General features: G+C 67.6%; 207 protein-coding genes, 3 pseudogenes and 1 riboswitch (2 of these 211 running past the window's edge). Of the genes and pseudogenes, 129 read left to right on the forward strand and 81 right to left on the reverse strand.

Going from position 1 to position 230,686, the window contains the following annotated elements; genetic code table 11:
• The 16 genes from eccA to ACIA75_RS08665 form a co-directional block, all read left to right on the forward strand.
• A protein-coding gene (gene eccA, locus ACIA75_RS08590; protein WP_397101523.1) for a type VII secretion AAA-ATPase EccA crosses the window boundary here: on the forward strand, nucleotides 1-988 show its 3' portion. Its footprint begins 722 nt before the window's first position; 988 of the gene's 1,710 nt are visible here — the last part of the coding sequence; the start codon falls outside the window, past its left edge; its stop codon occupies nucleotides 986-988.
• Between the two features lie 112 nt (nucleotides 989-1,100).
• Entirely contained in the window at nucleotides 1,101-2,660 is a 1,560-nt protein-coding gene (gene eccB, locus ACIA75_RS08595; RefSeq protein WP_397101525.1) for a type VII secretion protein EccB, read from the forward strand.
• Nucleotides 2,657-6,673 (forward strand): type VII secretion protein EccCa, encoded by a 4,017-nt coding sequence (gene eccCa, locus ACIA75_RS08600; RefSeq protein WP_397101527.1) that lies wholly within the window; start codon nucleotides 2,657-2,659, stop codon nucleotides 6,671-6,673. The genes eccB and eccCa overlap by 4 nt, the downstream gene beginning before the upstream one ends.
• Before the next feature lie 100 nt (nucleotides 6,674-6,773).
• Nucleotides 6,774-7,097, forward strand: coding sequence for a hypothetical protein (locus ACIA75_RS08605; RefSeq protein ID WP_397101529.1), 324 nt, complete (start codon nucleotides 6,774-6,776; stop codon nucleotides 7,095-7,097).
• A 27-nt stretch (nucleotides 7,098-7,124) separates the two neighbouring features.
• The gene (locus ACIA75_RS08610) at nucleotides 7,125-8,450 is read left to right on the forward strand and encodes a PPE domain-containing protein (RefSeq protein WP_397101531.1); all 1,326 of its coding nucleotides are present in this window, start codon (nucleotides 7,125-7,127) and stop codon (nucleotides 8,448-8,450) included.
• Nucleotides 8,451-8,508: 58 nt separating this feature from the next.
• Nucleotides 8,509-8,892 carry a WXG100 family type VII secretion target gene (locus ACIA75_RS08615; protein ID WP_397101532.1) on the forward strand — a complete coding sequence of 128 codons (384 nt, stop codon included), beginning with the start codon at nucleotides 8,509-8,511 and terminating at the stop codon, nucleotides 8,890-8,892.
• Between the two features lie 39 nt (nucleotides 8,893-8,931).
• Nucleotides 8,932-9,228, forward strand: coding sequence for a hypothetical protein (locus tag ACIA75_RS08620; RefSeq protein ID WP_397101534.1), 297 nt, complete (start codon nucleotides 8,932-8,934; stop codon nucleotides 9,226-9,228).
• Nucleotides 9,225-10,142, forward strand: a complete 918-nt coding sequence (locus ACIA75_RS08625) for an ESX secretion-associated protein EspG (RefSeq protein ID WP_397101536.1) — start codon at nucleotides 9,225-9,227, stop codon at nucleotides 10,140-10,142. Before ACIA75_RS08620 ends, ACIA75_RS08625 begins: the two co-directional genes overlap by 4 nt.
• A gap of 31 nt (nucleotides 10,143-10,173) precedes the next feature.
• Nucleotides 10,174-11,832, forward strand: a complete 1,659-nt coding sequence (locus ACIA75_RS08630) for an AAA family ATPase (protein ID WP_397101538.1) — start codon at nucleotides 10,174-10,176, stop codon at nucleotides 11,830-11,832.
• A complete protein-coding gene (gene eccD / locus ACIA75_RS08635) occupies nucleotides 11,829-13,376 on the forward strand; it encodes a type VII secretion integral membrane protein EccD (protein ID WP_397101540.1) in 1,548 nt (515 codons plus the stop codon). Before ACIA75_RS08630 ends, eccD begins: the two co-directional genes overlap by 4 nt.
• Nucleotides 13,376-14,731, forward strand: a complete 1,356-nt coding sequence (gene mycP / locus ACIA75_RS08640; RefSeq protein ID WP_397101542.1) for a type VII secretion-associated serine protease mycosin — start codon at nucleotides 13,376-13,378, stop codon at nucleotides 14,729-14,731. The genes eccD and mycP overlap by 1 nt, the downstream gene beginning before the upstream one ends.
• The gene (eccE, locus tag ACIA75_RS08645; RefSeq protein ID WP_397101544.1) at nucleotides 14,728-16,443 is read left to right on the forward strand and encodes a type VII secretion protein EccE; all 1,716 of its coding nucleotides are present in this window, start codon (nucleotides 14,728-14,730) and stop codon (nucleotides 16,441-16,443) included. Before mycP ends, eccE begins: the two co-directional genes overlap by 4 nt.
• Before the next feature lie 16 nt (nucleotides 16,444-16,459).
• Nucleotides 16,460-16,801, forward strand: a complete 342-nt coding sequence (locus ACIA75_RS08650; protein WP_397101546.1) for a helix-turn-helix domain-containing protein — start codon at nucleotides 16,460-16,462, stop codon at nucleotides 16,799-16,801.
• Nucleotides 16,802-16,890: 89 nt separating this feature from the next.
• Nucleotides 16,891-18,015 carry a discoidin domain-containing protein gene (locus ACIA75_RS08655; protein WP_397101548.1) on the forward strand — a complete coding sequence of 375 codons (1,125 nt, stop codon included), beginning with the start codon at nucleotides 16,891-16,893 and terminating at the stop codon, nucleotides 18,013-18,015.
• 12 nt (nucleotides 18,016-18,027) lie between these two features.
• Nucleotides 18,028-18,786, forward strand: a complete 759-nt coding sequence (locus ACIA75_RS08660; protein WP_397101550.1) for a hypothetical protein — start codon at nucleotides 18,028-18,030, stop codon at nucleotides 18,784-18,786.
• 135 nt (nucleotides 18,787-18,921) lie between these two features.
• A complete protein-coding gene (locus ACIA75_RS08665) occupies nucleotides 18,922-23,844 on the forward strand; it encodes an NAD-glutamate dehydrogenase (RefSeq protein WP_397101552.1) in 4,923 nt (1,640 codons plus the stop codon).
• 60 nt (nucleotides 23,845-23,904) lie between these two features.
• On the opposite strand, the gene ACIA75_RS08670 is transcribed toward ACIA75_RS08665, so the two are convergent.
• Nucleotides 23,905-24,996 carry an SPFH domain-containing protein gene (locus ACIA75_RS08670; protein WP_397101554.1) on the reverse strand — a complete coding sequence of 364 codons (1,092 nt, stop codon included), beginning with the start codon at nucleotides 24,994-24,996 and terminating at the stop codon, nucleotides 23,905-23,907.
• A 207-nt stretch (nucleotides 24,997-25,203) separates the two neighbouring features.
• Here ACIA75_RS08670 and ACIA75_RS08675 point away from each other — a divergent pair, with 207 nt between their 5' ends.
• A complete protein-coding gene (locus ACIA75_RS08675) occupies nucleotides 25,204-26,715 on the forward strand; it encodes an amino acid permease (protein WP_397101556.1) in 1,512 nt (503 codons plus the stop codon).
• Nucleotides 26,716-26,862: 147 nt separating this feature from the next.
• A complete protein-coding gene (locus ACIA75_RS08680; protein ID WP_397101558.1) occupies nucleotides 26,863-29,526 on the forward strand; it encodes a tetratricopeptide repeat protein in 2,664 nt (887 codons plus the stop codon).
• Here ACIA75_RS08680 and ACIA75_RS08685 read toward each other — a convergent pair whose 3' ends face one another.
• The gene (locus tag ACIA75_RS08685) at nucleotides 29,527-29,907 is read right to left on the reverse strand and encodes a DUF1707 domain-containing protein (RefSeq protein WP_397101560.1); all 381 of its coding nucleotides are present in this window, start codon (nucleotides 29,905-29,907) and stop codon (nucleotides 29,527-29,529) included.
• 134 nt (nucleotides 29,908-30,041) lie between these two features.
• On the opposite strand from ACIA75_RS08685, the gene ACIA75_RS08690 reads away from it, so the two are divergent.
• The 4 genes from ACIA75_RS08690 to ACIA75_RS08705 all read left to right on the forward strand — a co-directional run bounded on the left by ACIA75_RS08690 (nucleotide 30,042) and on the right by ACIA75_RS08705 (nucleotide 34,576).
• A complete protein-coding gene (locus ACIA75_RS08690) occupies nucleotides 30,042-30,338 on the forward strand; it encodes a WhiB family transcriptional regulator (protein WP_397101562.1) in 297 nt (98 codons plus the stop codon).
• A gap of 87 nt (nucleotides 30,339-30,425) precedes the next feature.
• Nucleotides 30,426-31,181 (forward strand): MerR family transcriptional regulator, encoded by a 756-nt coding sequence (locus tag ACIA75_RS08695; protein WP_397101564.1) that lies wholly within the window; start codon nucleotides 30,426-30,428, stop codon nucleotides 31,179-31,181.
• A 207-nt stretch (nucleotides 31,182-31,388) separates the two neighbouring features.
• On the forward strand, nucleotides 31,389-31,961 hold the full coding sequence (locus tag ACIA75_RS08700) for a dihydrofolate reductase family protein (protein ID WP_397101566.1): 573 nt from the start codon (nucleotides 31,389-31,391) through the stop codon (nucleotides 31,959-31,961).
• 86 nt (nucleotides 31,962-32,047) lie between these two features.
• On the forward strand, nucleotides 32,048-34,576 hold the full coding sequence (locus tag ACIA75_RS08705; protein ID WP_397101568.1) for an AAA family ATPase: 2,529 nt from the start codon (nucleotides 32,048-32,050) through the stop codon (nucleotides 34,574-34,576).
• A gap of 16 nt (nucleotides 34,577-34,592) precedes the next feature.
• Here ACIA75_RS08705 and ACIA75_RS08710 read toward each other — a convergent pair whose 3' ends face one another.
• The 4 genes from ACIA75_RS08710 to ACIA75_RS08725 form a co-directional block, all read right to left on the reverse strand.
• Nucleotides 34,593-34,904: a hypothetical protein gene (locus tag ACIA75_RS08710; RefSeq protein ID WP_397101570.1), complete on the reverse strand. Its 312-nt coding sequence runs from the start codon at nucleotides 34,902-34,904 to the stop codon at nucleotides 34,593-34,595.
• Between the two features lie 260 nt (nucleotides 34,905-35,164).
• Entirely contained in the window at nucleotides 35,165-37,882 is a 2,718-nt protein-coding gene (locus ACIA75_RS08715; protein ID WP_397101572.1) for a polynucleotide kinase-phosphatase, read from the reverse strand.
• Nucleotides 37,879-39,570 (reverse strand): 3' terminal RNA ribose 2'-O-methyltransferase Hen1, encoded by a 1,692-nt coding sequence (locus ACIA75_RS08720; RefSeq protein WP_397101574.1) that lies wholly within the window; start codon nucleotides 39,568-39,570, stop codon nucleotides 37,879-37,881. Before ACIA75_RS08720 ends, ACIA75_RS08715 begins: the two co-directional genes overlap by 4 nt.
• Nucleotides 39,571-39,634: 64 nt before the next feature.
• Nucleotides 39,635-42,097 carry a phosphoketolase gene (locus tag ACIA75_RS08725; protein ID WP_397101576.1) on the reverse strand — a complete coding sequence of 821 codons (2,463 nt, stop codon included), beginning with the start codon at nucleotides 42,095-42,097 and terminating at the stop codon, nucleotides 39,635-39,637.
• Between the two features lie 309 nt (nucleotides 42,098-42,406).
• Here ACIA75_RS08725 and ACIA75_RS08730 point away from each other — a divergent pair, with 309 nt between their 5' ends.
• The 6 genes from ACIA75_RS08730 to ACIA75_RS08755 all read left to right on the forward strand — a co-directional run bounded on the left by ACIA75_RS08730 (nucleotide 42,407) and on the right by ACIA75_RS08755 (nucleotide 48,376).
• Nucleotides 42,407-42,985, forward strand: coding sequence for an FKBP-type peptidyl-prolyl cis-trans isomerase (locus tag ACIA75_RS08730; protein ID WP_397101578.1), 579 nt, complete (start codon nucleotides 42,407-42,409; stop codon nucleotides 42,983-42,985).
• A 204-nt stretch (nucleotides 42,986-43,189) separates the two neighbouring features.
• Complete coding sequence (tig, locus tag ACIA75_RS08735; protein ID WP_397101579.1) at nucleotides 43,190-44,566, forward strand: trigger factor; 1,377 nt, start codon at nucleotides 43,190-43,192, stop codon at nucleotides 44,564-44,566.
• A gap of 266 nt (nucleotides 44,567-44,832) precedes the next feature.
• A complete protein-coding gene (locus ACIA75_RS08740; RefSeq protein ID WP_030523257.1) occupies nucleotides 44,833-45,423 on the forward strand; it encodes an ATP-dependent Clp protease proteolytic subunit in 591 nt (196 codons plus the stop codon).
• A gap of 88 nt (nucleotides 45,424-45,511) precedes the next feature.
• Nucleotides 45,512-46,177, forward strand: coding sequence for an ATP-dependent Clp protease proteolytic subunit (locus ACIA75_RS08745; RefSeq protein WP_397101581.1), 666 nt, complete (start codon nucleotides 45,512-45,514; stop codon nucleotides 46,175-46,177).
• Nucleotides 46,178-46,537: 360 nt separating this feature from the next.
• Nucleotides 46,538-47,818 (forward strand): ATP-dependent Clp protease ATP-binding subunit ClpX, encoded by a 1,281-nt coding sequence (gene clpX / locus ACIA75_RS08750; protein WP_397101583.1) that lies wholly within the window; start codon nucleotides 46,538-46,540, stop codon nucleotides 47,816-47,818.
• A gap of 102 nt (nucleotides 47,819-47,920) precedes the next feature.
• Nucleotides 47,921-48,376 carry a hypothetical protein gene (locus ACIA75_RS08755; RefSeq protein WP_397101585.1) on the forward strand — a complete coding sequence of 152 codons (456 nt, stop codon included), beginning with the start codon at nucleotides 47,921-47,923 and terminating at the stop codon, nucleotides 48,374-48,376.
• A gap of 60 nt (nucleotides 48,377-48,436) precedes the next feature.
• On the opposite strand, the gene ACIA75_RS08760 is transcribed toward ACIA75_RS08755, so the two are convergent.
• Together ACIA75_RS08760 and ACIA75_RS08765 are read right to left on the reverse strand one after the other, a co-directional pair.
• Nucleotides 48,437-49,006, reverse strand: coding sequence for a carboxymuconolactone decarboxylase family protein (locus ACIA75_RS08760; RefSeq protein WP_397101587.1), 570 nt, complete (start codon nucleotides 49,004-49,006; stop codon nucleotides 48,437-48,439).
• A 210-nt stretch (nucleotides 49,007-49,216) separates the two neighbouring features.
• On the reverse strand, nucleotides 49,217-49,594 hold the full coding sequence (locus ACIA75_RS08765; protein WP_397101589.1) for a nuclear transport factor 2 family protein: 378 nt from the start codon (nucleotides 49,592-49,594) through the stop codon (nucleotides 49,217-49,219).
• 455 nt (nucleotides 49,595-50,049) lie between these two features.
• Between ACIA75_RS08765 and mihF the strand changes: the two genes are divergently transcribed.
• Nucleotides 50,050-50,364 (forward strand): integration host factor, actinobacterial type, encoded by a 315-nt coding sequence (gene mihF, locus ACIA75_RS08770; protein WP_033244686.1) that lies wholly within the window; start codon nucleotides 50,050-50,052, stop codon nucleotides 50,362-50,364.
• Between the two features lie 99 nt (nucleotides 50,365-50,463).
• The gene (locus ACIA75_RS08775; protein WP_397101591.1) at nucleotides 50,464-50,901 is read left to right on the forward strand and encodes a hypothetical protein; all 438 of its coding nucleotides are present in this window, start codon (nucleotides 50,464-50,466) and stop codon (nucleotides 50,899-50,901) included.
• A 46-nt stretch (nucleotides 50,902-50,947) separates the two neighbouring features.
• Here ACIA75_RS08775 and ACIA75_RS08780 read toward each other — a convergent pair whose 3' ends face one another.
• Complete coding sequence (locus tag ACIA75_RS08780; RefSeq protein WP_397101593.1) at nucleotides 50,948-51,676, reverse strand: TetR/AcrR family transcriptional regulator; 729 nt, start codon at nucleotides 51,674-51,676, stop codon at nucleotides 50,948-50,950.
• 107 nt (nucleotides 51,677-51,783) lie between these two features.
• Between ACIA75_RS08780 and ACIA75_RS08785 the strand changes: the two genes are divergently transcribed.
• Nucleotides 51,784-52,962: an FAD-dependent monooxygenase gene (locus ACIA75_RS08785; protein ID WP_397101594.1), complete on the forward strand. Its 1,179-nt coding sequence runs from the start codon at nucleotides 51,784-51,786 to the stop codon at nucleotides 52,960-52,962.
• Here ACIA75_RS08785 and fdhD read toward each other — a convergent pair.
• The 3 genes from fdhD to ACIA75_RS08800 are packed head-to-tail and all read right to left on the reverse strand — an operon-like array spanning nucleotide 52,932 to nucleotide 57,192.
• Nucleotides 52,932-53,744, reverse strand: coding sequence for a formate dehydrogenase accessory sulfurtransferase FdhD (gene fdhD / locus ACIA75_RS08790; protein WP_397101596.1), 813 nt, complete (start codon nucleotides 53,742-53,744; stop codon nucleotides 52,932-52,934). The genes ACIA75_RS08785 and fdhD overlap by 31 nt on opposite strands.
• Nucleotides 53,744-56,044 (reverse strand): FdhF/YdeP family oxidoreductase, encoded by a 2,301-nt coding sequence (locus ACIA75_RS08795; protein WP_397101598.1) that lies wholly within the window; start codon nucleotides 56,042-56,044, stop codon nucleotides 53,744-53,746. Before ACIA75_RS08795 ends, fdhD begins: the two co-directional genes overlap by 1 nt.
• 50 nt (nucleotides 56,045-56,094) lie before the next feature.
• Entirely contained in the window at nucleotides 56,095-57,192 is a 1,098-nt protein-coding gene (locus ACIA75_RS08800; RefSeq protein WP_397101600.1) for an FHA domain-containing protein, read from the reverse strand.
• A gap of 158 nt (nucleotides 57,193-57,350) precedes the next feature.
• Here ACIA75_RS08800 and ACIA75_RS08805 point away from each other — a divergent pair, with 158 nt between their 5' ends.
• Nucleotides 57,351-57,923, forward strand: coding sequence for a GNAT family N-acetyltransferase (locus tag ACIA75_RS08805; protein ID WP_397101602.1), 573 nt, complete (start codon nucleotides 57,351-57,353; stop codon nucleotides 57,921-57,923).
• A gap of 126 nt (nucleotides 57,924-58,049) precedes the next feature.
• Here ACIA75_RS08805 and ACIA75_RS08810 read toward each other — a convergent pair whose 3' ends face one another.
• Entirely contained in the window at nucleotides 58,050-59,600 is a 1,551-nt protein-coding gene (locus ACIA75_RS08810; RefSeq protein WP_397101604.1) for a glycerol-3-phosphate dehydrogenase/oxidase, read from the reverse strand.
• Between the two features lie 53 nt (nucleotides 59,601-59,653).
• Nucleotides 59,654-60,271: a TetR/AcrR family transcriptional regulator gene (locus ACIA75_RS08815; protein ID WP_397101606.1), complete on the reverse strand. Its 618-nt coding sequence runs from the start codon at nucleotides 60,269-60,271 to the stop codon at nucleotides 59,654-59,656.
• A 114-nt stretch (nucleotides 60,272-60,385) separates the two neighbouring features.
• Between ACIA75_RS08815 and ACIA75_RS08820 the strand changes: the two genes are divergently transcribed.
• Both ACIA75_RS08820 and ACIA75_RS08825 read left to right on the forward strand, forming a co-directional pair.
• A complete protein-coding gene (locus ACIA75_RS08820) occupies nucleotides 60,386-61,963 on the forward strand; it encodes an FAD-binding oxidoreductase (protein ID WP_397103415.1) in 1,578 nt (525 codons plus the stop codon).
• Nucleotides 61,964-62,006: 43 nt separating this feature from the next.
• A complete protein-coding gene (locus tag ACIA75_RS08825) occupies nucleotides 62,007-62,936 on the forward strand; it encodes a diacylglycerol/lipid kinase family protein (RefSeq protein ID WP_397101608.1) in 930 nt (309 codons plus the stop codon).
• A 220-nt stretch (nucleotides 62,937-63,156) separates the two neighbouring features.
• Here ACIA75_RS08825 and ACIA75_RS08830 read toward each other — a convergent pair whose 3' ends face one another.
• Nucleotides 63,157-63,846 carry a hypothetical protein gene (locus tag ACIA75_RS08830; RefSeq protein ID WP_397101610.1) on the reverse strand — a complete coding sequence of 230 codons (690 nt, stop codon included), beginning with the start codon at nucleotides 63,844-63,846 and terminating at the stop codon, nucleotides 63,157-63,159.
• Between the two features lie 549 nt (nucleotides 63,847-64,395).
• On the opposite strand from ACIA75_RS08830, the gene ACIA75_RS08835 reads away from it, so the two are divergent.
• The 9 genes from ACIA75_RS08835 to proB all read left to right on the forward strand — a co-directional run bounded on the left by ACIA75_RS08835 (nucleotide 64,396) and on the right by proB (nucleotide 77,921).
• The gene (locus tag ACIA75_RS08835; RefSeq protein ID WP_397101612.1) at nucleotides 64,396-67,074 is read left to right on the forward strand and encodes a valine--tRNA ligase; all 2,679 of its coding nucleotides are present in this window, start codon (nucleotides 64,396-64,398) and stop codon (nucleotides 67,072-67,074) included.
• Nucleotides 67,075-67,160: 86 nt separating this feature from the next.
• Nucleotides 67,161-68,531 carry a bifunctional folylpolyglutamate synthase/dihydrofolate synthase gene (locus tag ACIA75_RS08840; RefSeq protein ID WP_397103417.1) on the forward strand — a complete coding sequence of 457 codons (1,371 nt, stop codon included), beginning with the start codon at nucleotides 67,161-67,163 and terminating at the stop codon, nucleotides 68,529-68,531.
• 70 nt (nucleotides 68,532-68,601) lie between these two features.
• Nucleotides 68,602-69,018 (forward strand): DUF4233 domain-containing protein, encoded by a 417-nt coding sequence (locus ACIA75_RS08845; RefSeq protein ID WP_397101614.1) that lies wholly within the window; start codon nucleotides 68,602-68,604, stop codon nucleotides 69,016-69,018.
• A gap of 47 nt (nucleotides 69,019-69,065) precedes the next feature.
• The gene (gene ndk, locus ACIA75_RS08850) at nucleotides 69,066-69,482 is read left to right on the forward strand and encodes a nucleoside-diphosphate kinase (protein WP_397101616.1); all 417 of its coding nucleotides are present in this window, start codon (nucleotides 69,066-69,068) and stop codon (nucleotides 69,480-69,482) included.
• A 403-nt stretch (nucleotides 69,483-69,885) separates the two neighbouring features.
• Nucleotides 69,886-73,710, forward strand: coding sequence for a translation initiation factor IF-2 N-terminal domain-containing protein (locus tag ACIA75_RS08855; protein ID WP_397101618.1), 3,825 nt, complete (start codon nucleotides 69,886-69,888; stop codon nucleotides 73,708-73,710).
• 811 nt (nucleotides 73,711-74,521) lie between these two features.
• A complete protein-coding gene (rplU, locus tag ACIA75_RS08860) occupies nucleotides 74,522-74,833 on the forward strand; it encodes a 50S ribosomal protein L21 (RefSeq protein WP_068046299.1) in 312 nt (103 codons plus the stop codon).
• 43 nt (nucleotides 74,834-74,876) lie between these two features.
• A complete protein-coding gene (gene rpmA, locus ACIA75_RS08865; RefSeq protein WP_397101620.1) occupies nucleotides 74,877-75,143 on the forward strand; it encodes a 50S ribosomal protein L27 in 267 nt (88 codons plus the stop codon).
• Between the two features lie 159 nt (nucleotides 75,144-75,302).
• A complete protein-coding gene (gene obgE, locus ACIA75_RS08870) occupies nucleotides 75,303-76,760 on the forward strand; it encodes a GTPase ObgE (protein ID WP_397101622.1) in 1,458 nt (485 codons plus the stop codon).
• Nucleotides 76,761-76,799: 39 nt separating this feature from the next.
• On the forward strand, nucleotides 76,800-77,921 hold the full coding sequence (gene proB / locus ACIA75_RS08875) for a glutamate 5-kinase (RefSeq protein ID WP_397101624.1): 1,122 nt from the start codon (nucleotides 76,800-76,802) through the stop codon (nucleotides 77,919-77,921).
• 206 nt (nucleotides 77,922-78,127) lie between these two features.
• Here proB and ACIA75_RS08880 read toward each other — a convergent pair whose 3' ends face one another.
• The 4 genes from ACIA75_RS08880 to ACIA75_RS08895 are packed head-to-tail and all read right to left on the reverse strand — an operon-like array spanning nucleotide 78,128 to nucleotide 80,247.
• A complete protein-coding gene (locus ACIA75_RS08880; protein ID WP_397101626.1) occupies nucleotides 78,128-78,787 on the reverse strand; it encodes an endonuclease V in 660 nt (219 codons plus the stop codon).
• A gap of 55 nt (nucleotides 78,788-78,842) precedes the next feature.
• The gene (locus ACIA75_RS08885; RefSeq protein ID WP_397101628.1) at nucleotides 78,843-79,172 is read right to left on the reverse strand and encodes a DUF202 domain-containing protein; all 330 of its coding nucleotides are present in this window, start codon (nucleotides 79,170-79,172) and stop codon (nucleotides 78,843-78,845) included.
• Nucleotides 79,169-79,558, reverse strand: a complete 390-nt coding sequence (locus tag ACIA75_RS08890; RefSeq protein WP_397101630.1) for a YidH family protein — start codon at nucleotides 79,556-79,558, stop codon at nucleotides 79,169-79,171. The genes ACIA75_RS08885 and ACIA75_RS08890 overlap by 4 nt, the downstream gene beginning before the upstream one ends.
• The gene (locus tag ACIA75_RS08895) at nucleotides 79,555-80,247 is read right to left on the reverse strand and encodes a GntR family transcriptional regulator (RefSeq protein WP_397101632.1); all 693 of its coding nucleotides are present in this window, start codon (nucleotides 80,245-80,247) and stop codon (nucleotides 79,555-79,557) included. The genes ACIA75_RS08890 and ACIA75_RS08895 overlap by 4 nt, the downstream gene beginning before the upstream one ends.
• A 296-nt stretch (nucleotides 80,248-80,543) precedes the next feature.
• Here ACIA75_RS08895 and ACIA75_RS08900 point away from each other — a divergent pair, with 296 nt between their 5' ends.
• The 6 genes from ACIA75_RS08900 to ACIA75_RS08925 are packed head-to-tail and all read left to right on the forward strand — an operon-like array spanning nucleotide 80,544 to nucleotide 86,693.
• Nucleotides 80,544-81,374: an ABC transporter permease gene (locus ACIA75_RS08900; protein WP_397101634.1), complete on the forward strand. Its 831-nt coding sequence runs from the start codon at nucleotides 80,544-80,546 to the stop codon at nucleotides 81,372-81,374.
• Complete coding sequence (locus ACIA75_RS08905; RefSeq protein WP_397101636.1) at nucleotides 81,371-82,192, forward strand: ABC transporter ATP-binding protein; 822 nt, start codon at nucleotides 81,371-81,373, stop codon at nucleotides 82,190-82,192. Before ACIA75_RS08900 ends, ACIA75_RS08905 begins: the two co-directional genes overlap by 4 nt.
• Nucleotides 82,189-83,238, forward strand: a complete 1,050-nt coding sequence (locus tag ACIA75_RS08910; protein WP_397101638.1) for an ABC transporter substrate-binding protein — start codon at nucleotides 82,189-82,191, stop codon at nucleotides 83,236-83,238. Before ACIA75_RS08905 ends, ACIA75_RS08910 begins: the two co-directional genes overlap by 4 nt.
• Nucleotides 83,220-84,113 carry an NAD(P)-dependent oxidoreductase gene (locus ACIA75_RS08915; protein ID WP_397103419.1) on the forward strand — a complete coding sequence of 298 codons (894 nt, stop codon included), beginning with the start codon at nucleotides 83,220-83,222 and terminating at the stop codon, nucleotides 84,111-84,113. Before ACIA75_RS08910 ends, ACIA75_RS08915 begins: the two co-directional genes overlap by 19 nt.
• Nucleotides 84,110-85,264: a mandelate racemase/muconate lactonizing enzyme family protein gene (locus ACIA75_RS08920; RefSeq protein ID WP_397101640.1), complete on the forward strand. Its 1,155-nt coding sequence runs from the start codon at nucleotides 84,110-84,112 to the stop codon at nucleotides 85,262-85,264. The genes ACIA75_RS08915 and ACIA75_RS08920 overlap by 4 nt, the downstream gene beginning before the upstream one ends.
• The gene (locus ACIA75_RS08925; protein ID WP_397101641.1) at nucleotides 85,254-86,693 is read left to right on the forward strand and encodes an aldehyde dehydrogenase family protein; all 1,440 of its coding nucleotides are present in this window, start codon (nucleotides 85,254-85,256) and stop codon (nucleotides 86,691-86,693) included. The genes ACIA75_RS08920 and ACIA75_RS08925 overlap by 11 nt, the downstream gene beginning before the upstream one ends.
• 72 nt (nucleotides 86,694-86,765) lie before the next feature.
• On the opposite strand, the gene ACIA75_RS08930 is transcribed toward ACIA75_RS08925, so the two are convergent.
• The 3 genes from ACIA75_RS08930 to ACIA75_RS08940 form a co-directional block, all read right to left on the reverse strand.
• On the reverse strand, nucleotides 86,766-87,680 hold the full coding sequence (locus ACIA75_RS08930) for an alpha/beta fold hydrolase (protein WP_397101642.1): 915 nt from the start codon (nucleotides 87,678-87,680) through the stop codon (nucleotides 86,766-86,768).
• 49 nt (nucleotides 87,681-87,729) lie between these two features.
• A complete protein-coding gene (locus tag ACIA75_RS08935) occupies nucleotides 87,730-88,614 on the reverse strand; it encodes a hypothetical protein (protein WP_397101644.1) in 885 nt (294 codons plus the stop codon).
• Nucleotides 88,615-88,799: 185 nt separating this feature from the next.
• Nucleotides 88,800-90,896, reverse strand: coding sequence for an ABC transporter permease (locus tag ACIA75_RS08940; RefSeq protein ID WP_397101646.1), 2,097 nt, complete (start codon nucleotides 90,894-90,896; stop codon nucleotides 88,800-88,802).
• A gap of 252 nt (nucleotides 90,897-91,148) precedes the next feature.
• On the opposite strand from ACIA75_RS08940, the gene ACIA75_RS08945 reads away from it, so the two are divergent.
• Nucleotides 91,149-91,787 (forward strand): TetR/AcrR family transcriptional regulator, encoded by a 639-nt coding sequence (locus ACIA75_RS08945; RefSeq protein ID WP_397101648.1) that lies wholly within the window; start codon nucleotides 91,149-91,151, stop codon nucleotides 91,785-91,787.
• 191 nt (nucleotides 91,788-91,978) lie between these two features.
• Here ACIA75_RS08945 and ACIA75_RS08950 read toward each other — a convergent pair whose 3' ends face one another.
• The 4 genes from ACIA75_RS08950 to ACIA75_RS08965 form a co-directional block, all read right to left on the reverse strand.
• Complete coding sequence (locus tag ACIA75_RS08950) at nucleotides 91,979-93,580, reverse strand: TROVE domain-containing protein (RefSeq protein WP_397101650.1); 1,602 nt, start codon at nucleotides 93,578-93,580, stop codon at nucleotides 91,979-91,981.
• A gap of 530 nt (nucleotides 93,581-94,110) precedes the next feature.
• Nucleotides 94,111-94,893, reverse strand: coding sequence for an ABC transporter ATP-binding protein (locus tag ACIA75_RS08955; protein ID WP_397101652.1), 783 nt, complete (start codon nucleotides 94,891-94,893; stop codon nucleotides 94,111-94,113).
• A gap of 88 nt (nucleotides 94,894-94,981) precedes the next feature.
• Nucleotides 94,982-95,938, reverse strand: coding sequence for a FecCD family ABC transporter permease (locus ACIA75_RS08960; RefSeq protein ID WP_397103421.1), 957 nt, complete (start codon nucleotides 95,936-95,938; stop codon nucleotides 94,982-94,984).
• 98 nt (nucleotides 95,939-96,036) lie between these two features.
• A complete protein-coding gene (locus ACIA75_RS08965; RefSeq protein WP_397101654.1) occupies nucleotides 96,037-97,071 on the reverse strand; it encodes an ABC transporter substrate-binding protein in 1,035 nt (344 codons plus the stop codon).
• Between the two features lie 35 nt (nucleotides 97,072-97,106).
• Nucleotides 97,107-97,242: riboswitch (cobalamin riboswitch) on the reverse strand.
• A gap of 176 nt (nucleotides 97,243-97,418) precedes the next feature.
• Between ACIA75_RS08965 and ACIA75_RS08970 the strand changes: the two genes are divergently transcribed.
• Nucleotides 97,419-98,156: an SDR family NAD(P)-dependent oxidoreductase gene (locus ACIA75_RS08970; RefSeq protein ID WP_397101656.1), complete on the forward strand. Its 738-nt coding sequence runs from the start codon at nucleotides 97,419-97,421 to the stop codon at nucleotides 98,154-98,156.
• A 45-nt stretch (nucleotides 98,157-98,201) separates the two neighbouring features.
• Here ACIA75_RS08970 and ACIA75_RS08975 read toward each other — a convergent pair whose 3' ends face one another.
• A complete protein-coding gene (locus ACIA75_RS08975; RefSeq protein ID WP_397101658.1) occupies nucleotides 98,202-99,038 on the reverse strand; it encodes an aminoglycoside adenylyltransferase family protein in 837 nt (278 codons plus the stop codon).
• 51 nt (nucleotides 99,039-99,089) lie between these two features.
• Between ACIA75_RS08975 and ACIA75_RS08980 the strand changes: the two genes are divergently transcribed.
• Both ACIA75_RS08980 and ACIA75_RS08985 read left to right on the forward strand, forming a co-directional pair.
• Entirely contained in the window at nucleotides 99,090-99,890 is an 801-nt protein-coding gene (locus tag ACIA75_RS08980) for a class I SAM-dependent methyltransferase (protein ID WP_397101660.1), read from the forward strand.
• Between the two features lie 153 nt (nucleotides 99,891-100,043).
• Nucleotides 100,044-101,408 carry a DoxX family protein gene (locus ACIA75_RS08985; protein ID WP_397101662.1) on the forward strand — a complete coding sequence of 455 codons (1,365 nt, stop codon included), beginning with the start codon at nucleotides 100,044-100,046 and terminating at the stop codon, nucleotides 101,406-101,408.
• A gap of 71 nt (nucleotides 101,409-101,479) precedes the next feature.
• On the opposite strand, the gene ACIA75_RS08990 is transcribed toward ACIA75_RS08985, so the two are convergent.
• The 3 genes from ACIA75_RS08990 to ACIA75_RS09000 form a co-directional block, all read right to left on the reverse strand.
• Nucleotides 101,480-102,055, reverse strand: a complete 576-nt coding sequence (locus ACIA75_RS08990) for a hypothetical protein (protein ID WP_397101664.1) — start codon at nucleotides 102,053-102,055, stop codon at nucleotides 101,480-101,482.
• A gap of 75 nt (nucleotides 102,056-102,130) precedes the next feature.
• On the reverse strand, nucleotides 102,131-105,052 hold the full coding sequence (locus ACIA75_RS08995; protein WP_397101666.1) for an AAA domain-containing protein: 2,922 nt from the start codon (nucleotides 105,050-105,052) through the stop codon (nucleotides 102,131-102,133).
• 98 nt (nucleotides 105,053-105,150) lie between these two features.
• A complete protein-coding gene (locus tag ACIA75_RS09000; RefSeq protein WP_397101668.1) occupies nucleotides 105,151-106,728 on the reverse strand; it encodes an ATP-binding protein in 1,578 nt (525 codons plus the stop codon).
• Nucleotides 106,729-107,043: 315 nt separating this feature from the next.
• On the opposite strand from ACIA75_RS09000, the gene ACIA75_RS09005 reads away from it, so the two are divergent.
• On the forward strand, nucleotides 107,044-107,964 hold the full coding sequence (locus tag ACIA75_RS09005; RefSeq protein ID WP_397101670.1) for an NADP-dependent oxidoreductase: 921 nt from the start codon (nucleotides 107,044-107,046) through the stop codon (nucleotides 107,962-107,964).
• 34 nt (nucleotides 107,965-107,998) lie between these two features.
• Here ACIA75_RS09005 and ACIA75_RS09010 read toward each other — a convergent pair whose 3' ends face one another.
• From ACIA75_RS09010 to ACIA75_RS09055, 10 genes are all read right to left on the reverse strand, one after another.
• Complete coding sequence (locus ACIA75_RS09010) at nucleotides 107,999-108,250, reverse strand: type II toxin-antitoxin system Phd/YefM family antitoxin (protein WP_397101672.1); 252 nt, start codon at nucleotides 108,248-108,250, stop codon at nucleotides 107,999-108,001.
• Nucleotides 108,251-108,359: 109 nt separating this feature from the next.
• Nucleotides 108,360-108,575 carry a DUF397 domain-containing protein gene (locus ACIA75_RS09015; protein ID WP_397101674.1) on the reverse strand — a complete coding sequence of 72 codons (216 nt, stop codon included), beginning with the start codon at nucleotides 108,573-108,575 and terminating at the stop codon, nucleotides 108,360-108,362.
• On the reverse strand, nucleotides 108,572-109,453 hold the full coding sequence (locus ACIA75_RS09020; RefSeq protein WP_397101676.1) for a helix-turn-helix domain-containing protein: 882 nt from the start codon (nucleotides 109,451-109,453) through the stop codon (nucleotides 108,572-108,574). Before ACIA75_RS09020 ends, ACIA75_RS09015 begins: the two co-directional genes overlap by 4 nt.
• A 329-nt stretch (nucleotides 109,454-109,782) precedes the next feature.
• Nucleotides 109,783-110,550 carry an ESX secretion-associated protein EspG gene (locus tag ACIA75_RS09025; protein WP_397101678.1) on the reverse strand — a complete coding sequence of 256 codons (768 nt, stop codon included), beginning with the start codon at nucleotides 110,548-110,550 and terminating at the stop codon, nucleotides 109,783-109,785.
• Between the two features lie 38 nt (nucleotides 110,551-110,588).
• A complete protein-coding gene (locus ACIA75_RS09030; RefSeq protein ID WP_397101680.1) occupies nucleotides 110,589-110,744 on the reverse strand; it encodes a hypothetical protein in 156 nt (51 codons plus the stop codon).
• Between the two features lie 263 nt (nucleotides 110,745-111,007).
• Nucleotides 111,008-111,448, reverse strand: a complete 441-nt coding sequence (locus ACIA75_RS09035) for a hypothetical protein (protein ID WP_397101682.1) — start codon at nucleotides 111,446-111,448, stop codon at nucleotides 111,008-111,010.
• 146 nt (nucleotides 111,449-111,594) lie between these two features.
• Nucleotides 111,595-112,386, reverse strand: coding sequence for a hypothetical protein (locus ACIA75_RS09040; RefSeq protein WP_397101684.1), 792 nt, complete (start codon nucleotides 112,384-112,386; stop codon nucleotides 111,595-111,597).
• A 5-nt stretch (nucleotides 112,387-112,391) separates the two neighbouring features.
• Nucleotides 112,392-112,712, reverse strand: a complete 321-nt coding sequence (locus ACIA75_RS09045; RefSeq protein ID WP_397101686.1) for a hypothetical protein — start codon at nucleotides 112,710-112,712, stop codon at nucleotides 112,392-112,394.
• Between the two features lie 2 nt (nucleotides 112,713-112,714).
• Complete coding sequence (locus tag ACIA75_RS09050; RefSeq protein ID WP_397101687.1) at nucleotides 112,715-113,521, reverse strand: hypothetical protein; 807 nt, start codon at nucleotides 113,519-113,521, stop codon at nucleotides 112,715-112,717.
• A 549-nt stretch (nucleotides 113,522-114,070) separates the two neighbouring features.
• On the reverse strand, nucleotides 114,071-114,619 hold the full coding sequence (locus ACIA75_RS09055; RefSeq protein ID WP_397101689.1) for a hypothetical protein: 549 nt from the start codon (nucleotides 114,617-114,619) through the stop codon (nucleotides 114,071-114,073).
• Between the two features lie 348 nt (nucleotides 114,620-114,967).
• Between ACIA75_RS09055 and ACIA75_RS09060 the strand changes: the two genes are divergently transcribed.
• Both ACIA75_RS09060 and ACIA75_RS09065 read left to right on the forward strand, forming a co-directional pair.
• On the forward strand, nucleotides 114,968-115,930 hold the full coding sequence (locus tag ACIA75_RS09060; protein ID WP_397101691.1) for a hypothetical protein: 963 nt from the start codon (nucleotides 114,968-114,970) through the stop codon (nucleotides 115,928-115,930).
• 768 nt (nucleotides 115,931-116,698) lie between these two features.
• Nucleotides 116,699-117,517 (forward strand): SAM-dependent methyltransferase, encoded by an 819-nt coding sequence (locus ACIA75_RS09065; protein WP_397101693.1) that lies wholly within the window; start codon nucleotides 116,699-116,701, stop codon nucleotides 117,515-117,517.
• 129 nt (nucleotides 117,518-117,646) lie between these two features.
• Here ACIA75_RS09065 and ACIA75_RS09070 read toward each other — a convergent pair whose 3' ends face one another.
• From ACIA75_RS09070 to ACIA75_RS09080, 3 genes are all read right to left on the reverse strand, one after another.
• Nucleotides 117,647-118,675, reverse strand: a complete 1,029-nt coding sequence (locus ACIA75_RS09070; RefSeq protein ID WP_397101695.1) for a hypothetical protein — start codon at nucleotides 118,673-118,675, stop codon at nucleotides 117,647-117,649.
• A gap of 156 nt (nucleotides 118,676-118,831) precedes the next feature.
• Complete coding sequence (locus tag ACIA75_RS09075; RefSeq protein WP_397101697.1) at nucleotides 118,832-119,203, reverse strand: hypothetical protein; 372 nt, start codon at nucleotides 119,201-119,203, stop codon at nucleotides 118,832-118,834.
• 82 nt (nucleotides 119,204-119,285) lie between these two features.
• Entirely contained in the window at nucleotides 119,286-119,984 is a 699-nt protein-coding gene (locus tag ACIA75_RS09080) for an ESX secretion-associated protein EspG (protein WP_397101699.1), read from the reverse strand.
• 234 nt (nucleotides 119,985-120,218) lie between these two features.
• Here ACIA75_RS09080 and ACIA75_RS09085 point away from each other — a divergent pair, with 234 nt between their 5' ends.
• A complete protein-coding gene (locus ACIA75_RS09085) occupies nucleotides 120,219-122,990 on the forward strand; it encodes a PEP/pyruvate-binding domain-containing protein (protein WP_397103423.1) in 2,772 nt (923 codons plus the stop codon).
• Nucleotides 122,983-124,203: pseudogene (locus ACIA75_RS09090) on the forward strand (AMP-binding protein); the annotation flags it as partial. The gene ACIA75_RS09085 and the pseudogene ACIA75_RS09090, both read left to right, overlap by 8 nt.
• A gap of 242 nt (nucleotides 124,204-124,445) precedes the next feature.
• Here the strand turns inward: ACIA75_RS09090 and ACIA75_RS09095 are convergent.
• The gene (locus tag ACIA75_RS09095; protein WP_397103425.1) at nucleotides 124,446-125,066 is read right to left on the reverse strand and encodes a Vmc-like lipoprotein signal peptide domain-containing protein; all 621 of its coding nucleotides are present in this window, start codon (nucleotides 125,064-125,066) and stop codon (nucleotides 124,446-124,448) included.
• Between the two features lie 1,334 nt (nucleotides 125,067-126,400).
• Between ACIA75_RS09095 and ACIA75_RS09100 the strand changes: the two genes are divergently transcribed.
• From ACIA75_RS09100 to ACIA75_RS09125, 6 genes are read left to right on the forward strand one after another with little or no spacing between them, the layout of a single operon-like run.
• Nucleotides 126,401-126,688 carry an acyl carrier protein gene (locus ACIA75_RS09100; RefSeq protein ID WP_397101701.1) on the forward strand — a complete coding sequence of 96 codons (288 nt, stop codon included), beginning with the start codon at nucleotides 126,401-126,403 and terminating at the stop codon, nucleotides 126,686-126,688.
• Nucleotides 126,685-127,761, forward strand: a complete 1,077-nt coding sequence (locus ACIA75_RS09105) for an SDR family oxidoreductase (protein WP_397101703.1) — start codon at nucleotides 126,685-126,687, stop codon at nucleotides 127,759-127,761. The genes ACIA75_RS09100 and ACIA75_RS09105 overlap by 4 nt, the downstream gene beginning before the upstream one ends.
• Nucleotides 127,758-128,696: a nucleoside-diphosphate kinase gene (locus ACIA75_RS09110; RefSeq protein ID WP_397101705.1), complete on the forward strand. Its 939-nt coding sequence runs from the start codon at nucleotides 127,758-127,760 to the stop codon at nucleotides 128,694-128,696. Before ACIA75_RS09105 ends, ACIA75_RS09110 begins: the two co-directional genes overlap by 4 nt.
• Entirely contained in the window at nucleotides 128,693-129,661 is a 969-nt protein-coding gene (locus ACIA75_RS09115) for a ScbA/BarX family gamma-butyrolactone biosynthesis protein (RefSeq protein ID WP_397101707.1), read from the forward strand. Before ACIA75_RS09110 ends, ACIA75_RS09115 begins: the two co-directional genes overlap by 4 nt.
• 43 nt (nucleotides 129,662-129,704) lie before the next feature.
• Nucleotides 129,705-130,676: a hypothetical protein gene (locus ACIA75_RS09120; RefSeq protein WP_397101709.1), complete on the forward strand. Its 972-nt coding sequence runs from the start codon at nucleotides 129,705-129,707 to the stop codon at nucleotides 130,674-130,676.
• Nucleotides 130,677-130,734: 58 nt separating this feature from the next.
• Nucleotides 130,735-132,594 (forward strand): Na+/H+ antiporter, encoded by a 1,860-nt coding sequence (locus tag ACIA75_RS09125; protein ID WP_397101711.1) that lies wholly within the window; start codon nucleotides 130,735-130,737, stop codon nucleotides 132,592-132,594.
• 12 nt (nucleotides 132,595-132,606) lie between these two features.
• Here the strand turns inward: ACIA75_RS09125 and ACIA75_RS09130 are convergent, their stop codons facing one another.
• Nucleotides 132,607-135,399: a cytochrome P450 gene (locus ACIA75_RS09130; protein ID WP_397101713.1), complete on the reverse strand. Its 2,793-nt coding sequence runs from the start codon at nucleotides 135,397-135,399 to the stop codon at nucleotides 132,607-132,609.
• 26 nt (nucleotides 135,400-135,425) lie between these two features.
• Between ACIA75_RS09130 and ACIA75_RS09135 the strand changes: the two genes are divergently transcribed.
• From ACIA75_RS09135 to ACIA75_RS09150, 4 genes are all read left to right on the forward strand, one after another.
• Nucleotides 135,426-136,706: a glycosyltransferase gene (locus tag ACIA75_RS09135; protein ID WP_397101715.1), complete on the forward strand. Its 1,281-nt coding sequence runs from the start codon at nucleotides 135,426-135,428 to the stop codon at nucleotides 136,704-136,706.
• Nucleotides 136,707-136,803: 97 nt separating this feature from the next.
• On the forward strand, nucleotides 136,804-137,583 hold the full coding sequence (locus ACIA75_RS09140) for an ABC transporter permease (RefSeq protein ID WP_397101717.1): 780 nt from the start codon (nucleotides 136,804-136,806) through the stop codon (nucleotides 137,581-137,583).
• Between the two features lie 19 nt (nucleotides 137,584-137,602).
• On the forward strand, nucleotides 137,603-138,073 hold the full coding sequence (locus tag ACIA75_RS09145) for an NUDIX domain-containing protein (RefSeq protein ID WP_397101719.1): 471 nt from the start codon (nucleotides 137,603-137,605) through the stop codon (nucleotides 138,071-138,073).
• A 19-nt stretch (nucleotides 138,074-138,092) separates the two neighbouring features.
• Nucleotides 138,093-140,222: a RecQ family ATP-dependent DNA helicase gene (locus ACIA75_RS09150; RefSeq protein WP_397101721.1), complete on the forward strand. Its 2,130-nt coding sequence runs from the start codon at nucleotides 138,093-138,095 to the stop codon at nucleotides 140,220-140,222.
• Nucleotides 140,223-140,237: 15 nt separating this feature from the next.
• Here the strand turns inward: ACIA75_RS09150 and ligD are convergent, their stop codons facing one another.
• On the reverse strand, nucleotides 140,238-141,191 hold the full coding sequence (gene ligD / locus ACIA75_RS09155) for a non-homologous end-joining DNA ligase (protein WP_397101723.1): 954 nt from the start codon (nucleotides 141,189-141,191) through the stop codon (nucleotides 140,238-140,240).
• A gap of 43 nt (nucleotides 141,192-141,234) precedes the next feature.
• Between ligD and ACIA75_RS09160 the strand changes: the two genes are divergently transcribed.
• Nucleotides 141,235-141,705: a YdeI/OmpD-associated family protein gene (locus tag ACIA75_RS09160; RefSeq protein WP_397101725.1), complete on the forward strand. Its 471-nt coding sequence runs from the start codon at nucleotides 141,235-141,237 to the stop codon at nucleotides 141,703-141,705.
• A gap of 26 nt (nucleotides 141,706-141,731) precedes the next feature.
• Here the strand turns inward: ACIA75_RS09160 and ACIA75_RS09165 are convergent, their stop codons facing one another.
• A complete protein-coding gene (locus tag ACIA75_RS09165) occupies nucleotides 141,732-142,424 on the reverse strand; it encodes an O-methyltransferase (RefSeq protein ID WP_397101727.1) in 693 nt (230 codons plus the stop codon).
• 123 nt (nucleotides 142,425-142,547) lie between these two features.
• Between ACIA75_RS09165 and ACIA75_RS09170 the strand changes: the two genes are divergently transcribed.
• The gene (locus ACIA75_RS09170; RefSeq protein WP_397101729.1) at nucleotides 142,548-143,246 is read left to right on the forward strand and encodes a TetR/AcrR family transcriptional regulator; all 699 of its coding nucleotides are present in this window, start codon (nucleotides 142,548-142,550) and stop codon (nucleotides 143,244-143,246) included.
• Between the two features lie 16 nt (nucleotides 143,247-143,262).
• Here ACIA75_RS09170 and ACIA75_RS09175 read toward each other — a convergent pair whose 3' ends face one another.
• Complete coding sequence (locus ACIA75_RS09175) at nucleotides 143,263-144,141, reverse strand: helix-turn-helix transcriptional regulator (RefSeq protein WP_397101732.1); 879 nt, start codon at nucleotides 144,139-144,141, stop codon at nucleotides 143,263-143,265.
• A 102-nt stretch (nucleotides 144,142-144,243) separates the two neighbouring features.
• On the opposite strand from ACIA75_RS09175, the gene ACIA75_RS09180 reads away from it, so the two are divergent.
• On the forward strand, nucleotides 144,244-144,999 hold the full coding sequence (locus tag ACIA75_RS09180; protein WP_397101734.1) for an SDR family oxidoreductase: 756 nt from the start codon (nucleotides 144,244-144,246) through the stop codon (nucleotides 144,997-144,999).
• Between the two features lie 72 nt (nucleotides 145,000-145,071).
• On the opposite strand, the gene ACIA75_RS09185 is transcribed toward ACIA75_RS09180, so the two are convergent.
• On the reverse strand, nucleotides 145,072-145,596 hold the full coding sequence (locus tag ACIA75_RS09185; protein ID WP_397101736.1) for a hypothetical protein: 525 nt from the start codon (nucleotides 145,594-145,596) through the stop codon (nucleotides 145,072-145,074).
• A 535-nt stretch (nucleotides 145,597-146,131) separates the two neighbouring features.
• Between ACIA75_RS09185 and ACIA75_RS09190 the strand changes: the two genes are divergently transcribed.
• Complete coding sequence (locus ACIA75_RS09190; RefSeq protein WP_397101737.1) at nucleotides 146,132-146,665, forward strand: hypothetical protein; 534 nt, start codon at nucleotides 146,132-146,134, stop codon at nucleotides 146,663-146,665.
• 79 nt (nucleotides 146,666-146,744) lie between these two features.
• On the opposite strand, the gene ACIA75_RS09195 is transcribed toward ACIA75_RS09190, so the two are convergent.
• The 6 genes and pseudogenes from ACIA75_RS09195 to ACIA75_RS09220 form a co-directional block, all read right to left on the reverse strand.
• Nucleotides 146,745-147,260 carry a DUF4189 domain-containing protein gene (locus tag ACIA75_RS09195; RefSeq protein WP_397101739.1) on the reverse strand — a complete coding sequence of 172 codons (516 nt, stop codon included), beginning with the start codon at nucleotides 147,258-147,260 and terminating at the stop codon, nucleotides 146,745-146,747.
• A 167-nt stretch (nucleotides 147,261-147,427) separates the two neighbouring features.
• Complete coding sequence (locus tag ACIA75_RS09200) at nucleotides 147,428-148,027, reverse strand: RtcB family protein (protein WP_397103427.1); 600 nt, start codon at nucleotides 148,025-148,027, stop codon at nucleotides 147,428-147,430.
• Nucleotides 148,028-148,099: 72 nt separating this feature from the next.
• Nucleotides 148,100-148,822: pseudogene (locus ACIA75_RS09205) on the reverse strand (hypothetical protein); the annotation flags it as partial.
• Between the two features lie 21 nt (nucleotides 148,823-148,843).
• A pseudogene (locus tag ACIA75_RS09210) lies at nucleotides 148,844-149,671 on the reverse strand (RtcB family protein); the annotation flags it as partial.
• A 186-nt stretch (nucleotides 149,672-149,857) separates the two neighbouring features.
• On the reverse strand, nucleotides 149,858-150,271 hold the full coding sequence (locus tag ACIA75_RS09215) for a hypothetical protein (protein WP_397101741.1): 414 nt from the start codon (nucleotides 150,269-150,271) through the stop codon (nucleotides 149,858-149,860).
• A 60-nt stretch (nucleotides 150,272-150,331) separates the two neighbouring features.
• Nucleotides 150,332-151,195, reverse strand: coding sequence for a ribokinase (locus ACIA75_RS09220; protein WP_397101743.1), 864 nt, complete (start codon nucleotides 151,193-151,195; stop codon nucleotides 150,332-150,334).
• 65 nt (nucleotides 151,196-151,260) lie between these two features.
• Here ACIA75_RS09220 and ACIA75_RS09225 point away from each other — a divergent pair, with 65 nt between their 5' ends.
• The 11 genes from ACIA75_RS09225 (at nucleotide 151,261) to ACIA75_RS09275 (ending at nucleotide 161,807) form a co-directional block, all read left to right on the forward strand.
• On the forward strand, nucleotides 151,261-152,523 hold the full coding sequence (locus ACIA75_RS09225) for a glutamate-5-semialdehyde dehydrogenase (RefSeq protein ID WP_397101745.1): 1,263 nt from the start codon (nucleotides 151,261-151,263) through the stop codon (nucleotides 152,521-152,523).
• Nucleotides 152,524-152,671: 148 nt separating this feature from the next.
• Complete coding sequence (locus tag ACIA75_RS09230; RefSeq protein ID WP_397101747.1) at nucleotides 152,672-153,565, forward strand: AAA family ATPase; 894 nt, start codon at nucleotides 152,672-152,674, stop codon at nucleotides 153,563-153,565.
• Between the two features lie 2 nt (nucleotides 153,566-153,567).
• Nucleotides 153,568-154,974, forward strand: a complete 1,407-nt coding sequence (locus ACIA75_RS09235; RefSeq protein WP_397101749.1) for a VWA domain-containing protein — start codon at nucleotides 153,568-153,570, stop codon at nucleotides 154,972-154,974.
• Between the two features lie 96 nt (nucleotides 154,975-155,070).
• Nucleotides 155,071-155,745 (forward strand): nicotinate-nucleotide adenylyltransferase, encoded by a 675-nt coding sequence (nadD, locus tag ACIA75_RS09240; protein ID WP_397101751.1) that lies wholly within the window; start codon nucleotides 155,071-155,073, stop codon nucleotides 155,743-155,745.
• The gene (gene rsfS, locus ACIA75_RS09245) at nucleotides 155,742-156,146 is read left to right on the forward strand and encodes a ribosome silencing factor (RefSeq protein WP_397101753.1); all 405 of its coding nucleotides are present in this window, start codon (nucleotides 155,742-155,744) and stop codon (nucleotides 156,144-156,146) included. Before nadD ends, rsfS begins: the two co-directional genes overlap by 4 nt.
• On the forward strand, nucleotides 156,143-156,802 hold the full coding sequence (locus ACIA75_RS09250; protein WP_397101755.1) for a histidine phosphatase family protein: 660 nt from the start codon (nucleotides 156,143-156,145) through the stop codon (nucleotides 156,800-156,802). The genes rsfS and ACIA75_RS09250 overlap by 4 nt, the downstream gene beginning before the upstream one ends.
• On the forward strand, nucleotides 156,792-156,959 hold the full coding sequence (locus ACIA75_RS09255; protein WP_397101757.1) for a hypothetical protein: 168 nt from the start codon (nucleotides 156,792-156,794) through the stop codon (nucleotides 156,957-156,959). The genes ACIA75_RS09250 and ACIA75_RS09255 overlap by 11 nt, the downstream gene beginning before the upstream one ends.
• A gap of 154 nt (nucleotides 156,960-157,113) precedes the next feature.
• Complete coding sequence (octT, locus tag ACIA75_RS09260; RefSeq protein WP_397103429.1) at nucleotides 157,114-157,863, forward strand: diglucosylglycerate octanoyltransferase; 750 nt, start codon at nucleotides 157,114-157,116, stop codon at nucleotides 157,861-157,863.
• Between the two features lie 3 nt (nucleotides 157,864-157,866).
• A complete protein-coding gene (locus tag ACIA75_RS09265) occupies nucleotides 157,867-158,709 on the forward strand; it encodes a DegV family protein (protein WP_397101759.1) in 843 nt (280 codons plus the stop codon).
• 262 nt (nucleotides 158,710-158,971) lie between these two features.
• Nucleotides 158,972-159,883 carry a ComEA family DNA-binding protein gene (locus ACIA75_RS09270; protein ID WP_397101762.1) on the forward strand — a complete coding sequence of 304 codons (912 nt, stop codon included), beginning with the start codon at nucleotides 158,972-158,974 and terminating at the stop codon, nucleotides 159,881-159,883.
• Nucleotides 159,884-160,166: 283 nt separating this feature from the next.
• Nucleotides 160,167-161,807, forward strand: a complete 1,641-nt coding sequence (locus tag ACIA75_RS09275; RefSeq protein ID WP_397101764.1) for a ComEC/Rec2 family competence protein — start codon at nucleotides 160,167-160,169, stop codon at nucleotides 161,805-161,807.
• Nucleotides 161,808-162,138: 331 nt separating this feature from the next.
• Here the strand turns inward: ACIA75_RS09275 and ACIA75_RS09280 are convergent, their stop codons facing one another.
• From ACIA75_RS09280 to ACIA75_RS09290, 3 genes are all read right to left on the reverse strand, one after another.
• On the reverse strand, nucleotides 162,139-162,354 hold the full coding sequence (locus tag ACIA75_RS09280; protein ID WP_397101766.1) for a hypothetical protein: 216 nt from the start codon (nucleotides 162,352-162,354) through the stop codon (nucleotides 162,139-162,141).
• A 243-nt stretch (nucleotides 162,355-162,597) separates the two neighbouring features.
• Nucleotides 162,598-163,062: a GntR family transcriptional regulator gene (locus ACIA75_RS09285; RefSeq protein ID WP_397101768.1), complete on the reverse strand. Its 465-nt coding sequence runs from the start codon at nucleotides 163,060-163,062 to the stop codon at nucleotides 162,598-162,600.
• On the reverse strand, nucleotides 163,017-163,505 hold the full coding sequence (locus tag ACIA75_RS09290; protein WP_397101771.1) for a GntR family transcriptional regulator: 489 nt from the start codon (nucleotides 163,503-163,505) through the stop codon (nucleotides 163,017-163,019). Before ACIA75_RS09290 ends, ACIA75_RS09285 begins: the two co-directional genes overlap by 46 nt.
• Between ACIA75_RS09290 and ACIA75_RS09295 the strand changes: the two genes are divergently transcribed.
• Together ACIA75_RS09295 and ACIA75_RS09300 are read left to right on the forward strand one after the other, a co-directional pair.
• Entirely contained in the window at nucleotides 163,408-164,517 is a 1,110-nt protein-coding gene (locus ACIA75_RS09295; RefSeq protein WP_397101773.1) for a DUF1152 domain-containing protein, read from the forward strand. The genes ACIA75_RS09290 and ACIA75_RS09295 overlap by 98 nt on opposite strands.
• A 171-nt stretch (nucleotides 164,518-164,688) precedes the next feature.
• Complete coding sequence (locus tag ACIA75_RS09300; protein WP_397101776.1) at nucleotides 164,689-165,408, forward strand: GNAT family N-acetyltransferase; 720 nt, start codon at nucleotides 164,689-164,691, stop codon at nucleotides 165,406-165,408.
• A gap of 49 nt (nucleotides 165,409-165,457) precedes the next feature.
• Here ACIA75_RS09300 and ACIA75_RS09305 read toward each other — a convergent pair whose 3' ends face one another.
• The gene (locus ACIA75_RS09305; RefSeq protein WP_397101779.1) at nucleotides 165,458-165,892 is read right to left on the reverse strand and encodes a transposase; all 435 of its coding nucleotides are present in this window, start codon (nucleotides 165,890-165,892) and stop codon (nucleotides 165,458-165,460) included.
• Nucleotides 165,893-165,928: 36 nt separating this feature from the next.
• Here ACIA75_RS09305 and ACIA75_RS09310 point away from each other — a divergent pair, with 36 nt between their 5' ends.
• Nucleotides 165,929-166,477: a DUF1062 domain-containing protein gene (locus tag ACIA75_RS09310; RefSeq protein ID WP_397101780.1), complete on the forward strand. Its 549-nt coding sequence runs from the start codon at nucleotides 165,929-165,931 to the stop codon at nucleotides 166,475-166,477.
• Between the two features lie 244 nt (nucleotides 166,478-166,721).
• Here ACIA75_RS09310 and ACIA75_RS09315 read toward each other — a convergent pair whose 3' ends face one another.
• A complete protein-coding gene (locus ACIA75_RS09315; RefSeq protein ID WP_397103431.1) occupies nucleotides 166,722-167,381 on the reverse strand; it encodes a GAP family protein in 660 nt (219 codons plus the stop codon).
• 247 nt (nucleotides 167,382-167,628) lie between these two features.
• Here ACIA75_RS09315 and ACIA75_RS09320 point away from each other — a divergent pair, with 247 nt between their 5' ends.
• The 3 genes from ACIA75_RS09320 (at nucleotide 167,629) to holA (ending at nucleotide 170,855) form a co-directional block, all read left to right on the forward strand.
• Entirely contained in the window at nucleotides 167,629-168,888 is a 1,260-nt protein-coding gene (locus tag ACIA75_RS09320; RefSeq protein WP_397101783.1) for a carotenoid oxygenase family protein, read from the forward strand.
• 19 nt (nucleotides 168,889-168,907) lie between these two features.
• Nucleotides 168,908-169,786, forward strand: coding sequence for a GntR family transcriptional regulator (locus tag ACIA75_RS09325; RefSeq protein WP_397101785.1), 879 nt, complete (start codon nucleotides 168,908-168,910; stop codon nucleotides 169,784-169,786).
• Nucleotides 169,787-169,859: 73 nt separating this feature from the next.
• Nucleotides 169,860-170,855, forward strand: coding sequence for a DNA polymerase III subunit delta (gene holA, locus ACIA75_RS09330; protein ID WP_397101787.1), 996 nt, complete (start codon nucleotides 169,860-169,862; stop codon nucleotides 170,853-170,855).
• 117 nt (nucleotides 170,856-170,972) lie between these two features.
• On the opposite strand, the gene ACIA75_RS09335 is transcribed toward holA, so the two are convergent.
• Entirely contained in the window at nucleotides 170,973-171,218 is a 246-nt protein-coding gene (locus ACIA75_RS09335; RefSeq protein ID WP_397101789.1) for a hypothetical protein, read from the reverse strand.
• Nucleotides 171,219-171,365: 147 nt separating this feature from the next.
• Nucleotides 171,366-171,626: a 30S ribosomal protein S20 gene (gene rpsT / locus ACIA75_RS09340; protein WP_397101791.1), complete on the reverse strand. Its 261-nt coding sequence runs from the start codon at nucleotides 171,624-171,626 to the stop codon at nucleotides 171,366-171,368.
• Nucleotides 171,627-172,054: 428 nt separating this feature from the next.
• Between rpsT and ACIA75_RS09345 the strand changes: the two genes are divergently transcribed.
• Nucleotides 172,055-172,852, forward strand: a complete 798-nt coding sequence (locus ACIA75_RS09345; protein WP_397101793.1) for an aquaporin — start codon at nucleotides 172,055-172,057, stop codon at nucleotides 172,850-172,852.
• A gap of 24 nt (nucleotides 172,853-172,876) precedes the next feature.
• On the opposite strand, the gene ACIA75_RS09350 is transcribed toward ACIA75_RS09345, so the two are convergent.
• Entirely contained in the window at nucleotides 172,877-173,455 is a 579-nt protein-coding gene (locus tag ACIA75_RS09350; protein WP_397101795.1) for a type II toxin-antitoxin system PemK/MazF family toxin, read from the reverse strand.
• Between the two features lie 416 nt (nucleotides 173,456-173,871).
• Between ACIA75_RS09350 and lepA the strand changes: the two genes are divergently transcribed.
• From lepA to ACIA75_RS09365, 3 genes are all read left to right on the forward strand, one after another.
• Nucleotides 173,872-175,749, forward strand: coding sequence for a translation elongation factor 4 (gene lepA / locus ACIA75_RS09355; protein ID WP_397101797.1), 1,878 nt, complete (start codon nucleotides 173,872-173,874; stop codon nucleotides 175,747-175,749).
• A 209-nt stretch (nucleotides 175,750-175,958) separates the two neighbouring features.
• Nucleotides 175,959-178,508 carry a hypothetical protein gene (locus ACIA75_RS09360; protein WP_397101799.1) on the forward strand — a complete coding sequence of 850 codons (2,550 nt, stop codon included), beginning with the start codon at nucleotides 175,959-175,961 and terminating at the stop codon, nucleotides 178,506-178,508.
• 105 nt (nucleotides 178,509-178,613) lie between these two features.
• Nucleotides 178,614-180,419, forward strand: coding sequence for a dynamin family protein (locus tag ACIA75_RS09365; RefSeq protein WP_397101801.1), 1,806 nt, complete (start codon nucleotides 178,614-178,616; stop codon nucleotides 180,417-180,419).
• Between the two features lie 181 nt (nucleotides 180,420-180,600).
• On the opposite strand, the gene ACIA75_RS09370 is transcribed toward ACIA75_RS09365, so the two are convergent.
• Nucleotides 180,601-182,619, reverse strand: a complete 2,019-nt coding sequence (locus ACIA75_RS09370) for a glycoside hydrolase family 15 protein (RefSeq protein ID WP_397101803.1) — start codon at nucleotides 182,617-182,619, stop codon at nucleotides 180,601-180,603.
• A gap of 43 nt (nucleotides 182,620-182,662) precedes the next feature.
• Nucleotides 182,663-183,325 carry a class I SAM-dependent methyltransferase gene (locus ACIA75_RS09375; protein WP_397101805.1) on the reverse strand — a complete coding sequence of 221 codons (663 nt, stop codon included), beginning with the start codon at nucleotides 183,323-183,325 and terminating at the stop codon, nucleotides 182,663-182,665.
• Nucleotides 183,326-183,407: 82 nt separating this feature from the next.
• Here ACIA75_RS09375 and ACIA75_RS09380 point away from each other — a divergent pair, with 82 nt between their 5' ends.
• From ACIA75_RS09380 to ACIA75_RS09420, 9 genes are all read left to right on the forward strand, one after another.
• On the forward strand, nucleotides 183,408-183,617 hold the full coding sequence (locus ACIA75_RS09380; RefSeq protein ID WP_397101807.1) for a hypothetical protein: 210 nt from the start codon (nucleotides 183,408-183,410) through the stop codon (nucleotides 183,615-183,617).
• Between the two features lie 133 nt (nucleotides 183,618-183,750).
• The gene (locus tag ACIA75_RS09385) at nucleotides 183,751-184,773 is read left to right on the forward strand and encodes a sulfate ABC transporter substrate-binding protein (protein ID WP_397101809.1); all 1,023 of its coding nucleotides are present in this window, start codon (nucleotides 183,751-183,753) and stop codon (nucleotides 184,771-184,773) included.
• 84 nt (nucleotides 184,774-184,857) lie between these two features.
• Nucleotides 184,858-185,697 (forward strand): sulfate ABC transporter permease subunit CysT, encoded by an 840-nt coding sequence (gene cysT, locus ACIA75_RS09390; protein WP_397103433.1) that lies wholly within the window; start codon nucleotides 184,858-184,860, stop codon nucleotides 185,695-185,697.
• On the forward strand, nucleotides 185,694-186,500 hold the full coding sequence (gene cysW, locus ACIA75_RS09395) for a sulfate ABC transporter permease subunit CysW (RefSeq protein ID WP_397101811.1): 807 nt from the start codon (nucleotides 185,694-185,696) through the stop codon (nucleotides 186,498-186,500). The genes cysT and cysW overlap by 4 nt, the downstream gene beginning before the upstream one ends.
• A gap of 94 nt (nucleotides 186,501-186,594) precedes the next feature.
• Nucleotides 186,595-187,590 carry a sulfate/molybdate ABC transporter ATP-binding protein gene (locus ACIA75_RS09400; protein ID WP_397101813.1) on the forward strand — a complete coding sequence of 332 codons (996 nt, stop codon included), beginning with the start codon at nucleotides 186,595-186,597 and terminating at the stop codon, nucleotides 187,588-187,590.
• Between the two features lie 230 nt (nucleotides 187,591-187,820).
• Entirely contained in the window at nucleotides 187,821-188,840 is a 1,020-nt protein-coding gene (locus ACIA75_RS09405; RefSeq protein WP_397101815.1) for a diiron oxygenase, read from the forward strand.
• 16 nt (nucleotides 188,841-188,856) lie between these two features.
• Nucleotides 188,857-190,446: an FAD-dependent oxidoreductase gene (locus ACIA75_RS09410; protein WP_397101817.1), complete on the forward strand. Its 1,590-nt coding sequence runs from the start codon at nucleotides 188,857-188,859 to the stop codon at nucleotides 190,444-190,446.
• A 414-nt stretch (nucleotides 190,447-190,860) separates the two neighbouring features.
• Nucleotides 190,861-192,834, forward strand: coding sequence for an Hsp70 family protein (locus tag ACIA75_RS09415; RefSeq protein ID WP_397101820.1), 1,974 nt, complete (start codon nucleotides 190,861-190,863; stop codon nucleotides 192,832-192,834).
• A 221-nt stretch (nucleotides 192,835-193,055) separates the two neighbouring features.
• Complete coding sequence (locus ACIA75_RS09420; protein ID WP_397101822.1) at nucleotides 193,056-193,853, forward strand: HAD family hydrolase; 798 nt, start codon at nucleotides 193,056-193,058, stop codon at nucleotides 193,851-193,853.
• Nucleotides 193,854-194,019: 166 nt separating this feature from the next.
• Here ACIA75_RS09420 and ACIA75_RS09425 read toward each other — a convergent pair whose 3' ends face one another.
• The 4 genes from ACIA75_RS09425 to ACIA75_RS09440 all read right to left on the reverse strand — a co-directional run bounded on the left by ACIA75_RS09425 (nucleotide 194,020) and on the right by ACIA75_RS09440 (nucleotide 197,862).
• A complete protein-coding gene (locus tag ACIA75_RS09425; protein ID WP_397101825.1) occupies nucleotides 194,020-195,573 on the reverse strand; it encodes an AMP-binding protein in 1,554 nt (517 codons plus the stop codon).
• Between the two features lie 150 nt (nucleotides 195,574-195,723).
• The gene (locus ACIA75_RS09430; protein WP_397101827.1) at nucleotides 195,724-196,224 is read right to left on the reverse strand and encodes a hypothetical protein; all 501 of its coding nucleotides are present in this window, start codon (nucleotides 196,222-196,224) and stop codon (nucleotides 195,724-195,726) included.
• Nucleotides 196,225-196,370: 146 nt separating this feature from the next.
• Nucleotides 196,371-196,970, reverse strand: coding sequence for a TetR/AcrR family transcriptional regulator (locus ACIA75_RS09435; RefSeq protein WP_397101829.1), 600 nt, complete (start codon nucleotides 196,968-196,970; stop codon nucleotides 196,371-196,373).
• Nucleotides 196,971-197,154: 184 nt separating this feature from the next.
• Nucleotides 197,155-197,862, reverse strand: a complete 708-nt coding sequence (locus ACIA75_RS09440) for a helix-turn-helix domain-containing protein (RefSeq protein ID WP_397101832.1) — start codon at nucleotides 197,860-197,862, stop codon at nucleotides 197,155-197,157.
• A 224-nt stretch (nucleotides 197,863-198,086) separates the two neighbouring features.
• Between ACIA75_RS09440 and ACIA75_RS09445 the strand changes: the two genes are divergently transcribed.
• The 3 genes from ACIA75_RS09445 (at nucleotide 198,087) to ACIA75_RS09455 (ending at nucleotide 199,830) form a co-directional block, all read left to right on the forward strand.
• On the forward strand, nucleotides 198,087-199,277 hold the full coding sequence (locus ACIA75_RS09445) for a cytochrome P450 (protein ID WP_397101834.1): 1,191 nt from the start codon (nucleotides 198,087-198,089) through the stop codon (nucleotides 199,275-199,277).
• A gap of 12 nt (nucleotides 199,278-199,289) precedes the next feature.
• A complete protein-coding gene (locus tag ACIA75_RS09450) occupies nucleotides 199,290-199,493 on the forward strand; it encodes a ferredoxin (RefSeq protein ID WP_397101837.1) in 204 nt (67 codons plus the stop codon).
• Between the two features lie 139 nt (nucleotides 199,494-199,632).
• Nucleotides 199,633-199,830 carry a hypothetical protein gene (locus ACIA75_RS09455; RefSeq protein WP_397101840.1) on the forward strand — a complete coding sequence of 66 codons (198 nt, stop codon included), beginning with the start codon at nucleotides 199,633-199,635 and terminating at the stop codon, nucleotides 199,828-199,830.
• A gap of 86 nt (nucleotides 199,831-199,916) precedes the next feature.
• Here ACIA75_RS09455 and ACIA75_RS09460 read toward each other — a convergent pair whose 3' ends face one another.
• From ACIA75_RS09460 to ACIA75_RS09480, 5 genes are all read right to left on the reverse strand, one after another.
• Complete coding sequence (locus ACIA75_RS09460) at nucleotides 199,917-200,396, reverse strand: hypothetical protein (protein WP_397101842.1); 480 nt, start codon at nucleotides 200,394-200,396, stop codon at nucleotides 199,917-199,919.
• Nucleotides 200,393-200,587 carry a hypothetical protein gene (locus ACIA75_RS09465; protein WP_397101844.1) on the reverse strand — a complete coding sequence of 65 codons (195 nt, stop codon included), beginning with the start codon at nucleotides 200,585-200,587 and terminating at the stop codon, nucleotides 200,393-200,395. Before ACIA75_RS09465 ends, ACIA75_RS09460 begins: the two co-directional genes overlap by 4 nt.
• Before the next feature lie 77 nt (nucleotides 200,588-200,664).
• The gene (locus tag ACIA75_RS09470; RefSeq protein WP_397101846.1) at nucleotides 200,665-201,213 is read right to left on the reverse strand and encodes an SMI1/KNR4 family protein; all 549 of its coding nucleotides are present in this window, start codon (nucleotides 201,211-201,213) and stop codon (nucleotides 200,665-200,667) included.
• A gap of 327 nt (nucleotides 201,214-201,540) precedes the next feature.
• A complete protein-coding gene (locus tag ACIA75_RS09475; RefSeq protein WP_397101848.1) occupies nucleotides 201,541-202,110 on the reverse strand; it encodes a GNAT family N-acetyltransferase in 570 nt (189 codons plus the stop codon).
• Nucleotides 202,107-203,423, reverse strand: coding sequence for a hypothetical protein (locus ACIA75_RS09480; RefSeq protein WP_397101850.1), 1,317 nt, complete (start codon nucleotides 203,421-203,423; stop codon nucleotides 202,107-202,109). Before ACIA75_RS09480 ends, ACIA75_RS09475 begins: the two co-directional genes overlap by 4 nt.
• Nucleotides 203,424-204,040: 617 nt before the next feature.
• Between ACIA75_RS09480 and ACIA75_RS09485 the strand changes: the two genes are divergently transcribed.
• The 5 genes from ACIA75_RS09485 (at nucleotide 204,041) to ACIA75_RS09505 (ending at nucleotide 206,668) form a co-directional block, all read left to right on the forward strand.
• On the forward strand, nucleotides 204,041-204,214 hold the full coding sequence (locus tag ACIA75_RS09485; RefSeq protein ID WP_397101852.1) for a hypothetical protein: 174 nt from the start codon (nucleotides 204,041-204,043) through the stop codon (nucleotides 204,212-204,214).
• 3 nt (nucleotides 204,215-204,217) lie between these two features.
• Nucleotides 204,218-204,841 carry an SAM-dependent methyltransferase gene (locus ACIA75_RS09490; protein ID WP_397101854.1) on the forward strand — a complete coding sequence of 208 codons (624 nt, stop codon included), beginning with the start codon at nucleotides 204,218-204,220 and terminating at the stop codon, nucleotides 204,839-204,841.
• The gene (locus ACIA75_RS09495; protein WP_397101856.1) at nucleotides 204,798-205,079 is read left to right on the forward strand and encodes an SAM-dependent methyltransferase; all 282 of its coding nucleotides are present in this window, start codon (nucleotides 204,798-204,800) and stop codon (nucleotides 205,077-205,079) included. Before ACIA75_RS09490 ends, ACIA75_RS09495 begins: the two co-directional genes overlap by 44 nt.
• Before the next feature lie 92 nt (nucleotides 205,080-205,171).
• Nucleotides 205,172-205,729, forward strand: coding sequence for a hypothetical protein (locus ACIA75_RS09500; protein ID WP_397101858.1), 558 nt, complete (start codon nucleotides 205,172-205,174; stop codon nucleotides 205,727-205,729).
• Between the two features lie 15 nt (nucleotides 205,730-205,744).
• Nucleotides 205,745-206,668 (forward strand): hypothetical protein, encoded by a 924-nt coding sequence (locus ACIA75_RS09505; protein WP_397101860.1) that lies wholly within the window; start codon nucleotides 205,745-205,747, stop codon nucleotides 206,666-206,668.
• Between the two features lie 65 nt (nucleotides 206,669-206,733).
• Here ACIA75_RS09505 and ACIA75_RS09510 read toward each other — a convergent pair whose 3' ends face one another.
• From ACIA75_RS09510 to ACIA75_RS09535, 6 genes are all read right to left on the reverse strand, one after another.
• The gene (locus ACIA75_RS09510; protein ID WP_397101862.1) at nucleotides 206,734-207,471 is read right to left on the reverse strand and encodes a sirohydrochlorin chelatase; all 738 of its coding nucleotides are present in this window, start codon (nucleotides 207,469-207,471) and stop codon (nucleotides 206,734-206,736) included.
• Entirely contained in the window at nucleotides 207,471-208,799 is a 1,329-nt protein-coding gene (locus ACIA75_RS09515; protein ID WP_397101864.1) for a sulfate adenylyltransferase subunit 1, read from the reverse strand. The genes ACIA75_RS09510 and ACIA75_RS09515 overlap by 1 nt, the downstream gene beginning before the upstream one ends.
• 102 nt (nucleotides 208,800-208,901) lie before the next feature.
• Complete coding sequence (cysD, locus tag ACIA75_RS09520) at nucleotides 208,902-209,852, reverse strand: sulfate adenylyltransferase subunit CysD (RefSeq protein ID WP_397101866.1); 951 nt, start codon at nucleotides 209,850-209,852, stop codon at nucleotides 208,902-208,904.
• The gene (locus ACIA75_RS09525) at nucleotides 209,831-210,559 is read right to left on the reverse strand and encodes a phosphoadenylyl-sulfate reductase (protein WP_397101868.1); all 729 of its coding nucleotides are present in this window, start codon (nucleotides 210,557-210,559) and stop codon (nucleotides 209,831-209,833) included. The genes cysD and ACIA75_RS09525 overlap by 22 nt, the downstream gene beginning before the upstream one ends.
• A 31-nt stretch (nucleotides 210,560-210,590) precedes the next feature.
• Nucleotides 210,591-212,339, reverse strand: coding sequence for a nitrite/sulfite reductase (locus ACIA75_RS09530; protein ID WP_397101870.1), 1,749 nt, complete (start codon nucleotides 212,337-212,339; stop codon nucleotides 210,591-210,593).
• A 132-nt stretch (nucleotides 212,340-212,471) separates the two neighbouring features.
• Nucleotides 212,472-212,573: an Ms4527A family Cys-rich leader peptide gene (locus ACIA75_RS09535; protein ID WP_357238227.1), complete on the reverse strand. Its 102-nt coding sequence runs from the start codon at nucleotides 212,571-212,573 to the stop codon at nucleotides 212,472-212,474.
• A 180-nt stretch (nucleotides 212,574-212,753) separates the two neighbouring features.
• Between ACIA75_RS09535 and ACIA75_RS09540 the strand changes: the two genes are divergently transcribed.
• From ACIA75_RS09540 to ACIA75_RS09630, 19 genes are all read left to right on the forward strand, one after another.
• On the forward strand, nucleotides 212,754-213,182 hold the full coding sequence (locus ACIA75_RS09540) for an SgcJ/EcaC family oxidoreductase (protein ID WP_397101873.1): 429 nt from the start codon (nucleotides 212,754-212,756) through the stop codon (nucleotides 213,180-213,182).
• Nucleotides 213,183-213,227: 45 nt separating this feature from the next.
• Nucleotides 213,228-214,415 (forward strand): radical SAM family heme chaperone HemW, encoded by a 1,188-nt coding sequence (hemW, locus tag ACIA75_RS09545; RefSeq protein WP_397103435.1) that lies wholly within the window; start codon nucleotides 213,228-213,230, stop codon nucleotides 214,413-214,415.
• A 354-nt stretch (nucleotides 214,416-214,769) separates the two neighbouring features.
• Nucleotides 214,770-215,801: a heat-inducible transcriptional repressor HrcA gene (hrcA, locus tag ACIA75_RS09550; protein WP_397101875.1), complete on the forward strand. Its 1,032-nt coding sequence runs from the start codon at nucleotides 214,770-214,772 to the stop codon at nucleotides 215,799-215,801.
• 206 nt (nucleotides 215,802-216,007) lie between these two features.
• Nucleotides 216,008-217,165 carry a molecular chaperone DnaJ gene (gene dnaJ, locus ACIA75_RS09555; RefSeq protein WP_397101877.1) on the forward strand — a complete coding sequence of 386 codons (1,158 nt, stop codon included), beginning with the start codon at nucleotides 216,008-216,010 and terminating at the stop codon, nucleotides 217,163-217,165.
• Nucleotides 217,165-217,905, forward strand: coding sequence for a 16S rRNA (uracil(1498)-N(3))-methyltransferase (locus ACIA75_RS09560; protein ID WP_397101879.1), 741 nt, complete (start codon nucleotides 217,165-217,167; stop codon nucleotides 217,903-217,905). The genes dnaJ and ACIA75_RS09560 overlap by 1 nt, the downstream gene beginning before the upstream one ends.
• A 173-nt stretch (nucleotides 217,906-218,078) precedes the next feature.
• Nucleotides 218,079-219,179, forward strand: coding sequence for a PhoH family protein (locus ACIA75_RS09565; RefSeq protein ID WP_397101881.1), 1,101 nt, complete (start codon nucleotides 218,079-218,081; stop codon nucleotides 219,177-219,179).
• A gap of 112 nt (nucleotides 219,180-219,291) precedes the next feature.
• Nucleotides 219,292-219,861 (forward strand): rRNA maturation RNase YbeY, encoded by a 570-nt coding sequence (gene ybeY / locus ACIA75_RS09570; RefSeq protein WP_397101883.1) that lies wholly within the window; start codon nucleotides 219,292-219,294, stop codon nucleotides 219,859-219,861.
• Nucleotides 219,858-221,189, forward strand: coding sequence for a hemolysin family protein (locus tag ACIA75_RS09575; protein WP_397101886.1), 1,332 nt, complete (start codon nucleotides 219,858-219,860; stop codon nucleotides 221,187-221,189). The genes ybeY and ACIA75_RS09575 overlap by 4 nt, the downstream gene beginning before the upstream one ends.
• A complete protein-coding gene (locus ACIA75_RS09580) occupies nucleotides 221,182-221,532 on the forward strand; it encodes a cytidine deaminase (protein WP_397101888.1) in 351 nt (116 codons plus the stop codon). Before ACIA75_RS09575 ends, ACIA75_RS09580 begins: the two co-directional genes overlap by 8 nt.
• A complete protein-coding gene (era, locus tag ACIA75_RS09585; protein ID WP_397101890.1) occupies nucleotides 221,525-222,439 on the forward strand; it encodes a GTPase Era in 915 nt (304 codons plus the stop codon). Before ACIA75_RS09580 ends, era begins: the two co-directional genes overlap by 8 nt.
• 227 nt (nucleotides 222,440-222,666) lie before the next feature.
• Nucleotides 222,667-224,277: a sensor histidine kinase gene (locus ACIA75_RS09590; protein ID WP_397101892.1), complete on the forward strand. Its 1,611-nt coding sequence runs from the start codon at nucleotides 222,667-222,669 to the stop codon at nucleotides 224,275-224,277.
• A gap of 2 nt (nucleotides 224,278-224,279) precedes the next feature.
• Nucleotides 224,280-224,693, forward strand: coding sequence for a roadblock/LC7 domain-containing protein (locus tag ACIA75_RS09595; RefSeq protein WP_397101894.1), 414 nt, complete (start codon nucleotides 224,280-224,282; stop codon nucleotides 224,691-224,693).
• Nucleotides 224,690-225,049 (forward strand): DUF742 domain-containing protein, encoded by a 360-nt coding sequence (locus ACIA75_RS09600; RefSeq protein WP_397101896.1) that lies wholly within the window; start codon nucleotides 224,690-224,692, stop codon nucleotides 225,047-225,049. The genes ACIA75_RS09595 and ACIA75_RS09600 overlap by 4 nt, the downstream gene beginning before the upstream one ends.
• Complete coding sequence (locus ACIA75_RS09605) at nucleotides 225,030-225,653, forward strand: GTP-binding protein (protein ID WP_397101898.1); 624 nt, start codon at nucleotides 225,030-225,032, stop codon at nucleotides 225,651-225,653. The genes ACIA75_RS09600 and ACIA75_RS09605 overlap by 20 nt, the downstream gene beginning before the upstream one ends.
• Nucleotides 225,650-226,936: a cytochrome P450 gene (locus tag ACIA75_RS09610; protein WP_397101900.1), complete on the forward strand. Its 1,287-nt coding sequence runs from the start codon at nucleotides 225,650-225,652 to the stop codon at nucleotides 226,934-226,936. Before ACIA75_RS09605 ends, ACIA75_RS09610 begins: the two co-directional genes overlap by 4 nt.
• Nucleotides 226,933-228,171: a cytochrome P450 gene (locus ACIA75_RS09615; protein WP_397101902.1), complete on the forward strand. Its 1,239-nt coding sequence runs from the start codon at nucleotides 226,933-226,935 to the stop codon at nucleotides 228,169-228,171. Before ACIA75_RS09610 ends, ACIA75_RS09615 begins: the two co-directional genes overlap by 4 nt.
• A 9-nt stretch (nucleotides 228,172-228,180) precedes the next feature.
• Nucleotides 228,181-228,954, forward strand: coding sequence for a DNA repair protein RecO (gene recO / locus ACIA75_RS09620; RefSeq protein WP_397101904.1), 774 nt, complete (start codon nucleotides 228,181-228,183; stop codon nucleotides 228,952-228,954).
• A gap of 59 nt (nucleotides 228,955-229,013) precedes the next feature.
• Nucleotides 229,014-229,823 (forward strand): isoprenyl transferase, encoded by an 810-nt coding sequence (locus ACIA75_RS09625; protein ID WP_397101906.1) that lies wholly within the window; start codon nucleotides 229,014-229,016, stop codon nucleotides 229,821-229,823.
• On the forward strand, nucleotides 229,820-230,239 hold the full coding sequence (locus ACIA75_RS09630) for a hypothetical protein (protein ID WP_397101908.1): 420 nt from the start codon (nucleotides 229,820-229,822) through the stop codon (nucleotides 230,237-230,239). Before ACIA75_RS09625 ends, ACIA75_RS09630 begins: the two co-directional genes overlap by 4 nt.
• Here the strand turns inward: ACIA75_RS09630 and ACIA75_RS09635 are convergent.
• Nucleotides 230,221-230,686, reverse strand: partial view of a TetR/AcrR family transcriptional regulator gene (locus tag ACIA75_RS09635; RefSeq protein WP_397101910.1) — the 3' portion only. 197 nt of this gene lie beyond the right edge of the window; the window shows 466 of its 663 coding nt (coding positions 198-663); its start codon lies beyond the right edge, outside the window — the gene reads right to left on this strand; the stop codon is at nucleotides 230,221-230,223. The genes ACIA75_RS09630 and ACIA75_RS09635 overlap by 19 nt on opposite strands.

Genomic DNA, 230,686 nt, shown 5'->3' on the forward strand with positions numbered 1-230,686 from the left:
GCTCGAGGTCACCACACCGGCGGTGATCGCCTCTCGTATCGATCCCTGGGACCCCAAATCCGGCGACGATCCTGCCGAGGTGGCCGCGCATGCCGCCAAGGAGGAGCGGGACGCGCTGCTGGCCGAGGCCTCCGACCTGCTGCAGGCGCAAATCGGTATGGACTCGGTGAAGGAGCAGGTGGACCGGCTCAAATCCGGTGTGCTGATGGACCAGGTCCGGGCCAAACGTGGCCTGGCGGTGGACTCGCGGTCGAACCACCTGATCTTCTCGGGCCCGCCCGGTACCGGCAAGACCACCATCGCCCGCGTGATCGCCAAGATCTTCGCGGGCCTGGGAGTAGTCGAGAACGCCGATGTCATCGAGGCCTCCCGCAACGATCTGGTCGGCACCCACCTCGGACACACCGCGCCGAAAACCAATGCGCTGATCGATTCCGCGCTCGGCGGAGTGCTGTTCATCGACGAGGCCTACACCCTGATCCAGGAGGGCCTGTCCGGCGGTGACGCGTTCGGCAAGGAAGCGGTGGACACCCTGCTGGCCCGGATGGAGAACGATCGCGACAAGCTGGTCGTCATCATCGCCGGTTACGAGGAAGAGATCGACCGGTTCCTCGCCTCCAACGACGGTCTGTCCTCTCGCTTCACCAAACGGATCCGGTTCCCCAGTTACGATCCGGACGAGCTGGTCCAGATCGCCGACCATATCGCGGGGAAAAAGGATTCCATTCTCTCCGACCAGGCGCGGGAGGTGCTGCGCGATCGTTGCCTCGAGATGTCGCAGCAGAACCGGAACGGCCGCCGGCTGATCGATCTGGCCGGCAACGGGCGGTTCGTCCGCAATGTCGTGGAGGCGGCGGAAGCCGAACGGGACTTCCGGTTCACGCGCGGTCAGGTCGACATTGCGGCGCTGACCGATGAGGAGTTGATGACGGTGGATGCCTTCGATATCACCACGGCGCTCGCGGGGCTGGCCCCGGCCGCGAAATAGATCCGCATTCCCACCGGGTCCGGCGTTGCGTATTCGGTGGGAATGACTCTGTCCAGGGGACAGGCGTTTCCCGCTGGTTTGTGGCCGATATCGGCGGAAGGGACTGCTACCGGTGGCACGTTTCCGGGTGGTGACCAAGCACCAGGTGTCGGGGTGGCGCTTTCTGCTGCATCGGATCGAGCACGCCCTGGTGCGCCGGGACGCGTCCATGATCGACGATCCGCAGCGCGGCCGTTCGACGGCATTGCTGGTGGGCGTGGTGCTGGCCTGTATCTGTGTGGCCGGTGCGGCGGTGCTGTCGTTCTTCAAACCGGCCAAGCCGGTGGGGGATGCGAGGATTGTCGCGGACAAGGACACCGGCGCCCTGTATGTGCGGATCGGCGAGCGGCTGCATCCGGCGCTGAACCTCACCTCGGCCCGGCTCATCGTGGGATCCCCGGAGAACCCGCAGGAGGCGCCCGCGGCGGAGATCGGCAAATACCCGCGCGGACCATGGGTCGGTATTCCGGGCGCGCCCGGCCAGATCGTGGATTCCGGTGAGCGTGATTCCGAGTGGACGGTATGCGATACCGCCCGCACCGGTGCCTCCGCACCGGTGAACCCGAATACCGGGTTGCCGACGCTGGCGCGGTCGGCGGTGCACACCACCGCGATCGGCGGGCCGCTCACGGTGGACGGCGACGCGGTACGGGAGTTGACCGGGCGCGAGGCCCGGCTGATGCGCAGTGACGAGACGACCTGGCTCGTCTACAACGAGCCCACGCAGGGCGTGGTCAAGGCCGCGGTCAACCTGGCCGATTCGCCGGTGATGCTGGCGCTCGGGATCGATGCGTCCAATCAGGTGGTCGCCGCGTCGAAGGGGCTGATCGGCGCGATTCCCGAAGTCGCACCGATCCGGGTGCCGGAAGTCCCCGGTGCGGGGCAGACGATTTCGTTGAGTTCGGCCATCGATGTGGTGGTGGGCTCGGTGGTCACGGTCGCCATTCCGGACCGGCCGGCCACCTACTATCTGGTCTCCAGTTCCGGGCTGATTCGCATCTCGCCGGTGCTGGCCTCGATCGTGCGCAACGCCGATTCGCACGGCGCTGTCGCGACGACGACCATCGGCCCGGATATCGCGGCGGCGAATCTGCGGCCCGGCGACTGGCCGGGGACCGGGACGTATCCGGCCGAGCCCGTGGACGTCATGGATCCGGTGCGGATGGGGATCACGTGCTATCACTGGTCGCGCACCGGTAGCGATCCAGACGCCCATACTCAGGTGCTTATCGGCAGGCAGCTGCCCCTGGAGAAGGGGGAACAGCCGCGCACCGTCGACCTTGTGACAGCGCCGGCGTCGCGGGGCAATACCGCCGACTCGGCCTATCTGCCGCGTGACACGGGCAAGTTCGTGCAGGTGACCGGGGCGGAACCCGGGTCGCCGCTGCGGGAATCGTTGTTCTGGATATCGGACAGCGGAGTCCGGTACGGGGTCGCGATCAAGAACGGTCAATCGGCGACATCCGACCAGACCCTGCGCGCCCTGGGATTCAGCCAGCCGGTGCCGGCACCGTGGACCGTGGTCTCGTTGTTCGCCGTGGGCCCGGCCCTGTCGGTGCAGGACGCGCTCATCCAGCACGACGGGATTCCGCCGAACCTGCAGGGCGCCCGGATAAGCGGAGGACCGTCGTGAGTGCTACCCGCCGATACGTTCGTCCCGCCCGCGCGGTCCGCGGTCCCGCCGCGCCTGCGGTGACCGAACTCCGGTTGCAGCCGCCCACCGAGCTGCCGCGGCCGGTGCCGATGTCGAAATTCAAGATCATCCTGCCGATCATCATGGTGACCGCCATGATCGGCATGGTCGCGATGATGTTCAGCAGCGGGCGCACGATGTCGCCGATGATGCTGTTCTTCCCGCTGATGATGATGGTCTCCATGTTCGGCATGATCGGCGGCGGGCTCGGGGGTGGCGGTGGTGGTAACGCGTCCGGCACTTCGGCGGGCCTCAACGAAGAGCGCAAGGACTATCTGCGCAGTATCACCAACAATCGGAAGACCGTGCACGAGGCCGAGGCCGAATTGCACGAGTACCTGAAGTACACGCATCCGGGGCCGGTCGGCATCGGGCGGCTGGTCGGCGGCAAACGGATGTGGGAGGTGCAGGTCGCCAGCCCGCAGTACCTGCGGGTGCGCATCGGCCGGGGTCGTATCGCGAACCAGGTCCGGGTGATCGTGCCCGAGGCGGCCCCGACCTCCGACCTCGACCCCGTGGGTGTCGTCGAGCTGACACGATTCGCCAAGGCGTACTCCACCGTGGGCGGAATGCCGGTCGCGATCAATCTGCTCTCCACACCGCTGGTGGGCATCGACGGCGACCCCGACACCGTGGCCGGGCTGGTACGCGCGATGATTGCCGAGATCGCGGTGTTGCACGGGCCCGATCAGGTCGGGATCGCGGCCGTGCTGATGGAACCGGACGATCCCCGCTGGTCCTGGCTGAAGTGGTTGCCGCATACCCAGCATCCCGAGGACACCGATGCCATCGGGACGGTGCGGATGGTGTACCGCAGCGTCGCGGAATTGCGCACCAAGGCCCTGGCGCGGCTCAACCGCGGGCCGTTCTCCGCCAATGCGGAGCCTTCGCTGGACAAGAAGCACTACATCCTCATCGTCGATGTGGGCGGTTCGGCCACCGAACGCGATATCTCCGGTATCGACGGCTGCACCTGGCTCCGGATCGGCCCGATGGAGCAGGCGTTGCCGCGGTCACTGCGGTTCACCGTCGACGCCGACCGGACGTTGAACGAGACGACCACGCGCGGCAACCGGCTGGTGGGCAAGGCCGACAACCAGTCGCTGCCGGAGACCGCGGCGCTCGCGCGCCGGGTGTCGCCGTACCGGCTGTCCACCGTGGTCGAGGCGGTGGCCGCCGAACAGGCCAGCGCCGGAACCTCCTGGGAAGAGATGGTCGGCATCACCGACCCCGGTGCTGTCCGGGTCGATCTGCAGTGGCCGCGGCGGCGCGATATCGACCGGAGCCGGCTCAGCATCCCGTTCGGCCACGATCCGAGCGGTCAGGTCGTTCACCTCGACATCAAGGAATCCGCCGAAGAAGGTATGGGCCCGCACGGGATGTGTATCGGCGCCACCGGCTCCGGCAAATCGGAGTTCCTGCGCACCCTGGTGCTGTCCGCGATCGCCCATCACTCACCGGACCAGCTCAATCTGCTGCTGGTCGACTTCAAGGGTGGCGCGACCTTCCTCGGGTTCGACCGGCTGTCCCATGTGACAGCGGTGGTGACGAATATGGAGGAGGAAGCCGATCTCGTCACCCGTATGGAAGACGTCATCAACGGCGAGATGGCCCGTCGCCAGCGGATTCTGCGCGACGCCGGAAACCTCGCCAGTGTCGCCGACTACGAACGCGCGCGCGAGCAGGGCGCACAGCTCGAACCGCTGCCGACCCTGCTGATCATCCTGGACGAGTTCGCCGAACTGCTGGAGCAGCATCCGAGCTTCGCGAAGCTCTTCGTGGCGATCGGCCGGCTGGGCCGGTCACTGCGCATCCACTTGCTGCTCTCCTCGCAGAAGGTTCCGGCGAACCGGATGGGCGAGCTCGAAGCGCACCTGTCCTACCGAATCGCCCTGCGCACGAACCAGACCAGCGACTCCCGGGACGCGATCGGCACCGCCGATGCGTACCACCTGCCCAAGAAGCCCGGCTCCGGCTATCTGCGCGTGGGCGCGGGCGACCTGCAGCGGTTCCAGGCCGCGTATGTCGGTGGTTCGTACACCCCGCCGGCGCAGACATCGGCAGTGAGCGCGCAGCGGGCCCGGCGCCCCGGCGGTGGCTATCGGCCGCCGCAGCGGTTCACCTCGGAGTTCATCGCGGATATCCGCCCTGCCCAGCCGGTGATCGAGGTCGCGCCGGCTCGGGAACCGGAGCCGGAGAACGACGCGGTGACGGTGATGGAAACGGTGCTGGCGCAATTCGCCAGGCACGGCCGTCCGGCGCACAAGATGTGGCTGCCGCCGCTCGGGGTTCCGGCGACCCTGGATCGGCTCGTTTCCGCGGTGGAACACGGCACGCTGCACCTGCCGTGGGCCATTGTCGACAAGCCGCGTCAGCAGCGGCAGGACGTCTGGGCGGTCGATCTGTCGGCCGCGGGCGGGCATGTCGCGGTGGTGGGTGGCCCGCAGTCCGGAAAGTCGACGGCGTTGCAAACCCTGGTCACGGCAGCGGCATTGACCCATACTCCGGAGCAGGTCCAGTTCTACTGCATCGACTTCACCGGTGGCCTGTCCGGCCTGCGGAACATGCCCCATGTGGGAGCCGTGGCCGCCGCGCGTGACGTCGACCGGATCCGCCGGACGTTCGCGCTGGTGAAGAATCTGATCGCGGCCCGGCAGGCGCTGTTCGACAACCTCGGCATCGACACGATGCGCGAGTTCCGGCGCCGGCGGCTCACTCCGGAGGGCACGGCCGAGCTGGCGGCGCGCGGCGATGTGCACGGCGATGTCTTCCTCGTGGTGGACGGCTGGGATATCGGGTTCGCGGTCAACGGCCCGTTCTACGACGAGTACATGCCCACGCTGGAAGCCATCGCGGTCCAGGGGCTCAACTACGGCGTCCACCTGGTGGCGGCGAGCTCCCGGTGGGCGGCGATCCGCCCCGCCGTGAAGGACCTGCTCCAGACGCGCCTGGAGATGCGGCTGGGTGACCTGTCCGATACCGCCTTCAGCGGACATCGCAATGTGGTGGCCTCGATTCCGCCCAACCGGCCGGGGCGGTGCGTATCCAGTGAAGCGCTGCATATGCTGACCGCGCTGCCGCGCGCCGACGCCGACCCCGACCCCGAGACGGCCGGTGCGGGGCTGGCCGCGGTGATCGAGCAGTTGCGCCGGACCTACGGCGATCGCCGCGCACCGGAAGTGCGCCTGCTGCCGAGCCAGGTTCCGCTCGCCCGGATCCTGGAGCATGTTCCGCCGCCGACCGGTCTGGCCGAGAAACTGCGGGTGCCGTTCGGTGTGCGGGAAAGCGACCTCGCGCCCGCGGTGATGGACTTCGGGCTGTCACCCCATCTGGTCGTGCTCGGCTCCAGCGGCTGTGGGAAATCGACCCTGGTTTCCGCTCTGCTGGAATCGATCACGCTGCGCTTCACCCCGGACGAGGCGCGCGTCCTGCTGGTCGACTACCGGCGCCGGCATATGGATGTGGTCCCCCAGGAGCAGCTCATCGGCTATCTCACCAGCGCCCGCGACCTCGCCGAGGGATTGCCCTCGTTCGCCGCCAAGATGCGCGGCCGCCGACCGCCGGACGGCGTGACGGCGCAGCAGCTCCGGGAGCGTTCCTGGTGGAGCGGCCCGGAGATCTTCGTGGTGATCGACGACTACCACATGGTGGCTCCCCGCGGGCAGCTCAATCCGCTCGATCCGATCAAAGACCTCATCGTGGACGGCCGGGATACCGGCCTGCACGTCATCGCGGCCCGTAATATCGCACAGGCGGATTCGGCGATGTACGACAGCGTGCTCGGTCAGGTCAAGAACCTCAACAGTTCCGGTGTGATCATGGACGGCTCGCGGCTGGACGGCATGCTCATCGGTGATGTGAAGGCCACCAAACAGCCTGTCGGGCGGGGTATTTTCGTCGAGCCGCTGAGCTCGTCGAAGGACCTGGTCCAGGCGGCGTGGACACCGGAGTGAGCCGGAGATATCGGCGGCATACCCAAAGCTGGGAATAGCCTAGCTTTGGGTATGTAACTGCTCGAACTGATGACTGGGCAGCGATCCTCAGGAGGCATCCATGGTTGCATTGTCAGTTCTCGAAGGACAACTCTCCAAGATCAGCGCCGACCTCGGAATCGATCAGTCGACGCTGGCCGGGTACCTGACCGGCCAGGCGTCGGCCGCGGCGGCCCTGCCTCCCGGACCGCATGTCCCGGGTGTTCTGCAGTCCACGGCCTTCCAGGCCATCACGCTGGCATTCCTGCCGAATCTCGGCGTCGGGGGAGTGGAGCACGAGATCGGCAGTCAGACACTGGTTCCCGCGGAAATCACCTACGAGGTGAGCGATGAGGTCTGTGGAAGTGCCGTGAACGACGCCGGTTCGAATTTCGGTTGTTCCTAGTTTCGCCGTAGCGAGTACGAGGTCGTCATGCCGTTCGTCGACTATTTTACCTATTCTCCGCTGGTCAACTGGCTCATGTTGCACAGCGGGCCGGGTGCCGCACCGTTGAAGGGGGCGGCGACCGCGTATTCGCAGATCGGTGACGCGTTGAACAACGCGGCGAACGGCACGGACAGCTCGACCGTGGATATGGACAATTCCTGGGAAGGGCTGGCCTCCAAGCGTGCCCAGGCGGCATTTCGCAACCATTCTTCCTGGGTACGCGACCAGGCCGCGCTGGCTGCCGATATCGCCCGAATCGCCGAGGACTCGGCACGGGATCACGGACAGGCCATCGCGAGTATGCCGACCTTTCCCGAGATCTTGGCGAACATCAAGAAACGCGCCGCGGCTCGTGCGGCTCTCACCACGGCCAGTGCGAGCAGCATGGGTTTGGGCCTGGGCGTAGCGACGCTGATGGTGGCGGCCGCCGAACTGGAGTACCTGGACCTGAAGCGACGTGCAGGCAAGTCGATGGCACGGTACGAGATCCAGGCGACGCAGACGGTCAAGGATCTGCTCGCGATTCCGATCGAGCCGCCGCCGCCGATCGTCAACGGTCCGAACCTGGGGTCGCAGCCGCTGTCCGGCTCGGCACCGGTGGACCACACCGGAGTGCTGAACGAGCTGCTGCAGAACGGGCCGGGCCCCGGGTCCGGCCCGTCCGGTCCGGACGCCACCGGACCGGGGGGTGACAGCGTGACCGATCCGGTGGGGTCGTCCGATCCGGTACCGGACCAGATCGCGGATCCCACCCAGAACCTGCCACCCGAGCTGACCGATCCGATGGTGCAGGACCTGATCAACCCCACGGATCCGGGTCAGTTCGGCCCGGAGTCCTTCGGGCAGGACGTGCTGGACGGGACGTCGTACTCGTCGCCGACGCTCGCCGCGATGAGTGGCGGAGTGGGCAGCCTGGTGGGTCTCGGGATGGTCGGTGGCGGTCTCGGGTCGATGTCGGGTGCGTCCACCGGCTTCCGGATGCCGGCCAACTGGAAACCGGGCACCGGGACGGCATTCGGCGCCAGTACGGGCACAGCGCCGCTGGGGCGGCCGGCCGCCCCGACCCGTGTCAGTGCGCCGACAGCGCGGATGCGACGACGCAGAAAGGAGGATGAGGACAAGCCGGGGAAGGTCTTTGCACCCGGCGAACAAGTCGACGTGCCGGTGCTGGAACGGCCACCGGCCATCGGAGTCATCGAGTACGAATCCGACGACGAACTCATCGTGGACGACACGGAGGCGTTGCTGGTGGGCGTGCTCGAGCGACTGGACAGTGACAGTGACGACGAGCGTCGGCACGAGCCGCACTGATCACGCGCTTCGCTGAGAGCAGCGAAGCGGTTCTTCATCCTCCCTGAAAGGAAAGAATATGAACTGGACCACTATCGATCCGGAACAGATGTACTCCTCGGCGAACCACACCGCGGCATGTCTGGGCGAGCTCGAGAGTCATCTCAAGGCTCTGGTCGGCACCCAGGACGAGCTGCAGGCCGCGGTGACGGGATCGACTGGCACGGCGATCTACACCGCGCTCGGCAATTCGCACGAGAAGGGTCGCGAGCTGGCCACATTCCTGCAGGACATCGTGAACAACATGCAGCAGGCCGGGGTGAAACTCGACGGCGCCGACCTCGATGGGGCCGGGATGGTCAACTTCGAGATGGGCAACGACGGCGTTGTGGACACCGGCGCAGGGACCGGAACCTGGAACAACGGAGTGCAGGAAAAGGTCGATACGAGTTCCTGGGCCTGAGCTCACCCGATTCGCCGAACAAAAGAAGGATGGATTCCCATGGCCATTAAATTCAACTACGGAGAAGTCGAAGCATCGACCGGTCGGGTCTCGGCGGTCGTCGAAGGTATGATCCAGAACATCGCGAACATGCGTCAGCTGAAAGCTGCTCTGCTCGAGGGCTTCCAGGGTTCGGGTGCCGAGGGCTACACCGAAGTGACCGATATGCTGGAACGAAAACTGGATGCGTACGAGGCTGCGTTGGCCGGCCTCAACGGCAAGATCATCAGGACATCGACCAAGGGCGGCGACATGGACGTCGTGGACATGTCCGTAGGGTCCATGTTCCGGGCATGACCTCGGCCGATTCCATTCGGGATTCGCCGAGGTTCGGGCGGGAGCCCGTGGTCACCGGAGACCGATACGGATCGGAATCGGAGACAGGTCCGACCGCGGTCGACCTGAACGTCGATGCCGCCCTCGTTCTGCAGAACATGGCCGGCATCGACTCCTATCCGGATGTTCTCGCCCTCTTCCCGAATATCCCCGATATCGCGGAGCGGGACAGGGTGCATGCGGTCGTTACCGACCAGCTCACGGAAGCGGGCGTGGTCGAGGACGGCCGGGTGCATCCTGCGGTCGAGGCATGGCTGCAGATCCTGCACCGCCCGGATATGGAACTCGCGGTGCGGGTAATGGACAACGGTCTCGGTGGTCACGAGCCGACGATGCTGCGTCTGTCCTTGGTACGGCACGGCGAACACCATGTTCTGGCGGTCCGTTGCGACGACCACGTGGTGATCCAGCCGGTGTTCCATCACGGACGACAACTGAATACTCATGCTGCCGTGGTGAAATCGGCGCTGGGTGACTACCCTCTGCTTCAGTTCGAGCCGATATCGGCGCCGGTGGAGGAACTCGCCGCGGCACCGGACGATCCGGTGGAGAGGCGGCGGGTGCTGTGCGAGCTCGGCGCCACCCCGCATGCCGCCGGCGTGCTCACCCGGGCGATGACCGAGGTGGTCCGCCGTGCCGAGGTCGTCATGGTGGAACATCGTGACGGCGGTTCGGGATCGATCCACACCCGGGCGGGTGTGAATATCCTGGACACCATGACCGGTCGGCTGATAGTGAACCCCCGCGCTGCTATGGACGGGCAGCTATGGTCGACCTTCCAGCCGGGCGACGATGCCGCGATCAAGGCGGGTATCGACGCCCTGGTCGAACTGCTGCCCGGTCGGAGCTGGTTCGATACGTCCCGTACCCCGTGACGTCCCTGTGCTCGACGAGAGGACGACGATTATGAACCGAGCATCGACAACGAACGGCCACCCGGCCGCATCGGCGTTGGCGCAGGGGGGATACGACGCCTACTTCGCGCAGGTCGAGCAGACCACCGACGAAACCGCCGACGCCACAGTCGCCGGTGCGGATGCCGCGGGCCGGGCCCGGCCGGGCCCGGACGGGGCCGGACCAGCGGCCGCGGTCGCACCGCCGGAGCCGACCGGCGTGTCCGTACCGCCGGAGACCGGCGGGGTTTCGCCCGGCCCGGCACAGCCGGTCCCTCCGGTGCCGCCCGCCGCGCCGGTGCCGCCCGCCGCGCCGGTGCCGCCCGCCGCGTCGGGGCAGGTTCCGCCGCAATCTGTCGCGGCGCCGGCCCCGGAACACGGCCGATCGCGGGGTGACGGCGGACCTCCGGTGGCGCCGGCCGGTCCGACCACATCCAGCCCGCCGCCGGCCGCTCCCCAGCCGGGACCCGCCGCGCCGCCGCCCGTCGATTCGGCCGGACAGTGGCAGGGTGGCGCCCAGACGGCAGGCACCGCCGGGTACTCCTATTCGAGTGACCGGGCGCAGTCGGCAGCGCAGGGTAATCCGGCCCAGGCGACGCCGCCGGGATATTCGCCCCAGGGGTATTCGCCCCAGGGCGCGCCGGCCGGCGATCCCGCTCGGGTGCTGGATCGGATCGCGCGGCCCGCCTACGACAATCGGTCGGCGGTCCTTCCGCCCGCACTCGCCTCGCCCGAACTGCTGGCCGATATCGCCGCCGTTCGCCAGGTGCATCTGCGCTCCAACGCCGGGGTACGGGGTGCACTGAACAAGGTCGGATTCAGTTTCGGACTGTCGCCCGCCGAACAGCGGGCCGAGGAGCGGCGCAACCGGGTCCGCCGTGCGCTGACCACGCCCTACCAGATCGCGGTGGTGAGCGTGAAGGGCGGCGTCGGCCGGACGACCACGACGGCCGCCCTCGGTTCCACCTTCGCGCGGATGCGCCCGGATCGGGTGGCCGCCGTGGACGCCAACCCCGATTTCGGCGACCTCTCCACGCGCACCGTGCGTCATCCCTACGGGTTGACCCTGCGCGACCTGGCCGCGGCCGCACCGTCTCTGGATTCGTTCTCGTCCGTACACGCCTATACCGCGGTCAATGCGGCAGATCTGGCCGTCGTCGCCTCGCCGTGGAACAGCGACGCCTCCGCCGCGCTGGCCGGTACCGAATACGCGACCGGCGTGGAGATTCTGCGCAAGCACTACAACCTGCTGATCGTCGATTGCGGAACGGGAGTGCTCGATTCGGCGACCGATATGGTGCTGCGCTCCAGTGACGCGGTACTCGTGGTCACCCCCGCGACCGTCGGCGGGGTGACGGGTGCCGTCGCGACATTGAATTGGCTGAGCTCGCACGGTTTCGATCACCTCATCGCCGCCTCGGTGGTGGCGATCGTCCATCATCAGCCGGTGAAACCCACCGTGGACGTGGAGGCGATCGAGAAATTGTTCGCCAGTGCGCACCGGCCCACCTGCCGGATACCATTCGATTCGCATTTGGCAGAGGGCGGTGAGGTCGACCTGAGGTTGCTGGAGAAAGAAACTGTTTTGGCGTTCGAGGAATTGGCTGCCGGTCTCGCCGATGATTTCCCCGGCTACGAGGTAGGACCGGCGGTTGCTGGAGGACGACTGTGACAACAGTCCAGACCGCCGCCCCACCGGCCGCCGCCGGGGGCGGCGGTCCCGCGTCGGCGGAGGTGGCGCGCGCCCGGATCGCCGTGATGGTGGCGAGCTACCAGGTCGACGTCGTGGTACCGACCAAGTTCACCATCGAAACGTTCATCGATGACCTGATCGGTGTGCTGTCCGCGGCCATCGACGACGACGAGGTCGATTTCACGCCGCCGAGCGGTCAGTGGAGCCTGGCCCGCCCCGGCGAGCAGCCGATGCCGCGCTGGCGCAGCCTGGCCGATCACGAGATCGCCGACGGTACGGCGCTCATGCTCGCCACGGTCGAATCCGCCGAAGTGTTCACGCCGGTCGTGGAGGACATCACCGATGCGCTGGCGTTGATCAACGAGCAGGAATTCGCCGAATTCGACGGTGACACCGCCGCCGTGGTGGGCCTGAGTGTGCTGGGTATCGGTGCGGTGGCGCTGGCCACCTTGCTGTCGTGGATGTGGACGGAGACCGGATCGCTGCTGTGGTGCGGTCTGCCGGCGCTGCTCTTCGGCATGCTGTGCTGGGCCGGTGCTTTCGTCGCCCGCAACCGCGGTGCGGCCGAGCGGATCTCCCTGGGCCTGGCCCTGACCTCGGTGCCGCTGCTGTTCGCCGGCAGCGCGATGCTCGTACCACCGGCCTACGGTGACCCCGGTCCGTTCGCGCCCGCGAATATCGCCGCGGGCGCCGTGGTGGTGGCCGTGGCGATGGTCGGGCTGATGCGGGCGACCGGTTCGGGTATCGCCACGTTGATGGCCGTGACCGGACTCGGTGTAGTGGTGGCCGCGGCGGTACTCCCGATGACGTACGCGGATCTGCTGCCCCGGCAGGTTGCCGGTGGTGCGGTGTTCGTGGGGCTGATCCTGCTGAGCATCGCGCCGCGTATCGCGGTGGCGATCGCGCGTATCCGGCCACCCGATCTTCCGGATCCGGGCAGCGAGGTTTCCCCGTCGACCCTCACCGATATCTTCGACGCCGCCGCCACACCGGACGGCGATCTGGACGCCGAAGCATCCGCGGAGGCAGAACAGCGGCGCAAGAGTCACGAGGACGGTATCGAGAGCCGGGCGCGTCTTGCGGTGACCAGTCTGCGCGGGCTGATGACAGCTATCGCGGCATTGCTGTCCATCTCGACCGTGATCTGTGCCGTGGTCAGCCCCGGCGGGATCCGGGAGATCATCATGGGTGCGGCCGTGGCCGGGCTCCTCGCCATGCGTTCGCGCTGGTATCCCGACCGGGTGCAGGCGATCGCGTTGGTCAGCGGTGCGACCGTGGTCGTCCTGGGCATTGCCGCGGTGCTGGTCGGGCACTACGAGACGTCGTTCGCCCGGCTGACAGTCGTGGTGATCGTGGGGATCATCGCCTGCGGTGCCTGCGTCGCCGCCCTCCGGCTTCCGGGGGTGCGCCTGAACCCGGTGACCAGGCGCATTATCGACATCATCGAATACCTGCTCATTGTCATCGTGCCGGTCATCGCTTTCTGGATCATGGGCGTGTACACCGCCATGCGGGGGCTCTGATGAAATTCGGCAGGGCCGTGATCACGGCTTTGGCGGGCCTGGTGGTGCTCACCAGCGCGGCCCCGGCGTTGGCCGTCCAACCGCCGGAAGTGGTGGTCGGCCCCCCTCCGGAGGACGGCCCGCCCGGCCCGGAGCGCCCGACCGAACAGGACAAGGGGTGTCTCGCGGCAGGCGTACTGCCGGAGACCGACCTCTCTCGGGTACCACCCCCGGAGCTGGCGCTGGACCTCGCCCGGGCCCGCTCGCTCAGCCGCGGGGCGGGCGTCACCGTGGCGGTACTCGACACCGGGGCCTCACCGAATCCGCGGCTGCCCAATCTGGTCGGCGGCGGTGACTACGTGGCGGCCGGTGGGGACGGGCTCACGGATTGCGATGCCCATGGCACCCTGGTCGCCGGGATCATCGGCGCCGCGGCCGATCCGGCCGACGGATTCAGCGGGGTAGCCCCGGACGCCCGGATCATCTCCATCAGGTACCGATCCGGTGCCTTCCGCTTACAGCAGGCCTCGGCCGATCAGCGGGAACAGGCCGTGCTGGAGATCCGGGCCCTGGCCCGGGCCATCACCCACGCCGCCAACCAAGGCGCCAATATCATCGCGGTCCCGGTACCCACCTGCGTAGCCGCAGACGCGGGTATCGACCAGGGAATGCTGTCCGCGGCCGTGGGTTACGCGGTCCATGTACGGGGTGCGCTGATCGTCGCCGGGGCGGGCAATACCGGCGGCGGGCAGTGCCAGCAGAATCCGGAGATCGATCCGGGCCGGCCCGGTGATCCGCGGAACTGGACCGGCGTGAAGACGATTTCGACCCCCGGATGGTTCAGTCCCGCGGTACTCACTGTCGGGTTCACCACGGCCAACGGCGCGGTTCCGGACGAAACACTCACGGGCCCATGGATTTCGGTGGCCGCGCCCGGCACCGGGATCGAATCGCTGGGGCCCGGCGGCGGTGGACTCATCAACGGGGTCGGAACGCCCGACAAGCTGGTTCCGGTGGGCGGCTCCTCCTTCGCGGCGGCCTACGTCGCCGGGGTGGCGGCCCTGCTGCGCTCCCGCTTTCCCAACGAGACGCCCGCCGAAATCGCCTCCCGGCTGCAGGCCAGTGCACATGCGCCGGCCCGGGGGATCGATAACGCCGTGGGCGCCGGGGTGATCGATCCGCTGCGCGCACTGAGCTACCGGACGCCACCGGAACCGCCTGCAGGACTTTTCCAGGCCCAGGTGCTCGAGTTGCCGCCGCCCGAGCGGGCGGAGGACCGGAAGCCGGGATTGGCGGCGGCGATCGTGATCGTGGTGGCCGTTCTGTTCGGTGCGGGAGCCGCTTACTGGGGCGGCACACAGCGGAGGGCGCGGTGAATGTGCCCGATCAGCGGGTCGCCGGTGTGGAACGCGGCCCCTTCGCCTGTGCTGTGGTCGGAGGCAGTGTCGTGGCCGTCGGATTGACCCCCCAGACGCCGTTGTGGGTGGGCGCGGTCGTTTTCGGATTCGTCATTCTGTCCGTGACGGTGCGGGTCCGCGGCCGGACCCCGGTGCGCTGGGTGCTGGACTGGGCCGGCTTCCGGCGCGGACGGGCCGGCCGCGCCGCGGCGCTGGCGGGGCTGCCGCCCATCCGGGAGATCCGGGTGCCCGCCGGAGTCTGCGGTATCCAGGTGGACGGCGACATCATGGTCGCGATGATCCAGCTGGCGCCGAACCTGGACCTTCCGACGGTGATCGCCGAGCAGACCGTGTACACCGAAGACACAGTGGGTGTGGGGGCGCTGCTCCCGATGCTCGACCAGTACGGCATCGCGGTCGATATCGATATCGTCACCACCGGCCAGCGGGTGCGTTCCGCCGGTAGCTACAGCATGCTCTACGACCAGCTGATCGGGCCGAATCCGGTGGTGGGGAACCGGTTGACCTGGCTGGTGGTGCGCCTGGACCAGCAGCGGAATCTGGCCGCGCTGACCAAACGCGGTCCCTGTTCGGTGGTGGCGCCCAAGGCGCTCGCCACCGCCGCCCACCGTATCGCCGGCCGGTTGCGGGAACGTGGTGTCGCCGCCCATGCCTTGCCCGCCGACGCCTTGGCCGATGCGTTCCGGACACTGCATTCCGGCACCGAGCTCGACGAGATCCGGGAGGCGTGGCACTGTTTGCCGACCTCGGTGCCCGGCCGCTTCGTCACCAGCTTCGGTATCGATTGGCACCGGCTCGACGACGTCACCCTGGACGACTGCTGGACCTGGAGCAACGGCCGCACCACTCTGGTGGTGAGTCTCTCCGGGGTGTACGACGGGCCGCGCGCCGTGGTGCGGTACGTCGGGCCGGCCATGGAGGATGTGCTGCCCGATTATCTGCGCCGGCTACCGGGGCAGCAGCTGGCCGCTTTCCGGGCGACGCTACCGACCGGAACCTGCGTCCGGGATCTCACCCGGGACGAACGCGCCGTGGCCCCCGCACCCGAGGAGATCGCCGCGGCCCTGGCCGTCCCGATCGGGCCGAACGGCCAGATCCTGGGTGCCATCAGTGGTCAGCCGCGACACCGGCTGGCGATGCCGCTGTTCGATCCCGCTCGCTACAACCCGCGCCGTCGCTCCGTGGACGTCCACGCGGAGTTGCCGGTGGCCCAGCAGATCATTCTGCGTGCGACCGTGACCGGTGCCGATATCGAGATCCACACCAGCCGGCCGCAACGCTGGCAGCATCTGGTCACCGCGGTCGGTGATCCGCGGTCGCTGTGGCTCGCGGGCGAATCCGGTGGCGAGGAGCAGATCCCGGGCGCCGAGGCAACGATCGCGGTGTTCGACCAGGTTCCGGTACAGGGCACCGCGGCGCCGACCGCGGTGTCGATCAGCGATCCCGGTGGGCGGCGGAGCCGCTCGGCCGATCTGGCCATCGAGCAGGTCGGTGAGAGCGCGCTGGATGTGAGCATCCCGATGCGGACGGTCCGGGTGAACCTCATCGAACCGCGTGGGGAGACCCGCTACCTCGACATCGTCCAGCCGGGGCCACCGATATCGCCGCCACCGGCTCCGGCCGGTGCGACCACACCGCTTTCGCGACCTATCGGGCGACCCGCCCGCTGATTCGGACGGACAGGTAATGTCGTTCATTGTGACGCCGGAGGATTCTCAGTCGGGGGTCGACGCTGTCGAGCACCTGGGTAATGGAGACGAATTGACTCCCCGCCGGGCGGCGGCGGCGATCTTTTCCAGTCGATTGTCGGAGTTGATCGCCGAATCGGTGGTTTCCACCGACGACGGGTCGACCCGTTCGCTGACCCTGTACTCCCTGGCCCAGCACCTGGAGCTGGCGTACCCGGATGTTCCGGTATCCCAGTCGGGCCTGTATCGGCTGATCCACGGTGACGCGATTCCGCGACTGGATCTGATCATCGCGCTGGCGCGGGTATTCGATGTGCCACCGGAGTATTTCGTTCGATAGCCGGTTGTGACCGCGGCGTCCAGCCGGGTGTTCTCCGACGCGGGAATAGCGAACCGAAGGGGCGGGGGGAAAGCCGCTAATATCCGGCTATGCCCGACGCGGATCCGGGAGATGTATTTCTCCGCCATCGCGGTGCGATTCTCGACGCGCTGCTCTCCGATCCGTATTTCGGCTATCTGGATATCGATCCGGCCGACGAGATCGACGCGGATCCGGCCGACGGTATTTCCGCGGTCTCCGCGCCCGCCGGTGTATCGACGCCCCCGCTCGACGGTTCTCTGTTCGCCGGACCGGAATCGGGCCCGCAGGACAGGCTCGGCCGGGACGACGATCTGTCCGCCGCCCTGGGGGCCGAGCCGGTGGAAGTTTCGATGCCGCGCCGATCGTCGGCCGGCCCGTCGGCCAGCGAGCGGATCAATGCGCTGCTGAGCGGACAGACTGCCACAGCCGGAAATGATTTCGGACCCGATTACGCGCAGGCCGCCGCGGACCGGATCAACCGCGAGGCCCAGGACCGGCAGGAGACCACGGAGCAGTCCGCAGCGGAGGCCGGCCCGGCGGAGAACGAGAAGTCATCGCCGCAACAGATGGTGCAAGAGGTCACCACCCAGCTCCGGAAACCCCGGGTGGCGCTGGCGGTGGCCGCGGTGGTGGCCCTGCTGATCGTGGTACTGCTCGTGTTCACCGGTGGGGAGAACGACGAGCAGACGCGGCCGCTCGCCGTCACCCCGGCACCCACCGCCGCGGCGCCGCCACCCACCGATGTGGCCGAGACCGGCGGGACCCTCCAGGTGGAGGACGCCCAAGCGCAGTGTCCGCCGGGTAGTACCGAAGGGATGGATGCCTTTTCGGGCGAGCCGGACAAGGCGTGGTCGTGTGTCCGCGCATACAAGGTGGACGGCCAGATCCTGCGTATCGATCTCGGCAAGGAATTCAAGGTGGATTCGATCGGGATCGTGCCGGGCTGGGACCACGTCGGCAGTGACGGTACCGATCAGTGGTCGAAGTTCCGGACCGTGAGCCGGGTGTCCTACGAATTCGACGACGACAAGACGACCTACACCCAGGAGACGCTGGATCAGCGTTCGCTGGTGGTGACCAAGATCGAGCCACCGGTGACCGCGAGCGAGATCGTTCTCACCGTTTTGAAGTCCGGTGGGGAATCGTCCGCCAATACGGTGGCGATCTCGTCGATCGTCATCACCGGGCAATAGGAGGTATCGGCGGTGGCCGGGCTGAACTGTCGATACTGCGGTAGTCCGGTGGACGGCGCGGTGTGCGCGCACTGCGGGGCGCCGGCGCCGGACAGGGCGGCGGCCGCGTCTCCGCCGCCGGCTGCGGCCACGCCGGGTCACGATCAGGCGCGCGGTCACGTTCCGGATCCGGCCGCGGTGGCCGGTTCCCTGGTGGGTGCCATCCGGTCGCGGTTGGTGCCCGAAGCGGAAAAGATTGTGCCCGAGGCGGAAAAACTCGTGCGCAAACATCATCCGGCGTGGCAGTGGCGAACGGCCGGCGGGGTCTTGGTGATCGCGCTGATTCTGCTCGTTGTGTTGATGATCCGTTCCTGTTCCCTCCCGGGGATGCCGGGCGGATTCGCGAACCCGGGGTTGCCCGGCGCGCCCGCCCCTACACTGCCCGGCACGCTGGCGACGGCGTCCTGCGAGCCGCCCGAATCCGCGTCGGGTGTCGAGCGGTGTGTGGTCTCGGCGGCCGATCCACTGCTCTCCGGCGGGATAACCGGCGGGAGAGATCTACCGCTGCGTGTGCAGACCGTGCCGCCCGGGGAGCTCGCCGGAATCGTGCGGCAATGGCGGGCGGCCGGCGGCAGTGTGGTGTCCGACAGCACGGTGTTCGTGTCGATCAGTGCGTCCTCGGCGGTGCTGTACGCGGATACCGGATCGGGTTTGCGCATCGATACCGGTTCGTTCACGAACAATGCTGCGGCACAAACCTTTCTGTCCCGTTCGGGGTTGCTGGGCGGCTGACTTTCCCCGCTGCCTCGGCGGTATCGGATAGCTATCCCTAGGATTTAGCTCACCAATAATGTACCGTTGGACAACGGTACATTAAACTCCGGTTTGATTGGCGACCGGTCGGTGAGGGAAGGCGTAGGTTTCACGGTGACGACACTGCAGCAGACGATTTCGCAGAAGCGGTTCCGGGGTGATCCGAGCGAACTCGAATCGGCCTACTTCCGCTGGAGTAGAACGGAGACGGCCGCCTGGGCGATCGCCGACCGGGCCGAACGCATCCTCGCACACCATTTCGAACTCGCGGCGCAACGGCCGTCGGGGCGGGTGGTGAGCAGGCTCTATCGGGCCGGGGACCCGAGCGGGCTCGCGGTGGCGCTGCAGATCGTCAACGACGATATGCCGCTACTGGTCGAATCCGTCACGTCGCGGCTGAACCAGCTCGGGGCCTCGATCACCGGGGTCGTCCACCCCGTTTTCGACGTGGTGCGCGACAGCCGGGGACTGCTGCGGGATATCGCGCCGCGCGACGGCGAGGGCCGGCCGGACAGCACGGCCGACGCGCCGATAGCCGCGACCCCGGAATCCTGGATCCATATCGAACTCGCCGCGCCGATCACCGATGACCTGCTCGACCGGATCGAGCGGGAGATACCGCAGCTGCTCGACGGACTGCGGGCGGTCGACGAGGACACACCGGCCATGATCGACTCATTGGTCGGTGTGGCCGAACGTCTCGACGCCACCGGCGACCAGGCCGATGACAGCGAAATCGCGGACTATGCCGATCTGCTGCGCTGGCTCGCCGACGGGCACTTCAGCCTGCTCGGTTACACCGGGCGGCAGGTGTATCCCGCGCCGGAAGCCCTGGATTCGGCGGTGGCGGCACATCTCGTCCGGGATGCCGGGCTCGGTGTGCTGCGCGACGGATCGCCGGCCGATATCCGGATACCGGACACCGTTCCCGATCGCCTGCGGGTCACCACCAGTTCGGCGGATTCGGCGGTCCCCGGATCGTCGCAGCTCTATTTCGTGAGTGTCCTCGAGCAGGCCGGCGAACCGGCGGGCGGCGGGGTCCCGCTCCTACCCGCCCGCGAGCACATTTTCGTGGGCACGCTCACGGTCACCGCGCTCCACGAGGACATCCTGGATATCCCGGTGATCTCGCGCCGGGTACGCCGGGTCATCGAATCGGCCGGCTTCGATCTCAATTCGTTCTCCGGCCAGAGCATGCTCGAGGTGATGCAGAGCTTCCCCCGCGCGGAATTGTTCACCGCCGATTTCGGCCGGCTGTTCGATACCGTATCCGCGGTCGCGAATCTGGGGCTGCGTCGTCAGATACGGCTCTTCCTGCGCGAGGACACCCGCAGCGGCGCCGTGTACTGCCTGGTCTATATGCCCAACGACAGGTATTCGAGCCAGGCTCGGCTGCGCATGCAGGATATTCTGCGCAGTGAGTTCCAGGGGCGGCGGATCGGCTACTCGGCCCGGGTCACCGAATCCGAACTGGCCGTTGTGTACATCACGGTGCACCGCGGCCCGGGCGCGGCGCCGGCGGATGTCTCCGAGGAGAACCGCCAGCGGATCCAGGACCTGCTCTTCGCGACCACCCGCAGCTGGGCGGATCGCCTGGAATCCGCGGCCGGTGGTGCGGCGGATATCTCCCGGACGACGATCCGGGAGTATGCGGCCGCATTTCCCCCGAGCTATCAGCAGGAGTTCGAACCGGAACTGGCACTGGCCGATCTGCGCCGGCTCGAACAACTCGAGGACGGCGCCATCGCCACGGTGCTGTACCGCAACGCCGTCGCCCCGGACGGCTCCTGGCGATTCGTGCTCTATGTGGCCGGTGCGGGCGTTTCGCTCAGCCGGGTGCTGCCGGTACTGCACAGTCTCGGGGTGGAGGTGGTCGAGGAGCGGCCCTATGCGCTCACCCTGGGCGACGGCCGCCGGCGGTGGATCTACGATTTCGCCGTCCGCGTGCCCGCCGACCTGCTGCGCGATGTGCGCGCGACGGAACAGCCGGCGGATCCGGACGATTCGTTCGCCGAGGGGGACCTGCCTGCGGAGGGGCTCGCGCAGCGATTCCAGGATGCCGTGGAAGCGATGTGGTTCGGCGCGGCGGAGGTCGACGCACTCAACGAGCTGGTGCTGCGGGCCGGTCTGCACTGGCGTCAGGTCGTGATGTTGCGGGCCTACGCGAGGTACCTGCGACAGGCCAGGTTCGGTTACGGCACCGCCGGTATCACCCGGGTACTCCTGGCGAATCCGGGTACCGCCCGGGGCTTCACCGAACTGTTCGAGGCCTGCTTCGACCCGGCGGGTTCCACGGACGCGGCCGCGCGAGCGGTGGCGACCACGCAGCGGCTCGAGGCCGATATCGATGCGGTGACCGGATTGGACGCCGACCGGGTGCTGCGGGCGGTGCTGGCGCTGATTTCGGCGACCCTGCGCACCAACTACTTCCGTCGCGACGAGCACGGGCAGCCGCTGCCCTATCTGTCGATGAAATTCGATGCGCAGCAGCTCGAGATCCTGCCCCAGCCCCGGCCGCGCTACGAGATCTTCGTGTACTCCCCTCGGATGGAGGGCGTGCACCTGCGATTCGGTGCGGTGGCCCGTGGCGGCCTGCGGTGGTCGGATCGCCTGGAGGATTTCCGGACCGAGATCCTCGGGCTGGTCAAGGCGCAGGCGGTGAAGAACGCGGTGATCGTACCGGTCGGCGCCAAGGGCGGTTTCGTCGTGAAGCGCACCCCCGGCAGTACGGGTGACCCCGCCGAGGACCGGCGCCTGCGCCAGGCCGAGGGCGTGGCCTGCTACCGCATGTTCATCGCCGGACTGCTCGATATCACCGACAATCTCGACCGCGCGACCGCCGCGATACTTCCCCCTGACAACGTGGTGCGCCGGGACTCCGACGATCCGTACCTGGTCGTCGCCGCGGACAAAGGCACCGCCACCTTCTCCGATATCGCCAACGAGGTGGCGGCGAGCCACGGATTCTGGCTGGGCGACGCGTTCGCCTCGGGCGGTTCGGTCGGCTACGACCACAAAGCCATGGGGATCACCGCGAAAGGTGCGTGGGAGAGCGTCAAACGGCATTTCGCCGAGATGGATATCGACACCCAGACGCAGGACTTCACGGTGGTCGGCGTGGGGGATATGAGCGGAGACGTCTTCGGCAACGGCATGCTGCTCTCCGAGCACATCCGGCTGATCGCCGCGTTCGATCACCGGCATATCTTCCTCGACCCCGACCCGGACGCCGCGCGGTCCTTCCGTGAGCGCCGGCGGCTCTTCGAGCTGAGCCGGTCGAGCTGGGCCGATTATGATCCGGCGCTGATCAGTAAGGGTGGCGGCGTATTCGACCGGAGCGCCAAGGTTATTGCAGTCACCCCGGAGATCCGGGAGGCCCTCGGCTTGGCGCCCTCGGTGACCCGGTTGTCGCCGCCCGAGATGATCCGGGCCATCCTCACCGCACCGGTCGATCTGCTGTGGAACGGCGGGATCGGCACCTACATCAAGGCAGGCGAGGAAACTCACGCGGACGTCGGTGACAAGTCCAACGACGCGGTCCGTGTCGACGCCGGGCAGCTGCGGGTCAAGGTGGTCGGCGAGGGCGGCAACCTCGGCGCCACCTCGCTGGGCCGGATCGAGTTCTGCCGGCTCGGTGGCCGGATGAACACCGATGCGGTGGACAATTCGGCGGGCGTGGACTGCTCCGACCACGAGGTGAACATCAAGATCCTGCTCGACACCGTGGTGTCCAGCGGTGAACTCGCAGCGGCGGAACGCAATCCGCTGCTGGCCGAAATGACCGACGAGGTATCGGCACTGGTCCTGCGCGACAATGTCTCGCAGAACTTCCGGATGGGCCTGTCCCGTGCGGGCGCGGCGGCGCATACGGTGGTCCACCGTCGGATGCTCACCGACCTGGAGAACAACCGCGGCCTCGACCGGCAGCTCGAGGCGCTGCCCTCGGACGCGGAGATCAAACGGCGGATCGCCGCCGGGTCCGGTCTGACCTCGCCCGAGCTGGCCACCTTGATGGCGCATGTGAAACTGGCGCTGAAAACCGATGTCCTCGCCGGTGATCTGCCCGAGAACCCCGCGTTCGCCACGGTCCTCTCGGAGTATTTCCCCACCCCGCTGCGCCGGCGTTTCGCCGCGGCCATCGACCGTCACCGGCTGCGGCGCGAGATCATCGCGACGGTGCTGGTCAACGAACTGGTCGATTACGGCGGGCTCACCTTCACCTTCCAGCTGGCCGAGGAGGTCGGGGCGACCACCGAGGACGCCCTGCGCGCCTTTACCGCCGCGGTCGAGATCTTCGGCCTGCGGGCCGTCTGGGCGCGGATCCGCGGCACCGCGATGCCGACGGCCGTGCGCGACGAACTGGAACTGGAGGCCGGGCGGACACTGGCCCGGGCGGCCCGCTGGCTGCTGCTCAACCGCCCGCAGCCCATTGCCATCGGGGCCGATATCGCCCGGTACCGGGACGGGGTGCACGAGCTCGCCGCACGGATGCCGGAGTGGCTTCCCGGCCATCTGGAGGCGCAACTGGCGAGCGCGTCCGCCGAATTGGTGGCGCGTGGCGCACCCGGAGATCTGGCCACCGACGTGCTGCGGCTCATCCATCAGTTCCCGCTGCTCGATATTCTCGATATCGCCGATATCGCGGGCCGGGAACTTCCGGGGACGGCCGGGCTCTATTGCGCCCTGAGTTCGCATTACCAGATCGACCGGTTGCTCACGGCGGTCGGCGATGTGGAGCAGGGACAGCGCTGGCCCACCCTGGCCCGGCTCGCGGTGCGCGACGATCTCTACGAATCGCTGCGTCTGCTGACTCTGGATATCGCGGCGACCGGCGAGCCCGGGGACGGGATCGGGGAACAGATCGCCTACTGGGAGTCGACGAACCGTTCCCGGCTGGCCCGGGCCCGGGCCTCGCTCGCCGAGATATTCGCCGGTGAAAGCTATGACCTGGCCACGCTCTCGGTGGCGGCGCGGCAGGTGCGCAGCCTGGTGAGCAGCGCCGACCCCGGTGCTGTCGCCGTGATCGGCACTACCTGACCCAGGTGCGACGGGGCCGGGTGATCACTGGATCACCCGGCCCCTGGCGTCGGCGGGACTCTACTGCAGGTGGACCGCAACGCCACAGGATCCGCAGAACCGTGCTGTCGCGACGAGTTCCGCCCCGCATCCGTGACAGTGCGGGGGCGCCGCGGTGGCCAGGCCCGCACCGCAGCTGATGCAGAAGCTGGCTCCGGCCGGATTGACGGTCCGGCAGCGCGCACAGGCGGGGCCCTGCGGATCGGGGCCGGGGAGGGCCGCCTGCCGGGCAGGTTCGGCCGGCGCGGCGACGTCTGGGTTCCGGGCCGGGACTCCACCCGGATACTGCTGCAGCGCGTTGATTCCCAATGCGGCACCGAGAACCCCCTCGTGGTGCCCGTGCTGGGCCAGCCCCTGTCCGGCGCCCAGCGCTAGCTCACCGGCCGCGTATTGGCGGAAGTCGCCGGCCAGCCGGATATAGGTGACATCCTTGGCCAGCCGCTTGAGTCGCTCGGTGTCCTCGGGTGCGAGAGTGATATCGAAATTGCCCAATCGGGGTATGCGCAGCCCGTACTCGTACAGTGCGATGTTCGTGTGCTCGACCACCGCGGCCTCGATATCGGGCAGTGATCCGGAGAGCCCGACGACGGGCCAGCGCCCCTGCGCGACACCGCGGGTGACGGCGACTTTCATGGATTTGAGCAGCAGGTCGGCGCACCAGGAGTGCACGGCCGTGGGATCGGCGAGGTCGGTGGTTCCGGTCAGGGAGGTCAGCAGGACTGCCGGATCGCGGATCGCGAGTGCGTACTCCCCGAATACTCGCAGGGTCACCACCTGTTCGCTGACAGGGTCGGCGATATCGGCCAGCCGGCCGCCGAACTTCAGGCCGGCGAATTCGCGGGTGGAGACGAAATACAGTTCCGCCCGGTAGAAGTTGCCGCCCGAGAGCGTATCGACGAGCGCGCCGAGGACCGGGAGCTCGTCGGCGTCTATGCGATGACGCCCCGGTCCCAGCGCGCCGATGACCTGTCCCGATTTCAGGAACAGCGCGATCTCGTCGGCGTTGACCGTCGCGCGTGAGTAGCGGCGGATATTGACGTCCGGCCACTTGTACACGAGTTGGTTCTTACCGGTCTCCGGGACTGCGATGAACTCGCGTTCGAACCAGGCCATCTGGAAGCTCCCTCAGCAGTTGACATGAAGAGCGTATCGACGTTCAGCGGCTCGATCAATCGGGCATTTGACCTGGGATTAAACCTCCTGCCGCCGGTACGCGGCGGTTTCCCGGTTCACGACATCGAGCGGCTACCTGTTGAGCGTGCCGCTAAACAGCGGTACATTGCTCGCAGACATGATCTGCGCCACTCGAAAGGCAAGACGATGACAACAGTGCAAGAGCCTCGGGGACAGGAGGCGCCGGCGGACGGTTTGCACGCCGAAGACGCGGGTTACCACAAATCCCTGCGCCCCCGGCAGCTCCAGATGATCGCCATCGGTGGCGCCATCGGTACCGGGCTGTTCCTCGGCGCCGGGAGCCGGCTCCACGATGCCGGTCCGGGCCTGTTCCTGGTGTACGCCGTCTGCGGCGTCTTCGTATTCTTCATTCTGCGCGCCCTGGGCGAACTGGTGCTGCACCGCCCGTCCTCGGGCTCGTTCGTCTCCTACGCACGGGAGTTCTACGGGGAGAAGCTGGCTTTCGGCGTCGGCTGGATGTACTTCTTCCACTGGTGCATGACCGGCATCGTGGATATCACCGCCATCGCGACCTACGTCCACTTCTGGGGAGCCTTCGAGGTCATACCCCAGTGGACGATCGCGCTGATCGCTCTGGTGATCGTCGTCGCGATCAATATGATCTCGGTGAAATGGTTCGGTGAACTGGAGTTCTGGGCCGCGCTGATCAAGGTTGTCGCACTGGTCAGCTTCCTGATCATCGGCACGATCTTCCTGGCCGGCCGCTTCGAGATCGAAGGTCACGCCACCGGTCCCAGCATTCTCTCCGACAACGGGGGTCTGTTCCCCACCGGATTCCTGCCGCTGATCGTCGTCACGACCGGCGTCGTGTTCGCCTATGCCGCGGTGGAGCTCATCGGCACCGCGGCCGGTGAGGCGGAGAACCCCGAGAAGATCATGCCGCGCGCCATCAATTCGGTGATCGCCCGTATCGCACTGTTCTACGTCGGTTCGCTGGTCCTGCTCGGCCTGCTGCTGCCCTACACCGCCTTCAAAGACGGTGAGAGCCCGTTCGTCACCTTCTTCTCGAAGATCGGTATCGACGGTGCCGGTTCGGTCATGAACCTGGTGGTCCTGACTGCGGCGTTCTCCAGCCTGAACGCCGGCCTGTACTCGACCGGCCGGATCCTGCGGTCGATGTCGATGAACGGCAGCGCACCCGCCGTCGCGGGCCGCATGTCGAAGAGCGGTGTCCCCTATGTCGGCATTCTCGCGACCGGTGTGATCGCCCTGGCGGGCGTGGGCCTGAATGCGCTCGTGCCCAAGCAGGCGTTCGAGATCGTGCTGAACGTTTCGGCGCTGGGCACCATCTTCTCCTGGACCGCCATCGTGCTGTGCCAGCTCCAGCTGTGGAAATGGGCGCGTGACGGCAAGGTGACCCGGCCCAGGTTCCGCCTGCCCGGCACCCCGTACACCAGCTACGCCACGCTCGTATTCCTGGTCGGTGTGGTTGTGCTGATGCTGTTCAGCAGCGAGGTCGAACAGCGGGCCGCGGTGATCGCCATGCTGGTGGTCGGGGTCCCGGCGCTGGTCGGGGGCTGGTTCCTGGCTCGTAAACGAGTAACCGAACTGGTCACGCAGCGCGGTGTGCCTGCCCCGGCGGACGCGGAACCGACCGGCGCGGTGCGCATCCTGGACAAACCGGACGACGGGAACTAGTCAGTAAGTCCGAGAATCCATGACATCCCTGGGGCTCCGGCCCCGGGGATGTTGCATTCCCAGGAAAGGGAACGCTGCCCTTCCGGCCCTCGTGCGGCAGGATCACAATGGACTCTCGGTTCAACCAGTGGGTCTGAGAGGTCGTGTATGCCAGAGCATCCCAGCTCATCCGAGCGCCCGCTGCCGCCGCCCTGGTCGAAGCGGCGGATCCGCGGTGCCGCCATGCCGCGGCGGGCCGCGCATACGTGGTCGACGCTACGCACCACCGGTACCGGAAGCGCCCATCGCGGCGCGGAGGCGGAATCGGACCTGACCCGGGCCGCCGAGGAGTTGCTCGCCGAATCCGGTGCGACCGGCCCGCGCAGCGCCTCCGACGCCGCAACACCGCCCAGCGCCGCCGGGATCTTCGTGCCGGTCACCGTGGGCCCGGCTCCGGCGGTCGACGCGCCCCCGGATACCGGCAGTCCTTCCGAGCCGCCGGCGGGCAACAGCCCGGAACCTGCGGGTCTCAGCGATTTCGACCGCGCCGTGGCCGCGCTCACCGGTGACGATATCGCCCGGCTCAACAGCCTCGGCGGCCCGGACGACGACGAGGACCTGGAAGCACTGCTGCTGGGCGATGACGAAGACGAACTCGCCGACGCCGACCTGTTCGCGGCGTTCGAGGACGAGTCGCCGTCCGGACGTAGCGCTCGCTCCCGGCCGAGTGCGCGGCGGCTGGGCGCGAGCCTGGTGGCGCTGCCGCGCGTGGATCCGGTCGACCCGGCCACCGCGGTGCTCGAGGATCCGGTGGTTCCCGAGCACAAACGCTTCTGCTGGAAATGCCAGGCGCCCACCGGCCGGTCCGGTCCGGAGGGGCCGGGAGCGGTCGCGGGCGAGTGCGGAAGCTGCGGTTCTTCCTATAACTTCTTGCCGGCGCTGTCCGCGGGCGAAGTGGTGGCCGAACAGTACGTGGTCAAGGGTTGTCTGGCGCACGGCGGCCTCGGCTGGATCTACCTGGCGGTCGATACCAATGTCAGCGACCGCTGGGTGGTCCTGAAGGGGCTGCAGAACCCGCAGGATTTCGAGGCGCATGTGGTGGCGCTGGCCGAACGCCAGTTCCTCTCGGAGATCACCCATCCCGGCGTCGTGAAGATCCACAACTTCGTCAAGCATCGCTCCCATCGCGAGGTGGCCGACGGCTACATCGTCATGGAGTACGTCGGCGGTCGCTCGTTGAAGAAAGTGATGGATCTGGCCGGCCCGGAGGGTATCCCGGTGGCCGAGACCCTCGCGTACATGATGGAAGTACTGCCCGCCCTCGACTACCTGCACTCGTTCGGTCTGGCCTACAACGACCTGAAGCCGGACAACATCATGGTCACCGACGACGAGGTCAAACTCATCGATCTCGGCGCCGTGGCGGCGATGGAGTCCTACGGCAGCATCTACGGCACACCCGGTTATCAGGCGCCGGAGATCATCGAGACGGGCCCGACGGTCGCTACCGACGTCTACGCGGCCGGACGCACACTCGCCGCGCTGATCCTGGATCTGCGCAAGGATGCCCAGGGCAACTACCGCACGGAGACACCCACACCCGACGAATACCCCCTCCTGGCGCGCTACCCGTGCCTGCACCGGCTGCTGGTGCGCGCGACGCATCCGGATCCGAGCCGCCGCTTTCCCTCCACCTATGCCATGTACTGCCAGATGGCCGGCGTACTGCGGATGGTGCTGGCCGCCGACACGGGCCGCGAGCATCCCCAGGCCTCGGTCGAATTCGGGTCATTGCGTGGTGATTTCGGAATCGACACGCTGATCGGGCAGACGGACGGGATGGTCGACGGCGAACATCGCAGTCTCGGGCTGGATGCCGCCGCGGTGGTAGCGGCGCTGCCGGTCCCGCTGATCGATGCCGACGATCCCAGCGTCGAGTTGCTGTCACCGCTGCTGCACGGTGACGCGCGCCAGACCCTGGATTCGCTGAAACAGACCGCCGAGCGGATCGCCGCGGGCACCATCGATGCCCCGGAGACATTCGAGGTCGAAGGAGCGCTGGCCGCCATCCGCGCACACCTCGACCTGGGCGATCGGGAGTCGGCGCTGGCGCTGCTGGACGCGCTGCGCCCGCGCGCGGCCATCGACTGGCGGATCGAATGGTTCGCCGGCGTGACGGCGCTGCTGGACGGGTATTACGAACGCGCCTATCTGCACTTCGATGAGGTGCACACCATGCTCCCCGGCGAGATCGCCCCCGCGCTGGCGCTGGCCGGAACCGCCGAACTGGTCCTGCAGTCGCTGGACGAGCCCGGTGATTCCGATCGCTGGCACCGGGCGGCCGAGTACTTCTACCGGCTGGTCTGGCAGACCAACCACGGTGTGGTCAGCTCCGCCTTCGGGCTGGCGCGCCGGTTGGCGGCCGACGGCGAACCGCTGCCGGCCGTCCAGGTTCTGGACGCGGTGCCCGATACGTCACGCCACCACGCGACCGCGCGGATGACCGGCAGTCTCCTGCTGGTGTCGCGACCGCATCGCGAGATCACCGAGGCCGATCTGCTGGAGGCGGCGTCCCGGCTGGAAATCGCCGACGAGCCGCGGGCACTGCAGATGCAGGTCGTGGTGGTCGGCGCCGGGCTGGAATGGCTGCGGTCCCGGATGCGTCCCGCGGCGGCCCAAACCACGCTGCTCGGTTACCCGCTGACCGTCCCCGGTCTGCGCGGCGGTCTCGAATCCCGGCTCCGCGCACTGGCCCGCCGTGCCCCCGGGCGGCTGCACCGTTACCGCCTGGTGGACCTGGCGAACAGCGTCCGCCCGAACACCCGGTGGTGATCAGGGACGCCGGGGCACCCGCCGCCGCACGACCGAGGCGACCGGCGGGGCCGCCACCAGCGCGATTACCAGCAGCACGAGCCACAGCCAGCCGCCGAAGACGAGCGCGAGGACGAGGGCGAGGGCGGCCGCACCGCCGGCCGTGAGCGCGTATACGAGCGCGGGATCGGTGGCCTGCCGCGGTGCGGGCGGGGGCAGCGCTACCGGGAGATCGGTGAAAACGGCCGCCAGGTCCGGGGTGGTGGACGCGGCCGCCACCGCGGTCGCGCGCTCGTCGTATTCGGTGAGTGTCAGGCGGCCGGAGCCCAGATGATCGGCGAGCTCCCGCAGTGCGCGGTCGCGCTGTTCCGCGGTGATCCGTGCCCCCGGCAACTCACTCATCTTCGCAGAATAGGACGGTTGCGGCGACGCGGTTCGCCACTGCCGGGAAGCCCTCCGGTGATTCCGGTGAATCCGGTTCCCAGCGGCGGGGAGTAACTACGCTGAGCGACAGAATTGCGGGCAGAGGAGTGTGAATGTCCACCGTGATCCATGATCGGCGTCCGGCCGCGGACGTATGGGACTGGCAGTTGCGCGGATCCTGTCGTGGCCTGGAATCCAGAGTGTTCTTCCATCCCGAAGGGGAGCGCGGCAGGGCCCGCGCGGCCCGGGTACGGCGGGCGAAGCAGATCTGTGACAGCTGCCCGGTTCTGGAACATTGCCGGAACTACGCGCTGGCAGTGCGCGAACCGTACGGCGTGTGGGGCGGAATGTCGGAAGACGAACGGCGTACCCATGGACAACGGACCATTGATCGGCGGTCGACAAATTAGCAAACCCTGTACCAACACAGGTTGAAGCGGACATTTCGTTCGTGTCCGCCGCCGGTCGGTACGGTCGCCGTGTGGTTTCCTTGATATATGGCTGCTGGTGTGGAGTACACGATCGATGAACTGGCGCGCGCCGCTGGTACGACCGTGCGCAGCCTGCGGGTTTATCACGAACGGGGGGTCCTGCCCCCACCGCAGGTCAAGGGGAGGACAGGCTTTTACAGCCCCGATCACCTCAACCGGGTGCGCACGATCAGCCGGTTGCTCGACAGGGGGATCAAGCTCAACGGCATCAAGGAACTACTCCAGGCGTGGGACCGTGGTGACGACCTCGGCGATATCCTGGGTGTCGGCGCGTTGCTCGGTGGTCCGGAAATGGGCGAACCATCCGCGGGGGAGTCGGCCCCGGCCGGTGACACCATCCCTGCGACCGAGCTCCAGGAGCGGTACGCATCGGTACCCAACGGGCTGGCTCGAATAGTCGCCGCGGGTCTGTACGAGCCGGTGGATGCCGCCACTTATCGGCCCGCTGACCGGCAGCTCATCCGATTCGCCGAGCAGTTGACGGCGGCCGGCGCCACGGATGCCGACATTCTCGGCGAACTCGAGCGTATGCGTGCCGATTGCGACCGCATGGCGCGGCGCTTCGTCGACCTCTTCCACCGCACCGCCTGGCAGAAGTACCGGGAATCGGAGCGCTCGGCCGCCGATCTGACCGAGCTGACCGGACAACTGCAGGTAACCCGGACAATGCCGGGAAAGGTTGCCGCGGAGCTGGTGAACAGGTTCGTGGCGCATCACATCGAGAGTGACAGCGAACTGTCCGAACTTCCGCCGGAGGAATGACGCCGGTGCGAGTGGCCGGCTTCCTGTCGGTGGGAACGGACTGCGCGGGTATTCGTTGAACGACGGTACATTGATTGACGGCTCTTCATTTCCCTCCCGGACGCCTTCCATATACCTAGGTATGTTCCCGGCCGTCTACCGATGCGCCCGTCCCCCGATCGCGGGCACACTCTGCTGGTATCCGAACTGGTAGATGAGGCATGGGGCATGGGAAGCGTGACACTGTGGATGCAGATCTCACTCGACGGATTCGCCGAAGGACCGGATGAGGCGGTCCACTGGCCGGTGGTGGACGAGGAACTCTGTACCGCGTATCTGGACGAACTGCGGCAGGCCGACCTTCTGGTATACGGCCGCAAGACCTACGAGATCATGGCGGCGTTCTGGCCGACCGCCGATCTCGCTCCGGTCTCGCCGTTCTACGTGGAATTCGCGCGATTCTGGCGCGCGGCACCCAAACTCGTCGTCAGCCGGACGCTGCGGAAACCGTCCTGGAATACACAGGTCATCGGTGCCGATTTCGTCGACGAGGTGAACAGGCGCAAGGAGGCGGGGCAGAACATGGTGCTACTCGGTGGCGCCGAAACCGCGGCGGCGTTCCTCGATCACGATTTGGTCGACGAGTACCGGCTTTTCGTTCACCCCATGCTGTTGCGGGGCGGGGTACCCCTGTTCCGGTCGCCGGTCGACACCGCCGGGCTCCGCCTGATGGACGTCCTGACCTTCGACAGCGCCGTGGTCCAGATGCACTACCGGAATTCGGCACACGCGCTGTGCTGACGGTGCCGACTGTCCCTAACCTCTGGTAACCGTAAATATACGGGATGACCATACAACTGTCGGTGGCGTGCACTAATTTACGTTGCATGGCGGTGATCTACCCGGATCGTGCGGCGCCTGCCGTGGCGACGGCCGAGTTCTTCGGCCGGCAACGGGAACTGGCGCGCCTACGCGACCTGCTCCGGTCCGGGAACGCGCGCCTGATCACGCTCGTCGGGCCCGGCGGTATCGGTAAGACGCGGCTGGCCGCCGAGGCGCTACGCCGCATCGAACCCGGCCGCCCCGTGTACTGGGCCCGCCTGGCCGAACTGGAACGCGACTGCGGTGATTCGGCCGAGAACGTCCTGCGGTCGGTGGTGCGGACCGATTACAGCGATCCGGGCTCGCTGGATGTCGGTATGGGCATCGCGCGTCCCGGTCCGGTCGCCGACGGCGCGATCCTGGTCCTGGACAACTGTGAGCATGTGCTCGCGGCTGTGGGCCGGGCGGTGATCGACCTGCTCGCCACCACGCCCGGCCTGACGATTCTGGCCACCAGCAGGGAACCCGTGAACTGGGCCGACGAGTACATCGTCTGTGTGGGGCCGCTGTCACCCACCGAATCGCTGGAACTGTTCCGGCACCGGGCGGAACTCACCGGCCGGCCCGTTTCCGGCGATCCGGATCAACTCGCGGCGGTGCGCCGGATCTGCCGCCGGGTCGAGCATTCGCCGCTGCTCATCCGGCTGGCCGCCGCGCGACTGCGGCATCAGCCACCGGCGATGGTGCTCGCCGAACTCACCGGTGATACCGATGACCGGCGAATGCGCTGGTCGCAGGGTGCGCGCTCGGGGACGGAGCGGCGTCACCGCGGTGTCTTCGACGTGATCGCCTGGTCCTTCGACCTGTGCTGTGCGGAGGAACAGCTGCTGCTGCGCCGGATGTCGGTCTTCGCGGCCGGGTACGAAACCGACGGTGTGGAGCCGCAACGCAACGGTGTGGAACTCGATGCGGTGGTCGCGATCTGCGCCGATGACCTGCTGCCCGCCGACCGGGTGGCTCCGCTGCTGGAGCGGCTGGCCGAACGTTCGCTCGTCTCGACCTTCCGCACCGAGAGCAGTATCCGCTGGTATCTGGTCGAGAGTGTGCGCGTGTTCGCCGGCGACCGGCTGCGCCGGGAGCCGGCCGAAGCGGTGCGGCTGGCGAGGCGGCACCGCCGGTACTACCGGGACCGGGTGGTCGAGGCGCGATCCCTCTGGTACGGGCCGTACGAGCAGTCCTGGCTCGATTGGGCCCGCGCGTCCTGGGACGACATCCTGATCGGAATAGAAACCGGTCTCGGCGATCCGGGGGAAGCACTGATCGGCCTGGAAACCGCGTCGGTGCTGCTGTCGGTCTGGGTACCGTTCGTGAAAGGCGGCAGCTGCGCGTTGACGCGGCTCACCGCCGCGGCACTCGAGGTCACCCGGGACGGCGCCGGCAGCCCGCACCATATCCGCGCCACCGCTCTGCTCGGCTGGTTCTACTTGTGGCAGGGCGAGAACGAGCGTGCGGCGCGACTCCTGGACGAATGCGTGGCCGGATGTCTGCCGGGATACGCCGCCGACGGTGCCTGGCGGCAGCATCCCGAAGTCGATATCGGGTTACCGGCCTCGGTGGAATGGATCTGGGGCCTGGAACTCATGCTGTTCCGGCTGGATCCGCGAGCGATCACGGTTCTCGACCGGGCGGGGCGCAAGTTCGGTGCGCTGGGAGACCGGATCGGAGTCGAGCGCGGTATGGTCTTCGCCGCGCTGGCGGCGTCGATGCTGGGCGATCCCGGACAGGCGGACGAGATCACCCGCTGGCACCTGGATCGTTCGGTGGCCTCGGAATCCGCGCTGGCGGCGCACTGGGCACGGGTGGCCCGGGCGTTGGCGCTGGCGCGATCGGACGATCCGGCCGCTGCCCTCCAGCCGGCGTATTCGGTGCTGTCCGGCCGATGTGCGATCCGGGATATGTGGATGACGTCCTGGTCGGTAGCGGTGTGCATGGTCGTGCTCACGCAGCTGCTGACGCTGGATCCGGCGGCCGCCGGGACGGTGGCCGCGGTCCGTGTCCGGGCTACCGAACTGGCCTGGCTGGTGGGAGTTTTCCGGGCCTGTCACCGCGCGATGGGGGTCTGCGTCGAGCGGGTGCCGATGATGGTGCTCGGCGTCCGCCGCGCCACCCAGGCCGCAACCGCGATCATCGGCGCGACGGATTTTGCGGCGGCCGAAGAGCGTGGTGGCCGGTTCCGGCCGGGTAGCGATATGTTCCAGCAGTATGTGCGGAGCCGCTGGCCGGTGCGTCCCGTGGATGGTTCCGCGCCGGTTCTCCCGGAGGTCACCGGCTGGAATGGGCTGTCACCGGCGGAACGTGAGGTGGCGGTGCTGGCCGCCGCCGGGTGGCCGAACAGCGGTATCGCCGAGCGGCGGGGAAGTTCGGTGCGGACCGTGGATGCGCAGGTCGCGAGTATCCGGCAGAAACTGCTGATTTCCTCGCGCCGCGATATCCCCCGCTATGTTCCCGCCGAGCTGGCTGAGACCGTCGATCTCGAACGCACGGCCGCCGCCGGTCGCCGGCGGGACCGGCGGGTGACGAGAGCGCGGAAGTGAGCATCGGTCACCGGGGTCAGCGGCAGGCGTAGAAGTACGGCTTGTACGCGCAGATGTCGTGGTATCCGCCGTTGCTCTCGTAGGTTTCGCTGCGCTGCGCGGGAATCGCGTGCACGGGTTCGCTGCGGTTGCTGGGATCGCTGGGGATGTCATGGGTGTCGTTGTACGTGCCCAGGCCCGGGTGCGAATCGCCGCGGGTGCTGTGGCCCGGGGCATCGGCGTGGGCGATCTGCGGGGCCAGCGCGGCGGGCGCGATGGCGAACGCGCAGGCCAGCACCGCGGCCGCGGCAAACTTTTTCACCAGTCCGTGGTTACGAGCGATGGTCATGATGGTCTCCATTCCGTTGAGGCGGCTGGACTTATACGGCGGATCAATGAATGTGGGTCCGTAGTCCAATGTGCCGCTGTCTAACGGTACGGTACACGAGTGTTTGATTCGGCGCGCGTTGTTTTCCCGTGATTGGGAAGGTTTCGGATCGCGGTCTACGGGGTCCGGTGTTCCCCGCCGGTGGGACAGCCGGCTACCACGCCGGAGGCGGCGTAATCAGGTGCAGTCGGGGCTCGCCTGCGCCGGCGGCGGCGCAGAAACTACAACCGAGGATCGACCGGTTCCGATTCGAGCGCGAGAACCGCGAATACCGCCTCGTGCACCCGCCAGAGTGGTTCGCCTGCCGCCAGGCGATCCAGCGCTTCCAGGCCCAGCGCGTATTCGCGCAGTGCCAGGGAACGTTTCCGGCCGAGGCCGCGGGCCCGCAACCGGCGCAGGTTCTCGGTACGCAGGTACTCGGGGCCGTAGATGATGCGGAGGTATTCCGGCCCGCGGCATTTGACCCCCGGCTGCACGAGCCGGCCCACCGGCGTCGCCGCCGGATTCGCCGCGCCCGGACCGCCGGAGGCCGGTGCCCCCGTCCGGTCCGGGCCTTCCCGATCGGTGTCATGGCCGGTGCGCCGGTCGTCGATGCCGGCCGCCCCCGGTTCGTCCGTGTACCGCGTGCGAGGTTTCGGCGCTGCGTGGACGAGGGCGTCGACCGGTTTCACCACCATGCCTTCCCCGCCGCGGCCGGTCAGCGACAACCACCACTCGGTGGCGGCCGCTTCACTGTCCGGGTCGGTGAGATCGACGTTCATTCGCTGGGTGGGAGTCAGCAGGTCCGGATCGGCGGCGACCAGCCGGTCGATCCTTTCGAGCTGCCAGTGATGGTCGCGTACCGCATAGTTCGTTCCCTCGCCCGCCAGCAGGCCGAAGGGCGCCACTTTCAACCCGGCGAGACCGTCCACCGGCCAGCAGTAGCGGCCGTAGGCACGGGTGAACGCGTCGATATCGGCGGCTCGGCCGGACATCCGGTCGTGGAGGTCGCCGACCTCCTGCCCTCGGGCTGCTGCCGCCGCCAGAACTTCCGCGGCGGCACCCACCGAGGCCCGCGCCGCGGCGCCGACCGCCGCGTACTGGTTGCGCAGCAACTGCTGTGCCTTCGCCGACCAGGGCATGATCTCGGTGTCCAGCAGGAGCCAGCCGGTGTTCAATTCGCCGAACAGGCCGGCCGATTCCGCTGCCGCGCGGATCCGGGCCAGTACGGCTTCGGTCCGGCCGGGGTCGTCGAAGAAAGGCCGCCCGGTGCGGGTGTAGATCATGCCCGTGCCGTGCTCCACGCCGAACCGGTGGCGGGCGGATTCGGGGGAGCGGGCGAGCAGGACCACCGCGCGCGACCCCATATGCTTCTCCTCGCACACCACCCGGGTCACGCCCTCGCTCCGGAAGTAGGCGAACGCTTCGGCCGGATGCTCGAGGAAGCCCGGCAACTCCGAGGTGGCGCACGGGGCCATCGTCGGCGGCAGGTACACCAGCCAGCGTGGGTCCACGGCGAATCGGCTCATCACCTCGAGAGCCGCGCTCGCGTTCTCCTCCTGCACGCCCACCCGGCCGTGATGGCCGGTCTGCACAACGCGGCGGCCGACGACATCGTCGAGGTCCAGGATGCCGGGGTCCCGGTGGGCGAGCCCGGCATCCGGTCCGCCGCCGACCGGTGCCAGCGGGCGGATGGGTTCGTACCACACCTGTTCGGCCGGTACGGATACGGTTTCCCGCTCCGGATACCGCAGCGCCGACAACTGCCCGCCGAACACCACCCCGGTATCCAGGCAGAGCGTGTTGTTCACCCAGCGCAGATCGGTGACCGGGGTGTGGCCGTACAGTACGGTCGCGCGGCCGCGATAGTCCTCGGCCCACGGGTAGCGCACCGGCAGACCGAATTCGTCCGTTTCCCCGGTCGATTCGCCGTACATGGCGAACGACCGGACCCGGCCGGAGGAGCGGCCGTGATATTCCGCTTTCAGGCCGGCGTGTGCCACGACCAGCTGCCCACCGTCGAGCACATAGTGGCTGATGAGTCCCCGGCAGAATTCGAGGGCCGTGGTGCGGAACGCGCTGTCCTCGGCGTCGAGCTGGGCCAGCGATTCGGCCAGCCCGTGCGTCGGTTTCACCTTCCGGCCGGAGAGGGCGCGCACGAGCTTGTTCTCGTGGTTCCCGGTGACACACAGGGCGTCGCCCGTCTCGACCATCCCCATCACCAACCGGAGCACACCGGGTGTATCGGGTCCGCGATCGACCAGATCGCCCACGAACACCGCGGTCCGGCCACCCGGGTGCCGGGCCCCGACGGCCCGGCCCGCCTCGTCCCGGCCGATCCGGTACCCGAGTGCGGCGAGCAGTGTTTCCAGCTCCGACCGGCAACCGTGTACATCGCCGATCACATCGAACGGACCGGTGAGGTCGCGGCGGTCGTTCCACAGCCGTTCGTCCACTACCCGTGCCGCGCCGATCTCGTCGACGCCGCGGAGCGTGTGGATCCGCCGGAACCCCTCCCGTTCGAGCCCTCGCAGGCCACGACGCAATTCGCGCTGCTGGCGATGCACCACGTGGGCGCCCAGGGCGGACCGGTCGGGCCGGTGTGCATTGCGTTCCAGGCATACCGAATCCGGTACATCCAGCACGATCGCCACCGGCAGCACATCGTGGTCGCGCGCGAGCGCGACGAGTTCCTTACGGGCGCCCGGCTGCACATTGGTGGCGTCGACCACGGTGCGCAACCCGCGCCGCAACCGCACACCGACGATGTGATGCAGCAGGGCGAATGCCTCCGGTGTCGCCGCCTGGTCGTTCTCGTCATCGCTCACCAGCCCGCGGCAGAAGTCGGAGGAGATCACCGAGGTCGGCGGGAAATGAGTGCGGGCGAAGGTCGATTTCCCCGAGCCGGTGCAGCCGATGAGCACCACCAGGCACAGGTCCGGTACGGCGAGATCGGTCACTGCGCTGCTCCTTCGGTGTCGTTCTGGGTGCGGGTGAACACCGCGAGCTGGGTCGGCGGCCCGACCTCGGGGTCCGGGGCGCCGATCGGGGCGAAACGCGCCCGATAGCCGAAATGCCCAGCGATCCGCTGCGCCCAGGAACGGAATTCCGCCCGGGTCCATTCGAACCGGTGATCGGTATGCCGGAAACGGCCCGCCGGCAGACCGTCGTACCGGACGTTGTATTCGGCGTTGGGTGTGGTGACCAGGACCGAATGCGGAGCCGCGGCACCGAACACCACATACTCGACCGCGGGCAGGCGCGGTGGGTCGATATGTTCGATGACCTCCATTAGCACGGCCGCGTCGAACCCGCGCAATGCGCTGTCGGTATAGGTGAGCGACCCCTGCCGCAGAGTCAGCCTGCGCGCGACCGGCTCGGGTAGCCGGTCCAGCCGCAGCCTCCGCCTCGCGATGGACAGCGCTCGCATCGAGACATCGACACCCACGATCTCCTGAAAAGACCTGTCGTCGAGCAGGTCTCGCAGCAGTGCGCCCTCACCGCAGCCGAGGTCCAGGACGCGCGTGGCGCCGGTGTCCCGGAGAGCGGCCACCACGGCCGCACGCCGCTGCACCGCGAGCGAGAGCCGGGGCACGTCGCCGGTGGTAGGTGCGGTGAAAGCGGGACTTCCGGCGGCCCCACCGTCGAGATCACTCGCCGCGACAGGGCTTTCTGTGCGCGGGGCGCCGGTTACCGCTTCGATGGCAGTATCCGAGGCGGTGTGATTCACCGCAGCTGCATCGTTGGTTCGAGGTTCGCCGGTGTCACACCGTGCAGTGGAGGTCGGCTCGGTGGTGTCCGGGCCGATAGCGGGAGCTGCCTCGGCGAGGCTTTCCCCGGAATCTTCTCCGGCTGCCGGTTCCTCGTCGATCGCCCCGAGCTCCTCGGGATCCGACGCGTCCAGTTCGGCCAGCCGGGCCAGTGCCGTGCGGACCAGGGAGTGTCGCCGGGCCAGATAGCGGCGGGTTATCCAGGCCCGCTCCGGGTGGGTGGCGAGCCAGGCGCCGCCGGCGCGCAGCAATTTGTCCACCTCGGCCGCATCCAGCCAATAGTGCTTGGCGCCGTCGAGGACCGGCAGCAGGACATAGAGGTGGTTGAGTGCGTCCGCCAGTCGCACGGTTCCCGTGAGGACCAGCCGCAGATGGGCCGAATCACCCCATTCGGGAAACGCCGGGTCGAGGGGGAGCGGTGTCGCGGTCACCGACCAGCCGAGCGGGGCGAAAATACGTTCGGCGAGTTCCGGCCCGCCGCGGCAGCCGAGCGCGGGCAGCTCGAGGCGCAGCGGCAACGGGGTGCGCGCAAGTTCCGGGCGTTGCGTACAGTCGCCGCGCAGGGCGCTGCGGAACACCGCGCCGATCGCCACCGACATCAGCGAGGACGCCGCATACGGCCGGTCGTTCACATACTGTCCGAGGCTGAACGCCTGCGTCTCCCGGGACCGGCCGCGCACCAGCCGCACCGGGTCCACCTCGAGCAGCAGCGCCGCGGTGCAGCGGTCGGGTGCGGCGTGTGGATAGAGCACATGCGCTGTGCCGTAGGACAATCCGAATTCCTGCACCCGGTCGGGGTTCTTGTGCAGGAGGAACCCCAGATCGGTCGCGGGCGTACCGCTGTCCGCGTCCGGTGTGCAGGTGATCGTCAACAGCATGCTGTGATCGTCGCCGAGCGCCACCGGTGCGGCAAGGTAGTTTCACCCGGGCCGGCCGGTCCGGTTATCCGGGCCAGCGCCAGTTCGCCACCTCGGGGATATCCTCGCCGTGCTGCCGGGTCCAGGTCCGGGCCCGCAGGCGCGCGTCCACCATCTCCTGGCGTAACCCCGCCGCCTGCTGACGCAGCGCCGGAACCCGGTCGATCACGTCCATCACCAGGTGGTACCGGTCCAGGTCGTTGAGCATGACCATATCGAAGGGCGTGGTGGTGGTCCCGCGTTCCTTGTAACCCCGCACGTGCAGACCCGCATGATTGGTGCGCCGGTAGGTGAGCCGGTGGATCAGCCACGGATAGCCGTGAAAGGCGAAGATCACCGGCGAATCCAGGGTGAACAACGTATCGAATTCGCTGTCCGGTAATCCGTGCGGATGTTCCTCGGTGGGCAGCAGTCGCATCAGGTCGACCACGTTCACCACCCGCACCCGCAGCCACGGCAGTTTCTCCCGCAGAATCGCCGCCGCCGCGAGGGTTTCCAGGGTCGGCACGTCGCCGGCGCAGGCCAGCACCACATCCGGCGTGGTGGCCGGTTCGTCGCGGTGGCCCGCCCAATCCCAGATGCCGATACCGCGGGCGCAGTGCAACGCGGCATCGGTGGCGGACAGCCAATCGGGCTGCGGTTGTTTACCGGCCACCACGACGTTCACGTAGTGCCGTGAGCGCAGGCAGTGGTCGTACACCGACAGCAGGGTGTTGGCGTCCGGCGGCAGATACACCCGGACTATCTCGGGTTTCTTGTTCAGCACCACATCGAGGAAGCCCGGGTCCTGATGGGTGAAACCGTTGTGGTCCTGCCGCCAGACATGCGAGGACAGCAGATAGTTCAAGCTCGCCAGCGGGCGCCGCCACGGCACCGCGGCGCTGGCGTCGAGCCATTTGGCGTGCTGATTGAACATCGCGTCGACGATATGGACGAACGCCTCGTAGCAGGTGAAGACGCCGTGCCGGCCGGTCAGCAGATAACCCTCCAGCAGGCCCTGGCACATATGCTCGGACAGCACCTCGATCACCCGTCCGGTGCGGTCCAGTTTCACATCGTGGACGCCGATCTCGGCCTGCCAGTTCCGGCCGGTGACCGTGAGAATATCCTGCAGCCGGTTGCTGACCAGCTCGTCCGGCGCGAACGTCAGGAAATTGTCCGGGTTGCGTTCGGTGACCTCGCGCAGCCAGCCGCCGAGCACCCGGGTCGCCTCATGGCTGCTCCGCCCGGGCTCGCTGACATCCACGGCATGGTCGCGCCACTCGGGCAGCCGCAGGTCGCGGACCAGTGCGCCGCCGTTGGCGACCGGGCTGGCGCTCATCCGCTTCGCCCCGATCGGCACCAGCCGCCGCAGCTCCGAGACCGGGGCCCCGTCCTCGTCGAACAACTCCTCCGGGCGATAGGAACGCAGCCACTGCTCGAGCACCGCCCGATGCCCGGCATCGCCGCGGGCCGCGGGCAGCGGCACCTGATGCGCGCGGAAGGTGCCCTCCACCGGTTCCCCGTCGACCTGCGGCGGCCCGGTCCAGCCCTTCGGGGTCCGCAGGACGATCATCGGCCACTGCGGACGGCTGGTGTCGCTACCGTCGCGGGCGGCCCGCTGGATCTGCGCGATCCGCTCCAGGCACGCGTCCATGGCGGCGGCCAGGTCCTGGTGTACCCGGGCCGGGTCCCGCCCGGCGACGATCAGCGGCTCGTAACCGTTGCCCCGCAGCAGCGAAACCAGCTCGGATTCCGGGATACGGGCCAGCAGCGTCGGATTGGCGATCTTGTACTCGTTCAGCGCGAGAATTGGCAGCACCGCCCCGTCCCGCGCCGGGTTGAGGAACTTGTTGGCATGCCAGCTCCCCGCCAGCGGCCCGGTCTCGGCCTCGCCGTCACCCACCACGCAGAAGACTGTCAGATGCGGGTTGTCCAGTGCGGCACCGAATGCGTGCAGCAACGAATAACCCAGCTCACCGCCCTCGTGGAACGAACCGGGTGTCTCCGGCGCGCAATGACTGGGCACCCCACCGGGAAAAGAGAACTGGGCGAACAATGCGCCCATTCCCTCCGCGTCCTGCGGCACATGACTGTAGAGCTCCGAGTACGTTCCCTCCAGCCAAGCGCACGCGTTCGGGCCCGGCCCGCCGTGGCCGGGCCCGGCGACGAACACCGCGTCCAGGTCCCGCGCCAGAATCGCCCGATTCGCGTGCACCCAGACCAGATTCAGGCCGGGCACAGTGCCGAAATGGCCGAGCAGACGCGGCTTCACCTGTTCGGGTGCCAGAGGTTCGCGCACCAGCGGATTCGCCATCAGATAGATCTGCCCTACGGACAGGTAATTGGCGGCCCGCCACCACGCGTCCAGGGTCTCCAACTCGTCGGGATCGAGCGGACCTTCCGCAGTCGCGGACAGCACATAGGGCCGGGGGGCAATGGATTCACCCCCGTCACCGCCCACATTGTCGGCAGCAGTGTCCCCGCCTGCTCGTGCCAACTGCGTCATACGCCGAACCTCCTGGAGGTCGTGGTCGCGCCGGGCCGCCCACACGCGGTGTGGTCTTTCACAACGATAGCTGGAGGTGTGCCAGCCCGTGTCCGGTTCACGCGTGTGGAGTCGGCGGCCGCTCGCTCGGTCCGCTTTCACGGGACGGCATACCCGCGCAATCGGGCGATAACCGATGTGCGGGAGGCGGCCTGATGGTTCGTACCCGTGGCCGGAATCGACAGGGCTCCGACCCACGCTGCCGGAAGGGGCACCATAGATACAGCCCCGCGTCGTGGGGTGCGGCGCGATCGACATAGTGTGCGTTCTATGCAGAAATTCGGCAGGATCGTCGCCGCTGTGGCCGCGGGTGTGGTTGCGTTCGGGCTCACCGGGTGCGGTTCGGACGACGGCTCCGACAACACCGCGACAACGACCAGCGCGGCGGCCGCGCCGACGGGTGCCTCCGCGCAGGGGGCGCCGTCCGCGTCGAAGGGCCGGGAATGCACGGCCGACGATATCGGGGTGACCGGCGGGTTCGGTGAGGTTCCGGAGATCACCATCCCGGATGATTGCGATCCGCCGAAACAGCTCGTGGTGAAGGACCTCGTTCCCGGTTCGGGTCCCGGTGCGGCCGCCGGTGACAAACTGACCATGAACTATGCGCTGGTGACCTGGTCGAACAAGGAAAAGCTGGATTCGTCGTTCGACCGCGGTGAACCGTTCGAGCTGACCCTCGGTTCCGGCATGGTCATCCCCGGCTGGGAACAGGGCCTCGAAGGCGTGCAGCAGGGTGCCCGCCGGTTGCTGATCATCCCGCCCGAACTGGGTTACGGTGCCGGCGGTAACGGCGTACCGCCGAACGAGACCTTGGTCTTCGTCACGGACGCGGTCGCAGTCCCCCAGTGAGCAGCGCGCCCGACCCGGTCAACTACCCTGGTCGGGATGCGTATCCCGGGCGCGTGAAACCGCAGGTGCTCGCCGTTCCGGATGGTACGCCGAGGGCGCGTACCCGCGTGCCGTCGCCAGACCACGCGCCATCAACCGGATACCGGCACGGATAACGTGCGGGGCCGACGAGAAGACGAACCGACGAGAACAAGGAGCATGTCCGTGAAGAGCACCGTCGAGCAGCTGAGCCCGACCCGGGTCCGGATCAATGTCGAGGTGCCCTTCGAGGAGCTGAAGCCGGACTTCGATCGCGCCTACAAGGCCCTGGCCAAGCAGGTGCGCATTCCCGGCTTCCGTCCGGGCAAGGCGCCGGCCAAGCTGCTCGAGGCGCGCCTGGGTCGCGGGGCGGTGCTGGAGCAGGTCGTCAACGACGCGCTGCCGGGCCGCTACAGCGAGGCCGTGTCCACGTCCGAGGTGAAGGTCATCGGGCAGCCGGAGATCGAGATCACCAAAATCGAGGACGGGCAGGAGCTGGCGTTCACCGCCGAGGTCGACATCCGCCCGGAGATCACCCTCCCCGAGGACTACAGCACCATCGCGGTCACCGTCGATGCCATCGAGGTCACCGATGAGGACCTCGAGGAGCAGCTGAAGTCGCTGCGTCAGCGGTTCGGCACCCTCACCGGTGTCGAACGTGCTGTGCAGGACGGCGATTTCGTCTCCATCGATTTGGCGGCCACCGTCGACGGCGAGGAGGTCCCGGAGGCGGCGACCACCGGGCTGTCGCACGAGGTGGGTTCCGGTCAGCTCATCGAGGGCCTGGACGAGACCCTGCTCGGAATGTCGGCCGGTGAGTCCAAGGAGTTCACCTCCACCCTGGTCGCCGGCGAGCACGCCGGTAAGGAATCGGTGATCACCGTGACCCTCGGTTCGGTCAAGGAACGCGAACTGCCCGAGGCGGACGATGAATTCGCCCAGCTCGCCAGCGAATTCGACACCATCGACGAGCTGAAGGCCGATCTGCGGACCCGGGTCGAGCAGTCGAAGAAGGTGCAGCAGGCCGGCGAGATTCGCGACCAGGTGCTGGAGAAGCTGCTCGACACCGTCGAGGTGCCGCTGCCGGAAGCCGTGGTCAAGGCCGAGATCGACGCCGTGGAGCATGACGCCGTCCACGGTTTCGACCACGACGAGGCCAAGTTCGCCGAGGCGCTGGAAGCACAGGGCTCCAGCCGCGAGGAGTTCGACGCCGATACCAAGGAAGCCGCCGAGAAGTCGGTGAAGACCCAGCTGCTGCTGGACGCCGTCGCCGAGGCCGAGGGCACCCAGGTCGGGCAGGAGGAGCTCACCGAGCGCATCCTGTTCCAGGCGCAGCGCTACGGTATGGCGCCCGAGCAGTTCATCCAGCAGGTGCAGCAGGCGGGCCAGCTGGGCGCGGTATTCGCCGATGTCCGCCGCGGTAAGGCCCTCGCGGGCGTGGTCGTCCAGGCAACAGTCACCGATTCGGACGGCAACACCGTCGACACCGAAGAGATGTTCGGCAGCCCGAAGGCCGCCGAGGACGAGGCGAACGAGGAGTCCACCGAGGCCACCGCGGAGTAAGCCATACGAGGCATATACGGATCGGAAGCCCTGGGACCAGAGGCGGTGTCGGCAATCCAGAGACAACACGGGAACGTTTCCCTGTCCCTGGTATGCCGCCGCCCGGACTCCCGGGGCTTCCGCCGTGGTTCCTCGAGAGATATTCCGCTCTGAGCGAAGTGGGGCGGGACCGGGACGTCGGTCACCCCCCGTTTCGTTAGTGTTTGTGACAGCAACGAGCCGGCGAGAGAAGGCAGGTATCCGTGACAATCAACCAAGCCGAGGTCATGACAGCTCCGACCGCTGGGCTCAATCTCAGCGATTCCGTGTACGAGCGCCTGCTGCGTGAGCGCATCATCTTCCTCGGCACCCAGGTCGACGATGACATCGCGAACAAGATCTGCGCGCAGATCCTGCTGCTGTCGGCGGAGGATCCCACCAAAGATATTTCGCTGTACATCAACTCGCCCGGCGGGTCGGTGAACGCGGGTATGGCGATCTACGACACCATGCAGTACGCCGAATGCGATATCGCGACCACCGCGATGGGTCTGGCCGCGTCCATGGGGCAGTTCCTGCTGACCGCGGGCGCGCCGGGAAAGCGTTTTGCGCTGCCGCACACCCGGATCATGATGCATCAGCCGTCGGCCGGTATCGGCGGTTCGGCCGCGGATATCGCGATCATGGCCGAGCAGTTCGCTTACACCAAGCGTGAGCTGAACGAGTTGCAGGCGATGCACACCGGCAAGCCGGTGGAGCAGATCAATGCCGACGCCGACCGCGACCGCTGGTTCACACCCGACCAGGCGCTGGAGTACGGCTTCATCGACCGGGTGATCACCAATGCGCGCCAGGCGGGCGGCACGGGCAGCAACTAGGGCGTTGTTCGCGGATCCGGCCCGGGTGGCCGGCCGGGATCCGCGAATCCGTCCGGCGGACAGCTCACTCACAGACTTGGAGACGAATATGGCCAATCCGAACGTTCCTCGTGGCCTCGGCGGTCTTGCCCCGGCGGGCCCGCAGTCGCGCTACATCCTGCCGTCGTTCATCGAGCATTCGAGTTTCGGCGTCAAGGAATCCAACCCGTACAACAAGCTGTTCGAGGAGCGCATCATCTTCCTCGGCGTGCAGGTCGACGATGCGTCGGCCAACGACATCATGGCGCAGCTGCTGGTGCTCGAATCGCTGGATCCCGACCGCGATATCACCATGTACATCAATTCTCCCGGTGGCTCGTTCACGTCGCTGATGGCGATCTACGACACCATGCAGTACGTGCGGGCCGATGTCGCGACCGTCTGCCTCGGGCAGGCGGCGTCGGCGGCGGCGGTGCTGCTGGCCGCCGGCACTCCCGGTAAGCGGGCCTGCCTGCCGAACGCGCGGGTGCTGATCCATCAGCCGTCGGTCGAGGGCGGTATCCAGGGTCAGGTGTCGGATCTGGAGATCCAGGCCGCGGAGATCGAGCGGATGCGCCGGTTGATGGAGACCACGCTGGCCCGTCACACCGGTAAAGACGCGGACACCATCCGCAAGGACACCGACCGCGACAAGATCCTGACGGCCGAGGAGGCCAAGGAGTACGGGATCATCGATACGGTGTTCGATTACCGGAAGCTCAGCGCTCAGAAGTAGGTGTCATCCGGGTCCGGCGCGCCGTGTGTACGTGGTGCGCCGGGCCGGCCGGGGGCGGACCCGGCCGCAGCGGAGAGGTGCCGGAGCGTGCGACACGCCCCGGCCCGGCGGGTCGGCGGAAATCGCGCGCCGACGCCGTATCCGCGTGAATCCCCGCACAACCGCGACGAGAAACCTGCCCGAGTTGTCGACCCCGATCGCACACACCGGGTACGGTCAAACCCAGGGACCTGTGTTCCCGGTTGACAGCACCGCCCTTCGATCCGGGTGATTCCGCCGGATTCGCTCCCCCCGTGGGCGGCGGCCGGCTGACAGCTGGACGGATGGTTGCACGCGAACAAGGAAGTAGGGACCCACACGATGGCGCGCATCGGCGACGGCGGCGATCTGCTCAAATGCTCGTTCTGCGGAAAGAGCCAGAAGCAGGTCAAGAAGCTCATTGCGGGACCAGGGGTGTACATCTGCGACGAGTGCATCGATCTGTGCAACGAGATCATCGAGGAAGAGCTGGCGGAATCGAGTGAGGTCAAGCTCGACGAGCTGCCGAAACCCGCCGAGATCCGGGATTTCCTGGAGAACTACGTGATCGGGCAGGACACTGCCAAGCGCACGCTCGCGGTGGCGGTCTACAACCACTACAAGCGCATTCAGGCCGGCGACAAGAGCCGGGACGCGCGCGGGGAAGTCGTCGAGCTGGCGAAGTCCAATATCCTGATGCTCGGCCCCACCGGCTGCGGTAAGACCTATCTCGCGCAGACACTGGCCAAAATGCTGAATGTGCCGTTCGCGATCGCCGATGCCACCGCGCTGACCGAGGCCGGTTATGTGGGTGAGGATGTCGAGAATATTCTTCTCAAACTCATCCAGGCCGCCGATTACGACGTCAAACGCGCCGAGACCGGGATCATCTACATCGACGAGGTCGACAAGATCGCGCGTAAGAGTGAGAACCCGTCGATCACCCGGGACGTGTCGGGTGAGGGTGTGCAGCAGGCGCTGCTGAAAATTCTGGAGGGAACCCAGGCGAGTGTGCCGCCCCAGGGTGGGCGCAAGCACCCGCACCAGGAGTTCATCCAGATCGATACGACCAATGTGTTGTTCATCGTGGCGGGCGCGTTCGCGGGTCTGGAAAAGATCATCTCCGATCGCACGGGTCACCGGGGGATCGGGTTCGGCGCCGAGGTGCGGTCCAAGGCCGAGATCGATACCACCGATCATTTCGCCGAGGTGATGCCGGAGGATCTGATCAAGTTCGGTCTGATCCCGGAGTTCATCGGCCGGTTGCCGGTGGTGGCGTCGGTGACCAACCTGGACAAGGATTCCCTGGTGAAGATCCTGTCCGAGCCGAAGAACGCACTGGTGAAGCAGTACATCCGGCTGTTCGAGATGGACGGGGTGGATCTGGAGTTCACCCGCGACGCGCTCGAGGCCGTGGCGGATCAGGCCATTCTGCGGGGCACCGGGGCGCGCGGGCTGCGCGCCATCATGGAAGAGGTGCTGCAGCAGGTGATGTTCGATATCCCGAGCCGCGACGATGTGGCCAAGGTGGTCGTGGACGCGGATACCGTCAACGACAATGTGCTGCCCACCATCGTGCCGCGGAAGCGGGAGCGTCCGGAGCGCCGCGACAAGTCGGCCTGAGGCCGGGCCGCAACCGTTCCGACACCGGATTCGGGCTTACCGGCACCTGCCGCGCGGTATGGTCGGTGACCACTCGACATTCGGGCGATGTAGGAGCGGGTCATGGCGACACTGCTTATCGGTGGAATCCGGCGCGATCGATGTGATCAGCTCGAGGCACCCGCACGGCTCGGCCGTGCGGGTGCCTTTCTCTGTGTGCTCGCGGCAGTAGTGGCAGCCGCCGTGCTCGGCGCCCCGCCGGCCGCCGCCACCGTGGTCCAGGTCAGCGTGATGCCGGATCTGAACACCGGGATCCGCACCGATTACGGCACCGGGTGCACCTACACCGTGCGGGCCCGGCTGAGTGAAGCGGTGACCCCGGTGACCTTCTACGACAACGGGGTCCCGTTCGCCACCGTCCCGCCCGCGGGAGGCGGGATGGCACTGGTCCAGTGGGTGCCCGGCTACGAGGGCGATCACACCCTGCAGGCGGCCCAGCCGGGCGGTGATCCCGCGCCGTACGTTCAGGTGTTCGTCGGTCGCGGCGAACACATCGGTTACGCGTGCTGGGTGATCTGAGCGGCCGTCAGGCGATGTCTGCGCGGTGACGCTGCGCTGTCGCCTCCGGGCCTGACCCGCTCATGCCCAGGGCACTCGGCACGAGTCGGTGCTGAATCCCTGTGCCGTGATGCCGAGGGCGTGGTTGTTGCGGGCCCGCGAGTTCTCCAGTCCGATCTGGTAGGTCAGTTCGATCACTCCCGGCCGGCCGAAGCGGCGTTCCAGGTCGGCGACCTGCTCGTCGGTGACCGTCATCGGCGTGGCGGTCATCGCGTCCGCGTAGGCGATCGCGGCCCGCTCGTCGTCGGTGTAGTGCGGCGAGGTCTCGTACTCGTCGATGTGCTGGAGCCGGTCGATATCCAGTCCGTCCAGGCGTTGCAGCATGGTGCCGAAATCGACGCACCAGGAGCAGCCGACGGTCCAGGCCGTCCGGTATACGGCGATCTCCCGGATATTGGCGGGCAGCTTGTTCGAGACCCGCTCGACGATCAGTTCGTGGACGCCACCGGCGACCAGAATCCCGGTGTGGTGGCCGCTGACCGCGAAGGGCTCGGGCACCTCACCTATCTTGCGGCGCGCGAACCAGTACATGACCCTGGTCAGCAGTCCGGCGTCCGTCGGGGCGAGGGCGGGGATACGGGAAGTGCTCATCGGATCTCCTCGTTCGAGTGGGGATGTCCCTACTACCTGGACGAGACAGGGTTCCGTGGCGTGACGCCCGGGGCGCCCACGATATCGGCCCGGCACGCCGGACCCGGGAAAATCAGGGTCCGGCGCGTGATGGGGGCCATGGGCCGGTCGTGGGCGGCCCGGGGTCGGCGATGCGGCGGCTCAGCGCAGTAGAGTCGTCGCACCGCTGCTCTATTCGGGTTCGACGGCCATATCGTCGGCGCTCCAGTAGGCGCGCATCCGGGTGATCCGGCCTTCGGTGTCGAACTCCATGACGTCGATCGGGCTCAGGGTCATCCGCCGGCCGCCGGCCTTGGTGATCAAGGTGAATACGAAGGCGGCATGATTTCCGGCGATTCGTACGGTGTCCGGCGCGAGCGAGGTTTCCCGGTCGAGGCTCGCGATCACGTCGTAGAACTCGCGGATGGCATCGTGGCCCTGTTTGGGCTCGGTGCCGATGGGGTCTTCGATGACAGCATCCGGTGCGTAGAGGTCGACGATTTCTTCGGTCGGTCCGGCGCCGACCAGCTTCACGTACTGCTCGACTACGTCGCGGATCTCCCGTGCCATCGCCACTCCTCCGAATTGAAACGTGTTCTAGGTTTGGGAGCGTAGCAGCTGTGCGCGGTACCGGTACAGGGAAACCGCACAGCAGTGAACTCGGGCCGAAAAGGGCCCGGACCGTGTTCTGGGGAAGAAGTGCCTGATCACAGCGCATACCGTGCACAGCGGGCGGGAATCTGCGTTGATCCCTCGGTTCTCCGTTGAATCGCCGCCGTACAGGGGATGCGTCTGCCAGGATTTTCGTTGCGGGGACGGGAAATGTTACGTGTTGCAATGCCCCGAACCGGATATTTCCGGACCACCGCCCGGTCCGGTTCCGGCCGGAACCAGCGGAGCCGAATCAGAAATCATTGCTATGACTGCAGGTCTGGCCGGTGTGTCGGCGGTTCGGTGTCGGTATTGTGATGTTGAATCGACCCGGTCAACCAGATGTTCGAGCGACGAGTGAAAGCGGAGGAGACATGGCACTGCCAACGATGACCGCGGAACAACGCACGGAGGCTCTGGCCAAAGCGGCGGCGGTGCGCAAGGCGCGCTCCGAACTGATCGGTCAGGTGAAGGACGGCAAGGTTTCGGTTGCCGATCTGCTGCGCAAGGCCGATAGCGACGAGCTGGTCAAGAAGACCAAGGTGGTCGCCGTGATCAAGGCGCTGCCGGGCGTCGGCCCGGTGAAGGCCGCCAAGCTGATGGACCAGGCGGAGATCCCGGAGGATCGCCGGATCGGTGGCCTGGGCGCCCGCCAGCGGGCCGCGCTGTTGGAGGCGTTGGCCAACTGAGGAGGGGAGCGTCCGGTTCCGGACGCTCCGAACTCCGGCCGCGGCCGAGCCGGTCGTCAGGCGAAACGACCGGCATGGCCCGGCGGGCCAGGTGGCACTATGTCCATTGGTGACGAAATCGAATCATTTCTCGGCGAGTACCAGTCCACGCTGAGTGCTTACGACGCCGAGCGTACTGCCGCATTATGGGGGATACCGGGCACCATCGTGAGCGACGAATTCGTCGGTGCCCTGCATTCGCGGGAGGAAATGGCGCAGGGTCTCGCCCAGGCGCACCCCATCTATCAGATGCTCGGGCTTTCCCGGGTGGATCATGCGGTGCTGGAATGCGTCGAGCTGACTCCCGTACTGGCGCGTATCCGGGTGCGCTGGCATTTCTACGACGGTGACGATGTCCTGCTCACCGACAGCGACTACGAATACCTGCTGCGTCGTGATGACGAGGGCTGGCGCACCTATGTCGCGGTCGCCATCGACGAGGCGGAAAAACTGGCCTGGCTGGCGGCGGACCGGGGGATCCGGCTGCCGGGAATGTGATCGCGGAAGTCGCGCGGAACGCGGGAAGCCGGCGCGAGATACGCCGTCACCTGCCGGTGCGCTGAGTCAGTAGGGCTGCCACTCCGTCGAGAATGCGCTCTATTCCGAATTCGAGGGCGTCACCGCGCTGGTGTGTCCGCTGGGTCGGCTGCCGCGTTTCCGGAGTGTCCGATATCGCCGCGATCAGCCGTGGGAAGCGGTCGCCCGCCAATTCCAGGGCCGCGGCCATGGCCCCGGTGAATTCTTGTTCGGTGGCTCCGGGGCCCATCAGTTGTTGAGCGAGGCTGCGCACGTGCCCGTTGAGTACGACGAGGATGTCCAGGCGTTCCGGGCCGGTCAGCGCGATATCTGCCATGGCCTCCAGGGCGGCCTCGGTCCAGCCGAGTTCGTTCGGGCCCACGGGCCGGGTGCCGACGAGCAGTTCCATTACCCACGGATGGCGCCGGTACCGCTCGAAACTCGCGTGTGCCCAGGAGTGCAGGCCGGTCCGCCACGGTTCCGGCCCCGACGTGTCCAGCTCCGGTAGGCCGGCCATCGCCGCTTCCGTCATCAAGGCGGTGATCTCGGCTTTGCCCGGCACGTGGCGGTAGAGCGACATCTTGGTGTAGCCCAGCCGATCGGCCAGCTTCTGCATGGACACCGCGGCCAAACCCTCGGCGTCGGCCAGCTCGATCGCGGCGGCCACGATCGCGGTCCGGGTCAGGGAGGGTTTGGGCCCCCGGGTCGGTCGCCGCTCCGTTCCCCAGAGCAGTTCCAGCACGGTCGGGGTCGCCATCGGATGCCTCTCGAAATCTGGTTGACGTGGAACTGTGTCTACCATACGCTGATCGGCGTCCGGCGGAAACAGTTTCCGGCGGACGCATATCCTGGATGGAGATCGTCATGCAGAACCGCACTGTTCTCATCTCCGGCGCGAGTATCGCCGGGCCCGCGCTCGCCTACTGGCTGGACCGCTCCGGATTCGATGTCACGGTGGTCGAGCGCGCCCCGTCGCTGCGCCCGGGCGGCCAGGCTGTCGACTTCAAGGGCGATGTGCACCGCACCGTGCTGGAGCGGATGGGTATTTTCGACGAGATCCAGCGGCGCCGGACCGGGGCCACCGATATGGTCTTCGTCGCCGCCGACGGCCGGGAGCAGGCGCGGATATCGGGTGATTTCACCGGCGGCGACGTCGAGATCCTGCGGGGCGATCTGGCCGAGATCCTGTACCGGCCGACGGCACAGCGCTGCACCTATGTCTTCGGGGATTCGATCAGCGCATTGCGCGAAACCGGCGGCGGTGTGGAGGTCGAATTCGAACACGGTCCGGACCGTCGTTTCGATCTGGTGTTCGGTGCGGATGGGATCCGTTCCCGAGTGCGCCGCCTGGTATTCGGGCCGGACGAGAAGTTCGTGCGGCATCGCGGGTACTACTACGCGATCGCGGGGGAACCACTCGCCGGCGAACGCGGTGACGGTCCTCGGCGGCGGGTGGCCCGGGCATACAGCGCTCCGGGCCTGCTCGCGGTACACGGAGGCCCGAAGGCGCAACAGATGTATATGTTCGCCTCGGCGGAACTCGGCTTCACCGACGAGGCCGCCAAGCGGCGCGCCGTGATCGAGCGATTCGCCGGACTGGGTGGGCAGGTACCGGCGATGCTCGCGGAACTCCCCGAATGCGACGAGTTCTATCTCGACGCGCTGGCCCAGGTGCGGATGGACACGTACGTGTCCGGGCGGGTAGCGCTGGTCGGGGACAGCGGCTACGGCAACGCGCTCGGCGGATTCGGCACCGGTTTCGCGGTTATCGGGGCCTATGTGCTGGCCGGCGAACTCGCTTCCGCCGGGGGCGATCACACGGTGGCCTTCGCACGCTACGACCGGATTATGCGCGGGTACACCAAGCTCGGAGGCAACAGCAATCCGGGTCGATTCCTCGCCCCGAAAACCGCCTACGGCCTCCGCCTGCGCAATTGGTTCCTCGGTTCGCGCTGGTTCGACCTGATGGACAAGTACGCCGCCGACGCCAAGGACGATCTGGAGCTGGCCGACTACCCCTTGATGCGCTCGGGGCAGGTGTAGATGTTCATCGTGTCGCCGCGCACGAATCCGGCGAGCGTGAGCCCGGATTCGGCGGCCAGGTCCACGGCCAGCGAACTGGGTGCCGACACTGCCGCCAGGATCGGGATACCGGCCAGGACCGCCTTCTGCGCGAGTTCGAACGAGGCGCGTCCGCTGACCACCAGAACGAGGTCGGTGGCCGGGATCCGGTTCTCCCGCAGGGCCCAGCCGATCACCTTGTCCACGGCGTTGTGCCGGCCGATGTCCTCTCGCACCGCCAAGATATCACCGGTGGTGGTGAACAGGCCGGCCGCGTGCAGGCCGCCGGTGGCGTCGAAAACAGACTGCCGCCGGCGCAGGGCATCCGGCAGGCGAGCCAGGACCGCGGCCTCGACCAGCGGCTCGGGTGGGGGGAGCGGGTGGCGGCTGCGCTGCCGGACCTCGTCCAGCGCGGTTCTCCCGCACAGGCCGCAGGCGCCGGTGGTCAGGAAAGGGCGGCTCGGCAGGGCGACCGGGCCGGTGAGGCCGAGATCGAGGACGTTGTAGGTATTGTGGCCCGCGTCGTCCGTCCCGGCGCAGTAGCGGGCGGTGTGGATATCGGCCGCGTCGGCGATCAAGGATTCGCCGAACAGGAAACCGTGCACCAGGTCGATATCGTTGCCCGGGGTGCGCATGGTGACAGTGAGTGATTCGCCGCGGATCCGGATTTCCAGGGGTTCCTCGACGGCCAGGGTATCGGGGCGGGTGATCTCGCCGGAGGGGGTGATCCGTCGCATCCGGCGTCGCGCGGTGACTCTGCTCATTATGACCGGTGGATATGGGGTTCGAGCCGGATGACGACTGCCTTCGACACGGGAGTATTGGAGCGTTCCGCCACATGGTCGAGCGGGACGAGGGCGTTGGTTTCGGGATAGTAGGCGGCGGCGTTACCGCGGGGCGTGGAATACGCGACCAGCCGGAAACCCTCTACGCGACGCTCGATACCGTCGGTCCACTCTGCGATCAGATCGACGAGATCACCGTCGTGGAAACCCATTTCGGCGATATCGTCCGTGTGCACCAGCACCACCCGGCGGCCGTGATGGACGCCGCGATAGCGGTCGTCGAGGCCGTAGATGGTGGTGTTGTACTGGTCGTGGCTGCGCAGCGTCTGCAGGACGAGTCGGCCGGGCGGCACCGGGACCCAGCTCAGTGTGTTCACCGCGAAATTGGCTCTTCCGGTGGCGGTCCGGAATTCGCGGGTATCGCGCGGCGGATGCGGGAGCACGAAACCGTTGCGCTGCCGGACCCGGGTGTTGTACTCGGCGCAGCCGGGGACCACGCGGGCGATGGCGTCACGGATCCGGTCGTAATCGCCGCGGAATTGCTCCCAGGGCACCGGATGATCCGGGCCGAGCAGTTCCCCGGCGAGTTCGCAGACGATCGCGACCTCGCTGCGCAATTCGTCGCTCACCGGGTCGAGGCGGCCGGTGGACAGATGCACCATCGACATCGAATCCTCCACCGACACCTGCTGGCGGAGGCCGTCCTGGATGTCCAGGTCGGTGCGGCCCAAAGTCGGCAGGATCAGTGCGGTGGCACCGTGCACGACATGGCTGCGGTTGAGTTTGGTCGATACCTGCACCGTGAGGGCGCAATTGCGCAGCGCGGCTTCGGTGACGGTGGTGTCCGGGGTGGCGGCCACGAAATTCCCGCCCATACCGAAGAAGACGCGGGCACGCCCGTCGCGGAGCGCGCGGATGGCGGCTACGGTGTCGTATCCGTGAGTGCGCGGACTGGTGATCCCGAACTCGCGGTCCAGGGCGGCGAGGAACGGTTCGGGCATCTGCTCCCAGATACCCATGGTGCGGTCGCCCTGCACATTCGAATGGCCGCGCACCGGGCAGACACCCGCCCCCGGCTTACCGATCATGCCGCGCGCCAGCAACAGGTTGGTGGCCTCCTCGATGGTGGCGACCGCGTGTTTGTGCTGGGTGAGGCCCATGGCCCAGCAGAGGATGGTTTTTTCCGAGCGGGCCAGCAGGTCGGCCGTGCGGGCGAGTTCGTCGCGGGTGAGACCGCTGGCCTCGCAGACCGTGTCCAGATCGACCGCGCGGATGTGGCGCTCGTATTCGGCGAAACCGGCGGTGTGTGCCTCGATGAAGGCGCGGTCCAGGACGGTGCCCGGGGCCCGGTCCTCGGCCTCGAACAGGAGTTTCGCCAGCCCCTGGAACAGTGCCATATCGCCGCCGAGCCGGATCTGCAGGAAATCGTCGGCGATATCGACACCGGAGGTGAGTCCGCGCACCGTCTGCGGGTCCCGGAAACCGAGCAGACCGGTTTCGGGCAGCGGATTGATCGCGATGATCCGGGCGCCGGACTTCTTGGCGTCGGCGAGCGCGCTCAACATCCGGGGATGGTTGGTGCCCGGATTCTGGCCGGCCACCAGGATCAGGTCGGCCGCGGCGAAATCGTCGATGGTCACCGAGCCCTTGCCGATCCCGATGGAACCGGTCAGCGCGGCACCCGAGGATTCGTGACACATATTGCTGCAGTCGGGCAGGTTGTTCGTGCCGAAACTACGGACCAGCAGCTGATAGAGGAACGCGGTTTCGTTCGCGGTGCGGCCGGAGGTGTAGAACACGGCTTCGTCCGGGGAGTCCAGCGCGCGCAGCTGCTCGGCGATCAGCCGGTAGGCCTCCTCCCACGAGAGGGGTCGGTAGTGGGTATCGCCGGGCCGCAGCACCATGGGGTGGGTCAACCGGCCCTGGCGGCCCAGCCAGTACCCGGACTTCCCGGCGAGATCGGCGATCGAGTGGGCGGCGAAGAACTCCGGGCCGACGGTATTCAGGGTCGCCTCCTCGGCGACGGCTTTCGCTCCGTTCTCGCAGAACTCGGCCGGGCGGCGGTGCCCGGTCGGCTCCGGCCAGGCGCAACCCGGACAGTCGAAACCGTGTACCTGGTTCACCCGGGCGAGGGTCCGGGCGGTCCGGATGACACCCATATCCGAGACGGCGCGCCCCAACGCGACCCCGACCGCCCGCACCCCGGCCGCCTGCCCCTTCGGGGGCGTGATGGTGAGCGCGGATTCGTCGATATCGTCGGTCGGGCCGTTGCGGTGCATACCGCCATTGTGCGCTGCGGGCCGGTCGGGCGTGGACCGGGGCGCGCCGCTCAGGTGGCGGCGTGCGGGGATTCCGGCTGGTAGGTGAGGACCTGTTCACTGATCCGGATCCGCCCGCCGGGCGGTAATTCGGTCGGGGACTGGCCGATCCGGGTCCAGCGCGGTTCGCCGGGCGTCGAGACGAAGGTACCGGCGGCGGTGCCGGCGTCGCGGAGGAACACTTTGCCGGCGTCCACCGAGAGGTAGGCGTGCACGCGGGAGATGTGGCGGTCGCGTTGCAGTACCAAGGGATCGGCGGTTTTGCGGCGGATGGATTCGTCGACCGAGGGGCCGCGGCCGATGACGTAGGCGCGGTCGAGGGGATAGCTGGTGCCGTCCTCGGCCACCAGGCTGGCAGCGGATGCCTGCTGAGGTGCGGCGCCGTTGTTCTGTGCGGCGTTCGCCGGCTCCTTGCGCAACCGGATCGGCTCCGGCGCACGCTGCGGTGCCGGGACAGCCGACCAGGCCCGCGTGCCGGGGAGCGGTTCCGCGGTGCGGGCCGGCGCGAGGCCGGTGCGCGGACCGGAGTCCACCACCGGTTCCGGTTCGCCGGCGGCCAGACCGGCCGGTGCGGTCGCGACCGGTTCACCCGCTGCGACCTTCGTCGCGGCCCGGCTGTGTTTCTTACCGCTGCGCCGGACGGCGGCATGGATGACGAAACCACCGCCGGGCACGACCCCGGCGCGGAGATCGGTCCGGGGATACGGCGATACCTGAGCGTCCGGCCCGGGTCCCACCGACAGCGTGCGAACAGGGTCGCGGACGATCTCGTCCACCCAGGTGAAGGCCCGCGAGCCGACCAGCTTCCGGGAACCCTCGGCGCCGGAGATCATCGCCGAGACGGGCCCGCGCAGCAGGATCAGTGTGCCGTCGGCGGTGGGCGCGACCAGGCCGAACGGGGGCGGTTCGGAGCCGGTGCCGAAAACGACCGCGGCCAGCCGCTGCGCGATGGCGGCACCCGGATGCTCCACATCCGCCACCGCCTCGACGGCGCCGAGTATCCGCTCGGTGGACGCATTGGCTCCCACCAGGTAGATCACGACCTCGCCGAAGCGTGCGACCAGGCCCTCACCCGGTGCGATACCGATCGTGGACGTCTCAACGCGCACCCGGGGCTCCTTCCTGGCAGATCACCGCATCCAGCATAGATGCCGAGTTGTTACCCGGTCCGGAGATGATCTGTGTCGATGGCCGCTGCCCCGGCCCGGTGGGTGGTTCGCTGTGGGGAGCGTGGGCAGCGGGTCCGCGCGGCAAGGTAGGAGTGTCCATGATCCGAGAAGCGACCGCCGCCGATATCCCGGCACTGCAGGATATCGAGGTGCGGGCCGGCGAATCGTTCGTGGCCGCGGGGATGGCCGCGGTCGCCGGGGACGAACCGCTCACCGCGGATGTACTCGGCGAGTTCGTTCTGGACAGCCGCGCCTGGCTCTGGGAGAGCGGTGGCCGGCCGATGGGGTACCTGATCGCGAGCATCCTCGACGGGAACGCCCACATCGACCAGGTCTCGGTACTGCCCGAATGCCGGGGGCAGCGGATCGGGCGCCGGCTCATCGACTGTGCGGTGCGCTGGGCGGCCGATCGGGGGCTACGGGCGATCACCCTGACCACCTTCACCGAGGTCGCCTGGAACGGTCCCTACTACGAGCGGCTGGGTTTCCGGTACCTCGAACCCGCCGAGGAGACCCCTGGTTTGCGGGCCGTGCGGTCCGAGGAGATCGCACACGGTCTGGATCGGTGGCCGCGGGCCTGTATGTCTGCGTCCGTCCCCGCGTGGGAATACGTGTCATCGGGCCCGGGAGCCCGGAGCGACGCGGAACTCCGAGCCGGTGGGGATACCTGATCGTGAGCGTTGTCGACGGGTACGCCCATATAGACCGGGCGTCGGTACTGCCCGAATGCCGGGGGCAGCGGATCGGGCACCGTCTCACGTGGTGAATGACATGAGTAGGGCGAGTAGCGTCCGGTGTCAGTCGCTCCGGGCGACCGCGGCCTCTGCGGCCGGGTGGGCCGCAGCGCGGTCGTCGGATACCAGGCCGATCCGGGTGCGCCGGTCCAGGAGGTCATCGGCGTCCAGTGCACCTTCCTGGGCCGATGACCAGGCGAATTCCGCCGCCAGGACATCTATTCCGGGCGCGACGGCTTCGGCCAGTTCAGGGTTCTCGGCGGCCAGGGCCGCGATCGCGGGGGCTTCGGCGCCGTAGCGTTCGATGAGGAGCCGGGGTGCGGCCAGCCGGTCCCGGGCGCCCCCGCCGACCGCACCGACCAGCGGGAGATCGGTGGTCCGGCACGGCCCGGCGGGGAGGCGGGCATGGGATACGGCCGTGTCGACCGCGTCCTGGGCCATCTTGCGGTAGGTGGTGAGTTTGCCGCCGACCACGGTGATCAGCCCGGTGGGTGCGGTGAGGACGGCATGTTCGCGGGAGATATCGGCGGTGTCGTCGCCGGTGGTGCGTAACAGGGGGCGCAGGCCGGCGAAGGAGCCGCGGATATCGCTGCGGGTCAGCGGGGTTCGCAGCACGGTGTTGACCGTGTCGAGCAGGAAATCGATCTCGGCCGGGGTGGGGTGTGGTTCGTCGGGGACCGGGCCCGGCGCGTCCTCGTCGGTCAGGCCCAGGTAGACCCGGCCGTGCGGTGCGGGCAGGGCGAAGATGAAGCGACCCACCGAATCGGGGACCGGGACGGTCAGCGCCGCGGTGAGGCCGCCGAAGGATTCGGCGTCGAAGACGAGATGGGTGCCCCGGCTCGGGCGCAGTTCGATACTCGGATCGACCTCGTCGGCCCACACACCAGTCGCGTTGACGACGGCCGCCGCGCGAACGGTGAGGGTTTCGCCGGTCTGAGTGTCACGCAGCGTGGCCCCGGCGCCGGTCACCCCCTCGGCGGCGACCCGGGTGAGGACGGTCGCGCCGTGTGCGGCCGCGGTCCGCGCCAGCGCAACCACCAGCCGGGCGTCGTCGACCAGCTGTCCGTCCCAGGCCTGGAGTCCGCCGCGCAGCCCCTCCTGCCGGACGGTCGGGGCCGAGCGGAGTGCTTCGGCCCGCGTCACCCGGCGTGATCGCGGCAGCAGTGCGCTCGGTGTGCCCGCGGCGGCGCGCAGGATGTCTCCGGCGAGGAAGCCGGCGCGGATCAGCGCCTGCGACGAGAACCCGATCCCGGGTAGGAGCGGCACCAGTTGAGGTAGGGGGCGCACCAGATGGGGTGCGTTGCGGCGCAGCAGGATTCCGCGCTCCACGGCGCTCTCGTGCGCGATCCCGATACGCCCGCTCGCCAGGTAGCGCAGGCCGCCGTGTACCAGTTTCGAACTCCAGCGGCTGGTGCCGTGCGCCAGATCGTGCCTTTCCACCAGAACCGTGCGCACTCCGCGCGCGGCGGCGTCGAGCGCGACTCCGGTACCGGTCACGCCACCGCCGATGACCAGCAGGTCCACGGTGGGTTCGTCGCCGAGCGCGCTGAGTTCCCGGCTGCGCCGGTCCGCGTTGAGCGCCGGGCCGGTGGAACGGGAGGGGTTGGTGACCATAATTTCGTGGCACGGCGCCCAGCAGGGCGGCGGGTGTTGCGCGCGGCCGTGCGCTACTCCTTCCTGGGCGAGGGGACCCCGGGCGCGAGGTACGCGTCGAGGGCATACCGGAGTTCGGTGTCCATGGCGGGCTCGTCGAGCAGTTCGGCCACCGTGGCCGCCGATTGCACCGCCGACTGCGCGATCAGCAGCACCATCGCCGCCAGCTGTCCGGGGTCGCCGGGACGCACCGACCCGTCGGCTTGCCCGTCCTCGATACCGGTGACGAAAAGCTCGAGCAGTACCCGCTGGTTGCGGCCCAGCCGGCCGAACACGTAGGTGAGCATGAGGTCGGTATCGGTGCGGAAGATCTTGCCGAACAACGGGTTCGACCGAACCTGCGCCGCGCCCGTCACCACGCCCGTGATCAGGCGGGCGCGGGCGGTGCCGGTGGCGGGCATGGCCGCCGCGATGATCGTGCGCAGTTCCCGGACCAGCAGTTCTCCGATGAGCGCGCCGCTGTCCGGCCAGCGGCGGTAGACCGTGGGCCGGCTCACCCGGGCCCGGCGGGCCACTTCGGCGAGGGTGGTGCGCCGGACTCCGAATTCCGCGACGCAGTCACGTGCCGCATCCAGGATGGTCCGGTCGACGGAACCGGTATCGGGGTCCGGGGGGACGGTGCCGGTGGGCACGGAACGACCTCATCTCGAGTTTACTACTTGACAGAACATGTCAAACTGTAACGCATGACCACTAGTCAGGGCGAGACCGACGCAGAACCGGCCGTGCGTGCGGTCCGGCCGGATATGGTGTGGGACGCCTGGGGCGTTCCCGCCGGGCACACACCGCTGCCGGAGCGGATTCGCGGTCTGCTCGGTCAGGTGTTCGGCGTCTCCGGGGAACCGGTGGCGCGTCGCGATGAGGGCGATGTGCCGCTTCGGCCGCCGGTCCTGTCCACGGACCGGCGGGCCGGTCTCGCCCGGCTGGTGGGGGAGGGGCACGTCTCCACCGAGCACTCCGCCCGGTTACGGCACGCGGGCGGTAAGAGCACGCTCGATCTGCTGCGCCGGCGGGTCGAGGGTCCCCAGGACGCTCCGGACGCCGTCGTCTACCCGGCCGATCACGGGCAGGTGGCCGCCGTTCTCGCGTACTGCTCCGAACACGGAATCGCCGTGGTCCCGTTCGGCGGTGGCACGAGCGTGGTCGGTGGCCTCGACCCGGTGCGCGGCCGCTTCGACACCGTGATCGCCCTGGACCTGCGGCGCCTCGACGCCCTGCTGGACTTCGACCCGGTCTCCGGTACCGCGACATTCGGCGCGGGAGTCACCGGGCCGCGGGCCGAACAGTTGCTCGCCGCGCACGAGCTGTCGCTCGGGCACTACCCGCAGAGTTTCGAATTCGCCAGCATCGGCGGTTTCGCCGCGACCCGGTCGTCCGGCCAGGCGTCCGCCGGGTACGGCCGGTTCGACGATATGGTCCAGCGGCTGCGGGTCGCGACACCCACCGGGACAGTGGAGCTGGGCCGGGGGCCCGCATCGGCGGCCGGGCCGGATCTGCGCGAGCTGTTCGTGGGCTCCGAAGGTGCGCTCGGGGTGCTCACCGAGGTCACCGTCCGGGTCCATCCTGTTCCGGAAACCACGGCCCATATGGCCTGGTCCTTCCCCGATTTCGCGACCGGCGCCGCCGCGCTGCGATCGGTCGTGCAGACCGGTGCCGCTCCCACGGTGCTGCGGTTGTCGGACGAGGCCGAAACCGGGCTGAATCTGGCGCGCTCCAAAGATGTCGGCGGTACACCGGTTTCCGGTTGCCTCGCGGTGACCACCTTCGAAGGGAGCGCGGCCCATGTTGCCGCGCGGAGTGCCGAGGCGGCCGAGCTGCTGCGCGCGGCCGGAGGGACCGAACTGGGTCCCGGGCCCGCCCGGGATTGGGAACACGGCCGTTTCGGGGCGCCCTATCTGCGCGACGCCCTCCTCGACACCGGGGTGCTGTGCGAAACCCTGGAAACCGCGACCACGTGGAACCGGCTCGGCGAACTCAAGGCCCGGGTCACCGCCGCGCTCACTGAGATGCTGTCGCCGCAGGGCGAGCCCGTGCTGGTCATGTGCCATATCTCGCATACGTACCCGACCGGCGCCTCGCTGTATTTCACGGTCGTCGCGAAACTCCCCGACGATCCGATCACGCAGTGGCGGAACGCGAAACAGGCCGCCGGTGACGCCATCGCCGCCGCCGGCGCCACCATCACCCACCACCACGCGGTCGGCGCCGACCATCGCGCCTGGCTGCCGGACGAGATCGGCGAGCTCGGAGTCCGGATACTGCGCGCGGTGAAACGCGAAATCGACCCGGCCGGAATCCTCAACCCTGGCACACTGCTGCCATGATGCGATACCTCCGCCTTCGCTGCGGCCATCCGATGGAGGTTCTTTGACCGAGGTCAGCGGCTGCGGGGCCGATCTCCGCGAGGTGCGTGCGGTCGCCGTGGTGACCAACCCGTCTGCCGGCCAGGGCCGGGCCCGGGACGCCGCGCACACGGTGGTCGAACAGCTGGCCCGCGAGGGGATCGAGATCCTCGAGATCCACGCTCCCTCCGCCGCCGAAACCCGGGAGCGCCTGCGGGCGGCACTGACCGCCGGGCCGCCCGACGTGGTCGTCTGCGTCGGCGGGGACGGGCTGGTCTCCACCATTCTCGATCCGCTCGCGCAGACGGCGGTGCCGCTGGCGCTGGTGCCGGCGGGCACGGGCAACGATCTGGCCCGCGAATTCGGGATCGGCGACGATCCGCGCCTCACCGCGGACCTGGTCCGGAAGGGGAGGGCACGCACGATCGACCTGGGCCGGCTGGAACCCAGCGGGCACGAACCCATGTGGTTCGCAACCGTCGCCTGCACCGGTTTCGATGCCCGGGTCACCCTGCGGGCCAACCGGATGCGCCGGCCGCGCGGCCGGCTGCGCTACACCTTCGCCGCGGTAGCCGAGATCACCCGCGGCACCACCGTGCCGTACCGGATCGAACTGGGCGGCGACCATTCCGTTGTCGACACCGAGGCGCTGCTGGTCGCGGTGGGCAACACCACCACCTACGGCGGGGGTATGCGGATCTGTCCCGATGCGGTCTGCGACGACGGATTGCTGGATGTGACGGTGGTCGGCAAGGTTTCACACCTCGAGATGCTGCGTATCCTGCCCGCGCTGTCGTCGGGTAAGCGGATCGACCATCCCGCGGTCAGCCAGTATCGGGTCGAATCGGTGCGGTTGACCGCACCGGACGCTCCGGCCACCGCGGACGGCGAACCCGCCGGGCAGCTACCGGTGACGGCGCGGATCGCGCCCCGCGCGCTGACACTGCTGTATTGATTGCCCCGCCTCCGGCGGGGCGGGTTCGGGGCCCCCTCGGTCTCGGTTCTTCCCTCCTCCGCTCCTCCGCTTCGCTCCCCCGCTCCGTCAGTCCAGAACCGAGACGGGCCCCGAACCATTGAGGTACGCCGAGCGAAGTCCATGCTTTTGGGCGCACGGAGGTTCTCGAACACCTGTGGGCGGGGACCAGATCTTGCTGTCGGCTCGAACTGCGGCGGGATCAGGCGGCGAAGCGGATTTCGCGGAGGTGGTCGATGGTGGCGCGGTCCATGACCACTACCGACTCGGGCCGCGGCAGTGGGCCCGCTTCGCTCTCCACCTGATCCAGCAGGCGTCTCCAGCGCCGGACGTGCCAGTTGAACGACACCCGGCCGACGCGCCGCCCACGGGCGTACTGCCCGGCCCGTGCGACCGTGGCGGGGACATCGAGCAGCACCATATGCAGTTCACGGCCGCGCCGGGCAGCCCATCGGGTCAGCATGCGCCGGGTGAACGCGACAGTGCCGCAATCGTGGATCACCACCGGGCCGGTATGGTCCCGCAGGGCGATCCAGATCCGGCGGAAATGCACCATATGCACCACCGGACGCCACAGCGGATAGGGCAACCAGGCCAGTCGGCGCCGCCAGGAGTTGCGCGCCTGGATCGAATCGATCACCAGCGAACCGCCGGGGCCCGCGGGCGGGCCCTCATCCTCGGGGCCGGAGCCGAACAGTGTGCGCAGCGCGGTGCTCTTACCCGCACCCGGGATACCGGCGAAAATCACTGTGGCCGTGGGCGGATACCGCAACTCCCCGGTGCGGCGGCCCCGTAGATCCACGACACCCCGCGGGTTCAGTACAAGTGAATCCGATTCGGGGAAGACGGATTCGGGCGGATACAACGGGACCGAGTCGAGCGGGGGGTTCACGTGATCCAGGGTCCCCAGTGAGATCGATTTCGGCAACTGTGTCCATGGCGCCGCTTCCGGCGGCGCGGGTCGGGGGCCCTGTTGACCCCGGCCACCGGTGTTGACTGGACCGAGCAGGGCAGCAGACAAAATCCGGAAGCACGACGCACCGTTGGCCGGTTGGCCGCTGCGTTCTCCGGCCCGGCAGTCGGATCCGAGGCAGGCCACCGGACTGGATCTTTTGGCGTTGCCCCTGGCGTCGCGGTCCGAGGAATGCGGGGCGGGCGCAGAGGTCCCGGGTTTGTTCACCGCACGGCTCTACGCAGAGGGGGCTTGTGACGGATCTGAGAATTCCGGTGGTCAAGCTGAGAATTAGTTATGGATTAGGATCGGCGCCGCCGATCGGCGGTAGGCTGTCTCATGTAGGCGGAGTCTTCGGTGTCCCTCATCCACCGAAGGCTCCGCCTTCGGCTATTCGGGACCGGGACCGGGATCCGGACTCGTATCGAGAGCGATCCGCTATCGCGCACCCTGCGAAAACCATTTCTCCCGGAACATTAGAATTCTGGCGTGACCAGCGCAGCCCCTGACAATACGCGTAATCGTGCCGATGCCCTCCCCAAAAGCTGGAACCCCAGTGAGGTGGAGGCCGACCTGTACGAACGCTGGGTAGCCGCCGGTTACTTCACCGCCGACCCGCAGAGTTCCGCGCCCGGATACTCGATCGTGCTGCCGCCGCCGAATGTCACCGGCACGCTGCATATGGGCCATGCCCTCGACCACACCCTGATGGATACCCTCGCGCGCCGGAAGCGCATGCAGGGGTATGAGGTGCTGTGGCTGCCGGGAATGGACCACGCCGGTATCGCGACGCAGTCGGTGGTGGAGAAGCAGCTCGCCGTCGACGGCAAGACCAAGGAGGATTTCGGCCGCGACCTGTTCGTGCAGAAGGTCTGGGACTGGAAGCGCGAGTCCGGGGGCGCGATCCAGGGGCAGATGCGGGCCCTCGGTGACGGCGTCGACTGGTCGCGTGACCGGTTCACCATGGACGAGGGCCTGTCCCGGGCCGTGCAGACCATCTTCAAACGGCTCTTCGACGCCGGCCTCATCTACCGGGCCGAGCGGCTGGTGAACTGGTCGCCGGAACTGCGTACCGCCATCTCCGATATCGAGGTCAAATACGACGAGGTCGCCGGTGAACTGGTGTCACTGCGGTACGGGTCGCTCGACGATGCCGAACCGCATGTCATCGTCGCCACGACCCGGGTCGAGACGATGCTCGGCGATACCGCGGTGGCGGTGCACCCCGACGACCCCCGGTACCGGGACCTGATCGGCACCACCCTCGAACACCCCATCACCGGGCGGCGGATTCCGATCATCGCCGACTCCTACGTCGATCCGGAATTCGGTTCCGGCGCGGTGAAGATCACACCCGCGCACGACCCGAACGACTTCGAGATGGGTCTGCGGCACAACCTGCCGATGCCCACGATCATGGACGAGCGCGGCCGGATCACCGGTACCGGCACCGAATTCGACGGGATGGACCGGTTCGAAGCTCGGGTGAAGGTGCGCGAACGGCTCGCCTCCGAGGGCCGGGTCGTCGCCGAGAAACGCCCCTACCTGCACAGTGTCGGCCATTCCGAACGCAGCGGCGAACCGATCGAACCGCGGCTGTCCATGCAGTGGTGGGTGAAAGTCGAGTCGCTGGCCAAGGCCGCCGGGGATGCCGTGCGCAACGGGGATACCGTCATCCACCCGGCGAGCCAGGAACCGCGCTGGTTCGACTGGGTCGACGAGATGCACGACTGGTGTATTTCGCGGCAGCTGTGGTGGGGCCACCGGATTCCCATCTGGTACGGCCCCGAGGGCGAGGTCGTGTGCGTCGGTCCCGATGAGGAGGCCCCCGAGGGCTGGGTGCAGGATCCGGATGTCCTGGACACCTGGTTCTCCTCCGGACTGTGGCCCTTCTCCACCATGGGCTGGCCGGACGCCACCCCGGAACTGGCCAAGTTCTATCCGACCAGTGTGCTGGTCACCGGCTACGACATCCTGTTCTTCTGGGTGGCGCGGATGATGATGTTCGGCACGTTCGTCGCCGACGATGCCGCGCTGGCCACCGGTAAGGGCGGCGCGTATCAGATCCCGTTCCGGGATGTGTTCCTGCACGGCCTGATCCGCGACCAGTACGGCAAGAAGATGTCGAAGTCCCGCGGTAACGGTATCGACCCGCTCGACTGGATCCGCGATTACGGCGCCGACGCGCTGCGGTTCACCCTGGCCCGCGGTGCTCAGCCCGGCGGCGATCTGTCGGTCGGCGAACCGCATGCGCTGGCCTCGCGGAGTTTCGTCACCAAACTGTTCAACGCCACCAAGTTCGCGCTGATGAACGGTGCCCGCCCCGGCGACCTGCCGCCGCGCGATTCGCTCACCGACGCCGACCGCTGGATCGTCGACCGGCTCGACGAGGTGATCGCCGAGGTCGATACCGCCTTCGACGCCTACGAGTTCGGCAAGGCCTGCGAGGCGCTCTACCACTTCGCCTGGGACGAACTCTGCGACTGGTATCTGGAACTGTCCAAGGTCCAGTTCACCGAAAGCGAGGCGCGTGCCGAATCCACCCGCGTGGTGCTCGGCTCCGTGCTGGATTCGGTGTTGCGCTTGCTGCACCCGGTGATCCCGTTCGTCACCGAATCCCTGTGGCAGGCGCTGACCGGCGGTGAATCGGTGGTGATCGCGTCCTGGCCGCGGCCGACCGGGGTCGCCGCCGATACTGCCGGCGCGCAGCGGATCGCCGATCTGCAGCGGCTGATCACCGAAATCCGTCGTTTCCGCAGCGACCAAGGGCTCAACGATAAGCAGAAGGTGGCCGCCCGGGTGCTCGGCCTGGACACCGCCGGGATCGCCCATCTGCATCCCGAGGTCGCCAATCTGGGCCGGCTCACCGAACCGGGGGAGAGTTTCGCGGCCACCGCGTCGGTGGAGGTGCGGCTGAGCGGAACCACGGTCACGGTCGAGGTGGACACCTCGGGCAGCGTGGACCTGGTGGCCGAGCGGCGCCGGCTGGAGAAGGATCTCGCGGCCGCGCAGAAGGAGCTCGCCGGTACCGACGCCAAACTCGGTAACGAAGCGTTTTTGGCGAAGGCGCCGGAGCCGGTGGTGGACAAGATCCGGTCGCGGCGCGAGGTGGCCGCCGCCGAGGTCGACCGTATCGGGGCCCGGCTGGCCGAGCTGAGCGGCAAGTGAACGACCACGAACCGAACCCGGAACCGGAGCCGCAGCACGGTGGCGCCCGGCTCGGCACCGGTCCGTCGCCGGTGGAGTTGGCCGAGATGGCGCTGGTCGAGGCGGAGCTCGATCAGCGCTGGCCGGAAACCGAGATCGAACCGTCGCTCGCCCGGATCTCGACGCTGATGGATGTGCTGGGCTCGCCGCAACGCGGGTACCCGGCGATCCATATCGCCGGGACCAACGGCAAGACCTCGGTGACCAGGATGATCGACTCCCTGCTCACCGCCCTGCACCGCCGCACCGGCCGGTTCACCAGCCCGCACCTCCAGCTGGCCACGGAGCGGATCGGTATCGACAACCGGCCCATCACCCCGGCGCACTATGTCGAGCTGTATCGCGAACTGCAGCCCTATATCGAGATGATCGACGCCCAGTCGGCCACCGCGGGCGGCCCGGCCATGAGCAAATTCGAGATCCTCACCGCCATGGCCTACGCGGCATTCGCCGAAACCCCGGTCGACGTGGCGGTGGTGGAGACCGGGATGGGTGGCAGCTGGGACGCCACCAATGTGATCGACGGCCAGGTCGCCGTGATCACCCCGATCGGTCTCGACCACACCGACTATCTGGGCCCGGACCTGGCCTCCATCGCCAAGGAGAAAGCCGGGATCATCAAACCCGCTCCGGAAGCACTGATCACCACCGATACGGTCGCGATCATCGCTGAACAGGACCCCGAGGCCATGGAGGTGCTGTTGCGCCGGGCCGTCGAGGTGGACGCGGCCGTGGCGCGGGCCGGCGCGGAGTTCCGGGTACTGTCCCGCCGGATCGCGATCGGCGGCCAGCAGCTGGAACTCCAGGGGCTCGGCGGTGTGTACGACGAGATCTTCCTGCCGCTGCACGGCGAACACCAGGCCCACAATGCCGCACTCGCCCTGGCCGCGGTGGAGGCGTTCTTCGGGGCGGGCGCCGAGCGCCAACTCGATGTCGACGCGATCCGCGCCGGGTTCGCCGCGGTCACCAGTCCCGGCCGGCTCGAACGGATGCGCAATGCGCCCACGCTCTTCATCGACGCCGCCCACAATCCGGCCGGCGCGTCCGCCCTGGCGGCGACGCTCACCGCGGAGTTCGATTTCCGCAAACTGGTGGGCGTGGTCGCGGTACTCGGCGACAAGGACGCCGACGGCATCCTCGCCGCCCTCGAACCGGTCTTCGACGAGATCGTCGTCACCACCAACGGCTCCCCCCGAGCCCTGCCGGTGGACCGGCTCACCGACCTCGCCGTCCAGCGTTTCGGCGACGAACGCGTCGTCGCCGCCGCCGCGCTGCCGGACGCGCTGGAAACCGCCGTCGCGCTGGCCGAGGAGGTCGGTGAGTCCGGGGAGATGGTGTCCGGCGCCGGTGTGGTCGTCACGGGGTCGGTGGTGACGGCCGGCGCTGCCCGCGCCCTCTTCGGCAAGGACCCGGCCTGAGCAATACCTTCGGCGGCGAGGGCCGGGGGCAGCGAACGTGCGACGGCGGAGGCGGCGCAATATGTACATCATGAGTGAGCCAGAGACAGCGGGGTCGGAGCCCTCACCTGCCGCACCCGATCCGTGGAAGGGCCTGCGCGGGGTGATGGCCGGGGCGCTGGTGCTCGAGGCGATCACCGTGCTGCTCGCGCTACCGGTGGTCGCCGATATCGCCGGCGGTGTGACCTGGGCCTCCGGGACCTATCTGGTGGTGCTGGCCGCGCTGATGATCGCGGGTGCGGGGCTGCAGCGGCGGTCCTGGGCCGTACCGTTCAACCTCGGCCTGCAGGTGCTGGTCCTGGCGGGCGGCATCTTCCATATCTCGATCGCGGTGATCGGAGTCGTTTTCCTCGCCGTATGGATTTTCATCCTGGTACTGCGTTCCGATGTGAAACGGCGCCTGGAGGCGGGGACCCTGCCCAGCCAACGGCCACGCGGCAGTTCCTAGTCCCGGCTGAGTGCGCTTCGCTCAGCTGTGCCCATTAGGCTGGCCGCGTGACAGAGCAGACATTGATTCTGATCAAACCGGACGGCGTCGAGCGCGGTTATGTCGGCGAGGTGCTGAGCCGGGTCGAGCGCAAGGGGCTGAAGATCGCGGCCCTCGAGCTCAAGCAGGTGAGCGAGGAACTGGCCGGCGCCCACTACGCCGAGCACGCCGAGAAGCCGTTCTTCGGCTCGCTGATCGAATTCATCACCTCGGGCCCGGTCGTGGCAGCGGTGCTGGAGGGCCCGCGGGCCATCGCCGCGTTCCGGCAGCTGGCCGGCGGCACCGATCCGGTGGAGAAAGCCGCCCCCGGCAGTATTCGCGGTGACCTGGGTCTGGAAACCCAGTCGAACCTGGTACACGGGTCGGACTCGCCCGACTCCGCCAAGCGTGAAATCTCCCTCTGGTTCCCCGAATTCCCACTCTGAACACCGCCCGGTAACGGGCTGTCCGGACCCGTGCGAGTGCCTTGCGCAGCGCCATGGCGAACACCTGGCGCATGGTGTGGGATACTGGTACATGGTTGCGCTCCACCCAGGGTGCGATCGGATGACACACTGCGGAACGATGCCGCCATCGCTGCCGCGGACGTACAGCCGGAGACCTCGGCTGCGTCTGCCCGGCGCGCTGGACGAGTGCTCGCCCGCGGGGTTCAGCCATATGCCAGGCGCCGCGTGGCCAGTTAGCCCGACCGACGTTCGATAGTGGAGATAACCGGGCACGCGGGGCGAGACCATTGACCTTGCGCAACCGCGCGAGGCGGACGGAAAGCGTCCCCGCGACGGCCGCGTCACTCGTAGAGGAACGCGCCCGGGGGCCCGAGGAGACTTCGTGGCCGATCAAGAGCCGCTGGACACAACATCACAGGATGACGATCACTTGCCGGAGCGAATCCGAGTACATGCCCTCGCCAAACGGTTGGGTGTGACCAGTAAGCGCATTCTGGCCAAACTCAGCGAACTGGGGGCCGAGGCCCGCAGCCCGCAGTCGAGTGTGGACCGGGCGGTCGCGGAATCGGTCCGTGACTCGCTGACCACCCCCAACCTGACCCCCGCCGAACCGGGCCTGTTCGATCCGGCCGGCGCCGCGCCGGAGCCCGGAGCGGCCGGCGCCGAGGTCCCCGGCCCCGGAGTGGGTCGCGGCGACGCCGGCGCCGCCACTTCCGCTGCCGCTACGGGCACCGAGGCCGCTGCTACCGGGGCGGAGCAGGCGGCGAGTGCCGCTGTCACGCCCGGCGGCGGTTCCGGGCAAATCCCTGGCATCGGGGTGGACACGGTGTCCGCGGGCGCGGCGGTATGGGAACCGGAAGAACCCGAGACACCCGATGTAGTGGCCTCCGGGACCGGGCTCGCCCCGGCCCCCGAAGCGGAGACAGCCGCGGCCGCCGAGACCGGCACCGCCGCGGTGTCCGGCGATAGTGCCGGGTCCGGCGAAACGGCCGCGGTAACCGATACAGCGCAGCGCGACCGCGGTGCGGGGACCGGGTCGGCTGCGGAAGAATCATCGGAACCCGCCGGGACCACCTCGGTATCCGTCTCGGCCACGGTGACCACCGGATCCCCGGTGGCACCCCCGCCCGCGTTCACCGCCGCCGCGAACCTGTTCGCCAGCCCCGTCCGCGAGGAACCCGCCTCGGTCGAACCGATGGTTTTCGAAAGCGCGGTCGTCGCGGCCCCGCTGTTCCTCTCCCCGGATGCGGCGGCAGCCGAGGACCTGCGCCGGCGGCGCAAGGCCGAGCAGCAGCCCGCGCCCGAACCGGCCGCCGACACGGACACCGACACCGACACCGATACCGATGTCGAGACAGACGCTGACGACCAGTCCGATCAAGGCGGCGATTCCGACGATCAGCCCCGGCGGCGCAGGCGCGGCCGGCGTGGTCGCGGCCGGGGTCGCGGGGAACAGCAGTCCGAGAACGAGGGTGACTCCGAATCCGAGGACGCCGAGTCGCCGGACTCTGCCGCCGAGACCGAGGACAAGACCCCCGCTGAGGCCGACCAGGACAAGGCCACGGCCGAGACCGAAGAATCCGATGATGCGGACGACGAATCGGACGGCGGTTCGAGCCGGCGTCGCCGGCGTCGCCGCCGCCGGAAGGGCGCCGGCGAGTCCGGTGACTCCGAATCCGCCGAGGACGATCCGCCCAATACGGTCGTTCACGAACGTGAGCCGCGGAACAAGACCCGGGCCCGCGCCACCGTGGACGAGGTTCAGGGCATTACGGGTTCCACCCGGCTCGAGGCCAAACGGCAGCGCCGGCGCGACGGTCGCGAGGCCGGCCGGCGGCGCCCGCCGATCCTCACCGAATCGGAATTCCTGGCGCGGCGCGAATCCGTCGACCGGGTGATGGTGGTCCGGGAAAAGGAATTCCCCGGGCATCCGTCGGCCACCCAGGTCGCGGTGCTCGAGGACAACATCCTGGTCGAGCATTTCGTCACCAGTACCGGGTCGGCGTCCATGGTGGGCAATGTCTACCTGGGCAAGGTGCAGAACGTGCTGCCGAGTATGGAGGCCGCGTTCGTCGATATCGGCCGGGGCCGCAACGGTGTGCTCTACGCGGGTGAGGTGAACTGGGAGGCCGCCGGGCTCGGCGGTAAGGAACGCAAGATCGAGCAGGCGCTCAAACCCGGCGATCAGGTGCTGGTCCAGGTCAGCAAGGACCCGGTCGGCCACAAGGGTGCCCGGTTGACCACCCAGATCAGCCTGGCCGGTCGATTCCTCGTATACGTACCGGGTGGTACCTCCACCGGGATCAGCCGCAAACTGCCCGATACCGAGCGCAAACGTCTCAAGGAGATCCTGCGCGAGATCGTGCCCGCCGACGCCGGTGTGATCATCCGGACCGCCTCCGAAGGTGTCAGCGAAGCGGAACTGACCCGCGACGTGGAACGGTTGCAGGCGGCCTGGCGCACGATCACCGCGGCCGCCGAGGGCGAGTCGAACGCGCCGAAAACCCTCTACGAAGAACCGGACCTGCTGGTGAAGGTGGTCCGTGACCTGTTCAACGAGGATTTCTCGAAACTGGTGATCGAGGGCGAACGCTCCTGGAACACGGTCGAGACCTATATCGGCACCGTCGCCCCCGATCTGCTCGCGCGGGTCTCCCGGCACGAGAGCACCGGCGCCGATGTTTTCGAGACCTATCGGATCGATGAGCAGCTGGCCAAGGCGCTGGACCGCAAGGTGTGGCTGCCCTCGGGCGGCACCCTGGTGATCGACCGGACCGAGGCCATGACGGTGGTCGACGTGAACACCGGCAAGTTCACCGGCTCCGGCGGCGGCAACCTGGAAGAGACGGTCACCAGGAACAATCTGGAGGCCGCCGAGGAGATCGTGCGGCAGATGCGGCTGCGCGATATCGGCGGCATGATCGTGGTCGATTTCATCGATATGGTGCTCGAATCGAACCGCGATCTGGTGCTGCGCCGGCTCACCGAGGCACTGGGCCGCGACCGCACCCGGCACCAGGTGTCCGAGGTGACCTCGCTGGGCCTCGTGCAGATGACCCGCAAGAAGCTCGGTACGGGCCTGGTGGAGGCGTTCTCCACGACCTGCGAGCACTGCCACGGCCGCGGCATCCTGGTGCACAGCTATCCGGTGGAGCAGTCGGGTGCCGAGGACAGCTCCGGGCGGGGCCGCGAATCGGGTTCGCGGCGGCGCCGTAATCGCGATAAGGCGGCACCGGTTCCGGCGGCTGCCGTATCGGCACCCGTGGCCGAGGTCTCGGAAGAAGACGCGGCAGCGAAGCGGGCCCATCCGGTGGCGCTGGCGATGGCCGCGCACCAATCGGACGACGAGACGGCGCCACCCGCGGATCAGGTCGAGTCCGAGGCGCCCGCCGCGTCGGCAGCGGCCGGTAGTGACACGAAACCCGGCAAGACCGGTGCCGCGGACAGCGGAGGCGCTGCGGAACCCCGCCGGCGCCGTACCCGGGTCCGCCGGTCCGCCGGTGCCGCGGGGTCCGGTGATCGTCCGGCCGCCGAATCGAACGGCAGCGGTGTGCACGCCGCATCCGAGGCGACCGCTGAGCCCGATGCGGCCGAGGCCGCGACCGCTGGTTCGGATGAGGCCGCGGCCACCGGGCCGTCCGGGGCCCAGGCCGTTGTGGATGAGACCGGGACCACTGGGCCGGATGTGGCTGAGGCAGCTGCTGCTACCACCGTGGGTGACACGACAGTGGACAGTGGCGTACCAGCGCCTGCCGCCGAATCGGATACCGACGGATCCACCGCTACAGAGGACGAGAGCCCCTCGGACAGCGGGGAGCCGGTTGCGGCGGCCGCCGCAACCGCGGAATCGACGAGTAACGGTGTCTCCACGCAGGTCGAGCCGGGATCCACAAGTGGCCGGAACGGGACCGCTCACGCGACCCCGGTACGCACGGCGGAGCCGGATTCCGCGCAGCAGGCAACCAGTGGTCCGGCGGCCGACAGCCCTCCGGAGGCCCGTGGGCGCCGGCGTCGTGTCGCCCGTTCCACCGCTTCACCGGCAGCCGACAGTTCGGCCGCGGTGTTCGTACTCGCCGCGGACGAACAGCCGGCCGCACCGGTCGCCGACGTCGCGGCCGAACTGCCGGAGGCCGAGGTACCGGCCCGGCGGGTCCGCCGCCGCGCCGCCGGGCGTCCGGCCGGACCGCCTGTCGACGAAGAGAGCTGATTCCAGCCGGAGAGCGCCCGGCCCCGGAAGCGGGGCCGGGCGCTTCCGCGTCTCCCTGCGTCGTTCGCCGGGTGTACCCGCGCGATGGCACTGGTAGGGCAGTCACGTCTCTGTCCTGGCCGGGTCCCGCGTCGGCCGCTTCTGCAACCCGTGCACCGCGAGGGCGCAGCGGCCCGGGGATCCGCTCGCGAGACAGATGGAGATCGACTCGAAGCGGTCCGGTAACCCGGCTGCTCGGGGAGGAGGCCGCACCGGGGTGGCGACCGGACGCGACAGGCACCGGTCCTGCGTCGGCTCCGGCCGGGTCCGGGTCTCGGGTCGGCCCGGATTACCGCGCGCTGGTCCACAGCGGGGCACAGTGAGCGGCGTGTCTGCCCGAGAAGAGGTATGGAGATACGCTCCCGTCCGATTTCGGATCGGTCCCGGTCCCGGAGCGGCCCGGGACCGGGGTTGCCCGGGGACGGCGTCTATACGAGGTGTCGACAGGGCCCCGGTCCGGAGGAGCGGTGGAGAGTGCGGCGGTGGCAGTGAGGTCGGTCTTCGGCTCGGTCCGGGGTGGCCGCCGTCGGGGTGGGTCCGGGTCCGGGAACGGGTCCGGTTTGGTCGCGGGAACCGGCATCCTGTAATCTTGGCCAGTCGCTGCCCGGCGGCAGCAGCATGCTGTTCCGTGGCCGGTTCCCGATACCGAGAGCCACCAGATGCTGAGGCGGCGATGATTATCAGACCAGTCGTGCGGTGGATCCCGGTGCGAAACCGAGATCCGGCCGTGCGAACGAGTGCCGAGCACTACAGGAAGAAGGGCAGCCGACCGATGGCAACGTACGCGATCGTCAAGACCGGCGGAAAGCAGTACAAGGTCGCGGTCGGTGACCTGGTGAAGGTCGAGAAGATCGAGGGTGCGCCGGGCACCTCCGTGGCACTGTCGCCGGTGCTCGTCGTCGACGGGGCCGAGCTGACCACCGCAGCCGACAAGCTCGCGAAGGTTTCGGTGTCGGCCGAGGTGGTCGAGCAGACCAAGGGCCCGAAGATCCGCATCCACAAGTTCAAGAACAAGACCGGCTACCACAAGCGCCAGGGACACCGTCAGCCGCTGACGGTCCTGAAGGTCACCGGCATCAAGTAACGACTCGCAGGGCTTACCGGCCCGCGCTGAAGGAGTATCAGCAATGGCACATAAGAAGGGTGCGTCCAGCTCCCGGAACGGCCGCGATTCCAATGCCCAGCGGCTCGGCGTGAAGCGCTTCGGTGGGCAGACCGTCAAGGCCGGCGAGATCCTGGTACGCCAGCGTGGCACCCACTTCCATCCCGGCGTCAATGTCGGCCGCGGCGGGGATGACACCCTGTTCGCGCTGGAAGCCGGTGCTGTCGAGTTCGGCAGCAAGCGTGGTCGCAAGACCGTGAACATCGTGGTGCCGGAGCCGGTCGAAGCCTGACCGGCTGACGACTCCACCACAGCGAGCGGGTCAGGGTGATTCACCCTCGACCCGCTTTTCGCGTTTCTACGGTTCGCCGTAGCCGCCCCCCGGGCGCGATCGCCTATCGGCCGTCGTGCCTTCCCGACCTTCGACTATCCCGAGGAGGATGATCCGGCCATGGCCAAGTTCATCGACCGTGTCGTTCTTCATGTCCGTGCCGGCAAGGGTGGGCACGGGTGCGCGTCGGTGCACCGGGAGAAGTTCAAACCGCTCGGCGGGCCCGACGGCGGGAACGGCGGGAACGGCGGGGATGTGATCCTCGAGGTCGACGCCAATGTGCATACGCTGCTGGACTTCCATTTCCACCCGCACGCCAAGGCCGGTAACGGCAAACCCGGCGAGGGTGGGAACCGGGACGGGAAGAAGGGCTCGGAGCTGCTGCTGAAGGTTCCGGACGGGACCGTGGTGCTGGGCCCGGACGGCGAGGTCCTGATGGATCTCGTCGGGGCCGGTAACCGGTATGTGGTCGCCAAGGGCGGGCGCGGCGGCCTGGGGAACGCGGCGCTGGTGTCGCGGGCTCGCAAGGCGCCCGGCTTTGCGCTCCTCGGGGAGGAGGGCGAGGTCCGCGATGTGGTGCTCGAACTCAAATCCGTCGCCGATGTGGGTCTCGTGGGGTTCCCGTCCGCCGGGAAGTCCTCGCTGGTGTCGGTGCTTTCCGCCGCGAAACCCAAGATTGCCGATTACCCCTTCACCACCCTCGTTCCGAACCTGGGAGTGGTGAACGCGGGCGACACCACCTTCACCATCGCCGATGTCCCCGGATTGATCCCCGGGGCCAGCAGCGGCCGCGGTCTCGGCCTGGACTTCCTGCGCCATCTGGAACGCTGCGCGGTCCTGGCGCATGTGGTGGACCTGGCCACGCTGGAACCCGGCCGCGACCCCATCTCCGATATCGACGCCCTCGAAGCCGAACTCGCCGCCTACAAACCGGCACTGACCGGCGACGCGAGCCTGGGCGACCTCGCCGACCGGCCCCGGGCGGTGATCCTGAACAAGGCCGATGTGCCCGACGCCGAGGATCTCGCCGATCTGGTGACACCGGAGTTGCGCGAGCGCGGCTGGCCGGTCTTCCGGATTTCCGCGGTCAGCCACGCCGGTCTGCGGCCGCTGACCTTCGCGCTGGCCGAGCTGGTGCAGGAGTACCGCACCGCCCATCCGAAGGCCGCGCCGAAACGTCCGGTGATCCGCCCGATCGCGGTGGACGAATCGGGCTTTTCGGTGCGGCCGGATCCGGACGAGCCGGGCGGGTTCCTGGTTCGCGGTACCCGGCCCGAACGCTGGGTGCGGCAGACCCAATTCGACAACGACGAGGCTGTCGGGTACCTGGCCGACCGCCTGGCCCGGCTCGGCGTCGAGGACGAACTGGTGCGGCTGGGCGCGCAACCGGGTGCGCCGGTGACCATCGGCGATGTCACCTTCGACTGGGAACCGCAGATCACGGCCGGGGCCGATATCGTGCCCACCGGCCGCGGCACCGATATCCGGCTCGAACAGACCGACCGAGTGAGTGCCGCCGAACGTAAACACGCGTCGCGGGTGCGGCGCGGTCTGGTGGACGAGGAAGACGAGGAGTAGGCAGGTGAACCTGGGTAACCGCGGAGCAGGGGCACGGCCGTGACCCAGCTCTCCCCAGAACTCAGTGATGCCCGGCAGGCGATTGCCGGTGCCCGGCGGGTCGTGGTGAAGATCGGTTCGTCCGCGCTCACCAGCCTGCACGGTGGTCTCGATACCGCGCGACTGGATCTGCTGGCGGACGCCATCGAGGCGCGGATGCGCGCGGGATCCGATGTGGTGGTCGTATCCTCCGGCGCGATCGGTGCGGGCCTGGCGCCGCTCGGGCTGACCCGGCGGCCCCGCGATCTCGCCACCAAACAGGCGGCGGCCAGTGTCGGTCAGCTCGCGCTCGCCCATGCCTGGGGCACCTCGTTCGCCCGCTACGACCGGACCGTCGGCCAGGTGCTGCTCAGCGCCGACGATTTCGCCCGGCGCGAGCACCACCGCAATGCCCAGCGCACCCTGGACCGGTTGCGGTCGCTCGGTGCGGTCGGGGTGGTGAACGAGAACGATACGGTCGCCACCGAGGAGATCCGGTTCGGCGACAACGACCGGCTCGCCGCGCTGGTCGCCCACCTGGTGGGCGCCGACGCGTTGTTCCTGCTCTCCGATGTCGCCGGGCTGTACGACGGCGATCCCCGTAAGAGCGACGCGAATTTCATCGCGGAGGTCCGCACCAGCGCCGACCTGGACGGGGTGATCGCCGGCAGTGGCGGTGTGCTCGGGACCGGCGGGATGGCCTCGAAACTGTCCGCCGCCCGGCTGGCCGCGGACGCGGGCGTCCCGGTGCTGCTGGCCGCGGCCGCCGAGGCCGCGAGCGCGCTCGGAACCGGAACTGTCGGTACGGCTTTCGCGGCGCGCCCGGTGCGTTTGTCGGCCCGCAGGTTCTGGGTCCGGCATGCGGCCGACAGTCGCGGCGCCATCCTCATCGACGCGGGAGCGGTCCGCGCCGTGGCGCATGCCCGGCGGTCGCTGCTGGCGGCCGGGATCGTCGGGGTGCGCGGCCGATTCCACGGGGGTGATGTGGTCGACCTGGTGGGCCCGGATCGCGCGATCGTCGCCCGGGGTGTCGTGGAATACGACGCGGCCGAACTCGCGACGATGCTCGGCCGGTCCACCCGGGAACTGCCGGACAGTATGCAGCGACCGGTGATCCACGCCGACGACCTCGTCAAGGTGTGAGCGTTCCGCCCGGGGCCAGGTGAGGTCGCGGGGGAACTCGCCCGATCTGCCGGATCGGCGCGGAGGCGCCTGAGGCCTCGACGGTGTCATCCGGTACGGAACGAGTTCGCCGCCGCCCGAACCGGGCCGGCGTATCCCGCAACAGATATCGGGGCAGGACGTTTATCGCGTGATCCGCCGCCGGTCACCCGGTTTGCGGATCTCCGTCAGGAGATGCGCCCCAGATGGTCGGCGGTGCGAGTGGTTTCGGGCAACCGGTAGCGCGGTGCCAGGCGTAATACCAGGTCACAGGCCGAATCGAGGGTGAAGCGATGCCCCACCGACACATAGATCGGTTTGACCCCCGGCTGGGTGCGCAGGACGCGGCCGACGATCTCGCCATCGGAGGTGACTGCGCTCCGATCGCCCCGTGCCGGACCGGGCTCGGTGGCCGCACCGTACGAGTTCTTCGCCACGCCGATACTCGGCAGATCGGTGAGTACGCCCAGATGTGCGGCCAGGCCGAACCGGCGCGGGTGGGCGAGCCCGTGACCGTCGCAGACGAGCACATCGGGTTCCACCGTCAGTTTCTCCAGCGCGCGAGTCAGCGCGGGAACCTCACGGAATGCGAAAAGTCCTGATATGTATGGGAATTCGATTCGCTCACGGACCACCGCCTGATCGAGAACCGCGAGCGATTCCAGGTCCAGGACGGTCACCACCCCGACCGCGATATCCGGATCCCGGTAGGCGACATCCAATCCGGCCACCCGCCGGATCGGGCCGTGCTCGTCGCGCACCACAACCCGCTCGCGCAGCCCCTGCTGGATGGCGATCGCCTCGTCCTCGGTCACCGCCCATTCGTGCATCTGCCGTACCCGGACCATTCCCGGAGCCTAATCGGCGCAGGTGGGCCGGCCGGACCGGGTGCGCCGGCACGGTTCAGTCGACGAATATCGGATACAGAAAGCCCGCGAGCGCGCCCAGCGCGGGCATACCGGCGCTCGCGGCGATCAGTGCCATGAAGCCCGTAGGCATCGCTCGTACCTGTTCCGGACCCTGCCGGCCGCGCCGGCGATGCAGGCCGACGGCCAGGATCACGACGGAGAGGCCCGCCGCAGCGACCGTCGCGATGCCGAGCGGATCGGCATGTTGCGCGGCAACCTTGGTGAGCAGCAGTCCCACCGCCACCGCGGTGAGTGCGGTCCTGCGCCACGCCAGGACGGTGCGTTCCGGTTGCAGTCCGGGGTCGCGGACGCCCGCGCCGCTCACAGGCCGATGAGCAGCGCGCAGCCGACTGCCGCTACCAGTACCCCGATCACCAGCAGTTTCACCATCACCGGGCCGGGTAATGGCCCGTCGCGGCGCATGGCTGCCTGCACCTGTCGCCAGCGCAGGAATGACCCGACCGCGACGAGCACGGCCAAGACGACACATACCCCGCCCAAGATCCGGTGCGTGACCGGATCCAATTCACCGGTGAACAGCTGTCCGACGGCAACTCCGCCTGCCAGCAGGGCGAACGCGGTACGAATCCAGGCCAGGAAGGTTCGTTCGTTGGCCAGGGTGAACCGATAGTCCGGTTCCCGGTCGGGTTCGTCGTGGTGAGGCTCCGGCAGGGTCGTGCCCGGAGCCGATCCGTGGGACCCCCGGGTCATAGCAGTGGCTCTGCGGTGGAAGAACCGGCTGTCGCCGAAGATGCCTCGACAGTCGCCAGTTCCTTCCGGAGCCGGGCGATATGACCCCGCCCGGCGAATTCGGCCAAGAGCACGTCCCTCGACTCGAGCGCATCGACGATGCGGTGGTGCTCGGCGAGGGCCAGCGGCATTCCGCCGGGTGAGCGATGGGTGGTCGACATCGCCAAGCGGATCTGATCCTGGAGGAGATCCAGCTGTGTGGCCAGCTTCGAGTTCGCGGCGATTTCGCGGATGCGGGCATGGAAGCGCATATCGACGGTGTAGTGACGTGCCACATCGCCGCTGTCGATGGCGGCGCGCTGGTCGGCGAGGATCGCGCGCAGATCGCGCAGGTCGGCGGCGGAGACGCGCTGCGACGCGAGCCGGCAGACGAGTCCTTCCAGTACCTCGCGGACCTCGTAGATCTCGACCAGTTCACCACGATCCGGGTTCGCGACAACGGCACCTTTGTTCGGTTCGAATTGGGCCAGGCCCTCGTAGGTGATGCGGGCGATAGCCTCCCGCGCCGGACTCCTGCCGACCTCGAGCCGCTCGGCCACGACTGCCACCGACAGTCGCTCTCCCGGTTCGAATCTGTGGTCGAGTATCGCCCGGCGCAGACAGAGGTACGCGTGTTCTGCCAGACCGCTCTCCGGTCGTGCTGTGGACACCTGGACTCCCCTTGCTCTCGGTCGCCCCCGCGGGGGCCAGGCCGGCTGGAACTGATCAGCCGACTGCCGCTGTCGCTGCTGCCGCCGACTATACCTTGTGATTACACAAAATCTACCTTATGGTGTGAATCACAAGGTTCAGGAACCTACTGGTAAACAACACATTGTTTGGTTCCGGCTTTGCTGGACGGCTTGAAGCAGCTGTCAGATTTTATGAAATCGCCCGTTCGGCTGAGGTGAGATTCCTGCATGGAGCCTCGTCCTCGCGGCCGCCGGGGGTCAGAGGAGTGTGCGCAATGTCGATCACGAGCCCCAGCACCGATCGAATATCTCTGAAGAGACGCCGACCACCGAGAACGGGAGACGGCGGTTCCCCCCGGCGTGTTGCGCTCGGGTTCGCGGGCGGGTTGATCGCCATCGCCGCCTGGTACGCGGTATCGGTCTCGGGAATCGTCTCCGGCCGCGGTATTCCACGTCCCGACGAGGTGATCACCGCGGCATGGACCCTGTTCACCGAACAGGACCTGCTGTTCGATATCCGGGTCAGCGTCACCCGCGTGATGATCGGTGTGATCATCGGTTCGGTCGCGGCACTACCGGTCGGATTCCTGCTCGCCTGGTATCCGACGCTGCGGGCGATGGTGGAACCGCTGGTCAACTTCTTCCGCGCGCTTCCCCCGATCGCGCTGGTCCCGCTGGTGATCGTGTATTTCGGCATCGGCGAAACCGCGCGGATTTCGATCCTGGTGTATGCCTCGTTCTTCGCCGCGGTGATCGTGTTGTTCGAGGGGATCTCCGGTATCGACCCGTTGCTGATCCGGGCCGCGCGGGTACTGGGTGCGAACCGCTGGGAGATCTTTGCTCGCGGTGTCGTCCCCGCGTCGGTACCGCACCTGTTCACCGCTGTCCGGGTCGCCCTCGGCGTCTCCTGGGCGACGGTGGTGGCGGCCGAACTCGTTGCGGCGCAGCGCGGACTCGGCGCCGCCATCCAGGATGCGTCGACGTTCTACCGGATCCCGGATATGTACGTCGGCATCGTGATGATCGGCATCGCCGCACTCGTCATGGATCTGATTCTCAAACTCGCCCAATCCCGGATGACCGCGTGGCAGGAGAAGTCGAAATGACCAGTGTCGTGACACCGGAAACCGTGGCCGACAACCGGATCGCCTTCGACGGCATCGGCAAATACTACGATCGCGCGGGCGACCGGATGCACGTCCTGCGGGATTGTTCGTTCGATATCGAGCCCGGTGAGTTCATCTCGGTGATCGGGCCGTCCGGGTGCGGTAAGACCACCCTGCTCAATATGGCCGCCGGATTCCTCTCTCCCGACGAAGGCGCGGTTCGCGTCGGTGGTGTGCCGGTGAAAGGACCGCACCCGTCGCGCGGCGTGGTGTTCCAGCAGTACGCGATCTTTCCGTGGCTCACCGTCGCCAAGAACATCGAATACGGGCTCACCCTCCGGGCCAACCGCAAACCACGCGCCGTACGCGCCGAAATCGTCGACCGCTACCTGCAACTCATGGGGCTCGAGGCCTTCGCCGATTCCTACCCGAAGGAATTGTCCGGCGGTATGCGCCAGCGGGTGGCGATCGCTCGCGCCTACGCGACGGATCCGCAGGTACTGCTGATGGACGAACCGTTCGCCGCCCTGGACGCGCAGACCCGTGAGCGTATGCAGCAACTGCTGCACGAGACGCAGTTGACCGAACAGCGCACCGCCTTGTTCATCACCCACAGTGTGGAAGAGGCGATCTTTCTGTCGAACAAAGTGGTGGTACTCAGCGCCCGGCCCACCCGGGTTCGCGAAACCGTCCCGATCGGTATCGACTTCCCGCGGTCGGCCGAAACCAGACTTTCGCCGGCCTTCGTCGAATTGCGACGCCACCTCGAGAAACTCCTGCGTGACGAATCGGACCAGGCCGCCGGGGTGTCGCGATGAGAGCCCCCTGTCCGCGCCGGATCGTGACCGCCCTGTTCGCCCTCCTGGGCGTACTCACCCTGCTGACCTCGTGTGCGCTGGAAACATCCGGACCACGGACGACCCCCGAGGGGCTACCGGTCATCAAGGTCGGCTACTTACACACCCTCGCGGTGGACTCCCATATGTGGCTGGGCCTCGAAGAGGGCCTTTTCGAAAAGCACGGTGTAGCGCTGGAACCCGTGAAGTTCGATACCGGAACCGCGTTGAGCCAGGCCCTTTCCGGCGGATCGGTCGATGTCGCGGTGATGGGCGCCGTGCTGTCGAATTTCCCGGCGCAGGGTGTCGGCAAGGTGTTTCTCGCCAACGATATCGAATTCGATACCGCGCAACTGTGGGCTGCACCGTCGTCCGGCATCCGATCCGTGGCCGATCTGAAAGGTAAGCAGGTGATTACGGCCAGCGGGACCACGGCGCACGTGTTCCTGCACAACGCGCTGCGCGCCGAGGGTGTCGATCCATCGAGCCTGAAGATCATCAATGCCGATCTGCCATCGGCGGTCAGCGCATTCGTCTCCGGTCAGGTTCCCGCCGTGGCGCTGTGGGTTCCCTTCGACGAGACGGTGGAAAAGCAGATGCCCGACGCCCGAATGGTGGCATCGGCCAAGGATTACTATCCGCAGTCGTCCATCGTCGGGGGCTGGGTCGCCAACAACAATTTTCACGAGGCGAATCCCGAACTGCTGTCGAAGATCACCGGCGCCTGGCTCGAGGCGAATGATCTGCTGATCAACGACCGGCAGCGGGCGCTGACCATCGTCCACGATGCCGCCTACGCGGACAGCCAATCACTCGACGACACCCTGCGCCGATTCGAATTCGCCCGCCTGTACACCAACGACGAATGGGCGCAGATGTACGCGTCGGGCGATCTCGAACGCCAGATCGGCAATATCGAACGGATTTTCGTCGAGATCGGCGGTATCGACAGGTACGTCGATCCGGCCGATTTCGTCGACACGTCGATCTACACGAATTCCTACAACAACTGGAAGGTTGGTTCATGAACACCAGAATCCGCGTACTCGGGCTCGGCACGATGGGCGGGCGGGTGGCCGTCGCCGCCCGCGAGGCGGGCTTCGACGTCCGGGGTTTCGACCCGGTGGGCGCCGCGCGGGATGCCGCGGCCGCTGCCGGGGTGGACGTGGCCGGCGACGGTGCCACCGCGGTCGCCGATGCCGACCTGATCCTGCTGTCGGTCCCCCGGCCCGAGCACGTCCGCGCCCTCGCCGACGATGTCCTGCCCGCGGCGCCCGAAGGCGCGGTTGTCGTGGATCTGTCCACCATCGACCCCACCACCGCCCGGCAGGTCGCGGCGGATCTGCAGAAACACGGCATCACCTACATCGACGCGCCCGTCCTGGGCCGGCCGGTCAAATGTGGTTCGTGGATGCTCGTCTGCGGCGGTACCGAGGAAGCGATCGACAAGATCACCCCCGCACTCACTGCCACGATCGCGTCGGCCGTGCAACGGGTGGGTGACGTCGGCGCGGGATCGGTGGTCAAAATCGCCAACAACCTGATGTTCGGCGCCATCAACGCGATCACCGCGGAAGCGCTCACCCTCTGCGAACGCAACGGAGTCGACGGCGCGACCTTCGTCGACGCGGTGTCACGTTCCGGCGCCGCCACGGTGTCGAACCTGTTCAAGGAACTCGGCCCGCGCATGGTCGCCGCCGACGACGACCCGAACTTCGCTCTGGCGCTACTGGCGAAGGACAACAGACTCGCACTCGATATCGCGCAGGAATCCGGGACGCCCAGTCCGCTGGCCACCGCGATCGTCGGCATCAACGACGTCGGGCTCGATGAGGGGCTCGGCGCACGCGATACCGGCGCGATCATCAAGGCCTACGCGGCCTTGACCCGGGCCGCCGAATGACCTCCGGGTACCCGATCGAACGCCTCACCGTCTCGATTCTGTCCGCCCCGGTCGACAGTGCCGTTCCGATGTCGTTCGGCACGCTGACCGACCGCCGGGTGTGTCTGGTCGAGGTCGAGGCCGGCGGTGTCGTCGGGATCGGCGAGAGCTGGCTCAACTATCCGGGCTGGTCGCATGCGGAACGATTGTCGACGTTCACCGAAGGTATCGCGCCGCTGGTGTTCGGGCTCGACGCGAGCGATCCGGCAGGTGTCCTCGCGCTGCTGTGCGGGCGCTTGCTTCCGGTCGGCCGGCAGGCAGGGGCGATCGGGCCGATCTGGCAGGCGCTGAGCGGTATCGATATCGCGCTGTGGGATATCGCCGGGAAACTCGCCGGGAAACCCGTTCACGAACTGTTGACCGGGACGGCGTCACGATCGTCTGTTCCCGCCTACGCCAGCGGGATCGGCCCGTCCGATATCGAATCGCTCTGCGCGGTCGCGCTCGCCGATGGTTATCGCGCGATCAAGACGAAAATCGGTTTCGGCGCCGAACGCGACCGCGCGACGCTGTCGACCGCACGTGGCTGTGTGGGCGCGGACATCGAACTGTTCGCCGATGCCAACCAGGCGTGGGATGTCGCCGCGGCCACCGAGCAGATCAACGCACTCGCCGACTACGACGTGCGCTGGATCGAAGAGCCGTTGGCCGGCGACCGGGTCGAGGATCTGCAGAAGCTGGCCGCCGCGGTATCGCTACCGATCGCCACCGGTGAAAACGTCTATGGAACAGAGGATTTCGAGAGCCGCATCGGGTCGGGCGCGGTCACGTTGATCCAGCCCGATCTGGCCAAATCCGGCGGCTTCACCATCGCCCGCACGGTCGCCGAATCGGCGATCCGATCCGATGTGCGGATCGCACCGCACTGCTATTCGAGCGGAATCGGGATCGCGGCCAGCGCCCAGTTCGGCGCCGCCTACGACCGGGTCGACTGGATCGAGGTGGATGTGCGGCCGAACCCGCTGCGCACCGAGTTGCTCGCGCGCGGACCCGAACTGTCCGAGGGTGCGATCCGTCTGCCCACCAGCCCGGGACTCGGGGTCGAACTGGACCCCGGCACTGTGCGCCGCTTCCGTATCCACCGAGAGGAAAGAACTCGCAATGCCCACTGAGCTCCTGACGTCCCCGTCCACTGAGACCGTTGTGGCGGGCGCCCGCATCGGCGGAGAAGCGATCGAGGGGACCCCGCACGATATTCCCGACCCTGCTACCGGTGAACGTCTCGCCTGGGTCGGATGGGTGACCGGTGACGTCGCGCGCCGGGCCGCGTCGGTGGCCGCGGGCGCGTTCCGGGAATGGTCGGACACTCCGCCCCGGCAGCGTGCCGCCGCACTGCGCGCCATCGCCGCGGATCTGCGCGCGAACACCGAGGCGCTGGCCGCCACGATCAGCGCCGAATCCGGGAAACGCCTGGCCGAAGCCGTGGGTGAGGTCGGTTTCTCGGCGCAGTATTTCGAATGGTTTGCCGACGCCGCCACCATGCCCGGCGATGGCGGATTCGTCACCGCACAGCGCCGCTTCACGACCACCCGCCGGCCCGTCGGCGTCGTCGCGGCGGTCAGCCCGTGGAACTTCCCGCTGTCGATCCCCGCGCGCAAGGTCGCTCCGGCGCTTGCCGCTGGATGTACCGTCGTGCAGAAGGCCTCGGAGCTCACCCCGCTCACGAGCGTCGCGTTCACCGAGATCTGTGAACGGCATCTTCCGCCCGGCACCGTCAACGTCGTGGTCGGGGCAGGTGACGAGCTCACCAGCGCACTGGTCGACTCGCCCGATATCGCCGCGGTCACCTTCACCGGTTCCACTCCGGTCGGCATCCTGGTGGCTCAGCGGGCCATGGCTTCGATGACCCGTGTCACCATGGAACTCGGCGGCAAGGGCCCCTTCATCGTCACCGCCGAAGCTGACCCCGGCGCCGCCCTTGAAGCGCTGCTGATCGCCAAATTCCGCAACAACGGGGCGTCGTGTATCGCCGCGAACAACGTTTTCGTCCATGAATCCCACTACGCGGACTTCGTCGCCGAACTCCGTACCCGCATCACCGCGTTGGTTGCCGGACACCCGGCCGACAAGGGGACCGATGTGGGCCCCATGCTGCGGGCCGCGCACGCCGAGCGGCTGGAAGACCTGGTAGCGCGCGCCGCGGCGGACGGTTGCCCGGTCGACCGCAGCGAGGTCGGGCCCGGGCACGGACACTACGTGGCCCCGACGCTCGTGGAGGCGGTCGCCGATACGCCGCTGTGGCATCAGGAGATCTTCGGACCGGTGTGCGCGGTCCGGCCGTACACCTCCGAGGACGAAGTCGTCGCGGAGGTCAACGGCTGGAACACCGGTCTGGGCGGATACGTGATGTCGGCGGATACGGAACGCGCCGCCCAGTTGGCCGACCGCCTCGATATCGGCATCGTCGGAGTCAACAACGGCGCCCCGAACACCCCCGAGGTGCCTTTCGGCGGGTTCGGGCTGGCCGGACTCGGGCGAGAAGGCGGTCTGTCGGGCCTGCTGGAATTCACGGAGGAGAAGACGGTGTCGTTCGCGCGATAGCCGGCCCGGGCACTATCGGCGTATCCGCACCGGTAGTGCCCGTGGGGGAGTATACCGACCGGACCTGTGAGATCAGAGATCGGCGAGGAACCGATCGACTCGCGCGGCGATCTCCGCCGGTGCTTCACCGTTGATCGCGTGGGAACGTCCCGCCCATATCTCCACTTCGGCGCCGGGCACTGTGCGCGCCTGCTCGGCGGCGCGGTCGGCGTTGTGGATGATGCTCGCCCCCGCCAGGATCACCAGGAGCGGTGTGGTGATGGACCGCAGCTGGTCGAGCGTGGGTTGTTTCGGCTGGACCGGGTGCTGCGCGAAGTCCCGCATACCGGAGGCGATGAGGCGCGCCTCGGGGACCGAATCGTCCGCCTTCGCGCCGCCCGAGATCCAGCTCAGCAACCATTCCCGGACGCGCCGCGGAAGGCCGGGTATCACGCTGCCGAGCGATACCACGATCATCTTCCAGGTGATCGGCGCGAAGGTGACGGCCGGGTCGAGCAGTGTCGCGGAGGCGAGCCGGGCGGGCCGGTGGATGGCGGTCTGGGCAGCGAGCCAGCCGCCGATACTCACGCCGAGCAGGTGGACCTGTTCGGCGTCGAGCTGGGCGAGGGCCTGGTCCAGCCAGTCGGCGTGGTCTTCGGGGCTCGAGATCGGCGCGGTCTGCGCGCTGGCGCCGGGTTCTCCGAGGCTGTCCAGCGACCATACGGTGTGGTGCGCGGTCAGGCCCGGGATATTGCCCCGCCACATGGGTGTCGAGGCTTGCCGGCCGGACAGCAGAACGATGGGTTCGGCAGCCGGCGGTCCGAAGCGGTACGCGGTGACCCGGCCGAAAGAGGTGTTCAGGACCCGGGTCTCCGCCGGGGCCGGGAGCAAGGCCATACCGTCCCGGTAGGCGTCCGTGAACCGCGCCCGGCCCGCCGCGCTCTCGAAGTGGGCGATCCCCTCGGGTTGCGGTGCGATCGGGGAACTTTCGGGGAGCGCGTCGGTCACGGCGCCAGCCTACCGACAGTGGCCGCGCCGCCGGGGGAGACCGCTGCGGCTAGCGGGAGAAGTCGACGACACCGTATTCGCGCAGCCGCGCGACCGCACGGTCGTCGGATAGTTCGCCGCGCGCCTCGGGGTGTTCGTGGTAGAAGCGGATCAGCCAGTACGTTCCCGCCGAGCCGATGGAGAGCTTTTCCGCGTGGATACGTTTGGTGCTGTTGCTGCCGGCCCGGCGGCCGGGGGATTGGATCCGGATGGTGCCCTTGGAATTGTTGCGCGACACCACCGCGATCTGTTCGACCGCGGTCCAGCTCACCCTGTTCCCGATGGATGTTTTCGTCGGGAGCACGATATGCATGGGCGTCAGTACCAGACGCCGGATTTCCGGGCGCCGGGCGTAGACACCGAGGTATCCGAGGAGCAGCACCGCCACCGTGATCGCGAGCCAGGGCGGGATCGGCGGGTGCAGCGGGAGGGTGAGGGTTCCGGTGTGGGTGCCGATACCGAAGATCGCGCAGAACGCGGCCAGGCTGAGGAAGCAGACCACCAGGGCGACCTCGTAGCCGAGCGATCGGCGAATCACCAGCGCGCCCCGGTCGTTGGCGAACCGCGCACCGTCGATCCGGATCCGCGACCGGCCCCGCGAGGTCGCGGAGAGCATCGGCAGGAAAGAGGCAACCCAGACCGCGGCCGATACGTGGAAGGCCGTGAGCACGGGTTCGCCGGACTTCAGCGACAGTCCGGCCTGGGCCAGCAGGAATGTCGCCAGAATGGCCACCAGGAAAACCGCCGGATAGGTCCAGCCGTTGAGGTTGCCGCGGAGTTCCCGGGGCGGCGGAAAGTAGCCGCGCGGCTGATCCGGCTGCGGGTGCGGCGGTGTGTCCGGACCCGCCTCGGCCTCCGGCAGATCGGGCGATATGGTGCGCGGCTGGGTTGTCATCGGTACTACCTGTACTTCAGGAGTGCATCGGGCGACTGTGATGATATCGGCAATCGCCCGGCAACTCCGCCTCGTGCGCGAGGGGTGGCGTCTCTGCGCCATCCGGCGCCCGGAAGTGCCCTGTGCGCCCGGCTCCGGCCGGACGATCACGGATCGGATCGTCCGGCCGGATGCGCTCTGCCGGTTCAGCTCTCGACGTCGGCGGTGGCGGTCGCGACCTCCTTGCGGGGGCGGAACCGGTCGATCACCGCCACGACGACCAGCGAAATCGCGGCCCAGAAGGCGAATGTCGTCAGATGAGTGCCGACGATATCGGCGTCGAAGTACAGGATCGAGCGGGCCGATTCCACCGCCGCGGGCATCGGCAGCACATCGTGCAGCACCCGGAAGATCTCCGGTTCCATATAGATCGACATGGCACCGTTGGACGCGGGTACGCCGAGGAACATCAGCACCGCGATCACCGGGAGCACGGCCAGCATGCCGAGTACCCGGACGAAAATCGTGGTGAACAGGGCCGTACTGAATATCGCCACGGCGCCGACACCCAGCAGCGGCAGGAAATGCCCGTGCACCGCGCCGACGATCGGTCCCGCGATCACCCAGACCACCGCCGCCATCCCCAGCGACCAGCCGGCCAGAATCGGCAGCAGTGTGCGCAGCCCCATCACCATCGGCGCCGCGGTCGAGCCGACGATGATGATCAGGAAACCGGACATGATCCAGCCCATTGCCAGATACATGCTCACCGTGCCCATGGTGTCGCTGTCGGACAGGGTTGCCACATTCTCCGTCTCCAGCGGCATATGCTGTCCCGCCGCGACCTGACCGAACACCGTCTGCACCACCTGCTGCTGGCTCATCCCGGCGGCTTCGTTGGTGATCAGCGTGGCATGCGGGGTCTCCGCCGAGGGCAGGACATACGCCGCGGAAATCGTGCGGTCGGCGACCATCTCGCGGGCTTCTTCGGTGTCGGTGAGGCCGCGGAGATCGAACAGGCCGGCCATGTTCTGGTCGAGACCCTGCACTACCTGGCCGGCCATCTCGGGTGTGGCCGCCACGACCGCCACCGGCATCTCTTTGGGCGCCGGCTGATACATCGCCCCGAGCATGGTGGTCAGCATCATCCCGATCATGGCCAGCGGGAAGAACGCGAGCAGTGCGTAGTGCACCCGGGTGCGGGGCCGCGGTCCGGGCAGCAGTGATTCGACGGTGCGGGCGAGCGGTGCGGCGTCCGGGTTGCGGCGGCGCTTCAACGCGTCGAGCCCGAGAGTCGCCAGGAGTGCGATCCCGGCGCCGACGGCGAGCACGGCCAGGTGGCCGGCCAGCCCGTTGCCGCCGAAATAGAGGACCGATCGCAGCGATTCACCCGTAGCCGGCGAGGGCAGGAAATTGTGCAGCACCGGGTACAGCGACGGCAGGCTGTAGATCGACATGCCGAGGTTCGATGCCGGCACACCCAGCACCATCAGGAACAGCATGCCCACCAGGACGGCCATCGGCCCGAAGATCCGGGAGAGGAACAATTGCACCGAACCCACCGCGAACACCGCGAGCCAGCTGATGCCGAGCACTTCCGCCGTATGACCTTCGACCGCACCCAGGATCGGGCCGGCCACCAGCCATACCAGTCCGGCGGTCAGCGCGGCCCAGCCGGCGAGCAGCGGTACGAATCGCCGGAACCGCAACAGTTCGGGTGCCGAGGAGAGCATCAGGCTCAGCGGCATATATCCGGCGAGCATCAGCGCGGTAGTCATGAACATGACCGCCATACCGGCCGTGTCGTGTGCGGGCAACGGTGCCAGATCCCGGGCCTCGGGCTGTAGACCATCGGCGACGACCTGGGCCGTGAGAACCTGGCCGACGCTGGAGGACTGGGAGGCCCCCGCGGCCCCGGCGGTGTACACCGCGGCGGTGCCGCCGGAACCGGCGGGAAGCGAGACGGCACCGGTGATCTCGCGGGTGAACACCAGGTCGCGGGCTTCGGCGTCACTGCCGACCACCCGGACGTCCACCGCCTTGCCCTGATCGGATTCGAGTGCCGTCGCGAACTCGGGGGCGCCCGGGCCGGCCACCGCGACCGGCATATTGTTCGGCGCGGGCGCGTGCATGGCGGCGAGATACCCGGTGATCATCATGGAGACCATCAGGAAGGGGAAGACGAACATGCCGACGATGCGGCCGATCTTCTCCTTCTTGGCTCGTGCGAGCTCTTCCCGGTCCAGTTCTTCCAGCTCTTCGGCCGAGGGCGGGCTCTCGGTTTCGGTCGGCGCAACGGTCACCGCGGTACTCCTTGCTGTGGGCAGACGCGAACCCGCGGGTTCGGCACAGGATCGATGGGTTTTTCCGGCGGCGGGGCAGCATCATCGATTCCCTCGGACCGCACACCCGGTATGCGCTCCAATTTACGCCACTTGACTTAAAATGGCGTAACCGGCGTGCTGTGACACTGATCGCAGCCGCACGCCCGGGACATGGCGGCAGGATGAGAACCTGGCGGCAGGCACGGGCACGACAGAAAGCGAGGCCAGACGATGGGACGGCGCGGTGACCGGGCCCGGCAGGCTCTCCTCGACGCCGCCGAGGAACTGTTCGCGGCCCACGGGATCGACTCGGTATCCAACCGGCGCATCGCCGAGCACGCGGGCCAGTCCAACCACTCGGCCGTGACCTACCACTTCGGCGGCCGCGACGAACTCCTGCGCGCGCTGGTGGACCGGCATCGGGAGCCGGTGAGCCGGATCCGTGCCGATCTGTTCGCGCAGCTCCCGGCAGACCCGACCCTCACCGAGTATCTGCAATGCCTGATCCTGCCGGTGACCAGCCATATCGGCTCCCTGCCCACGCCCACCTGGCGGGCCAGGTTCCAGCGCCAACTCGCCACCACGCCGTCTACCGCGGCCATGCTCACCGAATCCGCCCGGTCCGACGAGCTCTCGGATCGACTCCTCGCGCGGATCGACGAATCACTGTCGGCGGTCCCGGCATCGGTGCAGGCCGGACGGGAACGGATCGTGGGCCGCATGATCACCGATATCTGCGCCGAATACGAAGCACGGATCAGTGAGGGTTCGCAGCCCGCGCAGTGGACGGCGCTGGGCTATTTCCTCACCGACGCGTGCGCCGGACTACTCAGCGCCCCGGTGAGCCATCCGGGTTTCACAGGGCTGTAGCTGAAAAGCCTGTTTGCCGACCCGAACTGCGAGCCTGAGCACGCCACCGGACCACGCGTAGGTGGCGTGGGGACCACGGCGCGGCACCCGGCCGGGATCATGGCCGGGGCCGTGGCGTAGTCCGAGGCTCGGGTGGACTGCTCACCGGACCCCCGGGCACCGGACCCGCGACGCCGACTTTTGGACGGCGTTCAGACTCCGCGGGCGAAATCGGCGAGCAGTGCCGGGACGGCGGCGTCGAAACCGGCGATATCGAGCATTCCGGCGTCCTTCGGGTCGGCGATCGTGAAGTTGCTCGCGGTCATTCCGGCAACCACCAGCTTGGCTCGCGGGTTGACCTGTTCCCGGTAGCGGCGCAGCGCCTGGTGCGGGTGTTCCTGCCCGGCCCAGGTCTCGTTGTCGGTCAGCACCACGAACACATCCACCTCGAGCCTGCGGTTGAGTGCGTAGCGCATCGGCAGCGAGCAATCCGTACCGCCGAACGGCAGGTCCGAGACCGCACGGATCGCGTCGTCGAGACGCTGCCGCGGGCTGATCGCGAGGGGCGAAAGCACTCCGTCCCGGTAACCGGCCCCGCCGCCGCCGGCGGTGAACCCGACAATGCTGTGCTCGGGTTCGGTCGCGGCCGTGACCAGCGCCAGCGCGGCACTTGCCTCCCGTGCCGACAGCGGCAGCCCGGCGATCGGGGCCGTCATCGATCCCGAGACGTCCAAGGCCAGCAGATGCCGCTTGCCGGTGGTCTCCACCGTCCGGAACGCTGCATAGAACGCCGCGTCCAGGGCATCCACGATCGGCGCCACCGGTGTCCAGGTGCCGCTGCCCCGCGCCCCGCGCCCGGAGGCATAGGTGCGCAACGCCATCAGCACGTTGACCGGGTGTACCCGGCCACGCCGCAACCGCTCCGGATCCGCCAGCTGCTCGGCGACCGCACGCATGCGCGCGTTCATCGGATCCAGCAGACCGAGTTTCGTCAGCCGGGGCAGCTGTCGCATGAGCGCGGTCTGCGGAAGACCGTTGTCCAGCAGCGCTTCCCATACCGCCGGCTCGGTGAGGGCGGTATCGGGCAGCATCTCCCACGACAACCGGTAATCGCGTACCAGCGCCGGAATTCCGGCGACCTCGGCGGTCTGCGCCCGATGAAACCCTTCGACGAGCCGTAGCCCGTCCAGCGCCGGTTGCCGCCCGCAGATCCAGTCGAACAGCCGTTTACGCTCGTCCTCGGTGGTTTCCGGGTGGGCCAGGCGCAACAGGTCGCGGTGGGTCCAGCCTTCCCGCTGCCGGTACTTCACGGCCTGGTAGGCGATATCGTCGAGCGGCCGGCTGGTGTACCAGTGCGCGACCGCCCGCCGCAGGCCGCGGCCCCAGCCACGGAACTGCTCGATATAGCGTGCGAACAGGAACAGGTGGGTTCCCGTGCGCGCCACCAGGGGCAGCGCGTCCAATGCGGTGCGCCGGCCGTCGGTGTCACCCAGGGATGCCGCGGCCGCCAGTGCGAACAGCGCCGGATTCTGCCGCGGCGCCCGTCCGGACACCGAGATCTCGACGATCTCGGCAACGAGTTCCGCGGTGCGTTCCCGGGCGAATTCCACCACCACGGCGGCGTTTTCGCGGGTGAGTTCGCGCGCGCCGACGTAGTAGGTGCCCCCATCGGTGCCGAGGGTGAGGAACCGGCGCAGCCGCACCTGCGGGGTGACTTCGAAGACCCAGCCGCCCGCGTTGTTCGGCAGCTGCCGCGGGTCGGCCTGTTCGCGCTGCGGTGTGCTGCGCAGGTTGATCCCGGTCAGTGCGTCCATCGGTTCCCCTTCCGTCGGCCCGGAGTACGGGCGTGCGGGGAGCCGGGCGTGTGTGGTGCCCGCCGGGATGATCTACCCGAAAGATAACCGACGGGCGTCCGGCCCGCTCCCCACTGTGTGCGAGTGCGCGCGGAGAACGGGCATGGTGGTGCCGGCCGGAATTCACCCACCTCACGCGGAGGTGGCACTGCGCCGGGTTGCCCCGGCACAAGCAGGAGTTGAACCCGTTTATGCCAGATAACCGGCCGGCGTCGGCCCGTTCTCGTTGCGCGGCACGGGCAGGCGGGTGGGCATGTGATGTAACCGGAGTCTCTACTGCTCTATCCGCTGAGCTACAGACCCCGCGCGGGGTGTGGCGGGATTCGAACCCGCGCCGGTAGACCGAAAACCGATTCACGCCGGCCCACCCGCTGCGGTGTGCCGTGCCCGGAACTGTACGCACCAGGACCCGTTGTCTCCATGTGTTTTCCCGAATGGTTTACCCGTATTGCCGCGCCATGGTTGTCCGGCAACATTCGACCCCGGCGGTACTACCTGCCGGCCGGGAGCTGGGACGAGGCAGGACGGCGGTAGCGGATGACGGGTACACCGTCGTCGACCGTGACGGTGGCTCGGACACCGTAGACGTCGTGGACCAGTTCCGCGGTCAAGGTATCGGCCGGGTGCCCGTGGGCGGCGACCCGGCCGCGGTCGAGGACCAGTACGTAGTCGCAGAACATGGCGGCGAGGTTGAGATCGTGCAGGGCGACCACCGTGGTGATCGGCAGGCGGGTGATCAGGTCGAGGATCTCGAGCTGGTGGGCGATATCGAGGTGATTGGTGGGTTCGTCGAGCAACAGCTCGGTGGGCTCTTGGGCGAGGGCACGGGCGATCTGGGCGCGCTGGCGTTCGCCACCGGAGAGCGTGTGCCAGGTGCGGTGTGCGTGCTCGGTGAGACCCGTGGCGTGCAGGACGCGCTCGAGCGTCTCGTCCTCCTGCGGATCTGTGCCGAAGAGATCGCGGTGCGGGATCCGGCCGAGGCGGACGATATCGCGGACGGTGATATCGACGTCGGTGTGCGCGTGCTGGCCGACCATCGCGATCCGGCGGGCCAGCGTTCGCCGGCCGAGACGGTGCAGGGGAGTGTCGTCGAGGGCGACGGTGCCGCGATCGGGTCGTGAGATCCCGGCCAGCAACCGCAGGAGCGAGGATTTCCCGGACCCGTTCGGCCCGAGCAGGCCGACCGTCTGCCCGGCGCGCGGCCGGATATCGACATCGTCGACGACCAGGTTGCCGCCGCGGGTCCAGGACACGTTTTCGGCGCTCAGCGTCATAGCGTCCCCGGAATCTTGCGGTATTCGAGCTGGTTCGTGTGATCCGCCGGGCGGTACCGAGGCCGGGTTCTGTGCTGCGCGTCCCGGATCATGCGGTGCTCCGGGTGCGGAAGAGCAGGAGGGCGAAGGCCGGGACCCCGATCAGCGCCGTGACCACCCCGACCGGCACTTCCTGGGGAGCGAAGACCGTCCGGGCGAGCGCGTCGACCCATACCAGCAGCACCGCGCCCAGAACGGCGCTGACCGGGAGCAGCCGGCTGTGCCGGGGACCCACGAGGAACCGGGCCGCGTGCGGGAGGACCAGGCCGACGAAACCGATCGCCCCGGCCGCGCTGACCAGCACCGCGGTCATCAGGGCAGTGGCCACGAGCAGCAGCAGCCGGATCCGCCCGACGGCGATACCCAGTGTCGCCGCCGCCGACGATCCGAAGGTGAACGCGTCGAGAGCGGAATGCTGCCACCAGCACAGCGCGAACCCGGCGGCACAGACGAGCGCGGTGACCGAGACATCGGTCCAGGTGGCGCCTGCCAGCGAGCCCAGCAGCCAGAACAGGATGCCGCGGGTGCGTTCGGCGTCGGCCGAGGAGAGCACGATGAACGAGGTGAGCGCCGAGAACAACTGGGTGCCCGCGACCCCCGCCAGCACCACCTTCGCGGAACCACCCCCGGCGCCCGCCGCCAGCAGCAGCACCAGCCCGAACGACACCAGTGCACCGACCAGGGCGCCGGTCGACAGTGAAATCAGCCCGCCACCCACGCCGAGCACCGCCACGACCACCGCACCGGTGGACGCGCCGGAGGAGATACCGAGGACGAACGGGTCCGCGAGCGGGTTGCGCAGCAGCGACTGCATGATGGCCCCGCACACAGCCAATCCGGCGCCGCAGATCGCGGCGAGCAGTGTGCGGGGCAGCCGCAGTTCCCAGACGATGCCTTCCCGGATGGCGGAAACCCCGGAGGTGCCCACACCGAGTTTCTCGAACAGCACACCGTAGACATCGCCGATGGACAGGTCCGCGGGACCGATGGTGATCGTGAACGCCATCGAGACGGCGAGCACGGCCAGCCCGAGCAGCACCAGCGCGGCCGTGGCGGGCGCGCGGGTGACCCGGACAGCTGTGGGAACCGGCGGTGCTGCTGGGCTCACGAACCGTAACCCCACCGCTCCAGCGCGTCGGCGACCTTCTCGATCCCGTCGACGGTCCGGATCGACGGGTTGAGATCCGCGCCGTTCACGACGATGTAGCGCTTGTCCCGCACGGCACTCAGCCGCGCGGTCACCGGATTCGATTCGAGGAAGGAGATCTTGCTGTCGAGGGCGTCGCCGGCCAGGCTGCGCCGGCTCAGGTCGGCCAGGACGAGGGCCGTCGGGTTACGGTCGAGCACGGTCTCCCAGCTCACCTGCGGCCACTCGTTGGTGGTGTCGGCGAAGGCGTTCGTCGCGCCGACCGCCTCGGTGATGATCCCGGACGATCCACAGCACCCGGCCATGTACGGGGTGGAGGTGTCGGCGAACCAGTACGCCAGCGACATATCCCGGGCCGCGATCCGGCCGACCGCGGCGTCGTACCGGGTCTGCAATTCGGTGACCAGCTGCTCACCGCGCTCCCGGATATCGAAGATCGCGGCCAGCTCGCGGATTTCTTTGTACACCGAATCCATGGTCAGCGGTTCGGTGCGGGCGCCGTCGGCGTTGACGCTGACATCGGTTTTGCCGTCGCAATCGGTGGGCGACAGATAGGACGGCACACCCAGCTGGGCGAACTGCTCCCGCTCGGCCACCCCGCCGGTGCCGAGCGTGCCGCCGAACGATGCCGCGACGAAGTCGGGCTCCTTGTCGAGAACTACCTCGAACGACGGCTTGTTATCGGCCAGCCGGGGGACCTGGGCGTTCTCCGCGGCCAGGTTCTCCCGGACCGGATCGGTCCAGGTCGCGGTGCCCACCATGCGATCGGCCAAGCCGAGCGACAGCATGATCTCCGCCGCCCCCTGGTTCAGGGCGACAGCGCGTTGCGGGGGAGCGTCGACAGTGACCTCCGCCCCGCAGTTGCTGACCGTCAGCGGATAGCCGGTCGCGCCGGGTGCCGTATCCGAGGCGGTCCCGGCGTCGGAGGCCGAACAACCGGCGAGGGCCGCGGCGGACAGGACGGCGGCGATGATCAGCGGAAACGACCGCATCAGGCGTGGACTCCTTGCATCTGGGCCTGTGCGCGAGGCCGGCGTCGGGCGGCGCGTGAGTGATCGGACTTCACCTGCACGGGTGTCACCGTTGCGCGCCAGTCCCGGAATCCCACCGGGTTCCCTCATCACGCCGCGGGCCGCAGTGCGACCACCGGCCATGCTATCGGACGCCTAACTGGACGTACGACCAGGTCGAGTATCCGCTGCGGTGCGGCGTGTGAGGTGGGTGGCGTGTGAGTCGGCTGCCAATCCTGGCTGCGAACGCGACGGCCATTTCCTGCCAGCGTGACAGCGAGGTATCGCGTTTGCTCATAGAGACACGAACAAACGCGAAAGGGACTGGGATGTCGGAGAATATCGTGGTGGTCACCGGGGCGACCCGCGGAATCGGGCGCGCGACCGCGACGGCGTTCGCCCGCAAGGGGTACCGGGTGATCGTGACCGGCCGGCGGGCCGAAGCGGTGGACGCCGTGGTGCGTGAGCTGCGGGCCGAAGGCCTCGCGGTGGAGGGCGAACTGCTGGATGTGTGCTCGGTCGACAGTGCCCGCTGCCTGGCCGAATCGATCGGTGAACGGCACGGTCACCTCGACGTGCTGGTCAACAATGCCGGCATTCTGCCCGAAGCGACGGTTTCGGGCTCGGTGAACTTCGCGCACCCGGGTGCGTTCACCGAGACATTGATGACGAACACCTTCGGCCCCGCCAATGTGATCGAGGCCCTGCTACCGCTGGTCCGCAAGGCTCGGTCGGGGCGCATCGTCAATATCTCCACCGAGATGGGCTCGCTCACCGAACAGCGCAACCCGGAATCGCAGTACTACTCGATGGTGGTGCCGGGATATCAGGCGTCCAAAGCGGCCCTGAACAGCCTCACAGTGGGGTTGGCGAAACTGCTCGCCGATACTCCGGTGCGAGTGACCTCGGTATGCCCGGGCTTCGTCGCGACCGAACTGGCCCCGGCCGCCGCGGACGCGCCGACGACAGCGGACGACGCCGCGCGGATAGTGCTCGAGGCCGCGGAATCTCCCGACCCGTGCACGGATGGCGCCTTCATCGGTGCCTCCGGGCCGATTCCCTGGTAGGCGGATTCCGCGGGGTGGATCGGGCCGCGAACGCGGCCCGATCCATTACGGCCGGTCCCGCCCGGGACCCTCACCGGCGGGTGTGGACAGCCGGTCCTGTTCGACGTGCACGCAGACTGCCGTGATCCGGGTTTCGCAGTACTGAAGAAACGCGGCCACGTCCGCCTCGCGGCCGGCCCACTCGTCGGCCGCCTCCCCGAGGTAACCGGCCCGCGCGAGTCGCAGCACTGCGGCGTGCTCGGCGGGCAGGCGGGGGAGGAGGACTTGTGCGGCCTCGGCTTTGGACAACACGGTTCCCGACTCGGCCGTGACCCACGTCCGGGCGACCGTCAGGACGGCGTTACGTTCGTCTCCGGCCGCGCCGGCGATCAATTCCGGCAGCCCCGCGGTGATCGCGCGGAAGAGGTCACCGGCGGGGACCGGGTCCAGTACCCGCGCGGCGGGCGGGCCGGACAAGGTCAGCGACGAATCGCGCACCATGGTGGTGAGAATCGTCAGATCGGGGTCCTCGGTGGGGGCCGGCAGGTGACCGCGCTCGAAGTCGTCACGCAACCATTCGCCGTACACGAAATCCGAGCGCGGTGGAAACCGCCAGGGCACCAGATCGTCGCGCACCACCACGGTGAGTTCCACCGGGCGGGCCGGACCCGACCGCGGCCACCGGCCGGACACCTGCATCAGCTTGCCGGCCAATGTCTTTCGCAGCGCATGGTCGAGGCTGCTGCCGACCACGGCCAGGAAATCCAGATCGCTGTCGTGGCGCAGCCCGCCGGTCGTCGCGGAGCCGTACAGATACAGTCCGATCAGCCCGTCTGCCAGCACATCCGTGATGACCCGGGCAGCGGGGGCGGCTTCGGCGGCCGGATCCGGTATCGATTCCACGTCCCCACCATAGGCGCGCACGAAAATTTGAAAACCATTATCGTTACGGACATGTCCGTCAATGATCGCTCCACGCGCGCTTTCGATGCCGCCGCCGCCGATTTCGACCGCCTCGGTGAGTACTTGTGGCGGCCGATCGCCGCCGCCACCGTGGAGCGCACTGCCCCGGGGCCCGGTGAACGGGTGCTCGATGCGTGTTGCGGCACCGGCGCGTCGGCGCTTCCCGCCGCGGAGCGGGTCGGGGCGGCAGGCCGCGTGGATGCCGTCGACCTCTCGCCGGCCCTGATCGATGTTCTGCGCCGGCGAGCATCCGGCTCGGCCCAGTTGCATCCGCAGATCGGCGATGTGACCGCCTGGCCCGGCGAGGGTTACGACCTGGTCCAGGTTGTCTTGGGGATCTTCTTCTTCCCGGATATGACCACCGGAACCGATCATCTGGTCGGCCGCGTCCGCCCCGGCGGCCGAGCCGGATTCACGATCTGGCGGCGCGGCGCCATGGAAACCGCGGGCAAGCATCTCGGTGCGGCGGTCACCGCGGTCACCGGTGCGGCACCGCCACCCCCACGGCCCCCGCATCTCGTCGACCGGCTCAACCAGCCGGATCCCTTCCGCGCCTGGCTCGGCGACCGGGGCCTCACCGACGTCACGGTCACCGAGCACGAACTCCGGCTCCCGCTGACCCCCGAGATCGCGTGGCTGATCGTCACCGGTTCCGGCTACGCCGGGGCACTCTCCGGGCTCGACGAGCCGCAGATCACCGCGGTCCGCGATGCTTACCTGAACTCCCTCGACACCGCGGGAATCCGCGAACTCGACGCCACCACTCTGATCGGTGTCGGCACCCGGATATAGCGGAGGGGCCGGGGAACCTACTGCTTACGGAGGATGCGGGATGGGGGTTGTCACGGAGGCGCCTGCCTCCCCGGGTGGCATAGGTTCGATGGCAAAGCCCGGCGGGGTGGACAACGTGATGCCGGGGTCGCGGGCAGGACAGTGAGGTGTGGTGTGAGCGCGGTCGATACGGCAGTCGTCGAATCCGGTGAAGGCTCCGCCGCCCCCGGCCCGGAAGCGGCGCCGCCGGTGCGCTGGCCGTGGGTCGCGCGGGCGGGGTTCCGCTTCGGCGTGGTCTATACGGTGCTGTTCTCCGTTTTGATCGGGCAGTTCGTGTTCGTGTTCATCGCGGCGTTGAACGAATGGCTGCCCGATAACGCGCCGATCTGGCCGCTGCTGCAGATCGCGCCCGTACTGGAGTGGGTCGGCCGGACGGTGTTCGGTGTCGAGGCCGTATTCCAGCAGAACTCCGGCAGCGGTGACCAAACCGCCATCTGGGTGATGGTGTTCTGCACCGCGGTAGTGGCCGCCACGGTCGCGCTCGTCTGGTCGGTGCTGGACCGGCGCCGCCCGGCATATCCGCGTCTCGCCGCCTGGTTCCTGACCGGACTGCGCTTCTGCCTCGCCGGGCAGATGCTGTTCTACGGTATCGCCAAGGCGATACCGAGCCAGATGCCGCCGCCATCCCTCTCGACGCTGATCGAACCGTACGGGCAGCTCACGCCGATGTCCGTGCTGTGGCTGCAGGTCGGCAGCTCACCGGTCTACGAAATCCTGCTGGGGGTCGCCGAACTCACGGGCGGGCTACTGCTGCTGTTACCGCGCACCGCGACGTTGGGCGCGATGCTGAGCGTGGTGAGCATGGCGCAGGTTTTCGTGCTGAACATGACCTTCGACGTCCCGGTCAAGCTCGTATCCTTCCACCTGCTGGTGTTCGCGCTGATCCTGCTCGCCCCGCAGACCCGCCGCTTCGCCGACTTCTTCCTGCTGGCCCGCCGCGCCGACCCCGCGGTTCAGCCACCACTGTTCACCACCGCCCGGGCCAACCGGTACGCCATCTGGGCGCAGGCCGCGATCGGTGCCTGGCTGGTGGCGGGAACCGCGGTGATCGGCTGGACGAGCTGGCACGAATTCGGCGGCGGTGCACCGAAACCGGAACTCTACGGGTTGTGGGAGGTCACCGAATTCCGGGTCGACGGACAGCCGGTACCACCGCTCCTGACCGACGAGACCCGCTGGCAGCGCCTGGTACTCGAATACAACGGTGCGGCGACCATCCAGGGAATGGACGGTCGGTTGGTCGACGTCCCGGCACAGCTGGACCCGGCCGCACAGACCCTAACCGTCACCACCGCGCCCGGTACGGAGACGCCACCGGCCACCTTCACCTACACCCGCCCCGATTCCGAAAACCTTTACCTGGAAGGGGAACTCGACGGCCGGCCGACCCGGATCGAACTGAGCTCGGTCGACCCCGGAACCTTCCCCCTGAACCATGACCGATTCCACTGGGTACAGGACTTCCCCAACGCCGGCTGAACGGCACGGCGCCTACGCCCAGCGTCCGCACCGGCTGGGCTTCGAACGCTCCCGCCCTTGTCCGACCCGCGCTACTTGTCCCGGGCGTCGTTCAACTGCTGCATCAACACCTTGCTGCCATCCTGGAGGTCGGGGTGGAAAATTCTCGCCAGGGCCCGGTGGACCTTGTCCCGGCGCTCCCGGCCGACCGCGTGGAACAACTGTTCTGCCCAACTGCCGGAGGCGGGCGCAGGGTCTTCCGCACCCAGCAGCTGTGCTTCCAGCTGCTGGTTGGCCTTCTGCAATTGCTCCACTTCTTCGCGCAGTCGCACCATCTCGGCCTGCATATGCCCGGCAGCGATGTTCAGTGCCGCGTACTGCCGCTTCCAGTCGCCGGCGCTGCCGGGATCCGCGGACGCTGCCGTGTCCGACTCCGTCGTCCCGGTAGTGTGTTGTTTCCCGGTTCTGGCGACTTTCGCCCCGCCTCGTTCGAGTTCCGTGCAGAGCTCCGTGACATTGCTGGAGACGCGCCATTCACGTTTGTCCGGATCCCATTTGCGACTTCCCCTGGGAACCTTCGACTTGAAGATCTCGAGAAGATCTGGATCGTATTCGCTGAAAGCGACCCGACAGTCCTGCCCTGTCGCAGTGACGGTAACCGTCACCATGCGTGTAACCCTCCCGTCGAGATCGTCGGCTTCCTCGGCGGGAAGCTCGTAAAGTCCGTGGCTGTCGTATTCGGTTCAGCAGTGGCGGTCCAGGAAATGGCAGACCCGCCCCTCTTCGTTACTTCCGGTGGTCGCCAGGCGCAGTAGTGGGAAGTTGTAGCGGCGGCAGATCTCGTTCTTCAACGCATCGCGGGCGAGTTGTTCGGGGTTGGCCTCGTGGGTGCTGAAGCCGTCCACTTCGATGGCCCCCAAGTTCACATTGGTGATCCGGTTGAAGATGACGAAGTCGAACGATGATCTGTTCCCGACGAATTCGCGGTGCGACGCGTCGAGGCGTTCCAGATCGCGGGGAAGCAGGTTCTGCAGCATGACCTGCGCTGCCGCGGCCAGGTGGTGGTATCGGGGCTCGTTCAGCACCTTCGTGAGCATGGTGAGGGCGATATCTTCGGAGTCCCAGCCCGTTTCTCCCCACAAGATGCGCGGGTTTCTGCGCCGGCGCTCGTTGTAGTCGCTGTAGAGCAGGTCGAAGATCGACACCACATCGCTGTCGACGACGTCGTCCGGATCCCGATACCGGATATAGCCGATCAGATCGCGGATATGCCGGCTCTTCGGCAGTTCGGACGGATGCGTGACCAGGATGAACGATCGCATTGCCCGGGAAACGGCCACATTGATCAACCGGCGGTCATCGGCGAACTGCACGACCCCGTCACCGGCCCGATCGTCCAGCACTGTGGACATGACAACCGCGTCCTTCTCCCGGCCCTGGTACTTGTGCACGGTGTCGGATTCGATGTCCTCGATCAGCGCTTCGGCGGCTTTGTCGGCCTGACGGCGAAACGGAGTGGTGACCCCGATCTTATGGGGCGGTATATCGGTGGCGATCCACGGGAGAGCTTCGTGCAGAATCACATCGATCTCGCGCTGGTTGCTCCGGCCGTTCGACTCGGGATCGTTGTAGCGCTGACGCATGTGATTACCGGGGCTGGTGCGCACCACTGCCATGGCGGTGATACCCGGCGCCGGTTTCGTATAAGGAATCAGCTCGCCGGAGTAGAAACTCCGGTTGCAGAACTCGATGATGTCCGGAGCGCACCGATAGTGTTCGCGCAGCATGGTCCGGCGGACGTCGTCGCCGTATCGGTCGATGATCGCGCCGAGAATGCTGTGGGTGTATTCGAAGTCCGGGTCGGGTGCGGGCGGTAGGCCGGCCGGTTTCTTGTCGATCGGCGCCAGCTGATTCAGGTCGCCGACGATGACGAGGTTCCGGGCGCACGCCAGCGCCGGGGCGACGGTCACCAGATCCACCTGTGAGGCTTCGTCGATGATCAGGTAGTCCAGTAGCGTCGAGGATCCGATGCTGTTCGGTAGCGAATGGCAGGTGCTCAGGATCAGTGGATAGTCCTGGCTGAACTGCGCGAAATTGTGCCGATACCGGGAAGTGTGAACGGTTCGGGTGAGCGATCCGTATCGGGTGCGTAATGCCGCAGCGAGCAGGTCTTGGGACAGCTTCGTATGGTCGGCGCGCAGCGCTTCGAAATTCCGGCCGTCGAGGGCTTTGGTCAGCCGGTCGACCCGGCGCTCGAGTTCGGCGATCTTCTTGTCGTAGTAGAGGCGTTGAATTTGCAGGACGATATCGACATCGTCGGCATCGACCTTGCGCAGCGCCCAGTACTTGAAATAGCGGTTCATGGCGGCGATCAGCCGTACCCAGCCGCGTTCGCGGATCCAGGCGGGATCGGTGTCGGCGATGAAATCGAGCAGCTTGTTCGCACTGTAGCGGCGCAAGAGCGGCAGCCTATCGGCGTCCGGCACCTCGTGACGGTCGAAGAAGGCTTGGAAGTGGCGTTGTTCTAATCGATACGCGTGCAGCTGATTTCGCAGCTCGGCGCGGTTACGCTCCTGTTCGAGGAGCCCGGTCAGGTGCTCGGTCATGGAGCGCAGGGTGTCTGCCGCCTGCTCGGTGGGTTCCGTGCCGGTGCGCAGCATGGCGTCGACGGCCGCATTCCGTGCGCCCTGGCTGTCGAAGAACTCCCGCCGCTTGGTGGCCTTGCCCAGGTTCGCCGCCACCATCCCGAAGCCTTCTCCGGTCAGCTTCTCGAACACGTTGTCGACGGCGGAGTTGGTGAAGGACACCAATCCCACAGTGGCCCCCGGCCGGCAGATCACCGAGGCGATTATGTTCAGGATCGTCTGCGTCTTCCCGGTGCCCGGTGGGCCATCGATCACCGACAGCGGATATCGCAGGGCCCGCATCACCGCCTTGCTCTGGCTGATATTGGTGCGGAACGGGTACACCGGCAGGGGGATCTCGTCGTCCGTCCGGGGCTCGATCGGGCCCTTCTCGAGAATCCGGGTGAGTGCGCTTTCCGGATGGACGAAGCTCAGCCCCTGATGGTTTTGCAGGAGGGTGCCGCCGTCCCCGGTCGACCGCCCCGCTATCTCGCGCCAATACGCCAGAACATCTTTGGCGCGGGCGGTACCGGCAGCATTCCGCACCACCTGGACGCGGCCTGCGCTGCAGGCGGTCCACGTGCTCGCACGGTCCAGCACATGCCACCATGATCCGGTATCCGGTGGTCCGGTGAACACATACGCCTCGCGCGCGTCGACGGGGGAGCCGTCGACAAGAAGGACCTCGTGTGGCTGCACCGAAATCTGCTGGGGCTGTTGCAGAACAGTCACTCGTTCCCATCGGAAGGGGTAGATCTTGGGGCCGCCGTACCGCACGAAGGCCCGCTCGGGCCGAGGATCGAACTCGGTGATGTCCAGGGTCTTGTCCTCTTGGCCCAGGTCGTCCTTGTTCCGGATGACAACCGCAATAACCCGTGGATCGAGCATCAACCCCCCTGATCTGCACAAACGGCGCATCGCAGTAGCCTGCCGCGCCGCTCGGATAATGGCCGGTCCCTCGGAGTCAGGCTCTGGTACCGGCTGTCTCCGGTGAAAACAATTGCGCGGAAGTATTATTCGCGACTCCGCGAGACCCTGCAAGGTGATCCGGCAGCGATCCGACCCAGTACCGGCTGAATTCCGGTCGCACCGCTCGGCCGACCCTCAGGGCTGGAGCAGCAGGTACCGAGAGCGATCTGCTACGCCCGCAGAAGCGTGACCGTGTGCCCGCCGGGCGTGGTGATCACATCGAATCGGGTGCGCTCGACGATGGATGCCGCGTCGGTGCGACGGTCGAAGATCACCAAGGTCCCGCTCTGCAACTCCAGCAGGTCCAGGTAGGCCCCGAGCTGAACCGCGCCGTCCGCCACCGGGTCGGCCTGTTTGTCCGGCCATATCTTCAGTTCGATGGCTTCGCGTTGTTCGCGCCGGATGCCGTCCGTGCCGGTGTAGGGTTGCCGGACCAGCAGGTCGATCCGGCCGCGGCCGACGCCGTATTCACGGTCGACATAGCCGCCGCCGTTGACCACCCGTTGCAGGAAAGCCATGAAGATCAGGTGGGGGGCGATCTCGTGATAGTCCTGTTTGGCGGCGATACTGTCGCCGTTCAACTTCCAGAAGGACGCGAATTCGTCGAGCAGCTTGCGCATATCGAGGCGGCCGTCGGCGAAGCGGAAACTGCTGGGTTCGGCGAGGACATCCCGTTCGATATTGGTGGTGAGCACGCGCGCGATCACTTCATGGTAGATCGGATTGGCGATCCGCACGGGGTTGCCCGAGGTGATCAGTCCGAGGTCTCGCACATAGGACACCGCCTCGTCGTACTCGGCGCCGCCGGCCAGGCTGCCGCCGGCGAGTAGCGGTTCGATCACCCGCCGGACGCGGGGTTCGGCGAGCCTGGCGGCAAGCGAATCGAGGTGCGTGGCGCGGGCAAGGATCAATCGCTCCTTCGCGATTTCGATGTGCTCCTCGGTGATGGATGTGGCGACCTGCATCTCGATGGTGGTCTCGGCAGCGAGGGCGTTGACCAGCCACGGCTGGCCCTGGCTGTAGTGAAAGGCAAGGTCGATCGTCCGAGACGTGAATTCTTGCCCGGATTCGGCTGTGTGCTGTCCGTAGAGTGTGGCAACTTCGTCTCGGGTGAAGTCCCCGATTCGAAATGATTTCACCTTGATATTGAAGGGGCCGGCGGTGCCGAGCCTCGTGGGGTCGCCGCCGGACGCAGCCTTGTAGTCGCGGACGTCCCGTAAACCGCACAAGACCACCGAATGCACGAAGCCCCGGCGATTCATGGTGAAACCATCCCGGAGCTGTCGCAGAACGCTGATCAGGCTCGCGTCGCGGACCGCGTCGATCTCGTCGAAGAACAGCACGAGCCGGCGCGGGCATTGCTCCACCCAGGCCGCGAGGCCGTTCCCCAGCATGGTCCCCGGTTCGGACTCCGGCCACGGTGAGGGCGGCATCAATTCCGCCGGTAGCCGGGCTATTTCGGCGGCCCGGCGAATGCGGTCGAGAATCGCCCGTTCGGCCCGGGCATAGTCGGCCCCGGCGGATTCGGCCACTTCACAGGAGAAATGCAACGCCAGGTATTCGCCTTCGGAGGTGAGTTGCCGGGCCAAAGCGGCCAGTGTGGTGGTCTTCCCGGTCTGTCGTGGGGCATGAACCACGAAGTACTGGCCGAACGTGATGTACTGCCGGGCCTGCGGTAGCCGCTCGATCGCCGGCACCATGTAGTGCAACTCCGGATCACAGGGGCCGGTGGTGTTGAAATACCGCATGTAGCCCTCCCACGTCGCCGTTACCGATGCCCGGTTCGGGCCACCCGAGCGTACTCGTGCGGGCATAGCTCCCACGTGCCTCATCGCTCATCCTGGGCCGGTGACCCGGCATCGGTCCCAGCGATGCGCTCGACGTGCTGATCGAAGCCAATGCCCGGTACCGGACGGAGCACTCCACCGCATCGGAAACGGTCGCATAGCCGACCCGATGCTGTGGCCTGCCTCTCACTCGGTTGCCTCTTACATAGATGTGAGGGGTGAGGATTGCCGCAGGGCCCGGAACCACCGGGCCGGTCACCCGAGAGGCAGCGGAAAATGGGGCAGGCGTGGGGTTTCGGCAAGCATGGCGGGCCCGAGGTGCAGGAGTTCTTCGATCGCCCCGACCCCGCCCCGGAGCGCGGTGAGGTACTGATCCGGGTCGACGTCGCCGGGGTGAATCCCCTCGACTACCTGCTGCGCGCGGGTCTGGTCCCCGGACTCGACGGCGGCCGTCCATTTCCCCGCGTGCTGGGCATGGAGGCGGCGGGCACCGTGCTCGCCCTGGGCGAGGACGTCCACGGGCTCGAAGTCGGTGACGCGGTCTTCGGTTTCGCACTCACCGGTGGCGGCACCTACGCCGAGACGACGGTGCTCTCCGCAGACAACACGGCACGCATTCCGGCGGGTCTGTCCGCGACGGTGGCGGCAACGCTTCCGGTGGCCGGGACGACCGCGGTGGATGTGCTCGACCAGCTCGATCTCCCCGCCGGTGCCACCATCCTGGTCAACGGGGTCGGAGGTGGGGTCGGCCTCGCCGTCGCCCGGCTGGCCCGCGCCCGCGAGCTGCGAGTGATCGGCACCGGGAGCGCCGCCAAACGCGAGCACGCCGAGGCCATCGGCGTGCAGTTCATCGACTACGCCGGCGACGTCGTCGCCGCGGTACGCGAGCCGGCCCCGGACGGCGTCGACGGGATCGTCGACCTGGTAGGAGGCACTGCGCTGCGTACAGTCGCTCCGCTGGCCCGGCACGCCCGCAACGTCATCGCCGTGGGCGATGCGTCGGTGTCCGAACTCGGTGGACGTTTCGTCGTACGGCGCCTCGACCGCGGGAACCTCGAGCGGTCCGCCCGGCTGGCCCTCGACGGAGTCCTCGCACCCGTGATCACCGCGGTCCATCCGCTCTCCGACGCCCCGGCCGCCCTCGCCACCGTTGAGAACGGTCACACAGCAGGCAAGGTTGTGATCAAGGTGGCATAAGAAGTCGCCTTGCGGCTCACCGGCCTCGTCGACCTCACCACTCGCCCTTGTCGGAGTTGATAAGTTCCTCGACCGCCCCTGCAGTCCCCAGTTCATGTCGTGCGATCGAACTGGCTTCGGCTCCGCCTTCCACTGCGCGCGGGATGATCTGGGTCGACGACACCGCTGGGACGATGTAGCCCACCCGATGGTGGTGCCGGGTGAGCTCGTAGACCTCGCCGGCCTCCACCTCCGCGATCACGGCGGACAGGTTCCGACTCAGTTCGCCGACACTGATCGATTTCATGGAGAGCCGCCCCAACCGGAAATGTCGACGAATATCTGCGGACCTGAGCTGGCGGCAGGGCGTCCCACGAGCGGGAGGCGAGGTCGCCGCCCACCTGGTCCGAAGCGGCTCACCGAACGCGGTCGCCATCGGCGAGGGCGGCTGTGAAGGCTGTCCAAGCCTGTGGGGCGAAGATCAGAGCCGGGCCGGTGGGGTTCTTGGAGTCGCGGACCCCGGTACGCCCGCTGTCCAGGAATGCGACCTCGACGCAGTCTCTAGTGGCTGAGCTGTGAGAACTCTTGCGCCACAGGGCAGTATCTAGGCCGACGTCGTACTCGTCACTCACGAGGAAAACTCCTTTGCGACCTGCCGAAGCAGGGTCCTGCTTGCATTTTCATCCAGTGCTGCGTCCACAAGAGCCCGCTGGGCTTCATAGTAGCGCTGGACATCATCGGGCTTCTCCAAATACATTTCGCCGGTGTAGCTCTCCAAATACACCACTGGTGGCTCGACGTCAGTGCCTCGTTTATCGACTCCGAAGCTCAGCACAGTGAACTGGTTCATGGGGTCCCCCAGCGGGATACCTGCCTCGAATGGCAGTACACGTACGGAGATGTTGGGCCGGGTGGACATGTCGGCGATATACCGGAGTTGCGGAGACATGACTTTCGGCCCGCCGACGACCCTGTGTAGTGCACATTGCATGACAACGACGTCGAGTTCGGTCGGTTGTCTCTTACGGGTGATGAGCCCATGCCGCTTCATCTTCAGTCGAAGGCGTTGCTCGATACCCTCGCTGCTCTCCTCCGGAAGCGCGGAGTGCAGCAAAGCGCGGGCGTAGCCCGGTGTTTGGAGGATGCCCGGTACGGCATCGGGGGCATATGCGGTCAGACGACATGCCGCCGCCTCCAGACCCATGTATACGTCGAAACTGTCCGGAATAAGATTCCCGAACTCATGCCACCAGGACTTGACCGACGCCTGCTGGGCAAGTCCGAGTACTCCGTCGGTCTCCGTTTCGTCGGCGTTGTAGAGACCGCACAGCTCTCGCACATCGATCAGCCTGATCCGGTCGCATTGACCGGTCTCCAGCCGCTGCAGAGTGCTGATCGACCGCTCGATACGCTGCGCGGCTTCTGCAAGAGTCATCCCGGTCTGCAGCCGCAGCTCCCGCAGATAGCGTCCGAGTTGGCGTCGCGGCAGAGTACTTCCGGATTCCGACATGTGACGAGCCCCCAATCTGGTTGTCAACGCGATGGTTTCTGCATCGAAAGCATGTTCCAGAGCGGTAACTGTCCTGCGGTTTCGCCGGAATATCGGCGTTGAAGACCGATTCCGTGACAACGCAAGACCGAACATGATGCTCTGGCAACGCGCCCGACGGGGATATCCCAGAAATCTCCACCGCCCCAGCCTGATCCGGCATCGGCTAGACGCACCACGACCATAAGCACCAGGAGGTTTGATTGTCCATACCCAGCAGGAACCGGACACCAGGTGTCCGAGCTTCTCCGGCAACCGCAAGATCCCGGACCGGATTCCGGCGGGCCCTTTCAGGGCTGCGGATGCACCCCGTCCCGGACCTCGGTAAGGGTGCGGTTCAGCATGTCGGCGAGGGGCGCAGCGATCCGATCGGCTGTTGTGGGCTTGGCGATGATCGTCCGGTCACCGAATATCACATATCGCCCGTCACCGTCGACATCGTTGATCTGGAAATCTCTGCGGCCCTGGATGTGCCGGTTACCGGGACTTCCCCACGGGTAGATCCCGATATGCGTCACCGCAGTCGTGGGGGAGCCCAGCAGTTTCGTGAACTGTTCACGCTCGGTCGGGCGCCAAGCGTCCCGGACCGGCGGCGGGGGAGCCTCGAGTTCGGCGACCGGCACCTGCAGTGTCTTTCCTCGTCCTGGTCCGCACTCCGGGAGGACTGTGGTCACGGCGCGTGCGATGTGGGAACTGGGCAGGAAAGCCAGACCGATGTCTCCGCCGGTGTTGTCATCGGCGCCCGGAGCCTGCACTGCCAAAATGCCGTGCCGGTCGTGTACGGCGGCATGCGCCCGCAACCGGTGCCGGGCGTTGCGCCCGAACAGTTCGATCCGGGCCTCGGGGGCCAGCAGCACCTCGAGCGCCCGGACCAGATCGTCGTCGAACCGAGGTCGTACGCTGTCGACAGCCTTGCGCTTCAACGCCAGTGTCTCCGACCGGAACCGGGTGGTGAATTCGTACTTCAGCGGATAGGGCAGGACATCGCGCCCCGTCGAGCCCTCCCACAAGGTCCGGAATTCGAGCGCGGTGAACCGCCACAGCCGGTGTGTGTTCACGCTGTACGACCTGTCCCCGAGTGTTCCGTCCGCGCGTCTCATTCGCCGATCACGGGCGGCGCGGCCGGCGGCGGCGAATCGAGGCCGGTGAGCTCGTCGCCGTGCTCCTGAGTGATCAGGTAGTCGGGTACGCCCTTGCTCGACTCTTCATCGGAATTGTTGCCGCGGGCACCAGCGCCCATCATGCCGGGCATACCGGGCATTCCACGTGGAGTGCCGCTGGCAGGGCGGGCCGCAGCGGCGGCTCGGCTGTTCACCGGGCGATGCCCCGTAAGTGCTCGTCGGATGTTCTTTGAAGAAAGAACGTCTGATCATTGCACAGCGAAGAAGGATCGCCGTGTATCCCCGAAGCAGCACGAAGCCGATCGCCCGATTCCACTTCGCCGAGTCGGACCTGACGACCTCAACAATCTCCTGACGACAATCTGTGGGAGGTCTCATGTCCATATATTGACACTCAGAACTTTGACCCGATGCTCCATATAGCCAACTCAGCTTGTCGAGAAGAACTGCCGTCCCACGGATTGCTTGCGAAGTTCTCATCTATGAGGTAATCGTCGTATTTCGCTTCGTCGAATCCCCAATTGGTGACACTGAGATCGGCTGTACGACGCCCTAGCTCGGTCTCTTTCAGGACATGCGCGATATCGGTTGCGACCGATCGGAGATCATCCGGACCATTAGACGATGGGACCGCCAGACTGACCATCACCGAGAGTTTCTCCGGCCCTGCAGGTAGGTCCGAAACATAGACGGCGAAAAAGCAAGTCCCTTCGGGAAGTTCCATTGGCGCCAGTATTGCGTGCAGCTGTGTCTCGTATTCATCTGACGGTTCAGCGGCCGGTGGGCATTCTTCTTCGACAGTGACGGTTGCGGTCCCCGGCGTGCTCAACTCCACCACAGGATCCGCGACTGTACCGGAGGTGCAACCGCCCAGTAATGCTACGCAAACACAAGCAAGTATTATTCGGGTTGGAATCTCTGATCTACGAGACACTATACCGACTTCAAATCCCTCGTCATTCATGCATCGATTGCGCTTCATTACCCGGTTCCGCTCTGCGCCCAGTTATCGTCCTGATTGTCATACTCCTGCGCTTCCGCGGTAGGCCAGGTCGTCTTTCCGTGATCTGCTACCATGCCGGCCGGATTCGTGATCATATTATTGAAATGCTGAATTGCGAGATACACCTTTGTGCCCACCTCGCCCATATCGGTGATCGCCTGAACGACCATTTCAAAGCCGGCAACAATAGCATTATTGAGGTTGATAACACCCCAAGCCAGAGAAGCCCCGGCCGTTGAAGCTGCCTCACCTAGGGCTATGCCCACCTCCCCCACCATCGTAGCCAACTTATTGATTATGTTCGAATATAGAACACGCCCGTCTTCCGCCACCGCGAGAAGCTCGTCGTGCACTAGATTACACAGGGTTTTTATACCGTCAACTCCTGCCAATTGAGCAGTTCTCGAAGCAGTATATGACTTGTAGGCATTTCCATCCCAATCGCCTTCCATATTGAGATCATGGCGATTAAGGGTGGCGGTAGCCCCGGCAACTTTAGCGCCCAATGCCTGCCATTTCGCCGCGTAGTCGACGAATAGCCACGGAGCGAACATCCCCTCCACAGCCGGCACCAGCTCGTCAAGTAGTTCCTTCAGCTTCGCCTGCGCATCATCGCGCTTACCCGTCAGCATGAGGTAGAGTCCGGGAGCCGAAGACCTGAGATTATCGAACTCGTGATTTATTCGGTCGGGTAACTGTTTTACCTCCTCGACCTTTTCTATGAATAGATCCCGAATTTCGGCCAGCTTTTCTTCGGTAAGTTCTGTCATCGTATCTAGTAGCCCGTATCTCCCGCAATCTGGTTCAGCGCTTGTTCATTCTGGAACTCCTGCAAACCGAAACTCGCCGCAGCGGAATGCAGCGCGTTCCCGACCTGCTCGAACGAGGCGACCCCCTCATTCAACCGATCTTGGATGAATTGAGCAACGGGAAGGTACGCGTGGTGAGCGGGCATGAAAAGAACACCGAACTGCACCTCCGTATACTTCAGCTCCTCAATGGCACCGGCCGCCTCTCTCAAGATCGGAGCAGCCTCCGTCAGCCATGCCTGAGACGCCCGTTCCAGTAGGTCGAGGTCTGCTTTCAGGTCACTCACGCTCAGATTCCATTCTGCAGAAGGGTTCGTTCGTGCCGAACGAGACGCGCAGCCAATTCGCGGTCGGACTCGTGGTCCAGTTGGGTATCGCGAATAACTTCGGGCTTCTGTGCACGAACATGCGCGCAGCAATCGATAATGTCCTGCGCGATATACTTTGCGTCGACAGTCCCAGCCCAGTCCGGGTCGATGGTGACCGATATCAACCGTGAGGGCTTCGCGGCTACGACCAGCCCTGGCTGGCCGTATCGATTACGGCCGGGACCGTACACTGTGTGTACAGACTGGGTGAACAACTCGTTATAAAGACTCGTGTATTCCTCATGAGTCCGGGTCCGCAGCAAAAGGGGTGCAGCATCACGTAATGACGATATTGCCGCCGGCGGCATCGTTCCGGTTTCGACTATCTTGGATACCAACTCCTGAACTGCGAAGTAGTAGGAGTCCATGATCGACTGTCCGTACTGCGCTGGAGTAAACGCAGTTTTCCAGGACGACTTGAGTGTGATGGCCGTCGGCAGCCCGTCCAAACCGCATTGAACTTCTACCAGAACTGATTTCCGGTTGACATGCTGCGGCGCCGGACCGGTTCGAGGTAACTCCGAGTCCGAATGTGTTCGCGGCGAGGCGGGGGCTACGCGATTCGGTTCCGGTCCGGAGAGAGGGGGCTGAGGCGGCGGCGGAACGGGGGCCGGCATCTGCGTTGGATGTGAATTGCCGGCACCCCACTTTGTTGGGGTCAGCGGCTCATCGTCCCATGCATCATCATCAGGGTCGTCATAATGGTTGAACCAACCCCCATTCGTCATCGCAGCACCTCGTTGTCGAACTGAATTCTTCTGCGGGAGCTGAACACTGGCCGCGAACCGGCATTATTCCCCCCGTAGCGTATAACCCAAACGAGGATCATCGTGCACCTCAGGAGTTGAACTGTCAAACGGGTCGATCCGTCGCGCTCGATGACGACGGTTCGCTGCCACGGAGGTGGAGACAGGTAGTGCATCTCGACGCCAACCGGTCAGCCGATGCCCAAACCGGCGGAGCCGGTGGGGACCTGGGACAGCGGATAGGCGCCGGGGAAGGCCCAGCGTCTGGTGTGCGCTCCGAGTTGGCATCCGGGAGCGACGTCGCATGTCGTATGCGAGGACGGTAGGTACCTGAGTCTGGGGCGGCTGGTCAAGCAATGGATCATCGGCGGTCTGGCCACTATCGGCGCGCCGATGCGACTACTGAGCTGATCCCTGTTCGAACGATGCCGACGGGTATGGCCAGTGATCTCGGAGCCGTGCTGCGTCGATCGCAGGTTGTGGACGGGTTGCTGGTCGACCGGAACGGATTCCCTTCGGAAATAGCCCGAATCATCGTGGGCGTGCGTCGATCCAGCGTCCGGTTGCGGGCAGGGCGGCCAGCACAGCGGCCGCCGCGGGGACGAATGCCAGCGCGGCGGACATGAACAGTTGCAGAACGAGGAGGCCGAGTTCGGGGACATGGTCGGATTCGGTCAACTCACCGAGCGTAGGGACGAATGCGGCCAGCACTCCGACCGCGCCACCGATGATCAGCAGTACCCGGCCGAGCTGAGTCCTAGCGAACAGTAATCCCGCGCCGGCGAGCAGGAGGACCCCCATCACCGCGAACGCCAGCACATACCCGAACAGACTCCGGTCGGGCACGATGGATGACGGCATCCCGTCGTTGAGTTCATCCATCATCTCGACATAATTCCGCCACGCGAAATAGGAATTGACCGCCAGCACGGTAGCGACGATTCCGCCGAGCAAGCCGATGATGGCAGCCGCCAGGGCAGTTCCGTTGTTCGACGATTGTGGCGAAAGGCCCGACGGTGCAGCGTATCCGGAAGTCGGTCGCAGAGCGTGATATCCCGGATTGTTCAGTGGACCGGTCATCTGAATCCCCCCTTCTGTACGGGCTCACCCTATCGCACCAACACCCTCGCCGGGAGGGCCACAAGATTATGACCGGTTCGCACCGGACGGAACGGCTCGGTGCGGCGATACCGGGCTCTGTGACCGCTTCTGAGGTGTGGGTAGAAGCTGGCGTCGGTGTCAGGCGCGGAGGAGGGTGATGGTGCGGCCTGCGGGGGGATGTGGGAGGCCGACAGCACATCGCGGCGCGCTGTCGTGCAGGGGGGTCGGGGTTCGAAACCCTTGTGTCGCAGGGTTGGGCGACGATCCGGCCGTGTTCGGGAGGTGCGGTAGGATTTTGCCGGTTATCTGCGTCTTCGAGGGGGAATCGTGCTCCGTTGGTCTCTGCTGATCACCGTTCTGGTGGCGGCGGTCGCGTGCAGTTCCGAATCGCAATCGTCGAAGGCTGGTCTCGATGCTCTGTGGGTTGCGGTCCCGCAGAATGCCGAGCAGTTGGACGAGGTCCGGCAGCGTGCCCGGGCTCTCGATGTGTGTGCCCTGCTGCCGCGCGAGGATCTGGCCTCACTGGGTGAGGTCTCGGTGCGCGCAACGGGTCCGGGTGAGTGTGCGGCGAGTTCGGGGGCTGTGGGGGAGTCCGAGGCGACCACTGTGAGCTGGAGTGTGGCCGTGGATCCGGTGCGCGGGGATGCCGAGCTGCCGTACGGGACTACGAGCACGGTGGGGGAGGCTACGGTGTGGACGGTTTCGGACCGCGATACCCAACCTGATGTAGACCCGGCCGAGCTCACCCGGCGAACCTGCTCGTCCACGGCCCGGTATCCGTCGACGGCGAGTTTGTACCTGCAGGTGACTACGCGGCCCGATACCGATCCGTGCCCGGTCGTCGGACAGTTGCTGTCCACCGCGCTGACGCAACTGGCTGCCGAGCCTGCGCACGGAACCTCGCCCGATATGGAGGTCACCGCGCTCACCGGACAGGATCCGTGCGCGGTGCCCAGGACGCTGGATGGTGTGGTACTCGGTGACGCACAGACACTGTGGAACTGCTCGTTCACCTATCGAGGTGACGAGATCCTGATGGAATACAAGTACCAGTCGATAATTTCCGGTGTGGAAAGGGAAGTCGCGTTCACCGTTGCCGGGCACCCGGTCGACGTTTACGACGGCGGAGACGGTCATCTGACCTACAACGCCGTTGTCGGGTCGCCGTTGCCGGACGAGACCGAGTCCTCCTCGGACGGTTCGGAACCGATGGTCTCCGTCCATGGCAGTAATGCCTTCGTCCTGGACGAGGTGACGCGGCGGGTAGTGGAACAACTGCCGCAGCCCTGATCGCGGTGGTCGCGGCAGGTGTAGGGCTGGATCGGCCGGCATTCCGCTGCGTCGCGCCGGAGTTCGGCCGGTTGGGTTGTCTACCCTTGATTTGCACGGGATCAGCGAATAGCGTCGGTGGCGAACGACTTTCCGAGGGGGAATTATGCAGTTTCGGCATGCTTTTCGTGTGGCCGTTATCGCCGCGGCGAGTTGCGCCGCGGTCGGTGTCGCTGTTCCCGGCGCCGCCGCGGTCGACCTCGCGCCGGGGGTTCACTGCGACGGGGCGCGGTGCACCAATGGCAACGGTGAGGCGTATATCGTGCACGGATTCGTGACTTGCTCGGTATTCCACCCGCCGCTGCCGCCGGTCGACCCGGCCACGCCACCGCCGCCTGTCTATACCTTCGAATCTCTGCCCTGGTCAGAGGTCTTCGAGCCGCACACTACGCGCGACGTCAACCCCAGGTGTGCGGGTGGGGCGCCCATGGGCTGGACTCTGGCCGGTGCTTATCCACGGTCCCAGGTTCCGACCGGTTCCGCCATTCCGGGTTTCGGCTGAGGCTCTCGGGTCACCGCCCGACGTCGCTCCACAAGGAGGTGGGCGACCGCACTCGGAAATCCTCGGTGCCGGCGGCCGGCAATACTCGAGCAGGCTTCGAAACATTCTGTCGCGGAATCGGTTCAGTCGCCGGACGGCAGCGGGAACGACGGTGACTCACAGCCCGGAGGAAGGCTCAGTTGGCTATGCTGGCGACGGCTATTGCTGATTGTGACGAGAGGCTGTCGATGTCCACCGAAGAGTCAGAACAGTCCCAGAGCGTCGTTTTCGATGATGGGGCACCGACCGCCGCGCGCGTGTACGACGTGATGCTGAACGGTAAGGACAACTATCAGATCGATCGTCAGGTGGCGGAGGCGAGCCTTGCCGTCATGCCGGAACTGAAAGAGATTGCGCTGCACAACCGGGCGATGCTGCACCGGGTGGTGCGTTATCTCGCCGCTGAGCAGGGGATCACGCAGTTCCTCGATCTCGGTTCCGGCCTGCCGTCCGCGCGCAATACGCATGAGGTGGCGCAGGAGGTGAATCCGGATGCGAAGGTCGTCTACGTCGATATCGATCCGATCGTGCTCGCCTACGGCCGGGCGCTCCTGGAGAACAACGCCAATACGCGGGTGGTCACCGCGGATATTCGCAAGCCCGACGAGGTGCTCGCGCTCCCGGAAGTGCGGGAGCTGATCGACTTCGACAAGCCGGTGTGCGTGATGCTCGTCGGGATCCTGCACCACCTTCTCGACGAGGAGGATCCGAACGGGATCGTCGCGACCTTGCGGGATGCTGTGCCGGCCGGTTCGTACTTCTTCATCACCAACTTCACCCGGCTCAGCGATACCCCGGAGAGCGATCAGCTCGAGGAGGTGCTGCTGTCGCAGCTCGGAACGGGCCGCGTGCGGACGCCTGCGGAGCTGGCCGAGTATTTCGACGGACTGGAGATCCTCCCGCCGGGTATCGTTCCCCTACCGCTCTGGCGGCCGGAGGAGATCGTCATCGACGCCACCACCGTCGGTGTCCGCTTCATGACGGGCGGCGTCGCGCTCAAGACGTAGTTGATGCGGTGCCGGACGGGCCCGCCCCAGACCCGGAATGCGCTCGATCAGTCCACGGTCGGCCATCCGGACCGGCTACTTCCCAGCTCGAACGCCCGAGGAACTGCTCCGCGCCGTGCTGGACAACCCTCACGACTGTGGCGGTATGACCCCGGGCTGATCCGGTGCGCGGCCGCCCGGTACCGGTCCGGTGATCCCGGGTTGGCCCTCCGGGTCGGAGAGTGGGACACCGGTCGGGTTCTGTGCGGGTGGTGCGGCTGCGGCCGGTGGCGGCTCCTGTGCCGGTGGCTCGGCGGGTGCCGGTGCTTCCGGTGGGGCGGGGGGTGCAGGCGGCGCGGTCGGAGTCGATTGCTCGGTCGGGCCGGGCGGCTGTTCTGCGTCCTGTCCGGGAACCGGTGCCGGAGGATCCGGAGTGGTGTCCGGGGCATCGTGGGGCGGAGCCGTTTCCGGCGCCGGGGCCTGTCCGGCGGGCGGCGGGGGTGCCGGGATGGTGCCCGGTTGGTCGGGCAGGTCGGACGCTTCGTTTTCCGGCGCGGTGCCGGTGGACGACGGTTCGGGTGCGGGGGAAGGGGCGACCTGGGGAGTGGCGATGGGCGGGGACAGCGGGGGCAGGGCGCCCGGGGGCGGCGGGGGTTCGGGAAGGGCGGGGACGCCGCTGCCGGCCGCGGTGTACGCCGGTTTGTAGACCATGTTCATGGTGAGAATCGCTTCCTGGCGCAGAACCTCCTGCACCATGTCCGCGTCGATCACCTTCGCCGCTTCCAGCAGGCGGGCGAGCGCGCCGACCGGACCCGTATCGCCGGGCGGGACCACTGCGATCTTCACCGCTTCCGCGGCCGCGGCCACCGCGCCCAGGCGCAGGCCGACCTGCCCGATCACCCCGGCCAGTTCCTCGATCGATTCGGAGAAACTGCGGGTGCAGGCGAGTGCGGCGTCGGCGGCCTCGCCCTCCCATTCCGCTTCGTTCATCACCAGGTCGGCGTTCGCGCGGGTGAGCGGGAAGGTGCTCTGCAGGGTGGCGGCGGTGTGCATCCAGGTGCCGGAGATGCGCAGGATCTCCCCGGCGTCGATCTGCTGGGTGGCCTGGTAGATATCCGCGTGGCGCATGGCTTCGAAATGCTCCATCGCGCTGATGTAGTCGGGGTCGCTGCCGCTCATCGAACCTCCTTCAGAGCGAGTACATATGGTCGGCGGAGGTATCGCACCTTCTTCGAAACGAGTACATGGGGTCGGCGGAGGCCGCAGCGAAGGGGATGTTCGCACCTCTTCCGGAGGGAGTACCTGTGGTCGGCGGAGGCCGGAGCGAAGGCTGCATTATCGGGTGATCCTCGCTTCGACGGCGCGCATGGCCGCGGCGTTCGCGGCGTCGGCTTCCTCGTACAGGCCGCCGCTGATCAGGAACGCCTCCTTCATGCGGTAGGCGGCTTCGATGTAGTGGTCGAGCAGGGCCGCGGCGTCGCGGGCCTTGTGACCGAAACCGGCCTGCAACTGCTCGGCGGAGATCAGACCGCCGAATCCGCGCGGGTCGGCGACATCTTCCAGGCGTTGCCGCAGCGAGATCAGTTTCTCGGCTTGCCGGTCGTAGAACTCCGCGCAGCGGCGGGCGGCCTCCGGATCGAATGTGACGGTTCCCGCATGGGCTGCTTGTCGGAACCGGATGATCTCGGCTCGGCTGTCTTCGATCATGACTGGCGTACCCCTCCGTCGGTCCCGCTCAGCCTAGCCGCAACCGGTCGCCGCGGGCAGAGGGTCGGCGGTGATCGCCTCGTCAGGCCGGGATCCGCTTCTGCAGGTGGGTGGCGAGTTGTTCGGTGGAGGCGGGCACGATATGCACGGATTCGTCGGCTTTGAGCAGGTAGCGGCCGTCGTTTGCCAGGTCGAGCCAGGTGTAGTGCAGCGGCGGGGGTGGTTTCGGCTGGTCGAGATGGGCTTCGATCCGGATATGGCCCTGTGCGGTGTGCGGGGCGCGCAGCAGCTTGCGGATCGGTGCGGCGGCGCGTTCTTCCTGGACAACGGTTTCGGTATCGCGGACCGCCGCGGCGCTGGCGGTGCGCGCCGGCTGACGCCCTGCCCGCGAATCCGGCAGTACCGCCGCCAAGCGGGCGCCGAGCTTGGCGCTGTGCCCGATGGACAACCGGATGGTGCCGCCGAACTCCGGGGTGCGGCCGGGTTCCTGTACCGCGAGTACGGCGCGGTCGTAGACGACGCAACCCAGCGCGCGCAGTTCCCGGCCGGGGTCGGCGGTGGCGCCGATGGCGATCACGCGGGTCTGCGGGGCGGCGAGGATGCGCAGGCAGGCGTCGAGGTCGGGATTCGGTGGGAGGCGCTGGGCGAGTTCGGCCCGCAGGAGCTGGGCGTCGCGCTCGGTGCGGGGCGATTCGAGGACACGCAGCGGATAGGGGAGCCGGTCCAGGTCGGCTTGGCGCCATACATGCGCGAATTCGTCGGGGGTCAGGCTCCAACTCACGCGGAATCACATCCTCACCGATACCTGCGCGGGCCACAACAGCCTACTGGGTCCGGTGGTGCGGGGCGCATCCGCGGCACGCGCACGGCCGGCGCGAAGGCTGCGCGCCGGAGAATTTGTGGGTTAACACAAGGCCCGATTAGGCGATAGACAGGTTGATCCTCGGGTTTACTCATGCGGAACGGGCAACGATGTTCTGCTGCGGCAGACAGGGTTGGAGGTCGGTTCTTGCGGGTGCTCGGAGCGGACGACGCCGAAGCGGATATCGCGGCTTTCGGTGGAGGCAAGGCACGCGGACTGTATGCGCTGGGGGCGGCGGGTGCGCAGGTACCGGAGTGGGTGGTGCTCGGCACGGATGTTTTCGCGGGGTATGTGGCCGCGGCCGGTCTGGGGGAGCTGCTCGGTGCGTATGGGCGGGCCGGGGATCTCGAGACGGCGCTGGGGCTGGCGCGGCGGATACAGGCGGAATTGGCGGGAGAACCCAGCGCGGCTTTCGGCGAATCGCGGGAGGTCGTGCGGGCCGCGTACGCGCGGCTCGGCGGCGGGGCCGTCGCGGTGCGGTCGTCGGTGGTGGGCGAGGACGGAGACACGGATTCGTTTGCCGGACTGTTCGATTCGTATCTGAATGTGACCGGTGCGGCCGGGGTCGAGGATCGGGTGCGGGCCTGTTGGGCGTCGTGTTTCGCCGAAAGAGTGGTCCGGTATGCGTTCGCGCGAGGCCGGACGCCGGCGACCGAGATCGCTGTCCTGCTGCAACGTTTCGTCGTGGCGCGGGCCGGTGGGGTGCTGTTCACCCGGAACCCGGCGACCGGTTCGGCGGACGAGACAGTGGTGAGCGCCGTGTACGGGCTCGGGGAAGGGCTGGTGTCGGGGGCGGTCGACGCCGACACGGCGGTGGTGGACGCGGCGGGAGAGATCGTCGACCGGGTAGTCGGCGACAAGGACGTCGAGTATGTGGCCGCCGACGGGCCGGGCGTGGTGGTGCGCGAGGTGGCGGCCCGGCGGCGGAGCGCGCCTGTACTCGGTGACGAGGAGGTGACGGTGCTCGCCGGCCGGGGCCGGGCGCTGGCCCGTGCGCTGGGCGGGCCGCAGGACATCGAGTGGGCGATCGATGCCGATGGGTTGTGGTTCCTGCAGGCGCGGCCCATCACCGCACTGCGGGATTCGCCCGGGCCACCGTCCGCCGGAGAGGCCGGTGGACGCGGTGGGCTGCGCTTGGTTCACGGCGGTCCGGCCGGTGCGGTGGTGCTGCGTGGCGCGGGGGAACCGGTGGCGCCGGGCGACATGCGGATCTGGGACAACTCGAACATCATCGAAAGTTTCCAAGGGCTGACCTCGCCCCTGACCTTCACCGTCGCCGCCGGTATCTACGGCCGCGTCTACCGGGGCTATGCGAAATCGCTCGGCGTGCCGGAAGAACAGGTGCAGCAGACGGATTCGTGGACCCCGTACCTGCTCGGCAGCTTCCACGGCCGCGTGTACTACAACCTGCTGCACTGGTACCGGATGGTGGGAATCGCGCCGGGGTACGCGGTGAACCGCAAGGTGCTGGAGGCGGCGCTCGGTGTGGCCGAACCGCTGCCGGACGATATCGCGAATACGCTGCGCCCCTTCACCTTCGGCTCGCCGGTGCACCGGGCCTGGTCGCGGGCCCGGACCACCGTCGTCTACCTCCGCCGGATATTCGGTATCGATGCGATGATGCGGGAATTCTGTGACGAGTTCTACCGCGTGTACGACCGCTACGACGCGATGGACTATGTGCACGGGGAACACGCCTACGCGGCCTATCGCCGGGTGGACCGGGACCTCGTGCTGCGGTGGGGTCCGATGATGGTGCTGGACGCGATTCTGCTGACCCTCACCGGCGCCATGTTCGCCCTGACCAAGGCGTTCCTGCCGCAGGCGCCGGAATCCCTGCTGTACGCGATCGTGGGCCCGGGCGCCGATATCGAATCCGCGGAACCGGCCCGCGCGATGACCGATCTGGCCCGGCACGCGCACGACGACCCGGAACTGACCGCGCTGCTGTTGTCCACCGACCCCGGGCAGACCTACGAGGCGCTGCGCACCGGCGGCTACCAGGAGTTCCGCACCGAGGTCGACGAATATCTCGATCGGTACGGATACCGCAGCGTGGACGAACTGAAACTGGAGGCCCCGGATCTGCGGGAGGAACCGGCGGGGCTGTTCCTCCTGCTGCGCAGCGCGCTGGGCCGGGCCGGGGCGGCGGAACCGGCGGGTACCACGATCGACCCGGACGCGTACCTCGACGAACACCTCCGCGGAATCCGCCGGTGGCTCTACGACCGGGTACGGGCCAAAACCGCGCGCTGCGCCGCACACCGGGAGCGGTTGCGGTTCTGCCGGACCCGCGCGTTCGGGATGGTGAAACGGATGATCCGGGTGATGGGCCGCGATCTCGCCGCCCGCGGGATCATCGACGAGTTCGCCGATGTCTTCTATCTGACCGTGGACGAACTGCGCAACTGCTACGACCAGGTACCGATGCCGGATCTGCGCGACCGGATCGCGGCCCGCAAGATCGCCCGCACCTCGGATGCCGAACTCGTGGCGCCCGCGCGGTTCACCACAGTGGGGCCCGATTTCCCGGATGCGGAGCTGGCGGCGCAGGGGTGGGTTCCGCTGACCGATGTCCCGGCCGCGGTTCCCGGGGATGTGCTGGCCGGGATCCCGTCGGCCGCGGGCATCGTCGAGGGAACCGCGGTGGTGGTGGACGACCCGCGCGATGTGGCCGGCGGAATCCTCGTTGCCTACCGCACGGACCCGGGCTGGGTGGCGGCGCTGCCGTCGGCGTCCGCGCTGGTGATCGAACGGGGGAGCCCGCTCACCCACGTGGCGATCGTCGCGCGGGAGCTCGGGGTGCCGACGGTGGTCCAGGTGCCGGGCAGCACCCGGAAGCTGCGGACGGGGATGCGGATCCGTGTCGACGGAGGGGCGGGCACCGTCACGGTGCTCGCCGGAGGAGGTCACGGCGATGGATGACGGTGTTGCGGCGGTGCGGGATTGGCTCGTGCGGCCCGCCGCCGATACGGGCGTGTATTTCGCAGACGAGGGTGACGGCTGGGACTACCGCAGTTACCCCGATCTGGCGGAGCTGAGCTGGTCGGTGGCAGCGCTGATGCGCGAACACGGTATGCGGCCGGGCGCGGGGGTCTGCGTGATCATGCCCACCGGATTCCCTTGTGCCGCAGCGTTCTACGCGGTCTGGGCCTGCGGTGGTGTGTTCACACCGGTGGCGCCGCCGATGTACGGGGACCTGGAACAGTATGTGGCGCATGTGGGGTCGATTCTCCGGCAGGCCGAGCCGCTGCTGGTGCTGACCTCTGTGGAGTTCCGGGAGCTGGCGCGGCAGGCGCAGGCGGCCGCCGGACGCACCGACGAACCCGTGGTGGTCGATACGGACTCGCTCCCGGCTGCCCCCGCGCGGCGGGAATTCGCCGAACCCGGCGACTGCGCGTTGCTGCAGTTCACCTCCGGGTCCACCGGAACCCCGCGCGGGGTGCGGGTGAGCTGGCGCAACTTGGCGAACAATATCGCGATGATCTCCGCGCTGGTGGACTGGCGGCCCGGGGAGGCGATGGTGTCGTGGCTGCCGCTCTACCACGATATGGGCCTGGTGGGTGCGTTTCTCACCACTGTCACCAATCAGGGCGATCTCTATCTGATGCGGCCCGATCAGTTCGTGCGCGACCCGGTGCGCTGGTTGCGGGCGATGACCCGGGCCCAGCACTCCCCGTCACCGTCGTTCGCGCTGGGCTATGTGGCGCACCGGGTGCGGCCGGCCGATATCGCGGACCTGGACCTGTCCGGCTGGCGGACCCTGGCGGTGGGTTCGGAGCCGGTGGAGGTCGCCGATCTGCAATCTTTCGCCGAACTCACCGCGTCGCAAGGGTTTTCCATGAGCGCCTACACCCTCGCCTACGGTTTGGCGGAGGCGACACTCATGGTGACGTCGTCGGCCCGCGACCGGCCGATCACCGCACTGCGCCTGGACACCGCGGCATTGCGCTTCGGCGCACCGGTGACGGTGCTGGCCGCCGAGACATTGTCGGACGGGCATACGGTAACCGGTTCCGGCTGGATCAACGGGCTCGGGTTCTCCACCCCGGAGTCGACGGTGCGGGTGGTGGACGCGGACGGCCGGCCGGTACCCGACGGAACGCTGGGCGAGATGACCGTCCTCGGCGATTCGGTGGCGCTCGGGTATTCGGGCCCGCCGGAACCCGCCGCGTCGACGCGGATAACCGACGGGGTGCTGTACACCGGTGATGCCGGGTTCCTCTATCAGGGCGAGGTTTTCGTGCTCGGCCGGATGGGGTCGAGCCTGAAGGTGCGCGGACGGCCGGTGTTCATGGAGGATATCGAGTCGCGGGTCGCCCAGGAGACCGGGATCACCAAGGGGAAACTGGCCGCCGTGGCGATACCCGACGCCGGGGGTCAGGGGATCGCGTTGTTCGCCGAAGCCGCGCCGGGGGAGTGGATCGCGCAGGCGCGGGGAATCATCGCGGGACAGTTGGGGCCCGCGCAGACCGTCACCGTGGTGACCGGTCCGCGCGGCATCATCTGGCGCACCTCCAGCGGTAAACCGCGCCGCCGGTATATGTGGCAGCGATTCCGGGAGGGCGCCCTCGAGGGGGCGGTGGTGCACGCGACGCCGGGGGCTGCCCCGCGTCCGTCGCTGCCGGCCGAGCGCATCACCCAGCTGCTGGATGCGGCGCTGGACCGGGTCACGGTTCCCGCCGGGGCCGCCGTGCTGTTCGAAGGGTCGCTGGCCGAGGGGTTCGGCAACGCGGGCTCGGATGTGGATTTCCTGGTGGTGGCACCGGGCGCGGAGGAGCTGCCGACGCTGCCGGCGGTACTGTTCGTCGAGGGCCGGCGGGTGGAGATCCGGACCCGGTCGGTCGCGCAATTACGCCGGCAGCTGACGACGGTCGCCGCGGCCGCGGACCCGGCGGTGCTGGACGAGGATGTGCTGAACAGATGCCAGCGTTTCCTGCGATCCACCCCCGTGCGTCCGGGCGATCGGGTCGATCTCACCGAACTGCACGCGGTGCTCACCCATCACGAATTCGCGCAGCGGATCGCCGGCTGGTGGGCGGGCCGGGCGCGGCAGGCGCTGCGGTACGCGGTGGTGTGGCGCGCGCTGGGTGCCGGCGTCGACGCGGCGGATTGGCTGGCGGACGGTCTGTTGCAGGCGGTGAAGTCGTGGGCGGCGCGGCGCGGGGAAACCTATCTCGAGACGAAATGGGTTCCGGAGCAGCTGAATCGGCTGGGCGTCGATGGTACTTCGGTCTCCGGGAGATACCGCGAGTTCCGCGGCGGCTCCGGACCGGACTGGGCGCGGGCCCTGGAGTTCGCCGCCGAACTCGGTGTCGACGGAGTTACCGATGATCCGGGGCGGGTGATCCTCGCCCGGGTCCCGGGTGTCACCACCTGGCAGGTCGGCGAGCGTGTCCACATCCTGCGCGGTGACAGCGAGGTGTTCGTCCTGTCCGGCGCGGCGGCACGGGCGTGGCGTTCGGTGGTGTTCCGGCGATCGGTGGCGGCGATCCTGGACCGGGCCGGGGACATCGGCCCGGACCTGGCCGAATTCGTGCGACTGGGTTTCGTCGGAGTGCAGTGGCGCGGGGACGCCCTGATCACGGCCGCGCTCGCCATGTGTCCGCCGGTGCGGCCCTACAACCCGCCGCCGTGCCCGGCGCTTCCGGTGGTCGGGGTGAGCGGGGCCGCCGGGGCGGATCAGCCGGTGGCGCTGTCGCCGCTGCCCGCGCAGCGGTTCGTCGCCTGTGGGATGGGGCTGGTCTGGTCGAATATTGTGCTGGAGAACGCCCGGGAGGATCTGACGGGTGCGGTGAAAAACGGTCAGTGGGCGGTCGCCGAGATCGCGGCGCACCGGCTGCTCGCCATGGCCGTGCGGGTGCTGCTGTCCGCTTTCGGTGTCCATCCGCTGCCCGCCGACGTCGCTGCCGCACCGACCCTGGCCCGGGTGCTACCCGCGCAGCTCGCCGGCCGGGACGAATTGCTCGGCGCTCTGCGGGCCGCGCAGCAGGTGCGGTTCGGCGATCCGGACGGGGATACCACCGCGGCGCTGCGGGTGCTGGAGGAATTCGTCGTGCGGGTGCGCGCGGTCGCGGGTGAAGAGAACTTCCCGGCGTCGTTCGATTCCCGCGAACAATGGCGCCGCACCCTGGGGATCGGCTACGACTGGCTGCGGGTGGCCGGTTATCTGGACGCCGAACTACCCCTCGACGAAGCCCGCGACCTGCTGACCTCCGGCGGCCGGCAGCCACATATCCGGGAAGGGGAATAGACGTGGCCGAGTGGCGGCGAGTGAACCATCGGTGCAGTGTGAAGTCGCGCAGAACAGAACCGAGAGCCGATGAGGTGCGGTGATGAGTGAGCGGCAGCGACGGGCCGTCGTAAGCGATGCCGATATGGGGCGTGAGGTGTACCGGGTAATTGCGGCGATGGCGCCGAAACCGGATACGGTCTGCGCCGAGCAGAGCCGGCTCGTCGAGGATCTCGGGTTCGATTCGCTGCGCCTCATGGAGCTGACCGTGGTGCTCGAACGTACCTTCGGGCTGCCCGGGTACCGGCCCGAAGAGCTGGCGGGGGTGCTGCGGGTGGGGCAGGTCGTGCAGTTGATCCGCGCCGGTCTGGAACGGGAGAACCGCGCATGACGGGCGCGGTATTGGTGACCGGGGCGAGCGGGCTGGTCGGTGCCGAGGTGGTGGCGCGGCTGATCGCGGCGGGCCGCGAGGTGGTGGCGCTGCGGCATACCGCACCCGAGATCATCGGCACCGCGGGAAACCGCCTCGCGGTGGATGATTTCCGGATCGGCGATATCCGGCGGCCGGGGTTCGGGATGAGTGCCGCGGTGCGCGCCGAACTCGGCGCGCGCGTCGAGACGATCGTGCACTGCGCCGCGACCACCGCCTTCGATGCCACCGACAGCGAGTACGCGGAGTTGAACATCGGTGGGACGGAGCACGCGATCGCGCTCGCTCTCGACTGGGACGCCGCACTGGTCCACCTGAGCACCGCCTACGTGTGCGGGATGCGCGGCGGAGTCATCCCGGAACACGAGCTGGATCACAGTTCTGAGTTCGGAACCCGTTACGAGGCAAGTAAGTTCGCGGCCGAGCGTGCCGTCCGAGCGGCCGACGGGCTGCGCTGGACGGTGGTTCGCCCCGGCATCGTCACCGGTTCGTCGGCGACCGGGGAGATCCGCGAGTACAAGAACCTGTACACCGTGCTGAAACTCATGGTGGAGGGCAAACTCCGGTCGCTGCCCGGTCGTTACGACGCCACCGTCACGCTCGCGCCGGTCGACCATGTCGCCGATGTGGTAGCGGCGGCGGTCCTCGATATCGCGGCTGCTTCCGGGCGGACACTGCACGCCGTCGGCCGGGATACCTTGTCGCTGCGCGAGATCTCCGATGTGCTGGCCGAGTATCCGTCGTTCGCGGTGGCGACGTTCGTTCCCGAAACCACTTTCGCCGAATCGGATCTGGACCCGATCGAACGCGAATACTATCGCCGCATCGGCTCGCTCTACACCAGCTATTTCACCCGTCGGCAGACCTTCGGCACCGAACACGCCGAGGAACTCGTCGGGCATCCGCCGCCCGGCTCCGGCAAGGAATACCTTCGGCTGCTGCTGGACCACTGCCTGGAGTCGGGTTACCTCGGTGACCCACTGCCGACTATCGAAGAAGTGCTGGCCGGAACGGGTACGGAGTGGAACAGATGATCGATCACCGAGCGCCCGTAGCGGCGCGGCCCGGCACCCTGACCACCCTGCTGACCTCGCTCACGCCCCAGCGGGAGAAGGTCACCGCGTACCTGTCCGATACCTACGTGCTGGAAAGTGTGGAACAGCTGGCACGGCTGGGTATCGACGCCGCCGGTTTCGCCAGGCGGCATTCGCTGTTGCTCCTGAAACCGGACGCCATTGTGGCCCGCGCCGTGGAACCGACACTGAAATGGCTGGCCGACAATGGGTTCCGCGTTGTCGGTGCCGAGACCGTGCCGGTGAACCGGCATCTGGTGCGCGCCCTGTGGTACTTCGCCTGGAACATCGCTTCGCCGGAGCGCCGCCGCCTGGCCGAGCTGCTGGCCGCGATCTCCGACGCCCTGCTGCTCGTGGTCAGCGGGACCGACGATGACGTCCCGGCCCCGATCCGGCTCACCGAAGCCAAAGGCCCCACCGATCCGCGGAAGCGGCAACCCGGGCACTTGCGTTATCAGCTCGGACAGCACAATTTCCTGCTCAACCTGGTGCACACCCCGGACGACCCCGCCGACGTCCTCCGCGAACTCGCGATCTACTTCGCCGAGAACCAGCGCGCGGAAGTGATCGGCCGCGCCTACACCGGCGCGAGCCACGCCGAAACCGCACGTGAGCTCGCCGACGCCCTGTACGCGCGCACCCCGTGCCGGTCCTTCGACCCGGCCGTCGCCGTCGACCGGATTCGCCGTGATCTCGACCGCGCGGGCACCCCCGCCCCACCGGACTTCGCCGCCCACCCCGCCGCCGCACTCACCCGGGCCCTGGTCGCCGGCCACGAAATAGACCCGTGGTCGGCCGTGGTGCTCGGCTCCCATGTCCTGCCCATGCGGGTCGGTACCGGCCCGCAAACCCTGCCGCCGGTGACCGCCGCGGACTGGCGGGAGGAACGCGGATGAGTGTGGAAGCCGTGCAGGCGGACGTCTCCTACCAGCAGCCGATCCGCCGGGAGCTGACCCACCGGACGGCCGTCTCGGAGGTTTTCGTCACCTCCCTGGCCGCGCGCGCCGCGGGACGGTTCGTGGCCGGTGCGCAGTTGCCCAGGATGCACGCCTACTACGGGGACCATCTCGGCGCGCTCGCCGGCCGGCACGATCTGCTGGCGGTGATGGAGACCGCGCGGCAGACGGCCATCGCCATCACGCACGAGTTCTATCGGGTGCCGCTGGATGCGGTGTTCCTGGTGCGGACGTTCAACGGCACGGGAATCCCCGGACCGGCCTGGGTGAGCGGGCCCGAACCCACCGATCTGGTACTCGGCGTCGAGGTCGTGCAACTGCACGGTACCGGCGCCGGTGTGTGCGGGATCGATATGATCCTCGAAATCTCCTGTGACGGCACGCCGTTGACGACAGTGGACGGCTCGTTCTCCTGGGTGTCCCCGGGCGAATGGTCCGGCCTGCGCACAGTCTTCCGGAAGAGCCAGGGTCTGAGCCCTGTCGTCGGACCGGCGGTCTCGGTCGCGGCCACGGATCCGGCCGCGGTCGGACGGCGCGATCCACGCAATGTGGTGGTGGGCGCCGTCGAGCGGGACGGCGATCGGGGAGCCGCGCCGCTGGCCATCGATCCCAGCCACCCGTTCCTGTTCGACCACCGCCTCGACCACATCCCCGGCAGTGCGCTGCTGGAGGCGTCCCGGCAGACCGCGCTGCTGTCGCTGCCCGGCGGGCCGGAGCGTCGGCAGCTGATCGGTGTGGCGAGCCGTTTCGATCGCTTCACGGAATTGGATCTGGCGACGGAATGCCGGGCCGAGGCGACAGCGACCGCTGCGGGCCACGCGCAGGCACACTGCGTGATCCGGCAGGGCGATACGACCACGGCCGAACTGGATCTCGCCTTCCTGGAAGCCGGCGCGGCGGGATGAACGCGGCTGTCCGGGAATCGACCAGGCGGCCGGGCGGGTGCGGATGAGTTCCGGAGAGCCGGCCGGTACCGTGCGGCGCCTGCTGCATTTCACCGCGGTCATGTACAAACCGCACTATCTGCTCTACGGAGTGCTGTGGGTTTTCGCACTGGAGGCGACCATCGTGCTGCTCACGGCACCGTGGGACTCCTGGCGACCCGGTCGGGCGACACTGTGCCGGGTGGTGGTGGTCGCCGTTGTCCTGTTGTACCTGCGGATGGTCGACGAACAGAAGGATCTCGAGTACGACCGGGTGCACAATCCGGACCGGCCTCTCGTGACCGGCGCGGTCACCGCGCGTGACCTGCGGCTCGGTATGGCGGTCCTGGCCGTCGGCGCGATCGCGGCGAGCCTGCTGCTCTCGGCGCGTTCCGCGATCGCCGTCGCCGTCGTACTGCTCTACGGACTGGCCCTGTGGGGTGTCGAGCGGTTGTCGGTCCGGCTCCGGGAGAACATCCTCGCCAACCTCGTGATCACCTATCCGGTCCAGTTGCTGATCACCGCTTACGTAGCGCTGTCCGTACTCGACACCACCGGCGTGCCCGCCGGCTGGGCTTCCTACGAACCGTGTGCGGTGTGCGACGGGCGCCCGGCGACCTTCTGGTCCCTGGCCCCGGTCGCGGTGATCTTCGCGGGCGCGTTCCTGCAATTCGAGTTCGCTCGTAAAACCGCCCATGAGCGACGTCCCGGGGAGCACTACTACTCGAATCTCCTGGGTCCCGGCGCGAGCTGTGCCGTTTCCTTGCTCTTCGTCGCGGTAGCGCTCGGCGCCGACCTGTGGCTGGTGCGGCCGTGGGAGTACGAGGGCCTGCGTAGCCTGCTGGGACTACTGCCGATCCCGGCGGCCCTGCTGCCGATCTACGGTGCGGTCCGGTTCGTGCGCCACCGCGACGCCGAATACCCCGTGGCGCCCGCGGTCCTGTTCATCGTGGTCTTCTACCTCGTTCTGATCGCGCAGGCCGCGGTTCCCGCCTGACACTCATCGGGCGGACGGGGCGTCCGAGCTTCCGGGACCGGCCTGCGAGAATTTCGGAGTGCACATTGCGATCGGCTTGGTGGTCCTGGTGGCGTCGGCCGCGGTGGTGGCGGCGCTGGCCCGGCGGTTCGGCGTATCCGAACCGCTGGCGCTGACCCTGGCCGGGGTCGCGGCCTCGTATCTGCCGGTCGTGCCCGCGGTGCATCTGGAACCGGAGATCGTGCTGCTCGGGCTGCTGCCGCCGCTGCTGTACACCGCGGCGATCCGGACCTCGCTGGTGGATTTCCGGGCCAATATCGGCACCATTGCGGTGCTGTCGGTGGGCTTGGTGCTGTTCAGCACATTCACGGTGGCCGCTGTGGTGTGGTGGCTGCTACCGGTGCCGTTCGCGGTGGCGGTGGCGCTGGGGGCGGTGGTCGCGCCGCCGGACGCGGTGGCCGCCACGGCGGTGGCGCGGCGGATCGGGATGCCGCGGCGGATCGTCACCATCCTGGAGGACGAATCGCTGTTCAACGACGCGACCGCGCTGGTGGCGCTGCGGACCGCGATCGCCGCCTCGGCCGGAGCGGTATCGCTGTGGCAGGCGGGCGGGGACTTCCTGCTCGCCGCGGGCGGCGGCGCGGTGGTCGGTATCGCGGTCGCCTACCTGCTCGCGGTGCTGCGGCGGCGGATCACCGACCCGGTGCTCGATACCTCGCTGTCGTTCCTCGCGCCCTTCCTCGCCTACCTGCCCGCCGAGGAGATCCACGCCTCCGGGGTGATCGCCGTGGTGACCTGCGGGATGATCCTCGGTCACAATGCGCAGATCTGGCAGAGCGCGGCCTCCCGGACCGCCGAGCGCATCAACTGGCGCACTGCGCAGTTCCTCCTGGAGAGTGCCGTCTTCCTGATCATCGGACTGCAGGTGCGCGGGATCGTCGAGGGCGCGTGGGAGAGCGGACTCGACCACGGCACCCTGATCGTCACGGCTCTCGCGGTTCTGCTGGCGGTGATGCTGTCACGGCCGGTGTGGATTTTTGCGTGGGCACTGCTCCAGCGTGCGGCCGGCCGGCCGGAAGTGCCGTTCACCCACCCGACGGTGGTGTCGTGGGCGGGTATGCGCGGGGTGGTGACCCTGGCGGCAGTGCTGCTGCTACCGGCCGATACCCCGCAGCTGCCGGTGCTCAAACTGCTGGCTCTGGTGGTCGTCGCGGGCACGCTGCTACTGCAGGGGACATCGCTGCCGTGGCTGGTGCGGCGGCTGCGGCTGCGGGGGCCGAGCCGCGCCGAGGACGCGTTGCAGAAAGCGACACTGCTCAGCCAGGCGTCCACGGCGGGACTCGCCGCACTCGACGCCGCGGTCGGCCCCGACACACCGCCCGAAGTGGTGCGCTCACTGCGCGACCGGGTGGCGTGGCGGACCAACGCCGCCTGGGAGCGGCTGGGCCGGCCCGAAGCCGAACAGACCACGCCGACCGCCGAATACCGCCGCCTGCGCCTGGAGATGCTGCGCGCCGAACGGGAAACAGTCCTGCAGGTCCGTGATTCCGGCGGGGCCGACTACGAGATCCTGCAGCATGTGCTGGCCCGGCTCGACCTCGAGGAATCGATGATCGACCGATTCGACGAAACCGAGGACGAACAGCAGATCGAACCCCTGGTCGGCCCCGGCGACACGGCGGCCGGCTGCGCGCATCTGCGCGCGGCACCCCTGATCTGCGAATCGGCCGGACCGGACGTCTGCGCGGAATGTGAGGCCCTCGGCATGACCTGGGTGCATCTGCGCATGTGCCTGGACTGCGGGAATATCGGCTGTTGCGATTCCTCGCCGGGAAACCACGCCGCCGGTCACTTCGCCGCCACCGGCCATCCGGTTATCCGCAGCGTCGAACCCGGTGAGGCATGGCGCTGGTGCTATGCCGACGAACTGCTCGGATGAACGACGGCGATATCACTTCCACGAGCTGTTGCGGGGAGTCAGCGTCACCGGTAGCCGGGACGGGGCGGGGACGAAGTCACCGTTGGACGGCCGCACCCGAGCAGCGGGGCGGAGGACCGGAGTCCAGCAGGTGAACAGGGCGGCGGTGGCGAGGGTGATGGTCATGACGGCGAAATTATTGCCCGGACAATGCCGGGTGCCGACGCCGAACGGGAGGATCGCCTTCTTGTCGATCTGAGCTGTGCGCGCGGGCGACCAGCGATCGGGGTCGAACGTGCCCGGGTCGGGGTAGTAGCGCGGGTCGTGGTGGATCAGATAGGGGCTGTAGACCACCGTGGCGTCGCCGGGCAGGGTCAGGCCGTCGAAAGTGACCGGGCCGGAGGCATTCTGGATACTCACCCAGGGTCCCCAGTACCGCAGCGTTTCCAGGATCACCTGCCGGAGGTAGGGCAGGGCGTAGAGATGATCGGGCCGGACCGGGCCGGTGCCGGCCACCGTGCGGAGTTCCGTGCGCACCGTGCCCGCGATCTGCGGATCGCGCAGGATTTCGTACCAGACCCAGGCCAGGATCGAGGCGGTGGAACCGACACCCGCGGCGAGCATGAGGATCAGTTCGTCGATGATCTCCTCGTCGCTCAGTGTCGTACCCGTCTCGGGGTCGCGGTGCCGGACCAGGGCGGACAGAACGTCGTGGAAATCGTGGTCGGCGGCGCGATAGGCGGTGACCACGGCACCGATCTCGGCGCGCAGCGCGGCGGCTTTGGTGGCGAAACGGCGGTTCGCCACCACGCGCAACCGGCGTACGGGCGCGGGCAGCGCGGCACGCTGGACCACCTGGCCCAGCAGCCACGGAACATTCCGGCGCACTTCGTCTTTGGCGGCCGCCCCGAAATCGGCCGTGAACAGGGTGGAGGAGAGGGTGTCGAGAACCAGCCGGTGCGCCTCGTCCAGAAGATTCACCGGACGGCCGGCAGGGAGCGCCGCCGCCCACGCGGTGGCCAGATCCGCCGCCACCGTCGCGTAGTCGTGCAGCCGGCGTTGCCGCAAGGCCGGGGCGATCATCCGGCGGCGCAACTCGTGCGGGGTGCCGGTCAGCACATTGGACGCGCCGCGGATCACCTCGTGCACGGCCACGCGCAGATCCTCGCGCTGGAATTCACCGGCCGTACCGAACCCGACCTGGCGGACCAGATCCGGGGTGGTGAGCACATAGGCCGGCCGGGGGCCGAGATAGACGCGCACGACCGGGCCCGCCGCGGCGAGCGAACGTACGAAACCGAGACTGTCGCCGAGCACGGCCGCGCTGTGGCCGAGCAGCGGCAGGCGACCGGGAGCGGTGGGGACCTCGGCGAGGGTGCGGGGCATCCGGCGGCAGGGGTTATCGGTGATCAGGCCGCCGTAGATTTCCGTGATACGCGCGGTGAGCTTCGATTGGCGGACCGAATCCTGTTCGGCAGCAAGCCTTTCTCGCATGGACACGAGACAGTCCGGTTTTGCCGCGAGCTCGCGTAGTGCCGCGGCGAGGGCGCCCGGTCCCGGATCCGGCGTGCATATCCCGCCTCCCGCGGGGACCGACTCGCTCAGGTCCGGGTCGCAGTACACCACCGGCAGCCCCGTGGCCACCGCTTCCAGTAAAGCCATCCCTTGAGTGTCGAAACCTCGTGAGGGGAACAACAACACGTCGTGCTCGCGCATGGCGCGCAGGCATTCAGCATTCGGCCGCGCACCGTGGAAACGCACTCTGCCGGTCGCGCCCCGGGCCGCGACCAGGGCGCGGGCAGGCGCGAGCTGATCACCGTCGCCGTAGACGTCCAGGCGGCAGTCCGGAACCTGGAGTACTGCCTCGACAGCGGCCAGCGGACGTTTCTCCGCGGACAGCCGCGCACACCACAACACGCGCAGCCGGTGCGCCGAATCCGCGGAGTCCGCCGAGTCCTCAGTCTCCTGCCCGGTACCGCCTCTCACACCGTCGCCGTCGGCGCCGGTTCCCGGCCCGTGCTTGTCGGCGCCGGTTCCCGCAGGCCGGACCGGGCTGTCGGATGCGGTCATGGCGGGTGCGGGCGTGCCGGAGGTGGCCGTGTCGGGTGCGGCGGCGTCGGAGCCGGGTTCGCCGGATGTGACCGTGGCGGGTGCGGTGGCGCGGTCGTCCCTCGGCCCGAGGTCGTCGAGGAGGTTGTCGTCGATTCCGTTGGACACTACGTGAAGTGGGCCGGTGTATCCGTGTGACCGTAACCGCCGGGCGAAATGTTCCGAAACCACGATCACCGCGTCGGCCGCCTGCGCCTGGGCCGTCATCGTCCACCAGGCGTGCCGAGCGGCGCGGGATTCCGGGTTCACCGGCATCCGTCCTCGGTGCGGGACGAACCTGCCGTGCAGCACGCGCAGGGCCAGTGCCGCCGGGTACGGCGCGGGTGAGGTGTTCTCGATGAAGACGTCGTCGCGGCTGTGGAGCGTCTGGACCAGTGGAATACCATGGCGCCGAGCCGCTTTCACCCCGGCGACCGCCACCCCGTACGTGGTGTGCACGTGCACGAGGTCGATCGGACCCCGCGCGGCGAACACCGTATCGATCAGCCGGTTGTTCGCCCGGGTCGGCAGGACCGTCGCGAAACCGTTCACCGAGAGACCCGGCACACCCGAAAGAACCACGAGGTCCGGGTCCGGCCCGGTAGATTCCGGGCCGGGAGCGGCGAATACGGTCACGCGGTGCCCGCTGCGCTGCAGGCCTCGGCACTGGGCAGTGACCGAAGTCTGGATACCACCGACGGTCCCGGGGTGGAAATCGGTGAACAGCGCGATATGCATGTCGCCACGGTAGTCAGGGAGCTTTGATGAAAGTTGCGATTCCGTTGACGGGAACCCGGGGTGATGTGCAACCCGCCCTCGCGCTCGGGCTGGAACTGCGCGCCCGCGGCCACGAGGTGATGGTCGGCGCGCCCCCCAACCTCGTCGATTTCGCCGCGGCCACCGGCCTGGCCGCACAGCCCTGCGGGCCCGACGTCCAGCAGTTGTACTCCTCCGACGAGGGGCAGAAAGCGCTCGCGGCGGGGAGCAGTCTGCGATTGATGCAGCTGGTGGGCAAGCAGATGGCCGAATACGCGCAGCAGATGAACGGCGAAGTGATCGCGGTGTGCGCGGGCGCGGACGTGATCGTCTCGACGCTGCTCACCGAGGACCGGGCCGCCTCGGTATCGGAGGCCTCGGGTACGCCGATGGTCACCATGCACGGTTTCCCCGGCCGCAAAACCGGCGCCTACCCGTTCCCGGGCGCACTACCGCCGAGCTGGCGTCCGCCGGCGCCGGTGAACCGGGCCACCTGGGCCGTCGCGGAGAATCTGCGGCGGTTGGTGTTCATGCGGTACCTCAACCAGTTGCGCCGGGAGCTGGGGTTGCCGCGGACCACGCGGAGTCCGGCGGCGATGCTCGCCGCCCGGAACGTCCCGGAGGTGCAGATCTACGATCCGGCACTGGTTCCCGGGCTCGCCGACGATTGGGGTGCCCGTCGGCCACTGGTCGGCTTCCTGGCCCTGCCGCGGGCGGCCCGGGAAGCCGTGGGTGAACTCGCCGACGACCACAGCGATCTGCTCACCTGGGCTGCTGAGGGCGAACCGCCGGTCTACTACGGGTTCGGCAGTATGCCGATCCGCGATACCCACCGGGTACTGGCCATGGTGGCGGAGGTGAGCCGGCGGCTCGGCCGCCGGGCACTGGTCAGTGCGGGCTGGAGCGACCTGGACGCGGCGAACGCCGAGGCCGGCCCGCACGTGCGGGTGGTAGGCCCGGTAGCCCACGATCTGATCTTCCCGTACTGCGCCGCCGCGGTACACCACGGCGGAATCGGCACCACGTTCGAGAGCCTGCGAGCGGGCCTGCCGACCCTGGTCTGCTCGGTCTCGTTCGACCAGCCGATGTGGGGCGGGCAGGTGGAACGCCTGGGGGTCGGCGTACATCTGCCCTTCGCGAAACTCGAGGCCGACCGCCTGACCGCCGCGGTACGCACTCTGCTGGATCCGTCGATCGCCGCCCGCACCGCGCTACTGGCCGAATCACTACGAGCCAGGTCCGATGCGACCACCCGCACGGCCGATATCGTCGAGGCCGCAGGCCGGTGAGCGGGGTGCGCCCGGCGCGGCGAACTGCGGGACGGATCCCGTCGGTCGCCGTGGTCGCCCCGTGCCGGACGCGCGGGGCCCTGTCCGGTGGCGGCAGATGAGTCACGCCGGTACAACCCGATACCCTGTGGTGCCCGGAGCCCTCTCCGATTGGGCGGTGATGTTCCGCCGGGCCCTGCGCCGGAGCGTGCGCGGCCGGGACACACTGCTGATTTCGCTGCTGCTGCCGATCCTGTTGATGTTGCTCTTCGTCTACGTTTTCGGTGGCGCGATCGAGGTCGGCATGCGCTACATCGACTATGTGGTTCCCGGAATCATGCTGCTGTGCACCGGTTTCGGTGCCTCCATCACCGCGACCGGGGTCGCCACCGATATCCGGTCCGGGGCGGTCGACCGATTCCGCACCCTGCCCATCCACCGGCAGGCGCTGCTCACCGGGCATGCGGTCGAGGGCGTGGTGCGCAATCTCGCAGTCATCGGCGTACTCGTCGCGGTGGCCGTACTGCTCGGTTTCCGGCCACACGCCGGTATCGGCGCCGCGCTGGCCGCGGCGGGAATCATCGCGCTGTTCGTGCTCGCGATCACCTGGATCGCAGTGTCCATGGGGTTGCTGGCCCGTATGCCCGAGGCCGCGGGCGGGTTCACCTACGCCATCATGTTCATCCCCTACATCAGCAGCGCCTTCGTACGCACCGAAACCATGCCGTCCTGGTTACGCGGTTTCGCCGACCACCAGCCCGCGACCCCGGTCCTCACCGCGATCCGCGGCCTGCTCACCGGTACTCCCCAGCACACCGCGGGCCTCGCCGTGCTGTGGTGTGCCGGGCTCGCCGCCGTCGGCTATGTCGCGTCGGCCGTACTGTTCGCCCGCCGCTGACACCCGGCACAATGCCTCGGTGGAGCAGCCGAGAATACGTGTCGCCGCCTATGTGACTCGCTGCCGTGGTGCGGATATCGATCTGCTGGTTTTCGACCACATCGATATGCCGGAAGCGGGAACGCAGATACCCGCCGGGGGCGTGCGGCCCGGTGAGGAGCTGGAGACCGCGGTCCTGCGCGAGGTAGCGGAGGAGACGGGCCTGCTCGATACCGTCGTGGCGGGATGCCTGGCGACGGACCACCGGCCGCATCCCGGCACGCGGCAATCGCGCCGTACCACGTTCTTCCACCTTCGGGCTGCTCCGGCCACTCCGGATTCCTGGACGCATCGTGTGACGGGCGGCGACGAGGACGAAGGAATGCGCTTCGCCTGTCGTTTCGAGCGGCTTCCGCTCGCGATACGGCTGGCTGATCACCAGGATGTATGGCTCGGCCGGCTGGCGGACGCGGTAGATGACAACGGCCCGGAGCAGTGGCGTTGTCGGTGAGCTCCGGCAGTATGGCCGTATGACGACCGCACCGGGCAGCACCAAGGGCGAGGCCGGCGAAGTCGCCGGCGAACTACGACAGCGGGCAGAGGCGCTGCTGCGCGAACTGGCCGGTCCGGCCGCGCGGCTGCGCGACGACCAGTGGGTCGCGATCGAGGCGCTGGTGGTGGACAAACGCCGGGCCCTGGTGGTGCAGCGCACCGGCTGGGGTAAATCGGCCGTGTACTTCATCGCCGCGAAGCTGCTCCGCGCGCAGGGGCGCGGCCCGACGGTGATCGTGTCGCCGCTCCTGGCGCTGATGCGCAACCAGGTCGCGGCTGCCCGGCGTGCGGGGGTGGTGGCGGCCACCATCAACTCCGGCAATGTGACCGAATGGGACGAGATTCACGAGCAGGTGGCGGCCGGGTCGGTGGATGTGCTGCTGGTGAGTCCCGAGCGCCTGAACAATCCCGATTTCCGCGATCAGGTACTGCCCCGCCTGGCCGCCGATGCCGGCCTGGTGGTCATCGACGAAGCGCACTGTGTCTCCGACTGGGGTCACGATTTCCGGCCCGATTACCGGCGGATCCGGACCCTGATCGCCGACCTGGGCAGCGATGTGCCGGTGCTGGCCACCACCGCCACCGCGAACGACCGCGTGGTCACCGATGTGGCCGGCCAGATCGGCACCGACACCCTGGTCCTGCGCGGCAGCCTGGACCGCGAATCCCTGCACCTGTCCGTGGTCCGGTTCGACGACGCGGTGGAGCGCACCACCTGGCTCAGCGGTCACCTGGACGAGCTGCCCGGTTCCGGCATCGTCTACACCCTCACCGTCGCCGGCGCCCACGACCTCGCCGATGTGCTCACCTCGCACGGCCACCGGGTGGCCGCCTACACCGGCCAGACCGATCCCGCCGAACGCGAAGCGCTCGAAGCCGCGCTCCTGGACAACGAGGTCAAAGCCCTCATTGCCACCTCCGCGCTGGGGATGGGATTCGACAAACCCGATCTCGGTTTCGTGGTCCATGTGGGCGCGCCGTCGTCGCCGATCTCCTACTACCAGCAGGTCGGCCGCGCGGGCCGCGCCACCGAACGCGCCGAGGTCGTCCTGCTGCCGGGCCCCGAGGACACCCGGATCTGGAGCTACTTCGCCTCCGTCGCCTTCCCGCGCGAACACGTGGTGCGTTCCGTCCTCGAAGCGCTCGACCACGAACGCCCGCAATCCACCGCGGCGCTCGAACCGCTGGTCGAGCTGAACCGCTCCCGCCTGGATATGGTCCTGAAAGTGCTGGATGTCGACGGTGCCGTCCGCCGGGTGCGCGGTGGCTGGCTGTCGACCGGGCAACCCTGGACCTACGACGCCGACCGCTACGAACGCCTCGACGCGGCCCGCACCGCCGAACAGCAGGCGATGCTCGACTACCAGAGCACCACTGCCTGCCGGATGGAATTCCTGCGCCACCAGCTCGACGATCCGTCCCTCGCCGCCGCGCCGCCGGGTACCGGCGCCTGCGGCCGTTGTGACAACTGCACCGGAGAGCACCGCGACACCACCGTCGACACCGAAGCGGTAGCCGCCACCCGAGCCCGGCTCGACCGGCCCGGTGTCGATCTGGCACCTCGCAAACAGTGGCCGACCGGTATGGCCAAACTCGGCATCTCGCTGTCCGGAAAGATCACCGCCGGCGCCGAAACGGGCCGGGTCCTGGGCCGCCTCAACTCCCTCGGCTGGGGCCGCCGGCTGCGCCCCGTCCTCGACGGACCCGACGGCCCGGTCCCGGAGGAAGTGGTCGAAGCCTGCATTCCTGTTCTCCGGGAATGGGATTGGGCCGTCCGTCCCACCGCGGTGCTCGCCCTGGAATCCCCGGACCGCCCCACCCTCACCGTCTCCCTGGCCGAACGACTGGCCGCCATCGGCCGCCTCCGTAACCTGGGCGTCCTGCGCACACGTCCCGACCTCCCGCCGGTGTCGGCCGTGAATTCCGCGCACCGGGTCGCCGCGCTGTACGACTCCTGGGAGGTCCCCGACCTGACCGCCGCCGACGGCCCGATCCTCCTGGTCGACACGCTCACCGACTCCGGCTGGACGTTCACGGTCGCCGCCTGGACCCTGCGCCGCGCCGGCGCCCCCGCGGTCCTGCCCTTCGCCCTCGCCACCCCGACCTGATATGGCTCGGGGAATCTAGCTCTCGTCGCTGTCCTCATCGAGGTCGACTTCGTCGCGGTCGGCCCAGTCGATCAGCTGGGTGAGGTCGAAGACGGCGTCGTCGATGCCCGCGTGCAGGTCGCCGAGGCGGCGGTAGCGGTCGGGGACGGTGGTGATGGTGAAATCGCGGGGGTGGATGTCGGGGATTTCGGCCCAGGTGACCGGGGTGGATACGGTGGCTGCCGGGACCCCGCGGACCGAATAGGCGGCGGCGATGGTGTGGTCACGGGCGTTCTGGTTGTAGTCGATGAACAGCAGTTCCGGGTCGCGGTCGCGGCGCCACCAGGTGGTGGTCACCTCGTCGGGGACGCGGCGTTCGACCTCCTTTGCGAAGGCCAGCGCCGCCCGGCGCACCTGCTGGAATCCGTGCTCGGGAGCGATCCGGACGTAGATGTGCAGCCCGGCGCCGCCGGAGGTTTTCGGCCAGCCCACCGCGCCGATCTCGTCCAGCACCTCGTGCACCACCCCGGCCACGCGCTGCACCCGCGACCACGGGCAGTCCGGCATCGGGTCCAGGTCGATGCGCCATTCGTCCGGGCTCTCGGTATCGGCCCGGCGGGAGTTCCACGGATGGAATTCGACCGTGGACATCTGCACCGCCCACACCACATCGGCGAGTTCCTGTACGCACAACTCGTCGGCATGCCGGTTGTATCGCGGGAAGTAGACCCGCACCGTGGGGACCCATTCCGGCGCGCCGGCCGGTAACCGTTTCTGATGAACCTTGTCGCCCGCCAGCCCCTTCGGGAACCGATGCAGCATGCACGGCCGGTCGCGGAGCGCGTTGACGATCCCGTCACCCACGCTCAGGTAGTACTGCACCAGATCCAGCTTGGTGGCGCCGGTTTCCGGGAAGTACACCCGGTCGGGGTTGGAAATCCGCACCTCGCGGTCGCCCACCGTCAGCTCCACTGCCGTGCCGCTGCCCATGCTCCGACCCTAATCGCCGCCGTCCGATTAAGCTGGCCGATACGTGACGAGTCGGCCGAAGCGCGAGGAACCGATGCTCACCTTCGACACTGTGATCGAACTCGGCGGTAAGACCGCCACCGGTTTCCGGGTGCCCGCCCGGGTGGTCGACGCGCTGGACAGCGGGAAGAAACCCAAGGTGCTGGTCAGCATCGGCGGCCACACGTATCGCAGCACCGTCGCCGTCTACGGCGGGGAGTACATGATCCCGTTGAACGCCGAGAACAGATCGTCGGCCGGCGTCTCGGCCGGCGAGACCGTCTCGGTCGGTATCGAACTCGATACCGCGGAACGGACGGTCACCGTCCCCGACGATATGGCGGCCGCGCTGGCCGCCGATCAGCGCGCCCGAGACGCGTTCGAGGCGCTCTCCTACAGCAGACGCCGCGCGCACGTCATCGCGGTCGAATCCGCCAAGCGCCCCGAGACCAGGGTCCGCAGAATCGAGAAGGTCGTCACCGAACTGTCCGCCTGAGCCCGGCCGCGTTCCCGCCGGGTCCGTCACAGTTTGACGATCATCTCCAGGCCACCGCGGAACGGCAGGGTCTGAGTGAGCAGTCCGTTGGCCGGGTCATCGATGTATTCGAAAGCGTCCCGGTAGATTTCCGGCCTGTTCTCGGTGTTGTCGATGAGGAGCACGCCACCCCCGCGCATTCTGGGTGTGAGCAGCTCGAGTGCCGGGCGGGCGAGGGCGGGCCAGATATCTATCAGGGCGAGGTCGACAGGTTCGTCCAGGTCGAGCAAGGTCTCGCGAAGGTCGCCTTCGCGGAGGTCGATGTAGGCGTCCAGTTCCGCGACGCGGAAGTTTTCGCGGGCCGCTGCGGCCTTCGCCGGTTCGTGTTCGGTGCCGATGACCACTCCGATGCCGCCCTCGGCCTCGACGACCATCCGGACCGCTTGGGCGAGGTACAGGGTCGAAACGCCGTACGAGGTGCCGATCTCGACAACACGCCGAGCCCGGATCGCCAGGCACAGCCGATGGCACAGGAGTGCCTTGTCGTGTTCGAGGGCGACCAGCTTGTCGGCGAGGAAATCACTGGCGCGTGTATCGAGTTCGGTGAGGTCCGCGGCATCGCCGCGGTCTGCCCGGTCGGCAAAGTAGCTCGTGATCGAGGAGACCTGTTCGGCGCTGCGGGTCTGTAGATCGGCGACCAGTCTGTCGAGTGCGGGGTTCTGGAGCGTGCCGGCGTTCATCAGGCTGCCTTTCGTCGGGCGCGGTTGATTCCACGGAGGGCCGGTGGCCTCACCAGTGTGGGAACACCGTCGCTTGATGTCAACGGGTTGTGAACGTCAACGGTCTGCCGGTACCGTACATCGGTGTCCCAATCGCTACCGCCGGGCCGCCGGCGCCGCAGTCCGGTACACCGTGCCGGTCGCGCGACACTGAACGCCGAATCGATCGCCGCCGCCATGCTCGAACTCGCGGGCAGATCCGGGTTCGCCGCGGTGACGATGCAGGATCTCGCCGCCCACCTCGGCGTGACTGTTCGCGCCGTCTACCGGCATGTGCGGGACCGGCAGGAGGTCGTGGACCGGGCGGTGGAGCTCTGGCTGTCCGGTTGGCCGGGACCGGATCTGGATCCCGGCGAATGGCGGACGAGTCTGCGCGACTTCTGCCACCTGCATCGGGCAATCGGCCGGCGCCACCCCAGAGCCCTGCTGGTGTCGCTCGAGGAACAGATCGGTGACGCGCGGATACCTGCCCAGCGCCTCACCGCGCCGGAGGCCTTCCTGGAATTCCTGACCGCGGTCGGTCTCGACCTGGGTGACGCCCTGCTGGTGCACGGCAATCTGATGGTGCGGCTCTACGGCTTCATTCTCTTCGTGGACTACCGGGCGGACGCCGGAGCCCCGGTAGCCGAGCAGTATCCGGTGCCGGAAGTCTGGCTCGACCACCATCCCGAGCTGGACCTACCGCTGCTGCGCCGCGCCCGGGCCGAAGTCCGGTTCGACGCGGATGCGCTGTTCGACGACTTGGTCGCGGACGTGATCCACGCTGTGGAACGTCACCTGTGAACAGCTGCGCGAAGGCTTATCCGTGGTGGCGGGTGGTGGAATTCTCGGCCGGGTGGGATTCGATTCCGGGGGAGTGCTCCGTGAACAGGCTGCCGAGCAGCGATAACGAATGCTCCGACGGTGATCCGGGTTCGGCGTGGTAGACGAAGAGCAACTGGCCCGGGGCCCCGCTCACCGCGAAGCTTTCGTAGGAGAGGGTCAGCTCGCCGACCATCTCGTGGTGGAACAGTTTCACCCCCGAGGTTTTCGCGCGCACATCGTGGCGCGCCCACAGCTGCCGGAACTCGTCGCTCTTGAGCGAGAGCTCGCCGACCAGTTCGGTCAGCCGAGGGTCGTCGAGATCGGTACCTGCCGTCGCCCGCAGGCTCGCCACGGTATCCGCCGCGATCTGGGACCAGTTCGGGAAAACCTCGCGGGTGCGAGGGTCCAGGAAGATCGCGCGGACCTGGTTGACGCCGGGTACCGAGCAGGCGTTCACCGCGACGGCCAGCGGGTTCGCGGCCAGGACGTCCAGATGCCGGCCCAGCACGAGTGCGGGGGTGTGTGCCCAGGCGTCCATCAGCCGGAGCAGGCCGGGTGTCACCCGTTCCGGGCGTCGCGGTGTGTGCGGCCGGGCCCGGGTGGGCCGGGCCAGTTCCCGCAGGTGCGCGGTCCCTTCCTCGTCGAGTGCGAACACCCGGGCCAGGGCGGCGATGACCTGCTCGGAGGGGTGTTTGTCGCGACCCTGTTCCAGCCGGATGTAGTAGTCCGCGCTGACCCCGGCCAGCAGGGCGATCTCCTCCCGGCGCAGCCCGGCGACCCGCCGCTGGCCGCCGCCGGGCAATCCGAAGTCCTCAGGCCGGCCCAGTTCACGGCGGGCCCGCAGGAACGTGCCCAGGCGGTTGTCCGAATCCATGATGTCCAGCGTAGGTCCGGGCAAACCCGGCTGGGTGGCCCCGCGACTACCAGGAAGTCCGCGACCTGGCAGAACGCCTGGCCGGGGCCGAATGTAGTGGTCATGACGAACAACGAGAATCTGACCGGCCGGGTAGCAGTGGTGACCGGAGCGTCCAGTGGGATCGGTGCGGCGACAGCGCGCCGACTCGCCGCGGACGGCGCCAAGGTGGCTCTGCTGGGCCGGCGCAAGGAGCGGATCGAAGAACTGGCCGCCGAAATCGGCGGCGACGCCGTCGCGGTGGTCGCGGATGTGGGTGATCGCGAGTCGGTGCGCGACGCGGCCGCCACGGTGCGGGCGGCGCTGGGCCCGGTCGATCTGGTGGTGGCGAACGCGGGCGTCATGCTGGGTGCGGCGTTCGAATCCGCCGAGGTCGACGAGTGGGAGCAGATGATCGGCACCAATGTGACCGGGCTGCTCTACACGGTGCGGGCGTTCATCGACGATCTCCTGGCAGTCGCGAGTGACGGCCGCCGGGCCGATCTGGTGCTGGTGGGATCTGTCGGCGGGCACGCGGTATTCACCGAGTACGCCGTGTACTGCGCTACCAAGGCCGCGGTGGCGCACCTGACCCGTAACCTGCGCGCCGAGTTCGGTCCGCGGGGAGTCCGGGTGAAGAACGTCGAACCCGGGTTCGTGGGCACTGAACTCGGAGCGGGTATGCAGGACGAGAAACAGCGGGCCCAGTTGGATGAGTGGCGGACAGGGTTCACGATTCTGGAGCCCGAGGACATCGCCGACGCGATCGCCTTTGCCACGTCGGTGCCGGCGCGGTTGAATGTCGCCGAGCTGATCCTGGTCCCGACTCCGCAGGGCTGAGCCGACCTGCTGGAACGCAGTGGGCCCCGCTCCGCGGCAATGCCGGAGCGGGGCCTGTCGGGTTCTGCGGTGTCAGTTCCCCGCGACTGCGGTCCGCGGCGCCACGGGGGTGTGATCGGCTCGGGTCACGGGAAGTGCCCGGGATACCCATAGCGCGAGAACGAAATACACGATCTGTTCCGGAATGCGGAACCACAGCGGTGTCGGTGGTTCGCCGTTGAGCGGGATATCTTCCACTGCCGCATAGATATTCGCCGGAATCATCACCACGAGCAGGGCGGCAAGCCCGATCCCGGCCCAGCGCCGGCCGGCGGTGAATATCAGGCCCGCCGCGCCGGCCAGTTCCAGTACACCTGTCGCGTAGACGGCGAAGTGCGCGAACGGGATCGCGGACGGCACCATCGCCGCCAGGTCGTTGTGGCTGGGCATCACGGTGACCGAATCGGGCATGAAGTGCGCGAGCCCGGTCATGGTGAACAGGAAGGCCAGCCCGTGTGCGGCGGCGTCGCGCCAGGTGGCGAAGCGCTGAACGCCGAGAACGCCGAGTAGGCGCAGGACGAGGGTGGGGGCGACGAAAAGCATCAGGGTGCCGAACATGGCGGTTCCTCGGAGGCAAGTGGTCCGTCAGGGCGGAGCATGAACGAGTTTGTGGTTATCGACTGATCACTAAGAGTATGCATTGAATGATAACTAGTCAACACCGGCCTGCCACCATTCCATCCGAGCCCGAGCCCGAGCCCGAGCCCGAGCCCGAGCCCGAGCCTTGCCTGCGCCGAGGCCGTCCGAGCGAGTGGGAGACCCGGTTCGGCTGGACGACCCGGTTCGGCGAAGACGATCATGAGGCCGGCGAGGCACCCGGTCGGCGGCGGCCGTGTCGGCTTCGTGGTGGGTGACCAGCACGACCGCCATCCGATGGCGTTTCGGCTTTCGCGAGTGACGAATGTTTCGGCCCCGTCGACCACCATTCGTCGTCGAGCACCTCGGTGATGGTCGCCGTCCGCGGATCGCTCCCGGCGCCGGGCCGACCATGAATGCCGGTGAACCCCGACTGGATAGGGGTTCGCGCGAGCTCTCCTCGGGTGGCAGCGACAATGGCTGCGCTGGGTGCGCCGACCGTCCGGAGGAGTGGTGGATGTCCGATCCCGTCGAGCAACGGGCCGTTGGGGCACAGCCGGGTGCGGCTCGCCGATTTCCGCGCGGGCTCCGGCGGACGGTCGCCGTCTCGCTGATCGCGCTGGTTCTCACGCCGGTAGCGATCGGCATCGCCGCGAATGGAGCCGGTCTGGCCGGACGGTGGTGGGACGCGACCGATCGCTGGGTCGGCCCGGCCCAGTCGGTGCTTGCCGCGGTGCTGTTGTTGCTGGTCGCGGCGCTGGCGATCTATGCTCCGGCCGCGGCGATGATCGCCGGACTGGTATGGGGCATCGTGCCCGGGTTGGTCCAGATCGCGGCGCCCGCGCACACCTTCCGGCTCATCTCAGCGGTGCCGGGACTGCCCGCCGACCTGGATCGCGCGCTGCACAGCTGGCTGTCGGGCGGGGTGGTGCTGTTGTTCGGTGTCCTGCTGTTCGGCGTCGGATTCACCGCCGCGCTGCTCCGCCGCAGGCTCACCCCGGCTGCCGAAGCTGAGCCGGGGGAGGCTCACGCTCCGCTCGAGGGCGGCTGAGCATATCGACGTGATCGGCCGCCCAGGTGTGTACCTGGGCGGCCGATCACGACTATCGCCTGTTCCCGAATCGGCAGAGTTAACCGGCGGCGGTGTCCGTGCAAGCGGACAGGATCACCCGCGCGGGGCGTGGTGACGCGCTACCCAAGTCCGGGAACGGCGGCGCACTCATGCCGAGCACGTCGACTGCCCGGCGTTCGGAACCCGCGCGATCGGCATCCCAGGCCCATCCGAAACGGTAGTTCGCACCCTGCGCGACCGCCCCGCACGCATTGGCGAAGTGCACCACCACCTGGCAGTCGTAGACTCCGCATTCCGCGACGGCAGCGTTGTCGGCAGCCGCCCAACTGCCATAGTTCACCGCGGACGAGACCCGCGCGGTGCTGTGCGAAATAGCAAGCGCGCCATAGAGGTTGCCGTCGCTCGCCGAAAACCCGCCGTCGACCGAACTGGCCTGATAGCCCGCAGCTTTGGTGATCTCGACCCCGCTCTGCGCGGCGCCGGCCGAACCGGCCATGACGAAAGTAAGTGCAGTAACGCAAGTTACGCCGGCCAGTCCGGCCAGCATGCGCGACAAGGGCCGCGGCAAAGTCATCGAATCTCCCCGGTTCAGAATTACATCCCGGGGCGATTGTTGCCGACCAGGTCCGAAGTGTCCAGAAAATAAGAAAGGCTCACGCATACCGGCCGAGCGGTGCCGCGCCGGGTTCGCGAGCGACCGAACCAGTGTGACGGGCCGGAACCAGCCGGCCCGTCACACTGTCAGCCCTTCACACAGAGCACCTGGCGCAGGGTCGCCACCACATCGACCAGATCGCGCTGGGCGTCGATCACTTCGTCGATGTTCTTGTAGGCGGCCGGGATCTCGTCCAGGACACCCGCGTCCTTGCGCGACTCCACGCCCTCGGTCTGGGCGACCAGATCAGCCACGCTGAACTGCCGCTTGGCCGCGTTACGACTCATCCGCCGCCCCGCGCCGTGTGACGCGGACTGGAACGACTCCGGGTTGCCCTTACCGCGCACCACGTACGAGCGGGTACCCATGGAACCCGGGATGAGTGCCATATCGCCTGCACCCGCCCGGACCGCACCCTTACGGGTCACCAGCATCGGGACTCCGTCGATCATTTCCTCTGCCACATAGTTGTGGTGGCAGTTTCCCGTGAGAATGTTGTCCGCCAATGCGAAGCTATGCGTGCCCTCGACGACGGCGCAGAAAACTTCCTCCACATCATTGGTGGGCACGACCGAACGGACAATCCAACCACGCCGTTCTACAGCCGTGCGGTTGGCATCCCACCTCGATCGGTGATTGCTATGGATAAAGAATTCCGGGGTGAGGTCGTTACGTGAAATCCCCATGACGAATATTTCGGAAGGTGCTGTGCCGAACCCAACACGCACCCTGCGTCGGATCGGCAAGGTGAAGATGCCGAGGACACCGCAAGCAGCTTTGAAGAATTCCAGGTGATCGCGGTTCGCGGACCAAATCGCGGGGCGGCCCGTCTTACTGACCTCACCATCTGCGGCGAAGTAGCCGGCGAGCCAGCCATAGAGATCGGAGTCCGCACCCTCCAGCGGCGGGTAGTCGAGTTTCCATTCACGTGGAAACCCTGGCAACCTCTTGTATTGCTGCACCGACTTGCCACGCTCAAGAGCCGCTGCAACGTCATCTGGCTTTACGTGGGCTTTTCGGCCGGTCTCGGCTGAGTAGGTGTAGTAGTAGCTCCGCAAGCGTTCGATATTGTCGAAGTAGGGCAATAGTGCTTCGTCTTTCCGGCCGAAGAAGATTGCGTAAGCGAGCGATCCGCCGAACATGGTGCCATCGCCGAAGACGAAGCCGCGTGTAACTCCCTCGCGAGACGGCTGAAGATTATCCGCTCGTTCAGGGTAGGTGTAGGCGAGGCGGTCTCCGATGCGCAACTCTTTGGTGATTGCTTCGGTCCGGTTGTGCGCGACCTTCGGCCGGAGCAGCCAACGATGCTCGGCTGTGGTCCGAATGGTGCGTTTCTGGCCAAATCGCCCGATCGTTACTTCCCAGATCGGCTGAGACCCGAACGACTCGACAGGAGCTTTCACCCATTTGCCGCCCTCGGTCAAGAGCAGGTGGGTCTTGCCGGCCAATTCGGCGATCGGGCGGTCGCCTTGGTCGGTCATCACCAAAGTCTCGCCAGCGAAGCACGAGATGGGCGTATCGAAGCGCACGTCCCGGGTCGGGAACTGGTCCCGTACCGCCTGACACACCAGCGCCAGCATGACCGCGCGGTTGCGGGCCGCGTACTCCTGCGCCCAGGTCAGGTCGTGCCGGTACGCGGTCATCTCCGAGGTGTTCGCCAGGAATACCGCGAGATCACGATCGACCAGGTTCTGGTTGTGCGGGAGCTTACGGGCCACCGCCATATGCCGCTCGGCGATTTCCTTGCCGATATTGCGGCTACCGGAGTGCAGGAGGATCCATACCTGGTCGTCCTGGTCCAGGCAGACTTCGATGAAGTGGTTGCCGGAGCCCAGCGAACCCATCTGCTTGTGCGCCTTGGATTCCCGCGGTGCAACTGCCTCGTCGAGGTCGCCGAAGGCTGACCAGAACCGGTCCCAGCCGGTGCGCAGGGTCGGGGTGGCGACGCCCGACGGCCCGGGCGCCAGCTTGGTCACTTGGACGGGGTTCTTGTGGGCGCCGAAACCTACCGGCACCGCCGCCTCGATCGCGGAGCGCAGGGCGCGCAGATCGTCGGGCAGGTCGGCGGCGGTGAGGTCGGTGCGCACGCTCTCCATCCCGCATCCGATATCGACCCCGACCGCTGCGGGGGCGACCGCGTCGCGCATCGCGATCACGGAGCCGACCGTGGCGCCTTTCCCGAGGTGCACATCCGGCATGACGCGGACACCGTGGACCCATTCCAGCCGCGCGATATTGCGCAGCTGTTGCAGCGCCGCCGCATCGATCTCGTTCTCCTGGGCCCACATCAACGTCCGTGCCCGGGTTCCGGACAGCTCGACGGGAAACATTTCTCGATCCTTCCGTTCGGCGGACCGATGTCCGCCTCCGTACTTCACGGTAGGCCGAGGGAGGGGCGGAGGGCATCCGATTTTCGGGCGGCATCGATACGCATCCATCGCGGTGGATCGACCGATGTCGAGGTGAGGCCGGCACGGACTGTGCCCGACATTCGGCTCACCGCTTGCGTCGCGGGATCACGTAGCGGTCAGGGGTTCGGTCGCCAGCCGGTGCGCGTACTCGTCGGATCCATCGATCTCGGCCGCTACCTGCTCAGCGGCGGTCTGCTCCCCGCGCTGACGAAGCAAGCGCAGGAGGTAGTACAGCGCTGATTTGTCCCCGTTCCGGGCCCGCTTCCGGAGGTCGCTGTCGCGCCCGTTCTCGTACAGGAAGCGGTCGAGTTTGCGTCTGGCGTGCACGTCGGTCCTACCTCGCGCGGCCAGCTCGTCCAAGCGACCGGCCTGCGCGAGCAGATCCATATGCCACAGATGCGCACGATGCCGGGTGTGGTCGGGGCTGTAGCACTCGGCGTAGGTGCTGACCGCGGAAATCGCCGCATCCCAGTCCTGGCGGGCTTCCGCCGAACTCGCCATCTCATTCCAGGTTTCCACAGTTTCAGTATTGCGAGCAATTGCCCGCTGCCCGGGTCTGATCGTCGGAACGGTCGGATCTCACGGTTCGAGCATGGCCTCGATATCGGCGCGCCACGGGATCGCCGCGCTGGCACCGAGCATGGTGGTGGCCAGCGAGCCCGCCGCGCAGGCGAAGCGCAGAGCGGTAGCGGGTCCCTGCGCCCACCGCACAGCGAGCGCCCCGGTGAAGGTGTCGCCCGCACCGGTCGTATCGACCACCTCGACCGCCGGCCCCGCGACTGTGTTCACCGCGCCGTCCGGGCCGCGGTGCCGGGCGCCGTCCGCGCCGAGGGTGACCACCAGATGCGGCACCCGGTCGAGGACACCGCCCAGGTGGTCGGCCTCAGCGGAGTTGACCACCGCGACATCCACGTGATCCCACACTTCATCGGAAAGCTGCTGTACCGGAGAAGGATTGAGGATCACTGTGGTGTCGTGTGCGTGCGCATGGCGGACGGCCGCTGTCACCGTCGCGAGCGGGATCTCCAGCTGGCATACGAGGATGTCGGCGGCGGCGACGGCGGTGAGATCGGCCGCGCTCAGGCCGGTCATCGCGGTATTGGCGCCGCCCACGACGATGATGTTGTTCTCGCCGGAATCGTCGACCACGATCGTCGCGATCCCGCTCGGACCCTCGATGGTGCGCAGGCAGGTGGTGTCCACGCCGGATTCGGTCAGCACCGCGCGCAGCCGCGGCGCGAACACATCGGTGCCGATCGCGCCCAGGAACATCGCCTGCCCGCCGGCCCGGCTCGCCGCGATGGCCTGATTGGCGCCTTTACCGCCGGGGACCATCGCGAAGCCGCTCCCGAGCACCGTCTCACCCGGCGCGGGGCGGATCGCGGTGGTGGTCACCAGGTCCATGTTGATACTGCCGAGCACGGCGATCAGCGGAATGGTCACGAGGGAGAACGTAACGCGCGAACGCCCGTGAAATCCGGTTTTCCGGGTGCGTAGGCTGTATAGCCATGACGGCAGAGACCACCGAGTTCGATATGCGTGAAGCCGTGCACGAGGCCGCGCGCCGGGCCCGGGTCGCGTCCCGGGTACTCGCCCAGTTGACCACGTCGCAGAAGAACGAGGCGCTGCACGCCGCGGCGGACGCGCTGCTGGCCGCCGCCGAGACGGTTCTGGAGGCGAACGGCGAAGATCTGGTCGCCGCGAAATCGGCCGGCACCGAGGATTCGCTGCTGGACCGGCTGCGGCTGACCAAGGACCGGGTCGACGGTATCGCCTCGGGTCTGCGTCAGGTGGCCGCCCTGCCGGACCCGGTGGGCGTGGTGGAGCGCGGTTCGACGCTGCCGAACGGGCTGGAGATCCGGCAGGTCCGGGTGCCGCTCGGCGTGGTCGGCATGGTGTACGAGGCCCGGCCGAATGTCACGGTCGACGCCTTCGGCCTGGCCTTGAAATCCGGGAACGCGGCGCTGCTGCGCGGGTCGTCCTCGGCGGCGCGGTCCAACGCCGCGCTGGTCGCGGTGCTGCGGGACGCGCTGACCGGAGTGGGGCTGCCGGCCGATGCCGTCCAACTGCTGCCCAGCGCGGACCGTTCCAGCGTGACCCACCTGATCCAGGCGCGGGGGCTGGTGGATGTGGTGATCCCGCGCGGCGGTGCGGGCCTGATCAACGCCGTGGTCCGAGATGCCAAGGTGCCGACCATCGAGACCGGCACCGGCAACTGCCACGTCTACGTCCACTCCGGTGCCGACCTGGATATGGCCGAAGAGATCCTGATCAACGCCAAAACCCGCCGGCCGAGCGTGTGCAATGCCGCCGAAACGGTGCTGATCGATGCCGCCATCGCCGACACCGCGCTGCCACGGTTGGGCAAGGCGCTGGCCGACAAGGGGGTCACCCTGCACGGTGATCTCGACGGGATGATCCCGGCCACCGACAAGGACTGGGGCGAGGAATACCTGACCCTCGATATCGCGGTGAAGGTGGTCGACGATCTCGACGCCGCCGTGGATCACATCAACACCTGGGGGACGGGTCATACCGAGGCCATCGTCACCGGCGAGCTGGCGGCGGCCGACGAGTTCAGCCGCCGGGTGGACGCCGCGGCGGTGATGGTGAACGCCTCGACCGCCTTCACCGACGGTGAGCAGTTCGGGTTCGGCGCCGAGATCGGTATCTCCACGCAGAAACTGCACGCCCGCGGACCGATGGGGCTGCCGGAACTGACCTCGTCGAAGTGGGTCGTCCGCGGTTCGGGTCAGATCCGGCCGGTGTAATCGGCGCCGCTCGACACAGGGACTCACCGGGCGAACTGTCCGGCAGGACGGCTCGGCGGTGAGCTGGGTCTCTTGGCCACGGGGGACGAGGCCTGCTGGACAGGTGCCCGGTAGCGTGGGATGGGCAGAGTTCGACGGAAGGACGCCCATGGAGCCCGCGAGTTCCCCCACACCGCCGGTTCAGGCGCCGATCTTCGCGTCGGTCGACGAGGTGGTGGACCGCCTCGCCGACACCGGATATCTGGCCGACAAAGCGACCGCTACCTCGGTTTTCCTTGCCGATCGCCTGGGCAAACCCCTGCTCATCGAGGGCCCCGCGGGTGTCGGCAAAACCGAGCTGGCGCGCGCGGTGGCGCAGACCGCGGATGCCGAACTGGTGCGGTTGCAGTGCTACGAGGGTGTGGACGAAGCCCGCGCGCTCTACGAGTGGAATCACGCCAAGCAGATTCTGCGGATCCAGGCCTCCAGCGAGAACGACTGGGCCGAGACCAAGGCCGATGTGTTCACCGAGGAGTTCCTGCTGTCGCGGCCGCTGCTCACCGCGATCCGGCGCACGGATCCGACGGTGCTGCTCATCGACGAGACCGATAAAGCCGATGTGGAGATCGAGGGGCTGCTGCTCGAGATCCTCAGCGATTTCGCGGTCACCGTCCCGGAGCTGGGCACCATCACCGCCGCCCGTAAACCTTTCGTGGTGCTGACCTCCAACGCCACCCGCGAACTGTCCGAGGCGCTCAAACGGCGCTGCCTGTACCTGCACCTGGATTTCCCGGACGAAGATCTGGAGCGGCGCATCCTGGCCAGCCGGGTGCCGGAGCTCCCGCAGGCGGTGGCCGCGCAGCTGGTGCGGGTCGTGCATGTGCTGCGCGGTATGCAGTTGAAGAAACTGCCCTCGGTCGCCGAATCGATCGACTGGGCGCGCACACTCCTGGCGCTGGGCCACACCGAGCTCGACGACACCACCGTCCGCGAAACTCTCGGCGTGGTGCTCAAGCACCGCAGCGATCACCAGCGCGCGCTGGCCGAGCTGAAACCGGCCTGATCATGGCGGTCACCGAGGACCGGCCCCTGGCCCCGCACGGGCTGCCGGGACATCTGGTGGGTTTCGTGGAGGCGCTGCGTGCCCGCGGGATCCCGGTGGGCCCCTCCGAAACGGTCGATGCGGGCCGGGTGCTGTCCGTGCTCGACCTCATGGACCGGGAAGCCGTGCGGGAAGGTCTGGCCTGCTCCCTGCTCCGCCGCACCACCCACCGCGCCACCTACGACGGGCTGTTCGATCTGTGGTTCCCGCTCGCGATCGGCGAGCGTGACGCGGCCGCGGAGGTCGAGCTGCCGTACCTGCCGGATGGCCGGCTCGATGTGTCCGAACTGCGCAAAATGCTGGCCGAAATGCTCGCCGACGAGAATTCCGGGGCCGCGCAGGCGCTGATGGCCGCGCAGCTGGTGGAACAGCTCGGGCAATATCAGTCGGCACGCGGCGCGTCGTTCTCGTCCTATCAGGCGCTCAAGGAGGTACAGCCGCAGACGCTGCTCGCGCAGATCCTGGCCGGGATGGCCACGCCGGGGATGAGCGATTTCGACACCGAGATCGCCCGCCGGGCCGCGCGGACCCGGATCGAGAAATTCCGCCGCACCGTGGAGGCGGAAACCCGGCGGCGGGTGGCCGAACGGATCGGCCGGGAGCGGGTCGCCTCCTACGGCGTGCCGCGGCAGGCCGAGGACGTGGACTTCTTGCGGGCTTCGCAGAGCGAGCTGGCCGAGCTGAAACGCAGTACCCAGCGCCTCGCGCGGATTCTGGCGTCCCGGCTGGCCGTCCGCCGGCGGCATGCCAAACGCGGCGAGATCGATCTGCGCAAAACCCTGCGCAAGTCCATGTCGACCGGTGGCGTACCGATCGACCTGGTGAACCGCAAACCCCGGCCCGGCCGCCCGGAGCTCGTCCTGCTGTGCGATGTCTCCGGTTCGGTCGCCGGGTTCAGCAATTTCACCTTGCTGCTGGTGAGCGCCCTGCGGGAGCAGTTCTCGAAGGTGCGGATCTTCGCCTTCGTCGATCACACCGACGAGGTCACCCGGTTCTTCGACCCCCATACGCAGCTGGACGAGGCCATGCAGCGTATTTTCGCCGAGGCCGATATCGTCGGTTTCAACGGGCACTCCGACTACGGCAGCGCGCTGACCAGCTTCGCCGAGGAATTCCCCGACGCGGTCACCAGCCGGAGTGCGCTGCTGATCCTCGGCGACGCCCGCACCAACTACCGCGACCCGGAACTGGCCACCCTGTCCGATCTGGTCGCGGTCGCCAAGCATGCGCACTGGCTGAACCCCGAACCGCGGCAGAACTGGGGGTCCGGCGACTCCGCCGCCGACCGCTATCAGCAGGTCATCGACATGCACGAATGCCGGTCCGCGTCCCAGCTGACAGCCGTGGTTTCCCGGCTGCTGCCGGTCTGATGCGATATCCCGGCCGCCGCGGTTCGCCGACGAACCCATAGTCGAATGCTGATCGCTCGGAAGGGCCCTACGGCCGACCCGTTAAGCTCGACACTCATGCGTGGAACAGGCCGGGGCGGACCCAAGCTCGGGGTGATGGGCGGCACCTTCGATCCCATCCACCATGGGCACCTGGTCGCGGCCAGCGAGGTCGCGCAACGGTTCGACCTGGACGAGGTCGTGTTCGTACCGACCGGCCAGCCGTGGCAGAAGTCCGGCCGGTTGGTCAGCCCGGCCGAGGACCGGTACCTCATGACGGTGATCGCCACCGCGTCCAATCCGCGGTTCTCGGTGAGCCGGGCCGATATCGACCGGAGCAAGGTCACCTATACGGTGGACACCCTGCGCGATCTGCACGCGCAGCATCCCGGTGCCGAGCTCTACTTCATCACCGGGGCGGATGCGCTGGCCAGCATCCTCACCTGGCAGGATTGGGCCGAACTGTTCGAACTGGCGAAATTCGTGGGTGTCAGCCGGCCGGGGTACGAGCTGAATATCGACCATCTGGCCGAACACCTGCGGGGAATGCCCGACGACGCGGTCACGATGATCGAGATCCCGGCGCTGGCCATCTCGTCGAGCGAATGCCGTCGCCGCTCGGCCGAGGGCCGGCCGGTGTGGTACCTGGTGCCGGACGGCGTCGTGCAATACATATCGAAACGGCACCTCTACGTGCCGGAACAAGCGGAAGGTAAGGAAAGCGTGAACCAGGCCTCAGGGGGTACCACATGACTGCGACGGCCGAGGCTGTGCAGATGGCGACCATGGCCGCGCTGGCCGCGGACGAGAAACTGGCCGCCGATGTGGTGGTGCTCGACGTCTCCGAGCAGCTGGTGATCACCGATTGTTTCGTGATCGCTTCGGCGCCGAACGAGCGCCAGGTGAACGCCATCGTCGATAATGTCGAAGAGAAACTGCGCGCGGCCGGGCACAAGCCGGTTCGCCGGGAAGGGACCCGCGAGGGCCGCTGGGCACTCTTGGACTACATCGATGTGGTGGTGCATATCCAGCACAACGAGGAACGTAATTTTTATGCGCTGGAACGGCTGTGGAAAGACTGCCCCGTCGTTCCGGTCGAGGGGATCGGTGGTCCGCGTGACGCCGATGAGGAAAGTGCTGGAGATACCGAGTGACACAGAAAACCGGTGCGCGCACCCTGATCCTGTTGCGCCACGGGCAAACCGAATGGAATGCCAACGACCGGATGCAGGGCCAGATCGACACCGACCTCACCGATCTGGGTCGGCGGCAGGCCAAGGAAGCCGCACGGGAGCTGGTGTCCCACAAGGCGGTCGGCCTGATCTCGTCCGATCTCACCCGTGCCTACGAGACCGCGCAGGCACTGTCCGAGCATTCCGGCCTGGAGGTGGTCCGGGAGCCGCGGTTGCGGGAAACCCACCTGGGTGAGTGGCAGGGGATGGGCGATGTCGAGGTCGATGCCCAGTACCCCGGCGCTCGCCTGGAATGGCGGATGGACGCCACCTACACCCCGCCGGGCGGTGAATCCAAGCTCGAGGTCGGCGCCCGCGCACTGCCTGTAGTGCAGGAATTGTTCGCCGAGCGGCGGGATTGGCCGGGCGCCACTATGATTCTCGTTGCGCACGGCGGGCTGATCGCCGCGCTCACGGCCGCGCTGCTCGACCTGCCGCCTCGCAATTGGCCGGCCCTCGGGGGCCTGGCCAACGCCAGCTGGGTGCAGCTGAGTAGTCACGGTCCGAGCATCGAGAAGCCCGGCTGGCGTCTCGATGTGTGGAACGCAGCGGCGAAAGTAGCACCCGATGTCATCTGAAGACCTGAACCGGCATATCCCGGACGAACTGTTCCAGCGGGTTTCCGCGAAACCGGAACGTGCGCTGCCCGATGCGCTGTTCGGCCCGGCGCCCGAACCGCAGCTCGCCGAAGACGCCGAGGACACCGACGGCGGCGATATCCGGAAGGCAGTCTGATCATCAGGAGGGCTCCGCAGTGACAGCCACGTCGGATCGTTCGAGTGAGCCGGGAACCACCGGGCCACCGGAATCGGCCGTGCCGGTGCCCGGTTCGCCCGCCGATCCCGAGCACACGCGAACCGGATCGGCCGTGGACGTCACTGCTGCCCCACTGGACGGTCCGGGCGCGGCTCCGCTGGACGGCGGCCCGGCGGCCCGGCGGCCCGTGCTGCTGGTGATCGCCGACTCACTGTCCTACTACGGGCCGAAAGGCGGTCTGCCCGCGGACCATCCCGGGATCTGGCCGAATCTGGTGGCGAGCGAGCTCGACTGGGAGGTCGAACTCGTCGCCCGCATCGGCTGGACCTGCCGGGACGCCTACTGGGCGCTGATCGGCGACCCGCGGATCTGGGCGGCCGTACCGCATGCCGGCGCGGTGGTTTTCGCGGTGGGCGGTATGGATTCGCTGCCTTCGCCGCTACCTACGGCGCTGCGGGAACTGATCCGGTATGTCCGGCCGCCCGGCCTGCGCCGGGTGGTGCGGTCGGCTTATCAGTGGGTCCAGCCCAGAGCGGCGAAACTGGGCCGCCGGGTGGCGCTGCCGCCGGAGGCGAGCGTGGACTACCTGGAACAATGCCGTACCGCGCTGGCCCAGTTACGGCCCGACCTGTCGATGGTGGCGGTGCTGCCGTCGGTGCACGACTGCGAGGCTTACGGGCGGGTGCACAGCGGCCGGGAACCGGCGGTCCGCGCTCTCGAGGCGTGGTCGGCGCGCACCGGTGTGCCGCTGGTCGACCTGAAGGCCGCCGTGCACGACAACATCTTCTCCGGCGACGCCAACCCCGACGGCATCCACTGGGGGTGGGACGGCCATTCGGAGGTCGCCAAAGCGATGGTGAAAACACTGCGCGAGGTGGGGTGAGACGTGGCGGTCGTAGTCGTCACCGATTCGTCCGCCAGCCTGCCAGCGGACCTGATCGGCGCATTGGGCATCGACGTGGTGCCCCTGCATGTCCTGGTGGGCGACAAGGCCGTTCGGGAAGGCATCGACGACCTCGCTATCGATTACAGCTCGGACGCCGTCAGCACGTCCGCGCCGTCCCCGGGGGAACTCCGGCACGCCTATACCGAAGCGCTGGCGCGCAGCGGCGGCGACGGGGTGGTCGCGGTCCATCTCTCCCGGCAGTTGTCGGCCACCTGGGAGTCGGGCCGGCAGGCGGTCCGGGATATGGGTGCCGAGAGTTCGGTGCGGCTGGTGGATTCGCTCGGCGCGGGCCTGGCAACGGGCTTACCGGCGCTGGCCGCCGCACGATCCGCCGCTGCCGGTGCACCGCTGGACGTGGTGCACCGGACAGCCGTGACGGCAGCGGAGAATTCGCACACATTCATCGTGGTCAACCGGACCGAGCAACTCCGGCGCGGCGGGCGGCTCAGCACCGCCGCGGGATTCTTCGCCAGTGAACTGGTGAGCAAACCGATCCTGCAGCTGGTACAGGGTCGGTTGGAACTGCGGGAAAAGGTGCGCACGCGCTCGAAAGCGGTCGCGAAGCTGGTGGCGGCGGCCGTTGCGGCGGCCGGCTCCGGCGAGGCCGTGCTCGGGGTGCAGCATCTGGACGCGGCCGAGGCCGCCGAAACGGTGACAACCCAGCTCCGGGAACGTCTCCCGCACGTCCGGGAGATCCTCACCGCGGAATTCGGTCCCGCACTCGGGGTACATCTCGGGGTCGGTGCGGTCGGGGTGCTGGTGCTCCCCGGCGGATGGGGCTGACGAAGGGCATTCTGCGGCCGTGCCGGCGCGACGCAGCAGGGCCGGAACAGCGCGTACGACACAGCAGGGGCACGTCTCGGTACCGGTGCCGGCAGGCGTCGAGCTCGGTTCGACCGGTGAAGTAGGGGTTGTCCACTGGACACGGCGCGGTGCCTTGTTCCGGTGATGCACGGTTGTCCACAGGCCCGCGTTGTCCACAGGTTTATCGAAATACCTGGTAGGGCAGCCGGATAGGCACTCACGGCGACCTAGCGTCGCGAGCATGCCACGACAAGACGAGCGGGAACGAGTCCACCGGCAACTGGGCAGATATTTCGGGGGCAGCCCGGGCGATGATCCCGGAATCGGCACACCGCCCCCGGATACCGCACTCACCGACGATGACGACGGCGTACGTACACCCCGCTGGCTCGACGATGAGCCGGTGCCGCTCACCTGGCGAGAACGCCTGATACCCCAGCGGTTCCAGGGCGCGCGGCTGGACCCGGGACGCCACGGTACGGCGACCATGGCGGGTATCGGCCTCGTCGCTCTCCTGGTGACGCTGGTGGTGGTTTTCTGGGAGCGGCCCGTCCCGCAACCTGTTCCGCCGCTACCGGCCGCGCACCCCGCAGCCTTGCCCGCCGCGGTACCGGAGCCCGGAACTCCGCCCGACGGGCCGAATCCGGAGCCGGGGCCCGCCCAGCCGCCGGCCGAACTGGTGGTGAGTGTGGTCGGGCTGGTCCACAGGTCCGGTCTCGTGCGGTTACCACCGGGCGCCCGGGTCGCCGACGCGATCGCCGCCGCCGGCGGTGCGCGAAACGGCGCCGACCTGGCCGGCCTCAACCTGGCCCAGCGCCTCGCCGACGGTGACCAGGTACGGGTCGGAGCCGGCGACCCCGCACTGCCGCCGGCCGGTAGCGCCACCGTGAGTGGTGGTACAGCAACGGGAGGTACGCCAGGATCGGCCAGCTCGGCAGCATCGGCACCCGCAGCTGCCGGAACTCCGGTGGACCTGAACACCGCTACGGAGGCCGATCTGGACGCCCTGCCCGGCGTCGGTCCGGTCACCGCGAAGGCGATCATTGCTTGGCGGGAGACGAACGGCCGGTTCACCGCGATAGAACAGCTTTCCGAGGTGGACGGGATCGGCCCGGCCCGGCTGGCCCGCCTCCGCGAGCTGGTGACGGTGTGACCGGGGGACACAGCACGCGACCGGGCACGCCGCGTCGGTCGCTGCGAACGTCGGTGCCGGGGCTCGTCTCGGATATCCGGGGTCGCCACTGGGCAGTGCACACAGGTCACGCCGGGTACCGGCGGGCGGGCAGGCGCGCAGTAGGTGCGGGGGCGCTGAGAGAAGCCGGTATCCGGGGCGCGTGCACGGCGTTTTCCCGGGACTTCACCGGCTCGCGGCGGGTGGGTGACCCCGGTCTCCGGTTCCTTTGGTGGGTTGTACGGGCGACCGCGCGACTGCACCGGTGACGGGCCGGCGCAGCACGGAAGTCCCGGAACCCGCCGGACGGCCGGCCGGCGATTCCGGCGGCACCCGGCCGGTACTGGATGCCCGGCTGCTCCCGGCCGCCGGCATCTGCTGGTTCGTGACCATCGCGGCCGTGGGCGCGGGATGGGTAACCGGAGTCGGCGTGGCGGTCGGTCTGACGGTGGTGGCCTTCGCGTGCTGGGCGCTGCTGTGGATCGGGATCGCGCACCACAGCGAACGGCGCCGCGTGATCGTGACGACGGTACTGGGTGCCGCTGTGCTGGGCGCGGGGTTCGCGACGGCCGCGGCATGGCGCGAACACCAGGTGAGCGTCCACCCGCTCCGAACAGTGCCCGACGAAGCGAGCGTGCACGTGGTGATCACACCCACCGACGATCCGAAACCGGTGCGGGGGAGCGGTTCCGGATCCGGCCGATTATGGGTGATGCGGGCCGAACTGCGGGAGTTCCGGTATCGGGACGGCGTGGTCCGAGCGGGCGGTGCGGTGGTGGTCCTGGCTGCCGGGCCCCACTGGGGCGAACTGCTACCCGGGCAGCCGATCGAATTCCGCGCCCGGACGATACCGCCGCGGCAACACGATCTGACGGTCGTCACCCTGCGCCCGATCGGTGCACCGGCCCTCGCCGGTGGGTTGCCGTGGTGGCAGGCCATGGCGCAGGGGGTGCGTTCCGATCTGGCGACGGTCGCCGGCGCCGCGCTCGGTCCGGACGCGGCCGGACTTCTGCCCGCGCTGGTCGTCGGGGATACCTCGGGCCTGTCCGATCAAGTGCACGCGGACTTCGTGGCTGCCGGATTGCAGCACTTGTGTGTCGTCAGCGGAGCAAATTTCTCTGTGGTCCTGTCCGCCGTGCTGGCGCTGGCGCGGGTGCTCACCTGCGGTCCGCGGCTGTCCTTTGTGATCACGGCGACCGCACTGGTGTTCTTCGTGATCATCGCCCGGCCCGACCCGAGCGTCCTGCGGGCCGCCGCCATGGGGGCGGTCACGCTGCTCGCTCTGCTGACCGGTCGCCGTAAACAGGCCCTACCGGCTCTGTGCGCCGCCGTGATCGGATTGCTCGCGATCTGGCCGGCGCTCGCGGTTCAGGCGGGGTTCGCGCTGTCGGTCCTGGCTACCGGCGCCTTGCTGCTTCTCGCACCGAGCTGGGCCGACCACCTCCGCGAGCGGGGCTGGTGGCGCCTGCCGGCGGAACTGGTTGCCGTAGCCGCGGCGGCTTTCGTGGTCACCACCCCGATCACGATCGCGCTTTCCGGCAAGCTCAGCCTCGTGGCGGTCGTCGCGAATATTCTGGTGGCCCCGGTGATTGCCCCGGTTACCGTTCTCGGTGCAGTGGCCGGGGCCGTCGGCACCTGGTGGCCCGCGCTCGCCGAGTTGGTTGTGAAACTCAGCGGACCCCCACTGTGGTGGCTGCTCACGGTCGCCACCGAGGCGGCCGCTGTACCGGGCGCGGTGGTCACTGTTCCCGGAGGTACGCCCGGCGGGCTGCTCGCGGCCGTGCTGGTCGCCGGCGGGATCGGTGCGCTCCGGCTGCCCGGATTCCGGCGATTCCTGCTGGCGGGTGCTCTGGGCTTCCTTGTCGCGTACCTCTCACTGATCATCTGGCTGGGAAACTGGCCATGAAACATCATGCTGTTCTGATCTTTCGGTGTTGTGTTCGTGGTTTACAGGCAGAACGGAGTGATCACGCCGATAGAGGTGATCACATCCGATAGTTCGACGACGGTTCGCCACCCTCGGTCTCCCCGAACTGTATTGCCGGTGAGGTGGGGGACGACCACTACTTCTCCGCGGTTCTCGGCAATGTGCCGGGCAGCGATCATCGCGGTGAGCCGAGGGTGTTCTGAGTCGACGACAGCGACGAAAACGACGTCGAGCTGGTGGCGATCAACGAGTTCATCGACGGATTGGGGGTCGGAGTCTCTGCGGCGCAACACGATTGCGCGGCGTCGGGTCACGACCGAGCCTGCTGCGCGTACTCTGCGGCCACGGTGTAGCGGGGGCAGTGGTGTGTGGCATGGGTGGCCATGACCTGGTGTGCGTGGGCATATCCGCGGATCGGGTCCGTGGATCGACAGGTAGCGGGCCGGTCGAGTGACCGCAGGCCGTCGAGGGTTCGTTGGATCAGGCCGCGGTCCTGGCTGTGCCACACCTGGAGTGTGGCGTGCATGGCGCCGTTGTGCGGTATCCGGACAGGGAGGTGATGCGTCTCAGTCAGGGGAGACCTCAGGGTGTTTGTGGGTGTTTTGTGGTGACAGTCCCGGCCGAAGTCGGACTCGAGGGCGCGCGTGGATGTGCTGAAGAGGAGTGCGTCGACGATCGGGGTCGCGCAAGTGAACTACGCCACAACCAATGTAAGTGTCATAGGACACTTATCGGAGACGGGAAAAATTCCACGTAGTACCGGCTTCGCTCAGAAATTTATCGGATACTCCTGGCGGAACGACCACCGTTCCGGTGGGTAGACCGCCTCGTCGAACTGAATCGGGTGGTCGTCCGAGTCGAAAGCCACCAGCCAATAGACCAAAGCCGGTGAGGTCTCCGGTAGCCCGAGTACCGCCCGCTCGTCATCACTGGCAAGCCGAGCGCATACCTGGTCGCGAGCGTAGGCGGCATGCATTCCGAGAGAATCTGCAAGATACGGGAGAGTGCCGCCTCGGATCCGGTCGGCGACCAGTAATCGTGGCGCAGAATCGGCCAATGCCGCCGGAAACCACGAGGTAGACAGCTCGATCGGCCCACTTCCAGTGTTGTGTATGACCCTTCGTCGTTGCACTACCCGACTACCCTCGTCGAGCCCGAGGGCGGTCGCGACATACTGCGGCGCAGCCGCTATGCCGACGAACGGGAACTCGACGCGCTCGGTGTCGGAGTACATCGTGCCCAGGGCGGCCGCGCGCTCGTATCGCTCCCGAGCTCGTGGGGCGGCGTGTGGTTCGCGTACGTTCCGGACCCTCGGCGCGATTCGACCAGACCCTGCTGGCGTAGTGCCTGCAATGCCTTGGTTGCCGTTGGCCGGGCAACGCCCCAGGTGGCAGCCAGTACACGTACGGATGGGACCTCCGCACCGGGAGACAGGTCGCCACGAACGATCTGATCCCGCAGGTATCCTGCGATTTGCAGGTACTTCGGAAGTACCTCTTCGATCTCGGGCAACTGCATCCTTCGCTTGATCACCGTATGCCAGTGGCCAGTGTAGAAGTCGCGGATTGGTTGACGAACGATGACAGCAATAGCGATCGCAGCAGGAGGCGGGGGAGACGCGGTCACGGCGGCCGTGCTCGCCCACAAGATGCCGGCGCTGGGCGTGGCAGCCATCATGGCCTACTCATGGGATCGGCTGATGATCGACCCGGAGCCCGGCCCCAGAGCGCGGGCAGACTTCCGGGGGTTGATCGATCACGGCGGAGTGTCCGAGGTGTTGCCGACATCGTCGCTGCGCGCCGAAGGGCAATCGACGCTCCCGCGCCTCGCGGAGCATGTTGCTCAGCCGCTGCTCCTTATGGACATTCGGCCCGGGACCACCGGGTTGGCACATCAAGTCAGGTGCGCAGCAGCGGTATTCGATGCCGACGAGCTTGTGGTGATCGACACGGGTGGCGATATTCTGGCTGCCGGAGATGAGCCGGGTTTGCGCAGCCCGCTTGCCGACTCTGTTGCGTTGGCCGCCGCGATCATGTCCGGACTGCCGACTCGGGTGCTCGTCGCTGGGGTCGGCCTCGACGGCGAATTGTCCCGTACGGAACTCGACGGCCGGTTGAACGCCTTCGGCGCAGCGGATTCCGGCACCCTGACAGCCGCGGATGTGGACGCGTTCGCCGGTATCTGGTCGTGGCATCCGTCGGAGGCCAATTCTCTGCTTGCCGTCGCAGCATCCGGCTGGCGTGGTTTTGTGGAGACACAGCGTGGAGTTGTCGTCGACGTCACCAGCGCCGCTACGCGCATATACCAGGTTGCCGCTGATGCCCTCGCGCAGTCTTCCCTGTCGGCGCTCGTCGCGTCGACATCGTCTCTCGACGAGATCGAGCAGTTGTTGCGCGAGCGGCGAGGGTACAGCGATATCGATATCGAACGCGATCGGCTGGCCCACCGCCGCCGCCCGCGGCGTCCGGACCGAGACGCGCTCGACGTCATAGACCGCTACGCGACTGATGCGGACGCCCGCAGCGTGGATGCCCTCACGATACGGCGCGTGATAGAACTGGCTTCCGCCACTGAACCAGCCGCGACCGAAGCATTACGCATCCAGCTGGCGGAAAGTCGATCGGACAACTTCAAACCGCCGTTGTACCTGGTCCATCCGTTGCAAAACTTGCGGCGGCCGGGGCATTAGGGCGTGTATCGAAAGTGCTGGTCGTCGGCGCGACGCTGCCAAATGGCATGCGATCTTCGCCCGGTCGTGCTGGGATCAATCGCCATGAATGATTTCGCCTCTGACGAAGCCGACTTGCCGGACAGGATGGAACGGAACCTGGCGGAACACGCCTGTCATCTGCACCGGAGTATGTCTGGCGCGACCGTCACAGAGGCTGGTGACCTCCTGGTCGCGGACAGCGGCCTGGACGACGACACGTTCAACATCGTTGCCGCGGCCCGCTTCACCGCCGCCGACGTCACGGCCCGCATCACCAAGACTGCGGAGACGCTGGCCGGTACCGGCCGTCCTTTCTCCTGGTGGGTGGGGCCCGCTTCGACGCCGGCGGACCTCTCCGCCCGCCTGACGGCGGCCGGTCTGCCGGTGTCCGAACGCGAGACGGCGATGTGGGCCGAACTGGACGACACCCTGTCGCCTCCCGTCATCCCGGGACTGGACATCCGGAGCGTGACCACATCCGAACAGCTCGCCCACTACGCCACAGTCCTCGCCGCGAACTGGAACCCGCCCGCCGAAACCGTCCGACGCTTCTTCGCCCAGGCCGCTTCGCAGGCACTGGCCGCGACCTGCCCGGCCCGGTACCTGGTGGGCTACGTGGAGAACCGTCCGGTCTGCTCCGCCGAGGTGTTCCACCACGCGGGAGTCGCCGGCATCTACAACATCTCCACCCTGGCCGCCCACCGCCGGCGCGGCTATGGCGGCGCTATCACGCTCGCGGCCCTCCGCACGGCCCGCGAGCGAGACCACCGCATCGCGGTCCTGCAGGCGTCGGCCGACGGCGAGCCCGTCTACCGCCGCCTGGGCTTCCGCTCCTGCGGCCAGTTCGTCGAACATGCCATCAGCCCCTGAACCGCCAAGACCCCACGGGCTGTCCGTCCGCCATCCTTGAATGGACCGGTCACAGCCACTCGTTGATAGCCGCTATGAGGACAGTGCCCTCGTAGCGGCCCGCGAGCTTGTCGTATCTCGTGGCCACAGCTCGGTTCCTTTTGAGGCGGTTTGAAGCCGCCCCGACGGCATGCCGAGCCTTGTAGTCCTCGGCGCTGGACTCGGGCGGCCGACCACCGCGGAAGCCACGCTTCTTGCGGTTGCGCGCCTGGTCGGCCTTGTCCGGGATGGTGCAGCGGATGCCACGGCGGCGCAGGTAGGCGCGGTTCTTGCGGGAGGCGTACGCCTTGTCAGCGCGCACGCGACCGGGGCGGACGCGCGGCCGGCCCGGCCCGAGGCGGGGCACACGGACCTTCGCCAGCACGGGCTCGAGCTGCGGCGAGTCCCCGCGCTGCCATGCCGTGACCACGATCGACATGGGCTTCTGGCCCTGCTCGACCGCCAAGTGCAACTTGGTGGTGAACCCTCCGCGCGACCTTCTATGCTCAAAATCTGGGTGGTCGTGCCCACTTGCCTACCGCTCGTTCTCCGCCGTTGCCACGCGTGCGCGTCCGAGCGCTTCCGGACGAGCGGAAAATTCCGAGTCAACGCAAACCATAAGCTCATCGACGCATGGCTCCTCGCGCTCTGTACCGTTTACAGGGAGACCGCAAAGCTCACAGTCCTGGAGCGGGTGAATGTGCGCTCCATTCGACCTCAGCTGCTGGACCGGCTGTATGACAACGACCCCGGCCTGACGGCGGAGCTGCTCCAGGACCCGGCCGTGCAGCGTCGTAACCGCATCGCCCTCGACTGGGACAACGCCTGGCGCCTCGACACAGGCGGGTCCGACCACATGGACCGAGAGGTAATCGACGTCTCGGTCCATTTTGCGGCCCGGATCGCGGTCCGGCCGACGCGACTAGTCGCTGAAGGTTTCGGCCTTTCGCGGGCCGAGGTCGAGAGACTCCTCGCGGAGGGGAACCTGGTTTCGGCAGTCCGATTGAGCAGCAAGCTCTCCGGCGACTTCACCTTCACGCTTAAACGCTGAGCCCTCGTTGTGGCCTGCGAGCCTGTCTGACAAAGACCCACCGGACAGGCTTGCAGGCGATCGGCCCATGACGTTCTTCGGGGGATTCTCGATCACTTGGGCGCCACGAATAGGCGGTTGCATACGCGCCTCTGCCAGTCTCAACCCCCTGATCAGCGCGCATCGGTTCCCGGCTGAGGAATCGACCCAGTCGAAATAAGGGATGCCCTGCCCAGGATCGCTGTCACCGTGTCCGCGCCGCGGTTCAGAGCCCGCCGAGACCTTTTCCGAGGACGACCGCGCCCATGAGGAGAAGCACGATCGCCAGCACGACGTGGTTGTTGTCCTGCAGCATGGTCCGCAGCCGGTCGAGAGGGCCGCGTAGCCGGTCCGCGGCCAGGGCGTACCCGAGGATCACCGCCAGCACACTGGACGCGGCGAGCACGGTGAACACGACGATCGCGACGATCTGGCCGCCGAAACCGGTGCCGCTGGACCCGATCACCACACCCGCGGACAGGCACAGCAGCAGGTTCTTCGGATTCACCGCCGACAGCACCGCACCCAGCTCGGCGGCCCGGAGCACGGTGAGGTCGTCGATTGCGCGCATCCACCCGGGTATCTCTGTGTCTTTGCGGGCGCGCCATTGCACCACGGCCAAGGTCAGCAGCAGTATCCCGAGCAGGATCTTCAGCCATGCCCCCGCCGCCGAAGGTTCCCGATTCGCCGACCCGCCCAGTGGGCCCGCGAGCAGTGTCACGACCACCGTCACCGCGGCGATACCGGTCACCCACCCGGCCGCGAATCCGCGACCGGCACTCCCGGCCTCGGCGGACAGGATCATCAGAATCGCCGCCACGATCGGGATGGGGGAGATCGCCACACCCACCGCGAGCGGAAGCAGATCGCCCAGGACATTGCCCATTCCCTGGACGGTAGAGCAGAAAACCCGGGCCGCCTTCTGTTCGGTGGGCGCGACCCTGTGTCGTAGTCCCATCGTGACCGCCCCGTGCCTGCCGCATCCCGGTTCGTCCGGCCACGCGGGCGCAGCCGTCCGGGTATCGGTCGCCCGCCATCGCGCCCGGGGTGCATGCATCGATCTGCACTAGTGCACATGGTGTCAATGTGCTTCTCGGAGACGGTTTTTCGTTACCGGTACATACGGTGTCCACATGAGGTATCTGGAGAATCATTTCGCACCCGTCACCGAAGAGATCACCGCGTTCGATCTCCCCGTCACCGGGCGTATCCCGGACGAGCTCAGCGGGCGCTACCTGCGCAACGGGCCGAACCCGCTGGGAGTGGAAGATCCCGCGGTGCATATCTGGGGGATGGGCCAGGGCATGGTGCACGGCGTACGGCTGCGCGACGGCCGGGCCGAGTGGTACCGCAACCGCTTCGTGCGGATGCCGGTCTTCGCACCCATGGTGCATGTGCTCGAGCATGCCGGTCGCGTCTTCGCGCTGGCCGAAGGCGGCCTTCCACCCGCCGAACTGGACTTCGAGTTGAATACGGTGGGGGCAGGCGATCTGGGCGGCACCAACGAAGGATTCACCGCCGGTGCGCACGCCAAGCACGACCCGATCACCGGCGAACTGCATGCGCTGTCGTATATGCCGGGCCGCGACTTCGTCCAGCACATCGTGACGAGCGCCGGCGGAGATCTGGTCCGGGCCACCGCGGTCCCGATGCCGCGGACCCCGTTTCTGCACGATTTCGCGTTGACCCGGGACCATGTGGTGCTGTGGGACACGCCGCTGGGTTTCGACGGGTTCGACTGCCGCTGGCAGCCGGACCATCCGACCCGGGTCGGAGTGATGGCACGGACCGGCGGCCCGGTGCGCTGGCTGGATATCGATCCGGTGCACGTCAGCCATACGCTCAACGCCTACGACGACGGCGATTCGATCGTGGTCGATGTGGTGACGGCCGAGGGCCCGTTCGACCCTGCCGATCCCGGGGGGATCCGGCCCGTCCTGGACCGCTGGACCCTCACCGCGGAGGGGATCGAGCAGCGGCGCATCGACGATCGGCCGCAGGATTTTCCGCGGGTGAACGATGCGTATGCCACCGGTCCGCATCGGTACGGTTACTCGGCCGCCTCCGCCCTGTACGGGATTCCGTTCGTGGCGGAAGGGGCGACACCGGACGGTGCGTTCAGCAACGCCCTGGTCAAGCACGATCTGATGCGCGGCACGGCCGAGGTCCACGGGTTCGGTGCCGGTGAGGCGGTGGGCGAAGCCGCCTTCGCCGCCGCGGGATCCGGGGAGGACGAGGGGTATCTGCTCACCTACGTCCACGATCCGCATCGCGATGCCGCCGACCTGGTGATTCTCGCCGCGCAGGATTTCACCGGCGACCCGGTGGCGCGGGTGCATCTGCCCGCCCGGGTACCGCTCGGGCTGCACGGCAACTGGTTGCCCGACCGGTGAAACATGACAGCATGGTCCGGTGAATGCCGGGCAGCCGCCTTATCTCCGGATCGTCGCCGATATCCAGAGCAGAATCGCCGGGGGCGAGTTGCGACCCGGCGATCCGGTTCCCACCACCCGGGCGATCATGCGCGAGTGGGGTGTCGCGATGGCGACGGCCACCAAGGCGCTCGCGGCGCTCAAACAGGAGGGGGCGATCGAGACCAGGCCCCGGGTCGGCGCGGTGGTGGCGTCTGGGCGGCCGGCTCGTTCGGCCCGGAGTATCGAACGCGATCGGTTGGTCCGCGCCGCTCTGCGGATCGCCGACACCGGCGGGTTGCAGGCATTGTCGATGCGGGCGGTGGCCGCCGAGCTGGGGGTCGCCACCATGACGCTCTACCGGCATCTGGACGCCAAAGCAGAACTCACCCAGTTGATCGCGGACGCCGCCTTCGCCGAGATCGACTATCCGGACCCGCCACCGGGATGGCGTTCCCATCTGCGGGTCGCCGCGCAGCTGCAGTGGGCGGCCTACCAGCGGCATCCGTGGTTACCGCGGCTCGTCTCCATCACCCGGCCGGTCTCCTTGCCGGGTCTGCTGGCGTACGGGATATGGACGCTGCGCGCGCTCGACGGCCTCGACCTGGACCCGGGCACCCGGCTGCACGTGTACGCGACGCTGGTGAACTACGTGCGCGGAACAGCGGTGAACATCGAAAGCGAGGTCATCGCGCTCCTGGATACCGGAATGACCAGCGCGGAATGGGGCCGGGCCCGGCTCAGCGTCGACGGGCCGCTGGTGGCCCAGATCGCCGAGGAGGGCGCGGTGGTGGATCTGGACTCGCTGTTCGCCTTCGGACTCGAACGGTTGCTCGACGGGCTCACCGTCGTGCTCGACGGTCCTGGATCGCACCGCTGACCGATCGGCCGCGCCGCCGGGCCGGCGAGGCCGATCCAGGGGGTTGCCGGGATGCCGCCGTACGATCGGAGCCGTGAGCGAGCGAGCGGCGGCGGTGCATCTGGTTCTGGGGGAAGAAGAGCTGCTGATCCAGCGGGCGGTGGAAGGGGTGACCGCGCAGGTGCGGGCGGTAGCACCCGACCCGGACGGGGTGCCGGTCGACCGGTTGCGCGCCGGGGATGCCAGCAGTGCCGAGCTGGCCGAGCTGCTGAGCCCGTCGTTGTTCGCCGAGGATCGGGTGATCATTCTCGAATCCGCGGATCAGGCCGGTAAGGACGCCGTGGCGGTGATCTCCGAAGCGGTGGCTGCGCCGCCCGACGGTGTGGTGCTGATGGTGGTGCATTCGGGTGGGGGCCGCGCCAAAGCGCTGGTCCCGGCGCTGCGCAAGGCCGGGGCCGTGGTGCACGAATGCGCGAAGCTCACCAAGGCGTCGGAGCGGGCCGAATTCGTGCGGGCCGAATTCCGGGCGGCGGGGGCGCGGGTGTCCGGTGATGTCGTGCAGGCGGTGCTGGACGCGGTGGGGTCGGAGCTGCGGGAACTGGCGGCTGCCTGCTCGCAGCTGGTCGCCGATACCGGCGGGAAACTCGACCTCGCGGCAGTGCGGCGGTACTACTCCGGAAAGGCCGAAGTATCCGGTTTCGAGGTCGCGGATCTGACCGTCGCCGGTAACCGGGCCGGGGCGGTGGAGGCTCTGCGCTGGGCGCAGGATCGCGGGGTTCCGCATGTGGTCCTCGCGGATGCGCTGGCAGATTCCGTGCACACCATCGCGAAGGTCGGTTCGGCGGGCCGTGGTGACCCGTTCAAACTGGCGGGACCGCTGGGGTTGCCGCCGTGGAAGGTGAAAAAGGCGCAGGGCCAAATGCGTGGCTGGACTCCGGCCACGATCGGATCGGCGCTGCAGGTCGTGGCGACACTGAACGCCGATGTCAAGGGTGGAGCGGCGGACTCCGGATTCGCTCTGGAGGACGCCGTGCTGAAACTGCTGGCCCTGCATGAGGGAATCAGGCCCGGAGGCGGTCGCGGAGCGTAACCACGCAGGGCCCTCGCTCATGCACGAATAGGCACTGCACGGCTGAATGGGCCGCGGACCCGGCTACTGCACCGTGTCCCGGACCCGGCAGCGCACCGCGCCACGGTCGGGCGGCGGTTATTCCACTGCGCTGAGTTCCAGCGCTTCCTCCGCGACCTCGTCGAAGCGCCCCTCCCACTCTTCGTAGACGGGGGTCTCCTCGTCGCGGGTGACCATCCAGACGACGACCTGACTGCCGTCGTCATCGGCGGGTACCAGCACATTCTCGATTTTCACGCCGATACCGAGGACCTCGGCGGCGCGGATGACGCCGGGCAGATCCTCGGCTTGGACGACCGACTGGTTCGCATACAACATAACCATGGGCCGCATGCTACGACAGGCGCTCGACCGCCGGGCGCTCGCCATCCGGTACTGCCTCCGAAAACATGCTCTGACCGAGCCCGGGTATACCAAAAGCCGCCGTGGTCGTCGACGCCGCGGCGGCTTTCTGCGAAAGAGTTCGGTCGGTCAGATCTTGTTCAGCGCGAGCGCCATCGCCGACTTCTTGTTGGCGGCCTGGTTCGCGTGGATGACGCCCTTGGAGGCGGCCTTGTCGAGCTTGCGGCTCACGAACTGGAGGCGTGCGGCGGCGGTCTCTTTGTCGCCGGCCGCGGCAGCCGCCCGGAAGGCGCGGATATGGGTGCGCAGCTCGGATTTCACCGACTGGTTGCGCTGGCGCGCCGCCTCGTTGGTGCGGATCCGCTTGATCTGGGACTTGATATTGGCCACGCCGGTATCCTCTGATTCCTGTCTGGTTCGGTCGGAAAGTCTCTGTGTGCGCGTCCCGGCCCTGGATTCAGCCAGCCTGGATATCTCCGGGCACGGGGTACGGCAACGCCGATGGACCAGATTACCAGCACGTGGCGGGGCCGCGAAATCGCGGGTGCAACCTCACACCCCGACCTGGCCCGATGGCGTTGAGAAGAGTGTTTGTCCAGCGTAACGTCCCAGGAAATCCCGGCAGGAGCGAGTCAGGCCCGGAGGCGGCAGCGAAGCGTCACCACGTAGGGCTCTCGCTCATGCTCAATAGAAACAGCAGGAGCGAGTCGGCTCGGCATATCGAATCGGACACAGCACGAGTTTCCCAGCAGGACCCCAGGAATTACCCGGTGTGCGCCCGGTGGCGCAGTGATCCTCTCGGAAGGCGGTCGTTCTCTATGTCCTCCAATGCACAGGAACAGCAGGTCGTCCAGGTCTCACACCAGGCGACCAACGCGCAGCCCGATATCAAGAAATGGGCGGCCGAGGCGGTGGGCACGTTCGTCCTCGTCATGGGGGGTGTGGGTACGGCGGTGATCGCCGGCGACAAAGTCGGGCCGCTGGGGGTGGCGCTGGCCTTCGGTTTGAGCCTGCTGCTGCTGGTGTATGCGATCGGGCCGATTTCGGGCTGCCACGTGAATCCGGCGGTCACGGTGGGGCAGCTCCTGCTGGGCCGGTTGTCGCCGGTGAGCGCGGCGGGCTACATCGTGTCCCAGGTGGTGGGTGGTCTGGTCGCCGGCCTGGTGCTGTTCGCGATCGCCAAGAATCTGCCGTCCTACGACCGTGCGGCGTCCGGCCTGGGCGCCAACGGCTGGGGTGAGCACAGTCCGTCGGCGGTGACCGGGCCGGCGGGGCAGATCGTGATCCAGGAGGGGTACGGGCTGGCCGCGATGATCATCATCGAGGTGATGCTCAGCGCGCTGCTGGTCTTCGTCGTCCTGGCCTCGACCGATCAGCTCTCCGATGCCCCGCAGGCCGGCCTGGCGATCGGTTTCACGCTGGCGGTGATCCACTTGATCTCGATCCCGGTGGACAACACCTCGGTCAACCCGGCCCGCAGCCTGGCCGTGGCGCCGTACCAGGACGGGGCGATGAGCCAGTTGTGGGCGTTCATTGTGTTCCCGCTGATCGGCGGTGTCCTGGGCGCATTGCTGTACGGGATGCTGTTCGGGCGGTCCCGCGAATTGAAATCCTGATCAGCCACGCGACCGGGTCGCCCGTCAGCTCCAGTGGTATTCGCGGACCAGGCGATGCGCGACCCGGTCGAACAGCGCGCGCGGCAGGATGGCGCCCTCACGGCGGATCCCGTCCTCGGGTACGTCGAGGACCCGGTCCAGCCGGACCCAGCTGTCCCGGCCCTGGTGGTCCCAGGTTCCGGCGCCGATCCCGACCCAGTCGGTGTCGTGTTCGCGGTTCGGATTCGAGCTGAGCATCAGGCCCAGCAGTGTGCGGCTGTCGCGTCCGACCACCAGCACCGGGCGGTCTTTGCCGTTGTCCGGGTCTTCTTCGTAGGGAACCCAGGTCCAGACGATCTCGCCGGGGTCGGCGCGGCCGTCGAGCTGGGGGGCGTAGACGAGCCGCCGGGCCCGATCGGCGGTGGGAACCGGGGTGGAGGCAACCGGGCGGACCGGGACGGCGGCCGGCCCGGTCACCGCGTGTGGGGCGCGGGGGGTTGTGCGCGGGCTCGCGCCCATCAGGGCTTGGACCAGCCGCGGAGCCTGCCGGCGCACGAGCTTCGGGCCCTGCTGTATCGCGATCGCGGTGAGTTGCTTGCCGAGAGTGTTCCAACTGCGGGCCATCCCAGGAGAATAACGGCACACTGTCCAGCGGAGTATCACAGCGGCGAGCTGCCGGGTATGACGCCAGCGGGCCGCTCGGTACGGCAGGGCGGTCGCTCGGGACGGCTGCGGCAGGTCGCTCGGGTCGACGGCAGCGGGCCCTTCGGTACGGCAGCGGCGACTCGCTCGGTAAGAACAGCGGCGGCTCGCGCAGGATGGCTGCGGCAGGCTGCCGGTATTACAGCGGTGGGTCGCTCGGGGACGACGGTCGGCGGCCGGGTATGGCGGTTGCGGGTCGCTCGGGGGCCGACGGCGGGCGGCCCGGTATCGCAGTGGCGGGTCGCTCGGTAGGGCCACGGCGCGCCGCCCGGCGGGACCTGGGGGACGAGCGGCCGGGTCCACCATGGGACGATGGTGGCCAGTACGCCCGATACCTCATGAGGAGTGGAGTGCCCGCCAGCTTCGCCGATACGACGTTCACCGATCCGTCACGGATCCGGAACTTCTGCATCATCGCGCATATCGATCACGGCAAGTCGACGCTGGCCGACCGGATGCTGCAGCTCACCGGGGTCGTCGAGGAACGGCAGATGCGCGCGCAGTACCTGGACCGGATGGATATCGAGCGGGAACGCGGTATCACCATCAAGGCCCAGAACGTGCGGCTGCCCTGGAACCCCGGAACCGGCGAGCACGCGGGTGAGGATTTCGTCCTGCACCTGATCGATACCCCGGGCCACGTCGACTTCACCTACGAGGTGTCGCGCGCGCTCGAGGCCTGCGAGGGCGCGATCCTGCTGGTGGACGCCGCGCAGGGGATCGAGGCGCAGACGCTGGCAAACCTGTATCTGGCGCTGGACAAGGATCTGGAGATCATCCCGGTTCTCAACAAGATCGATCTGCCGGCCGCCGATCCGGAGCGCTATGCGGCCGAGCTGGCCCATATCGTCGGCTGCGAGCCCGAGGATGTGCTGCGGGTTTCCGGGAAAACCGGCGTGGGCGTGACCGAACTGCTGGATCGGGTGATCGAGCGGGTGCCGCCGCCGGTGGGTGACGCCGAGGCGCCGGCCCGGGCGATGATCTTCGATTCGGTCTACGACACCTACCGCGGTGTGGTGACCTACGTGCGTGTGGTGGACGGGAAACTGACCCCCCGCGAGAAGATCAAGATGATGTCCACCGGCGCGACCCACGAGCTGCTGGAGATCGGGATCGTCTCGCCCGAACCCAAGCCCACCCAGGGCCTGGGCGTCGGCGAGGTCGGTTATCTGATCACCGGTGTGAAGGATGTCCGGCAGTCGAAGGTGGGCGATACCGTCACCGCTGCCCGCAACGGTGCCACCGAACCGCTCACCGGCTATCGCGAACCGCGGCCGATGGTGTATTCGGGGCTGTATCCGGTAGACGGGTCGGACTATCCGGACCTCCGCGACGCGCTGGACAAACTCCAGCTCAACGATGCCGCGCTCACCTACGAGCCGGAGACCTCCGTGGCGCTCGGGTTCGGTTTCCGCTGCGGGTTCCTGGGTCTGCTGCATATGGAGATCACGCGGGAACGGCTGCAGCGGGAATTCGGCCTCGACCTGATCTCCACCGCGCCGAACGTGGTCTACCGGGTGGTGATGGAGGACGGCGCGGAACATATCGTGACGAACCCCTCGTACTGGCCGGAAGGCAAGCTGCGCTCCGTTTTCGAGCCGGTGGTCAAGGTCACCATCATCGCGCCGAGCGAATTCATCGGCGCCATCATGGAACTGTGCCAGTCGCGGCGCGGTGATCTCGGCGGGATGGACTACCTGTCCGAGACCCGGGTCGAACTGCGCTACACCCTGCCGCTGGCCGAGATCATCTTCGACTTCTTCGATCTGCTGAAATCCCGGACCCGCGGCTATGCCTCGCTCGATTACGAGGAGGCGGGCGAACGGGAATCGCAGCTGGTGAAGGTTGATATCCTGCTGCAGGGCGAGGCGGTCGACGCGTTCAGCGCCATCGTGCACCGGGACGCCGCGCAGGCCTACGGGCACAAGATGACCACCAAACTGCGTGAACTGATCCCGCGCCAGCAGTTCGAGGTGCCCATCCAGGCGGCGATCGGTTCGAAGATCATCGCCCGCGAGAACATCCGCGCCATCCGCAAGGATGTGCTGGCCAAATGCTATGGCGGCGATATCAGCCGGAAGCGCAAACTGCTGGAGAAGCAGAAAGAGGGCAAGAAGCGGATGAAGACCATCGGCCGGGTGGACGTCCCGCAGGAAGCGTTCGTGGCCGCGTTGTCCTCCGATGCGCAGTCCGATAAGCCGAAGGACAAGAAGTAGCCGCGGGCATCCCGTTCAGAGGTTTTCCGCTGCTGTCCGCGCGGAAAGTGGCTGTGCGATAGCCCGATCCGCCCCGGCGTTAGCCGCCGCCCGCCCCGCCCTGGATATCGGCCGATAACGAAAATGTGACAGTCGTAGATGTCGACAATAGGCTGGTAACGAATCGACGGCTGTGCGGTCGCTGGTGTACGCGAGAGTGGAGTTGAGGAATGGCGCGTGATCTGCCGTTCGACGGTGCGGAGGAGGCCGCCGAACAGGGCGGGGACACCGCCTACCGTATTGCCAGCGCCACTGCGCGAGTTGCCCGCGGCGGCGCCTATGTGACCGGTGGCGCGCTGATAGCGGCCAACGGTGGCGGGGTTCCCGCGTCACCCGGTGAACTGGACAGCCGAAATGCCGGGTGGGCGACCAACGTCGACCCGGACCCCGATGTGCCCAGCCCGGTGGTCACCTTCCCGGACCCGGAGCCGGTCGCTCCGGAGGAGATGCCGTTCGGCTCGCCGGGTGATGCGAGCGTCACCATGCCCCTGCCGCACGGGTCGCTCGATATCGATATCCGGGTCGGCGGTCCGGGCGAGTTCGATTTCGACGATCTGGGCCCGTACGGCGGACCGTACATGGACGAGCTTCCCGGGTTGGAACTCGTACCCGGCGGCCCGGAAGCCGGTGCTCCCCATGCCGGGTTCGCGCCGGGCACGGGCGTACCGGATACGGGTTTCCCGGGTATGCCCGAGGGCAGTCTTCCCGGTATGCCGGATTTCGGTCCGCCGGATGCCCCCGGGGGGATTCCGGGATTCGAGAATCTCCCGGGCTTCGGTGGCGACTTTCCGGTGCCGGGTGGTGAAGGTTTCGATGTGCCCGGCGATTTCGGCCTGCCCGCGCCCGGTGATGCCTTCCGGACCGATATCTTCGACCTGCCCGGATTCGGCCCGGGTGCCGGCGGTCCGGCGGCGAAGTCGGTGGCGCAGGAAGCGGACTCCGGTATGCCGGACTGGGGCCTCGGCCTCTCGGATCTCCTCGGACGCCCGCACACCGCTGCGTCGGAAAAGGATTCCGGCGACGCGGCGGAGGAAGAGGGCGATTCCGCCGCTCCCGATACCGGCGGCGACTGGTTCACCCTCGCCGTCCATACCGATGCCGACTGGTTCGGTACCTTGGCGATCGACGGTGTCGGCGGGTCGATGGCGGTCCAGCAGGATATGGGTCTCGATATCTCGGCGGGGCCCGACGGCCTCCGCGTGGCCGGTGAGTGGGAGCTCGATGTCACGACGGGCGATCCCGCCGTGCTCGACGATCAATTCGACCAGTACCTGGATTGGATGCAGCCCGGCGGGGCACCGCTGCCGGTGCCCGGCGGGGAGCCGGTCTCGCCCGATTCGGCGGCACCGGTGGATGCGGAGGGAATGCCGCAACGGGACGACTCTGCAACCCCGGTGGGTGGTGTGACCGGGAACGGTGCCGGTGCGACTCCGGGGGCGGTCGTCGGCGGCGGCGCGGCGCCCGGCTCCCCAGCGGTTCCCGGAGCGCTTCCCGGAGCGGCCGCCCCCGCACCGATGCCTGCCGGTCCGGCGCCGATGACGGCTGCACCGGTGGCTCCTGCCGTATCTGCGCCCGCGCCGATGGCCGCGCCGGCTCCTGCGCCGATGTCCGCGGTCGCTCCCGCGCCGGTCGCTCCCGTCCCGGTCCCGCCGCCGGTTGCCCCGGCTGTCGCGGTACCGGCCGTGCAGCCCGTTGCGGCCACCCCGCTGCAGACGACCGTCCAGCCGGACGTGGCGACCACCCCGGTGGCGCACGTTTTCCAGGCGCCGGCGGGACAGTCGCCGCTGACCGCCCCGGCCGCACAACTGCCGGACCTGTTCCATCGGCTGCCGCAGCCCGCCCCGCCGGAGCCGCAGTCGCCCACCGAGCCCGTGCTGCCCGGAGACACCACGTCGGTGCTGCCGACCACCACGGCACCTATCACCACGTCCGACAACATCACCACGACCCCTGATACCTCCACCACCGGACCCGACGGTTCGACCACCACCGGACCTGATGGTTCGACCACCACCGGGATCGACGGTTCCACGACCACCGGACCTGACGGTTCCACCACCACCTATCCGGGCGGTTCCACCACGACGGACGGCTCCACCACCACGCCCGGCGGTTCCACCACGACGTCGGAGCTCACCGACACCACCGAGACCGGCGGATCGTCCACGCCGAGCACGTCGGCGGAATCGGGTACGGCCACGGAGGGCTCGTCGACCACCGGCGAACCCGGCAGCGTGACCACCACGATCCCGGTCCCGTCCACCGGCGAGACCGGCGACGCGGGGAACACCACCGAACCCATCGGCGGTACCGGGACCGGACAGCCCACCGCCGACATCCCGAGCTCCGGCGCGGCACCGTCCACGGTCGATGTCCCCACGCAGCAGTTGCCGAGCGCGGACCAGCCCGCGACGCAGGTCCCCACCGTGAGCATGCCCGCTCAGCAGCCGAGCATGCCGGACGCGCCGATGCCGACCATGTCGCAGCCGATGCCGACACCGTTGCCCGTGCCACAGACCAAGCCGATCGCCGATCACAGCGGCCCGGTCGTTCCGTACGATGTGCACGCGGTCGCCGCGACGCCGTACCCCGATCACACCGTGTCGGCGTTCGGCGGCGGCGAGTTGACCGGTGGCCTCTTTTCGGCGGGTTTGCTGCCGCATACCGTCGCAATAACCGAGGACTCGGTTACCGACACCGCGCACTGGGTATATTTCTGACGGTTCACGGACGATCCCGGATTCGTTCCGGTCGGGTGGGCGGGGGAGGATATCGGCTGATCCTGGTCGAATGACGTGTTGTGACCGAGAGTGAAGGAGCAGGCCTTGTCTGCCGTAGCCGGACCACGGGCCGCCACGGTGAAGAATCCGGATGTGATGGCCCCGCTCATCCAGATCATCGACGAGTTGCGGGATGTTTCCCGCACCGCCAGCCGTAACGATCTGCGGGGCCGCCTGGGGATGGTCCGCGCCCGGGTCGCCGATGCGCGGGTGCGGCTGGTGGTGGTCGGTCCGCCGAAGAGCGGGATGAGCACCCTGGTGAACGCGCTGGCCGGAGCCCCGATCAGCGCCACCGACAGCCCGATCAGTGTGCCGGCGATCGTGGAGTACGGTCCGGAAGCGACGGCCACCCTGATCCGCCGGGAGGGTAACGGCCGGGTCATACGGCAGCCCGTCGATCCGCTGAATCCGGCTCCGGCGCTGATGGCCAAGGGCGTGATCCGCGCGGATTTCACTCAGCCGAGCCCGCTGCTGGCCGAGGGCATCGTCCTGATGGATTCGCCCGGCGCCGCGCTCCAGGAACGCACCACCTGGTCGATGATCGCCGCCGCCGACGCGGTGCTGTATGTGAGCGATGCGAATACCGAATACACCCACGACCAGATCGCGCATCTGCGGCGGATCGGGCAGATCTGCCCCACCGTGATCTGCGTACTCAACAAGATCGACCGCAATCCGCACTGGATGCATGTCCAGGAACGCAACCGGGAGTTGCTCGACGCGGCCGGGCTGGGTTATGCGGTCGCGCCGGTGTCGGCGCAGCTGCACCAGCAGGCCGAGCAAGCGGGTAATCAGCAGCGCGCCATCGAATCGGGGCTGCCGCAGCTCACCGAGCATCTGCGCGATTACGTGGTGGCCCATGCCGACGCGATGGCGGTGAAATCCGCGGTCCGCGATATCCAGCTCGTGGGCGACCATCTCGGCGTCGTGCTGCGCACCGAGGCCGACGCACTGCGCGATCCGCGCCGGCGCGCACATGTCACCCAGCAGCTGGCCATTGCCCGCGATCAGGCCGACCAGCTGCGGCAGCGCACCGCCACCTGGCAGATCACGCTCGCCGACGGCAGTACCGAGCTGATGGCCGATATCGAGCACGATCTGCGGCATCGGCTGCGGATCGTGATGCGCGACGCCGAATCCGAGATCTCGGGAACCGATCCGGCCGCCCGCTGGAAACGGTTCGGCACCGATCTGGAGGGCCGGATCGCCGAGGCCATCGCGGAGAATTTCGAGACGGCGAACTACCGGGCCGAGGAACTCGGGGAACAGGTCGCCGCCCGGTTCCCCGCCGAGCACCGCCGGCCCGAACTACCCGATATCCGTCCGCAATACGCGTCGGATCTGCTGGAGGACGTCGCCCCGCTGGAACCGCTGCAGAGCGCGAAGGCGGGTGTCGCCGAACAGTTCCTGTCGGCGCTGCGCGGTTCCTACGGCGGTATCCTGATGGTCGGTCTCGCCACCAGCCTCCTCGGAATGTCGCTGGTGAACTGGTATTCCGCCGGGGCGGGCATTCTGCTGGGCCTGCACGCCCTCTGGGAGGATCGGCGGGCACGCCGGTCGCGGCGGCAGGCCGAGGCGAAAGTGGCGTTGTCGCGGTTGATGGACGATGTGGTCTTCCAGGTGGGCAAGGAGTCGCGGACCCGGTTGCGCGAGGTCCAGCGGGTTCTGCGCGACCATTTCACCGATATCGCCACCGAGGCGCTGCGCGCGGCGGACGAGGCGCTACGGGTCGCCGAGGAGGCCGGTGCCCAGTACGGCGACCGCGGCGCGGAACGGCTCGCCCGGCTGGACACCGATATGGGTAAATTGCGCGATCTCAAACATCAGGCGGACAGTATCGCCGCCGCCTGACCGACGCCGCCGCGCGGTGCCTGTCGGCAGACCGCGCACAGGCGAGAACGGAGGCGGCGGTCCACCGGCGGTGGCCGCGTGCCTCCCGCGGGATCCGGAGCAGCCAGGCCAAAGCGTCGAGTGCAGCCGGCCGGTGTCTGTCTGTCGGCCGCCGCGCCCGGGTCTGGGCGGTGGCGTCTTCCTATCGCATACCGCCGATATCGCGGGGGCGGCTGCGCCAGGGGGTGGAGCTGTTGGTTTTGTTGTGTGCGGGGCGGAAGGAGCCGGCCGGTTCGGCGCCCTCGGCCCGGATCAGGTGGGTGACGGCGTTGATCAGTGCGAGGTGAGTGAAAGCCTGGGGGTAATTGCCGAGGTGGCGGCCCGTGTGCGGGTCGATTTCCTCGGCATAGAGCTTGAGCGGGCTGGCATGGGTGAGCAGCCGTTCGCACAGGACACGCGCGCGATTGACCTCACCGATTTCCACCAGCGCCGACACCAGCCAGAACGAGCAGATGGTGAAGGTGCCTTCGGTGCCGGACAGGCCGTCGTCGGTGGATTCGGTGCGGTAGCGCAGGACCAGGCCGTTCTCGGTGAGCTCGTCGGCGATGGCAAGTACGGTGGCCCGGACCCGTGGGTCGTCGGCCGGGAGGAACCGGGTCAGCACCACGAGCAGCAGCGAGGCATCCAGTGTGGTGCCGCCGTAGACCTGGGTGAAGCGGCCGTGTTCGTCCACCCCGTGGGTGAGGATATCGGCCCGGATCTCCCGGGCGATCTCGTGCCACTGCCGGGAGATGGTCATCTGCCCGTGCAGTTCCGCGAGTTTCGCGCCTCGGTCCAGCGCCACCCAGCACATCACCTTCGAGGAGGTGAAATGCTGCGGTTCGCCGCGGACCTCCCAGAGGCTGCGGTCGGGTTTGCGCCAGTTCGCGATGGCGGCGTCCACCTGGCGTTTCAGCATGGGCCAGAGGGTTTCCGGGACGTGCTGGCGCGATTTCACGTGCAGGTACACCGCGTCGAGCATGGTGCCCCAGATATCGTGCTGCTCCTGGTCGTACGCACCGTTGCCGATGCGTACCGGCTGGGCGTGGCCGTAGCCGGAGAGATGGTCGAGGGTCGATTCGGGCAGGTGGGTTTCGCCGCCGATCCCGTAAAGCACCTGCAAGGGAACCGGTTCGTCGTCGGGGCCGGTGGTGGCGTCGTGCAGGAACGCGAAGAAATCGTCGGCTTCGCGGTCCAGGCCGAGGGTGTAGAGGCCCCAGAGGGCGAAGCTCGCGTCCCGGACCCAGGAATAGCGGTAATCCCAGTTGCGCTCTCCGCCGGGGGCTTCCGGTAGCGAGGTGGTGCCCGCTGCCATCAACGCGCCGGTCGGGGCGTAGGTGAGACCCTTCAGGGTGAGCGCGCTGCGCTGCAGGAAGCGGCGCCAGGGATGGTCGGGGAAGTCACCGAGGGTTATCCACTGCCGCCAGCATTCGATCGTGGTCCACATTGTGTCCGCGGCCTCGTCGAAGTTTTGTGGCGCGGGCAGTTCGGTCCAGGTGAGCGCGACATAGGCGCAGTCGCCTTCGGTCATCCGGGTGCGGGCGCGGGCTTCGCGACCCTCGAGGCCCAGCCGCAGGTCGGTGGTGAGCACCAGGTTCGGACCGGCTGTCGGGTCCGCGGTGCAGACCGCGGTCGCCTCCTCGTACACCTTCCCGGTGTACTCCCAGGAGGCGACGGCCCGGTGGTAGTCGAAGGAGGGTTCGCAGCTCAGCTCGAGCTCGACGGTGCCGCTCACGCATTTGATCGTGCGCAGCAGCATATGCCCGGCATCCCAGTCGGTCGGTGTGCGCCGGTGGGTGCGGCTGCGCTGTTCGGTGCTGTGCCACGGGCCCAGGACCAGAGCGTCGCGCACGATCAACCAGCCGGTTTCGGTCTGCCAGGTCGTTTCCAGGATCATTCCGCCGGGGAGGTAGCGCCGCGCGGCGGGAACCCGGTGCCCGTACGGCCCCACCCGGAAATGGCCGGCGCTGCGGTCCAGCAGGGCACCGAAGATACTCGGCGAATCGGGGCGGGGTACACACATCCACTCCACCGATCCGTTGCTGGCGATCAGGCAGGTCGTCTCGCAGTCGGAGAGGAAGGCGTAGTCGTCGATGGCCGGGAAATTGTTCTCCTGGCGGGGCGCGGCCGCATGGGAGGCCGGTGTCCCGCTGTCCGTCGGTGCGTGCTCGGGGCTCGGCATAGGAACCATGATGTGTCGCCGGACCCCGAGTCGTCCACCACCGTTATCCGGTGCGGCGGATCCGGGCGAGCCAGGCAGCCAGTTCGACCTTGCCCTCGCCATCGGCTTCCAGTTCGCGCGCCTGTTCGGCGTTGGATTCGGTGATCCGCCCGTAGTAGCTGTCCGGCCGCAACTCTTCGATCTCCCAGCCCGGCCCGGCGAAGGAGTCGCGGATGAGGCCGGCACCGATGCGGGGCCCGAAGCCCGGTTCGGTATCGGAGAGCGCCAGAACGTACACGTACCCGCCGGGTTCGCACAGCATGTGCAGGGCGCGGACGTACCCGGCCCGGGCCTCGTCGTCTTCCATGAACACGTGGAACAGGGCGCTGTCGACGATGGTGTTGAAGGTGCCGAGCGTGTGGCCGGCCGAATCCGCGAGGGCGACCATATCGACGACCTCGAAGCGAGCGTTCGGTACCCCTTTGGCCGCGGCATTGCGGCGGGCGTAGGCGACGGCGCTGGGGGACAGGTCGACACCGAGCACGTCATAACTCCGTGCGGTCAGTGCGATCGTGTGTTCGCCGGCGCCGCTACCGGGGTCGAGAACGCGGCCGCCGATCCGGCCGCCGCGTTCCAGGGCGAGGATCGCGGGCTGTGGTTCGCCGATGATCCACGGCGCGGTGTCGTTGTCGTAGGCGGAGTTCCATACCTCGGTGGACTGAGTCATGACTTCAGCCTGCAACCTCTAGCGGGGTTGAGGTCAACACGGGCCGGGAGTGCCCGGTTCGCGGTGTTCTACGCTGGTCGTCGTGGAGCGTATTGCCGGCTGGTGGGACGGGTTCGAGTTGTGGGTGGCGGGGCTGCCGTTCATCCCGCAATTCCTCGTGGTGCTGGTGGGCATGGTCCCCATCAGTTTCGGTATCGCCTACCTGATCGACCGGGCGCTGTCGCTGGCGGCCGGTGCGCTGGGCCGCGACGAAACGGACGCCGATCGCGAGACCGGAAGCGAGGTGGGCTGATGCCGCGCTCACGGGTGCAGCTTGCCTTGGCGGCGCTGCTGGTGCTGGTGGTCATCGCCTGGCTGTTGACCCTGTGATCCCCGCAGGTCGGTCCGGACCGGGCCGGCGCGGTTCGCGCGCAGAAAGGTCCAGGATGCCCCGTACCGGTCGTCGCCGGTTGCTCGCCGCGCTGGCGGCGTTGCCGGTGCTGCTGACCGCATGTGCGGGTGGTTCCAGTGACGAGGTCGGGGGCGGTGGCGCCGACGGGAGCGGGGGCACGGTCGATCTGTACGCGTACGCGATCCCCAAACCGGGCTACGACAAGGTCGTGCCGGCCTTCAACGAGACCGAGGCGGGCTCCGGCGTCGAAGTGCGGCAGTCCTACGGTGCCTCCGCCGATCAATCCCGCAAGATCGCCCGCGGCGCCCCCGCGGATATCGTGAGCTTCTCCCTCGAACCCGATATCACGCGACTGGTGGACGCCGGACTGGTGGATCCGGACTGGAACGCCGACGCCACCCGGGGCATCCCGTTCGGTTCCGTGGTCACCCTGGTGGTGCGGGCGGGGAATCCGAAGAACATCCGCGGCTGGGACGATCTGCTGCGCCCGGATGTCGAGGTGGTCACCCCCAACCCGTTCAGTTCCGGTTCGGCGAAATGGAATCTGCTGGCCCCGTATGCCGCCGCCAGCGCGGGCGGGCGGGATCCGCAGGCCGGGATCGACTATCTGAACCAGATGCTCACCCGTGTGCGGGTGCAGCCGAAATCCGGCCGGGAGGCCACCGAGACCTTCCTGCAGGGCACCGGCGACGTCCTGATCAGCTACGAGAACGAGGCGATCTTCGCCGAGCGGCACGGCGATCCGGTGGAACATATCGTGCCGGAGACCACATTCCAGATCGAGAATCCGGTGGCCGTGCTGGAGCACGCCCAGCATCCGGAGAAGGCTCTCGCGTTCCGCGATTTCCTCTACACCCCCGACGCGCAGCGGGCCTGGGCGGAGGCGGGCTTCCGGCCGGTCGATCCGGGAGTCGCCGCCGAATACGCCGCGGAATTCCCGCAACCGGTCACGCTGTACACCGTCGCGGACCTCGGCGGGTGGGAGACGGTCGAGGAAGATCTGTTCGCCCCCGACACCGGTTCGATCGCCGTGGCCTACAACAACGCGACCGAGTAGCCGGGTGACCCGGACCACACGCGATACTCGATACTCGTGACCGAACGCAGCCCCGACACCGAGACCGCGCCCGCCGGGGCCGCGGTGCGTGACGAACCCACCCGCCGGCCGCTCGGTTCCTGGTTGCGGTTCACCGGTTCGGTGGGCCCGCTCGGTATCGCCACCGCCATGCTCTGGCTCAGCGTGATCGTGCTGTTGCCGCTGGCCGCGCTGACCTTCAGCGCGTTCGACGACGGCTGGTCGGGATTCTGGGGTGCGGTGACCGATCCACTGGCGCTGGCCTCGCTGCGGGTTACGGTGCTGGTGTCCATCGTGGTCGCGGTACTGAACGTCGTCATGGGCACACTGATCGCCTGGGTGCTGGTGCGCGACGATTTCCCGGGCAAGGGTCTGGTGAACGCGCTGATCGACCTGCCGTTCGCGTTACCCACCATCGTCGCCAGTATCGTGCTGCTCGCGCTGTACGGGCCCAAGAGCCCGGTCGATATCCATCTGAACGCCACCCAGCCCGGCCTGGTGGTCGCCCTGGCCTTCGTCACGCTGCCGTTCGTGGTGCGTTCGGTGCAGCCGGTGCTCATCGAAGCGGACCGGGAGGTCGAGCAGGCGGCGCTGTCGCTGGGAGCGGACAACTGGACGACCTTCCGGCGGATCGTGCTACCCACCCTCGCGCCCGCGATCATCAGCGGCGGCGGGCTGGCCTTCGCCCGCGCGATCGGTGAATTCGGTTCGGTGGTGTTGATCGGCGGCAATATCCCGCGCGATACGCAGGTCGCCTCGCAGTACATCCAGCAGCAGATCGAAATCGACCGGCCGGTGAACGCCGCAGCGGTCTCGGTGGCGCTGCTGGTGATCGCGTTCGTCGCGCTGCTGGTACTGCGGGTGTTCGCCGAGCGTACGGCCCGGAAGGAACGCGAGGCCCGATGAAACTGTCCGCACCCAGCCGGGTGACGTTGCGTGTGCTCGCGCTCGGCTACCTGTTCGTCCTGCTGGTGCTGCCGCTGGGCATCATCCTGTACCGGGCGTTCGAGCACGGGATCGGCGCGTTCGTCGACCAGATCAGCACACCGGCCGCCATCTCCGCCTTCAACCTGTCGATGATCATCCTGATCATCGTGGTGCCGGTGAACGTGATCCTGGGGGTGGTGATCGCGCTGGCGCTGGTGCGCGGGAACTTTCCCGGCCGGCGATTGCTGCAGGGGATCGTGGACCTGCCGTTCGCGGTATCGCCGGTGGTGGTCGGTGTCGCGCTGATCATGCTGTGGGGTGTCGGCGGCTGGTTCGGGGTGGTCACCGAGTGGGGTTTCCGGGTGATCTTCGCGCTACCGGGCATGGTGCTCGCGACCGTTTTCGTCACCATGCCGTTCGTGGTGCGCGAGGTGGAACCGGTGCTGCACGAGATCGGCGACGATCAGGAACAGGCGGCCGCGACGCTGGGCGCCTCGCGGTGGCAGACCTTCTGGCGGATCACCGTCCCCGCGATCCGCTGGGGCCTCACCTACGGTGTAGTGCTCACCGTGGCGCGTGCGCTGGGCGAATTCGGCGCCGTCATCATGGTCTCCTCCGGCTTTCCCGGTGTCTCGCAGACGCTGACGCTGCTGGTGCACGAACGCTATATCAACGATCACAACGATTTCGGCGCGTACTGCGCCGCAGTTCTGCTGATGGGTCTCGCGCTCATCACCCTGCTGTTGATGACGCTTCTGGAACGTAAACGGGAGACGTCTTGATGGTGCGATACCTCCGCCTTCGCTGCGGCCTCCGCCGACCGCATGACCCATGCTTCGAGGAAGACATCGCCACTGTGTATGCCGGAGGCTGCCCATGATCACCGTGACCAACGCGCGCAAGAACTACGGTTCTTTCGCCGCTCTGAACGATGTCAGTCTGGATATCCCCTCCGGTGAACTGACGGCGCTGCTCGGCCCGTCCGGTTCCGGGAAGTCGACGCTGCTGCGGTCGATCGCCGGGCTGGAGAACCTCGATGCGGGTGTGGTGACCATCGGCGGCCGCGATGTGACGCATGTGCCGCCGCAGAAGCGCGATATCGGCTTCGTCTTCCAGCACTACGCGGCGTTCAAACATATGACCGTCCGCGACAATGTCGCCTTCGGCCTGACCATCCGCAAGCGACCCAAGAGCGAGATTGCGAAGCGGGTCGACGAGTTGCTGGGCATCGTCGGACTCGAGGGCTTCCAGCACCGGTATCCGGCGCAGCTCTCCGGTGGTCAGCGCCAGCGGATGGCGCTGGCCCGCGCGCTGGCGGTGGACCCGCAGGTGCTGCTGCTGGACGAACCGTTCGGTGCGCTCGACGCCAAGGTGCGCGCGGATCTGCGCACCTGGCTGCGCCGCCTGCACGAGGAAGTGCATGTGACCACGGTTCTGGTGACGCACGACCAAGAGGAAGCCCTCGATGTCGCGGACCGGATCGCGGTGATGAACGCCGGCCGGATCGAACAGGTCGGCAGTCCTGAGGATGTCTACGATCGCCCAGCCAGCGAGTTCGTCATGACATTCCTCGGCGCGGTGGCGCGGCTCAACGGTCATCTGGTCCGGCCGCACGATATCCGGGTCGGGCGGGATGCGAATATGGCGCTGGCCGCGTACGAGGGGACGGCGGAGTCGGCGGGTGTCACCCGGGCGACGGTCGAGCGGGTGGTGCGGCTCGGTTTCGAGGTCCGGGTGGAGATGCGCAACGCCGCGACCGGCGATCTGTTCGTCGCGCAGGTCACGCGCGGTGACGCCGAGGCACTGCGGCTGGCGGAGGGAGAGACCGTCTACGCCCGGGCCACCCGGATCCCGGACCTGCCGCTGGCATAGGCGCCGGGTATCTGTGACCGGACATAACGCAGAGCGTTCTCAGCGGAGACCACCCGGCGGCGGCCGAACTGTTCGCCGCCGGCTGGTCCTGGTTCGCAATATTGGCTCTGAACTGCGGTGATGCCGATCACTGATCGACTGTGACCCGGCTGGGCGGGCCGTCGTGTTGACGTACCCCGTTTTAGCTGTAACCATGGGGAACAGTTAAGCCGGAATCATTGACGAGAGGCATGACGATGACGTCTTCAGCCACCACGGTCTCCGACGACCAGCTGGTCGCTCAGGCCCAGGAGTACGCGGATAAGCTGCTGCTGCTGTCGGAAGGCTCGGTCAACCGGCATTTCGATCCGTTCGAAGATATCGACTGGGATCATCCGGACTTCGACGTGAACGCCCGGCCCGAGCGGTGGATCCTGCCCGTCTCGGCGGATACGCTCGGCCGTCACCCCTGGTACCAGGCCCTGTCGCAGCAGCAGAAGATCGAACTGGGCAAGTACCGGCAGGCCAATGTCGCCAAGGTCGGCCTGCAGTTCGAGGCCATCCTGATCAGCGGCATGATGCAGCACGTTTTCGGGCTGCCCAACGGTGACCCGGAGTTCCGCTACTGCTCCCACGAGATGATCGAGGAGCACAACCACACCCTGATGTTCCAGGAGATGGTCAACCGGATCGGCGTCGATGTACCCGGGATGGGGCCGCTGGTCCGTCAGTTGCGCCACCTCGCCGTACCGGTCGCGGTCGCCTTCCCGAATCTGTTCTTCATGGCCGTGCTGGCCGGTGAAGAGCCGATCGACCACATCCAGAAGGACATCCTGCGCTCCGGCGAGGAAGTGCATCCCATCATGCGCGGTGTGATGGCCATCCATGTGGCCGAGGAGGCCCGGCACATCTCGTTCGCGCACGAATTCCTCAAGCAGCATGTGCCGGAGTCTTCGCGCCGCAACAAGTTCGTGCTGTCGCTGGCGATGCCGCTGATCATGTGGATCCTGGGCCGCTCCATCGCGACCCCGCCCAAAACCTTCTTCGAGGAATTCGATATCCCGAAGAGCGTGCGCAAGGAACTGTTCTACGGTTCCCCCGAAGCGAAGCAGACCTTCAGCGACTACTTCGGCGACGTCCGGGCCCTGGCCCAGGAGATTGGGCTGATGAACCCGGTCGCCAAGCGGGTCTGGAAGATGCTGGGTATTGCCGGGCACAGCACCCGGTACCGGTCCGAACCGCTGCGCAGCGTCACCGGCGCAGCGGCCTGAGGGCGGGAACCACTCGATGCCCTACGTCGTCACCCAGTCGTGCTGTAGCGACGCCTCCTGCGTCTACGCCTGCCCGGTGAACTGCATCCACCCGACCCCGGACGAACCGGATTTCCGGACCGCGGAGATGCTCTACGTCGACCCGGCCGCGTGCGTGGACTGCGGCGCCTGCGCCTCGGCCTGCCCGGTGGACGCCATCACCTCGTCGAAGAAACTGACCGACGAGCAGATGCCGTTCATCGAGATCAACGCCGATTTCTATCGGCAGGCCCGGCCGCGTCCGATCCTCGCGCAACCGGTTCCGGCGCCGCCGATCCACACCGCCGGCCGCGGTCCGTTGCGGGTCGCGGTAGTCGGTTCGGGACCCTCGGCCATGTACGCCGCCGACGAACTGCTCACCCAGCCGGATGTCCGGGTGACCGTGTTCGACCGGCTGCCGATTCCCTATGGACTGGCCCGCTACGGCGTGGCGCCGGATCACACGAAAACCCGCAAGGTCGCCGACCTTTTCGATGTGATGTCGCGGCAGCCCGGCTTCGGTTCGTACTTCGATGTCGAGATCGGCAAGCATGTATCGCACGAGGAACTGCTCGCCTATCACCACGCGGTCGTGTACGCGGTCGGTGCCTCCACCGACCGCAAGCTCGGTATCCCCGGTGAGGGTCTGGCCGGGAACGTCTCGGCCACCGATTTCGTGGCCTGGTACAACGGGCATCCCGATCATCTGAACCATGATTTCGACCTGTCCCGGCACCGGGTGGTCGTCGTCGGCAACGGCAACGTCGCACTCGACGTGGCCCGGATTCTGACGACCGATCCGGAAGAGCTGGCCGGGAGCGATATCTCGCCGATCGCCCTCGACGCGCTGCGGCGTAGCAAGGTGCGCGAGGTCGTGGTGCTGGGCCGGCGCGGTCCCGCCGAATCGGCGTTCACCGTCCCGGAATTCGTCGGTCTGCTGGGCGCCGATGTGGATATCGCGATCGAAGGTGACCTGCCGCCGCTCACCGCCGATCTCCCGTATCAGGTGGAACAGAAACTGAAACTGCTGCACCGGGTGGCCGAGCGGCCGTTCGGGCAGCGGCGGCGGATCGTCTTCCGTTACCAGAGCGCGCCGAGCCGGATCCTCGGACCGGATACGGTGACCGGTATCGAGGTGGACCGCACCGACCTGGTGGCGGGTGACGACGGCCGGATACGCGCGGTGACCACCGGCGATACCGATCTCCTGGAGACCGGGCTGGTGCTCACCTCCGTCGGCTACCGGGGTGTGCCCACACCGGGTCTGCCGTTCGATGAACAGCGCGGGACCATTCCGAACCGGGCCGGTCGCGTGCTGGAGGGTCCGGACGGCGCGGAGGTCCCGGGTGCGTACGTCACCGGGTGGATCAAACGCGGTCCCACCGGATTCATCGGGACCAACAAGTCCTGTGCCCAGGAGACCGTGCAGCAGCTGGCGGCGGATTTCAATGCCGGCCGGCTGGCCGAGCCTGCGGGCAGTGCCGAGGCGTTCGATCGGTTGCTGCGGCAGCGCCGGCCGGAGGCCCGTGCCGCGGGCGCGGTGACGCGGACCGGTAAACCGGTGCGCCGGTTGTTCAGCCGAGCCTGAGGCTATCTTCCAGTTTTCCGCCCGTCCGGTCGTGTACCGGGCGGGCGGACTTCGTTTGCGTGCTTCGAATTAACCATCGGTAGCTATTGATCGGTTACCGGTGGGTAGTTGCTTCCGGGCCGGTCTTGTGGCGTCAGCGGGGCTTACGCGCGGACAAGGCGGCGGACAACCCTGTGTCCCTGTGTATTTGTATCAAAACTGCAGTTCAGAACTATTTTACGGCCGATGGGCGAATTGGACTGCCGGTTTGTTTCTATCGGCTCGAACGGGGATTTGTTCCGTAACTTCATCTTTCATCTCCGATTATTCGATTTATCCGGGCTGTTGCAGCTAACCTGTGGTCGCTGTTTGGAAAACGACCGCGCCCATGGCTCTTTCGCAGGACGTGGTCTCGGTGCGTTGACGGGATGGCAAATGACTTCTGGGCTGGGTATCAGCATCGGCACGGTGAACGTGGTCTCGGCGCGGGTCGGTGAGCGCGAGCCTCGGCCGGTGGTGCGGACACGGCGGACGGCGGTCGGCTTCGACTGCCGGGGCAGCGCCCGGCTCGGCGGAATCACCCGATTCTCCACGGCGGTCAACGAATTCGCCGACCTCGGCCGTAATCCGGAATCGGTGTACGTGGACGGCCGGATCTGGTCGCCTGCCACGATCTTCGCCTCGGTGGTGCAGGGGCTGGTCGCCGCCGAACCCGCGACCGGAGTGGTGGCCACTCACCCAGCCGGCTACAGCGCCAAACAACTCGATCTGCTCCGGCAGAGCCTCGATCTCGCGGGTGTCGGTCACGTCCAGCTGGTTCCCGAACCGGTGGCCGCCGCGCACTGGCTCGATACCGAATACGGCCCGCTCGAGACCGGCTTCGTCCTGGTCTACGACCTCGGCGGGAACAGCCTCGACGTGGCGGTGGTGCGCACCGGGATGGACTGGCCCGATCATCCCGTGGTCGGAAAGCCGGTGCGTTCCTACGATTTCGGCGCCCGGCCGCTCGGCGCCATGATCGCCCGGTGCGCCGGTGACCGCGCGATCGGCCCGGCCGAACCCGAAACCGGGACCGTTTCGCTGATGTCCTTCGTCGACCCCGAAGGCCTGCGTCGCGAGCACATCCGCGATTCGCTCGAAGTGGTGCGGTCGGCCGTCCGCTCGGCCGGTGTCGCCCTCTCCGAGATCGACCGCGTGCTGGTCGTCGGCGGTGCCTCCCGGCCGCCGCAGGTCGCCGAAACACTCGCCGAACTGGGATTGCCGGTGACGATCGCCGCCGATTCCGGGCAGTGCGTCGCGCTCGGCGCCGCCGGTATGGCCGCGGAAAGTGTTGCCGTCGCGTCCTCGTCCCGCGTCAAGCACGCGCCGATCTTCTCCGGTGCCGCGGTGTTCTCCGCGGTCGCCATGTCGGCGGCCACCATCCTCGGCAACGGCGCCGCCGATACCGCACGCCCGGACCAGGACCGGATGCCGCTGCAGATGCCGGGCGCGGTGCTGTACGAAATCCACGGAGAGGCGCAGGTGGAACGCTCCGGCGCCGGATGGAGTGTGTCGTACGCGCCGCTGGACGCCCCGGCGCAGATCGCTCCGGCGGGTGTATCGCGGCAGTACGGGCCGTCCATGCCGGGGGCCCCGGCGGAACCCGCGAAACCCGGCACGGACCGTCCGGCGCGTACCGGTACCCACAACGCACCCGGGGATTCGCATACCGGGCCCGAATCCAAGTACAGCAACCCCGCCCGATTCGACAACCCGATTCCCTTTGAACACCCCGATATCCCGGCTCGGCACGACACGGAATCCGGCGAAGCCGAAACCCCGGGAAGTCAGCTCCCGGATCCGCCCGGCCCGGATGATTCACCCGTCCTGAATCCACCCGGTGAACAATCCGGCGGGGAAACCGACGGAGGGGAGGAGGGCTCGGGCAACGACTACGGGCAGCTGCCGAGTCTGCCGGATATCGGTGCCCCCGCGGCGCCGGAGGTACCGGGCGGAAGTTGGTCCGAGAGTGGGGACTGGCCGGGCGGCGGCTGGTCGGCGCCGGGCGATTCCGGTGACAGCGCCGGGCCGGGGTCCGGAGACGATGGACCCGGAACAGATGAGCCGGGTGGTTTTGGTTCCGGTGGTTTCGGAGGCGACTCGGGTGGTTCGGATTCGGGCGATTCCGGCGGTTTCGGCGGTCACTCGGGTGGTTTCGGCGGCTCGGACAACGGCGGGTCGTCGAACAGTGACTCCGGCGGTTTCGGTGGTTTCGGTGGTGGTTCGGACTCCGGCGGCTCCGACACCTCGAGCGGCTCGAAGTCCCGGGGCTCGGATTCCGGCGGCTCCAGTTCCTCCGGCAGCGACGGAGGGCCGTCCCGAGGTAAGGGTTCGCGAGGTAAGTCGTCGGGTGGGGGATCCGACAACTGACCTCGCGCTCAGCTCGGCGGGGAAGCCCCTGAGGCAATGGTCGCTACCCGGCACGACGCCGATCACCCGGCATCCGGACCCGTCCCGGACGATTGGAGCTAACTGGTCGACGGGAATACGCGCTGCAGGGGAACCGGCTGGTCAGTCGGCTGGCCTGGGATGGCAACCCGATCCGGGAAAATCCGGTACCGCGGATTGCGGTCGGCGGGAGAATATGCGGTGTGGATATCGACGGGGGCCCACCGCGGCTTATTGCATTGGATGTGGACGGGACGCTGCTCAAAACCGGTGCGCCGGTGAGTGACCGGGTGTCGGCGGCGGTTCGTGCCGCGATCGCCGATGGGGCGCATGTCGTGGTGAGTACCGGACGAACGGTGGTGTCGACCCGGCCGGTTCTGGCGGAACTCGGCCTGATCCGGGGGCACGCCATATGTTCCAACGGGGCGGTGCACATCGATATCGAAGAGGACGAGCCGAGAGCCGTGCACGCCTTCGATCCGCAACCGGCGGTGACGGCGCTGCGGGAACTGTTCCCGGACATGATCTTCACTGCGGAGCAGGTCGGGGTGGGGGTCTGGGCGACGGGGATGAGCCCCGGCGAGTACTACATCGGCGGAGACTATGTGGTGGTCGACCACCACACGTTGTGCAGCGTGCCCACCCCGCGGCTGAACTGCTGGTGGCCCGAGGGTTCGGTAACCGAGATGCGCCGGTTGCTGGAAACGCTGGCGGTCCCGGATATCAGCTGGGTCTACGGTGAATTCGGCCCGTGGCTCACCATTTCCCGTGAGGGAGTGTCCAAGGGATGGGCGCTGGAGCGGCTGCGCCGGGCGCTCGATATCCCGCGTGCGGCCACCCTCGCCATCGGCGACGGGTTCAACGACCGTGAGATGCTCGCCTGGGCAGGGCATTCGGTCGCCATGGCCAACGCGCCGGTCGAGCTGCACGCGATCGTCGACGAGGTGACCGCCGATGTCACCGCCGATGGGGTGGCCGCCGTCCTGGAACGATTCTTCTGAACACCGACACCCCCTCTCTGCGGCACCCCGGCGGCTCGGGCCGGGAGCGGTGGGGCGCCGGTGGCCGCGGTGTCGTATCGATCCCACTCGGCCTCGGCCGAGCCGGGTTCGGGGGTCGATCTCGCGGGTGCTGTGACCAGGATGAACTGCCTCGAACAGCGGCTATCTATCCGGATGTCGTGCCGGCCGCATGTTCGCGTAGCCGGCGCTTGTACACCTTGCCCGAGTCGTCCCGGGGCAACTCCTCGACGAGGTGAACTGCGGCGGGCACCTTGTAGTCGGCGATCCGGTCGCGGAGCGCGGCGCGGATGCCGCCGGGATCGAGTACGGCGCCGGGCCGGGCCAGGACGTAGGCGGTGACGGCCTCACCGAGGTCACCGCTGTCGGGCAGCCCCAGGACCGCGACGTCTTCGACGCCGTCGAGCGCCATGATCGCATTTTCGATTTCGGTGGGGTAGATGTTCACACCCCCGCGGATGATGATCTCGCTGGAGCGGCCGGACAGGTACAGCCAGCCGTTCTCGTCGAGGTGGCCGAGGTCGCCCACCCAGATCATGCCCTCGACGGGGCTTTCGGGAGCGCCGCGGTTGAGGTAGGTGAACCGCGGCCAGTAGTCGGCGCCACGCACATACACGCGACCGGTTTCGCCGGCGGGCAGCGTGTTCCCGTGCTCGTCGGCGACCAGTACCGCCGAACCGTCGACGGGCCGGCCGACCGATCCGGGATGCTCCAGCCACTCCGACGCCGAGATCCAGGTGACAGTTCCCGTTTCGGTGTTCCCGTAGAACTCCCACAGCGCATCCCCGAACCAGTCGATCGCGGCTCGTTTCACCGCCGGTGGGCACGGGGCGGCGGAGTGGATGAAGTGGGTCAGGCTCGAGACGTCGTAGCGGGCCCGGACGTCCGCGGGCAGTGAGAGCAGCCGCGACAGCATGGTGGGCACCACTTTGGCCTGCTGGATCCGCTTGCGGTCGATGTGCTGGAGGAACTTCTCGGAGTTCCAGCGCGGCATGATCGTGATATCCGTGCCCATCCGCAGCGCCAGCACGGCGATGGCGTTCGGGCTGGTGTGATACAGCGGCCCCGCGACGAGCATCTGCCCGCCGGGCGCCAACCCCATCCGCTGCGCGGTGCCCCCGGCGATGGACAACAGTTGGTGTGGGGTCATCCGCTCCCGGAACACGCCTTTGGGAGCGCCGGTGGTACCCGAGGTGTATATCAAACCCATCGAGTCGGCGATCGCCCCGTCGATATACCCCAGCGGTTCGATCCGGGAATCGATCCACTCCTCGAGCAAGGGGTGGCGCCCGGTGGGCCGCCCCAGATTCCGGTCCAAACCCGCCTCGGCGAGCAGCTCCTCGGGCATCGCCACCTCCAGCAGCGGCACATCGCTACTGATCTGCTCGCGGGCAGCCTCGACGACGGGCACGAACTCGGTGTGCGCGATCACGAGCCGGGCCCCGCAGTCGCCGAGCACATGGGCAACCTCCGCCGGCCGCCAGCGGGTGTTGATCGGCACCGGGTTGCCGCCGCAGCCGGCGATCGCGAGCGAGATCTCCAGGAACTCGATATCGTTGCGCGCCATGACCGCAACCCGGTCACCCCGCTCGACACCCGCCCCGGCGAGCGCGGCAGCGAGCCGTCCGGCTCGGTCGTGCGCATCGGGTTGCGCGCGGACGCGGGCGCCGCAGGTGATGGTGGGAACCGGAGCCTCGTTCATATACCGAAGTCTGCCACCAATTTCTACTTGTGATGATGCCAACGAATCCGGCCATCGGCGGCGATGAGCTCCGCGAGCGCGAGGACCGGTCGCCACTGCCGGTCGTTCGCGATCATGGTGGTGAGATGCGGGACCACCAGCATCTCGGCGTCATGCTCGGGAATGTGTTGCGCGGCGATTATGGCGCTGGACGGGACGATCCCGACGTTCTCGGCGGGATCGTCCCCACGACGAGGCGGGGCGGCGGACATCGCTGTCATGTGCGGGCTTGGTGCGGAAAAATGCGCGCACTGAGGGCGGTATCCATAACAACGCCAATGCTGCCGAGTGTGTCAGATGTCCGACGGCGACCGCCCAGAGGTACATGGAGCCGGCTGTGGCGGAGACCATCGCGGCGCAGATCACGAAGACCAGGAGCAGTGTCAACGCAACCCGTGCCCATCGTCGGCCGAGCAGAGTTTTCCAGCCGAGCCAGACGAAGACGGCGACGTTCGCGAGATGGAGGATGTAGGTATAGGCCAGTGAGGCGATCCAGGCGAATTCCATCTGGTCGGACGTCGAATCCGGGTTTGCTTGCGCGATAGTGGCTTCGACGCCTGCGCGGTCGAAGGTCATGACGATCGGTAAGGCGATGAGCGCGACGATGCTCACGAGACCACAACAGGTCAGCCAGTGGAGCGGGGCGGGAGCGTGGTGCCAGGTGGTGGCGATCCGGGATCGGTGTGCATGGGTTGGCGGGCAGGCCATTGTTGCTCCAGAGATAGTGTGTCCGGCTCGTTGCCGGCAGCGGCGCGTGTTCAGGGGGAAGCGTCCGGCTGGCGAGGGCGCAGTCCATCGGTGTGGTCTCGCAGTATCCGTACCGCGAGCTCCGGGGTGAGTAGTGCAGTCCGCGCTTGTAGCTGAAGCGCCAGGCCGTCGATGAGCGCAGCCAGTCGCGGTATCTCCCAATCGAGATCGAGGTCGGATCGCAGGTGCGCGCGGATGCCGTGATGTCGCAGAGCGTGCCGGCAGACTTCATGGATGCCGGTGGCTGTGCTCTCCCTCATGTGTAGCGACTGCGGGCCGGCGCCGCCTTCGGCGAAGAGGGCGAGGTTGACGTCCATCTCCAGTCGGCGCTCGTCGTCCAGTGGCAACAGTTCGCACAGCCAGGCCACGAGATCAGGGCTCTGTTCGGTGTTGTGCTTTTCGGCGCGGGCGCTGAAGCGCTGGTGTACCAGCTCCATCGAGAACGCCAGCAGGTCGGCCTTGGTGGGGAAGACATGGCGCAACGATCCCGTCGACAATCCGGCTTCGGCGGCCACGGCGCGCAGCGACACCCGAGTGACGCCCTTCTGCTGGATTACTTTCCAGACCGCGGCGGCCAACTCAGTCCGCCGCTGGTCATGGTCGATCAACATCGGCACAAGATTATGTTAGCACAGTTGAGTTACCAAAATACGTGAACGGAAGCGCGCCTCACAGACGAGCACCGGCACCCGAATCGCCGGGGCAGGTGCGATGACATCGCTGGGTGGCTGCGGCGGCACTTTCCGAAAACGGATCCCGGGACACCGGCCCGCGTGGACTCGGTGGTGGGCGTCGTCACCGCGAGGACGGCTCGAGGAACTCGCGCCAGCGGGCAGCGGAGCGTTCCATATCGCGGCCGACGCTGCCGAGGTATCGTCCCATGGCCTGCAAACGAGCACCCGCGGGAGATCCGGGAACCATCAGGGCAGCACCCCGCACGGCAGCCTCAGCGAGAAGATCGTTCGTCCGGATACTGGCCAGCGTGGCACGATGCCAGGTCTGATCGTCGAGCGTGTAGCGGTCACGACGAGTACCGGGATCGCGTTCTCGCTGGATCAATCGCTGTCCTTGGAGATACGCGACGGCGGTGGAGACCGACGCCGGACTGACACGCAGCTGCCGGGAGAGTTCCGCGGCGGTGCTGCTGCCCGCATCTGTGATGTAGAGGTAGGCCACGATACGCGCGCTCATGTGTGGGAAGCCCGTCCGCGTGAACAGTTCGGTGAGTTCGGCGGCATACGCGGTGACGGCTTCGTCCTCGTTCCCGGTATTTGCCGAGCGGCTTTCGAACAAGGGCCGCCGCGGGCGCCGGGCGCGCGCCGTGGTCGCGCGATGAGCGCGTTCTGCGCGGTATCGCCCGGGACCGCCGTTTCGGGCAACCTCGCGGCTCACCGTGGAAGTGGGACGACCGAGCTGCCGAGCAATCTCGGCATAGGCCAGCCCCGCCGCGAGTCCGGCAGCGATCCGCTGGCGATCGTCCTGCGTCAGTCGATCTCCTGGCATATCGATGCTCCTTCTGTCCTCCACCATTGATCGAGTATGCATTCAAAGCCAATATCATTGCAACGATTGCCTGCAGTAATTGCATTGACCCTCATGATCATTGCAATTCAGATACATCCTATTTGCTGCTGAAATGCAGATACTCATGACAATTTTTATTGGAACTTTTATGAACGCAACGTAGCCTTCGTAATATCCTGAATAACAATGAAGGGTTCGCGACCATGACGTCCACCTCATCCCCCGTGCAGTTGCCGACCGACCATCCGGGCGGGTGCCCGTTCGCTCCGCCAGTCCAGCTGGCCCGGCTGCGCGAGCAAACCCCACTGGCCCGCATGGAGTTCCCCGACGGACACATCGGCTGGCTGGCCACCGGTTACGCCACCGCGCGCGCTGTCCTGTCGGACTCCCGCTTCAGTTCCCGCACGGAGCTGGTCCACTATCCGCTGGCCGATGTCGGCACGGATCTGCCGTCGGCGCCGGTCGGCGACCTCACGGGCATCGATGCGCCGCAGCACACCCGCTACCGGAAACTCCTCGCCGGAAAGTTCACGGTGCGCCGGATGCGCCTGCTGACCGAGCGGGTGGAATCGATCACCGATTGGCATCTCGAGGCTATGGAGGACGCAGGGGGCCCGCTGGACCTGGTCGAGCGCTTCGCCCATCCGATCCCGGCGCTGATCATCTGCGAGCTACTCGGTGTGCCGTACGCAGATCGAACCCTTTTCCGGCAACTCGCTGTCCGGGCGAGCGGCGTGGGCGTGACCGTCGCGGAGGCCCTGGCGTCATATGCGGAAATGCAGGACTACATCGGCAGTCTGGTGACGGCGAAGCGCGCCGAACCCACCGATGACCTGCTCAGCGAGCTCACCGGCACCGATCTCACCGACGAGGAACTCGCCGGAATCGGCGCCTTCCTTCTCGGCGCCGGACTCGACACCACCGCGAATATGCTGGCACTGGGGACATTCGCACTGCTGCGCCACCCGGAACAACGTGCCGTACTGCGCACCGAACCCGAACTCGCCCACCAGGCCGTCGAAGAGCTGATGCGATACCTGAGCATCGTGCACACCAGCGCTCGTGCGGCCCTCGAGAACATCGAACTCGAAGGACAGATCGTCGCCGCCGGGGAAACAGTGGCGTTGTCCCTACAGGCAGCCAACCGCGACCCATTACGCTTCGACGATCCCGACACCCTCGATATCCGCCGCAACCCTGTCGGTCACCTCGGTTTCGGCCACGGTGCACACCAATGCCTGGGCCAGCAACTCGCGCGCGTAGAGATGCGCGTCGCACTGCCCGCATTGATCTCCCGGTTTCCGACGCTACGGCTTGCCGTACCGGTGGAGGAGGTGCCGCTGCGCCACGGCCTCGATATCTACGGCGTGTACACGCTTCCGGTCACCTGGTGAGGAGTCGAACGGATGGAAATCGAAGTCACGCGCGAGTACTGCATCGGCGGCGGAATGTGCGCACTGAACGCACCCGATATGTTCGACCAGGACACAGTCGAGGGCAAGGTCGTCGTGCTGGCCGACGCGGTGACCGAAGACCAGCGCGCAAGATTGCTACGAGCAGTGGAGGCGTGCCCGGCGGGTGCGATAACTGCTGCCCACCCTCGTGAATGAACAGCCGCACCCGCAGCAGTGCCGACCGTGGGCCTGTCAGCCGCGTGCTCCCTCGATAATTCGCCAGGCTGTCGGGGATGAACCCGAAGCCGTCGGCGACCACCGTTGGGACGCACTGCTGGGCGGTAGAGCCGAATACGTGAGCCCTCGTGCCGAATTCCCCGTCCCCAGCTGGGCCGCCTCCCCTGACCGGTTCCTGGCGCGATTCTGGTTCGTCATCGACGACATCCTCGGCCGGCCCATGCCGGGCCTGGATATCGCCGCATTCGTCTCGGCGCCGCCGGAACTGGCGAACCGAGGTGTTTTTATCGACCGCTCGTCCTTGGTGAGTGTATGAGCGAGTCAGGCCCGGAAGAGGTGGCGCAGCGTGCCCGTGAGGTATTGCCAGAATGGTCCCAGAAGCGGTCGCCCGGGCCCCCACAATCAGTCACGTGATGCCCCTTCGGGCCACACCACCGTGATGGGCATGCCCCGCTCGCGGGCGACGGCTACGACATCAGCTGTGCCGCCGTAGCCGCGTGCGGGCTTCCCGTCCCAGACCGCAATCAGTTCGTCTGCCTCGTCGAGCATCCGGACGCTGCCGGCCTGGTGTGCCTCCGAGTCCGATTCGACGTGGTCGAGTGTGATTACCTGTGCTGCTGACGAATACAGGTCGTCGTAGAGCGCGTGATGCTCTGTGGGCAGGCTTTCCCGGTACTTCTGCGCTGGGACCACAACCACCAGGGATCCACCGACATCCAGGACGGCACGTGCGAACGATGCATCGGGACCGTCTGCGATACAGCTGATCCCGACCAGCTCTCGACCTGCACGATTCTCCAGCTCCGCGTGCAGCTGGGTCTCCACCGCAGCCGTGGTGCGCTCGGGTAGACCGCGGTGTCCGGTGATGGCTATCCGTGTCATAGGTCGTCCTGGTAGTAGAGGGCGGCCAGTGCGTCGTCCAGGGCGCGCGCTTCGCGGGTTCGGATCGGGAGACTGGCTCGGTACTCCCGTGCGAGCCTAGTGATCCGCTCGCTGCGGTAGCGCAGACCGACCCCGAGTGCCTCGGCTGCCAGCGCGCACCCGCCCTCGACGTCGCCGCCCCGTGTCAGCACGTGCGCCTGCTCAACCTGGGCAGAGCCCGGGGCTTCGCGGCGGCGAGAGCGGGTTGGGCGGCTGCGAACGCTTTGTGTCAAGGTTGATTCAGCCATTGCAGGTACCAGTCGGCGAAGCCGGGCGCGAAGGGGGAGACGCCACCGTCGCTGCACCGCCCGTCCTCCCAGAGTGTGCCCCGTTGGGGCCCGTTGAGAACCAGCCGGACCATGTATCCGCAGCCCTGGTGAGACACGTTCAGGGAACCACGAATGTGGGCTGGGTCGAAATACTCTTCTTCGGATTCGGGTGTACCGTTGCTGAGCTCATTCCAGGATTGTGTATGCGGAAAGGCCCCGGCGAGAAACCCGGGCACCAGATCCTCATTGTCATAGATGGCGAGATCGGAACGATCGAGGCGGAAAATACCGTAAAACGGGCCCGCACCTCCGTCCCCGACCTCCAGGACGAAGGACCGGTAGTCCTCAGGCAGCGCCACACCGTGTCGTGTCTCGAACGCCGTGACTTCGGATTCAGGCAGTGGCTGATTCAGCAGGTAACGGTGGCCGATGGCGCCGAATCGAGTGAACTCGATATCTGCACGCCGTAGGAAGGCAAGTCGTTCGAGGATATCCGCTCGATCCCACACTACGATCCCACCTCGGTCGAGCCTGAGCCCTTGCATAGTCGAAAGCCGCACCAACTCGAGGGACTCTACGCACCAATCGCCAAGAACACCTGGGCCCACCACCTATCGGAGTCGAGGCAACACCATCTTCGGCACCTCTTCGGACACAGCCACGGCACGGTCGGATGGGAGCCCTGCCGATGCGGAGGTCCCTGCACATACACCTGCGGCACCTGCAAAGACGTCGTCCAATGGCCCGAGAACGCGCGGCCGGAATGCGAAGACGGCACCTTCGACAACCGCGCCCGGAACCATCTACCTGCCGACGACGTCCAACCGGGCTCTGACCTACAGCGGTAGATCGAGGATCAGCGCATCGAAGACGGGCGCGTCATCCCATCCCGGGCGCAGCCAGCCGACGCGGTACCAGCCCCACTTCCGATAGCGCGCGTATGCGCGTTCGTTGTCCGGCTCGACCAGAAGCGTGGCCCGCTGCTCCGGTCGCCCGCGCAGTAGCTCGTCGTGCAACGCGCGGGCGATGCCGCGGCCGGTGTGTTCGCTGCACACCATGATCTCCGACAGTGCAAATGTCCGGTGCCCGTCTTCTGCGGTGAACTGCGTCGTATCGCCGTCGTCGAGGTGCACGCCGTCCCAGCCTTCCGCGCCGGGCCGCAGCGGCCAGCCCCAGGACTGTCCGGCCGGTGCGCCGTCGAGGTAGGCCACGACGAGGTCGAACCCTGGCAGCCGATCGGGTGCTGTGTAGGCGTCGAACCTGTGCATGAACGCCTCGGGGGAATCGAACGGGTCGCCGGAGGCGATTGCTTCGGTGTAGGAGCGGCGGTAGATGTCTTCGACGGTGGCTCGGATCTCGCGGGCCTGGGCGGCGGTGTAGTGTCGCATTTCCGGGGCGGCGGTCATACGATTTCCTTTCGTGTGGCACCTTCCAGTGCCACGAACCGGTCGTTGAACTCCTCGGCTGCCGGGTGGTCGGTGTCCCGCAGCGGTTCCAGCACGCGCAAGGTCCGGTCCGAGGTGACATTCTCGAACTCAGCGAGCACGCCGGCGCCCACGGCCAGGGCTGTCGAGAGATCGCCCAGTTGGGCGTGGGCCACCGCCGCGTGGGCGCGGTCGTTGACCGCGTTGCGGGGTGCCCTCTCCTCGGCCGCGGCGGTCTTGAGGAGTTCGATGCTTTTCCGTAGGTCACCGACGTCGCCGTAGCCGCGTGCCTCGTGCCCGCGGACCTCGGCGGGCGTGACGAACCGCAACTTCTGCGGGCACTGTTCCATCGGCTCGAAGTTGATGGCCTGCTCCATCTCTCGCCACGCCGTGGCGATCGCCCGGCCGAAACCCATCCGATCACCGAGCAGCCCTCGCGCCTGCGCTTCCCGTACGGCGATCAGGGCATGGATCCGGCCCGGCGGCCGGCCGCGCATCAGGGTGCGGGTCCGGTCGATCAGCTTCAGGGCTTGATGCGGGCTGCCCTGACCGTTACGGGCGAGGGCAATGGACTGATTCGCCGCAGTCACGCAGGTAAGGGCGACCAGGTCATCGTCGCCGGCCTCGCTGGCCAGCGCGAGTGCATCGGCGTAGCAGCGTCGGGCCACCGGGTGTAGGTCGGAATCGTAGGCGAGCCAACCGGCGAGCACGGCGAGATGGCCTGTGGCTGCGGCGAAGGAGTTGCCCGTCCGGGTGTCGTAGCTCGCGGTGTCGAGGGTGTGCTTGGCATGGGCGAGCTGCCGGAGCGCGACTTGGACCAGGGCCCCACCGCCGATTCTCTGGTCTTGCTCACCCAGTTCGTCGGCAGCGGCCATCAGCCGCTGCGCGTCCGCCGGCCCGATATGGTCTCCGAACGGCCAACCCACCGCGGACACGGTGACCGCGGTGGCCAGTTTTCCGAATTCTCGACGTCTCACGTCACTATCGACTTCCCACGCATACATTCCGAACGCCGTGCCCGGCTGGTTCACTACCTCCGCGCTGCTGGGCACCAGATCGTTCGAGGCGATCTCTGCTTGATACCGGGCACGTTGTTCACTGTCCAGGTCGCGCAGCATTGTGTCGAGCGCTTCCGCCGAACGGCCCCGCACGGGCTTGTCCCATGTCGCCTGATGCCATTTCTTGATAGTCGGAAGCCCGTACCCCGCGCGCTCGGCGAATTCCTCCTGGGTTTCGCGGAGCGCGGCGATACGAAGCGCCCTGACTTCCACGCTCGTCCATCTACTGACGATCATCCCAGCCCCTTGGGTCGCGTCCGCGTATCCGTTATCCGAAGCGTATTACCTCTGTATCCCTTGCGGCACTCCAACTTTGCAGACAGTTACGAAATCCTGGAATCAGCCCCGGCGCCGGGCCGATAAACCAGCCAGCCGTTGTCGCATACCGCGGCCCGCATCCCCGGCGCCGGGTGCTCGCCAAGACCTCATACGGGGAGAGGACCCGCCATGCATGAGCGACCGAGTGCGCCCGGCCGCCCACCGCGCAACCGCGCCATCGCAGGAGCTGTCGCACTGCTGCACACCGAATTACCCGACCTGCCATCAACGGTGACTTCCCGCAGGGCCTTATCCGTCGATGTCCCCGGACCGCCTCCTTGCGCGTCACGACAACCATCACCACAGAGGTCTCAGATGACAGAGATCCCCGCCGATATCGCCTCCGAAATCCGGCCCAGCATGTGGGCCAATGGCTGGCCTCACGAGAAACCGGAGCGGCCCCTCAGCGTGTCCGAGGCCCACCAAGCGATGCAAGGGCACAAAGAGTGCTCGCTGGAGCACTGCCCCCGAAAGGCGGCAGCGCACACGGTATTGGTCGCCGCGGGACAGCTGTCCCCGGACCTGGGGAGAGGCCGATGACCGCCCCGGCCGGCCCGCCTGCCCGCTCTCACGCGGCTGCGATAGCACCCCGGAACCCGGTCGACACCGACCCCACGTTGTCGATGTTCGAGGACATTCCGGAGGTCGAGGTTCTCGAAGAGGTGGCTGCGGCGCTGCGCTCCCTCGACCACAACGGTGAGGCGGCATGAACCATGCGTGAACCGGCACCATCCACGGCGGCTCGCACCCCGGTCGGGGTCGATACCACCCGGCCGAACGTCTCCCGTGTCTACAACTACAGCCTCGGCGGGAAAGACAATTACCCCGTCGACCGCGAGGCGTGGAAGCAGATCAGCGAGGTCGCACCACACATGATGAACCTGCACCGGATGAACCGGGCCTGGGTGGCGCGCGCTGTCCGCTACGCCGCCCAGAATATCGGCATCGACCAGTTTCTCGATCTCGGCGCCGGTCTGCCTGATTTCCGGAACACCCACGACTTCGCGCAGGAGTGGGACCACCGCGACGTGCGGGTCGTCTATGTCGACAACGATCCGGTGTGCGTCGCGCACGGGCGCGGATTACTGGAACGCAACGACTGTGTCCACTACGTGCCGGGGGATCTGACCGAGCCTGAACAGATCTGGGAGAACAGCGATGCCCGCGTCTACTTGGAACTGGAACGCCCGGTCTTCCTACTGGTCAGCGGGGTGCTGCATCACCTCGGCGACGACCAGCGGCCGGGTGAACATCATGGCCCGCTACGCCCACCTGCTGCCTGCGGGCTCCTACGTGGCGCTCACCCACTACATCGACCCCGGTCCAGACGACGCTGACAAGCATCTTCTGGCCCGGGACGTGGAGCAGGCGTTTCTCGATTCGGTGGGGTCGGGCTGGTTCCGTACCCGGGCTCAGATCCTTGATCTGTTCGGTGGCCTCGAACTCGTGCAACCTGGGCTGGTCGCACTTCAGCACTGGTGGCCGACGGGCCCGTACCGGGATTTGGAGCCGGAAGAACATCTGATGGTCGGCGGGGTGGCCTACAAGTCTCGTACGCCGCTTCGGGTGGTGTGATGCACGATCGGATCGGCGGGCCCGACGCTGCGCCGTATCGTCTACTGATCACGTTATCCAGTGGTCAGGCCGTTGAGGGGAAGGATCGGCAAGTGAACAGTATCGACAAAGCTGCTCAGGAGGATCCGGAGTGGGTGGTGTGGTCGAGTACGGAACATATCGCCGAGGCGATAGATCGTCTGTTCACCGAGACTTTGCCGAGGGTTCCGGCCGACTGGAAGACGCTCTCGGAGCGAGTCGTCGGGCCCATGCCACAGGGGGTTGACCGGTACAGCAACGAAATGGCGCTGCACTGGATCGACGATGTGTTCGACTTCTTCTTCCCCGACGAAGACTCACTGAGCGAACCCGAACGCGCCGATGCCGTGACGCAGTTCGTGGCCTATATCGGCGACTACTTCGTGCGGCACTGCGGGGGCCGGTGGGTCAACAGGCCGTCTGAAGCGGTGCTTTTCGACTTCGGCCCGACGATCTATTACGACTGGACCGGGGAGTCCGATAACCCCGAGGACCTACTGTTCAGTGCCGTCGAACAGGGGGACTTCATGCATGTGACCTTGGAGTGGTATTCGCGGTCTATCGACTATGCAGAGGCGCACGGACTACCGCACGAAGGCCGCGAACTGCGTCGCAAGTACGGCCGGGGATGACCGGGGTGCGGGGGGATGCACACCAGTGATGATGACCGCCGACGCAGAGAAGCGGAACTCGCCCGTAAAGAGCAACGCGAAGCCTCCAGCCGGGCACGCGACTCGAACGACAAGGGGCGGTGGTTCCACCACGGGATAGCGGAGATTCGTGGTGAAACCCGTGAGAATGGTTGGCGGCACGAGCAATCCGTCAGGTTGCCATCCGGCCGGGAGCGGATCCACGACAACGTCCGGACTGTAAATGATCGCGAATTCAGGGAATACAAGGGCGGCAAGCACGTCGGCGGCGAGTTCGTCATGGAACAGATTTCCAAAGAACGCGAAGGTCTCCAGGCAGATCGGAAATCCAGCGGATCCTGGATCGTCCGGGAAGGTGCCCTCGATCCGGCCGCCCGAAGAGAACTGGAGAAGCTGGAAAGAGAGTTCCGAGGCCGGTTCCGCGTCGAAGAGATCAGCAAAGAGCAAGCAAAAAGGGCATTGGAGGTCGGGAAAGACCTCGAGCGCAACCCGAACCAGCTCGAACTGGTCGACTCCCAGGTACTTCGCCGTGAGCAGCTGGCCAAGGAGCGGCGAGAAAGGATCCAAGCCAAGCAGCTCACCAAAGCGGCTGCCCAGAAGGCTATGGAACAGCGGGACCGGGAGCGCCGAGAGCGGGAGGCTCGGGAGCGGACCCGGGAAGCCGCAGACCGCCTGGGTGAGTATGCCCGTAACGCTCGGGAGGCCGCGTCCCGAGGCGAACGAGTTCCGATGACCGGTAGGGAGGTGGCGGATATCCTCGCCGTCTCCTTTCCGGCGCCTCCGGGGGAGAGATCTCCGCAGCAGGAATCCCCGCAGGCCGGCTCAGCCCGTTCTGCCCGCGAACGTCTCCGAGAGCGGGAGCGTCGCCTCGCGCGGGAACGTGGCCTGTGGCGTGGACATGGCCGAGCGGCAGGACGTTGAAGTCCAGCCCGCCACCAGTTTTGCCCCCTTCATCCGGTGACGAATGTCCGTGTGTCGGGCGTGGTTCAGGCCGAGAGTGGTAGGGCTCGGGTGGCCGCGGCGTCGTAGCGGTTCCAGACGACCTCGGCGAGGGCGGGGTCGGGGCCGAGTACCGCGGCGTGCGGTAGGGTGGGATCGTGGTCGAGCAGCCGGTCGGTGAGCAGGCCGGGGGCCAGGAACCAGGGGGCTACCAGTATCTTTTCGGCGCCGCGAGCGCGTAACCGCTGGACGGCGTGGGTCAGCGATGGCTGGGCGGTGGCGAAGCAGACTTCGGTGGGGTAGCCGGTTTGTCTGCCGAACCGGCGGGCCAGGCGTGCGGTGTTCCGGTTGGCGGTTTCCGAGGAGGATCCGACCGCGGCCAGCGCGACACCGACCCGGCCGGTCCAGTTGCGCTCCGTGCAGACCGTGCGAACCCGGTTGTGGAGCAAGGAGATCAACCTCGGGTCGGCGCCGAACACGTCCGCTTGGGTGACGTGTAGCCCCGGGTGCCGGGCCGAGGCGTCCGCCAGGAGCCCGGGCAGATCGACCCGGGCATGGAAGGCGCTGCCCAGCAGCAGCGGGACCACCACGGCCTGGGTTTCGCCGGTGGCGGCCACCGCATCCAGGACCTGCCCGACCGAGGGGGCGTTCAGGTCGAGGAACGCCAATCGCGCGGGCGTTCCCGGGCGCGCGGCCCGGACCTGGTCCAGGAGTGCGGTGACGGTGGCGGCCGACCGGGGATCCCGGCTGCCGTGCGCCACCGCCACCAGAGTCGGGCCGGCCATCAAACCCCGGTTCCGACCTCTACCGCGCTGAGAACATCGCCGACCAGGCCCGCCGCGAGGGTGTTACCGCCCGCGGGATCGATCAGCAGGAAGCTGCCGGTATGGCGGTTGGCGCGGTAGTCGTCGGCCGCGATCGGCTCGGCGACGCGGATCGAGATACGGCCGATATCGTTGAGCGACAAGGATTCCGGGTCCGGATCGGCGGCCAGGCGCTGTTCGTCGAAACGTTCGGTGAGCGCGCCCACGATCGCCTGGGTGGTGCGGGTGCCGTGCTTGAGCAGCAGCCGGGCGCCGGGACGCAGCGGTTTGTCGCCGAGCCAGCACACAGTGGCGTCGAAGGTATCGATCGGTTCCGGTGCGTCACCGGGGGAGGCGATGGTATCGCCGCGGGAGATATCGACGTCGTCGGCGAGGATCAGCGTGACGCTGCGGCCGGCCTGGGCGACGGCGAGTTCCCCGTCCGGAGTGTCGATCCGTTCGACCGTGGTGCGGATACCGGACGGCAGCACCACGACCTCGTCGCCCGGCGCCACCGAACCCGCCGCGATCTGGCCGGCGTATCCACGGTAGTCGGGGTATTCGGGGGTGCGCGGCCGGATCACGTACTGCACCGGGAACCGCAGCCCCACGGCATGTTCTCCGGAATTGTCCGCGTCCACCGGCACCGATTCCAGATGCTCGATGAGCGAGGGACCACTGTAGTACGGGGTCCTGTCCGAGCGAGAGGCGATATTGTCGCCGCGCAGCGCCGAGACCGGAATCTCCAGCACATCCTCGTCCGACCAGCCGAGTGTGCGGGTGAGGTGGGAGAACTCGGCGGAGATCTCCGCGAAGACCTTGGCTGCCGCGGCCTGCTGGGCCTGCTCGCTGGGCTCGTCGCCGCCGATGAGGTCGATCTTGTTCACCGCCAGCACCAGTTTCGGGACGCCGAGCAGCGCCAGCACCGCGGCGTGGCGGCGGGTCTGCTCGATGACGCCCTTGCGTGCGTCCACCAGCAGGATCACCAGCTGCGCCGTCGACGCGCCGGACACCGTATTGCGGGTGTACTGCACATGGCCCGGGGTGTCGGCGAGCACGAACGAACGCTGCGGGGTCGCGAAGTACCGGTAGGCGACATCGATGGTGATGCCCTGTTCGCGTTCGGCGCGCAGGCCGTCCACCAGCAGCGACAGGTCGGGAGTGGACAGGCCCTTGTCCACCGACGCCCGGGTCACCGCGTCGATCTGGTCGGCGAGCACGGACTTGGTGTCGTAGAGCAGACGTCCGACCAGAGTGGACTTGCCGTCGTCGACAGAACCGGCGGTGGCCAGCCTCAATAGGTCGGACATATCAGAAATAACCCTCTCGTTTACGGTCTTCCATGGCGGCTTCGGAGACCCGGTCGTCGCTCTCCTGAGTTGGGCACAGCGCGCCGCGTTCGGGCCAACGCATCAGAAGTAGCCTTCTCGTTTGCGGTCTTCCATGGCGGCTTCGGAGACCCGGTCGTCGCCACGGGTGGCACCGCGTTCGGTCAGCCGCGAGGCGGCGACCTCGGCCAGGATGGCCTCGTTATCGGCGGCGTCGGACAGGATGGCGCCGGTGGTGGACCCGTCGCCGACGGTGCGGTAACGCACGGAACGGGTTTCCAGAATTTCGCCGTCGCCGGGGCCGCCCCAGCTGCCCGGGGTCATCCACATCCCGTCGCGCTGGTACACCGGCCGCTGATGCGCGTAGTAGATGGTGGCCAGTTCGACGTTCTCGCGGGCGATATAGCGCCAGATATCGAGCTCGGTCCAGTTCGACAGCGGGAACACCCGGACGTGCTCGCCCGGTGCGTGCCGGCCGTTGTACAGGTTCCACAGTTCGGGCCGCTGCCGTTTCGGGTCCCACTGGCCGAAGGCATTGCGCAGCGAGAAGATCCGTTCCTTGGCGCGCGAGCGTTCCTCGTCGCGGCGGCCGCCGCCGAAGACGGCGTCGAACCGGTTCTCGCTGATGGCGTCCAGCAGCGGCACGGTCTGCAGCGGGTTGCGGATACCGTCCGGGCGTTCGGTGAGACGGCCGTCGGCGAGGTAGTCCTCGACACTGGCCACATGCAGCCGCAGCCCGTTCTTCTCGACCACGTGATCGCGGAACTCGAGCACCTCGGGCAGGTTGTGCCCGGTATCTACGTGCAGCAGCGCGAACGGCAGCGGCGCCGGCCAGAAGGCCTTCAACGCCAGATGCAGCAGGACGGTGGAGTCCTTACCGCCGGAGAACAGGATCACCGGACGTTCGAACTCGCCCGCGACCTCGCGGAAGATATGGATGGCTTCCGATTCCAGCGCGGCCAGGGTGTCGAAATCCGACAGGCCCACAGAGCGTTCGGTAGCGATGGCTTCGGTCATGAGGCGTGCAACCCACATTCTGTTTTGGCGAGTCCGGCCCAGCGGCCGCTTCGCGGATCGGAACCCGGCTCCGGCTTCCGTGTGCACGGAGCGCAGCCGATGGACGGATACCCCTCCTCCACCAGGGGATTGACGAGAATCGAATGCTTTTCGATGTAGTCCTGCATCTCGTCGTCGGACCACGGTGCGATCGGGTTGATCTTCACCAGCCCGAAACCCTCGTCGAAGGAGATGAGCGGAGCGTTGGCGCGGGTGGGTGCCTCCACCCGGCGGATTCCGGTGACCCAGGCGTTGTAGGGCGACAGCGAATTACGCAGCGGCACCACCTTGCGCAGCCGGCAGCATTCCCCCGCATCCCGGGCGAACAGGTCTTTGCCCAGCAGCGCGTCCTGCTCCTCGACGGTGTGCTCGGGGCGCACGTTGACCACGTTCACCCCGTACACCGCTTCCACGGCGTCGCGGGTGCCCATGGTTTCGGCGAAGTGGTAGCCGGTGTCGAGGAACAGCACATCCACGCCGGGCCGCACCTGGGCGGCCAGCTGGACCAGCACCCCGTCCTGCATATTCGAGGCCACAATGTAGCCGCTGCCGAAGTTCTCGTCGGTCCAGCGCAGCAGCTCATCGGCCGACGCGTCCGGGCCGAGTTCGGCGGCGCCGCGTTCGGCCAGGGCACGCAATTCGTCGGTGCTCAGCTTCGTCGGCAGCTGTTTCTGCTCGGTTGTCACAATGGGTCTCCCGTCACCACGCTCGCGGAATTCATCGCAGATGGGCTTCCTCGGCACGAACGGCCCACTGCGCGAACCGTTCTCCGTCTTCGCGGAGTTTCATGAAGTTGCGCACGACGCGCTCGATGTAATCGCCGAGCTCGGTGCTGGTCACCTTGTGCTGGCGAAGTTTGCGGCCGAATGCGCTGTCCAGGCCGAGGCTGCCACCCAGATGAACTTGGTAGCCCTCGACTTGATTCCCGGCGCCGTCGTCGACCAGCTGGCCCTTGAAGCCGATATCGGCGATCTGGGACCGGCCGCAGGAGTTCGGGCAGCCGTTGATATTGATCGTGACCGGCACATCGAGCTGGTCGTTGAGATCGGCCAGGCGCTGCTCCAGCTCCGGCGCGAGCGCCTGGGACCGCTTACGGGTCTCGACGAAGGACAGTTTGCAGAACTCGATACCGCTGCAGGCCAGCAGGTTGCGCCGCCACACCGAGGGCCGCGCCTGCAGTCCCAGCGGTTCCAGTTCCGCGATCAGCTGCTCGACCTTGTCGTCGGCGATATCGAGCACGATGAGCTTCTGGTAGGGGGTGAAGCGGATCCGGTCCGAACCGGCGCGTTCCACCGCGTCGGCGACCTTCGTGAGGATCGTGCCGGACACCCGGCCCGCGATGGGGGAGAAGCCCACGGCATTGAGTCCGTTGCGCAGTTTCTGCACGCCGACATGGTCGATCGGGCGGCTGGGCTGTTCCGGCGCCGGGCCGTCGATCAGCTTGCGCTTCAGGTACTCGTCCTCCAGTACCTGGCGGAACTTCTCGATACCCCAGTCCTTGATCAGGAACTTCAGCCGGGCCTTGGTGCGCAGCCGGCGGTAGCCGTAATCACGGAACAGGCTGACAACGCCCTCCCAGACCTCGGGCACCTCGTCCAGCGGCACCCAGGCGCCGACCCGCTGGGCCAGCATCGGATTGGTCGACAGGCCGCCGCCGACCCAGAGGTCCAGGCCGGGGCCGTGCTCGGGGTGGTTCACGCCGACGAACGCGACGTCGTTGATCTCGTGCACCACGTCCTGCAGACCGGAGATCGCGGTCTTGAACTTACGCGGCAGATTGGAGTACTCCGGCTTGCCGATGTAGCGGCGCACGATCTCGTCGATCGCGGGCGTGGGGTCGATGATCTCGTCCAGCGATTCGCCCGCCAGCGGGGAACCGAGTACCACGCGGGGGCAGTCACCGCACGCCTCGGTGGTCTGCAGACCGACGGATTCGATCCGCCGCCAGATCTCGGGGACGTTCTCGATCTCGATCCAGTGGTACTGGACGTTCTCCCGATCGGACAGGTCGGCGGTATCGCGGGCGAATTCGGTGGAGATCCCGCCCAGGGTGCGCACCTGCGCGACGTTCAGGGCGCCGCCGTCGCAGCGGATCCGCATCATGAAGTACTTGGCCTCGAGCAGATCGATGTTCTCGTCGCCGGTCCAGGTGCCGTCGTATCCCTGCTCACGCTGGGTGTACAGGCCCCACCAGCGGAAACGGCCGCGCAGATCGCCTTTGTCGATGCTGTCGAAGCCGTTCTTGGCGTAGATGTTCTCGATCCGGGTGCGGACGTTGAGTGGGTTGTCGTCCTTCTTGGACTGCTCGTTCGGGTTGAGCGGTTCGCGGTAACCGAGCGCCCACTGGCCCTCCGCGCGGCGGCGTACCGGTTTGCCGGTGCGGGCGCGCGTCGGGCGTGCGGGGGCCTCGGCCTTTGCGGGGCTTTCGGCCTTCGCGGGGGTGGTGGCGTCGGTGCTCGACGTCATGAAGTCGCTCCTGCTGGGTTGGGCTTACGTCCGTGCTGAGGGCGCGAGGGGCTGACTCGCACCCGCGGTGTCAGCGGGCCGAAATCCTCGAATAGGAATATCGCCGGAAAACCGGGACGGGGCGCAGCTGAGCTACCGGGCGGAACCGGGCAGACAACAGGCGCTGCAGACGCGCTTGTAATCGACGTGGCGACGTGCCACAAGTCGTACTCCTGATGCGCGCATGCGACCCATTGTGCCACGCCGCGACGCGCAATCCGACCGCCCTACCAGTATTTCCCGTGAACAAGCGGGAAATCGCCTGGTTTCACCGGATTATTTGTGACGGCCGTCATATTTTCTCCGGGGCCGTTCGGAGTCGCCGTGGCGTAAGGGGTTGACCTCGAGGTAACTCGAGGTTGCAAGCTCGGCTGCATGAGTACCGAAATCACCCCGTCGCCCTACCAGCCCGCTGACGCCGAGGCCGAAATCGCGGCGATCCGCGCGGTGGTCGCCGCCGTCGCACACGCTCAGGCGCACGAGAACGTCGACCAGTTCACGGCCCTGTTCCGGGCGGATGCCCTCTGGACCACCGGCCACGGCAAGCGGCTGTACGGGCAACCCGCGATCGCGGAGTTCACCGCCCAGGTGCTGCCCGGTGCCACGGCGCACGGCAAGACCACCTATGACGTCGAGCACATCCTGTTCCTGCGGCCCGATGTGGCGGCCGTCAAAGTGCGGCAGCGCCACTACGCCGATGCGGGCGACCTGGACGGTGAAGGCACGCCGCTGTACGTGATGACCAAGGAGGACGGCCGCTGGCTGCTCACCGCCAACCAGAACACCCCGGTCGTCGCAGGCTGAGCGCGCGCCGGTCACACTGGAACGGTGAATTCCCCCGCCACCGCGATCCCGCACAGCGACGCCTCCACCCCGGTGCTGCGCGATTTCGGTGGCGGGCCGTTCGGCATCTACATCCATGTGCCGTTCTGCGCGACCCGCTGCGGGTACTGCGATTTCAACACCTACACCGCCGGTGAACTGGGCACCTCCGCCTCGCCGGAATCCTGGTCGGCCGCGCTGCGCCGGGAACTCGCTACCGCGGCCGGACAGTTCGCCGCATTGCCGAGCCCGACTCCGCAGGTGGAGACGATTTTCGTGGGCGGCGGGACACCGTCGCTGCTGGGCGCGGACGGGCTGGCCCGCGTGCTCGACTCGATCCGAGCCGAATTCGACCTGGCGCCGGATGCCGAGGTGACCACCGAATCGAATCCGGAATCGACCTCTCCCGCGTTCTTCGACGGACTCCGCGCCGCCGGCTTCACCCGGGTCTCGCTCGGTATGCAGTCCGCGGCGGCGCATGTGCTCGCGGTCCTGGACCGCACTCATACCCCGGGCCGCGCCGTGGCCGCCGCCCGGGAAGCCCGCGCCGCCGGATTCGACCACGTCAATCTCGACCTGATCTACGGCACCCCCGGTGAACGCGACAGCGATCTCGACGCCAGCCTGGACGCCGTACTGGAGGCAGGGGTCGACCACGTCTCGGCCTATTCGCTCATCGTCGAGGACGGCACCGCGCTGGCCCGCCGGGTACGCCGCGGGGAACTCCCCGCCCCCGACGACGATGTCCTGGCCGCCCGCTACGAACGCATCGACGCGCGTCTGACTGCCGCCGGACTCACCTGGTACGAGGTATCGAACTGGGCAGCCGGCGACGCCGCCCGCTGCCGCCACAACCTCGGCTATTGGGACGGCGGCGACTGGCTGGGCGCGGGCCCCGGCGCGCACAGCCATGTCGGCGGTGTGCGCTGGTGGAACATCAAGCACCCCGCCCGCTACGCCGACCACACCACACACGGCGGCCTGCCCGCCGCCGGCTGGGAAGCCCCCACCGCAGCCGACCGCTATCTGGAGCGGGTCATGCTCGCGCTACGCCTGCGCACCGGGCTCCCGCTGGCCGACCTCGATGCCCCCGGTGTGGCCGCAGCGCACCAGGTCGCCGCCGACGGTCTCGCCGTCTTACGCGACGACCGGCTGATACTCACCGATCGCGGCCGGCTGCTCGCCGACGGGGTGGTCCTGAAGTTGCTGGACTGAACGACGACAGGTGCGGAGCTGTCGCCGCCGGATGCCTCGGTCGCCGACAGCTGCGCCGGCCGGTCCCGCAGCAGCTGGAATCGCTGGAATCCGTGTTGCCTCTGTTCGGCCCACTGGGCGATGCCGGAAGCGGGCGCCGACGGAACCTCGAGCAACGGATTCCCCCTTGTGCGTTGGGTTCTGCTGTGGTCACGGGGGTGCTGGCAGGGCCTTTCGGACGTCTGCGCCCCGGCGGACGGGGTCCGCGGATTTAGACTGGGTGGTGAACACGGGCTTCCGAACCGGGTTCGGAGGAAGCCGGTGCGCCGCCGGCCCGGCCGGGACGGCGTACCGCACAGCGAGGAGGTGGTGTCGATGTCGAGCACCGAGGATCGGCGATTCGAGGTCCTGCGAGCGATTGTCGCCGACTACGTCGCCACCAAGGAACCCATCGGGTCGAAGACCCTGGTGGAACGGCACAACCTGGGTGTTTCCAGTGCGACCGTGCGCAACGATATGGCGGTCCTGGAGGCCGAGGGGTATATCGCCCAGCCGCACACCAGTTCCGGGCGGATCCCCACCGACAAGGGTTATCGCCAGTTCGTGGACCGGATCGCGGACGTGAAACCGCTGTCGGCGGCCGAACGCAAGGCGATTATGCAGTTCCTGGAATCGGGAGTGGACCTCGACGATGTGCTACGTCGCGGGGTCCGGCTGCTGGCGCAGCTCACCCGCCAGGTCGCCGTCGTCCAGTACCCCACGGTCTCCGCGTCGACGGTGCGTCACCTCGAGGTGGTGGCGCTCAATCCGGCGCGGCTGCTGCTGGTGGTGATCACCGATACCGGCCGGGTCGACCAGCGCCTCGTGGACCTCGGCACCCTCGTCGACGACGAGGACCTCGCCGCGCTGCGCGGCATGCTGGGCGCGGCGATGGACGGCAAACGCCTCGCCGCCGCCTCCGCTGCGGTCGCCGAACTCCCCGAACAGGCGCCACCGAAGCTGCGTGACGTGCTGATCAAGGTGTCGACCGTGCTGGTGGAAACGCTGGTCGAACATCCAGAGGAACGCCTGGTGCTGGGCGGAACGGCCAACCTCACCCGCAATGCCGGCGATTTCGGCCTGCACGGCTCGCTGCGCACGGTGCTGGAAGCGCTCGAGGAGCAGGTGGTGGTCCTCAAACTGCTGGCCGCCGCCCAGCAGCCGGGAATGGTGACGGTGCGGATCGGCGAGGAGACCCAGGTCGCCGAAATGCGGGAGACCTCGGTCGTCACGACGGGCTACGGCGCGGCCGGCGCGGTGCTCGGCGGTATGGGCGTTCTCGGACCGACCCGGATGGACTACCCGGGCACCATTGCCTCGGTGGCCGCGGTAGCCCGCTATATCGGCGAAGTTCTGGCCGAGCGCTGATATCGCGCCATCCCGGACGGGCCCGGCCGTGGTGCCGAGTCCTACGAGGCCGAAGACACCGCACTGTTAGGCTCGGGGCTTCGGCCGGTTAAAGTTGAGTCGACCCGGCTTAGATCACGGGCGGGCGGCTACATCCATCAGGAGCCACGCGGCCGGCCGGGCGAGGCCGGAGCCGTGGACAGCGACCAAGGACTAAGAGAACTCAAGTGGCACGGGATTACTACGGACTGCTCGGTGTCGGTAAAGACGCCTCCGACCAAGAGCTCAAACGCGCGTACCGGAAACTGGCTCGCGAACTGCATCCCGACGTGAACCCGGACGAGGCCGCGCAGGCCCGGTTCAAAGAGGTCTCCGCCGCGTACGAGGTGTTGTCGGACCCGGAGAAGCGCCGCATCGTCGATATGGGTGGCGATCCGCTGGAGGCCGGGGGCGGTGGGGCCGGATTCAGCGGCGCTGGATTCGGCGGGCTCGGGGATGTCTTCGAGGCGTTCTTCGGCGGCATGAGCGGTGGCGGAGCCGGGGGCGCCCGCAAAGCCCGGGGCCGGGTCCAGCCCGGTGCCGATTCGCTGGTGCGCACCCGGCTGAGCCTGGCCGAATGCGCGGTCGGGGTGACCAAACACCTCACCGTCGATACCGCCATCCTCTGCGACCTCTGCCAGGGCGCGGGGACCAACGGCAATTCCAAGCCGGTGCGCTGTGAGACCTGCGGCGGTGCCGGTGAGGTCCAGTCGGTGCAGCGTTCGTTCCTCGGCCAGGTGCTCACCTCCCGGCCCTGCCCGACCTGCCGCGGCGCGGGCGAGACCATTCCCGACCCCTGCCACAAATGCGGCGGTGACGGGCGGGTCCGTGCCCGCCGTGAGATCGCGGCGCCGATCCCGGCGGGTGTGGCGAACGGGATGCGGGTGCGGCTGGCCGCGCAGGGCGAGGTCGGCCCGGGCGGTGGTCATGCCGGTGACCTGTATGTCGAGATCGTGGAACAGCCGCACGATGTCTTCGTCCGCGACGGCGACGATCTGCACTGCACGGTCCGGGTGCCCATGGTGGACGCCGCCCTCGGTACGACCGTGGTGATCGACACCATCATGGACGGCCCCACGGAACTCACCATCTCGCCCGGGACCCAGCCCGGCGAGATCTCGGTGCTGCGCGGGCACGGTATGCCCCGGCTGCGCACCAGTGCGCGGGGCGACCTGATGGCGCATCTGGATATCGTCGTCCCCACCCGGCTGGACAGTAAACAGACCGATCTGCTGCGCAAATACAAGGGTATGCGGGTGAAGGACAAGGCCGAGGTGATGTCGGCGCAGTCCGAGCACAACAGCGGCCTGTTCGCCCGGTTGCGGGCGTCGTTCAGCGGACGCTGATGGCGGCGACCGTCTTCTATCTGGACGAGATCCCGGAGCCGGGCGCCGTCGCGGTACTGGACGGTCCGGAGGGCCGGCACGCGGCGACGGTGCGCCGGATCCGGGTCGGGGAGGCGATCAGTCTCTCCGACGGTCGCGGGCTGCTGGCGGAGACGGAAGTGGTTGCCGCGCAGAAGAATCAGCTCGAACTTCTGGTGCGTGACCGGCGGCGTGCCGAGCCGGCGTCCCCGGCGGTGACGGTGATCCAGGCTTTGCCGAAATCCGAGCGTTCGGAGCTGGCGGTGGAGTTGATGACCGAGGCCGGCGCGGATGTGATCGTGCCGTGGCAGGCCGCCCGCTGTGTCTCGAACTGGGAGGCGAAAGCCGATAAAGGTGTGGCGAAATGGCGGGCCGCGGCCAAGGGCGCGGCCCGGCAGTCGCGCCGGGCCTATATCCCGGAGGTGACCGCCCTGCACCGCACCCCCGATGTGGTCGATACCGTGCGCACGGCGAAAGCGCAGGGTGCGGTGGTCGCCGCGCTCCACGAATCGGGTACCGGAACGTTTACCGGGCTCCCGTGGCCTTCGGCGCTCGCGGTCACGCTGATCGTCGGTCCGGAGGGCGGCCTGGACGATGCCGAGCTGACGGCGCTGGCCGCCGCGGGAGCCGAGGTGGTGCGGCTCGGGCCCACGGTTCTGCGCACCTCCACGGCCGCCACGGTGGCGCTCGGTGCGCTCGGTGCGCTGACCGCTCGCTGGTGACCACCGGGTGAATTCGCGGTATGGCCCGTTCACCAGGGGGTGGGCAGCCGTAATTCCACTGGGACCTGTCGGGCCCGGGAGCTAGACTCGGGGCAGCGAAAGCGTTCGCGAGCAGAGCAAACAGCGCGCGTCACCGCGCCTGTCGAGACCGGAAAGCAGGCCATAGCCACTACGTGCGATCACAAGGCGATATCGGCGATCAGAATTCCTCCGCGGCCGGCAACGGTGCCTCCGGGCCCGCGGCACGCACTGTCCGTTCCAGTATCGAACTCGCGCCCGAGTCGGTGTTCCCTTTCCTCGGCTCGGCCGACGAGAACCTCCGTGAACTGGAGGATCTACTGGCCGCCGACATCCATGTCCGCGGCAATCTGGTCACCCTGACCGGTCGGGCCGCCGATGTGGCGCTGGCCGAGCGGGTCGTCGAACAGTTGGTCGCGCTGACCGGCCGGAATCGGGTGATTACTCCCGAGGCGGTCCGGCACACCTTCTCCATGCTTACCGAGGGCAGTGCGGAATCCCCGGCCGAGGTGCTGAGCCTGGATATCCTGTCCCGCCGCGGAAAAACGATCCGCCCGAAAACGCTGAACCAGAAACGGTATGTCGACGCGATCGACGAGAACACGATCGTTTTCGGTATCGGTCCGGCGGGTACCGGGAAAACTTATCTGGCCATGGCGAAAGCCGTGCAGGCTCTGCAGACCAAGCAGGTCAATCGCATCATTCTCACCCGCCCCGCGGTGGAGGCCGGTGAACGGCTGGGTTTTCTCCCGGGCACCTTGAACGAAAAGATCGACCCCTACCTGCGGCCCCTCTACGACGCACTACACGACATGATGGACCCGGAAGCCATTCCGAAATTGATGGCGGCCGGTGTTATCGAAGTCGCACCCCTGGCATATATGCGCGGCCGCACCCTGAATGATTCGTTCATCATTCTGGACGAGGCGCAGAATACGACCGCGGAACAAATGAAAATGTTCCTGACCCGGCTGGGATTCGGGTCGAAAATCGTGGTGACCGGGGATGTGACGCAGGTCGATCTGCCGCACGGCGCGCGTTCGGGCCTCCGGGCGGCCAGCGAGATACTCACCGATATCGACGATATCCATTTCGCCGAGCTCACCAGCAGCGATGTGGTGCGGCACCGGCTCGTCTCGGAGATCGTGGACGCCTACGAGCAGTTCGAGGCGGAAATCCGGCCGCCCGTCGGGCCGCCGCATATGTCGGGGAATCGGGCACAGCGGCGGGCGGCGGGCCGGACGGCACGGCGGTAACGGCAGCGGTGTTCCGGCTCGGGTGCGTGCTCGGCTTCGGCGACCCCGCACCTCCGCAAACGTCGCGGGCGTCGGATGGGCTCCGGCTGAGCGCACCCATTAGGCTGACCAGGTGAGTATCGAGATCGCCAACGAGTCGGGTATGGACGTGCCCGAGGAAGACCTGGTGGGTGTCGCCCGGTTCGTGATCGGCCGGATGGATGTGCACCCGGCCGCCGAACTGTCCATGGTGCTGGTCGATCTCGACACCATGGCGGACCTCCATATGCGCTGGATGGATCTGCCGGGCCCGACCGATGTGATGTCGTTCCCGATGGACGAACTCGAACCCGGCGGCCGTCCCGACAGCCCGGAACCGGGGCCGTCGATGCTCGGCGATATCGTGCTCTGCCCCGAGTTCGCGCTGGATCAGGCGGCCAAGGCCGGGCATTCGCTGGACCACGAACTCGCCCTGCTCACCGTGCACGGAGTGCTGCATCTGCTCGGCTACGACCACGCCGAACCGGCCGAGGAGAAGGAGATGTTCGCCTTACAGGGCCGGCTGCTCGAGCAGTGGTACGAGGAACTGCACGAGGCGCAGCGGCGGGCCGAGCTGGCCGCGCGGGACGCCCGATTGCTCGGTAAGACGGGTTTCGCGGCGCCGGAAGAGGGCCGATCGTGGCCGGGTGACGCGCACGCGTGAACGACATCACCCTGTTATTGCTCGCTGTGTTGCTCGCTGCGGTGGGCGGGGTTTTCGCGGCCGTGGATTCGGCGCTGAACACGCTGTCGGCGGCCCGGCTCGAGGATATGGCGCGCGGCGACCGGCCCGGTGCCGTGCGGTTGAGCCGCATCGTGGACGACCGGCCCCGCTATGTGAATCTCATGGTGCTCTTGCGCATCCTGTGCGAGATCACCGCGACCGTGCTGCTGGCCGCCGCACTGAGCCGGTTCCTCGACAGCGGCTGGGCGCTGCTGCTGACCGCGGCGATCATGGTGCTGGTCTCCTATGTGGTGATCGGGGTCGGCCCGCGCACCCTGGGCCGCCAGCACGCCTATTCGATCGCGCTCGCCGCGGGGCTGCCGCTGCAGCTCATCGGTGCGCTGCTGGGTCCGGTGAGCCGGTTGCTGATCCTGCTCGGCAACGCGATCACACCGGGCAAGGGCTTCCGGAACGGGCCGTTCGCCTCGGAAATCGAATTGCGCGAAGTGGTCGATATGGCGCGGGAACGCGGCGTGGTCGCCGACGACGAGCGCCGGATGATCCAGTCGGTGTTCGAGCTCGGTGATACCGCGGCCCGGGCGGTGATGGTGCCCCGCACCGAGATGGTGTGGATCGAGGCCGATAAATCGGTGGCCCAGGGGATGTCGCTGGCGGTGCGCAGCGGGCACTCCCGGATTCCGGTGATCGGGGAGAACGTCGACGACATTCTCGGCGTGGTGTACCTGAAGGATCTGGTGCCCTACGCCGACCGCGGACGCAGTGTCCGGGTGCGCGAGGTGATGCGCGATCCGGTGTTCATGCCCGACTCCAAACCGCTCGACGATCTGCTCGACGAGATGCAGCGCCGGCGCAACCATATGGCCCTGCTGGTGGACGAATACGGCGGGATCGCCGGTCTGGTGACCATCGAGGATGTGCTGGAGGAGATCGTCGGGGAGATCGCCGACGAATACGACACCGACGAGACCCCGCCGATCGAGGAGCTCGAATCCGGCCGCTACCGGGTGTCGGCGCGACTTCCGATCGCCGACCTGGGTGAGTTGTACGGTCTGCCGATCGACGAAGAAGAAGTGGACACCGTAGGCGGGTTGCTCGCGCACGAACTGGGCCGGGTCCCGCTGCCGGGCGCGGAGGTCGTCGCGCACGGACTGGAACTACGCGGTGAGGGCGGCGCGGACGCCCGCGGCCGGGTCCGGGTGCACACCGTGGTGGTGGCCCGGGCACCCGAGCAGACTACGGAAACTGATGCGGGGCCGGAGCGGAACGCCCGTCCGCCCGAAACGACGAGGGAGCAGGCCGATGAGTGAACTGGACGCCGAGGACAACAAGCTGCTGGTGCTGGCGCGGGGAGCGCTGGGAAGGACGGGCGGGTCGGCGGGGGCGGCGATCCGCGATACCGACGGCCGCACCTACGCCGCCGGCGAGGTGGGGTTGCAGGCGTTGCGGCTCACGGCCCTGCAGTCGGCGGTGGCGGCCGCGATCTCCAGCGGCGCGGAGGGTTTCGAAGCGGCCGTGGTGATCGGCGGTAAGTTCGCCGATGCGGGGGTGTCGGCGGTGCGCGAGGTTTCCGCGGGGGCGCGGATCGTTTTCGCGGACGCCTCGGGCGCGGTGTTCGATATCGCCGAGGGTTACGAGGCATCCGATGCCTGACGCCGGCGAGCGTGAGTTCCGGTCCGGTTTCGTCTGTTTCGTCGGCCGGCCGAACACCGGTAAGTCGACGCTGACCAATGCCCTGGTGGGAGCGAAGATCGCGATCACCAGTTCGCGCCCCCAGACCACCCGGCACACCATTCGCGGGATCGTCCATCGCGAATTCGCCCAGCTGATCCTGGTCGACACTCCCGGCTTGCATCGTCCCCGCACGCTGCTCGGGCAGCGGCTCAACGATCTGGTGCGCGATACCTATTCCGAGGTGGATGTGATCGCGCTGTGTATTCCGGCGGACGAGAAGATCGGCCCGGGGGATCGCTGGATTGTGCAGCAGGTGCGGCAGATGGCGCCGAAGACCACGCTGCTCGGCGTGGTCACCAAGATCGACAAGGTCGGTCGGGAGCAGATCGCGAAGCAATTGCTCGCGGTTTCCGAACTGCTCGGGCCGGCCTCCGAGGTGATTCCGGTATCCGCGGTCAAGGGCGAGCAGGTCGAGGTACTGGTCGACCTGATCGCCTCCCAGATGCCGCCCGGACCGGCGTTCTACCCCGACGGTGAACTCACCGACGAGCCCGAGGAAACCCTGATGGCCGAGCTCATCCGGGAGGCGGCGCTGGAAGGGGTCCGCGACGAGCTGCCACATTCGCTGGCGGTGGTGATCGAAGACGTGCTGCCGCGGGAAGATCACGACGAATTGCTCGATGTGCACGCGCTGCTGTACGTGGAGCGGCCCAGCCAGAAGGCGATCATCATCGGCAAGGGGGGCAGCCGGTTGAAAGAGGTCGGGACAAACGCCCGCAAGCAGATCGAACATATCCTCGGCACCCGCATCTACCTGCACCTGCACGTGAAAATCGCCAAGGACTGGCAGCGCGACCCCAAACAGCTGGGCAAGCTGGGATTCTAGGCGGCCGGCCTTCGAGCGACCCGATTTCGATACTGAGTATTAGCTGAGGGTTGGCTTACTCGAGTAGCGCTGGTTGGACTAGGCCGATATGCTTCGGCCCCGATACCCGAATCAATCGGCGTGAAACCATTTCTCATCCGACGATTCGGTAACGGACACGACGGGGTGTCGTATGCGGGCTCGGCGTTGAGTCGGCAGGACGAAGCGCGAGCGGGGGTACCCGACCAATGTACGAATCGGTGGCAGCGGGCCCGATGGATGTGTCCGGAGGGGCGAGGCGGCGGCAATGGATAGCCCCCACGCTGGCATTGGCGATCTCGGTGACGATCGGTGTCGGGCTGGTCGGCGGAGCGATGCTTTCGGTGGCGCCCGGCGACCGGATACTCACGGCCCTCTGGATTTCCGTCGCCGTCGTGGCAGCCTGTACCGCGGTCGCCACCGCGGTCTACATGCGCGGGCTTTTCACGGCCGAACAGCGTCGGAGTGCGGCCACGGCGAGCCGGCTCGCGCAGGCCGAGGCCCGGGCCGCCGCGGCCGAACAGGCGGTCGGCGTGGCGCAAGAAGCGACCGCGGCCAGCGAGCGGCGCCGGTCGGCGGCAATCGCGTCGCTCGCGAACGCCTCCGGCCGGATGCAGGCCATGACCACCAGCATGCTGGCCGATCTACAGGAGCTGGAACACCGATATGCCGATCAGGCGGTACTCACCGACCTGCTGAAACTGGATCACGCGACCGCGCAGGCCGGTCGCCTCGCGGACAGTATCGCGATACTCAGCGGTGCGCGCACCGGCCGCCGCTGGGCCAAACCCATTGTGCTGGAACGGGTGCTGCGTGCGTCCATCGGCCGCGTCGGGGGCTATCAGCGGGTACGGATGCGGGCGATCGCCGATATCGCGATTGCCGGGCATGCGGCCGAAGGAATTATCCACGCCCTGTCCGAGCTGGTGGACAACGCCTGCCGGTTCTCCCCGCCCACCACCGAGGTCCACGTCTACGCGGCGGAGATTCCCGCCGGTGTGGTGGTGACGATCGAGGACAGCGGGCTGGTGATGAGCGAATCGTCGCTGCGGCGCGCGCAGCTCACCGTGTCCGGCACGGAAGGCGAGGCGGCCGAGGGGCTTTCCTCGCTCAACGGCACCCGGTTCGGTCTGGCGGTCGTCGGCCGGCTGGCCCGCAAACACGGTCTCACGGTCAGCTACCGGCCGTCGGCGATCGGTGGTACCGCGGCGGTGGTGATGATTCCGCGTGACCTCACCGCCCGGGTCGAACCCCCGGCCACCCCGGCGCTGCCCGCCGGCCGTTCCGCAGGGCAGGCCGGTCTGCTCCCGGCCGCCGGATCGGCCGTCGACACCGGCCCGTTCGGCACGCTCTCCGATACCGGATCCCGGTATCTCACCGCGCCCGCACCGGCCGAAGCGGATACCGGCGCGAACTACAGCGTCGGGAGCACCACGCAGTCCCCGTACATTTCGGGCCGGCACCAGGTCGCGCAGCAGCACACATCGGGTCAGTTTCCGGCCGCGGCCGCGGAGCCGGCGGCGACCACCACGACCGTGCTGCCCAAACGGCGGCGGGGCAGCACCCTGGCCGCCGCCCACCCGGAAGGCCTGCCCGGCCGGCCCGAGCCCTTTTCCGAAGCCTTCGACGGTTCCGCCCAGGAGGATACGACTGCGAAACACCGATCGTCGGCTTCTTCGATGGGGGCGTTCCAACGCGCGGTCACCGGCCGTGCGGACGAGGACCCCCAGCCCTTCGGCGGACCGATCCGACCACCCGGCAACGAGGCCGCGCGGTCGTCGCGTCACTCCATCACAACCGACTGGGAGAACGATCGATGACGATGACATCGGATCCAGCGCAACTGGATTGGCTGTTACAGCGGCTACTCAGCGAAACCGCCGGCGCCCGGCACGCGGTACTGCTGGCCGCGGACGGTATCCAGATGTGCCATACCGCCGGGTTGTCCATGGACCAGGCCGATCGGCTCGCCGCCATCGCGTCGGGAGTGCAGGCTCTTGCAGGGAGTGCCTCGGCGGAGTTCGGCAACGGCCGCGGTGGAGTACGCCAGTCGATGACCGAGTTCCACGGCGGGATCCTGTTCATCGTCGGTGCCGGCGCGGGCGCCCAGATCGCGGTACTGGCCGATGACGACGCCGATGCCGGTCTGGTGGGCGCGCAGATGGCGTCCCTGATCGAGCAGGTCGGGGAGTATCTGTCCGCGCCGCCCCGAGGGAGTCGGGCGAGGTTGCTGTGAACCGTCCGGGCCGCGACGACGAACCTGATCGCTTCTACACTCTCACCGGCGGCCGTGCCGCACCCACCACCGAAGAATTCGATCCGGTCACCCTGGTGGTCAGCGAATGCGCGCCCACACCGGCGATGCAACGCGAGCACGTGGCCATCCTGACAATGTGCCGGCAGCCGACCGCGGTGGTGGAGATCGCCGCCGAACTGCGGCTGCCGTTCGGTATCGCGACCGTTCTGGTCGCCGATCTGCTGCACTCCGGCAAGGTCACCGTCCGCTACCCCGAGCTCGCGGCGGGACCGTACGGCGACACATTCGATATCGACATGCTCGAGAAGGTGCTCGTTGGACTCCGTAGCCTATGACGACCGCCCCACCCGCGCCCGGGCGCCGCTGTCCGGTTCGGTGCGGCACGGTCTGAAAATCGTTGTCGTCGGCGGATTCGGGGTCGGCAAGACCACCATGGTCCGTTCGGTGAGCGAGATCCAGCCGCTGGATACCGAGGCGGTGATGACCAATGCCGGTGCCGGGGTGGACGATCTGTCCGGTATATCCGGGAAGTCCACCACCACGGTCGCGTTCGATTTCGGCCGGATCAGCCTGTCCGACGAGTACGTGCTGTACGTGTTCGGCGCGCCCGGGCAGGAACGGTTCTGGTTCCTGTGGGACCGGTTGTTCACCGGGACCCTGGGCGCGGTGGTGCTGGTGGACCCGCGCCGGATCAGCGATTCCTGGTACGCCATCGACCGGCTCGAATATCAGGGCACCCCGTTCGTGGTGGCCTGTAATTCGTTCGAACCGGAGCCGCCGGCACTCGACGAGGTCCGCGACGCCCTCGACCTGGACCCGCACGTTCCGTTGTTCCTCTGCGACGCCCGTTCCCGGGAATCGGCCAAACAGGTGCTGATCAGTCTGGTCGAACACCTCATCGAGCGGCAGGCTCCGCTCGGCGCCGGATCGGAGCAATGATCGTGACCCATCCGGACTACACCACCGCCACCCTGGGCGGTTGCCCGGTGGCACCGTCGGGCGCGGTCCCGCTGGACGGCCCCGGCTTCCACACCGACCCCGCCCTGCTCTACACCCGGATGCGGTCGGAGCACGGGCCGGTCGTGGCAGTGGAGCTCATCGGCGGTATCCCGGCGTGGCTGGTGATCGGTTATCGGGAACTACATCAGGTCACCACGGACGGGTTGTTGTTCCCGCGGGATTCGAGTCTGTGGAACCAGTGGCCGGCGATCCCGCCGGATTGGCCGTTGCTGCCGATGGTCGGCCGCCCGCAGCCGGGGATCTATTTCACCGCCGGTGCGGCGCATGCCCGGCATGTGGCCTTGGTGGAGCCCGCGCTGGAATCGGTGGACCCGTTCGCCCTGCGCAGTGCCTGCGAACAACTCGCCGACGGCCTGATCGACCGGTTCTGCGGGCGCGGCCATGCGGATGTGGCCACCGAGTTCGCCGAGCTGCTGCCGGTACTGACGCTGGCCTGGATCCTGGGTGTGCCCGAATCGGATGGGCCGTATCTGGCGCAGACCATGCAGGTGCTGTGTGACGGCGGCCCCGAGGCGCCGGCCGCTTACCAGCGGTTCGTGGAGTACATGCGGCAGCTGCTGGCGCAGAAGAAACTCGCCCCGGGCCAGGACCTGGTGTCGCGCATGCTGGCCGATCCCGAACCGTTCGCCGACGAGGAATATGTGCTGAATATGCAGTCGGTGACGGCGGCCGGGCATCTGCCGACCGCCGACTGGATCGGCAATTCGATCCGGCTCATGCTGGTGGACGACCGGTTCGCCGCCGCGTTCGGTGCGGCCCGGCACAGTATCGGCCAGGCCATGACCGAAGTGCTCTGGGAAGATACGCCGACGCAGATCCTGGCTGGCCGCTGGGTCGCGCGCGACACCCGCCTCGGCGAGGCACTGGTCCGGCGCGGGGATATGGTGCTGCTCGGTCTGGCCGCCGCCAACTCCGATCCGCATATCCGCCAATACACCGGTGACGGCGCCGACCCGGCCCATTCCGGCAATGCCGCGCATTTCGCGTTCAGCCACGGCGAATACCGGTGTCCGTACCCGGCGCAGCAGATCGCCGAAATCATCGCCCGCACCGGGATCGAGGTGCTGCTCGACCGGCTGCCCGATCTGGACCTGGCCGTCCCCGCCGAATCCCTGGTCCGGCGGCCGTCGCCGTTCCTGCGCGGATTCACCTCTCTGCCAGTCCGATTCACACCTGTTCCCGCCGTTGGAGGTGGCTCGTGAGCCAGCAATGCCCGCATACCGCGGCCCTGACCATCGATCCCATGGTCGCCGATCTCGCGGGCGAGACCCGTACCCTGTGCGCGGGTCCGGCGCTCACGAAGATCGAACTGCTCGGCGCGCCCGCCTGGACCGTCACCCGGCACAATCTGGCGCGCCAACTGCTCACCGACACCCGGCTGGTCAAAGACCACACACAGTGGAATCTGTGGCAGTCCGGCGCGGTGACCCACGAATGGCCGCTGATCGGCATGATCGATGCCGGCCGATCGATGTTCACCGTCGACGGTGCCGAACACCGCCGGCTGCGGATCAAGACCACCCGCGCGCTGGCGCCGCGCCGGCTCGGCGCGCTGCGGCCGAAGATCGAGCAATTCACCGCCGAACTCCTCGACGATCTGGCCCAGGCCGGAGCCGGCGGCGAGGCGGTGGACCTGAAGCAGATCTTCGCCTATCCGCTGCCGATGCGGGTGGTCAGCGAGCTGATGGGAGTGCCGCGCACCGACCACACATATCTGCTCGAGTCCTATAAGAAGTTCTTCTCCCTGCTCACCCCGCACGATGAACGGATGCGGGTCTTCGTCGAACTCGACGGCTACTACACCGCGCTCATCAAAGAGAAAACCGCGAACCCGGCCGATGATCTCACCTCCGATTTCCTGCACGATGTCGCGGAAGGCGAAACGCCGCTGACCGAGGAGGAAGTGCACGGCAACTTGAAAGCGCTCGTCGCCGCCGGACACGAAACCACGGTCAGTCTGATCATCATGACCACCCGCGCGCTGCTCGGTCACCCGGAACAGCTCGCGGCGATCCGGGCCGGGGAGCGCACCTGGGAGGAGGCGATCGAGGAGACCCTGCGCTGGGACGGCCCGGTCATCCACCTGCTGATGCGTTTCGCCACCGAGGACATCACCGTCGACGACCTGACCATCGAAAAGGGCGACGGTGTGGTCATATCGTATCGCGCCATCGGCCGCGACCGCGGCCTGCACGGCGACGACGCCGATACCTTCGACCTCACCCGCCCGACCGCCAACCGCAATATCTCCTTCGGCTACGGCCCCCATATCTGCCCGGGCGCGGCCCTGGCCCGGCTGGAAGCCGCCATCGCCCTGCCCGCGCTCTTCGACCGTTTCCCGAACCTGCGCGCCGATATCCCCCTCGGCGAGCACGGCAACCTTCCCGTGCTGACCCAGAACGATCCGGCGGCCTTCCCGGTCCGGTTGGGTATCTAGACTGATCCGGTGCAGTTGTACCGGGACCATGCCGTGGTGCTGCGCCAGCACAAGCTGGGCGAAGCCGATCGCATCGTCACGCTCCTGACTCGGCAGCACGGCGTGGTCCGGGCCGTGGCCAAAGGGGTGCGCCGGACGAAATCGAAATTCGGCGCGCGCCTGGAGCCGTTCGCCTATGTCGACGTCCAACTCCATCCCGGCCGGAATCTGGACACGGTGACCCAGGTCCACACTGTCGAGGCTTTCGCCACGGCCATCGTTGCCGACTACGGTCGCTACACCACCGCCTGCGCCGTCCTCGAAACCGCCGAACGCCTGGCCGGGGAGGAACGCGCTCCGGTCCCGCGGCTGCACGTTCTCACCGCGGGCGCACTGCGCGCGATCGCCGCCGGGGAACGCCCCCACGAACTGGTCCTCGACGCGTTCCTGCTGCGTGCCATGGATTACGCCGGGTGGGCCCCCGCCATCGACGAATGCGCTCGGTGTGCCACGCCCGGCCCGCACCGCGCCTTTCATATCGGCGCCGGTGGAGCGGTCTGCGTGCACTGCCGGCCGCCGGGCGCGGCGACACCGGCGCCCGCGGTGTTCGATCACCTGCTGGCGCTGCGCCACGGCCGCTGGGACCGGGTGGCGGAAATTCCGGAATCGGCCCGGCGCCAAGCCAGCGGGCTCATCGCCGCGCATCTGCAATGGCATCTGGAACGCGAACTGCGCACCCTGCCGTTCATCGAGCGTTCTGCCGACGGCGCCGCCGCCGGCGCCGCAGGGCCGGCCGGCCACTGACCGCCCCCGGGAAGCCCCCGCGCGAATCGGCGTGCCCCGAGCACAGCTACCCTTTTCGAGTGATCCTGCGTCGTGATTCCGCCGGTTCGGACGCCCCCGCCGGCGCCCGGACCGTCCGCCCGCCGGCACCCCATCCGTCCGGGGCGACTCCGCCCGATATCCCGCGGGAACTCGTTCCGCGCCATGTCGCGCTGGTGATGGACGGTAACGGCCGGTGGGCGCAGGAGCGGGGCCTGCCGCGGACCGCCGGGCACGAAAAGGGCGAGGCCGTTCTCATGGACACCGTCGAGGGCTGCATCGAGATCGGTGTGAAGTGGTTGTCGGCGTACGCGTTCTCCACCGAGAACTGGCGGCGCAGCCCCGAAGAGGTGCGATTCCTCATGGGCTTCAACCGGGATGTGATCCGGCGGCGGCGCGACGAGATGCACGAGATGGGCGTGCGGGTGCGCTGGGCGGGCCGGCGGCCGCGGTTGTGGCGCAGCGTGATCCGTGAACTCGAGATCGCGCAGGAGCTCACGCAGGACAACACCGTCATGACGTTGACGATGTGCGTGAACTACGGCGGCCGCGCCGAGATCGCGGATGCGGTACGGGAGATCGCGCGCCGGGTGGCCGCCGGTGAGATCGATCCGGAGAAAGTGAACGAGGCCGTGGTGGCCCGGTATATGGACGAACCGGATATGCCCGATGTGGACCTGTTCCTGCGCCCGTCGGGCGAGTTCCGGAGTTCGAACTTCCTGATCTGGCAGTCCGCGTACGCGGAGTTCGTCTATCAGGACACCCTGTTCCCGGATTTCGATCGGCGCAATCTCTGGGCGGCCTGCCTGGAGTACGCGCGGCGGGACCGCCGGTTCGGCGGCACCAAATGAGCGCCGAGTCCGGTGCCGTGGCGCCCGATATCGAGTTGAAGGCCCGGGCCGGAGCGGGTTTGGGCCTGCACGATGTTGACGTCCGGGTCGATACCGATGGTTCGCTGCGGTTCGATTTCCAGGGGGCGTTGTGTTCGCTGAGCGCGTTCACTTTGACGCCGGGCTTGGATGTGCTGTCGCTGACCTGCGTGCTGGCCTGGGATCGCCCGCTCAAACCGCAGTTGCACAAGCGGGTGGCCGAACGTAATGCCGCTCTGCAGTTCGGTTCCATCGCGGTGATGACGCGGGGGAAGCTCGCGGATGTGGTGCTGCGCTACACCTTTCCGGCGGCCGGTCTGGACGATCAGGCGCTCACGACCATGCTGCTGCTGGTGCTCGGCGGTGCCGGTGAGGCACGTCAGGGATTGCTGCCCTGACCGGAGTTCCGATCCGCGGCTCCGGCCGGCTTCGGGCCGGGGGAGCGCGGGGGTCCGTACGGGAAGAGCGTTTCGATGCCGCGGATGTATTCGTCCCGGTCCATATCGCCTATGAGCAGGCTTTGCAGGACATACCCCGGCAGCAGTCCGAACAGTGCGGCAGCGACCGCGTCGAGGTCGGCATCGGCGGCCAGCCAGCCCTGGTCCCGCATGCGCTCGGCGTAGTCGCGCCACATGGCGCGGATGCCGGACATGGTCCGGAGCACCGGTTCGGCGGCTTGTTTGTCGATCAGGGCCAGTGACCATGCCTGTGGTGCCAGTCGCAATCGGCCTTCGGGTCCGCTCTGGGTATCGAGCCAGGCCGTCATATGGGCGACCAATTCCGCGGGCGTCGGGGGCGGGTCGCGGTGGATCACCTCCGACATCCGGGCGCGGATATCGCCGGCC

It is taken from the genome of Nocardia sp. NPDC051750 (assembly GCF_044453135.1).
Classification (GTDB): domain Bacteria; phylum Actinomycetota; class Actinomycetes; order Mycobacteriales; family Mycobacteriaceae; genus Nocardia.

Bases quoted from the DNA above. Each gene is read 5' to 3' on its own strand.
- ACIA75_RS08700 (WP_397101566.1), top strand. From the start codon at position 31,389: ATGGGAAGCGTGACACTGTGGATGCAGATCTCACTCGACGGATTCGCC.
- ACIA75_RS09320 (WP_397101783.1), top strand. From the start codon at position 167,629: ATGAGGTATCTGGAGAATCATTTCGCACCCGTCACCGAAGAGATCACC.
- ACIA75_RS09165 (WP_397101727.1), bottom strand. From the start codon at position 142,424: ATGAACGCCGGCACGCTCCAGAACCCCGCACTCGACAGACTGGTCGCC.
- ACIA75_RS09300 (WP_397101776.1), top strand. From the start codon at position 164,689: ATGTCTGGCGCGACCGTCACAGAGGCTGGTGACCTCCTGGTCGCGGAC.
- ACIA75_RS09130 (WP_397101713.1), bottom strand. From the start codon at position 135,399: ATGCATATCGCGCTGTTCACCGATTTCCACCCCGGGACCGTCGGTGGT.
- ACIA75_RS08710 (WP_397101570.1), bottom strand. From the start codon at position 34,904: ATGACCATCGCTCGTAACCACGGACTGGTGAAAAAGTTTGCCGCGGCC.
- ACIA75_RS08810 (WP_397101604.1), bottom strand. From the start codon at position 59,600: ATGGTCACCAACCCCTCCCGTTCCACCGGCCCGGCGCTCAACGCGGAC.
- ACIA75_RS09270 (WP_397101762.1), top strand. From the start codon at position 158,972: ATGCCACGACAAGACGAGCGGGAACGAGTCCACCGGCAACTGGGCAGA.
- ACIA75_RS09040 (WP_397101684.1), bottom strand. From the start codon at position 112,386: ATGACAGAACTTACCGAAGAAAAGCTGGCCGAAATTCGGGATCTATTC.
- ACIA75_RS08615 (WP_397101532.1), top strand. From the start codon at position 8,509: ATGAACTGGACCACTATCGATCCGGAACAGATGTACTCCTCGGCGAAC.
- ACIA75_RS09485 (WP_397101852.1), top strand. From the start codon at position 204,041: ATGACCGCCCCGGCCGGCCCGCCTGCCCGCTCTCACGCGGCTGCGATA.
- ACIA75_RS08675 (WP_397101556.1), top strand. From the start codon at position 25,204: ATGACAACAGTGCAAGAGCCTCGGGGACAGGAGGCGCCGGCGGACGGT.
- ACIA75_RS08935 (WP_397101644.1), bottom strand. From the start codon at position 88,614: ATGACAACCCAGCCGCGCACCATATCGCCCGATCTGCCGGAGGCCGAG.
- ACIA75_RS09310 (WP_397101780.1), top strand. From the start codon at position 165,929: ATGCTCAAAATCTGGGTGGTCGTGCCCACTTGCCTACCGCTCGTTCTC.
- fdhD (WP_397101596.1), bottom strand. From the start codon at position 53,744: ATGAGCAGAGTCACCGCGCGACGCCGGATGCGACGGATCACCCCCTCC.
- ACIA75_RS09050 (WP_397101687.1), bottom strand. From the start codon at position 113,521: ATGACGAATGGGGGTTGGTTCAACCATTATGACGACCCTGATGATGAT.
- ACIA75_RS08765 (WP_397101589.1), bottom strand. From the start codon at position 49,594: ATGGCACGGGAGATCCGCGACGTAGTCGAGCAGTACGTGAAGCTGGTC.
- ACIA75_RS08625 (WP_397101536.1), top strand. From the start codon at position 9,225: ATGACCTCGGCCGATTCCATTCGGGATTCGCCGAGGTTCGGGCGGGAG.
- hrcA (WP_397101875.1), top strand. From the start codon at position 214,770: ATGTCGAGCACCGAGGATCGGCGATTCGAGGTCCTGCGAGCGATTGTC.
- ACIA75_RS09435 (WP_397101829.1), bottom strand. From the start codon at position 196,970: ATGTTGATCGACCATGACCAGCGGCGGACTGAGTTGGCCGCCGCGGTC.
- ACIA75_RS09005 (WP_397101670.1), top strand. From the start codon at position 107,044: ATGGGGCAGGCGTGGGGTTTCGGCAAGCATGGCGGGCCCGAGGTGCAG.
- ACIA75_RS08780 (WP_397101593.1), bottom strand. From the start codon at position 51,676: ATGGCGACCCCGACCGTGCTGGAACTGCTCTGGGGAACGGAGCGGCGA.
- ACIA75_RS09230 (WP_397101747.1), top strand. From the start codon at position 152,672: ATGGAGCCCGCGAGTTCCCCCACACCGCCGGTTCAGGCGCCGATCTTC.
- ACIA75_RS09350 (WP_397101795.1), bottom strand. From the start codon at position 173,455: ATGGCCCGCAGTTGGAACACTCTCGGCAAGCAACTCACCGCGATCGCG.
- ACIA75_RS08610 (WP_397101531.1), top strand. From the start codon at position 7,125: ATGCCGTTCGTCGACTATTTTACCTATTCTCCGCTGGTCAACTGGCTC.
- ACIA75_RS09055 (WP_397101689.1), bottom strand. From the start codon at position 114,619: ATGACCGGTCCACTGAACAATCCGGGATATCACGCTCTGCGACCGACT.
- ACIA75_RS09490 (WP_397101854.1), top strand. From the start codon at position 204,218: ATGCGTGAACCGGCACCATCCACGGCGGCTCGCACCCCGGTCGGGGTC.
- ACIA75_RS08650 (WP_397101546.1), top strand. From the start codon at position 16,460: ATGTCGTTCATTGTGACGCCGGAGGATTCTCAGTCGGGGGTCGACGCT.
- ACIA75_RS09190 (WP_397101737.1), top strand. From the start codon at position 146,132: ATGTCCGATCCCGTCGAGCAACGGGCCGTTGGGGCACAGCCGGGTGCG.
- ACIA75_RS09560 (WP_397101879.1), top strand. From the start codon at position 217,165: ATGGCGGCGACCGTCTTCTATCTGGACGAGATCCCGGAGCCGGGCGCC.
- ACIA75_RS09405 (WP_397101815.1), top strand. From the start codon at position 187,821: ATGACGATGACGTCTTCAGCCACCACGGTCTCCGACGACCAGCTGGTC.
- ACIA75_RS09630 (WP_397101908.1), top strand. From the start codon at position 229,820: ATGAGCGCCGAGTCCGGTGCCGTGGCGCCCGATATCGAGTTGAAGGCC.
- ACIA75_RS09535 (WP_357238227.1), bottom strand. From the start codon at position 212,573: ATGGGTCGCATGCGCGCATCAGGAGTACGACTTGTGGCACGTCGCCAC.
- ACIA75_RS09590 (WP_397101892.1), top strand. From the start codon at position 222,667: ATGTACGAATCGGTGGCAGCGGGCCCGATGGATGTGTCCGGAGGGGCG.
- ACIA75_RS09285 (WP_397101768.1), bottom strand. From the start codon at position 163,062: ATGTACTCCGACACCGAGCGCGTCGAGTTCCCGTTCGTCGGCATAGCG.
- ACIA75_RS09425 (WP_397101825.1), bottom strand. From the start codon at position 195,573: ATGAACGAGGCTCCGGTTCCCACCATCACCTGCGGCGCCCGCGTCCGC.
- rpmA (WP_397101620.1), top strand. From the start codon at position 74,877: ATGGCACATAAGAAGGGTGCGTCCAGCTCCCGGAACGGCCGCGATTCC.
- ACIA75_RS08630 (WP_397101538.1), top strand. From the start codon at position 10,174: ATGAACCGAGCATCGACAACGAACGGCCACCCGGCCGCATCGGCGTTG.
- ACIA75_RS08900 (WP_397101634.1), top strand. From the start codon at position 80,544: ATGTCGATCACGAGCCCCAGCACCGATCGAATATCTCTGAAGAGACGC.
- ACIA75_RS08745 (WP_397101581.1), top strand. From the start codon at position 45,512: ATGGCCAATCCGAACGTTCCTCGTGGCCTCGGCGGTCTTGCCCCGGCG.
- ACIA75_RS09180 (WP_397101734.1), top strand. From the start codon at position 144,244: ATGACGAACAACGAGAATCTGACCGGCCGGGTAGCAGTGGTGACCGGA.
- ACIA75_RS09415 (WP_397101820.1), top strand. From the start codon at position 190,861: ATGACTTCTGGGCTGGGTATCAGCATCGGCACGGTGAACGTGGTCTCG.
- ACIA75_RS09335 (WP_397101789.1), bottom strand. From the start codon at position 171,218: ATGGTTATGTTGTATGCGAACCAGTCGGTCGTCCAAGCCGAGGATCTG.
- ACIA75_RS08920 (WP_397101640.1), top strand. From the start codon at position 84,110: ATGACCTCCGGGTACCCGATCGAACGCCTCACCGTCTCGATTCTGTCC.
- ACIA75_RS09375 (WP_397101805.1), bottom strand. From the start codon at position 183,325: ATGACTCAGTCCACCGAGGTATGGAACTCCGCCTACGACAACGACACC.
- ACIA75_RS08760 (WP_397101587.1), bottom strand. From the start codon at position 49,006: ATGAGCACTTCCCGTATCCCCGCCCTCGCCCCGACGGACGCCGGACTG.
- mihF (WP_033244686.1), top strand. From the start codon at position 50,050: ATGGCACTGCCAACGATGACCGCGGAACAACGCACGGAGGCTCTGGCC.
- ACIA75_RS09595 (WP_397101894.1), top strand. From the start codon at position 224,280: ATGACATCGGATCCAGCGCAACTGGATTGGCTGTTACAGCGGCTACTC.
- ACIA75_RS08725 (WP_397101576.1), bottom strand. From the start codon at position 42,097: ATGACGCAGTTGGCACGAGCAGGCGGGGACACTGCTGCCGACAATGTG.
- ACIA75_RS08910 (WP_397101638.1), top strand. From the start codon at position 82,189: ATGAGAGCCCCCTGTCCGCGCCGGATCGTGACCGCCCTGTTCGCCCTC.
- ACIA75_RS09070 (WP_397101695.1), bottom strand. From the start codon at position 118,675: ATGAGCGGCAGCGACCCCGACTACATCAGCGCGATGGAGCATTTCGAA.
- ACIA75_RS08740 (WP_030523257.1), top strand. From the start codon at position 44,833: ATGACAGCTCCGACCGCTGGGCTCAATCTCAGCGATTCCGTGTACGAG.
- ACIA75_RS09315 (WP_397103431.1), bottom strand. From the start codon at position 167,381: ATGGGCAATGTCCTGGGCGATCTGCTTCCGCTCGCGGTGGGTGTGGCG.
- ACIA75_RS09255 (WP_397101757.1), top strand. From the start codon at position 156,792: ATGTCATCTGAAGACCTGAACCGGCATATCCCGGACGAACTGTTCCAG.
- ACIA75_RS08890 (WP_397101630.1), bottom strand. From the start codon at position 79,558: ATGACCCGGGGGTCCCACGGATCGGCTCCGGGCACGACCCTGCCGGAG.
- ACIA75_RS08690 (WP_397101562.1), top strand. From the start codon at position 30,042: ATGTCCACCGTGATCCATGATCGGCGTCCGGCCGCGGACGTATGGGAC.
- ACIA75_RS08730 (WP_397101578.1), top strand. From the start codon at position 42,407: ATGCAGAAATTCGGCAGGATCGTCGCCGCTGTGGCCGCGGGTGTGGTT.
- ACIA75_RS09450 (WP_397101837.1), top strand. From the start codon at position 199,290: ATGGAAATCGAAGTCACGCGCGAGTACTGCATCGGCGGCGGAATGTGC.
- ACIA75_RS09120 (WP_397101709.1), top strand. From the start codon at position 129,705: ATGAGTTCCGGAGAGCCGGCCGGTACCGTGCGGCGCCTGCTGCATTTC.
- ACIA75_RS08680 (WP_397101558.1), top strand. From the start codon at position 26,863: ATGCCAGAGCATCCCAGCTCATCCGAGCGCCCGCTGCCGCCGCCCTGG.
- ACIA75_RS09135 (WP_397101715.1), top strand. From the start codon at position 135,426: ATGAAAGTTGCGATTCCGTTGACGGGAACCCGGGGTGATGTGCAACCC.
- ACIA75_RS09580 (WP_397101888.1), top strand. From the start codon at position 221,182: ATGAGTGAACTGGACGCCGAGGACAACAAGCTGCTGGTGCTGGCGCGG.
- ACIA75_RS09235 (WP_397101749.1), top strand. From the start codon at position 153,568: ATGGCGGTCACCGAGGACCGGCCCCTGGCCCCGCACGGGCTGCCGGGA.
- ACIA75_RS08755 (WP_397101585.1), top strand. From the start codon at position 47,921: ATGGCGACACTGCTTATCGGTGGAATCCGGCGCGATCGATGTGATCAG.
- ACIA75_RS08845 (WP_397101614.1), top strand. From the start codon at position 68,602: ATGAGTGAGCCAGAGACAGCGGGGTCGGAGCCCTCACCTGCCGCACCC.
- ACIA75_RS09460 (WP_397101842.1), bottom strand. From the start codon at position 200,396: ATGACACGGATAGCCATCACCGGACACCGCGGTCTACCCGAGCGCACC.
- ACIA75_RS09185 (WP_397101736.1), bottom strand. From the start codon at position 145,596: ATGTTCGGCACCCTGATGCTTTTCGTCGCCCCCACCCTCGTCCTGCGC.
- ACIA75_RS09290 (WP_397101771.1), bottom strand. From the start codon at position 163,505: ATGATGGCTGCCACGCCCAGCGCCGGCATCTTGTGGGCGAGCACGGCC.
- ACIA75_RS09175 (WP_397101732.1), bottom strand. From the start codon at position 144,141: ATGGATTCGGACAACCGCCTGGGCACGTTCCTGCGGGCCCGCCGTGAA.
- ACIA75_RS08620 (WP_397101534.1), top strand. From the start codon at position 8,932: ATGGCCATTAAATTCAACTACGGAGAAGTCGAAGCATCGACCGGTCGG.
- ACIA75_RS09370 (WP_397101803.1), bottom strand. From the start codon at position 182,619: ATGCCGAGCCCCGAGCACGCACCGACGGACAGCGGGACACCGGCCTCC.
- ACIA75_RS09410 (WP_397101817.1), top strand. From the start codon at position 188,857: ATGCCCTACGTCGTCACCCAGTCGTGCTGTAGCGACGCCTCCTGCGTC.
- ACIA75_RS09280 (WP_397101766.1), bottom strand. From the start codon at position 162,354: ATGCACGCCACACTCCAGGTGTGGCACAGCCAGGACCGCGGCCTGATC.
- ACIA75_RS09610 (WP_397101900.1), top strand. From the start codon at position 225,650: ATGATCGTGACCCATCCGGACTACACCACCGCCACCCTGGGCGGTTGC.
- clpX (WP_397101583.1), top strand. From the start codon at position 46,538: ATGGCGCGCATCGGCGACGGCGGCGATCTGCTCAAATGCTCGTTCTGC.
- ACIA75_RS09480 (WP_397101850.1), bottom strand. From the start codon at position 203,423: ATGATCGTCAGTAGATGGACGAGCGTGGAAGTCAGGGCGCTTCGTATC.
- ACIA75_RS09110 (WP_397101705.1), top strand. From the start codon at position 127,758: ATGATCGATCACCGAGCGCCCGTAGCGGCGCGGCCCGGCACCCTGACC.
- ACIA75_RS09105 (WP_397101703.1), top strand. From the start codon at position 126,685: ATGACGGGCGCGGTATTGGTGACCGGGGCGAGCGGGCTGGTCGGTGCC.
- era (WP_397101890.1), top strand. From the start codon at position 221,525: ATGCCTGACGCCGGCGAGCGTGAGTTCCGGTCCGGTTTCGTCTGTTTC.
- ACIA75_RS09510 (WP_397101862.1), bottom strand. From the start codon at position 207,471: ATGGCCGGCCCGACTCTGGTGGCGGTGGCGCACGGCAGCCGGGATCCC.
- ACIA75_RS09475 (WP_397101848.1), bottom strand. From the start codon at position 202,110: ATGACCGCCGCCCCGGAAATGCGACACTACACCGCCGCCCAGGCCCGC.
- ACIA75_RS08965 (WP_397101654.1), bottom strand. From the start codon at position 97,071: ATGCGGTCGTTTCCGCTGATCATCGCCGCCGTCCTGTCCGCCGCGGCC.
- ACIA75_RS09440 (WP_397101832.1), bottom strand. From the start codon at position 197,862: ATGCCAGGAGATCGACTGACGCAGGACGATCGCCAGCGGATCGCTGCC.
- ACIA75_RS09100 (WP_397101701.1), top strand. From the start codon at position 126,401: ATGAGTGAGCGGCAGCGACGGGCCGTCGTAAGCGATGCCGATATGGGG.
- rplU (WP_068046299.1), top strand. From the start codon at position 74,522: ATGGCAACGTACGCGATCGTCAAGACCGGCGGAAAGCAGTACAAGGTC.
- ACIA75_RS09445 (WP_397101834.1), top strand. From the start codon at position 198,087: ATGACGTCCACCTCATCCCCCGTGCAGTTGCCGACCGACCATCCGGGC.
- ACIA75_RS09150 (WP_397101721.1), top strand. From the start codon at position 138,093: ATGACGACCGCACCGGGCAGCACCAAGGGCGAGGCCGGCGAAGTCGCC.
- ACIA75_RS08775 (WP_397101591.1), top strand. From the start codon at position 50,464: ATGTCCATTGGTGACGAAATCGAATCATTTCTCGGCGAGTACCAGTCC.
- ACIA75_RS09000 (WP_397101668.1), bottom strand. From the start codon at position 106,728: ATGCGGTATTTCAACACCACCGGCCCCTGTGATCCGGAGTTGCACTAC.
- ACIA75_RS09295 (WP_397101773.1), top strand. From the start codon at position 163,408: ATGACAGCAATAGCGATCGCAGCAGGAGGCGGGGGAGACGCGGTCACG.
- ACIA75_RS08950 (WP_397101650.1), bottom strand. From the start codon at position 93,580: ATGGACGCACTGACCGGGATCAACCTGCGCAGCACACCGCAGCGCGAA.
- ACIA75_RS08670 (WP_397101554.1), bottom strand. From the start codon at position 24,996: ATGGCCTGGTTCGAACGCGAGTTCATCGCAGTCCCGGAGACCGGTAAG.
- ACIA75_RS09385 (WP_397101809.1), top strand. From the start codon at position 183,751: ATGCCCCGTACCGGTCGTCGCCGGTTGCTCGCCGCGCTGGCGGCGTTG.
- ACIA75_RS09030 (WP_397101680.1), bottom strand. From the start codon at position 110,744: ATGCCCGGCATGATGGGCGCTGGTGCCCGCGGCAACAATTCCGATGAA.
- ACIA75_RS09360 (WP_397101799.1), top strand. From the start codon at position 175,959: ATGGCGCGTGATCTGCCGTTCGACGGTGCGGAGGAGGCCGCCGAACAG.
- cysW (WP_397101811.1), top strand. From the start codon at position 185,694: ATGAAACTGTCCGCACCCAGCCGGGTGACGTTGCGTGTGCTCGCGCTC.
- ligD (WP_397101723.1), bottom strand. From the start codon at position 141,191: ATGGGCAGCGGCACGGCAGTGGAGCTGACGGTGGGCGACCGCGAGGTG.
- obgE (WP_397101622.1), top strand. From the start codon at position 75,303: ATGGCCAAGTTCATCGACCGTGTCGTTCTTCATGTCCGTGCCGGCAAG.
- ACIA75_RS09505 (WP_397101860.1), top strand. From the start codon at position 205,745: ATGCACACCAGTGATGATGACCGCCGACGCAGAGAAGCGGAACTCGCC.
- ACIA75_RS08795 (WP_397101598.1), bottom strand. From the start codon at position 56,044: ATGCACCGCAACGGCCCGACCGACGATATCGACGAATCCGCGCTCACC.
- ACIA75_RS08970 (WP_397101656.1), top strand. From the start codon at position 97,419: ATGTCGGAGAATATCGTGGTGGTCACCGGGGCGACCCGCGGAATCGGG.
- ACIA75_RS09515 (WP_397101864.1), bottom strand. From the start codon at position 208,799: ATGTCCGACCTATTGAGGCTGGCCACCGCCGGTTCTGTCGACGACGGC.
- ACIA75_RS08785 (WP_397101594.1), top strand. From the start codon at position 51,784: ATGCAGAACCGCACTGTTCTCATCTCCGGCGCGAGTATCGCCGGGCCC.
- ACIA75_RS08655 (WP_397101548.1), top strand. From the start codon at position 16,891: ATGCCCGACGCGGATCCGGGAGATGTATTTCTCCGCCATCGCGGTGCG.
- ACIA75_RS08960 (WP_397103421.1), bottom strand. From the start codon at position 95,938: ATGGCGTTCACGATCACCATCGGTCCCGCGGACCTGTCCATCGGCGAT.
- ACIA75_RS09200 (WP_397103427.1), bottom strand. From the start codon at position 148,027: ATGGGGATTTCACGTAACGACCTCACCCCGGAATTCTTTATCCATAGC.
- rsfS (WP_397101753.1), top strand. From the start codon at position 155,742: ATGACTGCGACGGCCGAGGCTGTGCAGATGGCGACCATGGCCGCGCTG.
- nadD (WP_397101751.1), top strand. From the start codon at position 155,071: ATGCGTGGAACAGGCCGGGGCGGACCCAAGCTCGGGGTGATGGGCGGC.
- ACIA75_RS08805 (WP_397101602.1), top strand. From the start codon at position 57,351: ATGATCCGAGAAGCGACCGCCGCCGATATCCCGGCACTGCAGGATATC.
- ACIA75_RS08840 (WP_397103417.1), top strand. From the start codon at position 67,161: ATGGCGCTGGTCGAGGCGGAGCTCGATCAGCGCTGGCCGGAAACCGAG.
- ACIA75_RS08945 (WP_397101648.1), top strand. From the start codon at position 91,149: ATGGGACGGCGCGGTGACCGGGCCCGGCAGGCTCTCCTCGACGCCGCC.
- cysD (WP_397101866.1), bottom strand. From the start codon at position 209,852: ATGTGGGTTGCACGCCTCATGACCGAAGCCATCGCTACCGAACGCTCT.
- ACIA75_RS09540 (WP_397101873.1), top strand. From the start codon at position 212,754: ATGAGTACCGAAATCACCCCGTCGCCCTACCAGCCCGCTGACGCCGAG.
- lepA (WP_397101797.1), top strand. From the start codon at position 173,872: ATGAGGAGTGGAGTGCCCGCCAGCTTCGCCGATACGACGTTCACCGAT.
- ACIA75_RS08695 (WP_397101564.1), top strand. From the start codon at position 30,426: ATGGCTGCTGGTGTGGAGTACACGATCGATGAACTGGCGCGCGCCGCT.
- ACIA75_RS08720 (WP_397101574.1), bottom strand. From the start codon at position 39,570: ATGCTGTTGACGATCACCTGCACACCGGACGCGGACAGCGGTACGCCC.
- ACIA75_RS09195 (WP_397101739.1), bottom strand. From the start codon at position 147,260: ATGACTTTGCCGCGGCCCTTGTCGCGCATGCTGGCCGGACTGGCCGGC.
- ACIA75_RS08880 (WP_397101626.1), bottom strand. From the start codon at position 78,787: ATGGTCCGGGTACGGCAGATGCACGAATGGGCGGTGACCGAGGACGAG.
- ACIA75_RS08925 (WP_397101641.1), top strand. From the start codon at position 85,254: ATGCCCACTGAGCTCCTGACGTCCCCGTCCACTGAGACCGTTGTGGCG.
- ACIA75_RS09530 (WP_397101870.1), bottom strand. From the start codon at position 212,339: ATGACGTCGAGCACCGACGCCACCACCCCCGCGAAGGCCGAAAGCCCC.
- ACIA75_RS09115 (WP_397101707.1), top strand. From the start codon at position 128,693: ATGAGTGTGGAAGCCGTGCAGGCGGACGTCTCCTACCAGCAGCCGATC.
- mycP (WP_397101542.1), top strand. From the start codon at position 13,376: ATGAAATTCGGCAGGGCCGTGATCACGGCTTTGGCGGGCCTGGTGGTG.
- ACIA75_RS08980 (WP_397101660.1), top strand. From the start codon at position 99,090: ATGTCCGTCAATGATCGCTCCACGCGCGCTTTCGATGCCGCCGCCGCC.
- ACIA75_RS09020 (WP_397101676.1), bottom strand. From the start codon at position 109,453: ATGTCGGAATCCGGAAGTACTCTGCCGCGACGCCAACTCGGACGCTAT.
- ACIA75_RS09400 (WP_397101813.1), top strand. From the start codon at position 186,595: ATGATCACCGTGACCAACGCGCGCAAGAACTACGGTTCTTTCGCCGCT.
- ACIA75_RS09345 (WP_397101793.1), top strand. From the start codon at position 172,055: ATGTCCTCCAATGCACAGGAACAGCAGGTCGTCCAGGTCTCACACCAG.
- ACIA75_RS08955 (WP_397101652.1), bottom strand. From the start codon at position 94,893: ATGACGCTGAGCGCCGAAAACGTGTCCTGGACCCGCGGCGGCAACCTG.
- ACIA75_RS09065 (WP_397101693.1), top strand. From the start codon at position 116,699: ATGTCCACCGAAGAGTCAGAACAGTCCCAGAGCGTCGTTTTCGATGAT.
- ACIA75_RS09075 (WP_397101697.1), bottom strand. From the start codon at position 119,203: ATGATCGAAGACAGCCGAGCCGAGATCATCCGGTTCCGACAAGCAGCC.
- ACIA75_RS08905 (WP_397101636.1), top strand. From the start codon at position 81,371: ATGACCAGTGTCGTGACACCGGAAACCGTGGCCGACAACCGGATCGCC.
- ACIA75_RS09010 (WP_397101672.1), bottom strand. From the start codon at position 108,250: ATGAAATCGATCAGTGTCGGCGAACTGAGTCGGAACCTGTCCGCCGTG.
- ACIA75_RS08685 (WP_397101560.1), bottom strand. From the start codon at position 29,907: ATGAGTGAGTTGCCGGGGGCACGGATCACCGCGGAACAGCGCGACCGC.
- ACIA75_RS08990 (WP_397101664.1), bottom strand. From the start codon at position 102,055: ATGGTGACGGTTACCGTCACTGCGACAGGGCAGGACTGTCGGGTCGCT.
- ACIA75_RS08705 (WP_397101568.1), top strand. From the start codon at position 32,048: ATGGCGGTGATCTACCCGGATCGTGCGGCGCCTGCCGTGGCGACGGCC.
- ACIA75_RS08820 (WP_397103415.1), top strand. From the start codon at position 60,386: ATGGTGTGGGACGCCTGGGGCGTTCCCGCCGGGCACACACCGCTGCCG.
- ACIA75_RS08605 (WP_397101529.1), top strand. From the start codon at position 6,774: ATGGTTGCATTGTCAGTTCTCGAAGGACAACTCTCCAAGATCAGCGCC.
- ACIA75_RS09225 (WP_397101745.1), top strand. From the start codon at position 151,261: ATGACGGCAGAGACCACCGAGTTCGATATGCGTGAAGCCGTGCACGAG.
- ACIA75_RS09140 (WP_397101717.1), top strand. From the start codon at position 136,804: ATGAGTCACGCCGGTACAACCCGATACCCTGTGGTGCCCGGAGCCCTC.